Annotated in this window: 219 protein-coding genes, 1 tRNA gene and 1 riboswitch (1 of these 221 only partly in view); of the genes, 95 read left to right on the top strand and 125 right to left on the bottom strand. The window is 67.1% G+C overall.

The genetic code is table 11. The features are described 5' to 3' along the window. Positions 1–17: 17 nt before the first annotated feature. Positions 18–356 carry a hypothetical protein gene (locus tag CD928_RS10400; protein ID WP_095386991.1) on the top strand — a complete coding sequence of 113 codons (339 nt, stop codon included), beginning with the start codon at positions 18–20 and terminating at the stop codon, positions 354–356. Between the two features lie 70 nt (positions 357–426). Here the strand turns inward: CD928_RS10400 and CD928_RS10405 are convergent, their stop codons facing one another. Next, positions 427–1,302 carry a proline dehydrogenase family protein gene (locus tag CD928_RS10405; RefSeq protein WP_095386992.1) on the bottom strand — a complete coding sequence of 292 codons (876 nt, stop codon included), beginning with the start codon at positions 1,300–1,302 and terminating at the stop codon, positions 427–429. Next, positions 1,299–2,423 carry a GNAT family N-acetyltransferase gene (locus tag CD928_RS10410; RefSeq protein ID WP_255247108.1) on the bottom strand — a complete coding sequence of 375 codons (1,125 nt, stop codon included), beginning with the start codon at positions 2,421–2,423 and terminating at the stop codon, positions 1,299–1,301. The genes CD928_RS10405 and CD928_RS10410 overlap by 4 nt, the downstream gene beginning before the upstream one ends. A gap of 144 nt (positions 2,424–2,567) precedes the next feature. Here CD928_RS10410 and CD928_RS10415 point away from each other — a divergent pair, with 144 nt between their 5' ends. Next, on the top strand, positions 2,568–3,185 hold the full coding sequence (locus tag CD928_RS10415; RefSeq protein WP_176473538.1) for a response regulator transcription factor: 618 nt from the start codon (positions 2,568–2,570) through the stop codon (positions 3,183–3,185). On the opposite strand, the gene CD928_RS10420 is transcribed toward CD928_RS10415, so the two are convergent. Next, positions 3,171–5,351: a sensor histidine kinase gene (locus CD928_RS10420; protein ID WP_176473539.1), complete on the bottom strand. Its 2,181-nt coding sequence runs from the start codon at positions 5,349–5,351 to the stop codon at positions 3,171–3,173. The two genes, CD928_RS10415 and CD928_RS10420, sit on opposite strands and share 15 nt — an antisense overlap. Positions 5,352–5,924: 573 nt before the next feature. On the opposite strand from CD928_RS10420, the gene CD928_RS10425 reads away from it, so the two are divergent. Continuing rightward, the gene (locus CD928_RS10425) at positions 5,925–12,899 is read left to right on the top strand and encodes an autotransporter domain-containing protein (RefSeq protein ID WP_141237135.1); all 6,975 of its coding nucleotides are present in this window, start codon (positions 5,925–5,927) and stop codon (positions 12,897–12,899) included. Positions 12,900–12,969: 70 nt separating this feature from the next. On the opposite strand, the gene CD928_RS10430 is transcribed toward CD928_RS10425, so the two are convergent. Continuing rightward, positions 12,970–13,509 (bottom strand): hypothetical protein, encoded by a 540-nt coding sequence (locus CD928_RS10430; protein ID WP_095386996.1) that lies wholly within the window; start codon positions 13,507–13,509, stop codon positions 12,970–12,972. Between the two features lie 122 nt (positions 13,510–13,631). Between CD928_RS10430 and CD928_RS10435 the strand changes: the two genes are divergently transcribed. Further along, complete coding sequence (locus CD928_RS10435) at positions 13,632–14,537, top strand: Rossmann-like and DUF2520 domain-containing protein (protein WP_255247109.1); 906 nt, start codon at positions 13,632–13,634, stop codon at positions 14,535–14,537. Position 14,538: 1 nt separating this feature from the next. Here the strand turns inward: CD928_RS10435 and CD928_RS10440 are convergent, their stop codons facing one another. The 4 genes from CD928_RS10440 to CD928_RS10455 are packed head-to-tail and all read right to left on the bottom strand — an operon-like array spanning position 14,539 to position 18,753. Further along, positions 14,539–15,252 carry a tRNA (guanosine(46)-N(7))-methyltransferase TrmB gene (locus tag CD928_RS10440; RefSeq protein WP_095386997.1) on the bottom strand — a complete coding sequence of 238 codons (714 nt, stop codon included), beginning with the start codon at positions 15,250–15,252 and terminating at the stop codon, positions 14,539–14,541. 53 nt (positions 15,253–15,305) lie between these two features. After that, positions 15,306–16,529 (bottom strand): methionine adenosyltransferase, encoded by a 1,224-nt coding sequence (gene metK, locus CD928_RS10445; protein WP_095386998.1) that lies wholly within the window; start codon positions 16,527–16,529, stop codon positions 15,306–15,308. A 50-nt stretch (positions 16,530–16,579) separates the two neighbouring features. After that, positions 16,580–18,250, bottom strand: coding sequence for an apolipoprotein N-acyltransferase (gene lnt, locus CD928_RS10450; RefSeq protein ID WP_095386999.1), 1,671 nt, complete (start codon positions 18,248–18,250; stop codon positions 16,580–16,582). A 56-nt stretch (positions 18,251–18,306) separates the two neighbouring features. Further along, the gene (locus CD928_RS10455; protein ID WP_095387000.1) at positions 18,307–18,753 is read right to left on the bottom strand and encodes an Lrp/AsnC family transcriptional regulator; all 447 of its coding nucleotides are present in this window, start codon (positions 18,751–18,753) and stop codon (positions 18,307–18,309) included. A gap of 120 nt (positions 18,754–18,873) precedes the next feature. On the opposite strand from CD928_RS10455, the gene alr reads away from it, so the two are divergent. From alr to CD928_RS10470, 3 genes are read left to right on the top strand one after another with little or no spacing between them, the layout of a single operon-like run. Next, the gene (alr, locus tag CD928_RS10460; protein ID WP_095387001.1) at positions 18,874–20,019 is read left to right on the top strand and encodes an alanine racemase; all 1,146 of its coding nucleotides are present in this window, start codon (positions 18,874–18,876) and stop codon (positions 20,017–20,019) included. After that, a complete protein-coding gene (locus tag CD928_RS10465; protein ID WP_095387002.1) occupies positions 20,016–21,275 on the top strand; it encodes a D-amino acid dehydrogenase in 1,260 nt (419 codons plus the stop codon). Before alr ends, CD928_RS10465 begins: the two co-directional genes overlap by 4 nt. 16 nt (positions 21,276–21,291) lie before the next feature. Further along, entirely contained in the window at positions 21,292–21,639 is a 348-nt protein-coding gene (locus CD928_RS10470) for a RidA family protein (protein ID WP_095387003.1), read from the top strand. A gap of 24 nt (positions 21,640–21,663) precedes the next feature. Here CD928_RS10470 and CD928_RS10475 read toward each other — a convergent pair whose 3' ends face one another. Genes CD928_RS10475 through CD928_RS10485 form a run of 3 tightly spaced genes read right to left on the bottom strand, consistent with a single transcriptional unit; the run spans position 21,664 to position 23,307 of the window. Further along, a complete protein-coding gene (locus tag CD928_RS10475) occupies positions 21,664–22,071 on the bottom strand; it encodes a DUF2141 domain-containing protein (protein WP_255247110.1) in 408 nt (135 codons plus the stop codon). Beyond that, positions 22,019–22,777 carry a sterol desaturase family protein gene (locus CD928_RS10480; RefSeq protein ID WP_095387005.1) on the bottom strand — a complete coding sequence of 253 codons (759 nt, stop codon included), beginning with the start codon at positions 22,775–22,777 and terminating at the stop codon, positions 22,019–22,021. Before CD928_RS10480 ends, CD928_RS10475 begins: the two co-directional genes overlap by 53 nt. Further along, complete coding sequence (locus CD928_RS10485) at positions 22,774–23,307, bottom strand: GNAT family N-acetyltransferase (RefSeq protein WP_095387006.1); 534 nt, start codon at positions 23,305–23,307, stop codon at positions 22,774–22,776. The genes CD928_RS10480 and CD928_RS10485 overlap by 4 nt, the downstream gene beginning before the upstream one ends. A 169-nt stretch (positions 23,308–23,476) precedes the next feature. Between CD928_RS10485 and crtY the strand changes: the two genes are divergently transcribed. The 6 genes from crtY (at position 23,477) to CD928_RS10515 (ending at position 28,924) form a co-directional block, all read left to right on the top strand. Beyond that, positions 23,477–24,631: a lycopene beta-cyclase CrtY gene (gene crtY / locus CD928_RS10490; protein WP_095387007.1), complete on the top strand. Its 1,155-nt coding sequence runs from the start codon at positions 23,477–23,479 to the stop codon at positions 24,629–24,631. Continuing rightward, the gene (locus CD928_RS10495) at positions 24,628–26,118 is read left to right on the top strand and encodes a phytoene desaturase (RefSeq protein ID WP_095387008.1); all 1,491 of its coding nucleotides are present in this window, start codon (positions 24,628–24,630) and stop codon (positions 26,116–26,118) included. Before crtY ends, CD928_RS10495 begins: the two co-directional genes overlap by 4 nt. A gap of 92 nt (positions 26,119–26,210) precedes the next feature. Next, a complete protein-coding gene (locus CD928_RS10500) occupies positions 26,211–26,792 on the top strand; it encodes a TIGR00730 family Rossman fold protein (protein WP_095387386.1) in 582 nt (193 codons plus the stop codon). A 103-nt stretch (positions 26,793–26,895) separates the two neighbouring features. After that, positions 26,896–27,843, top strand: a complete 948-nt coding sequence (locus CD928_RS10505) for a phytoene/squalene synthase family protein (protein WP_095387009.1) — start codon at positions 26,896–26,898, stop codon at positions 27,841–27,843. After that, entirely contained in the window at positions 27,840–28,409 is a 570-nt protein-coding gene (gene pnuC, locus CD928_RS10510; RefSeq protein ID WP_095387010.1) for a nicotinamide riboside transporter PnuC, read from the top strand. Before CD928_RS10505 ends, pnuC begins: the two co-directional genes overlap by 4 nt. Next, the gene (locus tag CD928_RS10515; protein WP_095387011.1) at positions 28,370–28,924 is read left to right on the top strand and encodes an AAA family ATPase; all 555 of its coding nucleotides are present in this window, start codon (positions 28,370–28,372) and stop codon (positions 28,922–28,924) included. Before pnuC ends, CD928_RS10515 begins: the two co-directional genes overlap by 40 nt. 487 nt (positions 28,925–29,411) lie before the next feature. On the opposite strand, the gene CD928_RS10520 is transcribed toward CD928_RS10515, so the two are convergent. Further along, entirely contained in the window at positions 29,412–30,956 is a 1,545-nt protein-coding gene (locus CD928_RS10520; RefSeq protein ID WP_095387012.1) for a class I adenylate-forming enzyme family protein, read from the bottom strand. Positions 30,957–31,040: 84 nt separating this feature from the next. Between CD928_RS10520 and CD928_RS23790 the strand changes: the two genes are divergently transcribed. The 4 genes from CD928_RS23790 (at position 31,041) to CD928_RS10540 (ending at position 34,800) form a co-directional block, all read left to right on the top strand. Next, entirely contained in the window at positions 31,041–31,760 is a 720-nt protein-coding gene (locus tag CD928_RS23790; protein WP_255247111.1) for a response regulator transcription factor, read from the top strand. A 67-nt stretch (positions 31,761–31,827) separates the two neighbouring features. Next, positions 31,828–33,360 (top strand): acyl-CoA synthetase, encoded by a 1,533-nt coding sequence (locus tag CD928_RS10530; RefSeq protein WP_095387013.1) that lies wholly within the window; start codon positions 31,828–31,830, stop codon positions 33,358–33,360. After that, positions 33,360–33,968 carry a 2-hydroxychromene-2-carboxylate isomerase gene (locus CD928_RS10535; protein WP_095387014.1) on the top strand — a complete coding sequence of 203 codons (609 nt, stop codon included), beginning with the start codon at positions 33,360–33,362 and terminating at the stop codon, positions 33,966–33,968. The genes CD928_RS10530 and CD928_RS10535 overlap by 1 nt, the downstream gene beginning before the upstream one ends. Positions 33,969–33,996: 28 nt before the next feature. Next, positions 33,997–34,800, top strand: coding sequence for a crotonase/enoyl-CoA hydratase family protein (locus CD928_RS10540; RefSeq protein WP_095387015.1), 804 nt, complete (start codon positions 33,997–33,999; stop codon positions 34,798–34,800). A 139-nt stretch (positions 34,801–34,939) separates the two neighbouring features. On the opposite strand, the gene CD928_RS10545 is transcribed toward CD928_RS10540, so the two are convergent. The 6 genes from CD928_RS10545 to CD928_RS10570 are packed head-to-tail and all read right to left on the bottom strand — an operon-like array spanning position 34,940 to position 38,658. After that, entirely contained in the window at positions 34,940–35,629 is a 690-nt protein-coding gene (locus CD928_RS10545) for an ATP12 family chaperone protein (protein WP_095387016.1), read from the bottom strand. Beyond that, a complete protein-coding gene (locus tag CD928_RS10550) occupies positions 35,626–35,862 on the bottom strand; it encodes a hypothetical protein (protein WP_095387017.1) in 237 nt (78 codons plus the stop codon). The genes CD928_RS10545 and CD928_RS10550 overlap by 4 nt, the downstream gene beginning before the upstream one ends. After that, positions 35,859–36,479, bottom strand: coding sequence for an FMN-binding negative transcriptional regulator (locus CD928_RS10555; RefSeq protein ID WP_095387018.1), 621 nt, complete (start codon positions 36,477–36,479; stop codon positions 35,859–35,861). Before CD928_RS10555 ends, CD928_RS10550 begins: the two co-directional genes overlap by 4 nt. Further along, positions 36,479–37,654: an RluA family pseudouridine synthase gene (locus tag CD928_RS10560; RefSeq protein WP_095387019.1), complete on the bottom strand. Its 1,176-nt coding sequence runs from the start codon at positions 37,652–37,654 to the stop codon at positions 36,479–36,481. Before CD928_RS10560 ends, CD928_RS10555 begins: the two co-directional genes overlap by 1 nt. Further along, the gene (gene crcB, locus CD928_RS10565) at positions 37,651–38,028 is read right to left on the bottom strand and encodes a fluoride efflux transporter CrcB (protein ID WP_141237136.1); all 378 of its coding nucleotides are present in this window, start codon (positions 38,026–38,028) and stop codon (positions 37,651–37,653) included. Before crcB ends, CD928_RS10560 begins: the two co-directional genes overlap by 4 nt. Positions 38,029–38,076: 48 nt before the next feature. Further along, positions 38,077–38,658: a thermonuclease family protein gene (locus CD928_RS10570; RefSeq protein WP_176473540.1), complete on the bottom strand. Its 582-nt coding sequence runs from the start codon at positions 38,656–38,658 to the stop codon at positions 38,077–38,079. Positions 38,659–38,901: 243 nt separating this feature from the next. Between CD928_RS10570 and CD928_RS10575 the strand changes: the two genes are divergently transcribed. Further along, positions 38,902–39,912: a MarR family transcriptional regulator gene (locus CD928_RS10575; RefSeq protein ID WP_176473541.1), complete on the top strand. Its 1,011-nt coding sequence runs from the start codon at positions 38,902–38,904 to the stop codon at positions 39,910–39,912. 54 nt (positions 39,913–39,966) lie between these two features. Beyond that, positions 39,967–40,042: transfer RNA gene (locus CD928_RS10580), tRNA-Val, on the top strand. An 81-nt stretch (positions 40,043–40,123) separates the two neighbouring features. On the opposite strand, the gene acnA is transcribed toward CD928_RS10580, so the two are convergent. The 6 genes from acnA to CD928_RS10610 form a co-directional block, all read right to left on the bottom strand. Beyond that, positions 40,124–42,799, bottom strand: coding sequence for an aconitate hydratase AcnA (gene acnA, locus CD928_RS10585; protein ID WP_095387021.1), 2,676 nt, complete (start codon positions 42,797–42,799; stop codon positions 40,124–40,126). Positions 42,800–42,978: 179 nt separating this feature from the next. Then, a complete protein-coding gene (locus CD928_RS10590) occupies positions 42,979–43,356 on the bottom strand; it encodes an acyl-CoA thioesterase (protein ID WP_095387022.1) in 378 nt (125 codons plus the stop codon). Between the two features lie 19 nt (positions 43,357–43,375). Beyond that, positions 43,376–45,697, bottom strand: a complete 2,322-nt coding sequence (gene metE / locus CD928_RS10595) for a 5-methyltetrahydropteroyltriglutamate--homocysteine S-methyltransferase (RefSeq protein WP_095387023.1) — start codon at positions 45,695–45,697, stop codon at positions 43,376–43,378. 115 nt (positions 45,698–45,812) lie between these two features. After that, positions 45,813–46,031, bottom strand: a riboswitch (cobalamin riboswitch). A gap of 141 nt (positions 46,032–46,172) precedes the next feature. Next, a complete protein-coding gene (locus CD928_RS10600) occupies positions 46,173–47,351 on the bottom strand; it encodes a GGDEF domain-containing protein (RefSeq protein WP_095387024.1) in 1,179 nt (392 codons plus the stop codon). A 79-nt stretch (positions 47,352–47,430) separates the two neighbouring features. Then, positions 47,431–48,435, bottom strand: coding sequence for a LacI family DNA-binding transcriptional regulator (locus CD928_RS10605; RefSeq protein WP_095387389.1), 1,005 nt, complete (start codon positions 48,433–48,435; stop codon positions 47,431–47,433). Positions 48,436–48,511: 76 nt separating this feature from the next. After that, on the bottom strand, positions 48,512–50,161 hold the full coding sequence (locus tag CD928_RS10610) for a CHASE domain-containing protein (RefSeq protein ID WP_095387025.1): 1,650 nt from the start codon (positions 50,159–50,161) through the stop codon (positions 48,512–48,514). Positions 50,162–50,321: 160 nt separating this feature from the next. On the opposite strand from CD928_RS10610, the gene CD928_RS10615 reads away from it, so the two are divergent. Together CD928_RS10615 and CD928_RS10620 are read left to right on the top strand one after the other, a co-directional pair. Continuing rightward, positions 50,322–50,801, top strand: coding sequence for a hypothetical protein (locus CD928_RS10615; RefSeq protein ID WP_095387026.1), 480 nt, complete (start codon positions 50,322–50,324; stop codon positions 50,799–50,801). 323 nt (positions 50,802–51,124) lie between these two features. Next, positions 51,125–52,081: a DMT family transporter gene (locus CD928_RS10620; protein ID WP_095387027.1), complete on the top strand. Its 957-nt coding sequence runs from the start codon at positions 51,125–51,127 to the stop codon at positions 52,079–52,081. Here the strand turns inward: CD928_RS10620 and CD928_RS10625 are convergent. Together CD928_RS10625 and CD928_RS10630 are read right to left on the bottom strand one after the other, a co-directional pair. Further along, a complete protein-coding gene (locus CD928_RS10625; RefSeq protein WP_095387028.1) occupies positions 52,057–52,659 on the bottom strand; it encodes a 2-hydroxychromene-2-carboxylate isomerase in 603 nt (200 codons plus the stop codon). The genes CD928_RS10620 and CD928_RS10625 overlap by 25 nt on opposite strands. Further along, positions 52,653–53,378 (bottom strand): SDR family oxidoreductase, encoded by a 726-nt coding sequence (locus CD928_RS10630; protein WP_095387029.1) that lies wholly within the window; start codon positions 53,376–53,378, stop codon positions 52,653–52,655. Before CD928_RS10630 ends, CD928_RS10625 begins: the two co-directional genes overlap by 7 nt. 197 nt (positions 53,379–53,575) lie before the next feature. Here CD928_RS10630 and CD928_RS10635 point away from each other — a divergent pair, with 197 nt between their 5' ends. Then, positions 53,576–54,100 carry a helix-turn-helix domain-containing protein gene (locus CD928_RS10635; protein ID WP_095387030.1) on the top strand — a complete coding sequence of 175 codons (525 nt, stop codon included), beginning with the start codon at positions 53,576–53,578 and terminating at the stop codon, positions 54,098–54,100. Positions 54,101–54,237: 137 nt separating this feature from the next. On the opposite strand, the gene clpS is transcribed toward CD928_RS10635, so the two are convergent. The 3 genes from clpS to CD928_RS10650 form a co-directional block, all read right to left on the bottom strand. After that, positions 54,238–54,564, bottom strand: coding sequence for an ATP-dependent Clp protease adapter ClpS (clpS, locus tag CD928_RS10640; RefSeq protein ID WP_255247146.1), 327 nt, complete (start codon positions 54,562–54,564; stop codon positions 54,238–54,240). A 239-nt stretch (positions 54,565–54,803) separates the two neighbouring features. Then, positions 54,804–55,544: a phasin family protein gene (locus CD928_RS10645; RefSeq protein ID WP_095387031.1), complete on the bottom strand. Its 741-nt coding sequence runs from the start codon at positions 55,542–55,544 to the stop codon at positions 54,804–54,806. A 122-nt stretch (positions 55,545–55,666) separates the two neighbouring features. After that, a complete protein-coding gene (locus tag CD928_RS10650) occupies positions 55,667–57,454 on the bottom strand; it encodes an alpha/beta hydrolase (protein ID WP_095387032.1) in 1,788 nt (595 codons plus the stop codon). 116 nt (positions 57,455–57,570) lie between these two features. Between CD928_RS10650 and CD928_RS10655 the strand changes: the two genes are divergently transcribed. Both CD928_RS10655 and CD928_RS10660 read left to right on the top strand, forming a co-directional pair. Next, positions 57,571–58,788: an LL-diaminopimelate aminotransferase gene (locus CD928_RS10655; protein WP_095387033.1), complete on the top strand. Its 1,218-nt coding sequence runs from the start codon at positions 57,571–57,573 to the stop codon at positions 58,786–58,788. 7 nt (positions 58,789–58,795) lie between these two features. Further along, the gene (locus tag CD928_RS10660) at positions 58,796–59,278 is read left to right on the top strand and encodes a DUF2721 domain-containing protein (RefSeq protein ID WP_095387034.1); all 483 of its coding nucleotides are present in this window, start codon (positions 58,796–58,798) and stop codon (positions 59,276–59,278) included. A gap of 148 nt (positions 59,279–59,426) precedes the next feature. On the opposite strand, the gene CD928_RS10665 is transcribed toward CD928_RS10660, so the two are convergent. Continuing rightward, complete coding sequence (locus tag CD928_RS10665; RefSeq protein ID WP_095387035.1) at positions 59,427–61,013, bottom strand: amidase; 1,587 nt, start codon at positions 61,011–61,013, stop codon at positions 59,427–59,429. Between the two features lie 111 nt (positions 61,014–61,124). On the opposite strand from CD928_RS10665, the gene CD928_RS10670 reads away from it, so the two are divergent. Further along, a complete protein-coding gene (locus tag CD928_RS10670) occupies positions 61,125–62,435 on the top strand; it encodes an MFS transporter (protein ID WP_095387036.1) in 1,311 nt (436 codons plus the stop codon). Between the two features lie 21 nt (positions 62,436–62,456). Here the strand turns inward: CD928_RS10670 and CD928_RS10675 are convergent, their stop codons facing one another. Both CD928_RS10675 and CD928_RS10680 read right to left on the bottom strand, forming a co-directional pair. After that, positions 62,457–63,443, bottom strand: coding sequence for a FecR domain-containing protein (locus CD928_RS10675; protein ID WP_095387037.1), 987 nt, complete (start codon positions 63,441–63,443; stop codon positions 62,457–62,459). Continuing rightward, positions 63,440–63,952 carry an RNA polymerase sigma factor gene (locus CD928_RS10680; protein ID WP_255247112.1) on the bottom strand — a complete coding sequence of 171 codons (513 nt, stop codon included), beginning with the start codon at positions 63,950–63,952 and terminating at the stop codon, positions 63,440–63,442. Before CD928_RS10680 ends, CD928_RS10675 begins: the two co-directional genes overlap by 4 nt. 327 nt (positions 63,953–64,279) lie before the next feature. Here CD928_RS10680 and CD928_RS10685 point away from each other — a divergent pair, with 327 nt between their 5' ends. The 3 genes from CD928_RS10685 to CD928_RS10690 all read left to right on the top strand — a co-directional run bounded on the left by CD928_RS10685 (position 64,280) and on the right by CD928_RS10690 (position 70,830). Next, positions 64,280–67,456: a TonB-dependent receptor gene (locus CD928_RS10685; protein ID WP_255247113.1), complete on the top strand. Its 3,177-nt coding sequence runs from the start codon at positions 64,280–64,282 to the stop codon at positions 67,454–67,456. Positions 67,457–67,558: 102 nt separating this feature from the next. Next, entirely contained in the window at positions 67,559–68,089 is a 531-nt protein-coding gene (locus CD928_RS23020) for a hypothetical protein (protein ID WP_141237137.1), read from the top strand. A gap of 224 nt (positions 68,090–68,313) precedes the next feature. Beyond that, entirely contained in the window at positions 68,314–70,830 is a 2,517-nt protein-coding gene (locus CD928_RS10690; RefSeq protein ID WP_095387039.1) for a hypothetical protein, read from the top strand. A gap of 23 nt (positions 70,831–70,853) precedes the next feature. Here the strand turns inward: CD928_RS10690 and CD928_RS10695 are convergent, their stop codons facing one another. Continuing rightward, positions 70,854–71,444, bottom strand: coding sequence for an NADPH-dependent FMN reductase (locus CD928_RS10695; RefSeq protein ID WP_095387040.1), 591 nt, complete (start codon positions 71,442–71,444; stop codon positions 70,854–70,856). A gap of 95 nt (positions 71,445–71,539) precedes the next feature. Here CD928_RS10695 and CD928_RS10700 point away from each other — a divergent pair, with 95 nt between their 5' ends. After that, positions 71,540–72,433 (top strand): haloalkane dehalogenase, encoded by an 894-nt coding sequence (locus CD928_RS10700; RefSeq protein WP_095387041.1) that lies wholly within the window; start codon positions 71,540–71,542, stop codon positions 72,431–72,433. Here CD928_RS10700 and CD928_RS10705 read toward each other — a convergent pair. From CD928_RS10705 to CD928_RS10720, 4 genes are all read right to left on the bottom strand, one after another. Continuing rightward, complete coding sequence (locus tag CD928_RS10705; protein ID WP_095387042.1) at positions 72,423–73,712, bottom strand: adenylosuccinate synthase; 1,290 nt, start codon at positions 73,710–73,712, stop codon at positions 72,423–72,425. The two genes, CD928_RS10700 and CD928_RS10705, sit on opposite strands and share 11 nt — an antisense overlap. A 164-nt stretch (positions 73,713–73,876) precedes the next feature. After that, positions 73,877–74,992: an ATP phosphoribosyltransferase regulatory subunit gene (locus CD928_RS10710; RefSeq protein ID WP_095387043.1), complete on the bottom strand. Its 1,116-nt coding sequence runs from the start codon at positions 74,990–74,992 to the stop codon at positions 73,877–73,879. Between the two features lie 173 nt (positions 74,993–75,165). Beyond that, positions 75,166–76,752: a phosphoglycerate dehydrogenase gene (gene serA, locus CD928_RS10715; RefSeq protein ID WP_095387044.1), complete on the bottom strand. Its 1,587-nt coding sequence runs from the start codon at positions 76,750–76,752 to the stop codon at positions 75,166–75,168. 105 nt (positions 76,753–76,857) lie between these two features. After that, positions 76,858–77,985: a phosphoserine transaminase gene (locus CD928_RS10720; RefSeq protein WP_095387392.1), complete on the bottom strand. Its 1,128-nt coding sequence runs from the start codon at positions 77,983–77,985 to the stop codon at positions 76,858–76,860. Between the two features lie 171 nt (positions 77,986–78,156). Here CD928_RS10720 and CD928_RS10725 point away from each other — a divergent pair, with 171 nt between their 5' ends. Both CD928_RS10725 and CD928_RS10730 read left to right on the top strand, forming a co-directional pair. Continuing rightward, positions 78,157–78,858, top strand: coding sequence for an extensin family protein (locus CD928_RS10725; protein WP_095387045.1), 702 nt, complete (start codon positions 78,157–78,159; stop codon positions 78,856–78,858). A gap of 37 nt (positions 78,859–78,895) precedes the next feature. Next, complete coding sequence (locus CD928_RS10730) at positions 78,896–79,768, top strand: LOG family protein (RefSeq protein ID WP_095387046.1); 873 nt, start codon at positions 78,896–78,898, stop codon at positions 79,766–79,768. 36 nt (positions 79,769–79,804) lie between these two features. On the opposite strand, the gene CD928_RS10735 is transcribed toward CD928_RS10730, so the two are convergent. Together CD928_RS10735 and CD928_RS10740 are read right to left on the bottom strand one after the other, a co-directional pair. Then, positions 79,805–80,239, bottom strand: a complete 435-nt coding sequence (locus CD928_RS10735) for a cytochrome c family protein (RefSeq protein WP_095387047.1) — start codon at positions 80,237–80,239, stop codon at positions 79,805–79,807. Further along, on the bottom strand, positions 80,239–80,910 hold the full coding sequence (locus CD928_RS10740; protein WP_095387048.1) for a cytochrome c family protein: 672 nt from the start codon (positions 80,908–80,910) through the stop codon (positions 80,239–80,241). The genes CD928_RS10735 and CD928_RS10740 overlap by 1 nt, the downstream gene beginning before the upstream one ends. Before the next feature lie 166 nt (positions 80,911–81,076). Between CD928_RS10740 and CD928_RS10745 the strand changes: the two genes are divergently transcribed. Continuing rightward, entirely contained in the window at positions 81,077–81,967 is an 891-nt protein-coding gene (locus tag CD928_RS10745) for a prephenate dehydratase (protein WP_095387049.1), read from the top strand. A gap of 39 nt (positions 81,968–82,006) precedes the next feature. On the opposite strand, the gene CD928_RS10750 is transcribed toward CD928_RS10745, so the two are convergent. The 4 genes from CD928_RS10750 to CD928_RS10765 all read right to left on the bottom strand — a co-directional run bounded on the left by CD928_RS10750 (position 82,007) and on the right by CD928_RS10765 (position 86,724). Then, positions 82,007–82,696, bottom strand: coding sequence for a CDP-alcohol phosphatidyltransferase family protein (locus CD928_RS10750; protein WP_095387050.1), 690 nt, complete (start codon positions 82,694–82,696; stop codon positions 82,007–82,009). Between the two features lie 171 nt (positions 82,697–82,867). Continuing rightward, positions 82,868–83,368, bottom strand: a complete 501-nt coding sequence (locus tag CD928_RS10755) for a hypothetical protein (RefSeq protein ID WP_095387051.1) — start codon at positions 83,366–83,368, stop codon at positions 82,868–82,870. Next, complete coding sequence (gene polA, locus CD928_RS10760; protein WP_095387052.1) at positions 83,365–86,175, bottom strand: DNA polymerase I; 2,811 nt, start codon at positions 86,173–86,175, stop codon at positions 83,365–83,367. Before polA ends, CD928_RS10755 begins: the two co-directional genes overlap by 4 nt. A gap of 33 nt (positions 86,176–86,208) precedes the next feature. After that, positions 86,209–86,724 (bottom strand): GFA family protein, encoded by a 516-nt coding sequence (locus CD928_RS10765; protein ID WP_095387053.1) that lies wholly within the window; start codon positions 86,722–86,724, stop codon positions 86,209–86,211. Positions 86,725–86,814: 90 nt separating this feature from the next. Between CD928_RS10765 and CD928_RS10770 the strand changes: the two genes are divergently transcribed. The 6 genes from CD928_RS10770 to CD928_RS10795 all read left to right on the top strand — a co-directional run bounded on the left by CD928_RS10770 (position 86,815) and on the right by CD928_RS10795 (position 94,687). After that, positions 86,815–87,237 carry an SgcJ/EcaC family oxidoreductase gene (locus CD928_RS10770; RefSeq protein WP_095387054.1) on the top strand — a complete coding sequence of 141 codons (423 nt, stop codon included), beginning with the start codon at positions 86,815–86,817 and terminating at the stop codon, positions 87,235–87,237. A 461-nt stretch (positions 87,238–87,698) separates the two neighbouring features. After that, entirely contained in the window at positions 87,699–87,962 is a 264-nt protein-coding gene (locus CD928_RS10775) for a GlsB/YeaQ/YmgE family stress response membrane protein (RefSeq protein WP_095387393.1), read from the top strand. Positions 87,963–88,078: 116 nt separating this feature from the next. Further along, positions 88,079–88,348: a GlsB/YeaQ/YmgE family stress response membrane protein gene (locus CD928_RS10780; RefSeq protein WP_095387055.1), complete on the top strand. Its 270-nt coding sequence runs from the start codon at positions 88,079–88,081 to the stop codon at positions 88,346–88,348. Positions 88,349–88,683: 335 nt separating this feature from the next. Further along, positions 88,684–89,862, top strand: a complete 1,179-nt coding sequence (locus tag CD928_RS10785; protein WP_095387056.1) for an efflux RND transporter periplasmic adaptor subunit — start codon at positions 88,684–88,686, stop codon at positions 89,860–89,862. Positions 89,863–89,901: 39 nt separating this feature from the next. Continuing rightward, complete coding sequence (locus CD928_RS10790; protein ID WP_095387057.1) at positions 89,902–93,318, top strand: efflux RND transporter permease subunit; 3,417 nt, start codon at positions 89,902–89,904, stop codon at positions 93,316–93,318. Positions 93,319–93,436: 118 nt separating this feature from the next. Continuing rightward, positions 93,437–94,687 (top strand): DUF445 domain-containing protein, encoded by a 1,251-nt coding sequence (locus CD928_RS10795; protein WP_095387058.1) that lies wholly within the window; start codon positions 93,437–93,439, stop codon positions 94,685–94,687. A gap of 78 nt (positions 94,688–94,765) precedes the next feature. Here CD928_RS10795 and CD928_RS10800 read toward each other — a convergent pair whose 3' ends face one another. Then, positions 94,766–95,557 carry an NAD(P)-dependent oxidoreductase gene (locus tag CD928_RS10800; RefSeq protein WP_095387059.1) on the bottom strand — a complete coding sequence of 264 codons (792 nt, stop codon included), beginning with the start codon at positions 95,555–95,557 and terminating at the stop codon, positions 94,766–94,768. Between the two features lie 166 nt (positions 95,558–95,723). On the opposite strand from CD928_RS10800, the gene pepN reads away from it, so the two are divergent. Then, positions 95,724–98,318, top strand: a complete 2,595-nt coding sequence (gene pepN / locus CD928_RS10805; protein WP_095387060.1) for an aminopeptidase N — start codon at positions 95,724–95,726, stop codon at positions 98,316–98,318. 176 nt (positions 98,319–98,494) lie between these two features. Here pepN and CD928_RS10810 read toward each other — a convergent pair whose 3' ends face one another. The 5 genes from CD928_RS10810 to CD928_RS10830 form a co-directional block, all read right to left on the bottom strand. Continuing rightward, positions 98,495–98,815: a multidrug efflux SMR transporter gene (locus tag CD928_RS10810; protein ID WP_095387061.1), complete on the bottom strand. Its 321-nt coding sequence runs from the start codon at positions 98,813–98,815 to the stop codon at positions 98,495–98,497. Positions 98,816–99,064: 249 nt separating this feature from the next. Next, positions 99,065–99,664 (bottom strand): ABC-type transport auxiliary lipoprotein family protein, encoded by a 600-nt coding sequence (locus CD928_RS10815; protein WP_095387062.1) that lies wholly within the window; start codon positions 99,662–99,664, stop codon positions 99,065–99,067. Between the two features lie 11 nt (positions 99,665–99,675). Continuing rightward, entirely contained in the window at positions 99,676–100,617 is a 942-nt protein-coding gene (locus CD928_RS10820; protein ID WP_095387063.1) for an MlaD family protein, read from the bottom strand. Next, the gene (locus CD928_RS10825; RefSeq protein WP_095387064.1) at positions 100,617–101,483 is read right to left on the bottom strand and encodes an ABC transporter ATP-binding protein; all 867 of its coding nucleotides are present in this window, start codon (positions 101,481–101,483) and stop codon (positions 100,617–100,619) included. Before CD928_RS10825 ends, CD928_RS10820 begins: the two co-directional genes overlap by 1 nt. Continuing rightward, complete coding sequence (locus tag CD928_RS10830; protein WP_095387065.1) at positions 101,483–102,589, bottom strand: ABC transporter permease; 1,107 nt, start codon at positions 102,587–102,589, stop codon at positions 101,483–101,485. The genes CD928_RS10825 and CD928_RS10830 overlap by 1 nt, the downstream gene beginning before the upstream one ends. Before the next feature lie 101 nt (positions 102,590–102,690). Here CD928_RS10830 and CD928_RS10835 point away from each other — a divergent pair, with 101 nt between their 5' ends. Continuing rightward, positions 102,691–103,401, top strand: coding sequence for an HAD family phosphatase (locus CD928_RS10835; protein WP_176473542.1), 711 nt, complete (start codon positions 102,691–102,693; stop codon positions 103,399–103,401). A gap of 77 nt (positions 103,402–103,478) precedes the next feature. Here CD928_RS10835 and CD928_RS10840 read toward each other — a convergent pair whose 3' ends face one another. From CD928_RS10840 to lgt, 6 genes are all read right to left on the bottom strand, one after another. Beyond that, the gene (locus tag CD928_RS10840; protein ID WP_095387066.1) at positions 103,479–104,801 is read right to left on the bottom strand and encodes a cystathionine gamma-synthase family protein; all 1,323 of its coding nucleotides are present in this window, start codon (positions 104,799–104,801) and stop codon (positions 103,479–103,481) included. A gap of 71 nt (positions 104,802–104,872) precedes the next feature. Beyond that, positions 104,873–106,147, bottom strand: a complete 1,275-nt coding sequence (locus CD928_RS10845; RefSeq protein WP_095387395.1) for an MFS transporter — start codon at positions 106,145–106,147, stop codon at positions 104,873–104,875. A gap of 68 nt (positions 106,148–106,215) precedes the next feature. Continuing rightward, entirely contained in the window at positions 106,216–106,986 is a 771-nt protein-coding gene (gene pgeF, locus CD928_RS10850) for a peptidoglycan editing factor PgeF (protein WP_095387067.1), read from the bottom strand. Continuing rightward, positions 106,983–107,501 carry a GNAT family N-acetyltransferase gene (locus CD928_RS10855; protein ID WP_095387068.1) on the bottom strand — a complete coding sequence of 173 codons (519 nt, stop codon included), beginning with the start codon at positions 107,499–107,501 and terminating at the stop codon, positions 106,983–106,985. Before CD928_RS10855 ends, pgeF begins: the two co-directional genes overlap by 4 nt. Further along, positions 107,498–108,508, bottom strand: coding sequence for a class I SAM-dependent methyltransferase (locus tag CD928_RS10860; protein WP_255247114.1), 1,011 nt, complete (start codon positions 108,506–108,508; stop codon positions 107,498–107,500). The genes CD928_RS10855 and CD928_RS10860 overlap by 4 nt, the downstream gene beginning before the upstream one ends. Before the next feature lie 52 nt (positions 108,509–108,560). After that, a complete protein-coding gene (gene lgt, locus CD928_RS10865; protein WP_255247147.1) occupies positions 108,561–109,379 on the bottom strand; it encodes a prolipoprotein diacylglyceryl transferase in 819 nt (272 codons plus the stop codon). A gap of 134 nt (positions 109,380–109,513) precedes the next feature. On the opposite strand from lgt, the gene CD928_RS10870 reads away from it, so the two are divergent. The 5 genes from CD928_RS10870 (at position 109,514) to CD928_RS10890 (ending at position 115,559) form a co-directional block, all read left to right on the top strand. Then, positions 109,514–111,220, top strand: a complete 1,707-nt coding sequence (locus CD928_RS10870) for a class I adenylate-forming enzyme family protein (protein ID WP_095387071.1) — start codon at positions 109,514–109,516, stop codon at positions 111,218–111,220. Between the two features lie 181 nt (positions 111,221–111,401). After that, a complete protein-coding gene (locus CD928_RS10875) occupies positions 111,402–112,235 on the top strand; it encodes a cytochrome b/b6 domain-containing protein (protein WP_095387072.1) in 834 nt (277 codons plus the stop codon). Next, a complete protein-coding gene (locus CD928_RS10880; RefSeq protein ID WP_095387073.1) occupies positions 112,232–113,011 on the top strand; it encodes a molybdopterin-binding protein in 780 nt (259 codons plus the stop codon). Before CD928_RS10875 ends, CD928_RS10880 begins: the two co-directional genes overlap by 4 nt. Before the next feature lie 24 nt (positions 113,012–113,035). Further along, positions 113,036–114,280 carry a cyclopropane-fatty-acyl-phospholipid synthase family protein gene (locus tag CD928_RS10885; RefSeq protein WP_095387074.1) on the top strand — a complete coding sequence of 415 codons (1,245 nt, stop codon included), beginning with the start codon at positions 113,036–113,038 and terminating at the stop codon, positions 114,278–114,280. Between the two features lie 127 nt (positions 114,281–114,407). Continuing rightward, a complete protein-coding gene (locus CD928_RS10890) occupies positions 114,408–115,559 on the top strand; it encodes a pyridoxal phosphate-dependent aminotransferase (protein WP_095387396.1) in 1,152 nt (383 codons plus the stop codon). A gap of 142 nt (positions 115,560–115,701) precedes the next feature. Here the strand turns inward: CD928_RS10890 and CD928_RS10895 are convergent, their stop codons facing one another. Then, a complete protein-coding gene (locus tag CD928_RS10895; RefSeq protein ID WP_095387075.1) occupies positions 115,702–116,730 on the bottom strand; it encodes a hypothetical protein in 1,029 nt (342 codons plus the stop codon). Positions 116,731–116,891: 161 nt separating this feature from the next. On the opposite strand from CD928_RS10895, the gene CD928_RS10900 reads away from it, so the two are divergent. From CD928_RS10900 to CD928_RS10920, 5 genes are all read left to right on the top strand, one after another. After that, positions 116,892–118,109, top strand: a complete 1,218-nt coding sequence (locus tag CD928_RS10900; RefSeq protein ID WP_095387076.1) for an argininosuccinate synthase — start codon at positions 116,892–116,894, stop codon at positions 118,107–118,109. Between the two features lie 250 nt (positions 118,110–118,359). Next, entirely contained in the window at positions 118,360–118,563 is a 204-nt protein-coding gene (locus CD928_RS10905; protein ID WP_095387077.1) for a hypothetical protein, read from the top strand. 140 nt (positions 118,564–118,703) lie between these two features. After that, complete coding sequence (locus CD928_RS23390) at positions 118,704–119,441, top strand: hypothetical protein (protein WP_095387397.1); 738 nt, start codon at positions 118,704–118,706, stop codon at positions 119,439–119,441. A 41-nt stretch (positions 119,442–119,482) separates the two neighbouring features. Beyond that, positions 119,483–120,493: a low specificity L-threonine aldolase gene (locus CD928_RS10915; protein ID WP_095387078.1), complete on the top strand. Its 1,011-nt coding sequence runs from the start codon at positions 119,483–119,485 to the stop codon at positions 120,491–120,493. Then, positions 120,490–121,455 carry a DMT family transporter gene (locus tag CD928_RS10920; RefSeq protein WP_095387079.1) on the top strand — a complete coding sequence of 322 codons (966 nt, stop codon included), beginning with the start codon at positions 120,490–120,492 and terminating at the stop codon, positions 121,453–121,455. The genes CD928_RS10915 and CD928_RS10920 overlap by 4 nt, the downstream gene beginning before the upstream one ends. Here CD928_RS10920 and murA read toward each other — a convergent pair. The 5 genes from murA to CD928_RS10945 form a co-directional block, all read right to left on the bottom strand. Continuing rightward, positions 121,452–122,738, bottom strand: coding sequence for a UDP-N-acetylglucosamine 1-carboxyvinyltransferase (gene murA, locus CD928_RS10925; protein ID WP_095387080.1), 1,287 nt, complete (start codon positions 122,736–122,738; stop codon positions 121,452–121,454). The two genes, CD928_RS10920 and murA, sit on opposite strands and share 4 nt — an antisense overlap. A gap of 61 nt (positions 122,739–122,799) precedes the next feature. Beyond that, on the bottom strand, positions 122,800–124,377 hold the full coding sequence (locus tag CD928_RS10930) for an ABC-F family ATP-binding cassette domain-containing protein (RefSeq protein WP_095387081.1): 1,578 nt from the start codon (positions 124,375–124,377) through the stop codon (positions 122,800–122,802). Positions 124,378–124,510: 133 nt separating this feature from the next. Further along, a complete protein-coding gene (locus CD928_RS10935) occupies positions 124,511–125,479 on the bottom strand; it encodes a magnesium and cobalt transport protein CorA (RefSeq protein ID WP_095387082.1) in 969 nt (322 codons plus the stop codon). Positions 125,480–125,540: 61 nt separating this feature from the next. After that, positions 125,541–126,002 (bottom strand): GNAT family N-acetyltransferase, encoded by a 462-nt coding sequence (locus tag CD928_RS10940; protein WP_095387083.1) that lies wholly within the window; start codon positions 126,000–126,002, stop codon positions 125,541–125,543. Position 126,003: 1 nt separating this feature from the next. Beyond that, positions 126,004–126,573, bottom strand: a complete 570-nt coding sequence (locus CD928_RS10945; RefSeq protein ID WP_095387084.1) for a hypothetical protein — start codon at positions 126,571–126,573, stop codon at positions 126,004–126,006. Positions 126,574–126,809: 236 nt separating this feature from the next. On the opposite strand from CD928_RS10945, the gene CD928_RS10950 reads away from it, so the two are divergent. Both CD928_RS10950 and CD928_RS10955 read left to right on the top strand, forming a co-directional pair. Further along, the gene (locus CD928_RS10950; protein ID WP_095387398.1) at positions 126,810–127,445 is read left to right on the top strand and encodes a DUF1013 domain-containing protein; all 636 of its coding nucleotides are present in this window, start codon (positions 126,810–126,812) and stop codon (positions 127,443–127,445) included. A 3-nt stretch (positions 127,446–127,448) separates the two neighbouring features. Continuing rightward, positions 127,449–128,576, top strand: coding sequence for an MBL fold metallo-hydrolase (locus tag CD928_RS10955; RefSeq protein WP_095387085.1), 1,128 nt, complete (start codon positions 127,449–127,451; stop codon positions 128,574–128,576). Positions 128,577–128,601: 25 nt separating this feature from the next. Here CD928_RS10955 and CD928_RS10960 read toward each other — a convergent pair whose 3' ends face one another. Beyond that, positions 128,602–128,877, bottom strand: a complete 276-nt coding sequence (locus CD928_RS10960; RefSeq protein WP_095387086.1) for a hypothetical protein — start codon at positions 128,875–128,877, stop codon at positions 128,602–128,604. A 130-nt stretch (positions 128,878–129,007) separates the two neighbouring features. Here CD928_RS10960 and CD928_RS10965 point away from each other — a divergent pair, with 130 nt between their 5' ends. After that, positions 129,008–130,165 carry a YdiY family protein gene (locus CD928_RS10965; RefSeq protein WP_095387087.1) on the top strand — a complete coding sequence of 386 codons (1,158 nt, stop codon included), beginning with the start codon at positions 129,008–129,010 and terminating at the stop codon, positions 130,163–130,165. On the opposite strand, the gene CD928_RS10970 is transcribed toward CD928_RS10965, so the two are convergent. The 9 genes from CD928_RS10970 to CD928_RS11010 all read right to left on the bottom strand — a co-directional run bounded on the left by CD928_RS10970 (position 130,162) and on the right by CD928_RS11010 (position 138,920). Continuing rightward, complete coding sequence (locus tag CD928_RS10970) at positions 130,162–130,617, bottom strand: VOC family protein (RefSeq protein ID WP_095387088.1); 456 nt, start codon at positions 130,615–130,617, stop codon at positions 130,162–130,164. The two genes, CD928_RS10965 and CD928_RS10970, sit on opposite strands and share 4 nt — an antisense overlap. Before the next feature lie 3 nt (positions 130,618–130,620). Continuing rightward, positions 130,621–132,144 (bottom strand): fumarate hydratase, encoded by a 1,524-nt coding sequence (locus CD928_RS10975; RefSeq protein ID WP_095387089.1) that lies wholly within the window; start codon positions 132,142–132,144, stop codon positions 130,621–130,623. Positions 132,145–132,248: 104 nt separating this feature from the next. Then, positions 132,249–132,713, bottom strand: a complete 465-nt coding sequence (locus CD928_RS10980; protein WP_095387090.1) for a Fur family transcriptional regulator — start codon at positions 132,711–132,713, stop codon at positions 132,249–132,251. Positions 132,714–132,805: 92 nt separating this feature from the next. Beyond that, complete coding sequence (locus CD928_RS10985; protein WP_255247115.1) at positions 132,806–133,237, bottom strand: MerC domain-containing protein; 432 nt, start codon at positions 133,235–133,237, stop codon at positions 132,806–132,808. 348 nt (positions 133,238–133,585) lie between these two features. Beyond that, on the bottom strand, positions 133,586–135,409 hold the full coding sequence (gene cobT, locus CD928_RS10990) for a cobaltochelatase subunit CobT (RefSeq protein WP_095387091.1): 1,824 nt from the start codon (positions 135,407–135,409) through the stop codon (positions 133,586–133,588). Further along, the gene (locus CD928_RS10995) at positions 135,406–136,596 is read right to left on the bottom strand and encodes an alpha/beta hydrolase (RefSeq protein WP_095387092.1); all 1,191 of its coding nucleotides are present in this window, start codon (positions 136,594–136,596) and stop codon (positions 135,406–135,408) included. The genes cobT and CD928_RS10995 overlap by 4 nt, the downstream gene beginning before the upstream one ends. Positions 136,597–136,691: 95 nt before the next feature. Next, a complete protein-coding gene (gene cobS / locus CD928_RS11000; protein ID WP_095387400.1) occupies positions 136,692–137,681 on the bottom strand; it encodes a cobaltochelatase subunit CobS in 990 nt (329 codons plus the stop codon). Positions 137,682–137,880: 199 nt separating this feature from the next. Beyond that, entirely contained in the window at positions 137,881–138,318 is a 438-nt protein-coding gene (locus CD928_RS11005) for an ester cyclase (protein WP_095387093.1), read from the bottom strand. A gap of 11 nt (positions 138,319–138,329) precedes the next feature. Then, positions 138,330–138,920: a DnaJ domain-containing protein gene (locus CD928_RS11010; protein ID WP_095387094.1), complete on the bottom strand. Its 591-nt coding sequence runs from the start codon at positions 138,918–138,920 to the stop codon at positions 138,330–138,332. A 28-nt stretch (positions 138,921–138,948) separates the two neighbouring features. Between CD928_RS11010 and CD928_RS11015 the strand changes: the two genes are divergently transcribed. The 6 genes from CD928_RS11015 (at position 138,949) to CD928_RS11040 (ending at position 143,029) form a co-directional block, all read left to right on the top strand. After that, entirely contained in the window at positions 138,949–139,227 is a 279-nt protein-coding gene (locus CD928_RS11015) for a BolA family transcriptional regulator (RefSeq protein WP_255247116.1), read from the top strand. A gap of 11 nt (positions 139,228–139,238) precedes the next feature. After that, the gene (locus tag CD928_RS11020; protein ID WP_095387096.1) at positions 139,239–139,595 is read left to right on the top strand and encodes a DUF2200 domain-containing protein; all 357 of its coding nucleotides are present in this window, start codon (positions 139,239–139,241) and stop codon (positions 139,593–139,595) included. A gap of 25 nt (positions 139,596–139,620) precedes the next feature. Next, positions 139,621–140,505, top strand: a complete 885-nt coding sequence (locus CD928_RS11025) for a pirin family protein (RefSeq protein ID WP_095387097.1) — start codon at positions 139,621–139,623, stop codon at positions 140,503–140,505. Positions 140,506–140,581: 76 nt separating this feature from the next. Beyond that, positions 140,582–141,517, top strand: a complete 936-nt coding sequence (locus CD928_RS11030; protein WP_095387098.1) for an alpha/beta fold hydrolase — start codon at positions 140,582–140,584, stop codon at positions 141,515–141,517. Between the two features lie 20 nt (positions 141,518–141,537). Further along, positions 141,538–142,782 carry a low temperature requirement protein A gene (locus CD928_RS11035; RefSeq protein WP_095387099.1) on the top strand — a complete coding sequence of 415 codons (1,245 nt, stop codon included), beginning with the start codon at positions 141,538–141,540 and terminating at the stop codon, positions 142,780–142,782. A 1-nt stretch (position 142,783) separates the two neighbouring features. Further along, positions 142,784–143,029, top strand: a complete 246-nt coding sequence (locus CD928_RS11040; RefSeq protein ID WP_095387100.1) for a hypothetical protein — start codon at positions 142,784–142,786, stop codon at positions 143,027–143,029. Position 143,030: 1 nt separating this feature from the next. Here CD928_RS11040 and CD928_RS11045 read toward each other — a convergent pair whose 3' ends face one another. Beyond that, on the bottom strand, positions 143,031–143,342 hold the full coding sequence (locus CD928_RS11045) for a hypothetical protein (RefSeq protein ID WP_095387101.1): 312 nt from the start codon (positions 143,340–143,342) through the stop codon (positions 143,031–143,033). A gap of 60 nt (positions 143,343–143,402) precedes the next feature. Next, the gene (locus tag CD928_RS11050) at positions 143,403–143,816 is read right to left on the bottom strand and encodes a hypothetical protein (RefSeq protein WP_176473543.1); all 414 of its coding nucleotides are present in this window, start codon (positions 143,814–143,816) and stop codon (positions 143,403–143,405) included. 8 nt (positions 143,817–143,824) lie between these two features. On the opposite strand from CD928_RS11050, the gene CD928_RS11055 reads away from it, so the two are divergent. Beyond that, positions 143,825–144,979 (top strand): serine hydrolase, encoded by a 1,155-nt coding sequence (locus CD928_RS11055; protein WP_095387102.1) that lies wholly within the window; start codon positions 143,825–143,827, stop codon positions 144,977–144,979. Positions 144,980–145,100: 121 nt separating this feature from the next. Here the strand turns inward: CD928_RS11055 and CD928_RS11060 are convergent, their stop codons facing one another. Together CD928_RS11060 and pdxH are read right to left on the bottom strand one after the other, a co-directional pair. Next, positions 145,101–145,925: a PhzF family phenazine biosynthesis protein gene (locus CD928_RS11060; protein WP_095387103.1), complete on the bottom strand. Its 825-nt coding sequence runs from the start codon at positions 145,923–145,925 to the stop codon at positions 145,101–145,103. Next, entirely contained in the window at positions 145,922–146,500 is a 579-nt protein-coding gene (pdxH, locus tag CD928_RS11065; protein ID WP_095387104.1) for a pyridoxamine 5'-phosphate oxidase, read from the bottom strand. The genes CD928_RS11060 and pdxH overlap by 4 nt, the downstream gene beginning before the upstream one ends. 235 nt (positions 146,501–146,735) lie before the next feature. Here pdxH and CD928_RS11070 point away from each other — a divergent pair, with 235 nt between their 5' ends. The 9 genes from CD928_RS11070 to CD928_RS11110 all read left to right on the top strand — a co-directional run bounded on the left by CD928_RS11070 (position 146,736) and on the right by CD928_RS11110 (position 156,266). Beyond that, positions 146,736–147,656: a DnaJ C-terminal domain-containing protein gene (locus tag CD928_RS11070; protein WP_095387105.1), complete on the top strand. Its 921-nt coding sequence runs from the start codon at positions 146,736–146,738 to the stop codon at positions 147,654–147,656. Positions 147,657–147,659: 3 nt separating this feature from the next. Then, positions 147,660–148,727: a YihY/virulence factor BrkB family protein gene (locus CD928_RS11075; protein ID WP_095387106.1), complete on the top strand. Its 1,068-nt coding sequence runs from the start codon at positions 147,660–147,662 to the stop codon at positions 148,725–148,727. A gap of 16 nt (positions 148,728–148,743) precedes the next feature. Then, entirely contained in the window at positions 148,744–149,571 is an 828-nt protein-coding gene (gene fabI, locus CD928_RS11080) for an enoyl-ACP reductase FabI (protein ID WP_095387107.1), read from the top strand. Next, positions 149,546–150,094 carry a GNAT family N-acetyltransferase gene (locus CD928_RS11085; RefSeq protein ID WP_095387108.1) on the top strand — a complete coding sequence of 183 codons (549 nt, stop codon included), beginning with the start codon at positions 149,546–149,548 and terminating at the stop codon, positions 150,092–150,094. Before fabI ends, CD928_RS11085 begins: the two co-directional genes overlap by 26 nt. 61 nt (positions 150,095–150,155) lie before the next feature. Continuing rightward, positions 150,156–150,581: an endonuclease domain-containing protein gene (locus tag CD928_RS11090; protein ID WP_095387109.1), complete on the top strand. Its 426-nt coding sequence runs from the start codon at positions 150,156–150,158 to the stop codon at positions 150,579–150,581. Then, a complete protein-coding gene (gene aroC / locus CD928_RS11095) occupies positions 150,578–151,654 on the top strand; it encodes a chorismate synthase (protein ID WP_095387110.1) in 1,077 nt (358 codons plus the stop codon). Before CD928_RS11090 ends, aroC begins: the two co-directional genes overlap by 4 nt. A gap of 7 nt (positions 151,655–151,661) precedes the next feature. Then, positions 151,662–153,446, top strand: coding sequence for an SLC13 family permease (locus tag CD928_RS11100; protein WP_095387111.1), 1,785 nt, complete (start codon positions 151,662–151,664; stop codon positions 153,444–153,446). An 81-nt stretch (positions 153,447–153,527) separates the two neighbouring features. Further along, entirely contained in the window at positions 153,528–154,886 is a 1,359-nt protein-coding gene (locus tag CD928_RS11105) for a dicarboxylate/amino acid:cation symporter (RefSeq protein ID WP_095387112.1), read from the top strand. 48 nt (positions 154,887–154,934) lie between these two features. Next, a complete protein-coding gene (locus CD928_RS11110) occupies positions 154,935–156,266 on the top strand; it encodes a dicarboxylate/amino acid:cation symporter (protein WP_095387113.1) in 1,332 nt (443 codons plus the stop codon). Positions 156,267–156,271: 5 nt separating this feature from the next. On the opposite strand, the gene CD928_RS11115 is transcribed toward CD928_RS11110, so the two are convergent. Beyond that, positions 156,272–157,132 carry a hypothetical protein gene (locus CD928_RS11115; RefSeq protein ID WP_141237139.1) on the bottom strand — a complete coding sequence of 287 codons (861 nt, stop codon included), beginning with the start codon at positions 157,130–157,132 and terminating at the stop codon, positions 156,272–156,274. A 178-nt stretch (positions 157,133–157,310) separates the two neighbouring features. Between CD928_RS11115 and CD928_RS11120 the strand changes: the two genes are divergently transcribed. After that, the gene (locus tag CD928_RS11120; RefSeq protein ID WP_095387402.1) at positions 157,311–158,702 is read left to right on the top strand and encodes a cytochrome P450; all 1,392 of its coding nucleotides are present in this window, start codon (positions 157,311–157,313) and stop codon (positions 158,700–158,702) included. Between the two features lie 37 nt (positions 158,703–158,739). Next, positions 158,740–159,462, top strand: coding sequence for an extensin family protein (locus CD928_RS11125; protein ID WP_255247117.1), 723 nt, complete (start codon positions 158,740–158,742; stop codon positions 159,460–159,462). 130 nt (positions 159,463–159,592) lie between these two features. Here the strand turns inward: CD928_RS11125 and CD928_RS11130 are convergent, their stop codons facing one another. From CD928_RS11130 to CD928_RS11175, 10 genes are all read right to left on the bottom strand, one after another. Next, on the bottom strand, positions 159,593–159,952 hold the full coding sequence (locus tag CD928_RS11130) for an iron-sulfur cluster assembly accessory protein (protein WP_095387403.1): 360 nt from the start codon (positions 159,950–159,952) through the stop codon (positions 159,593–159,595). A gap of 95 nt (positions 159,953–160,047) precedes the next feature. Further along, positions 160,048–160,530 carry an SUF system Fe-S cluster assembly protein gene (locus CD928_RS11135; protein ID WP_095387116.1) on the bottom strand — a complete coding sequence of 161 codons (483 nt, stop codon included), beginning with the start codon at positions 160,528–160,530 and terminating at the stop codon, positions 160,048–160,050. Beyond that, complete coding sequence (locus CD928_RS11140) at positions 160,527–161,672, bottom strand: aminotransferase class V-fold PLP-dependent enzyme (protein WP_095387404.1); 1,146 nt, start codon at positions 161,670–161,672, stop codon at positions 160,527–160,529. Before CD928_RS11140 ends, CD928_RS11135 begins: the two co-directional genes overlap by 4 nt. 59 nt (positions 161,673–161,731) lie before the next feature. Further along, positions 161,732–162,463 carry a SufD family Fe-S cluster assembly protein gene (locus CD928_RS11145; RefSeq protein ID WP_176473545.1) on the bottom strand — a complete coding sequence of 244 codons (732 nt, stop codon included), beginning with the start codon at positions 162,461–162,463 and terminating at the stop codon, positions 161,732–161,734. A gap of 112 nt (positions 162,464–162,575) precedes the next feature. Next, the gene (sufC, locus tag CD928_RS11150) at positions 162,576–163,319 is read right to left on the bottom strand and encodes a Fe-S cluster assembly ATPase SufC (protein WP_095387118.1); all 744 of its coding nucleotides are present in this window, start codon (positions 163,317–163,319) and stop codon (positions 162,576–162,578) included. A 186-nt stretch (positions 163,320–163,505) separates the two neighbouring features. After that, positions 163,506–163,985, bottom strand: coding sequence for an endonuclease domain-containing protein (locus tag CD928_RS11155; protein WP_095387119.1), 480 nt, complete (start codon positions 163,983–163,985; stop codon positions 163,506–163,508). Continuing rightward, complete coding sequence (sufB, locus tag CD928_RS11160) at positions 163,982–165,469, bottom strand: Fe-S cluster assembly protein SufB (RefSeq protein WP_095387120.1); 1,488 nt, start codon at positions 165,467–165,469, stop codon at positions 163,982–163,984. Before sufB ends, CD928_RS11155 begins: the two co-directional genes overlap by 4 nt. Positions 165,470–165,473: 4 nt before the next feature. Then, the gene (locus CD928_RS11165; RefSeq protein ID WP_095387121.1) at positions 165,474–165,965 is read right to left on the bottom strand and encodes an Rrf2 family transcriptional regulator; all 492 of its coding nucleotides are present in this window, start codon (positions 165,963–165,965) and stop codon (positions 165,474–165,476) included. A gap of 410 nt (positions 165,966–166,375) precedes the next feature. Beyond that, positions 166,376–167,263 carry a helix-turn-helix domain-containing protein gene (locus CD928_RS11170; RefSeq protein WP_095387122.1) on the bottom strand — a complete coding sequence of 296 codons (888 nt, stop codon included), beginning with the start codon at positions 167,261–167,263 and terminating at the stop codon, positions 166,376–166,378. Between the two features lie 85 nt (positions 167,264–167,348). Next, positions 167,349–169,190, bottom strand: a complete 1,842-nt coding sequence (locus CD928_RS11175; RefSeq protein ID WP_255247118.1) for a DUF885 family protein — start codon at positions 169,188–169,190, stop codon at positions 167,349–167,351. 68 nt (positions 169,191–169,258) lie between these two features. Between CD928_RS11175 and CD928_RS11180 the strand changes: the two genes are divergently transcribed. Beyond that, positions 169,259–170,326: a quinone-dependent dihydroorotate dehydrogenase gene (locus CD928_RS11180; protein ID WP_095387124.1), complete on the top strand. Its 1,068-nt coding sequence runs from the start codon at positions 169,259–169,261 to the stop codon at positions 170,324–170,326. A gap of 12 nt (positions 170,327–170,338) precedes the next feature. Here CD928_RS11180 and CD928_RS11185 read toward each other — a convergent pair whose 3' ends face one another. Together CD928_RS11185 and CD928_RS23795 are read right to left on the bottom strand one after the other, a co-directional pair. Next, positions 170,339–170,626 carry a DNA-binding transcriptional regulator gene (locus tag CD928_RS11185; protein ID WP_095387125.1) on the bottom strand — a complete coding sequence of 96 codons (288 nt, stop codon included), beginning with the start codon at positions 170,624–170,626 and terminating at the stop codon, positions 170,339–170,341. After that, positions 170,623–170,745: a hypothetical protein gene (locus tag CD928_RS23795; protein WP_255247119.1), complete on the bottom strand. Its 123-nt coding sequence runs from the start codon at positions 170,743–170,745 to the stop codon at positions 170,623–170,625. The genes CD928_RS11185 and CD928_RS23795 overlap by 4 nt, the downstream gene beginning before the upstream one ends. Positions 170,746–171,130: 385 nt before the next feature. On the opposite strand from CD928_RS23795, the gene ggt reads away from it, so the two are divergent. Both ggt and CD928_RS11200 read left to right on the top strand, forming a co-directional pair. Next, the gene (gene ggt / locus CD928_RS11195; RefSeq protein WP_095387405.1) at positions 171,131–172,825 is read left to right on the top strand and encodes a gamma-glutamyltransferase; all 1,695 of its coding nucleotides are present in this window, start codon (positions 171,131–171,133) and stop codon (positions 172,823–172,825) included. A 41-nt stretch (positions 172,826–172,866) separates the two neighbouring features. Further along, a complete protein-coding gene (locus CD928_RS11200; RefSeq protein ID WP_095387126.1) occupies positions 172,867–174,672 on the top strand; it encodes a long-chain fatty acid--CoA ligase in 1,806 nt (601 codons plus the stop codon). A gap of 108 nt (positions 174,673–174,780) precedes the next feature. Here CD928_RS11200 and CD928_RS11205 read toward each other — a convergent pair whose 3' ends face one another. The 11 genes from CD928_RS11205 to CD928_RS11255 all read right to left on the bottom strand — a co-directional run bounded on the left by CD928_RS11205 (position 174,781) and on the right by CD928_RS11255 (position 180,984). Continuing rightward, the gene (locus CD928_RS11205) at positions 174,781–175,230 is read right to left on the bottom strand and encodes a hypothetical protein (protein WP_095387127.1); all 450 of its coding nucleotides are present in this window, start codon (positions 175,228–175,230) and stop codon (positions 174,781–174,783) included. 72 nt (positions 175,231–175,302) lie between these two features. Continuing rightward, entirely contained in the window at positions 175,303–176,031 is a 729-nt protein-coding gene (gene gloB / locus CD928_RS11210; RefSeq protein WP_255247120.1) for a hydroxyacylglutathione hydrolase, read from the bottom strand. A 67-nt stretch (positions 176,032–176,098) separates the two neighbouring features. Continuing rightward, a complete protein-coding gene (locus CD928_RS11215) occupies positions 176,099–176,536 on the bottom strand; it encodes a VOC family protein (RefSeq protein ID WP_095387129.1) in 438 nt (145 codons plus the stop codon). An 8-nt stretch (positions 176,537–176,544) separates the two neighbouring features. Beyond that, entirely contained in the window at positions 176,545–176,982 is a 438-nt protein-coding gene (locus CD928_RS11220) for a thioesterase family protein (RefSeq protein ID WP_095387130.1), read from the bottom strand. A 70-nt stretch (positions 176,983–177,052) separates the two neighbouring features. Then, the gene (locus CD928_RS11225) at positions 177,053–177,814 is read right to left on the bottom strand and encodes an alpha/beta fold hydrolase (protein WP_095387131.1); all 762 of its coding nucleotides are present in this window, start codon (positions 177,812–177,814) and stop codon (positions 177,053–177,055) included. Between the two features lie 8 nt (positions 177,815–177,822). Further along, on the bottom strand, positions 177,823–178,077 hold the full coding sequence (locus CD928_RS11230; RefSeq protein WP_095387132.1) for a DUF6356 family protein: 255 nt from the start codon (positions 178,075–178,077) through the stop codon (positions 177,823–177,825). 181 nt (positions 178,078–178,258) lie between these two features. Beyond that, positions 178,259–179,203, bottom strand: a complete 945-nt coding sequence (locus CD928_RS11235) for an alpha/beta fold hydrolase (protein ID WP_095387133.1) — start codon at positions 179,201–179,203, stop codon at positions 178,259–178,261. Between the two features lie 4 nt (positions 179,204–179,207). Then, entirely contained in the window at positions 179,208–179,399 is a 192-nt protein-coding gene (locus CD928_RS11240; protein WP_095387134.1) for a helix-turn-helix transcriptional regulator, read from the bottom strand. Further along, complete coding sequence (locus CD928_RS11245; protein ID WP_095387135.1) at positions 179,396–179,989, bottom strand: hypothetical protein; 594 nt, start codon at positions 179,987–179,989, stop codon at positions 179,396–179,398. The genes CD928_RS11240 and CD928_RS11245 overlap by 4 nt, the downstream gene beginning before the upstream one ends. 173 nt (positions 179,990–180,162) lie before the next feature. Then, positions 180,163–180,540: a VOC family protein gene (locus CD928_RS11250; protein ID WP_095387136.1), complete on the bottom strand. Its 378-nt coding sequence runs from the start codon at positions 180,538–180,540 to the stop codon at positions 180,163–180,165. A gap of 9 nt (positions 180,541–180,549) precedes the next feature. After that, positions 180,550–180,984 (bottom strand): MerC family mercury resistance protein, encoded by a 435-nt coding sequence (locus tag CD928_RS11255; RefSeq protein ID WP_095387137.1) that lies wholly within the window; start codon positions 180,982–180,984, stop codon positions 180,550–180,552. A 145-nt stretch (positions 180,985–181,129) separates the two neighbouring features. On the opposite strand from CD928_RS11255, the gene thrS reads away from it, so the two are divergent. Both thrS and CD928_RS11265 read left to right on the top strand, forming a co-directional pair. Beyond that, positions 181,130–183,157 carry a threonine--tRNA ligase gene (gene thrS, locus CD928_RS11260; RefSeq protein WP_095387406.1) on the top strand — a complete coding sequence of 676 codons (2,028 nt, stop codon included), beginning with the start codon at positions 181,130–181,132 and terminating at the stop codon, positions 183,155–183,157. Next, entirely contained in the window at positions 183,154–183,915 is a 762-nt protein-coding gene (locus CD928_RS11265; protein WP_095387138.1) for a sulfite exporter TauE/SafE family protein, read from the top strand. Before thrS ends, CD928_RS11265 begins: the two co-directional genes overlap by 4 nt. Here CD928_RS11265 and CD928_RS11270 read toward each other — a convergent pair. Both CD928_RS11270 and CD928_RS11275 read right to left on the bottom strand, forming a co-directional pair. After that, the gene (locus CD928_RS11270; protein WP_095387139.1) at positions 183,912–186,413 is read right to left on the bottom strand and encodes an ABC transporter permease; all 2,502 of its coding nucleotides are present in this window, start codon (positions 186,411–186,413) and stop codon (positions 183,912–183,914) included. The two genes, CD928_RS11265 and CD928_RS11270, sit on opposite strands and share 4 nt — an antisense overlap. A 4-nt stretch (positions 186,414–186,417) precedes the next feature. Continuing rightward, complete coding sequence (locus tag CD928_RS11275; protein WP_176473546.1) at positions 186,418–187,125, bottom strand: ABC transporter ATP-binding protein; 708 nt, start codon at positions 187,123–187,125, stop codon at positions 186,418–186,420. Between the two features lie 17 nt (positions 187,126–187,142). Between CD928_RS11275 and CD928_RS11280 the strand changes: the two genes are divergently transcribed. Next, positions 187,143–187,853 carry an arylesterase gene (locus tag CD928_RS11280; protein WP_095387140.1) on the top strand — a complete coding sequence of 237 codons (711 nt, stop codon included), beginning with the start codon at positions 187,143–187,145 and terminating at the stop codon, positions 187,851–187,853. Between the two features lie 84 nt (positions 187,854–187,937). On the opposite strand, the gene CD928_RS11285 is transcribed toward CD928_RS11280, so the two are convergent. Both CD928_RS11285 and CD928_RS11290 read right to left on the bottom strand, forming a co-directional pair. Beyond that, positions 187,938–188,585, bottom strand: a complete 648-nt coding sequence (locus CD928_RS11285; protein WP_095387141.1) for an MOSC domain-containing protein — start codon at positions 188,583–188,585, stop codon at positions 187,938–187,940. Then, on the bottom strand, positions 188,582–189,133 hold the full coding sequence (locus tag CD928_RS11290; RefSeq protein ID WP_095387142.1) for a MarR family winged helix-turn-helix transcriptional regulator: 552 nt from the start codon (positions 189,131–189,133) through the stop codon (positions 188,582–188,584). Before CD928_RS11290 ends, CD928_RS11285 begins: the two co-directional genes overlap by 4 nt. A 102-nt stretch (positions 189,134–189,235) precedes the next feature. Here CD928_RS11290 and CD928_RS11295 point away from each other — a divergent pair, with 102 nt between their 5' ends. Then, positions 189,236–189,472 carry a hypothetical protein gene (locus tag CD928_RS11295; RefSeq protein WP_095387143.1) on the top strand — a complete coding sequence of 79 codons (237 nt, stop codon included), beginning with the start codon at positions 189,236–189,238 and terminating at the stop codon, positions 189,470–189,472. 25 nt (positions 189,473–189,497) lie between these two features. Here CD928_RS11295 and CD928_RS11300 read toward each other — a convergent pair whose 3' ends face one another. Continuing rightward, positions 189,498–189,821: a YnfA family protein gene (locus CD928_RS11300; protein ID WP_095387144.1), complete on the bottom strand. Its 324-nt coding sequence runs from the start codon at positions 189,819–189,821 to the stop codon at positions 189,498–189,500. 645 nt (positions 189,822–190,466) lie between these two features. Here CD928_RS11300 and recG point away from each other — a divergent pair. Beyond that, on the top strand, positions 190,467–192,533 hold the full coding sequence (gene recG / locus CD928_RS11305) for an ATP-dependent DNA helicase RecG (protein WP_095387145.1): 2,067 nt from the start codon (positions 190,467–190,469) through the stop codon (positions 192,531–192,533). Here recG and CD928_RS11310 read toward each other — a convergent pair. Beyond that, positions 192,530–192,871: a PilZ domain-containing protein gene (locus CD928_RS11310; RefSeq protein WP_095387408.1), complete on the bottom strand. Its 342-nt coding sequence runs from the start codon at positions 192,869–192,871 to the stop codon at positions 192,530–192,532. The genes recG and CD928_RS11310 overlap by 4 nt on opposite strands. Positions 192,872–192,945: 74 nt before the next feature. After that, complete coding sequence (tyrS, locus tag CD928_RS11315) at positions 192,946–194,172, bottom strand: tyrosine--tRNA ligase (protein ID WP_095387146.1); 1,227 nt, start codon at positions 194,170–194,172, stop codon at positions 192,946–192,948. Between the two features lie 102 nt (positions 194,173–194,274). Here tyrS and CD928_RS11320 point away from each other — a divergent pair, with 102 nt between their 5' ends. The 5 genes from CD928_RS11320 (at position 194,275) to CD928_RS11340 (ending at position 198,225) form a co-directional block, all read left to right on the top strand. Beyond that, positions 194,275–194,592 carry a GIY-YIG nuclease family protein gene (locus CD928_RS11320; RefSeq protein ID WP_095387147.1) on the top strand — a complete coding sequence of 106 codons (318 nt, stop codon included), beginning with the start codon at positions 194,275–194,277 and terminating at the stop codon, positions 194,590–194,592. Next, on the top strand, positions 194,593–195,162 hold the full coding sequence (locus CD928_RS11325; RefSeq protein ID WP_255247121.1) for a DOMON-like domain-containing protein: 570 nt from the start codon (positions 194,593–194,595) through the stop codon (positions 195,160–195,162). Then, entirely contained in the window at positions 195,159–196,370 is a 1,212-nt protein-coding gene (locus tag CD928_RS11330; RefSeq protein WP_095387149.1) for an exo-beta-N-acetylmuramidase NamZ domain-containing protein, read from the top strand. The genes CD928_RS11325 and CD928_RS11330 overlap by 4 nt, the downstream gene beginning before the upstream one ends. 130 nt (positions 196,371–196,500) lie before the next feature. Then, entirely contained in the window at positions 196,501–197,748 is a 1,248-nt protein-coding gene (locus CD928_RS11335) for a Xaa-Pro peptidase family protein (RefSeq protein WP_095387150.1), read from the top strand. Positions 197,749–197,817: 69 nt separating this feature from the next. Beyond that, positions 197,818–198,225, top strand: a complete 408-nt coding sequence (locus CD928_RS11340; RefSeq protein WP_095387151.1) for an endonuclease domain-containing protein — start codon at positions 197,818–197,820, stop codon at positions 198,223–198,225. Here the strand turns inward: CD928_RS11340 and CD928_RS11345 are convergent. The 13 genes from CD928_RS11345 to CD928_RS23030 form a co-directional block, all read right to left on the bottom strand. Further along, positions 198,216–199,070, bottom strand: coding sequence for a DUF817 domain-containing protein (locus tag CD928_RS11345; RefSeq protein ID WP_095387152.1), 855 nt, complete (start codon positions 199,068–199,070; stop codon positions 198,216–198,218). The genes CD928_RS11340 and CD928_RS11345 overlap by 10 nt on opposite strands. Then, on the bottom strand, positions 199,063–199,869 hold the full coding sequence (locus tag CD928_RS11350; protein ID WP_095387153.1) for a lipid II flippase Amj family protein: 807 nt from the start codon (positions 199,867–199,869) through the stop codon (positions 199,063–199,065). Before CD928_RS11350 ends, CD928_RS11345 begins: the two co-directional genes overlap by 8 nt. A 116-nt stretch (positions 199,870–199,985) precedes the next feature. After that, positions 199,986–201,164: a VWA domain-containing protein gene (locus CD928_RS11355; protein ID WP_095387154.1), complete on the bottom strand. Its 1,179-nt coding sequence runs from the start codon at positions 201,162–201,164 to the stop codon at positions 199,986–199,988. A 700-nt stretch (positions 201,165–201,864) separates the two neighbouring features. Then, a complete protein-coding gene (locus CD928_RS11360; protein WP_141237140.1) occupies positions 201,865–203,403 on the bottom strand; it encodes a tape measure protein in 1,539 nt (512 codons plus the stop codon). Between the two features lie 131 nt (positions 203,404–203,534). After that, on the bottom strand, positions 203,535–203,822 hold the full coding sequence (locus CD928_RS11365; protein WP_095387156.1) for a phage tail assembly protein: 288 nt from the start codon (positions 203,820–203,822) through the stop codon (positions 203,535–203,537). Further along, a complete protein-coding gene (locus CD928_RS11370) occupies positions 203,819–204,082 on the bottom strand; it encodes a hypothetical protein (RefSeq protein ID WP_095387157.1) in 264 nt (87 codons plus the stop codon). Before CD928_RS11370 ends, CD928_RS11365 begins: the two co-directional genes overlap by 4 nt. An 11-nt stretch (positions 204,083–204,093) precedes the next feature. Beyond that, a complete protein-coding gene (locus CD928_RS11375) occupies positions 204,094–204,948 on the bottom strand; it encodes a Mu-like prophage major head subunit gpT family protein (protein ID WP_176473547.1) in 855 nt (284 codons plus the stop codon). Between the two features lie 34 nt (positions 204,949–204,982). Continuing rightward, positions 204,983–205,393, bottom strand: coding sequence for a helix-turn-helix domain-containing protein (locus tag CD928_RS11380; RefSeq protein ID WP_095387159.1), 411 nt, complete (start codon positions 205,391–205,393; stop codon positions 204,983–204,985). Between the two features lie 217 nt (positions 205,394–205,610). After that, positions 205,611–206,057, bottom strand: coding sequence for a regulatory protein GemA (locus CD928_RS11385; protein ID WP_095387160.1), 447 nt, complete (start codon positions 206,055–206,057; stop codon positions 205,611–205,613). After that, positions 206,054–206,320, bottom strand: coding sequence for a hypothetical protein (locus tag CD928_RS11390; protein ID WP_095387161.1), 267 nt, complete (start codon positions 206,318–206,320; stop codon positions 206,054–206,056). Before CD928_RS11390 ends, CD928_RS11385 begins: the two co-directional genes overlap by 4 nt. 12 nt (positions 206,321–206,332) lie before the next feature. After that, positions 206,333–207,127, bottom strand: coding sequence for an ATP-binding protein (locus CD928_RS11395; protein WP_095387162.1), 795 nt, complete (start codon positions 207,125–207,127; stop codon positions 206,333–206,335). Next, positions 207,111–209,063 (bottom strand): hypothetical protein, encoded by a 1,953-nt coding sequence (locus CD928_RS11400; protein ID WP_095387163.1) that lies wholly within the window; start codon positions 209,061–209,063, stop codon positions 207,111–207,113. The genes CD928_RS11395 and CD928_RS11400 overlap by 17 nt, the downstream gene beginning before the upstream one ends. Further along, positions 209,060–209,278 carry a hypothetical protein gene (locus CD928_RS23030; protein ID WP_141237141.1) on the bottom strand — a complete coding sequence of 73 codons (219 nt, stop codon included), beginning with the start codon at positions 209,276–209,278 and terminating at the stop codon, positions 209,060–209,062. The genes CD928_RS11400 and CD928_RS23030 overlap by 4 nt, the downstream gene beginning before the upstream one ends. 52 nt (positions 209,279–209,330) lie before the next feature. Here CD928_RS23030 and CD928_RS11405 point away from each other — a divergent pair, with 52 nt between their 5' ends. From CD928_RS11405 to CD928_RS11430, 6 genes are all read left to right on the top strand, one after another. Beyond that, positions 209,331–209,804 (top strand): hypothetical protein, encoded by a 474-nt coding sequence (locus CD928_RS11405; RefSeq protein ID WP_095387164.1) that lies wholly within the window; start codon positions 209,331–209,333, stop codon positions 209,802–209,804. A 262-nt stretch (positions 209,805–210,066) separates the two neighbouring features. Continuing rightward, complete coding sequence (locus CD928_RS11410; protein WP_095387165.1) at positions 210,067–210,339, top strand: metal/formaldehyde-sensitive transcriptional repressor; 273 nt, start codon at positions 210,067–210,069, stop codon at positions 210,337–210,339. Positions 210,340–210,348: 9 nt separating this feature from the next. Next, positions 210,349–211,275: a CDF family Co(II)/Ni(II) efflux transporter DmeF gene (dmeF, locus tag CD928_RS11415; protein ID WP_095387166.1), complete on the top strand. Its 927-nt coding sequence runs from the start codon at positions 210,349–210,351 to the stop codon at positions 211,273–211,275. Positions 211,276–211,344: 69 nt separating this feature from the next. Next, entirely contained in the window at positions 211,345–211,959 is a 615-nt protein-coding gene (locus CD928_RS11420) for a DJ-1/PfpI family protein (RefSeq protein WP_095387167.1), read from the top strand. A gap of 81 nt (positions 211,960–212,040) precedes the next feature. After that, a complete protein-coding gene (locus tag CD928_RS11425) occupies positions 212,041–214,053 on the top strand; it encodes a GMC family oxidoreductase N-terminal domain-containing protein (RefSeq protein WP_095387168.1) in 2,013 nt (670 codons plus the stop codon). Positions 214,054–214,096: 43 nt separating this feature from the next. Beyond that, positions 214,097–214,825, top strand: a complete 729-nt coding sequence (locus CD928_RS11430; protein WP_095387409.1) for a rhodanese-related sulfurtransferase — start codon at positions 214,097–214,099, stop codon at positions 214,823–214,825. Between the two features lie 314 nt (positions 214,826–215,139). On the opposite strand, the gene CD928_RS11435 is transcribed toward CD928_RS11430, so the two are convergent. Further along, positions 215,140–216,435, bottom strand: a complete 1,296-nt coding sequence (locus CD928_RS11435; RefSeq protein WP_176473548.1) for a caspase family protein — start codon at positions 216,433–216,435, stop codon at positions 215,140–215,142. Positions 216,436–216,448: 13 nt separating this feature from the next. Beyond that, on the bottom strand, positions 216,449–217,072 hold the full coding sequence (locus CD928_RS11440) for a class I SAM-dependent methyltransferase (protein WP_095387170.1): 624 nt from the start codon (positions 217,070–217,072) through the stop codon (positions 216,449–216,451). 95 nt (positions 217,073–217,167) lie between these two features. Between CD928_RS11440 and trxB the strand changes: the two genes are divergently transcribed. Continuing rightward, positions 217,168–218,133, top strand: coding sequence for a thioredoxin-disulfide reductase (trxB, locus tag CD928_RS11445; RefSeq protein WP_095387171.1), 966 nt, complete (start codon positions 217,168–217,170; stop codon positions 218,131–218,133). Between the two features lie 461 nt (positions 218,134–218,594). Here the strand turns inward: trxB and CD928_RS11455 are convergent, their stop codons facing one another. From CD928_RS11455 to CD928_RS11470, 4 genes are read right to left on the bottom strand one after another with little or no spacing between them, the layout of a single operon-like run. Then, positions 218,595–219,395 carry a hydrolase 1, exosortase A system-associated gene (locus tag CD928_RS11455; protein WP_095387410.1) on the bottom strand — a complete coding sequence of 267 codons (801 nt, stop codon included), beginning with the start codon at positions 219,393–219,395 and terminating at the stop codon, positions 218,595–218,597. Beyond that, entirely contained in the window at positions 219,380–220,048 is a 669-nt protein-coding gene (locus CD928_RS11460; RefSeq protein ID WP_095387173.1) for a hypothetical protein, read from the bottom strand. The genes CD928_RS11455 and CD928_RS11460 overlap by 16 nt, the downstream gene beginning before the upstream one ends. Positions 220,049–220,066: 18 nt before the next feature. Beyond that, positions 220,067–220,339 carry an acyl carrier protein gene (locus tag CD928_RS11465; protein ID WP_255247122.1) on the bottom strand — a complete coding sequence of 91 codons (273 nt, stop codon included), beginning with the start codon at positions 220,337–220,339 and terminating at the stop codon, positions 220,067–220,069. 11 nt (positions 220,340–220,350) lie between these two features. Beyond that, positions 220,351–221,349 (bottom strand): GNAT family N-acetyltransferase, encoded by a 999-nt coding sequence (locus CD928_RS11470; RefSeq protein ID WP_095387175.1) that lies wholly within the window; start codon positions 221,347–221,349, stop codon positions 220,351–220,353. Positions 221,350–221,384: 35 nt separating this feature from the next. On the opposite strand from CD928_RS11470, the gene CD928_RS11475 reads away from it, so the two are divergent. The 4 genes from CD928_RS11475 to CD928_RS11490 all read left to right on the top strand — a co-directional run. Beyond that, entirely contained in the window at positions 221,385–222,917 is a 1,533-nt protein-coding gene (locus CD928_RS11475; RefSeq protein WP_095387176.1) for an acyl-CoA ligase (AMP-forming), exosortase A system-associated, read from the top strand. Continuing rightward, on the top strand, positions 222,914–224,143 hold the full coding sequence (locus CD928_RS11480; protein WP_095387177.1) for a pyridoxal-dependent decarboxylase, exosortase A system-associated: 1,230 nt from the start codon (positions 222,914–222,916) through the stop codon (positions 224,141–224,143). The genes CD928_RS11475 and CD928_RS11480 overlap by 4 nt, the downstream gene beginning before the upstream one ends. Before the next feature lie 177 nt (positions 224,144–224,320). Then, the gene (locus tag CD928_RS11485) at positions 224,321–224,977 is read left to right on the top strand and encodes an XrtA/PEP-CTERM system exopolysaccharide export protein (RefSeq protein WP_095387411.1); all 657 of its coding nucleotides are present in this window, start codon (positions 224,321–224,323) and stop codon (positions 224,975–224,977) included. A 54-nt stretch (positions 224,978–225,031) separates the two neighbouring features. Beyond that, on the top strand, positions 225,032–225,264 hold the 5' end (the start) of the coding sequence (locus CD928_RS11490) for an XrtA system polysaccharide chain length determinant (protein ID WP_095387178.1). It continues 1,312 nt past the right edge of the window; only the first 233 of its 1,545 coding nucleotides appear in the window; its start codon is at positions 225,032–225,034; its stop codon lies beyond the right edge, outside the window.

Below are 225,264 nucleotides of genomic sequence, written 5' to 3' on the forward strand. Positions count from 1 at the left end.
CGAAAGGAACCTCTCCCATGGCCTATCAGCTCTCCACTTTCCGACGCTTCCCCTCTGCCTTCGCGATCGTCGCGGCTTCGGCGCTCGCTTTCACCGGCCTGATCGCCTCGACCTCGCCGGCCTATGCCCAGGCGAAGGGCAGCGACTATCGCTGCACCGGCCTCGCCGACCAGGCGCGCACCGCCGCCGACGACATGCAGGGCAGCAAGCAGTCGAGCGCCAAGCGCTTCGTGTCGACCGGCAACAAGCTGTGCGAAGCGGGCAACGAACGCGCCGCTGCCAAGCAGTATCGCGCCGCGCTGAAGATCGCCGGCATCGCCGAAACCGAATCCGACAGCCAGATGGCCGCTCGCTGAGCCATCGGCACCAATCTCCGGCCTGCCACTATCTCCCTCTCCCCGGCAGGCTCCACAACTGGGGCGGCTCCTAACCGGGCCGCCCCATTTGTTTTGCGCGGTCGCGCAGACCCAGCGCGTCGCGCAGCATCCACAGCGGCAGATGCGGGCGCGCGAGCGCCTTGTCGATCGCATAGGGCCACCAATCGGGGCCGAAGGGAATATAGACGCGCACCGGCACCCCGCGTTGCCGCGCCGCCGTCATGGTCCGCCGGCGCGGCAGCCCGCGCAGCTGCTCGAGCTCGCACGGCGTCCCCGCCGCAATCAATATGTCGAGCGCACGCTCGGCGAGCGCCGGCTTGTGCGTCGCGACGGCGACCGGCGCCGCGCGGCCGGCAAGCCGCGACACTAGCGCCAGAAAGGCCGCGTCGATATCCTCGGGGTCGGCGTCGAGGTCGCGCCACTCGCCCTTCACCACGCGGATCGGGGCGGACGTGTCGCGCCATTGATCGGCATCCGAAAGGCTGCGCCGCCAGCGTGCCGGCAGGACGCAGCCGGTGCCGGAAAAGTCGGGAAGCAGCGCCTCGACGGCGGCGAGCGTCGCATCGGCGTCGGCGGGTGCGTGGGCATCGAACATCAGCCGCATGTCCGCCGCGGCGGCGGTTTCGGCGAGGGTGCGGAGGCGCGCGGCGCAAAAGCCGAGCGGCGGCGCCTTGACCGACAGGCGCGCGGGGGCGGCGCCTGGTCCCATCCGCTGCATCACCGCGCGGCACGCCGCGACGATCGCGTCGGGGCTATCGCTTTCGGCCTGAAAATAGCTGACTGTCGCCGCGAGCCCGCGGCGGTCGAGGTGCGTGCGCAGCGCGGCGGCGTCGCCGGGTCCGGGCGCGGGCAGCCACGCCCCCGCGCGGCGCGGCAGCGCATAGCGCTGGTCGCGCAGCCAGCGCCAGGCCGCCGAACCGCTCACCGGCGCGGCGCGGGCAGGCGCCGGCGCAGCCAGACGAGCGCGTCGGCGGCGAGCGCGATCAGCCCGGGCAGGGTGTAGGGATAGGTGCGCAGATGGACACAGCCGCGCTGCTCCTCGGTCCAGAAGCGCGTGATCCACGGCTCGGCCTCGCCGAGCAGTTCGAAGCTCTCGAGACCCTGTTCGGCCGCCCAGCCGAGCATATGGAGCATCAGAAGGGTTCCCGGCGAGCATTTGCCGAAACGCTCGTCATGGCCGATCTTGAACAGCCAATAGCGGCCCGACCACAGCAGCGCCATTTGCATCGCCACCGCCTCGCCGTCGATGCGCAGGAACGACAGGCGGAAATTGCCGTCGGTTGCGGCCGAGCGAAAGAAGCGGCGGAAAAATGTCTCGCGCCGGGCATCGACGGCGATTGCGCTGCCCGCGTCGCGTTTCCAGCTGTTGAGTTCGACCGCGATCGCCTCGTCGAACAGCGCATCGAACGCGTGCGCGGCCGGCGCCAGCGTCTCATAGGTCACCCGCCCCATCGCCTCCGCGCGCCGCGCGGCGCGGCGAAAATCGGAGCGGCGGCGCGCGCTGAACCGGCTTTCGGGGTCGCGCCAGCCGCTGTCGAGCGCAATCATGGGACAGGGCATCGCCGGACGGACCGACAGCCAACCGCGCTGCCCGATCGCCCGGCGGAGCGCGGGAACGAGCGGGGAGTCGGCCGAAATCCGGTCGAGCGACACCGGGTGGCGCAGCGCCGCGATCGCAGCGGCGACGGGGCCGGCGTCATCGGCTCGCGCGCACAGCAGGTCGCTCGGTTCGAACAATTCGCTCGATCCGGCGAGCCGCCAGCGCGCGAGAAACCGGTCTTCGCGGCACAGCGGCAGGATCGCCGTGACCGCCCGGTTCCGGCGCACGCCCAGCACGTGCCGATGCGCGCCCGCCAACAGCGGTTCGAGCGCCGCGGCAAAGGCATGGCTCTGCGTCGGCCACGCGCCGTGCACTTCGAGCCGTCGCCATTCGGCGGCCAGCCGCTCCGGCGTTTCCGACGCGGCAAGATCGACGGCGCGCGCGGGCGCGGCCGGCGCCGATGGCGCGTCAGCGTCTGCGTCGATGTCGAACCGCGCGTGATACAAGCGAATACCCCCTTATCCTGCGCGAATAGCCCCGAAATGCTAATAAATGTCTGCGGGCACGTGCCGGCCCCCCAAGTTTATTCGGGTTGCGAGGCCTCCCTCGGTTGAGGCATGGCAGGGGTTTGCGGGGTGGGGAACGCTGCGATGAGTGCGCATCACAATATCCTGATCGTCGACGATCACCCGATCACGCAGAGCGGGTTGCGGCTGCTGTTCGCGGGGCACGAGCGTTTCACCGTCGTCGGCGCGCTCGATCGCGGCGCGACGGTCGGCGCCTTCGTCCAGTCGCAGCCGGTCGATCTGGTGATCCTCGACCTCAACATGCCCGACGTGCGCGGCATCAACATCCTCGCCGAGATCGTCGGCTCGCGCGACATGACGGTGATCATCCTGACCGGCGAAAGCCAGTATGGCGAGGTCGATTATGCGCTGAAGCTCGGCGCGCGGGCGGTGGTGAGCAAGGCCGACCCGCCCGAAGAGGTCATCGCGGCGTGCGAGGCGGCGCTCGCCGGCGACATCTATATCTCGCCGCACATGCGCGATGCGCTCGGCAAACATCGTCAGCCGCCGGTCACCCTGTCGTCGCGGCAGATGGCGATCCTCCACTATCTGGCGCAGGGTGAGAGCAACAAGGAAATCGCCTACCGGCTGTCGATCGCGCAACCGACGGTGTCGTTCCATATCGCCGAACTGAGGCGCAAGCTCGACGTCTCGCATAACCGCAAGATCGTCGAGCGCGCGCACGAGCTAAACCTCCTCTGATCGTCCTTCCAGCCGCGGGTGCTCCGTCATTTCGCGGCACAGCGGCTTGATCAGCGCCATCCCCGCCAAGTCGGCAAGGCGGCCGCGCGTGACGCTCGTGTCGTCATAGGTGAGCGCGACGATCCGGTCTTTCGGGACCGGGGACGAGGCAAGCGCCGCCTCGAACGCCGCACGCTGATCGAAGTCGAGAATGCGGAAATCCGGGAGTGCGTCGGCGATCTCCGCGCCCAGGCAGGGCGTTGTGGCCCGAAAGGCGCAGGGCAGGACGATGCGGATCTCGGTTCCCGCGGGGCTCGACGCGGTGATGCGCAGCGATCCCGACAGCGCCTGGATCAGCCGCTTTGCCGACTGGAAACCCGATCCACTGCCTTGGGCGCTCTCGTCGGCGCGCAACCGGGTGACGGCATCGTCGTTGAGGCGCGCCATGACCTCGGCGGGCATGCCCTTGCCGCTGTCGGTGATGGTGAGGACTGCCCGGCCATCCGCCATCGCGACGCGAATTTGCGCGCCGCCGGCCTCGGTGTAGTGATAGCTGTTGCTGAGCAGGTTCGCGAGCGCGCGCATCAGCAATGGTTTGTCCGAGACGATCATGATCTCGCCCTCGACCTCGGCGTCGAGCGTCAGCCGTTTCTCCGCGAAGCTGGTCTTGAACATCATCAGCAGCGGCTCGGTGAGGGCCTGCGCGCGAAAGCTGCCGAGCGCGAGAAAGTCCGCGTCGCTGCCGGCGATGTTGGCGCCCGAGATGGTGGTCGAGACGATCTCGCTGAGATAGGCCGCCGAACTTTGCAACATCTCCGTGAGCTCACGGTGCGTGCCCGCGGCATCGCCGCGCTTCAACACGTCGACCGCGCTGTTGAGCGCGAGGATCACCTGCTTGCTGTCGTGGCCCGAGGCGTGGAGCAGCGCGTTCTGGCTGTTGACCGTCGCGAGCGCGAAGGCCTTTTCCTCGGCGAGCCGCGCGGCGCGTTCGCTGATCCGCACCCGTTCGGCGAGCGAGCGGGCGTAGTTGGTGTCGGCGGTGAGCTTGTCGGCCTGGATCTTCTTGAGGTTGAGGCCGAGCGCGAGCGTCACCATGATCGATTCGAACAGCCCGACGGGCCCCGCGAGGTGCCAGTTGATCGGTAGCCAGGCGAAAAATCCCATCGAGGCGATCGCGGCATAGACGATGAACAGCGCGAGGCTGGCCCAGCCGACGAACAGCGGCCAGAGCTGGCGTCCGAGCTGCCGCATCGCGGCGAAGCCGACAAAGGGCAGGAACAGGGCGACCGCCACCGCGACCAGCCAGGTGGCGCCGTGCAGCGCGCCGCGCAGGCCTTGCGGATAGAGCGAGAGTCCAGGTTGCAGCAGCATGATCGCCAGCGCCGCGAAGATCAGGCCCTTGAGCACGAGGTCGCGTTTCGGGAAATGCGTGGCGGTGCCCACGAAGCTGCGGCAGAACTGCGTCATCGCGGCGGCGAATCCGCATTTGATCGCATCCTCGACCGCGACGCCGGTCAGCGGCTTGTCGGCGAGAAAGAAGATCGTGAAATAGCCCTCCGAATGGATGGTGTTGAGCGCGAAGAAGGCCTCGGCGATCGCCAGCCAGATGAATTCGCGATGTCCGGTGATCGAGAAGAAGAGGAAATTCAGGAGGAAGAGCACCCCCGCGCCGAGCACGACCCCCGCCACCATCGCGATGTTCGCGCGCCGTTCCTTGAAAAAGGTCCCGTAGGTCGCGATCTTGAGCGGCAGATAGGTCGAGTTTTCGGACAGGAAATCGATCAGGATCAGCTTTTCCTGCCCGGTGTCGAGCACGATTTCGGTGCTGAACGCCTGATAGGTGCCCAGATTGTCGCTCGCGGCGCGGGCGTCGGTGCCGTCGACGAGCAGGTCCAGCCCATCCCCCGACACATCGTAGAGACGGAAATATTTGAGCGAACCGCGCCCCGTGGTGAGAATCCAGCTCCCCTGGCTGCCGCTCGCATTGCGGAGTTTCAGCAGGACCGCGGTGCGGTGGCCGGGCGGCCCGAAATGGATCGTCGGCCCGGTGACCCGCGCGAGCGGAGCGGTGAGCAGGGCGTCCACCGTCGCGCGGTCGATCGTTCCGGCGTCCTTCGCATAGCGAACGAAGGGGGCGAGCGGCGGCGCGTCGCTGCCGGGTCGCAGATCGAGCACCGGAAGCGGCACCCCCCCTCCGCGTTGATGCGCGGCGCAGTCGCGCGGATCATTGCAGGATTTTTCACGCAATCCGGACGCTTGGTTCACGCTCGCCCGATGGTCCGGCCCTAGCGCGGGGGGCAACGACCGGAGGGAAGGCGATGAATTGTCGGAGGAAGTTGGGCGATCGGCGAGGGCCGGCGCGGCGCGCGCGAAAGGCAGCATCGCCAGCATCGCGAGCGCGAACAGCAGAATCCGGCATTTTCCCCCCATGGCCGGCGATGTTGCTGCGCGCCGGGCCGAAGTCAATTTTCTTTTGGGTTGAGGCGTTTGGCGCTCCCGGCGGCAAGCAGAACCGCGGAATGGCGCGCAAAGCCGCCGTTCGCCCGTCCACAGCGACGAAGGGGCGGGAACGACCCCAAAAAACATTGGGTAGACGCCGGCCGCATCCGACACTTAGTCCACCCGCAGAACGTCGAAGGTCAGGCACCGACCTGATCGGCGCGGGGGCGCAACAGACAGGTCGAACGGATGGGCGAGGCGCATCGGCGCCGCGCCAATCCTTTCGCCTACCCGTTTTTCACCGAGGGGAGTGATTGCTCGATGTCCGCCATTTCCAAGTCCCGCCTGCTCGCCACCAGCGCCATCGCCGGCCTGTCGGCTCTTTATCTCGCCGCGCCGGCGCAGGCGCAGGACAGCTTCGGCATTCACAACGACCAGCCCGAGACGCTGGAAGTCACGATAGCGGAGACCGACGAAGACGTCGTCGGCAGCGATATCGGCATCTATGCCGACAATGGCGCGGTGGTCCTCACCAACGATGGCGAAATCCGGGGCAACGGCAACAACGTCGGCACCCCCCAGAGCCGGCCGAGCGGCGGCGTGGTGATCGCGCAGCCCAATTCGATCATCGTCAACAGCGGCGAGATCAGCGGCGCCGCCAACGGCGTCGTGACCTCCTATTTCTTCAGCGAAGACGCGAATGACGACGAACTGCCCCCCGAGGCGCGGGCCGCGAACACCAGCGTCACCAACACCGGCTCCATCCAGGCCGAATCGGGCACCGGCGTCGGGCTGACCGGCGGCGGCAGCGTCGTCAACGGCGGTTTCATCCAGGGTTTGACCGGCAGCAACGGCGCGCTGGGGGTGGGCGTCGCAATTTCCGAATTCCCCGACGCGATCGACCCCGACGCGACCGGCGTCGGCTCGATCACCAACAGCGAAACCGGCCTGATCGAAGGGCAGACGTTCGGCGCGGTGCTGGCGGGCGGCGGCACGATCGACAATGCGGGGACCATCCGCAGCACCGGCCAATTCAACCCGGCGACCCCGGGCGTCACGCCGTTCGGCGTCATCCTGACCGCGACCCCCGAGCAGGAAGGGCGCAGCGCGACGGTCAACAACGAAGGGACGATCTCGGGCTTCCTCGGCCTCCTCGCCGGCGGATCGCTCGACGCCGCGACGATCGACAACGACGGCACGATCAGCGGCCTCGGCCTCGGCATCGTCGGCCAGTCGACCGGCACGCTGACCATCCACAATGGCGAGGACGGGTTGATCCTCGCGAGCGGCCACGCGATCACCTCGAACGCGGGGGCGCTCGCGGTCGATAACGCCGGGCTGATCAACAGCGGCGCCAACGCCGGCGTCAACATCACCACCGCCGACGCGGTGATCGGCAACAGCGGGACGATCCAGGGTGCGACCTTCGGCATCACCACCAACGCGTTCCAGCCGACCCCGCAGACCGCCGAGCATCGTGCCACCAATGTCGCGCTGACCAACAGCGGCCTGATTTCGGGCGCCAATGCCGACGGCGTGCGCCTGCAGAACGGCGGCAGCGTCGACAACAGCGGCGAGATCGCGGGCAATGCGCGCGGCGTCGCGATCCTGAACGAGATCGGCGCCGAGGGCGTCACGGGAACCGTCACCAACAGCGGCTCGATCAGCGGGCTGACCGGCGACGGCATCTATACCAATCTTGGTGCCGACGGCACGGCGACGATCGTCAATGCCGAGGGCGGCATCATTGGTGGGGGGGAGTCGGGCGTCCACGCTGACCACGGGGCGCTCGACCTCACCAACGCCGGCACGATCCGCGGCGACGGCGCCAATCCCGGCTTCGACGCCCCGCCGGACGCGGGCGTCACCATTTCGGGCGGCGTCAGCAGCGTGACCAACAGCGGCACGATCTCGGGCACGCGCTTCGGGATCACCACCGCCAATCACTTCAATCCCGCAACCGGCCAGCTCGAGGGGCTCGCCACCGGCACCACGGTCGTCAACAGCGGCACGATCATCGGCGAAGGCGACGACGGCGTCCGCCTGATCGGCGGCGGCAGCGTGACCAACAGCGGCACGATCTACGGCCAGATCGACGCCGGCGCCGACGGCATCTCGATGTTCGCCTACACCGACCAGGCGAACGCGGACTATGGCGCGCTCGTCACCAACGAGGAAAGCGGCGAGATCGCGGCGCAGCGCTTCGGCGTCATCCTGTCGGGCGGCGGCGACGTTGCCAACGCGGGCTCGATCATCGGCGGGAACGGCGGCGTCTATGTCCAGGGCACCGCGCTCAACAGCGACCCGGACGAGGACCGCAGCGGCCTGACCGCGAGCGTCGTCAACAGCGGCAGCATTCGCGGCGTCGGCGATTTCGGCGGCAGCAACGGCGACGGCTATGGCGTCGGCTTCGGCAGCGACATGTCGACCGCGACCCTCGACAACAGCGGGTCGATCACCAGCGGCTTCGGCGTCGGCGTCCTCCACGGCTCGCTCGCCGACGTGACGGTGACCAATGCCGAAGGCGGCACGATCACCGGCGCGACGTCGGGCATCTATTCGAACGCGAACGGGACGCTCGCCGTCGTCAACGCGGGTACGATCCGCGGCGAGGGCGCTTACGATGGCTTCGATGCGCCGCCCGACGCGGGCATCACCATCGGCACCGCATCGTCGAGCGTGACCAACAGCGGCACCATCTCGGGCGCCGGCGCGGGGATCACGACGGCGTATCTTTTCGACGAGGAGATCGGCGAACTGGTCGGCCTGGCGGTCGGCACCACGGTGACCAACAGCGGCACGATCAGCGGCGAAAGCAACGACGGCGTTCGCCTAATCGGCGGCGGCAGCGTCACCAACAGCGGCACGATCGCCGGCACCGGCGCGGCGGGCGCGGACGGGGTCTCGATGTTCGCCTATGAGGGGCAGGATATCTCGGACGTGTCGGCGCTCGGTACCCTCACCAACAGCGCGGACGGCACGATCAGCGGCGATCGCTATGGCGCGATCCTCTCGGGCGGGGCGGTGGTCGAAAATGCCGGCCTGATGACCGGCGGCGCGGGCGGTCTCTATGTCCAGACCAACACCACCGAGGAAACCGGCAAAACCGCGTCGGTGACGAACAGCGGGACGATCGCGGGCGGCACCGGCATCATCTTCGGCAGCAATCTCGAATCATCGACGCTCGTCAACAGCGGCATGATCGAGGGCAGCACCGGCTTCGGGGTCGCCAACGGGTCCTATGGCCGTCTCGCGATCACCAATGCCGAGGGCGGCACGATTACCGGCGCGACGATGGGCGTCTATGACGACGAAGGCGGCATCGACCTCGTCAATGCGGGCACGATCCGCGGCGAGGGCAGCTACGACGGTTTCGACGCGTCCCCCGAAGGCGGGGTCACCATCGTCGGCGCGCCCTCGACGATCGTCAACAGCGGCACCATCTCGGGCGCCGGCGCGGGCATCACCACCGCCTATTATTTCAATGTCGAAACGAACGCGATCGAGGGTCGCGCGGTCGGCGTCACCGTCGACAACAGCGGGACGATCTCGGGCGAGTTCAACGACGGCGTCCGCCTGATCGGCGGGGGCAGCGTGACCAACAGCGGCACGATCGCCGGCACCGGCCGCGCCGATGCCGACGGCATCTCGATGTATGCCTATGACGACCAGGCGAGCGAGGATTATGGTGCCTTCGTCGGCAACGCCGCGGGCGGCACGATCGAGGGCGATCGCTTCGGCATCATCCTGTCGGGCGGCGGCGACGTCGAGAATGCGGGCAGCATTGCCGGCAGCGACGGCGGCCTCTTCATCCAGGGCACCGCGCTCGACAGCGGCGAGCGCAGCGGGCTGACCGCCAGCGTCATCAATTCGGGCAGCATCACGGGCAGCCGCGCCGACGGTCTCAACGGCTATGGCGTCGGCTTCGGCAGCGACCTTGCAACCGCGACGCTCGACAACAGCGGCACGATCAGCAGCGCCGCGGGCGCGGGCGTGTTCCACGGGACGCTCGGCGACGTGACGATCAGCAACGCTGCGGGCGGGACGATCGAGGGCGGTACCCACGGGGTCTTTGCCGGCGGCGACGGCAGCCTCGCGCTTTCCAACGCCGGGACGATCCGCAGCAACGGAACCTACGAGGGCAGCGACGCCCCGGCCGACGCGGGCGTGATGATCCAGTCCGCGGATGCGGTGGTCGAGAACAGCGGCACCATTTCGGGCGCCGGCTACGGCATCGTCACCCAGCTCTATTTCAACGATGAGACGGGTCAGCTCGAAGCGCGGGCAACGGGCGCCGAGATCTCGAACAGCGGTACCATTCGCGGCGACGCCAACGACGCGATCCGCCTGTTCGGCGGCGGCTCGGTCGTCAACAGCGGCACGATCGAAGGCGTCGCGGGCGACCTGACCGACGGCATCACCATCCAGGCCTTCGCCGGCCAGGATACGAGCGGCCAAGCGATGCTCGGCAGCGTCGTCAACGAAGCCGGCGGCACGATCGCCGGGGTGCGCTACGGTGTTCTCGCGGTGAGCGGCGCCTCGGTCACCAACGCGGGAACGATCTCGGGCGGAGAGACCGGCATCGTCATCGGCCGCCAGAACAGCGACGGCAAGACGGGCGAACTCGTCAACAGCGGTACGATCGACGGCGGCGTCCTGCTCGATGTCGACAGCGCGGCAGCGACGAACAGCGGCACTATCGCGAGCGGGACGGGCGTTGCTTTCACCTCGCTCGGCGCGGTGACGCTGACGAACAGCGGCTCGATCATCGGCGGGAACGGCGTCGCGGTCCAGCTCGGCGCCTTCGACGACAGCGTGACGCTCCATAGCGGCAGCGCGATCACCGGTGCGGTCGATGCGGGCGCGGGGGTCGACAGCCTGACGCTCGACGGCGACGTCCTCGAACTTACCGAGGCGCAGCAGCTCGGAACCTCGACGGGCTTCGAAACGCTCGAAGTGGCGGCGGGTTATTGGACGACCGCTGGCGTCGTCGGCGAATTCGACAATGTCACGATCGCCGAGGGCGGCGCGCTTCAGGTCAACGAGGTCGATCTCGGCGACGGCGAGGGACTTTCCTCGCCGATCCTGACCCCGGCGGTGACGACCAACGGCCGGCTGGTGCTCAATTTCAGCGAGAATGACGTGGTGTCGCAGCTCGACGAGCTGTCGATCACCGGCACCGGTACGGTCGAACTGATCGGCGAGGCGGTCTTCACCGTCGACACCGCCACGGTCGCGCACACCGGCGGCACGCTGATTTCGAACGGCGGGCTGGTCCTCACCGGAACCCTGCTCGGCGACGTGACCACGTCGGGCGACGGCAGCTTCCAGCTCGGCGCGGGCGGAACCGAGGGCAGTTTCACGGGCGATATCGTCAACGACGGGCGTTTCATCTTCAACCGCTCGGACGATTACGACTTCCTCGGCGCCTTCTCGGGCAGCGGCATCCTCGACAAGCTCGGCGAGGGCATCCTGACCTTCAGCGGCGACTACAGCTTCGACGGCATCACCAACATCCTCGCCGGATCGGTCCGCATCGGCGGGCTGATCGACCCAGAGACCGAATTCAGCCTCGGCGGCGGCTCACTCGACATTTCGGGCAACGACCAGACGATCGGCGGCCTGTCGGGCGAGGAGGGTGCGAACGTCCAGATCGGTGCCAACACGCTGACCGTCGATCAGGACGACAACAGCGAGTTCGCGGGGACGATCTCGGGCACCGGCGGCTTCACCAAGGAAGGCGACGGCAAGCTCAACCTGACGGGCACCAGCGACTATACCGGCCCGACCACGGTCAACGGCGGTACGCTCGCGGTCAACGGCTCGATCGCCTCGTCGCCGGTGACGGTCGGCGACGGCGGCACGCTCGGCGGCAACGGCACGGTCGGCACGACCACCGTCGCAGGCGGCGGCACGATCGCCCCCGGCAATTCGATCGGCCGCCTGACGGTCGCGGGGGACCTCGATTTCGCGGCGGGTTCGATCTATGCGGTTGAGGTCAATGCGGCGGGCGAGGGCGACCGGATCGACGCGACCGGCGCGGTCACCATCGCCAGCACCGCGAGCGTCGCGGTGCTCGCCGAAGACGGCGACTATAACCCGCGCACCGACTATATCATCCTGACCGGCGCGGGCGGTGTCACCGGGACCTTCGGGTCGGTGACGAGCGATCTCGCCTTCCTCGATCCGCTGCTGCGCTACGGCCCCAATGCCGTGACGCTGTCGCTCTATCGCAACGACATCGACTTCGCCGACGTCGCGGTGGGCGCCAACCAGGCGGGGGTCGCGGCGGCGATCCAGGCGCGCGGCGTCGACGATCCGCTGTTCGAGGCGCTGCTGGTCCAGAATGCGGCGGGCGCGCAGGCGGCCTATGGCGACCTGTCGGGCGAGATCCTCGCCGACACGCTGAGCGGGCTCACCGACGACAGCCGTCACCTGCGCAACGCGCTGCTGGGCATGGACGCGCCCGAGGAAAGCGGCGCCTTCGTCTGGGGCTCGGCGTTCGGCGGCTGGGGCGACTTCGATGCGCAGCCCGGCGGGCTCGACATGGATACCGACCATAAGGGGCTCGTCGCCGGTTTCGGCTATGGCGGCAATGGCTTCGCGGCGGCGCTCTCGGCCGGGATCGGCAACTCGGATTTCCGCCTCGACGGCCGGGGCGACCGGGCCAAGGCCGACAGCAAATATCTGGCGGCGCACCTGATCTATGGCACCGGCGAGGGTTTCCGCGGCGCCTTCGGGCTCGCCTACGGCTGGCACGACGTCGACACGACCCGCTCGGTGGCCTTCGCACCGCTCGCGCAGACGCTGACCTCGAACCGCGACGCGAACACGCTGCAGATCTTTGGCGAGGCCGGCTATGACCTCGCGATGGGCAAGGCGGCGGTGACCCCCTTCGCCCGGCTGGCGCATGTCCGCACCAAGAGCGACGCCTTCGTCGAAACCGGCGGCAACGCGGCGCTCGCGGTCGCCGGGGCGAAGCAGGAAACCACCTTCCTCAGCCTCGGTGCGCGGGCGCGCTTCAATGCCGGCGAGCCGGGCTTCCAGCCCTATGTCTCGGCGGCGTGGAACCGGGCCTTCGGTGACCGCGCCGCGGTGAGCAGCTCGGCCTTCGCCAGCGGCGGCGGGACGCCCTTTGCGATCACCGGCCTACTGATCCCGCGCAATTCGGCCGAGGTCGAAGCGGGCTTCGATTACAGCACCGGCGCCTTCAGCATCGGCGCGGCCTATTCGGGCACATTGGCATCGGATCGCAGCACCCATGGTGCGCGCGTGACTGCAAGGATTTCCTTCTGACCCAGGCGACCCGGTTACGGGGGGTCTTGCAGTCGGCCGGGGCGGCACCCACCGCCCCGGCCATCTTTTTTTAGAGCGCGATCGCCAGCACTCCCGCGGTTCCCGCGGCGAGCGCGACGAGCAGCGCGGCGCGCGGTGCATAGGTGCGGATCGCTCCGAATCGCTCGGAATCCTCCAGCGGCGCGTCGTCGATATCGGGCTCCGCGACCGCCGATAGCGGCTCGTCGGGCCCCCGGCGCAGGAAGGCCGGGGCCGAGGCGAGATCGGGTCCGCTAACCCCGCTTGCCAGTGCGAGCTTTTCGAAGGCGAGCGCCATCTTCTCTTCCAATATCTGACGGGCGATCGCCTTCAGCTTCGGGTCCTCGGCGGACGGCATGTCTTCGACGAGACGCTCGATCCTGGCATCGATCGCATGAAGCCGGTCGATCGCCTCGATCGCCGCGGTTCGGTCGCCGCGTTCGAAGGCGAGCTGCAGCCGCAACAGCGACAGCGCGCTCGCGCGGCAAAGCTGAAGGCCGAGGGCCATGTCGGCGGACGTCCCGCCGGGCTCGACGCGGTGCACATCGTTGGCGACGTTGCCGTCGTCGTCTCGCGTCGAAAGGGCGTTCATGTCCTTGCTCCCGTCTTGCCGTCGCCCCCCGCGACCGGGCCTAGTGCCAATGTTGCGGCGCAAGGAGTCCCCATCGGGCCTGCCGTGCCCCGGATACGCCGGATTGCAGCGACCAACCCGCGATGGCGGGAGCGATTCGAGCGCGCTACAAGGGCGGGATGAAGCAGAACGGCTATCGGCAAATCGGGATCGTCGGCGCGGGCCGGGTGGCGCAGGCGCTCGCGCTCGGCCTTGGCGGCCATTCGGCGGCGCCTCCGATGCTATGGACCCGCTCCTCCGGTAATCTCGGCACCGCGGCTCGGCGGGTCGGCCGGGCGGTCGCCGCCGAACGGCTCGAAACGCTGGTCGAGGCCAGCGACCTGATCGTCATCGCGGTGACCGACGATGCAGTCGCTTCGGTCGCCGCCGACATGATTCCGGCGGTCCCGGCGGGCCACGCGCCCTTCATCTTCCACGTCAGCGGGCGGAGCGGCGCGGCCCTACTTGATCCGCTGCGCGGCGCTGGCGCGCTGACCGCGGCGATCCATCCGGTGATGACCTTCACCGGCGACGCGCAAGAGGAGGTGCGGCGCATGGCCGGCGCGCGCTTCGCGATCACCGGCTCGAGCGCGGAGGCGACGGCGGCTGCCGGGGAGGTCGTGCACCGGCTCGGCGGGGTCGGCGTCGAAATCGCCGAGGCGCATCGCTCGCTCTATCACGCCGCGCTGTGCCATGCCGCGAACCACCTCGTCACCCTGCTCGACGGGTCCTTTGGGGCGCTGCGCAGCGCGGGCGTGGACGACCCCGCCGCACTGCTCGCGCCGCTCGTTCGCGCGGCGCTGGAAAACAGCCTGGCGCACGGCTTTGCCGCGCTCTCCGGCCCGCTACTGCGCGGCGACGGCGAAACGATCGCGGGCCATCTGGCCGCGATCGCCGGACATTCGTCCGAACTGCTGCCCGCCTATCGCGCGATGGCGCTCGCGACGCTCGACCAAATGGAGCGCTCGGGCGCCACGGTTTCGCCGGCGCTGCGCGCCCGGCTCGCCTGAGTCAGCGCCGCCGGTAGCGGAAATACCAGACCTCGTGCCCCTGCGCGCGGGCCTTGGCCTCGTAGCGCGTTTCGGGCCAGCCGCCGGGTCGGACGAGAAAGTCCTTCGCATCCTTTGCCAGCCATTCGAACTGGTGGCGGTGGCGCCGCATCACCATCAACGCGTGGGCGAGATAGACGGGGTGGTCGGTGCCGAAGCGGAATTCGCCCCCTGGTTTCAGCTTCGCGGCGATCAGGTCGACCGGGCCGTCGTTCATCATCCGCCGCTTCGCATGGCGCGCCTTGGGCCAGGGATCGGGGTGGAGCAGATAGGCGAAGGAGAGGGCGCCGTCGGGGACACGGCGCAGCACCTCGAGCGCGTCGCCATGATGGATGCGGACATTGCCGAGGGGCGGGTGCGCGCCATGGTCGCCGCTGATGTGGACCAGCGCCTGCGCAACGCCGTTGACGAAAGGTTCGGCGCCGATGAAGCCGTGATCGGGCAGCATGTCGGCGCGCCCCGCCATATGCTCGCCGCCGCCGAAACCGATTTCAAAATGCAATGGACGGTCGTCGCCGAACAGATGCTCCGCGGAAACTTCGCCAACTTCCGGCACCGCGATCTGCGGCAGCAGATTGGCGACCAGATCCTGCTGGCCCGCGCGCAGGGGCTTGCCCTTGGCGCGGCCATAGAGACGGTTGAGCGTGGTCGGGTCGCCGGACTTGTAAGCGGTCATGGCGCGCGCGTTAGCGGTACGGGGCCGGGGCGGCAAGCCGCCCCGGATACCAATCAGGCAAAGGCCGCCTTCAGCTTGTCGGTCAGGTCGGTGCGCTCCCACGGGAAGGCGTCGCCGTTCGCCTGGCGGCCGAAATGGCCATAGGCGGCGGTCTGCCGATAGATCGGCTTGTTGAGGCCGAGGTGGGTGCGGATGCCCTTGGGGGTCAGGCGGACGAGCTGCGGGATCAGCTGTTCGAGCGCCGCTTCGGTCACGCCCTCGGCCGCGGTGCCGTGAAGATCGACATAGACCGACAGCGGCTCGGCGACGCCGATCGCATAGGCAAGCTGGATCGTGCAGCGTCGCGAGAGGCCCGCGGCGACGATATTCTTGGCGAGATAGCGGGTGACATAGGCCGCCGAACGGTCGACCTTGGTCGGGTCCTTGCCGCTGAACGCGCCGCCGCCGTGCGGGCTCGCGCCGCCATAGGTGTCGACGATGATCTTGCGGCCGGTCAGCCCGGCATCGCCGTCGGGTCCGCCGATCTCGAAGCGGCCGGTCGGGTTGATGTGATAGACGGTGTTCGCGGTCAACAGCTCGGCGGGCAGCACGTCGGCGACCACGCCCTTCACATAGTCGCGCAGCTCGGCATATTTCGCCTCGTCGCCCTCACCATTGTGGAAGAAATAGCCGGGGGCGTGCTGGGTCGACACGACGATCGCGGTCGCCTCGACGGGGCGCTCGTTGGCGTAGCGCAGCGTGACCTGGCTCTTGGCGTCGGGTTCGAGGAAGGGCGCCGTGCCTGCCTTGCGGTCGGCGGCCATGCGCTCGAGAATCTTGTGGCTGTAATCGAGCGTCGCGGGCATCAGGTCGGGCGTCTCGTCCGACGCATAGCCGAACATGATCCCCTGGTCGCCGGCGCCTTCGTCCTTGTCGCCGCTTTCGTCGACGCCCTGCGCGATATGCGCCGACTGGCCGTGGAGGTTGTTCTCGAAGCGCAGCGTCTCCCAATGGAAGCCGTCCTGCTCATAGCCGATGTCCTTCACCGTCTTGCGGACGGTCGCTTCGATCTCGTCGAGCGCGCCGGGCGCCCAGGCGCCGTTCTCATAGACGCCCTTGCAACGGATCTCGCCCGCCAGCACGACGAGCTGGGTGGTGGTCAGCGTCTCGCACGCCACGCGCGCTTCGGGGTCCTTCGACAGGAACAGGTCGACGATCGAATCCGAAATCTGGTCCGACACCTTGTCGGGATGTCCTTCGGACACGCTTTCGGAGGTGAAGAGGAAGCTGTTGCGCATGGAGAGACCTTCTGAATCGAATATAAAGGAACCTTTATGTGCCCGTGCTGTTAGCGTCCACGGCGCCGGAAGGCAATGGCGAGCGCGAGGAGCAGCAGCGCAAAACCGACCGAAAGCGCATTGCCATATCGCGCGAAGGGCGTCGCGGCGTGCGGACGCGGCATCAGGGTGTCGATCCGCCCCGCCTGGTGCATCGGGATCGATTCGAGGATGCGGCCGTCGGCGTCGATCACCGCGCTGATCCCCGTCGGCGTCGCGCGGACGACGGGGAGCCCTTCCTCGATCGCGCGCAACCGCGCCTGCGCCAGATGCTGTGGTGGGCCCCAGGCGCCGAACCAGGCGTCGTTCGACGGGTTGAAGATGAAGTCGGGGCGGTGGGCGCGGTCGACGACCTGGCCCGAGAAGATGATCTCGTAGCAGATCTGCAACCCCGCCTGGCCGAAGCGTCCGAGGTCGAGCGTGCGCGCCCCCGGACCCGGCCAGAAGTCGATATCGCCCGGCGCGAGCCGCGACAGGCCGATCGCCGACAGCAACGGTCGCATCGGCAGATATTCGCCATAGGGGACGAGGTGCGCCTTGTCGTAGCGCGGGCCGAGACGGCCGTCGGCATGCACCGTCATCACCGCGTTGCGCGCGCCCACCGCCTCGCCGGTGCCGTCGAGTTCGAGCTTGAGCGCACCGAGCAGCATCAGGTCGTGCGCGTTCATCAGGCTGGTCAGCCGCCCGCGTGCCTCGGCGGGCGAGCGGTCGTAATAGAAGGGTGGATAGCCGGTTTCGAGATAGTCGGGGATCGCCGCCTCGGGCCACAGGATCAGGCGCGGCGCGCCGTCCTTCGGCACCGTCAGCCGCGCGAGCTTGGCGAAATTGGCGTCGGCCTTGCCGCCCTCCCATTTGTCTTCCTGCCCGATATTGGGCTGGACGACGGTGATGGGGATGGTGCCGAGCTCGGCCAGAGGATGATCCGGCTGACGAACCCACGGAGCCACAGCGAATAGGACGAGAAGAACGACGATTGTTGTCGTGTATAGCTTTACGTTAGGCGCCGCCTTCGATCGGCGAAGCTGCGCGAACGTTATGAGTTCTCCTGCAAGATAGATTGCAAAACCCGAAAGCCCGTAAGTGCCGATCCATTTCGATAGTAGAGGCAGAACCTCCGTCGGTGCGAGGATGACTCCCAGCGGATTCCACGCAAAGCCTGTGAACATCCAACTCCGCAGCCACTCGGTCAGCGTCCAGAGTGCGGCGAAAGCGAGGATGAAGGAGAGCGTCGCCCCCGCGAAGGCGGGGGCCGCAATCGGGCTTTGCCCATCGGCGCCGGACAAACCGCTAGCGGCCCCCGCCTTCGCGGGGGCGACGAACTTTTGGACGGCCCAAGCCCCCCACGCCGCAAGCGCCGGATACACCGCGAGATAGAGTGACAGCAGCAGCACCGCGGCCCAGCCGAGCCACGCCGGCATCGCCGCCTGATAGGTGAAGGCGGTAGCGATCCAGTTGAGGCCGAGCGCGAAATGCCCGACCCCGAACGCCCAGCCGATCCCGAAGGCGCGCCAGCCCCCGCCGCTGCGCGCGATCAGCGCCATCCAGCCCGCGAGCGCGAGCAGAGTGAGCGGCCAGAGGTTGAGCGGCGCGAAGCCCGTCGCGGAGACGAGACCGAGGAGCAGCGCGGACAGCTTGGCCCGGCGGTCGGCGAGAGCGGTGATGCGAGGAAGAAATGCGGTCACGGCCGCTGCCTTAGACGATCCTTGGGCGCGTTTGTATCGCCAATCGGCTTTCGGCGTCACATCCGCCGATGGCTGCGCATCGCGAAGCTCGAGGTGATGCGCGAGACGCCGGGCAGGCGCGAGAGGATATCGCGGTGGAAGGCGCCATAATCGTCGATCCCGGCGATCTGGACGCGCAGGATATAATCGCCGTCGCCGGTCATCAGATACCATTCCTGAATCTCGGGATGGCGGCGCAGCGCGGCCTCGAAGCGGACGAGATATTCCTCGGTCTGCCGCTCGAGCTCGATCTGGACGATCGCGATCGTTCCCTCGTCGGGCGCCGCGCCCGAGACGATCGCGGTGTAGCCGCGGATCACGCCCGATTGCTCAAGCAGGCGCACGCGTCGCAGGCAGGCCGAGGGCGAGAGACCGACTTCGGCGGCGAGCGCGCTGTTGGTGATCCGCGCGTCGAGGCGGAGGCGGGTCAGGATTCGCCGGTCGGCGTCGTCGAGCGCGTGCATGTGGAAAATTCCAATCGTTCGCAGATTATGCCGAAAATATCGCGAAAACTAGGCAATTTATATAGCAGATCGGCGAAATATTAGGGATAATATTCGCTATCTCTCGCCCAGGAAAGAGAGATGGAACCGCCCCTTCACGCCGAAGCCTGTTCGAGCCGCCTCGACATCGACCTCGATGCCCTGCGCGCCAACTACCGGATGCTCGCCGAGCGTGTCGCGCCCGCGCGCTGCGGCGCCGTGGTCAAGGCGAACGCCTATGGCCTGGGCGTGGCGCGCGTCGGCGCCGCGCTCCACCGCGAAGGGTGCCGCACCTTCTTCGTCGCCCAGCTTTGCGAGGCGGGTCCGCTGGCAGGTGTGGTCGGCCCCGATGCGACGATCTTCATCCTCAACGGGCTCGACCCGGGAAGCGAGGCGGCGTGCGCCGCCGCCGGCGCCGTCCCGGTGCTGAATTCACTGTCGCAGGTCGCGCGCTGGCGCGCCCACGCCCGCGCGCTCGGTCGCACGCTTCCTGCCGCGTTGCAGGTCGACAGCGGCATGTCGCGCCTCGGGCTGCCGGCGGAGGATGCCATCGCGCTCGCCGCCGACCCCGCGCTGGCGCGCGAGCTCGACCTGCGGCTGCTGATGACCCATCTCGCCTGCGCCGACGAACCCGGCCGCGCTGCGAACGCTAACCAGCTTGCGGCATTTCGCGCGCTCGCCGCGCATTTTCCGACCGTGCCCGCTTCGATCGCCAACAGCGGCGGTGTCTTCCTGCCGGCGGATTTCCACGGCGATCTCGCGCGTCCCGGCGTCGCGCTGTTCGGGGTCGATCCGGGGCCGGACGCACGAGGGTTGCGCCCCGTCGTCCGGCTCGACGCCCGCGTGCTCCAGATCCGCACCGTCGCGGCGGGGGCGGGGGTCGGCTATGGCCTCGATCATGTCGCTTCCGCGCCGCAGCGGCTCGCAACGATTGCGCTCGGCTATGCCGACGGTTGGCCGCGCTGCCTCGGCGGTATGGGCGGCGCCTGGCACCGCGGCGCGCGGCTGCCGATCGTCGGGCGCGTGTCGATGGACAGCCTGACCGTCGACATCGGTGCGCTGGCCGAAGGCGACCTCGCCGAGGGCGATTTCGTCGAATTTCTTGGGCCCTCGCAATCGCTCGCCGATGTCGCGCGCAATGCGGGCACCATCGCTTATGAGATACTGACGCGGCTTGGTGCGCGTCACGCGCGCATCTTTGTCGAGGACGGCAACGCCGAGGTCGTCCTGCCGGGAGAAAATCCATGAAGGTCATCGTTCTGGGCGCCGGTGTCGTCGGCGTCGCCTCCGCCTGGTATCTCGCCGAGGCGGGGCATGAGGTCGTGCTGGTCGACCGCCAGCCGGGGCCGGCACTCGAAACCAGCTTCGCCAACGCGGGCGAGATTTCGCCGGGCTATGCGTCGCCCTGGGCCGCACCGGGCATCCCGACGAAGGCGCTGCGCTGGCTGTTCATGAAGCATGCGCCGCTGATCATCGAGCCGCGGCCCGACATGGCGATGCTGCGCTGGACCTTCGCGATGCTCCGCAACTGCACCGCGGCGCGCTACGCGCTCAACAAGAGCCGTATGGTGCGGCTCGCCGAGTATAGCCGCGACGAACTCGTCGCGCTGCGCGGCCGGCTCGGTCTCGACTATGACCAGCGTTCGCTGGGCACGCTCCAGCTCTTCCGCACGCAAAAGCAGCTCGACGCGAGCGCCGGCGACATCGCGGTGCTGCAGAATTATGGCGTGCCATACGAACTGCTCGACCGCGACGGCTGCATCGGCGCCGAGCCCGGCCTTGCCGCCACGCGCGACCGCTTCCTCGGCGGGCTGCGCCTGCCGCACGACGAGACCGGCGACTGCCATATCTTCACGAACAGGCTCGCCGCGCTTCTGCCCGCCAAGGGCGTCGAGCTGCGCTACGACACGTGGATCGAGGGGCTCGAGACGGAGGGCGACCGCATCACCGCGGTCCACACCGACGCGGGAACGCTGCGCGGCGACGCTTATCTGGTCGCGCTCGCCAGCTATTCTCCCGCGCTGCTGCGGCCGCTGGGGCTGCGCCTCCCCATCTATCCGGTGAAGGGTTATTCGATCACGCTGCCGGTCGCCGATCCCGAACGCGCGCCGGTCTCGACGCTGCTCGACGAAAGCTACAAGATCGCGATCACCCGGCTCGGCAACCGGATCCGTGTTGGCGGCATGGCCGAACTGTCGGGCTTCAACCGCGCACTCCCGCCGCGCCGCGAGGGCACGCTGCGCCATTCGCTGAACGACCTGTTCCCGGGCGCCGCCGACAATGAAGCGTCGTCGAATTTCTGGAGCGGGCTGCGTCCGATGACCCCCGACAGCACGCCGATCGTCGGGGCGACGCCGATTTCGAACCTGTTTCTCAACGCGGGGCATGGCACTTTGGGCTGGACGATGGCATGCGGCTCGGGCCGCCTGATCGCCAGCCTCATCGGCGGAGAGGCGCCGCCGATCGACCCCGAGGGCCTGGGGCTCGACCGCTATTCACACTGAACCCAAGGAGATTGTCATGAGTATCGAGCGCCTTCATTCGGGCCCACGCATGAGCCAGGCCGTGATCCACGGCGGCATCGTCCACCTCGCGGGCCAGGTCGGCGCGCCGGGCGAGGATGCGGCCGCGCAGACGCGCGCTGTGCTCGCGCAGGTCGACAGCCTGCTCGCCGAGGCCGGAACCGACAAGTCGCGCCTGCTGACCGCGACGATCTGGCTTGCCGACATGGCCGATTTCGGCGCGATGAACCTGGTGTGGGAAGAGTGGATCGGCGGCGCCAACGCCCCGACCCGCGCAACCGGCGAGGTCCGCCTCGCGACCCCCGACTATAAGGTCGAGGTGATCGTCACCGCCGCTCTGGCCTGAGCCAGGGACGAGCGCGGCGGGCGATCACAGCATATATTTCATGCGGATCGCCTGCCGCGCCTCGCCGTCGATTGCGAAGCTCGCGGCCTTGAAGCTCGGCGGGCCGGCGATGATCGCGGGATTGCGCGAGAAGCCGAAGCCTTCCTTCGGCAGGAACAGCGCCTTGTCCATCCGGTTGTTGCTATTTTCGTCATGGACGACGGCAATCGCGTAAACGCCCTTGGCGGGTGCGGGAACAACAAAGTCCGCGGCGGCCGCGGTCTTCACCGCCATCCGCACCGCGTTCTCATCCTTGCTGCAGTCGGGAAACGCCTTGCGGTTGGTGGTCAGGCAGACGAGCAACTGCCCCTTCGTGCTGCGCAGCCCGGTGATGCTGACCTCAACGCTCGGCGGCGGGGCGCTCGCGGCGATCAGCAGCGGCAAAAGAACCAAGCCCGATATCCGTGCCGCATGCCTTGTCCCAGAAGCGGAAATAGAGCCCATAATTCCCCCGATAGGCGGCGTGGTGCGCCTCGTGATGCGTCGCGGTTATCAGCCAGCGCCCGGCGGGTCCATGCACCAGCGCGCGCGGTGCCATTTCCCACCCCATATGATTCGCGACGCCCATCAGCGTCATGATCGCGAGGACGAGGCCGAGCATGGCGACATGGATGGGGATGACGAAGACCAGTGCCGGGATGACGACCGCGCCGGTCAGCGCTTCGACGGGGTGAAAGCTCATCGCCGCCCACGCCGTCGGCGGGCGGCTCGCGTGATGCACCGCATGCGCGCGGCGGAACAGCCAGGGGCGGTGCATCGCCCGGTGCGTCCAATAGAACCAGCCGTCGTGGATCAGCAGATAGGCGAGCAGGCTGGCGGGCAGATACCAGAGCGGATAGTCGCCGACGTCGATGTAGACGCGCGTCCAGCCGCGCGCCTGCCAGCCCCAGGCGACGATGCCGGCGGGAATGCCGTAGATGGCGGCGCTCGCGAGGCTCCAGCCGATCTCGCGCCGGATCTGCGGCCCCAGCCCGCGATAGAGGCGGGGGTGCCGAAGCCGCGTCGCAAGCGCGAAAGCGCCGCTCGACACCAGATAGCGCCCGCCGACGATCAGCGTCATCGCGAGCGCCGAGAGCGCGATGGCCGCTGCAGCGCTCATTCGGGCGGGCTCGCCGTGCCGTCGCCGAGCGCGCGCTGCATATAAACGGTGTCGAGCCAGCGCCCATGCTTCCAGCCCATCCCGGCGAGGCGCCCGGCGTGTGCGAAACCGCAAGCGGCGTGGAGCGCGACCGATGCGGGCTCGCCGCCGCCGATGACCGCGACCATCGTGCGGAACCCCGCCGCCTCGGCCGCGGGCAGCAGCGCGTCGAGCAGCGCGCGGCCGACGCCGCGGCCCTGCTGCGCCGGGGCGATGTAGATGCTGTCCTCGCACGCCCAGGCATAGGCGGCGCGCGGGCGGAACTGGCTGGCATAGGCATAGCCGGCGACCCCGCCGTCCGCCGCGCGCGCGACGAGAAAGGGCCAACCCCTGGCGCGATACTCCGAAATCAGCGCCGCCGTCGCCGCGACGCTGCGCGGCTCGATGTCGTAGCTCGCGGTGCCGCGCGCGACATGGTGCGCGTAGATCGACGCGATCGCCCGGGCATCGTCGGGCGTCGCGGATTCGATGAGGGGCGCGGTGTGGGGCACTGGAAGATTCTGCCGGAACAACGCGCTCCTGTCACCAAACTCCGTTCGTGCTGAGCTTGTCGAAGCACCGTCCTTTCTCTGTCGTGTAAAAAGAACGGCCCTTCGACAAGCTCAGGGCGAACGGGTGTGGAGTCTTCCCCGCCGCTTCTCCCTCGGCTACGCCCGTCGCATGACCAGCACCCCGTCCTCGCGCTGCGACATTGCCATCGTCGGGGGCGGACTCGCGGGCGGGCTCGCCGCGCTTGCGCTCGCGGCGAAACGGCCCGACCTCGACGTGCGGCTGGTCGAGGCGGGGCCGGTCGGCGGCAATCACATCTGGTCCTTCTTCGACAGCGACATCGCCAAGCGCGACCGCTGGCTCGTCACACCGCTCGTCCGCCATCACTGGCCGGCCTATCATGTCCGCTTCCCCGGGCATCACCGGACGTTGCGCATGGGGTACAAGAGTATCACCAGCGAGGCGCTGGCGGAGGCGGTCGCGGCGGCGCTGCCCGACCGCCTGATCGCCGACCGTGCGCTCCACGTCGCGCCCGACCATGTGCTGCTCGCCGCCGGCGGGCGGCTCGACGCGCGGCATGTGATAGACGCGCGCGGCGCGGGGAACGGGTCGGCGCTGACCTGCGGCTGGCAGAAATTTGTCGGGCAGGCGCTGCGCGTGAAGGGCGGGCACGGATTGGCCCAGCCGGTGGTGATGGACGCCGCCGTCGAGCAGCTCGGCGGCTATCGCTTCGTCTATCTGCTCCCGCTCGATGCGGAGACGATCTTCGTCGAGGACACCTGCTACAGCGATGCGCCGGACCTCGACCTCGCGGCGATCCGGGAACGCATCCAGGCCTATGCCGCGGCGCAGGGGTGGAAGGTCGCGAAGAAGGCCGTGCGCGAGGAGAGCGGTGCGCTGCCGGTGGTGATCGCGGGCGACTTCGATCGCTACTGGCCGCCGTCCGATCGCACCGCGCGCATCGGCGTGCGTGCCGGCGCCTTTCACGCCACGACGGGTTATTCGCTTCCCGAGGCGATCCGCACCGCCGTCGCGCTCCCCGACCTGATCGGCCCCGACCTTCCCGCCTTGCTGCGCGAACGCGCCGCTGCCGGATGGCGGCGCCAGCGCTTCTACCGGATGCTCGGCGCGATGCTCTTCCGCGCCGCCGCACCCGACGAGCGCTATCGCATCTTCGAGCGCTTCTACCGCCTCCCGCCTGGCCTGATCGCGCGCTTCTATGCGGGGCGCTCGCGGGCCGGCGACAAGCTGCGCCTGCTCGCCGGCAAGCCGCCGGTGCCGGTCGGCCGCGCGATCGCGGCGCTCAAAGACCTCGACTGGAGATGACGCGCAGCGCGATCGTCGTCGGCGCGGGCTTCGGCGGCCTCGCGCTCGCGATCCGGCTCCAGTCCGCGGGCGTCGCGACCACCATCGTCGAGGCGCGCGACCAGCCCGGCGGGCGCGCCTATCACTGGCGGCGCGATGGCTTCATCTTCGATGCGGGGCCGACCGTCATCACCGATCCGCCGTGCCTTGAGGAACTGTGGGCGCTCAGCGGGCAGGATATGGCGGCCGATGTCGAACTGGTGCCCGTCGCCCCCTTTTACCGCCTCGACTGGCCCGACGGCTCGACCTTCGATTATTCGAACGACGAGCCCGCGCTGCGCGCCGAAATCGCGAAGCTCGATCCCGCCGACGTCGACGGCTACGAGCGTTTCCTCGAATATGCGAATGGGGTGCATCGCGAGGGCTATGTGAAGCTCGGCTCGGCCGCCTTCCTCGACTTCGCCTCGATGCTCCGCGCCGCGCCCGCGCTGATGCAATATCGGGCGTGGCGCAGCGTCTATTCGATCGTCTCGTCCTACGTTCGCGACGTGCGGCTGCGGCAGGCGCTGTCGTTCCACACCCTGCTCGTCGGCGGCAATCCGATGACGACGAGCGCGATCTACGCGCTGATCCACACGATCGAGAAGCAGGGCGGCGTCTGGTGGGCGCGCGGCGGCACCAACGCGCTGGTCGCGGGGCTGGTGCGATTGTTCGAGCGATTGGGCGGGACGTTGCGTCTCGGCGATCCGGTGACGAAAATCGAAACGCGGGGCGCCCGCGCGACCGGGGTGACGACACGAAGCGGCTGGCGGACGGACGCCGACATGGTCGCGTGCAACGGCGACCTGATGCACAGCTATCGCGACCTGCTCGATCACAAGCGCGGCGTCAGGGTCGCCAAGGGGCTCGCGCGCAAACGCTGGTCGCCCTCGCTGTTCGTCGTCCATTTCGGGATCAGGGGCGATTATCCCGACATCGCGCATCACAGCATTCTTTTCGGCCCGCGCTACAAGGGGCTGCTCGACGACATCTACCGGCGCGGCGCCGTGCCGGGCGATGTCTCGCTCTACCTCCATCATCCGAGCGCCACGGACCCCGGCATGGCGCCGCCGGGCCACGCCGCCTTCTACGCGCTCGCGCCGGTCGCGCATCTCGGAAAGGCGCCCGCCGACTGGGACGGCGCGTTCGGGGAGCGCTTCGCCGACGCGATTCTCGCCGAGGTCGAACGGCGCGTGCTGCCCGGCCTCAGCGCCAATCTCGTCACCCGTTTCCACTACACGCCTCGCGATTTCGGCCGCGACCTGTCGGCGCATCTCGGCAGCGCCTTCAGCCTCGAACCGCTGCTGCGCCAGAGCGCGTATTTTCGCGCCCATAACCGCGACGACAGGATTTCGAACCTTTACTTCGTCGGCGCGGGGACGCATCCGGGCGCCGGTATCCCCGGGGTCGTCGGCAGCGCCAAGGCAACGGCTGCGTTGATGCTTGAACCTCAAACCCGTTCGCCCTGAGCTTGTCGAAGGGCCGTTCTTCCTGCAAAGCTTGAAGAAGGACGGGGCTTCGACAGGCTCAGCCCAAACGGAATTTTTGAAAGCCCTCCATGATGAAACGCCTCGCCGTCTATTGCGGGTCCGCGACCCCCGCCGATCCTGTCTATATCGAAACCGCGCGCCATGTCGGCCGCACCTTGGCGAACCGCGGCATCGGCGTCGTCTATGGCGGCGGCCGTCTGGGGCTGATGGGCGCTGTCGCCGATTCGGCGCTAGAGGCAGGCGGCGAGGTGATCGGCGTGATCCCCGACGCGCTGGTCGGCACCGAGGTCGCGCATCGCGGCGTCACCGAGCTTCACGTCGTTTCGGGGATGCACGAGCGCAAGCGGATGTTCACCGACCTCTCCGACGGCTTCCTCACCATCCCCGGCGGCGTTGGTACGATGGACGAGCTGTGGGAAGCGATCAGCTGGGCGCAGCTCGGCTATCACGCCAAGCCCGTCGGGCTGCTCAATGCGGCGGGCTTCTACAACGACCTGATCGCCTTCAACCGCAAGATGATCGACGTGGGCTTCATCCGCCCCGCGCACGCGGGAATCATGATCGTCGATGCGGGAATCGATGAACTGCTCGACAAGATGGCGGCCTATCGGCCGCACGAGCCGATCTTCGCCATGAAGGCCGACGATTTGTGAAGAAACTCCCCCTCCCGCAGGCGGGAGGGGGCCGGGGGGTGGGCCAGTCGGGCTCGCTACGCTCGCGCCCACCCCCAGCCCCTCCCGCCTGCGGGAGGGGAGCATGAACTATGACGCACAGGCCCTGCACGGCTTCGCGCATGACAGCATCGCGCAAGGGTCGAAGAGCTTCGCGCTCGCGAGCCGGCTGTTCGACCGCATCACGCGCGAGCGGGTGTGGCTGCTTTACGCCTGGTGCCGCGCCGCCGACGATCTCGTCGACGGGCAGGATCACGGTGGGGCGATGGCCGGAGGCCACGACGCGAAGGCGGCGCTGGCGCGGATCCGCGCGCTGACCGACCGCGCGTTCGCGGGCGAGCCGACCGGCGAGCCCGCCTTCGACGCGCTCGGCCTGCTGCTCACCGAAATCGCCATCCCGCGCGGCGTCATCGACGATATCATCGCCGGCTTCGAACTCGACGCCGACGACTGGCGGCCGCGCAGCGAGGCGGATCTTCTCCGCTATGCCTATCATGTCGCGGGCGCGGTCGGGGTGGCGATGGCACTGGTGATGGGGATCGACGCCGGCGACGAGACGACGCTCGACCGCGCATCGGACCTCGGCATCGCCTTCCAGCTCGCCAATGTCGCGCGCGACGTTGCCGAGGATGCCGCCGCCGACCGTTGTTATCTGCCCGACGAATGGCTGGTCGAACTCGACATCCCGCCCGGCCAGCACATGCACCCCGCCTTCCGTTCGCGGCTTGCCGTGATGGCGAAATGGCTCGCTGAAATGGCCGAGGAATATGAGGCATCGGCACGCTGGGGGGCGCGCAAGCTCGGCCCGCGCAGCCGCTGGGCGGTGCTCGCCGCGACCGGCATCTATGGCGACATCGCTCGCGAGGTCCGCCGCCGCGGCGACCATGCCTGGGATCACCGCGCATCGAGTTCGCTTGGCACGAAGCTCGGCTGGGTCGCGCGCGCCGGCTGGTCGGTGCTGCGCCGCCCGCCGCAGCGCCGGATCAGCCGCGAGGGGCTGTGGACACGGCCGCGGACGGGGAAGGGCGAATGAGCCAGCTCGAGTGGCTGGCGGCGGCGCTGGTGCTGATCAACGTCGCGCTCGTCGCGCGGCGCAACGTATGGAACTATCCCTTCGCGCTCGTCGCGGTGACGCTCTACGCCTTCGTCTTTTATGAAGCGAAGCTCTACAGCGACATGCTGCTCCAGGGCTTCTTCTTCGCGCTCAACCTCTACGGATGGGCGAACTGGCTGCGCGCAAAGGACGACAGCGGCGTGCCGGTCGGCTGGATGACGCCGCGCGAGCGGAGTCTTTGGGCGCTCGCGACGATCATCGCCTGGGTCGCGTGGAGCGCGGCGATGCACCGCTTCACCGACGCGGCGGCGCCCTGGGCCGACGGCGGCATCGCGATGACGAGCATCGCCGCGCAAGGCCTGCTCGCGCGGCGGCGGGTCGAAAGCTGGTTCCTCTGGATTCTCGTCGATCTGATCGCGGTCCCGCTGTTCGCGTGGCGGGGCCTTTATGCGACGAGCGCGGTCTATGTCGTGCTGCTCGGCATTTCGATCGCCGGCCTGATCGAATGGCGGCGCGCCGCCGCGGCTGGAGCGACCCCGGCGTGACGCGGCACATCTGCCTCCACGGCGCCGAAAGCACCGGCAAGTCGACGCTGGCGCCGCGCCTCGCGGCCCGGCTCGGCGCGCCGGTCGTCCCCGAATACGGCCGTACTTATGCCGAGGCGAACGGCACCGAGTTCGACGAGGCCGACCTGCTCGCAATCTTCGATGGCCATGTGGCCGCGACGGAGGCGGCGCTGGCGCAGCGGCCCGACTGGCTGGTTTCGGACACCGACCCGCTGATGACGCAGGCGTGGGCGATCATGCTGCTCGGCCGCCGCCTGCCCGCGATCGACCGGTGGCAGGGCACCGCCGACCTCTATCTCGTCCCCGCGATGGACCTGCCATGGCAGGAGGATGGCACGCGTCTCTTCGGCAGCGAGGCGGCGCGGCGACGCTTCATGGACGTGGCGATCGGCGAACTCGACCGCAGAAGGCTGCGTTGGGCGTGGGTCGAGGGCACAGGCGACGCGCGGCTGGACAGCGCGCTGGCGGTCATTCAGGCGGCGGGGCTGGCGTAAATTAAGAGCACGGCTGGATGTCGGCTTGGGGGGTGGGGAGCGGGCGTCGCTTTGTGCCCCGTCCGGCAGATAGCGAATCGGTCCGCGCCCGAGAAGCGGGTCCCCCCCGACCAGTCGGGGGTGACGGGGAAGGAAGCGCGCCGCGGCGCGTAATTTTATTTCTAAGTTGTCAAACTTGTCACTCCCCTCGGGTATAATAATACCCGTGAGGAATTTTTGGGGCGCCGACGCGCCTTGATGCGGCGCAGTGGTATCCACGAAGTGAAAGAGCCGATGGGAGAAGAGGCTGGCACGGCGCGATAATGTAGGAAAGCGTTTTTTGGGCGGCCGCTTTGGGGTGGATTTGAGCCATTCCCCTCCCTTTCAGGGAGGGGTTAGGGGTGGGTGCGCGAGCGGAGCGAGCCACGAAAGAACGCCGCCTTCGGCGGCTACCCACCCCCAGCCCCTCCCTAGAAGGGAGGGGAGAAGGTATGGCCGCTATCGGTCGCTATCGGCCGTTCGCCCCCGCATAGGCATCGCGCAACTCGCGCTTCAGCACCTTGCCGATCGGGCTGCGCGGTAGTTCCTCCACGACCTTGATCGCGCTCAGCCGCTGGGTCTTGCCGACCTTGGCGTTGCACTCGGCGCGCACCGCTTCGGGGTCGGCGCCCGCCTTCAGCACCGCGAACGCCACCGGCGTTTCGCCCCATTCGTCGCTCGGCATGCCGACGACGGCGGCTTCGACGACGCGGTCGTCAGCGGCCAATATCGCCTCGAGATCGCTCGGGAAGATGTTGAAGCCGCCCGAGATGATCATGTCCTTCGCCCGGTCCATCAAGGTCAGAAAGCCGTCCTCGTCGATCCGGCCGATGTCGCCGTGGCGGTAGAAGAGGTTTCCGTCGGCGTCGTGCCAGTGCATCGCTTTGGTCGCATCGGGGCGGTTGTTGTAGCCGGTCATCATCGCGGGGCTGCGACCGACCACCTCGCCGACCTCGCCCTGCGGCAGTTCGTTGCCCTCCTCGTCAATCACCTTGGCGATATGGCCCGGCGCGGGCTTGCCGACGGTGTGGAGCTTGTCGGGGAATTGATGCGCTTCGAGGATGAAGGCCGCGCCGCCCTCGGTCATGCCGTATATTTCGACGAGCCCGCCCGGCCAGCGCGCCAGCACGTCGGCCTTGAGCGCGGCGGGGAAGGGCGCCGAGGTGCAATATTTCATGATGAAGCTCGACAGGTCGAAACGGCCGAAATCCTCGAGCGCCATGATGCGGCGATATTGCACGGGCACGAGCATCGTGTTGGTCGCGCGCTCGCGCGTCGCGAGTTCGAGGAAGCCGCGCGCGTCGAACTTCTTCATCAGCACGGTCTGCCCGCCCGATCCGATCGTCGGCAGAAAGCTCGCCATCGTCGTGTTCGAATAGAGCGGGGTCGACAGGATCGTCACCGCCGCCGGGCCATAGGCGGGGACGCCGCGCTGGATATGCTGCCAGCGCATCGCATGGCTGTGGACGATACCCTTCGGCGTGCCGGTGGTGCCCGACGAATAGATGATGTTGAAGCCGTCGAGCGGATCGATCGCGACGACGACCGGGGTGGCGCCTTCGGGGGCCATCCAGTCGCCCAGCGCCACGCCGACGTCGCTGCCATCCATCGCGATCCGGTCGCTGGCGGTGACGGCCTGTCCTTCGAGGCTCACCGAGGCGGCGCTGTCGAGGAAGAGGTGGCGTGCGCCGGTGTCGGCGATCATCGCCGCCATCTGCTCGCCCGTCGCGCTGTTGGTGATCAGCCCCGCGACGCCGCCGGCGCGCAGCGTGCCGAGGATGACCGCGATCTGCTCGACGCTGTTGAGCCCGGCGATGGCGGTGCGGTCGCCCTTCGCCAAGCCATCCTGCTGAAGCCGCGTGGCGATTCGGTCGATCATCTGGTCCAGTTCGGACCAGCTCAGGCGCCGAAACGGATCGGCAGCCGCTACGGCATCGGGACGTTCCTGCGCGTGGGCGCGAACCAGATCGGGCAGGGTGGCGAAGTCGGAGGCGAGCAGGTCGGCACTGGTCATAGCGATTCGTTAGCACAGCAGCGCTAGCGTGCAACGGCATGGGGGAGGGACCGGGCGGAGGCGGGGCGGCCGCGGGGAGGGGCGATGGACGAACGCGACGGCTGTGCGCCGATCGACCTTCCGCCGCTCGTCGCCATCCATCACCCGCGCGAAGCCCGCGCATGGGCGCTCGCGAACGCCGTGTCCGCCGCCGGCTTCCGCGTCGCGCTCCTGCCGCCGCTCGCGGGCGGTGCCGCCCGGTGGCGCGATGGTTGTTTCGATGCGCTGGCGATCGACCCCTTCGACGACCCCGCCGCCGCGGAGACCATTCTTCTCGCGCGCGGCATCGCGGCGCGTAGGCCGCTGCTCATCCTATCCGACCGCGAATCGCGTGCCGAGCGGATGGCGGCGCTGAGCGCGGGTGCCGACGACGCGGTCGGCTGGGCCGACGATCCCGCGGAGGTGGTCGCGCGCGTCGCGAGCCTGCTGCGCCGCAGCCGGATGGCGGCGGGGCAACTCGGCACCGATGAGCTGCGCATCGACCTGATCGACCGCCGGGTCGAGCGCGCCGGGCGGCTGATCCGGCTGCCGCTGCGCGAATTCGACCTGCTCGCGAATCTCGCGCGCGTGCCCGACCGGCCGGTTTCGCGCGAGGCGTTGCTGCGCGCGGTGTGGCGGATCGACTTCGATCCCGGCACCAACCGCGTCGAGGTGCATATGTCGCGGCTGCGCGCCAGGGTCGACCGCGGTTTCGCCTGGCCGATGCTGCACACGGTCAAGGGCTGCGGCTATGCGCTGCGCTCGCGGCGCGGCGAGCTTGCTTGACCAAAAGTTTCAACCCGCTACTCATCTCGGGAATAAAGAAACCAGACAGCCCCGGAGACGATCGCCGATGCACCCCTCAGTCCACGCCCGCGCCAACCCCGACAAGCCCGCGGTCATCGTCGCCGAAACCGGCGAGACGATCAGCTATGCCGAGCTCGACGCGGCGTCGAATCGCGCCGCGCAGATGTTCCGGGCGCACGGGCTGGGGCATGAGGATGTCGTCGCCTTCATGCTCGACAACACGCCGCATTATTACGGCCTGACCTGGGGCGCGCAGCGCGCGGGGCTGCGCTATGTCTGCATCTCGTCGCGGCTGACGCAGGACGAGACCGACTATATCCTGGAAAATTCGGGCGCGAAGATGCTCGTCGTCGCGGCGAGCCTCGCCCCCGCGGCGCTGCAGCTTCGGACGCAGATCGAGCGATTCTCGATGGGTGGCGACATCGCCGGCTGGCCTACGATCGAGAACGAGTTGGCGAAGATGCCCGCCGAGCCCGTCGCTGACGAGCGCGCCGGGGTCGACATGCTCTATTCGTCGGGGACGACGGGGCGGCCCAAGGGGGTGCGCGTGCCGTTGCCCGAGGAGCCCGCGATCGACGCCCCGAACAGCCTCGTCATGCTCGCCGCCGCGGCCTTCGGCATCGGGCCCGACAGCGTCTATCTCTCGCCCGCGCCGCTCTATCACGCCGCGCCGCTGCGCTGGTCGATGACGATCCACCGGCTCGGCGGCACGGTGGTGCTGATGAAGAAGTTCGATCCCGAGGGCGCGCTCGCGGCGATCCAGCATTATCGCTGCAACGCGGCGCAGTTCGTGCCGACGCATTTCGTCCGCATGCTCAAGCTGCCCGACGCGGTGCGCGCGCAATATGACGTGTCGACGATGAAGAGCGCGATCCACGCCGCCGCGCCCTGCCCGGTCCCCGTCAAGCAGGCGATGATCGATTGGTGGGGGCCGGTGCTGCTCGAATATTATGCGGGGTCGGAGGGCAATGGCATGACCTTCGCGACCAGCCAGGACTGGCTCGCGCATCCGGGCACGGTCGGCCGCGCGATCCACGGCGCGGTGCATATCGTGGGCGAGGATAACGAGACCGAACTGCCGGCGGGCGAAGAGGGCGCGGTCTTCTTCGAGAGCGAAAATGTCTTCGAATATCACGACGATCCCGAAAAGACCGCTTCGAGCCGCAATGCGAAGGGCTGGTCGACCCTGGGCGACGTCGGCAAGCTCGACGCGGACGGCTTCCTTTACCTCACCGACCGCAAGAGCTTCATGATCATCTCGGGCGGGGTGAACATCTATCCGCAGGAGATCGAGAATCATCTCGTCACCCATCCGAAGGTCGCCGATGTCGCGGTCGTCGGCGGGCCGCACGAGGAAATGGGCGAAGAGGTGATCGCGGTGGTCCAGCCCGCCGACATGGCCGACGCGACCGACGCCTTCCGTGAGGAACTGGGCGCCTATGCGCGCGAGAAACTGTCGGGCGTGAAGATCCCGCGGCGGATCGACTTCATGGAAGCGCTTCCCCGCCACGATACGGGCAAGCTCTACAAACGGCTGCTGCGCGACCGCTATTGGGAGCAGGCGAAGGAAAAGGCGTGATGGGAACCCGCGTCGAATTCTTCTTCGATCTGTCGAGCCCGTGGACCTGCCTCGCCTTTCATAATCTCCCCGCGGTGCTCGCGCGCACCGGCGCGAGCGCGCGCTACCGCCCAATCCTGGTCGGCGGCGTGTTCAACGCGGTGAACCCGGCGGTCTATGCGGCGCGCGAGCAGGCCGACAACCGGCGGATGCAGCATGGCTGGAAGGTGCTGAAGGACTGGGCGCGGCTCGCCGACGTGCCGATGAATTTCCCTTCGCGATGGCACCCGGCCAAGAGCGTGGCCGCGATGCGCTTCGCCGCGGCGCTCGAGGACGACCAGCCGGCGCTGGTCCGTTTCGCGCGCGCCGCCTTCGCGAGCTATTTCGACCGGCAGGAGAATCTCGACGATCCCGACGTGCTCGAAACCGTCGCTGCCGCCGAGGGGCTCGATGGACCTGCGATCCGGGCGGCCGCGGGCAGCGATGCGGTCAAGGCGCGGCTGCGCGCGAATACCGAGGAAGTGGTCGCGCGCGGCGGCTATGGCTCGCCGACCATCTTCGTCGACGGCGAGGACATGTATTTCGGTAACGACCAACTGCCGCTCGTCGAAGCGGCCCTGAAACGTTGACGCAACGCTGACCGCGAAGGACTCTCCCATGAAGGATCGCATTTCCATCACCATGCTGGGCGGCGGGATCGCCGACGTCCGGCTGATCCGCGCCGACAAGATGAACGCACTCGACGCCGCAATGTGGTCGGCGCTCACCGAGGCGATCGACGACCTCAAGGCCCGGCAGGGTCTGCGCGTCGTGGTGCTGTCGGGCGAGGGACGCGCCTTTTGCGCCGGGCTCGACCTGTCGAGCCTCAGCGCCGAGCGCGATCCGGGGGCGAGCAGCGCGGGGGGCACGCTCTCCGACCGCACGCGGGGGATATCGAACAATGCCCAATATGCCGCCTGGGGCTGGCGCGAGCTACCGGTGCCGGTGATCGCGGCGGTGCACGGCGTCGCCTTTGGCGCGGGCAGCCAGATCATGGCGGCGGCCGACATCCGGATCGTCCACCCCGACACGCGGATCGCGATCATGGAGATGCGCTGGGGCCTCGTCCCCGACGTCGCGGGCATGGCGCTGTGGCGGACGCAGGTCGCCGACGATGTGCTGCGCGAGATGATCTATACCAATCGCGAATTCAACGGGTCGGAGGCGAAGGCGCTGGGCTTCGCGACGCATGTCTCCGACGATCCGCTGGCGAAGGCGATGGAACTGGCCGAAGTGATTGCGAACAAGAATCCGCACGCGATCCGCGGCGCGAAGCGCTTGTGCAACATGCTCGCCGACGCGAGCGATGCGGACATTCTTCAGGCCGAAAGCGACGAGCAGGTGAAGGTCATCCGCACCCCCAATCAGATGGAGGCAGTGATGGCTGGGATGGAGAAAAGGAAACCGAATTTCGTCGATTGAAGATCCTCCCTGCGGCGAAGCCGTGGGGAGGGGGACCGTCGCCGCAGGCGATGGTGGAGGGGCAGCGACGGCGCGTCATGGCCCCTCCGTCAGCCCTGCGGGCTGCCACCTCCCCACGGCTTCGCCGCAGGGAGGATCGTCAGAGAAGGCTCAAAAACCGTGCCGCATTGTGCCAGTCGGCCTCGCGCCGCGCGCGCGCCTTTTGCGCTTCGCTGTCGGCGCCCCAGCGGCGTTCCTGATAGAGTTCGTCGAGGCTGACCGCCTCCCACAGCGCCGCGGCGCCGAACGCGCCCTCGATCAGCGCGAGCCCCGCGACCAGCGAGCCGCCGATCGTGACGAGCGGCGTGAGCGCGGCGAGGCGGAAGGGGTGGAGATCCAGCACCGCGCCACGCAGCGCCGCGATGGTCGCCGCAGGCTGGTCGACCGGGATGACGCCCTGCGCAAGGGTGAACTCGATGCCGTGGCGTCCCTCCGCCCAGGCGAGCAGCGGATTCCACGCCGTCGCCTGCTCGGCTTGCAGCGCGGCATCGCGCGCGTCGCGGTAACAGAGAAGGTCGCTCTCCGCATAGGCGGCGACCGGCGCCGCGAAGGCGGCGGGGTCGGGGCTCGCGAGGTCGATCGCGGCGTTGGCGAGGCCGGTCAGCGGCATCGACGCGGGGTCGAGGGTCTCGCCCTGCGCGGCCCATTCGGCGGCGATCGCTTCGGCGAGCGCCGGGCTCGCGACGACGAGCGGCGCGCGCGCCGGGGTGTGCACGGGACGTCCATCGAGCGCGATGCCCCAGCCGCCATCCTGCGGGGCGGCCTCGGCCTTCTTCCAGAAACGCTTCATCGCGGCCCAGGCGACTTCCAGCGGCGCGCGAGGATCTTCGGCATCACCGCGAAGTCGAACAGGCCGATCAGCACCACCGCGACCCCGATCCAGCGATCGGCAGGCGGCCCGGCAAGCGTCCAGCCGCCGCGGATCAGGACGAACCCCGCGAGCACGAAGATCGCGCCCGTGATGCGAATGGCGTTGAGCGCGATGAAGCGCTTCTTGGCGAGGGCGTCTGCTGCGGCGGTCATGCCGGCTTCCTATCGCCGCCAAGGTGCCGCATCAACTGCGCGAGTGCGCCGTGCCCGGTCGCGTCGAGCCCGGCGGCGACGCGTTCGCGCTCTTCGGCGGGCTTGTTCTGCGACAATTTGATGGTGGGTCGCCACGCGACGATCCGCATCTCGAAGCCGATGATCGCGCCGGTCATGCGTCCGAAGATCGCGGGATCCATCTTGTCGCGCGTCCATGGAGCGGCTGGGGCAATGCGCGCCTCGTGCTGCGCCGAAAGCGTATCGAGCTGCGCGACGAGCTCGGCGTCATCCAGCCGGCGCGCGGCGCCCTCCATCTCGACCGCGATATAATTCCACGTCGGAACCTGATCGGCGGCGGCATACCAGCCGGGGCTGACATAGGCGTCGGGGCCCTGCACCACCGCAAGCACCAGCGTCCCGTCCAGATGTTTCGTCAGTGCGTTGCCGCGGGCGAGGTGAAATTGCAGCGTCGTAGCGTCATTGCTCAGCACCACCGGCGCGTGGGCGACGCGCGGGCCGTCGGGGGTGGTGGCAAAGAGGGCGGCGAAACCGATCTCGCGCACCAGCAGCGCGGCGAGGTCGTCCTCCTTCGGCCGGAAGGCAGGGCTGGGGTGCATCAGCGCGGCTTGCGCGGCGCCGGCTTGCGCCCGCTCCCCGGCTTGGCGGGGCCGCGCTTCGCGGACGGCTTGCCGCCCGGCTTGGCCGGGGCGTCGCCGCGACCGCGCCTTTCGCCGCGGCGTGCCTTGCGCACCTGCTTGGCGTGGGCCTTGGCCTTCGCCTTCTGCACGGTCTTGGCCGAAGGCTTCGGCGTTTCTTCGGCGAGCACGTCACCCAGCATCGGATCGAAGCCGAGCGCGTCGAGGCTGGCGGCGAAATGCTCGGGAACCGGCGCCGAAATGTCGATCGCGCCGCCGTCGGGATGGTCGATGCGCAGCCGGCGGCTGTGCAGGTGGAGCTTGCGGCTGATCGTGCCGGTCAGGAAGGCGCTCTTGCCGCCATATTTGCCGTCGCCGACGATCGGGTGACCGATCGCCGCCATATGGACGCGAAGCTGGTGGGTGCGCCCGGTCAGCGGCTGGAGCTCGACCCACGCCGCGCTGTTCCCGGCGCGCTCGATGATCCGGTACCGCGTCTTGGACGCCAGCCCCTTGTCGTCGACGTGCATCTTCTCGCCGCCCGATCCGGGTTGCTTGGCGAGCGGCAGGTCGATCTCTCCCTGCGCTATGTCGGGAACGCCGACGACGATCGCCCAATAGGTCTTGCGCGCGCTGCGGTTCGAAAAGGCTTTGGCGAACCAGGCCGCGGCGCGCGGGGTGCGCGCGACGAGCAGCGCGCCCGACGTATCCTTGTCGAGCCGGTGGACGAGCTTCGGCCGCACCGGCGCGTCGAACTGAAGCGCATCGAGCAGGCCATCGACATGGCTGTCGGTCTTGGTGCCGCCCTGCGTCGCGAGGCCGGGCGGCTTGTCGAGCACCAGCGCGCTCGCGTCGCGGTGGATCACCATCGACGTGGCGAGCGCGACGTCGGCATCGGTCAGCGGGCGCCCCTTGCGCGCCGGGCGCGCCGCCGGGGCTGCGGGGGGAACGGGCATGGCGATGCGTTGCCCTGCCTCGATACGGTCGGACACATCGGCCTTGCGGCCGTCGAGGGTCAGCTCGCCCGACCGTGCCCAGCGCGCGATCAGCGCGTGCGGCGTGCCTGGCCGATGGCGCTTGAACCAGCGGTCGAGACGGATGCCGTCATCCTCTTCGGCGACGACTGCGCCGTCGCGATCGGCTTTGGGCGCGCTCATGCCGGAAGCTGCCGCATAAGCAGCATGCCGAGGCCGCAGGCGGCGATGCCGACGATGACCGACGACAGCACATAGGCGGCCGCCTGCGCGATCGCGCCGCGTTCGAACAGCAGCCAGAATTCGAGGCTGAAGGAGGAAAAGGTCGTGAAGCCGCCGAGAATGCCGACGCCGAGGAAAAGGCGCGTCGTGTCGCTGCCGCCGCTCCGCGCGAGCCAGCCGACGAGCAGGCCCATCAGCAGGCTGCCCGCGATGTTGATCGACAGCGTCCACCAGGGAAAGCCGGGGCCGAGCCGCGCCAGCATCACCTGGCCGACGAGGTGGCGGCCGCCGGCGCCGATCGCGCCGCCGACCATGACAGGGAAAAGGCCGTTCATGGGCTCCGCCCTAGCCGCAAAAGCGGCTCAGGCAAAGCGGCCGCATTGCTATGTATCGGGGGCTGTCATCGCGGGCGCCGGACGCTCGTGCGCCGCGCGCCAGTCGGCGGGGCGCGTGAAGGCGCCCTGCCAGATTCCACGCCGCCTCGCCTGCGCTTCGGCTTCCTCGACCGCATAGCCGTCTTCGGTTGCGACGGCCCATCCCGCGCGGATCATTTCGGCGGTAAGGTCGACGCCGTCGGGGAAGGGCGCGGTACGGCACGAGGCGAGCGTGCGATGATAGACGTCGCGCGCCGCGAGCTCGCAATGCAGCGGACCGCGCCCCGCGATCCGTTCGAGCGCGGTTCGCGCTTCATGCCCGCACGGCCAGCGGCTTCCGTCTGCGCGCGCGCAATCCTGGCGGTATTCGACCGCGTCGAGCCCGGTCAGGCGGATCGTCAGCGCCGCGTCCGCCTGCCGGACGGTCAGGCTGTCGCCGTCGATGACGTGGACGAGGGGCAGCGTCGTAGTGGAGGCCGGAAGCCAGACCCATAGCGCGGCCGCCATGCCGGCGAGCAGCAACAGCGCGACCAAGGATCGGAGTCGCCGCTTCCAGCGCAGAACGGTCAGCGAAGAGGGCGCGAAGGGCATGGCGCGGCCCTGCGCGCGGCCGCAGCGCTTGGCAAGTGCGGGGAGATGCGCGGAGGGGATTGACGACGAGAACAAAACATGTCCAAAATGGACCAATCCCGATCCAAAGGACAGGCGCCGACTCATGCAGCGACGATGCTGGGTCCGGATTGGCGGCAAAAGAGAGCGAACAAAAGGTGAATATCACCGTAGTGGCGACATAAGGACACCAGGACGGACAGGCGGGGAAGGAAGGGCGGCACAATGGAACATGTGATGCGGAGCGTGGCGATGCTGGCCGATCAGGAACGCCCGGTGTGGCAGGGGGCGTCCTCGCCGGAACGGCCGATGTCGGTGCTGCTCGTGGCCGACGGCTGCGATGCGACGCCCGAACCGGCGGTGGCGGCACGGCTCCGCGTGACGGGGCCGGTGGCGCCTGCGCGCAGTGCCGGCCATGTCCGTGACACGATATCGCCCGACATTGTCTGGCTCCGCGGCGCCGAGAGGCTCGACGACGCGGTGCTGGCCGAACTGGGCGAGGCGCTGGCCGCGCGTGGCGGCCGCCTGATGTGCGAAACCTCGCTCGCGGCGCTCGATCGCGTGGCTGCGGCGATTCCTCCTTCTGTGCGGACCGAATGGCTCGTCGAAGCCGATAGCGCCGACCGGCTGATGGCGGTTGCCGCGCTCCAGTCGCCGCGTTTGATGGCCGTCAACGACATGGCGCGCGACGACACGATGGAGCGGATCGACCGGCTGCAGGAAGAGGTTGCGCGGATCGCGCGCCTGCTCGGCGATCTCACGGCTCCGCGCGGCCTGCCGGGAACGCCGAAGCCCTATGCTGCGCACGGCGAGGCGGCTGGTGATTATCCGGGGCAGCTACGCTCGCCGCCGCGCGACTATGCCGCGACGCCGCGCAGCTTCCTGCCCGAGGAACGATCGATCGACCGGCAACGCGCCAAGGGGGTGCGGCGGATGCTGCGTCAGCGACGGATGCGCGAGCAATATTTTCCCGCCGACCTGTTCGCCGACCCGGCGTGGGATATGCTGCTCGACCTCTACGCCGCGCGGCTCGAACGCCAGCCGGTGTCGGTGTCGAGCCTGTGCATCGCCGCCGCGGTCCCCGCGACGACCGCGCTGCGCTGGATCAAGACGATGACCGATGCGGGGCTGTTCCTGCGCGAAGCCGACCCCGACGACGGCCGCCGCATCTTCATCGCGCTCGCCGAGGGCGCGTTCGACGCGATGGCGCGCTATTTCGAGGCGCTCGAGGAATAGGGCCCGCTTGCCAGCGAGCGCGCTCTGTGGCAGGGCGCGCCCTTCCCGCAATGGGGGCGATTAGCTCAGTTGGTAGAGCGCCTCGTTTACACCGAGGATGTCGGCAGTTCGAGCCTGTCATCGCCCACCATATCCTCATGCCTGCCGCCGGATATGAAAACGCCCGCCCCACACGGGGACGGGCGTTTTGGCATTCTTTCATCGGCCGCGATCAGGCCGCGAGCTTCCTCAGCACATAGTGGAGGATGCCGCCGTTCATATAATATTCGACCTCGTTCGCCGTATCGATGCGGCAGAGCGTGTCGAAGGCGAAGGTCGAGCCATCGGGGCGCGTCACGTTCACCGTCACCGTCTGGCGCGGCTTGAGGTCGGCGACGCCGGTGATGGTGAAGACGTCGTCGCCGGTCAGGCCCAGCGTCTCGCGCGTCTGGCCGTCCTGGAACTGCAGCGGCAGCACGCCCATGCCGACGAGGTTCGAGCGGTGGATGCGCTCGAAGCTCTCGACGATCACCGCGCGGACGCCGAGGAGGTTGGTGCCCTTCGCCGCCCAGTCGCGCGACGAGCCGGTGCCATATTCCTTGCCGGCGATGACGACGAGCGGGGTGCCGTCGGCTTTGTGGCGCATCGCGGCGTCGTAGATCGGCATGACCTCGGTGCCGTAGCGCGACATGCCGCCTTCGATGCCGGGGACCATTTCATTCTTGATGCGGATGTTGGCGAAGGTGCCGCGCATCATGACTTCGTGGTGGCCGCGGCGGGCGCCGTAGCTGTTGAAGTCGGACTTGCTAACCTGATGTTCCATAAGCCATTTTCCGGCCGGGCTGTCCGCCTTGATGCTGCCCGCGGGGCTGATGTGGTCGGTGGTGATGCTGTCGCCCAGGATCGCGAGCGGCTTCGCGCCGACGATGTCCGACACGGGCGCGGGGGTCATCTCCATGCCCTCGAAATAGGGCGGGTTCGCCACGTAAGTGGAGCCCGCGCGCCACTGATAGGTGTCGCTGCCCTCGACCTCGATCTTCTGCCAGTGCGCGTCGCCCTGATAGACGTGCGCGTAGCGCGCCTCGAACATGTCGCGGTCGACCGCGCCCGCGATCGCGTCGGCGACCTCCTGGTTGGTCGGCCAGATGTCGGCGAGGAAGACGTCCCGGCCGTCCTGGTCCTGCCCGATCGGGGTGGAGGTGAAATCCTCGGTCACCGTGCCCTTCAGCGCATAGGCGACGACGAGCGGCGGCGAGGCGAGGAAGTTGGCGCGCACGTCGGGCGACACGCGGCCTTCGAAGTTGCGGTTGCCCGAGAGGACCGAGGCGGCAACGATGTCGTTGCCGTTGATCGCGGCCGAAATGGGTTCGGCGAGCGGTCCCGAATTGCCGATGCAGGTCGTGCAGCCATAGCCGACGAGATTGTAGCCCACCGCGTCGAGATGCGTCTGCAGCCCCGCCTTGGCGAGATAGTCGGTGACCACCTGCGACCCCGGCGCGAGGCTGGTCTTGACCCACGGCTTGGGCTTCAGCCCCTTCTCGTTCGCCTTCTTCGCGACGAGGCCCGCGGCGACCATCACGCCGGGGTTCGAGGTGTTGGTGCAGCTGGTGATCGCGGCGATCACGACGTCGCCGTCGCCGATGTCGTGGGTCTTGCCCTCGACCGCGACGCGCTTCGGCCCGCTCTTGCCGTAGAGCGTCTTGAGGTCCGCGTTGAACACGTCATCGACCTCGGTCAGCACGACCTTGTCCTGCGGGCGCTTCGGTCCCGCGAGGCTGGGCACCACCGTCCCCATGTCGAGCTCGAGCGTATCGGTGAAGACGGGGTCGGGCATGTCGGCTGCCAGCCACAGGCCCTGTTTCCTGGCATAGGCCTCGACCAGCGCGATATTCTCTTCGCTGCGGCCGGTGAGGCGCATGTAATCGAGCGTCTTGTCGTCGATGCCGAAGAAGCCGCAGGTCGCGCCATATTCGGGCGCCATATTGGCGAGCGTCGCGCGGTCGGCGAGGCTGAGCGAGGCGAGGCCCGGCCCGAAATATTCGACGAAGCGCCCGACGACGCCCTTGGCGCGCAGCATCTGCGTCGCGGTGAGCACGAGGTCGGTCGCGGTCACCCCTTCCTTCAGCTTGCCGGTCAGCTTGAAGCCGACCACCTCGGGGATCAGCATCGAGACGGGCTGGCCGAGCATCGCGGCCTCGGCCTCGATCCCGCCGACGCCCCAGCCGAGCACGCCGAGGCCGTTGATCATCGTCGTGTGGCTGTCGGTGCCGACGCAGGTGTCGGGATAGGCGACCGTCTGGCCGTCCGCATCCTCGCTCGACCACACCGCCTGCGCGATATGTTCGAGGTTGACCTGGTGGCAGATGCCGGTGCCCGGGGGCACCGCCTTGAAGTTCGACAGGCTCTTCGACCCCCATTTCAGGAAGTCGTAGCGCTCGCCGTTGCGATAATATTCGATCTCGACATTCTGCTCGAACGCCTTGGGGTGGCCGAATTCGTCGACCATCACCGAGTGGTCGATGACGAGGTGGACGGGGACGAGCGGGTTGATCTTCGACGTGTCGCCGCCGAGTGTCGCGATCGCGTCGCGCATCGCGGCGAGGTCGACGACGCAGGGAACGCCTGTGAAATCCTGGAGCAGCACGCGCGCCGGGCGATACTGGATCTCGCGGGTCGACACCGGATTCGACTGCCAGTCGACGATCGCCTGGACGTCGTCGGTCGAAACGGTGAAGCCGCCGTCCTCGAAGCGCAGCAGATTTTCGAGCAGCACCTTCATGCTGAACGGCAGCCGCGACACGTCGCCCAGCTTCGCCGCGGCCTTGTCGAGCGAATAATAGGCGTAGGTCTTGCCCCCGACGTCGAGCGTCGAGCGAGTTCCGAGCGTGTCGTGGCCGGTGGTGGTCATGTGCAGTTCCCTCTTGGGGCGCGGCGGGGAATGACGGCCCGAGGCCCGGTCAGGAGAGCGGAGCCGCGGGGAGTCGCGCGCGCGGGTTTATGTCGGCGCCTCCCTACGCCGGAGGGCGGGAAATGCAAGGGGGGTGGGGCGTGCGCATTCGGCGCACGCCCCGATTTCGGCCGTCGGATTCAATCCTCCAGCGCCCTGACGGCGCGCGGCCGCCTGTCGGGCCCGACCGCGACGAAAATGAAGACCGCCTGCGTGACCTTGTGAGCGTCCTCCGCATGCCGCTCGCGCGCCCAGGTCTCGACCTCGACATGCATCGAGGTGCGGCCGACCTTGATGAGGCGGCCGAAGACCGAAACCTCGTCGCCGACGAAGACGGGGCGGTGGAAGGTCATGCCCTCCACCGAGATCGTCACCGCGCGGCCGCGCGCGTGGAGCGACGCGACCGACGAAGCGGCAAGGTCCATCTGCGCCATCAGCCAGCCCCCGAAAATATCGCCATAAACATTGGCGTTGGCAGGCATGGCGGTGACGCGCACCGCCGGTTGGGCGCCGGGCATCCGGTCGGGCGGCACGATCTTATCTTGCAAGATAGGCCTCCTTCACCAGCGTGCGGGCGCGCATCGATTTCGCGGCGGCGACCATCGCGATCAGCGCGGGGCGCACCTCGTCCCACTTGCGCGTCTTAAGCCCGCAGTCGGGGTTCACCCAGACCTGCTCGGGCGAGATATGCTTGCAGGCGAGGGCGAGGAGGTCGGTCATCTCGCGCTCCGCGGGGATGCGGGGGCTGTGGATGTCATAGACGCCGGGTCCGACCGCGTTCGGATAGGCATAGGAGGCGAAGGCGTCGAGCAGCTCCATCTGCGACCGTGCGGTCTCGATCGAGATGACGTCGGCGTCCATGTCGCCGATCGCGCGGATGATGTCGTTGAATTCCGAATAGCACATATGCGTGTGAATCTGCGTGTCGTCGCGAACGGCGGAGGAGGCGATGCGGAAGCATTCGACAGCCCAGTTCAAGTAATGCTGCCATTCGGAGCGGCGCAGGGGCAGTCCCTCGCGCAGCGCCGCCTCGTCGATCTGGACGATCGCGGCGCCGGCGGTTTCCAGATCCTGTACCTCGTCGCGGATGGCCAGCGCGATCTGGCGGCAGCTCGCCTCGCGCGGCTGGTCGTCCCGCACGAAGGACCAGTTGAGGATGGTGACGGGGCCGGTGAGCATGCCCTTCATCGGGCGATCGGTTTGATCCTGGGCATAGCGCCACCAGTCGACCGTCATCGTTTTCGGGCGCGAGACATCGCCATAGAGGACCGGCGGGCGGACGCAGCGCGAGCCATAGCTTTGCACCCAGCCGGCGCGGGTGAAGGCGAAACCGGCGAGCTGTTCGCCGAAATATTGCACCATGTCGTTGCGCTCGAACTCGCCGTGGACGAGGACGTCGAGACCGATCTCTTCCTGCCATTTCACCGCGGCGCGCGTTTCGGCGCGGAGATAGCGGGCGTAGGCCTCGTCGTCGATCTCGCCCCGGACGTGCGCGGCGCGCGCCTTGCGGATATCCGGGGTCTGCGGGAAGCTGCCGATGGTGGTGGTGGGGTAGGCGGGGAGGCCGAGCCGCTTTTGCTGCGCTTCGCGGCGCGCGGCGAACGAGGCGGCGCGGCGGGCGCCGCCGGTGTCGAGCGCGGCGATGCGGGCGGCCACGGCCGGGTCGTGGATCTTCGGCGAGGTCCGACGCGCGACTGCGGCGATGCGCGAGGCGGCGAAGGCGGCGAAGCTCGCATCCTCGCCTTCGTTCAGGGCTTTCGCCAGCGCGGCGAGCTCCTCGACCTTCTGGGCGGCGAAGCTGAGCCACTGCGCGACCTCGGGGTCGAGCGAGGTTTCGAGCGCAAGGTCGACGGGGACGTGGATCAGCGAACAGGAAGGCGCGAGGACGACGTCGCGCTTCGCCGCCAGTTCCTTCAGCCGCCAGTAGAGGTCGGGGAGATTGGCGCGCCAGATGTTGCGGCCGTCGATCACGCCGAGCGAGAGGAGCACGTGCGGCTGGAGTCTGGCGAGCGCGGGCTCGAGCTGGTCGGGCGCGCGGACGAGGTCGAGGTGGAGGCCGTGGACGGGGAGTTCGGCGACAAGGTTGAGATTGTCGCCGAGGCCGCCGAAATAGGTGGTGAGCATCAGTTTCGGGCCGCGCGTCGCGAGGCTGGCATAGGTGCGCTCGAAGGCGGTGCGCTGGTCATCGGTCAGGTCGAGGACGAGGCAGGGCTCGTCGATCTGCACCCAGTCGGCGCCGAGCGCCGCGAGCCGCGCGAGGATTTCGGAATAGGTCTCGAGCAGCGCGGGCAGCAGCGCGAGCGGCTCGACCGCCTTGCCCTTCGCCAGCATCAGCCAGGAAACCGGACCGAGGAGGACGGGGCGCGTCGGGTAGCCCAGCGCCTTGGCCTCGGAAAACTCGTCGAAAATCTTGGTCGAGGCGATGCGGAAGCTTTGGCCGGCCGTGAGTTCGGGGACGAGGAAATGATAGTTGGTGTCGAACCATTTGGTCATTTCCATCGCGGTCGTATCATGGGCGTGGCCGCAGCCGGCCCGGGCCGTGTCATGCTGCGCGCCGCGCGCCATCGCGAAATAGAGATCGGGATCGACGCTTTCCCCCGCCCAATCATAGCGCGGCGGGATCGCGCCGATCAGCGCCGAGGTGTCGAGGACGTGGTCGTAGAGCGAGAAGTCGTTCGAGGGCAGGATGTCGGCGCCGAGCGCCTTTTGCCGCCCCCAGTTCAGCGCGCGCAGCCCCGCGGCGGCGGACAGCAGTTCGGCGAGCGACGATTTGCCCGCCCAATAGCTTTCAAGAGCGAATTTGAGCTCGCGGCGAAGGCCGATACGGGGAAAGCCCAGAGTGGCGACACTGACAGTCATGATACAAGCACCTTGCAAGGAGCAAGGCGCCGGGCAGACGCGAACGCACGGGGTCGACGCCCGCAAGGCAAGGTCGGGCGCAGCCATGCATGCGGCCTGACCGGACACCCCGCCGGAGGACGTTATCTGACGAGGCAGGTCTCCTGGCTCGCGGGTCCATGCGGCGGTCGGGCCTTCCCGGTTCCTTGCCGAACCAGTGACACGTGATGACCGCCGCTCGCCGCTTACAGTTGCGGGGGCAGCGCCGGCCTTGCCCCTTTCGAGGCGCACCGGCTTCCCGTCTTAGCTTCCCGCCGCCGGAACGACGCGAAGAACCTCGACGGCTTTCAAGATAGGGTCCGCGGTCCGCTTGTCAATGATCATATAAAGAAATCTTTATATGTGTGTGCCAAGCTGCCTTTATCCCTATCATCATGATCTGGAAGACGCGGATGGCCGGGCGTGCTGGTAGACTGGCGGCCGGCGCGCGGGCCGGTCAGGCAATCGCGCGCGGGACGGGCGCGGGGCTGAAGGCGCGGACGCGGTCGCGGCCGGCGCGCTTCGCCTGGTAGAGCGCCTGGTCGGCCTGGCGCATCAGCCGCGAGAGGCCCTCGCCGGGCACGCCGGCGGCCAGGCCGATGCTGACCGTCGGGGTGAGCGCCGCGGGGATGCGGCCCTCGCAGGCGGGGGCGAGGCCGGTGCGGATAGCCTCGGCGAGCCGGCGCGCCGCCTCTATCCCCGCGCCGGGGAGGAGGAGCGCGAATTCCTCGCCGCCGATGCGCCCCGCGACCATGCCGGCGGGGCCGATCTGCCCGACGTGCGCGCCGAAGGCGGCGATGATCGCGTCGCCGACCGCGTGGCCGTGGGTGTCGTTGATCGCCTTGAACTGATCGAGGTCGGCGACCAGCAGCGCGGCGGGCCGCCGCTCGTCGTGGGCGCGGCGCAGTGCGGCTCCCGCCGCCGCCTCGAACCCGCGGCGGTTGAGGAGGCCCGACAGCGGGTCGCCCTCTGCCTGCACGCGCAGTTCGGCGAGAAGGTCGATCGCGACCGCGACCATCAGCGCGATCGCCGCGAGCACCGACACCATCGCCTGGCTGAACTGCACCGTCGTCCAATAGACCGACTGCTGGAAGCCGTTGTAATTGTCGAAGCCGCCGCCGAGCGACAGGATGACGAGCGGGCGGATGATCAGATTGACCGCCGACAGCGCCGCGACCCAGAAGAGGACGCGGTCGATCAGGTGGGGCTTTGCGATCGGCCACAGCGCGCGCACGACCATCAGCGCGATGACCCCGGCGCCGAGGCTGATCGCATAGATGCGCGCGGCGATGCTCGGATGGCCGAGGAGGAACCAGAGGAAGGCCGCCATCGACAGCGCGGCGGTCGCCGCCATCGCGCGCCACGGCACCGGGAGGCCATAGCGCCGGACGATCGCCGCGGCGAAGAAGGCGCCGGTGGCGAGAAAGCCGAGGTTCGAGGGGATGCGCTGCAACTCGAAGGGCAGCACCGGGCCGACGTCCTGGATCAGGAAGGCGAGCGCCGACGCGAGATAGGCGATCGCGGCATAGGCGACATAGATCTGGTCGCGGCGGTTCAGCCACAGGAGGAAGAAGGCGGCGGCGAACAGGAGGCCGATGCCCGGATTGAGCAGCGAGATGAAGAATTGTCCGGTCAAGGCGGCGTCCTGCGTAACCCGGTCTTCCCTTAAGGGCCTTAGGGATAACGCTTTATTACTTTTCCGGCTACCGCGGCGCTCAGGCGGTGCCGCGGAGCGCGAGGCGGACGGGAATGCGCGTGCCGCTGCGGCTGTGCCCCGTGTCCTCGAGCGCCATCGCGACGAGCGCCTCGCCCGCGGCGTCGAGGTCGGGTTCGATCGTCGAGAGCGCGGGGTCGACGAGGGTGCCGGCGCGGATGCCGTCGAAGCCGATCAGCGCGATGTCGTCGGGCACGCGCCGGCCCGCGTCCTTGAGCCCTTGCAGCACGCCGAGCGCGAGCATGTCGCTCGCCGCGAAGATCGCGTCGACGTCGGGGTGCGCGGCGAGGAGATCGGCGGCGGCGGCGACGCCCTGCGCGTGGCGGTCGGGCGCCGGCGGCGGAGCGATGACGACGGGCGCGATGCCGCGCGCCGCGAGCGCCGCGGTGAAGCCGTCGCGGCGCTCGTCGAACTGGCGCTGCGGCGACTGCTGCGGGCCGACGAAGGCGATGCGGCGGCGGCCGCTGGCGAGGAGATGCTCGGCGGCGAGCTGGCCGCCGACCTCGTTGTCGCTGCGCATCCAGTGGAAGGGGTCGCCGGGGCTGCCCCAGCAGGTGAAGTCGAGCCCCGACGCCTGCGCCTCGGCGAAATATTGCCAGGCGGGGCGGTTGCTGGTCGTGCCGATGACGATCATCGCGTCGGCGAGACCCGAGGCGACGAAATCGGCGCGGAAATTTCCGGGGCTTTCCTGGAAGCTGACGAGCAGGTTGAAGCCGCGCGCCGAGGTCGCGGCGGCGATGCTGCCCAGAAGCGCGAAATAGAAGGGGTTGATCGCGCTCCGGTCCTCGCCGGGACGGCAGATGGTGACGAGCGCGATCGTCTCGCTGCTCTTGAGCCGCAGCGACGAGGCGTGGCGGTCGACGACATAGCCGAGTTCGCGCGCGGCGGCGGACACGCGCGCGCGGGTTTCCGCATTGACGCCGGGGCTGCCGCGCAAGGCGCGCGACACGGTCGACTGCGAAACGCCCGCGCGCTCGGCGACGTCGAAGGATGTCGGACGCAGCATCTTCACTCCCCTCGGATCGTTCCGCTGGCGCGGAACCTCCACCGGCCCGCTTCTCTCGCCGCGCGCCGGGGGCTTGTCAATCGGGTGCGGGGGCGGGCCAGCGGATGGTCACCGCAAGGCTGTGGTCGGCCGCCCGGCGGTCCCAGCTGCCTTTGAGCTGGCGTTCGATCAGCGAGCGGATGAACTGGGTGCCGAAGCTTTCGGTGTCGACGTGCGGCGTTTCGGGAAGGCCGCTTTCGGTCCAGTCGAGCGTGACCTCTTCGCCGTCGCGGCGCCAGCCGACCGCAAGTTCGCCCCGCCCGGCGAGCGCGCCATATTTGATGCTGTTGGTCACGAGTTCGTGGATCGCGAGCGCGAGCGCCTGCGCGGCCTCGTCGCCCAGGCGCACGTCGGGGCCGGCGAGCGCGGCGAGGCGATCCGCCGGCCAGCCGGCGAGGCCGAGCTCGCGGCGGATGATCGCGCCGAGATCGACGGTCTCGACCGCGCCGGTGACGAGCATCTGCTTCGCGTCGGACAGCGCGCGCAGCCGGCCATCGAAGCGGGTTTCGAAATCCCGAAGATCCTTTGATTCGCGCGCCGTGATGCGCGCGAGCGCGCCGATGCGCGCGAAGGCGTTCTTCATCCGGTGCGCCATCTCGCCGATCATCAGCTCGCGATCCTCGGCATGGCGTTCCTTCTCCTCGGCGAGCGCCTGAAAGGCGCCGAGGCGCCGGTGCTGCATCTGGTGGAGCCGGATGGCGAGAAAGGCGATCGCGACCCCGAACAGCAGGATGGCGAGCGGCCGCCCCAGCCGATCGATGAAGCGGCCATAGGATATGCGCATCGTCCATTGCCGGTCGGCGACCTGCAGCCGCTGTTCGTGTGCGTCCCAGCCGATCTTGCCATGGACGAAGACGCGCGGCGCCGACGGGCCTTCGCCCGCGGTCACTTCTATCCCGTCGATGCCGTCGATCTGTCTGCCGAGAACCGAGGTCATCAGGTCGTGGATGCGGAAAGGCGCATAGACGAACGCCTCGACCGGACGCGCGCCGCGTGCGGTGGCGACGGTCGGCGGGGTCGCGGCCTCGTCGGGAGGCGGCGCGGCGCCGGCGTCGAGAAGCGGCTGTTCGGCATAGACGGGAATATAGATCAGGAAACCGGGTTGTTTGCTGCCGGCGTGTCGCTCCTGAACCAGCTGAACGATGCCGCTCGCCGCCGGCTGCCCGGTCAGCCAGGCGCGGCGCATCGCCTCGCGCCGGATCGGCTCGCTGTACATGTCGTAGCCGAGCGCGTCGGCGTTGAGCGGATCGTCGGGCTCGATGAGGACGATGGGAAAGCCGACGGGCTGGTCGGTGGCGGGCCAGACCGCGATGTCGCGGCCGTAATTTTCGCGCAGCCGCGCCTCGACCGCGGCGGGCGTGCTGCGCGCCATCGCGATCGCGACGCCGACGCCCTGCATCCCCGGCGCGCGCGCCTGCGGCTGGAGCGCGGCGAGATAGGCGCGGACGCTGGCGCCGCCGGTCGTCTTGTCCGACTGATAGAGCGCGCGCACCCCTTCGAGGATCGAGAGCTGGTCGCTGAGCCGCGCATTGACCTGCATCCCGATCCGCGCCGCCTGGTCGGATTCCTGGGCCTTGTTGTAGAAGAAGCTGGCGATGGCGGCGGCGAGCGCGGCGAGCATGATCACCAGCCCGATCACGCGGACCGAAAGGGCCATCAGCCGATCTGCCCAGAGCGATGGACGCATGGTGGGTATCCTGCTGACAGAGACCGGCATAGCGCCCTCAACCACCCGTTTGTTTCACGCCGGGCGACCGAGGGCAAGGGCATTCTGGTCCACGCGAAATTGGCCGTTTGACTTTTGGCGGGCGCCGTGCGCTAGCATCGCGACGGGAGGACCACCCACCTTGCGACACCAATATCCCCTGCCGCTCCACCATAGCTGGCCGCTGTTCGAGCGCGCGCGTCATTTCGACCTCGGCTGGGTCGACCGGCAAGATATTCGGCCCCCCGCGGACATGACGGTCGGGGTCGTGGGCGAGAGCGAAGCGATGACCCAGGCGGGGGTCGGCGTGTGGCACTGCGATCTGGCGGGCGACAGCCTGAGCTGGTCGCCGACCGTCTATGACCTGTTCGGCATCGCGCGCGGCGCGGCGGTGTCGCGCGAGGATGCGGTCGCGCTCTATTGCGAGGGGTCGCGCGCGGCGATGGAGCGGCTGCGCGCGCATGCGATCGCGCACCGCCGCGGCTTCACCCTCGACGTCGAAATCGGGCCCGCGCGCGCGCAGACCCGCTGGGTGCGGCTGATCGCCGCGCCGCTGTGCGAGGGCGAGACCGTGGTCGGGCTGCACGGCTATAAATGCCTGCTGGGGCCGGCGCTGGGCTGACGCTGGCTTTCTCGCGGCTTGATCCGGGATCCATTCACGCAGCGCTTGGCCAATGGATCCCGGATCAAGTCCGGGATGACGAATGTATAAAACGACTGGAAGCAGACATATCCCATATGTACCCCGGCGAAAGCCGGGGCCCAGGGCGTAGTCACGCGACGTCGGCTTTCTACCGCCCTGGGCCCCGGCTTTCGCCGGGGTGCACAATGGAGCGGAAACGCTCGCTTTCCACCCCAATGCCAGCGCGCCAGCGCGCCGGCGCCGGGCCCGTTCGCCGCAAAGAGGCGGTTGCCACGGGGCGCCCGCGCCGACAGAGAGGGGCGATGGATAGCGAAGGGAGCGAAGCGGCAGGCGCGCGGGGCGGAGTGGGCGCGCTGTGGTCGCGCGCCTATGTGCTGCTCACGCTGACCACGCTGTTCTGGGCGGGCAATTCGATCGTCGGGCGCGCCGCGCGCGAACTGGTGCCGCCCGCGGCGCTCGCCTTCTGGCGCTGGACGATCGCGCTCGCGCTGCTGCTGCCGCTCGCCTGGCCGCACCTGAAGCGCGACCTCCCGGCACTCCATGCGCGCTGGCCGGTGGTGCTGACGCTCGGACTCCTGGGGATCGGCTCGTTCAACGTCCTGCTTTATACGGGGCTGCAGACCACGACCGCGCTCAATTCGATGCTGATCCAGTCGGCCCAACCCGCGCTGATCCTGATCGTCGGCGCGCTGGTGATGCGCGACCGGACGAGCCCGCGGCAGATTGCCGGGGTGGTGGTGTCGCTCGCGGGCGTGCTGGCGATCATCGGGCGCGGCGACCCCGCCGTGCTGCTCGCGCTGCAATTGAACCAGGGGGACGCGATCATCGGCGTCGCGGTGATGCTGTGGGCGCTCTATTCGGTGCTGCTCCGGCGGCGGCCGCCGGTGCACCCGCTGAGCCTGCTCGCCGCCTCGATCATCGTCGGCATCCTGTTCATCGCGCCCGTCTATATGGTCGAACTGGCGGGCGGCCGGCGGATCGTGCCCGCGGCCGAAAGCGCGCTGGCGATCGCCTATGTCTCGGTCTTTCCGTCCTTCCTCGCCTATCTCTTCTTCAATCGCGGGGTCGAGCTGATCGGATCGGCGGCGACCGGCCAGTTCATGAACGTGATGCCGCTGATGGGCGCGGGGCTGGCGATGCTCTTCCTGGGCGAGGCGCTGCACCCTTTCCATGTCGCGGGGCTGGTGCTGATCGTCGCGGGCATATGGGTGGCGGGAAAGCCCGCCGAGGGCGGTCAGGCGAGCGCCGCCTCCACCTGATCGAGCCGATCCTTGCCGAAGAACATGGCATCGCCGACGAAGAAGGTCGGGATACCGAACACGCCGCGCGCGACCGCGGCCTCGGTGTTGGCGGCAAGCCTTGCCTTGATTCCGGGTTCATGCGTGCGGGCAAGCAGCGCGGGGCCGTCGAAACCGTTCGCCGAAAGGAAGGCGGCGGCGACCTCCGGGTCGTCCATCTTCAGCCCCTCCTCCCACATCGCGCGGTTCGCGGTGTCGATATAATCGTCGAGATGCCCCTCATCCTCGGCGACGATCGCGCCGCGCATGAGGAGGAGGGTGTTGACCGGAAAATGCGGGTTCAGCCGGAATTTGGTCAGGCCGTGCCTGTCGATGAAGCGCCGCATCTCGAGATTCTCATAGGCGAGCTTCGCGGGGACGTCCGCATATTGGAGCATCGGCGCCTTGTTGCCCGTCGCCTTGAAGATGCCGCCGAGCAGGCAGGGCGTGATGACGAGGTCGGCGCCGGTGCGCTCCAGCAGTTCGGGGAGCACCTTCAGCGTCAGATAGGCGTTGGGGCTACCGAAATCGAAGATGAGTTCGAGGGTCTTGCTCACCATTTTTCTCCCCAGGGGCGAAGGTCGAGTTCGTGCGTCCAGGCGCTTTTCGGCTGGCGGTGGAGCATGACGTAATTGGCGGCGATCGCGTCGGGATTGAGGATCAGATCCTGCGCCTTTGCGCGGTCGAAATCGGGATGGCGGCCCTTGATGAATTCGGTGTCGATCGCGCCGTCGATGACGATATGCGCGACGTGGATGCCCTGCGGTCCCAGTTCGCGCGCCATCGACTGGGCGAGCATCCGCAGCGCCGCCTTGGCGCCCGAGAAGGCGGCGAAGCCCGATCCGCCGCGCAGGCTTGCCGTCGCGCCGGTGAAGAGGATGGTGCCGCGGCCGCGAGAACTCATACGCTTGGCAGCCTCGCGCCCCGTCAGGAAGCCCGCGAGGCACGCCATTTCCCAGACCTTGGTGAAGACGCGCACCGTCGTCTCGCTGATCGGGAAATTCACATTGGCGCCGATGTTGAACACCGCGACCTCGACCGGGCCGACCTCGGCTTCGACCTGATCGAACAGCGCGATCATCGCGTCCTCGTCGCGGGCATCGGCGGGGAAGGCGCGCGCCGACAGGCCGTCGTCACGGATCGACTGCGCGAGCGCTTCGAGCGCGTCGGCGTTCCGCTCGCGGCGGTTGACGCAGGCGGTGAGCCCTTCGGCGGCGAAGGCGCGCGCGATCGCACCGCCCGTGGCGTCGCCGGCGCCGATGATGACGGCTGCGGACATAAGCGAATCTCCTCTTGCGACCGATAGTAACTATGATAATCATAGTGACAAGTGATTTTCTTTTGAGGATCGAGCGATTAAGGCCGTACCGATGACACAAACTTCGTCATTGCGAGCGCAGCGAAGCAATCCAGGGTGGCGTATACCGCTCTGGATTGCTTCGCTGCGCTCGCAATGACGCGGGCGGGTGAGGGCTCATGCCCAAGCGCGCCGATCTGTCCGACACCTTTTGCCCCGTCGGGCGCTCGGCGGAACTTCTGGGCGACCGCGCGGTGCTGCTGATCCTGCGCGAGCTGTTCTTCGGGCGGGGGCGGTTCGAGGCGATTGTCGCGAATGCGGGTCTCGGCCCGCAGCTCGTTTCGGCGCGGCTCAAGCGGCTGGTGGCGGAGGGCGTGGCCGAACGCCAGGCCTATCAGGACCATCCGCCGCGATACGAATATCGGTTGACCGCGAAGGGCAGGGATCTGTTCGATGTCCTCTACGCGATGCGCGGCTGGGCCGAGCGCTGGGCGTATGAAGCGGGCGAGACCGGCGGCGGGCCCGCGATGCGTTATATCCACCGCACCTGCGGCACCGACGTCGGCACGGCGACCGTCTGCCCCGGCTGCGGCGAGGTGCTGCGCTATGGCGCGCTGAAGGGAGAGCCGTCGCCGGCGCTCAGGGCCGAGCAGGCAGCGAAGGCGAGCGCGGGACACCCCTCCCGCAGGCGGGAGGGGCAGTGAGACTTGCGCGTGCGTAGCAGGCGCTTAGTCGCAGCGGGGCGGGCATTTTCGCTGCCGCCGGCTGCCCATCCCGCTGCGAGTAGCGAGCAAGCTCGCAACTCTCGCTGCCCCTCCCGCMKGCGGGAGGGGATAAAGGGTCAGGCCTTTTCCAGCGTGCACTGGAGCGGGTGCTGGTTCTGCCGCGCGGCGTCCATCACCTGGTTCACCTTGGTTTCTGCGACCTCGTAGCTGAACACGCCGCACACGCCGACGCCCTGCTGGTGGACGTGGAGCATCACCTGCGTCGCCTGTTCGATGTCCATGTTGAAGAAGCGCTGCAGCACCATCACGACGAATTCCATCGGGGTATAGTCGTCATTGAGCAGCAGCACCTTGTACATCGACGGCTTCTTGGGCTTCGCGCGCGTGCGCGTCGCGATGCCGACGCCGGGGGTGCCGGGCGCGTCGTCGTCCTTGTCCGCCATGGCGCGGACCGGACCGGAAGGCGGAACGTAGAACATCATCACCCGGAATATCGCACGCGGCGGCGGAATCGCAAGAGGGCGGGGAAGCATTAACCCCCTTTTCGCGGCACCTTGCGGAAAGCGGACCCAGCGAAAGCAAGAACCGCCCGCATCCGCGAGGGATGCGAGCGGTCCTGGGGTCGTCGGCGCAGGCGGGGAGGAGGGGAGAGAGGCCCGCGCCAACGGGAAGAGGAAGGCCCTTAGGCTGCCTTCATCTTCGAGCTGATGACCGACACGCGGTTCGAGATCGGCGCGAAGCTGTCGTTCGCCATCTTGACGACCAGCTCGCTGGTCTTCGAGGTCTGCGCGACGGCGGCGTCGAACGCCTTCTTGCTGTTCTCGGCATAGAGCTTGAAGAATTCGGCCGGCGACTTGACGGCGGTGTAGCCCTTCAGCGCGGCCGACGTGTCCTCGAAGCTCTTGCGGGCGAAGGCAACGCCTTCCTGGCCGAGCGTTTCGAAGTTCTTGGCGGCGATCTTGCCGGCTTCGACCAGCGCTTCGACATTGGCCTTGTTGAACTCGACGGCTTCCTCGGCGAGCTTGCTCGACTTGGCGAGCGCTTCCTTGGCGCGCTCGTTGAAATCGGCGGTCAGGGCTTCGGTGCGGGCCTTGGCGTCTTCGGCGAACTTCTTGACGGTGTCGTTCATGGTCTTGAATCCTTTGGTGGCGGCGGCGACCGGCTTCGGCGCGACCTTGATCTTGGGAGCAATCGTCTTGGCAGCCGCCTTCTTGGGAGCGGCCTTGGTGGCCGGCTTTGCGGCCTTCTTTTGGACCGGCTTGGCCTTGGCCTTCACGGTCTTGGTCTTGGGCGCCTCGACCTTCGCGGGGGTCGGGGCGGCGGCTTCGGCGACAGCCGGGGCCGCGGGAGTCGCCGGCTTGGCGGCGGTTTCCAGCGTCGCGGCTTCGAAAGCCTTTTCAGCACTGTCCATCTTGGTAGCCATGGGACAACTCCTTTATGTTGCAGTGCACAATATAGGAGCGGCGCGGCGATTTCAAGAGAATTTTTGTGCACCGCACAAAAATAATCGTGAAGCCGCCGCGATGGCAGGATAATAGCGGGATATTACCGTTGCTTGACGTAGCGGCCGGGGGCGTCCTCAATCGCCTTCTTCTTGCCCTTGCCGGGGATGCGCGCACCCTTGGCGGGAGTCTTCGCGCCGTCCTGCGCCGCGATCCAGCCGATCCAGTTCGGCCACCAGCTTCCCTTGGTTTCCTTTGCCGAGGCGGTGAAGTCGTCGAGGCTCGCGGCGTCATTGTCGCCGGTCCAATATTGATATTTGCCCGCTGCGGGCGGGTTGACGACCCCGGCGATATGCCCCGATCCGGCGAGCAGGAAGGTCCTGGGACCGGAGAGATGGTCCATCAGCCGCCACACGCTGGCGAGCGGCGCGATATGATCCTCGCGCCCCGCCTGGATATAGGCGGGGGTCTTGATCTTCCGGAGGTCGAGCGGGGTGCCGCACACCGACAGGCTGTTCGGGACGACCAGCCGGTTGTCGCGATAGAGGTCGACCAGATATTGGCGGTGCCACTTCGCGGGCAGGTTGGTGACGTCGCCGTTCCAGTAGAGCAGGTCGAAGGGCGGATAGTCGTTGCCGAGCAGATAATTGCTGACGACATAATTCCAGATCAGGTCGCGCCCGCGCAGCGCGTTGAAGGTCGCGGCCATGTAGCGGCCGTCGAGATAGCCCTGCGCCGAAAGCTGCTGGAGCAGCGCCAGATAGGATTCGTCGACGAACATCTTGAGGTCGCCCGCAAGCTCGAAGTCGACCTGCGCGGTGAAGAAGGTCGCCGACCTGACCTTGTCGGCCTCACCCTTCGCCGCGAGCATCGCGAGCGTCGCGGCGAGGGTGGTGCCCGCGACGCAATAGCCGATCGCGTGGACGTGCGGCACCGCGAGCAGGTCGCGGATCGTGTCGATCGCGTCGACCTGCGCCGCGACATAATCGTCCCACACCAGTTCCTTCATCGACGCGTCGGCCGATTTCCACGACACCATGAAGACCGAGAGCCCTTGTTCGACCGCCCAGGCGACGAAGCTCTTCGCGGGGTTGAGGTCGAGGATGTAGAAACGGTTGATCCACGGCGGGAAGATGACGAGCGGGACGGTGAACACCTCCTTCGTCGCCGGCGCATAATGGATGAGCTGGTAGAGGTCGGTCTCGTGGATCACCTTGCCCGGCGTCGTCGCGATATTGACCCCGACCTCGAAGGCGTCGGGATCGACATGGCTCAATTGCCCGCGTGACAGGTCGGCGAGCATGTGGCGGAGCCCCTTGAGCAGGCTTTCGCCGCGCGTCTCGACCGCGCGCTTGATGACCTCGGGATTGGTGATCGCGAGGTTGGTCGGCGACAGCGCCTCGGTCATCGATTTCGCCGCGAATTCCATCTTCGCGCGCGCCGCCTCGTCGAGCCCCTGCATCTGCCGCGCGGTCGCGAGCAATTGATCGGACAGCAGGCCATAGGTCTGGCGGATCAGCGCGAACGCCGGATTCGCGGTCCAGTCGGGATCGGCGAAGCGCCGGTCCCTCGGGGCATCGGCGGGCGGATCGGGGGTGAAGCCCGGGGTCAGCGCCGCGAGCGAGGTCCAGAAGGCGGCGCCCTGCTCCCACATCTTCGCACTCTGCTCGGCCCACATCTGCGCGCCGTCGCTGCCCAGCCATCTGGTCGGATCGAACAGCGGCGCGGCGGTCTGGCCCGCCTCGGCCTGGCCCAGCGCAAAGTCGAGCATCATCTGCTGCGCGCGCGCCATGACGCTCGACCAATGCTGCATGTCTTCGGGCGACGGCATGAAAGGGTTCAGCGTGTCGACCGTGTCTTCCCCACCCTTGTCGGTGCCCGCATCGCTCATGTTCGTTCCCGCTGGTCAGTGCCGTCAATATGCCTATAACAAGCCGCGATGCGGCTGGCGAGATTGCCGCTCGCGTCAATTCAAACGCACACGAAAAGGAGTTGTTCTAGTTCCCCATGTCCGAAGATGAATTCTATCGCATCAAGCGCTTGCCGCCCTATGTCATCGCCGAAGTCAACGCGATGCGAGCGGCAGCACGCGCGGCGGGCGAGGACATCATCGACCTGGGGATGGGCAACCCCGACCTGCCGCCGCCGCAGCACGTCATCGACAAGCTGTGCGAGGTCGCGCAGAAGCCCGACGCGCACGGCTATTCGCAGTCGAAGGGGATTCCGGGCCTCCGCCGCGCCCAGGCCAATTATTACGCGCGCCGCTTCAACGTTGAGCTCGACCCCGAAAGCGAGGTCGTGGTGACGATGGGGTCGAAGGAGGGGCTCGCCAGCCTCGCGACCGCGATCACCGGCCCCGGCGACGTCGTGCTCGCGCCGAACCCCAGCTATCCGATCCACACCTTCGGCTTCATCATCGCCGGGGCGACGATCCGCAGCGTGCCGACGACGCCCGACGAGAATTACTGGCGCGCGCTCGACCGCGCGATGGCCTTCACCGTGCCGCGCCCGTCGATCCTGGTCGTCAATTACCCGTCGAACCCGACCGCCGAGGCGGTCGATCTCGCCTTCTACGAACGGCTCGTCGCCTGGGCGAAGGAGAACAAGGTCTGGGTGCTCAGCGACCTTGCCTATTCGGAGCTTTATTACGACGGCAATCCCACGCCTTCGATCCTGCAGGTGCCCGGCGCGAAGGACGTCGCGATCGAATTCACCTCGATGTCGAAAACCTATTCGATGGCGGGCTGGCGCATGGGCTTCGCGGTCGGCAACAAGCGGCTGATCGCGGCGATGACGCGGGTCAAATCCTACCTCGACTATGGCGCCTTCACCCCGATCCAGGCCGCGGCCTGCGCGGCGCTCAATGGCCCGCAGGATATCGTCGCGCGGAACCGCGAGCTGTATCAGAAGCGCCGCGACGTGATGGTCGAGAGCTTCGGCCGCGCCGGCTGGGAAATCCCCAGCCCGCCCGCGTCGATGTTCGCCTGGGCGCCGCTGCCGCCCGCGCTCAGGGAGATGGGCAGCCTCGAATTTTCGAAGCAGCTCTTGACCCACGCCAAGGTCGCGGTCGCGCCGGGGGTCGGCTATGGCGAGGACGGCGAAGGCTTCGTCCGCATCGCGATGGTCGAGAACGAGCAGCGCATCCGCCAGGCGGCGCGCAACATCCGCAAATTCCTGTCGATGCACGGCGTCAACACGCCGTCGGTCGCCGCAGGCGGGAACTGATTCCCGAGTGCCGACCTTGGACGCGAGCGCGATAGCCCAGACGATCCAGCTGTCGGTCACGCCGGTGTTCCTGCTGGTGGCGACCGGCAGCTTGCTTAACGTGCTCGCGGGGCGGCTGTCGCGCGTCGTCGACCGCTCGCGGGTGCTGATGGCGCGCTGGCCCGAGACCGAGGGCGAGGAGCATGGGCGGGTGGTCGCCGAACTGCGCGCCGCCGACCGGCGGATGCGGGTGATCAACAATTCGATTCTCGCCGCGGTCGCCTGCGGCATCGTCGTCTGCCTGCTCGTCGCGCTGCTGTTCACCCAGGCCTTCACCGGGCTCAACCTCGGTGTCGCGGCGTCGTGGGCGTTCGCGCTCGCGATGTTGCTGCTGCTCGTGTCGCTGCTGCTCTTCCTCCTCGAGGTCCGCCTCGCCATCCGCGCGATCCAGGTACCGATGGACCTGCTCGAGGGCGAGGAACTGGGCTGGCTGCGGCGGCAGCGGGGATAGCGCCTGATCCTCCCTGCGGCGGAGCCGTGGGGAGGGGGACCATCCGCAGGATGGTGGAGGGGCCGCGAGCGCCAGCGAGCGCTTCGCGCTCGGCCCCTCCGTCAGCGCTTCGCGCTGCCACCTCCCCACGCCTCCGGCGCAGGGAGGATCAATCGGTTATGCTCGCCCTATACGTCGGCGCGACCCGCTTGCGGCTTGCCTGCTCATAGGCATAGCCCGCCGCGAGCACCGCGCTGTCGGACCATTTCGGGCCGATGAAAGAGAGGCCAACCGGAAGTCCTTCGACCGCGCCCATTGGCACGGTGAGGTGCGGATAGCCTGCGACCGCGGGCAGATCGCTGACGCTCGGGCCCGTATAATGGTCGCCGTTGACGAGGTCGGTGGTCCAGGCGGGGCCGTTGGTCACGCCGACGAGCAGGTCGACGCCATGCGCCTTCAGCAGCCGGTCGATCCCCTCGGGGCCCGCGAGCCGCGCCGCCTTCGCCTTCGCTTCGCGATAGGCGGGGCTATCGAGCCCGCCCTTGGTCTCGGCCAGCTCGAACAGCGACTGGTCGAACCAGCGCAGTTCCTCGGGATGTGCCTTGTTGAAGGCGATCAGGTCGGCGAGCGTCTTCGGGCCGTCCTTCGCGGGCAGGCTCGCCAGATAGGCGGCCATATCGGCCTTGAGTTCGGTCATCATGATCTCGAACTCGGCATCGCCAAGCCCATCGAGGCCGGCCTGGCTGTCTTCAATCTCGACGATCGTCGCGCCGAGACCGGCCATCTGCTTCAGCGCCGCGTCGAACAGCGCGGCGATGTCGGCGCGCTTGCCGATGCGGTCGCGCAGCACCCCGATGCGCTTGCCCTTGAGCGCGCCCGGCGACAGCGCGGCGGCGAAATCGGCCTTGTGCGCGTCGGCCTCGGCGGTCGCGGGGTCGGCGGGATCGCTGCCCGCGATGACGCCCAGCATCGCGGCGGCGTCGCGCACGCTCAGCGTCATCGGCCCCGCCGTGTCCTGGCTGTGGCTGATCGGCACGATGAAGGTGCGGCTGACGAGCCCGACCGTGGGCTTGAAACCGACGATGCCGCTCAGCCCCGAAGGGCAGGTGATCGAGCCGTCGGTTTCGGTCCCGACCGTCAGCGCCGCGAGACTCGCCGCCATCGCCGCCCCGCTTCCCGCCGACGATCCGCAGGTGTTGCGGTCGAGCGCGTAGGGGTTCTTCGTCAGCCCGCCGACCGCGCTCCAGCCGCTCGTCGAGCTGTTCGAGCGTATGTTCGCCCATTCCGAAAGATTGGTCTTGCCGAGGATCACCGCGCCCGCCTCGCGCAGCCGCGCGACGAGCGGAGCATCGCGGTTCGTCACATTGTCCTTGAGCGCGAGCGAGCCCGCCGTGGTCGGCACCGGCCCGGCGGCCTCGATATTGTCCTTGAGCAGCACCGGGATGCCGTGGAGCGGGCCGCGGATCTTTCCGGCGCGGCGCTCGGCGTCGAGCCGCCGGGCCTCGGCGAGCGCGTCGGGGAAGGTCGCGATCACCGCGCCGAGCTTCGGCCCATTGTCGTCGAGCTTCAGGATGCGGTCGAGATAGATGCTGGTGATGAGCTGGCTGTCGATCGTCCCCGCGGTCATTTCGGCCTGGAGTGTCGCCGCGTCCTTGCCCTCGATATCGGGGAGCGGCGGCGGCATCGCGGCGGCGGGGACGAGCGGCAGCAGGACGGCGGCGACCGCCAGCGCGGCGAGCGGGCGAAATTTTTTCATGATGCGCAGGCTTGGCAGCCGTAACGGCAATTGCAAGCGGCGATTTCGGCCGGGCGCAACGGCGTTGACAGGCCGGTCCCGGCTCTGCTCCGATGGCGGCGGGAGAGAAAAATGAGCGAAAATCCTGCCCTTGCCGCAGGGCGCGGGTCGCGCGCCGCCGGTACCACCGCCGCGCAGACGCGGACGATGCTGTGGATCCTGCTGACCGTCTATATCTTCAATTTCCTCGACCGGCAGATCGTCAACATCCTCGCCGAGCCGATCAAGGCCGATCTCGGCCTTTCCGATACCGAACTGGGGCTGCTCGCGGGGCCGGCCTTCGCGGTCTTCTACGCGCTGCTCGGCATCCCGATCGCGCGCCATGCCGACAAGGAGGGAACGAACCGGGTGCGGCTGATCGCGCTCGCGCTCGCCATCTGGTCGGCGATGACCGCGGTGTGCGGTCTCGCGCAGAATTTCGTGCAATTGCTCTTCGCGCGCATCGGCGTCGGGGTGGGTGAGGCGGGCTGTACGCCCGCCGCGCATTCGCTAATCACCGACAGCGTTCCGGCCGAGAAGCGCTCGTCGGCGATCGCCTTCTACGGGCTCGGCATCCCGATCGGATCGCTGTTCGGGCTGATCCTCGGCGGAGTGGTCAACGATCTCTACAACTGGCGCGTCGCGCTGATGCTCGTCGGCGCGCCGGGGCTGCTCCTCGCGCTGATCGTTCTCTTCTTCATGCGCGAGCCGCGACACCATCGCGTCGCCGAGGTGGCGAAGACGGCGCCCGTGCCGCTTCCCGCCGGTGCGGCGCTGCGCGAGATCTTCGGCTCGCGCGCTTTCGTCTATATCCTGATCGCGGCGTCGGTCACCGCCTTCCTCGGCTATGGCAAGGCGCTGTGGACGATCAGCTTCTTCATCCGCAGCCACGGCCTGTCGACGACCGAGGCGGGGCTGTCGATGGCGGTCGTGCTCGGGCTCGCGGGCATCTTCGGCACATGGCTCGGCGGCAAGGTCGCCGACCGGTTCGGCACGGCGGACAAGAAGCATATCCTGACGCTGCCCGCCTATGGGATGGCCGCCGCCGCGCCGGTGCTTTTCCTCGGCTATCATATGCAGGACTGGCGCGTCGCGGTCGCGCTTCTCGTCGTACCGACGATCCTCAACGCCGCTTATTACGGCCCCGCCTATGCCTGCGTGCAAGGGCTGGTGCGGCCGCAGGCGCGCGCGGTCGCGGCATCGATCATGCTGTTCGGGCAGAATCTGATCGGGCTCGGCTTTGGGCCCTTCCTGTTCGGCGTGCTGTCCGATGCGCTGGCGCCGGCCTATGGCGAGGAGAGCGTGCGCTATGTCCTCTATGGCGCCGCGTGGCTCGGGCTGATCCCCGCCTTCTTCTTCTGGCGCGCCAGCCTGCGCCTCGGGCGCGAGCTGAAGTCGGGCTGATCGCGGCGTTCCGACGGGCGATCAGTTTCCGGCCAATATGATCTCGTCGCCCGTCGTCGATACCCGCCTCGCGATATCGTTGAGTTCGAGCGCCTTCACGAACCCGTCGATGTCGCCGGCCGAAAATACGCCGACGATCTGCTTGTCGGGGATCGCGCCGTTCTGGAACCTCAGCTTTCGCGTCGAGTAGCGATTGACCTCGGCGACGGCCTTCGAGAGCGGATCGTGCATGAAGATGAGGCGCCCCTCGGTCCAGCTCGTCTCCTTGTTCACGTCGACGCTGCTGAGCGTCCAGTTGCGATCGGCGCCGATGACGAGCTGGCGTCCGGGGACCATGACGGTGCTGTTGCCGCCGCCCGTTTCATCGACCTGGACCTTCCCCTCCGCCAGGACGACGGCCATCTCCCCCTGATCGAGGCTGACTTCGAACGCCGTCCCGACGGCGCGCACCCTTTTCCCCCCGGCATTGACGATGAAGGGCCGCGCGTGATTGCTGGCGACGCGGAAGAAGGCGCGGCCGCGAAGCAGGTCGACCTCGCGCAGCTTCGATGTCTCCGCGAACCGCATCTCGGTTTCGGAATCGAGCGTGACGACGGACCCGTCGGGGAGGGTCACGGTGGTCCGCTGCCCGGTTTCGGTGTGGAAGGCCTGCGCCGATCGCTCGCCGGTGCCGGACCACAGGCCGGGAAGCGTCGCCCAGCCGAAACCGATCATGAGCAGAATGGCCGCGGCGATCGCGAATCCCGGCCAGCGGCGTGCCGGGCGGTAACCCGCAAGCCGCTCCTGGGCCGGATTATTGGATAGCGCGGGGTCGTTCTTCGCGGTTCCGGCGATGGTCCAGGCCTTGTCGATCGCGCGATAGGCGTCGCGATTTGCGTCGGACCGATCGAGCCATTCGCGAAAACGATATTCGTCTTCCAGCGTGACGTCGCCCGCGAGCCGAAGATTATACCAATGCGCCGCCTCCGAGCGCAGCGCGGCGCGATTCATGGATTGTTCGCCGCTCATCGGTCGGCCTCCATCTCTTCGGCGAGCCGGACGAGCGCGCGGTGCATGAGTTCCTTCACCGAATCCCTCGCAATGCCCATTCGCTGCGCGATCGCCTGATAGGTCAGGTTTTCGAAGCGATGCAGTTCGAACGCCTCACGGGCCCGCGGCGGCAGGTTGCGGATCGCCGCGACGACGCGCCGATACTCCTCCTGGCCGATGGCGATCCGTTCGGGGGAAAGCGGGTCGGCGACGTCGCGGCCTTCCACCCATTCGTCATGCAGGAAGGCGGCTCGCGCCGTCTGCCTGCGATACCGGCTGATCAGCACATTGTGGGCGATCGCGAACAGATAGCCTTCGACATTCCTGATCGGGGCCGTCACCTGCGCCGACTGGAGCCGCACGAAAACATCCTGGATCAGGTCATCGACGTCGGCCTCGGGAACCCGGCGCCGGAAATATCGGCGGAGGCCCGGTCCATAGGCGGTCATCCATGTGCCGAAATCCCGGTCCTGAGAGGGCAGCGGCATCGTCAGGAAAGGTCCCGACGGGGCTCGCATCGACGATGGCAACCAAATTCCTGCATCATTCCAACACTATCCAAAGACAGGCCGCGGATTTTTTTCCGGCGCTTGCCTGACTAGACGCGGGAGCGGGCAAAGAGGGGGGAGGGGTTTGCGGTTTCCTGCCGATTTTTTCGCCGCGAGCTCGGGTCGCGATGGATTTTTGCAAAATTTTTCAAAAGACATTCCCCCCGACCCGGCCGTGTTGACGTCTATGTAAGTGATAGCGGCTCAGCGCGTCACAAAACAGGGGCAAAGCCTCAAGATATAAAATCCAGGGGGAGAGGGGACATCATGCATTTTCGTGCCTTTGCATTGCAGCGGTTTCTGTTCGGCAGCGTCGCGGTAGGGGGGCTGATCATGACCGCGGCCCCTGCGATCGCGCGCGATAGTTTCGTGAAATATAATATTCCGCCGCAATCGCTCGGCCGCGCGCTCCGGGACTTCGGCCTGCAGAACGGCATGACGGTGATGGCCGACGCGATGGTCGTGCAGGGCAAGAGGACAGCCGGCTTTCGCGACCGCGCCGACCCCGAAACGGCGCTGCGCGTCCTGTTGAAGGGCACCGGCCTCGCCTATCGCCGCGACGGCAATATCTTCGTGGTGACACAGGAGGGAAACGCAAACCCGCCCGCCGCCACCGACGCGAGCGCCGAGAATGAAATCGTCGTCACGGCGCAGAAAAAGGTCGAATCGATTCAGGACGTGCCGATTTCGGTGTCGGCCTTTTCAGCGAAGTCACTCGACGAGCAGAAGATCGAGGGCGGGTCGGAACTGGTGCGCGCGGTGCCGAACGTGTCCTTCTCCAAGACCAATTTCGCGAGCTATAATTTCTCGATCCGCGGCATCGGCACCAAGGCGCTGTCGGTATCGTCCGATCCCGCAGTGGCGATCAGCTTCAACAACACCCCCCTGATCCGCAATCGCCTGTTCGAACAGGAATATTTCGACGTCGAGCGCGTCGAAGTGCTGCGCGGGCCGCAAGGCACCCTCTATGGCCGCAACGCGACCGGCGGCGTCGTTAACATGCTTCCAAACATCGCAAAGCCCGGCGATTTCGATGGCTGGGTGAAGGGTGAAGTCGGCAATTACGAGACGCGGCGCGCGAGCGGAATGATCAATATTCCTCTAGGCGACACGCTTGCCATCCGTGCGGCGGGCGCGCTGACCAAGCGCGGCGGCTATGATTTCAACACGGTGACGAACCGGCACGTCAATGGCCGCGACCTGTGGTCGACGCGCATCAGCGCTGCATGGGAGCCGAGCGACCGCTTCCGCGTCAACGCGATCTGGGAGCACTTCAACGAGAACGACAATCGTTCGCGGACTGGCAAGCAGCTTTGCCATACCGACCCGGGGCCGGCGAGCGTGGGGGCCGTGGACATCAGCAACATGCCGGGCACAAGAGCGTCTCTTAGCCAAACCTGCTTGCCAAAATCATTGTACGCCGACGGCGCCTACGGCGTTCCAAATGGCCTCTCCTTGCCGCACATCGCAATAGCACGTTATCTTAGCCTCGGTAGGTTCGGCGGAAGAAGGGGGCCCGAAGTCAACCTCATAAATCCCGACCTAGACCCCTACTCTGGCGCGGTTCAATCTCACGATCTTCGTGAAATATCGACCAGCTTTGATCCCGTCTTTCGCGCCAAAAACGATGTTTTCCAGGCAAATTTGGAATGGGATATCGTTGATGATATCTCGTTTTTCTCGCAAACCCTGTATACCAGGGATAACTATTACTCGTCACAAGACTATAATAGATTCCAGTCCGTCGACGTATTCAACGATTCAATCGGTCTTTGGGGCTTGGTGAGGCCTAACCCGACGGATGGAATAACGCCGAACGGCATATTCTCTGATCCGCAACTTGGCGATTCAAAGAAAATTCTGGGTGTTGATCTCGTAAGGGCAAAAAGTAGCCAATGGTTTCAAGAATTTAGATTGCAATCTAACTTCCAGAAAGATTTTGATTTCAGTGTTGGGGCTAATTATTTAAAATTTAAAATCGACGAAGATTATTTCGTATTCAATAATCTATTTACTGCCATAGGACATTTGCAAATATCTCCATGGGGAACCGGGGGGGTGATCGGCGAGTGTACGAATGATCCTCTAAACCAGCCCTGCGCATATGTAGACCCCAATCCCCTTGAGAATATCAACGGGGAAGGTCACAACTATTTTCGTAGCAGAAATGTTTCAGAAACGGAATCATACGCTGTATTCGGTGAAGCATACTGGAACTTGACTGACGATTTTAAAATAACCGCTGGACTTCGATATACGGATGATAAGAAAGTTGCTACACCCTATAAATCCCAGCTTCTGTTAGGAATGGGGCCGCTGGGCGGCGGCAATATCTCTCGGGGTTATCCGAGGTCACCCGATATAAGGCAACGGTGGGGTCGAATAACGGGAAGGATTGTAGCGGATTGGAAACCGAAGCTCAGCTTCACTGATGATAGTCTGATCTACGTATCTTATGCCAGGGGGTATAAAGGAGGCGGAGCAAATCCACCAAGTATAGATGTTGGTCCGATGCTCCAGATTTTTTCTCATCCGGAAACCTTCAAGCCGGAGAGTGTCGATGCTTTCGAAATTGGCACAAAAAATATTCTAGCCAACGGGAAATTGACGCTTAACGCCAGCGCATTCTATTATGACTATAAAGATTATCAGGTTTCACAGATCGTCGACCGCCTGGCGCTTAATGAAAATTATGACGCGGAAATCTGGGGTGCCGAACTGGAGATGGCTTGGAAGCCAACGCCGAGAATTCGATTCAATGCCAACCTCGGCTATCTGGATACCCGCATCGGAAAGGGCATGCAGTCGATCGACGTGATGAACCGCACCCAAGGAAATGAAGACTGGATGGTGGTGAAGCCTTGGGTACAGCTACCGTCAAGCTGTGTCGCTCCCACGGCGGTAGTCGAAACGATCATAAGCAGCCCGGCATATCAGGATGACAACGCGGTCGCTGTCTTAAGCAGTCTGTGTGGAGGTTCTGCATTCGGCAATTTTAGATCTGGATTCTATCCACTTATTTATGGCGTTACGTATGACCCTTTAACAGATGGCCCAAATCAAGGGCGCGGTTTCTTTGCCGATCTTGGTGGTAATGAGCTGCCTAATTCACCGCACTGGACCGTTAATCTTGGGGCGCAGTACATCATTCCGATGAATGATTGGGACTTGACGCTGCGCGGAGACTATTATCGCCAAGGGAAGAGCTGGGCACGTGTTTACAATACGGCGAATGATCGTTTGAAATCGTGGGATAACACCAATTTATCGGTGACGCTCGCGAGGCCGGAAAGCGGCTTCGCCATGCAGCTCTATGTCAAAAATATATTCAATAGAACCCCAATAACTGACGCCTTTATCAATAGTGATGATAGCGGACTAACGACCAACGTTTTCACACTTGATCCAAGAATTATTGGATTTAGTGTTTCAAAATCGTTCTGACTTTTTTTAAGGTATTTTCAACTGCAAATGAAAGGGGGTATTCAATATTTGAGTGATGATAAATATTTTTAATGCATTTCCTTTAGCAATTGGAGATATGTCATGAAAACGTCAATTTTCGCTATCGCGTCCCTTGGCCTCTTGGTTGCGACCCCGGCGCAAGCCGCTGATCCGCATCTCACGCCTGCCAACTCGTCGAAAACCCTGTCGGGGCCTGCGAGTTTGGGGTCGCTCCAATGCTATTTGGACCTTGATGTCACAACCGGGAGCAGTTCCGGTACCGGTGCGGTGGATGGAACGATTGATGGCGGCACCAATGATCCTGGGCAGAGCGATCCTGGCTGTGCGGGTGTTAGGGTGGATTCGGGGACGTTTGACCTCGATCCCGGCAGTTACAATGCAAGTGGCGGGGACTATGGCCTCGGCTCCGGCACCGGGATGGTTAATAATCTGCAAATCAGCGTTTATAACCCCACCACGATGACATGGACCCCCTGCCCGACCGCTAATTTGCCGATAGATGTCCAGAAAGTCGACAATACGCCGTCGGTGGAAGTCCTGCTTGGAGGCACTATTCCTGGATGCGGTGTTGCATCAGCGGCTTTGATCGGTGGATATGATTTGGTGCCTTAATGGTGCGTCTCAGTAAGCAATATGCTGTGGATACCTCGATCCATCGACGATAGATCGAAGTATCCACCTCTCTACCGGATATTACTGGCCGCACCGTGGTAGCGGTGCGGCCCTTTCCGGGCCAGCAGCGGAGACCCGTTACTGGCGCAATCTCGATAAAACGGTCAGGCGGGCATCGCAATGTGTTTGCGCTGAGAAAAGTTTCGACCCCGCTCTTGCTGGGTATGGCTGCTTATGCGGCCGCCGCCCATGCCGAACCGGATAAGGGGGACGTCGCGGCGGGGACGGTTCTGCAAGGGACCGCCCCGCCGGGCGTTATCGTGTCGCCCGGCGAGCCCGACGAGATCGTCGTCACCGCCGATCGCTATGGCGAGGCGAAGGTGGCGGCGGAAAGCGAGTTCGACGAGGCGGAAATCGCCAGCCACGGTGCGGACGACATCCAGGACCTACTCGCAGAGCTCACCCCCTTTATCGGCAACGGCGACGAAGAGCTCGTTATCCTGATCAACGGCAAGCCCGCCGGCTTCGATCGCTCGGTCCTGTCCTATCCCACCGAGGCGCTCCAACGGCTCGCCGTGCTGAAGCCCGAGGCGGCGGCGCAATATGGCGAGCCCGCGGGCAAACGTGTCGTCAATCTGGTGCTCAAGAAGCATTTTTCGATGCTCAACGCCGATGCGGGCATCGATTTCGCGACCGCCGGCGGCCAATATGGCGGCACCCTGGCCGCCACCCGAACGGCGATCAGCGGCGACACGCGCTGGAACGCCCAGGCCCGGCTCGGCGCCGACAGCGCCTTTCGCAAGACCGCACGCGACATCCCGCCGCGCGACGGGGTGTTCGACAGCGTCGGCTTCATCTCCGGCCTCGAGGGCGGAGAGATCGACCCGGCGCTCAGTCTCGCCGCCGGGGAACCGGTCAGCGTCGCGGCCATCCCTGCGGGAGCGCTGTCGGTCCCGCCCAGCCTCGGCGATTTCGCCGCGACCGCGAACACCGTTCACGCCGTCGACCCCAATCGTTTCGAAACGCTGCAATCGTCGCGGCGCAACGCATCGCTCAGCATCGGCGTCACGCGTCCGCTGGGCGACTTTTCCGCTTCGTTGAACTTCAACGCGAGCCGGTCCAGCAGCGATGGCCTGCGCGGTCTGCCCATGGCGTCGCTCGTCATCCCGGTGGGAAGCCCCTGGTCGCCCTTTGCCGATGATATCCTGCTGACGCGCCCCTTCGCGGGCGAGCGCGCGCTGCGCACCGCCAACGACGCCAGTTCGCTCCGCGCGTCACTGACGATCAACGGCAATATCGGGAGCTGGCAGACTAATCTGGGCATGACCTATTCGCGCAACTGGTCCAGCAACCTCCTCGAAAACGGCATCGACATCGCGCGGGTCCAACAGTTGATCGACGCGGGCGATCCGCGCTTCAACCCTTATGGTCCGTGGGACGACGGCCTGCTGCTCGCCGCCCGCCGCCGGACGCAGGGCGAGAATCTCGGCGCTCGGTTCAACGTCCGCAAGACGATCATCGACCTTCCGGCCGGACCCCTCGTGTGGAATGTCACCGTCAATACCAGCCGCAATCGCTCGACAAGCCGGAACGGGGACAGTTCCGGCGACTATGCCGACGCAGTCAGCGTCGCCCGGCAGCAGACGAACGGCCAGATGTCGCTCAGCCTGCCCATATCCCGCCGCGATGAAACCGGGCAGGGGTGGCTGGGCGATCTGTCCCTAGACCTCAACGCCAGCGCCCAGACGATGACGAACAGCCGGCCGCAGGAACGCTTCGGGGGTAATGTCAACTGGTCGCCATGGCCGGTCGTCCAGCTTCGCGGATCGATCGACTATGCCGAGGCCGCGCCCTCTTTCGACCAGCTCGACGCGCCGATCGTCACCACGGTGAACCGGATCTTCGATTATACGCGGCAGGAGGTCGCCGAGCCGGTGTGGATCACCGGCGGCAATCCCGACCTGCGCCGCGGCAGCCGCCAGAGCCTTTCGCTCGCCGCGACGGTGCGGCCGCTCGACGGCCAGATGCTGACGCTCAACCTCGCCTATCGCCAGTCGGTCGCGAAGGGCGGTGTGGCGGGCTTTCCCGAACTGACGCCCGCGATCGAAGCGGCCTTCCCAGAGCGCGTGACGCGCGATGCCGACGGGAGGCTCGTCGCCATCGATGCGCGCCCCATCAACATCGCCCGCGATACTGATGCCGAGCTGTCGAGCGGCCTGACCCTGCGCCTCGGACAGGGGCGGCGAGGGGGAGGCGGCAAGCCAGCTGCCGAGCCCCTGCAATTCAGCCTTTCGGTCAATCACCGCTGGCGGCTGAAGAGCGAGCTCCTGACCCGGTCCGGCGTGCCCGCGATCGACCAGTTGAGCGGTGGCGGCCAGTCGCGCCACACCCTTACGCTGCAGGCTTCCGCGGGAAAGCGCGGTATCGGTGCCACGCTGAACGGGCATTGGAGCAGTCCGGGCCATCTGGTGGGTGGGGGCGCCAACGGCGATGACGCCTTCCGTTTCAAACCTCCGATCGTGCTGAATGTGTCGGCGTTCGTCGAACCCGATCATCTGTTCGCAGGATCGAAAGGGAAGAGCCTGTTGAGCGACGTCAAAATATCGGTCGACATCCAGAATATCTTCAACGGATATCGCCGGGTGACGCTGGGGGACGGACGCGTGCCGGCCGGATACAGCCGGGACGAAATCGACCCGCTTGGCCGCACGATGCGATTGACCGTGCGGAAGCGATTCTGACCTGCTTTGTCGGAGGGGCAGCTTTAGAAGGGCGGGACTTCGGTGGCGCGCTGCGCCCGCGCCGCGTTGATCCACCAGCCAAGGTCGTCCGCAAAACGCGGGAAGGCCTTGGCGATCCGCGATCCGTCCTCACCCGCCGGCTGGCCCCGCTCGTCGAACGCGCCGCCGATGCGCGCGAGGCTGAGCGGGGTCGACGTCACGACCATTCCCATCGCGCCCAGCGTTGTGCGCCACGCGGTCGCGGCGCGGATGCCGGCGAAGGGGCCCGCCGAATAGGAGGCGATCGCCGCCGGGCGCCACGCGAATTGCGGCAGATAATGATCGACGAGATTCTTGAGGCCCGGCTGGAGCCCGCCATTATATTCGCCGGTGACGAAGACGAAGCCGTCGGCGGCGGCGATCGTTTCGGCGAGCGCGTCCATCGCCGCGGGCGCCTCGCCCGCGCCATAGTCGCTGTGGCGCCGGTCGAGCATCGGCAGGTCGACGGCTTTCGCGTCGATCAGCTCGGCGCGATCCCCGCGCGCGGCGAGGGCTTCGACGATCCAGCGCGCGAGCTTGATGCCCTGCCGGTCGCGGCGATAGCTTCCGTAGAAGACGAGGATGGTGCGGCTCATGCGGCTCTGGTGCCACGGCGCCCGCGAAAACGGAAGCGCTTGCGCGAGCGGGTCTGGTCCCTAAGCTGGCGGCGACCAAAGTGGGGGAGATCATCATGCGCGTCTATCGTACGCCGGACGAGCGCTTCGCGGCGTTGCCGGACTGGCCCTATGCGCCGCACTACCGCGACCTGGCGGATGGGCTCCGCGTCCATTATGTCGACGAGGGCGCGCGCGAGGCGCAGCCGGTGCTGATGCTGCACGGCGAGCCGACTTGGGGCTATCTCTACCGGCGCATGATCGGGCCGGTGGTGAAGGCGGGCTTTCGCGCCGTGGTGCCCGACCTCATCGGCTTCGGCCGCTCCGACAAGCCGCTCGATCGCGCCGCCTACAGCTATGCCGCCGAGGTCGCGTGGATGCGGCAATGGATCGAAGCGCTCGACCTCCAGGACATCATCCTCGCCTGTCAGGACTGGGGGTCGTTGATTGGCCTCCGGCTCGTCGCCGAAATGCCCGAGCGCTTCGCCGGGGTCGCGCTGTCGAACGGCGGTCTGCCCGAGGGTCAGCCCGCGCCGCGCGCCTTCGCGATCTGGCGCGCCTTTTCGCGCTACAGCCCCGTCTTCCCGATCGGGCGGATCGTCAACGCGGGGGCGAAGAAGCGGCTGACCGCGGAGGAGATCGCCGCTTATGACGCGCCCTTTCCGACGCGCGCGTCGAAGGTTGCGGCGCGCATCTTTCCCTCCTTCGTGCCCCTGGGCGACAATGTCGCCTTGCCCGACCAGAAGCGGGCGTGGGCGGCGCTCGAGGCCTTCGACAAGCCCTTCCTCTGCTGCTTCACCGACGGTGATCCGATCACGCGCGGCGGCGACGCGCTGTTCACCGGGCGCGTGCCGGGTGCGCGCGGCATGGCGCACCGCACATTGAAGGGCGGGCATTTCGTGCAGGAGAACGATCCCGCAGGCTTCGTCGCGGCGATTTGCGACGTGGCGGCCGCGCGCCTCAGTCGCTGAAAGGATCGCGGATCAGGATCGTGTCCTCGCGCTCGGGACTGGTCGAGACGAGCGCGATCGGCGTCTCGATCAGTTCCTGCACGCGCTGGATATATTTGATCGCCTGCGCCGGCAGGTCGGCATAGCTGCGCGCGCCCGCGGTCGATTCGCTCCAGCCGTCCATTTCCTCGTAGATCGGCTCGACCTCCGCCTGATCGGCGGCGTGGGCGGGGAAGTAGTCGAGGATCTTGCCGCGCAGCCGATATCCGGTGCAGATGCGGATCGTATCGAAGCCGTCGAGCACGTCGAGCTTGGTCAGCGCGATGCCGGTGACGCCCGACACCGCGCAGCTTTGCCGCACCAGCACCGCGTCGAACCAGCCGCAGCGGCGCTTGCGCCCGGTGACGGTGCCGAATTCGTGGCCGCGCTCGCCGAGTTGCTGGCCGGTCTCGTCCTCGAGCTCGGTGGGGAAGGGGCCGCTGCCGACGCGCGTCGTATAAGCCTTGGCGATGCCAAGCACGAAGCCGACCGCCGAGGGGCCGAGCCCCGACCCCGCCGCGGCGGTGCCGCTGACCGTGTTCGAGCTGGTCACGAAGGGATAGGTGCCGTGATCGACGTCGAGCAGCACGCCCTGCGCGCCCTCGAACAGGATGCGCGCGCCGGCCTTGCGCACCTTCTTGAGGCGCTTCCACACCGGCTGCGCATATTCGAGCACATAGTCGGCGATCTCGGCGAGGTCGGCGAGCAGGCGCTCGCGATCGATCGGCGGCTCGCCGAAGCCGGCGCGCAGCGCGTCGTGGTGCGCGGTCAGGCGGTCGATCTGCGGCTCGAGATGGTCGAGGTGCGCGAGGTCGCAGACGCGGATCGCGCGGCGGCCGACCTTGTCTTCATAGGCGGGGCCGATGCCGCGCCCGGTGGTGCCGATCTTGCCCGCGCCCGCCGCGGTCTCGCGCAGCGCGTCGAGGTCGCGGTGAAAGGGCAGGATCAGCGCGCAATTGTCGGCGATGGCGAAATTGTCGGGGTTGATCTCGACCCCTTGGCCGCGGAGCTTTGCGATCTCGTCCTTGAGCGCCCACGGGTCGAGCACGACGCCGTTGCCGATGATCGACAGCGTGCCGGTGACGATGCCCGAAGGAAGCAGCGACAGCTTGTAGACTTGTTCGCCGACGACGAGCGTATGGCCGGCGTTGTGGCCGCCCTGGAAGCGGACGACCGCGTCGGCGCGGCTCGCGAGCCAGTCGACGATCTTGCCCTTGCCCTCGTCGCCCCATTGCGACCCGATGACGGTAACATTTGCCATGATGCTGTCCTGCTGAGCCGGGCCCCAAACATGTCGTGCGAGCCCGGCGCGGCCTTAGCGGATTCCGCCGCAGAGGCAAGGGTCGGGCCGATAGCTTTTGTGCGGAATGGGAAAGGAAAGCCACCGGATGGCTCTCCGGGAATGTCGCGGTTGCCGATGCGGCGTTATGCCTCGATCGGCCCTTCGGAGCCCAGCACCCATCCACAGCCCAGCCGCGCCGCATCCTCGGCGTCGGTCAGCGCCGCGACGGTCTGCCAGCCGTCGGCGCGCAGGCTCGCGGCGATGGCGGGATCGTGGCCGATGGGCAGGAAGATGCGGCGCTCGGCGATATCCTCGCCGCCTAGCCCCGCGTCGATCAGCGGGTCGGGATAGAGCGAAAAGCCGACCGCGGGTTCTTCGCGATCCTCGCCGACCGGGATCGCATAGGCGCCGCCGCGGCCGATCGCGTCGCCCTGGCCGGGAACGAAGATCTGAAAGCCGAACCAGCTTTGATAGGCGAAGCCGTGACGCTCGGTCGGGTCGAGGGTCAGGTCGGCGCGGCCGCGCACCGGTGCGGCAATGGCTTCGAGCGCCTCGATCCGGCTCGTCAGCACGCCCGCGACGTCGAAGGCGCGAAGGTCGGCGATCGCCCGGTCGAACGGCCCCGTCGCGCGCAGCAGCGGCAGATAGGTCTCGGCGCCGAGCCGCACGAGGGCACCGGCATCCTTGGCGTCGAGTTCGTCGCGCAGTTGCTGGATGTCGGCATCGACGGGCAGGGGTCCGCCCGCGAGCAGATCGACGACGTCGGGCAGGGTGAAGTCGATGGTGACCGGGCCGATCCCGGCCGCCTCGAGCGCGTCGATCGCGACCGTCACGATCTCGCGCGCCGCGGCGACGCTGTCGCTGCCGATCAGCTCGGCGCCGACCTGCAGCATTTCGCGCGCGGGACGAAGCTGGCTCGCGCGCAGCTTGACGACCTGGCCCGCGTAGCAGAGGCGCAGCGGTCGCGGCGCGTGGGCGAGCAGCGAGGTCGCGATGCGCCCGACCTGCCGCGTGATGTCGGGGCGCAGCGCGAGGGTGCGCTGCGACACGGGATCGGTGAAGCGGAGAAGGTCGCGTGCCGATCGCTCGTCATCGCCGCCCAGCGTCTCGCGAAACTCCGCGAGCGGCGGCGCGACGCGGCCATAGCCGTGCGAGCGCATCGCATCGACCAGCGCGCGGGTGACGCGCGACGCCGCCTCCGCCTGCTGGGGCAGGCGGTCGCGGAGGCCTTCGGGCAGCAGGGCGGGGGCCTTGGTCATCGGTGGCTCTCCTAGCCCGTGGTATGGGCTTGTGAAAGCCCCTCCCCTTCAGGGGAGGGGTTGGGGTGGGGTGCATCGGCCTTGCGCAAGGCCGATGCACCCCACCCGCTGCGACTAGCGAACAAGTTCGCAAGTCTCGCTGCCCTCCCCTGAAGGGGAGGGCGTGTCGTGGTTCAGAACGTCAGCCCCTTCACCGTCTTCACGCCGGGGAGCTGGCAGATCTGCCACAGCATCGGTTCGGGCAGCGGCGAGTCGAGCGACAACAGCAGCACCGCTTCGCCCCCCGCCGCGCGGCGGCCGAGGTGGAAGGTGCCGATGTTGAGCCCCGCTTCGCCGAGCGCGGTGCCGATGCGGCCGATGAAGCCCGGCGCGTCCTCGTTGACGATATAGAGCATATGACCGTCGAGATCGGCCTCGACCTTGATCCCGAACATCTCGACCAGGCGCGGCTCGTTGTTGCCGAACAGCGTGCCCGCGACCGAGCGGTCACCCTGGCTCGTCGCGACGGTGACGCGGACGAGGGTGTGGTAGTCGCCCTCGCGATCATGGCGCACCTCGCGGACGTCGAGTCCCCGTTCGCGCGCGAGATGCGGCGCGTTGACCATGTTCACGCTGTCCGAATAGCGGCGCATCAGCCCAGTGAGCACCGCGGCGGTGATCGGCTTGAGATTGAGCTCGGCCGCCGCGCCCTCGACCTCGATCGAGATGGTCGTGAGGTTGTCGTGCGCGAGCTGGCCGACGAGGCTGCCGAGCTTTTCGGCAAGGCTCATATAGGGGCGCAGCTTCGGCGCTTCCTCGGCCGACAGGCTGGGGACGTTGAGCGCGTTGGTGATGCCGCCGGTGAGCAGATAATCGCTGATCTGCTCGGCCACCTGAATGGCGACATTGACCTGCGCCTCGTCGGTCGAGGCGCCGAGGTGCGGCGTGCAGATGAAGTTCGGGGTGCTGAGCAGCGGATGGTCGGCCGCCGGCGGCTCCTGCGCGAAGACGTCGAGCGCCGCGCCCGCGACATGGCCGCTGTCGAGCGCCTCCTTGAGCGCCGCCTCGTCGATCAGCCCGCCGCGCGCGCAGTTGATGATGCGCACGCCCTTCTTGGTCTTGGCGAGATTTTCCTTCGACAGGATATTCCGCGTCTGGTCGGTCAGCGGCGTGTGCAGCGTGATGAAGTCCGCCTTGGCGAGCAACGTGTCGAGGTCGGCCTTTTCGACGCCGAGCTCGATCGCGCGCTCGGGGGTCAGGAAGGGGTCGAAGGCGACGACCTTCATCCGGAGGCCCAGCGCGCGCTCGGCGACGATGCTGCCGATGTTGCCGCAGCCGATCAGGCCGAGCGTCTTTTGCGTCAGCTCGACCCCCATGAAATCGTTCTTCGGCCATTTGCCCGCCTGCGTCAGCGCATTGGCTTCGGGAATCTGGCGTGCGAGCGCGAACATCATCGCGATCGCATGCTCGGCGGTGGTGATCGAGTTGCCGAAGGGGGTGTTCATCACGACGACGCCCTTCTTCGACGCCTCCGGAATGTCGACATTGTCGACGCCGATGCCGGCGCGGCCGACGACCTTCAGATTGGTCGCGGCGGCGAGGACGTCGGCGGTGACCTTGGTGGCCGAGCGGATGGCGAGGCCGTCATAGTCGCCGATCATGGCGATCAGCTCGTCCTTGGTCTTGCCGGTGATGACGTCGACCTGGATGCCGCGCTCCTCGAAGATCGCGGCGGCCTTGGGGTCCATCTTGTCGCTGATGAGGACTTTGGGTGTGGTCATTTCGGTGATCCTTTAACTTCGTCATTCCCGCGAAAGCGGGAACCCAGTGTGGGGCAGCCCATGGGCGCTCTGGGTCCCCGCTTTCGCGGGGATGACGGAAAAATGTTACGCGGAGAGGGTTTCGTAGGCCCAGTCGAGCCACGGGCCGAGCGCTTCGACATCGGCGGTGTCGACGGTCGCGCCGCACCAGATGCGCAGGCCCGGCGGGGCATCGCGGTAGCCCGCGATGTCATAGGCCGCACCTTCGGCTTCGAGCAGCCCTGCGAACTTCTTGATGAAGTCGGCGTCGGCGCCCGCGACCGACAGGCAGACCGAAGTCTTCGACCGGCTCGCGGGATCGGCGGCGAGGTGGCTCAGCCAGTCGCGCTCTGCGACGATCGCGTCGAGCGCCGCGGCATTCGCGTCGCTGCGTGCCTTGAGGCCGTCGAGGCCGCCCAGCGATTTCGCCCATTCGAGCGCGAAGATCGCGTCCTCGACCGCGAGCATCGACGGGGTGTTGATCGTCTCGCCCTTGAACACGCCCTCGGCGAGCGCGCCCTTCGAGACGAGGCGGAACACCTTCGGCAGCGGCCAGGCGGGGGTGTGGGTTTCGAGCCGCTCGACCGCGCGGGGGCCGAGGATCAGCACGCCGTGGCCGCCTTCGCCGCCGAGCACCTTCTGCCAGCTGAAGGTCGCGACGTCGATCTTGTCCCACGGCAGGTCGTAGGCGAACACCGCGCTGGTCGCGTCGGCGAAGCAGAGGCCCTCGCGATCCGCCGGGATCCAGTCGCCGTTCGGGACACGCACGCCGCTGGTGGTTCCGTTCCAGGTGAAGAGGACGTCGTTCGACCAGTCGACCTGACCGAGGTTGGGAAGCTGTCCGTAATCGGCGCGAAGGATGGTGGGATCGAGCTTGAGCTGCTTCGCCGCATCGGTGACCCAGCCTTCGCCGAAGCTTTCCCATGCCAGCGTCGTGACGGGACGCGCGCCGAGCATCGTCCACATCGCCATTTCGAAGGCGCCGGTGTCCGATCCGGGCACGATGCCGATGCGGTGGGTGTCGGGAAGCTGGAGCATCTCGCGCATCAGGTCGATGCAATATTGGAGGCGCGTCTTGCCGATCTTGGCGCGGTGCGACCGGCCCAGCGATTCGGTGTTCAGTTTTTCGGGGGACCAGACCGGCGGCTTGGCGCAGGGACCGGAAGAAAAATAGGGGCGCGTCGGGCGCACCTGTGGCGTCGGCACTTCACTCATCATAGTCTCTCCTTGCAGAGAGCGCGCGCGGCGTTGGGACCGCGTGGCCCGGCGCCGCGTTTAGGGTGGGCTGCGAAACTGTCAAACAAAATGCGCAGGCCGCGCGAAATTATCGGTGAGCCGAGCAAATGGTTAAGAGCTTCTTTACCAATTTGTCGGTAATTTGACGCTATGGCGATCCCGACGCTCCTGAAGCCCCGGATGCTCATGGCGATGGCCGCGGCGCTGGCGCTGTCCGCCTGTTTCGGCGCTCCCGACGCGATGAAGCAATATGGCGGCAAGCGGCCGGGCGCGTCGAAGCCCGATCGCCCGCAGGCGGTGGGCACGCCCTCCTTCACCAGCGCCGAGGCGAAGCAATGCGCGTTCGACCTTCAGCGGGCGGGCGTGCGCTTCACCCCGCTTCCCAACGAGGATCACGGCGGCGGCTGCACCTCGATCGATTCGGTGAAGCTGCTCGATATCGGCACTCCGGTCACCAACCTCGGCGCGATGACCTGTCCGCTCGCGCGCAACTTCGCCGCCTGGGCGCAATATGCGGTGCGCCCCGCCGCGCGTGCCTATTTCGGCACCGAGGTGGTGAAGATCGAGACCTTCGGAACCTATAGCTGCCGCAACATCTATGGCGGCCGCTCCGGGCGACTGTCGCAGCATGCCTCCTCGAACGCGGTCGATGTCGCGGGCTTCGTGCTCGCCGACGGCCGGCGGATCATGCTCGACGGCGGCTGGCACGGCGACAAGGCGTCGCAGGATTTCCTGCGCGCGCTGCACAAATCGGCGTGCCGGCGCTTCGGAACGGTGCTCAGCCCCGATTACAACGCGGCGCACTATAATCATTTCCATCTCGACATGAGCGGCAACGGATATTGCCGCTGACTTGGCAAAGCGCGGGGAAGTCGCTAGCCGCTCCCTAATGACAAAAGAGAAACAACCCCATCGTTCGCGGTTCCACAAGGCCAAGGACGACGCCGAATTCGCCCAGCAGGCGACCTCCACCCCCCAGACCGCCAGCGCCGCCTACCGGCTCGCCTTTCAGGACACCGACTTCCTGCTGCGCGAGGATCTGCGCCCGGTTCGCTTCCAGCTCGAGCTGCTCAAGCCTGAGTTGCTGCTCGACGAGGCGAAGATCGAATCGACGCTCGTCATCTATGGTTCGGCGCGGATTCCCGAGCCCGGTGAGGCCGATGCGCTCGAGACCGCGGCGACCGACGATGCGTCGCGCAACATCGCGCGGCGGCTGAAGGCCAAGGCGAAATATTATGAGGAAGCGCGGGGGCTCGCGCGCCTGGCAAGCCAGGTGCCGGTCGACGCCAATGGCGACCGCCACTTCGTCGTCTGCTCGGGCGGTGGCCCGTCGATCATGGAGGCCGCGAACCGCGGCGCCGCCGACGAAGGGCGCGAATCGATCGGGCTCAACATCGTGCTGCCGCACGAACAGGCGCCGAACCGCTATGTGACCCCCGAACTGAGCTTTCAGTTCCACTATTTCGCGCTCCGCAAGATGCACTTCCTGCTCCGTGCGCGCGCGGTCGCGGTCTTTCCGGGCGGCTTCGGCACCTTCGACGAGATGTTCGAACTGCTGACGCTGATCCAGACCGGCAAGATCAAGCCGATCCCGATCGTGCTGTTCGGCAAATCCTTCTGGAATCGCGTCGTCAATTTCGAGGCGCTGGTCGAGGAAGGCGTGGTCAGCGCCCGCGACCTCGACCTGTTCTCCTTCGTCGAGACGGCGGAGGAAGCGTGGACGATCATCCAGGACTTCTACGCGAACGCCGCGCATCATTGACGGCTGTTAAACCCCTCCTCTTTCCGAGGAGGGGGATTATTCCGACTGCGCTTTCAGATAGAGGATCAACGCCTTGCGGTCGGCCGCGTCGATGACGCCGGCGAAGGCCATCCGCGTGCCGGGCACTGTCTTCATCGGATCGGCCAGATATGCGTCGAGCGCGGCCTCGTCCCAGCTTCCGCTCTTCGCCTTCATCGCGCCCGAATAGGAAAAGCCGGGGTGCGCGGCGACCGCGCGGCCGACAATACCGTGGAGGCCCGGGCCGATGCCGTTGGCGCCGCCCTTGTCGATCGTGTGGCAGGCGACGCAGCGCTTGAAGACCTGCTCGCCCATCGCGGCGGTCGGTTCGATCGCGGCAGCCGGCGTGGCGGGCGCGTCAGCGCTCGCGGCGTCCGGGGGCGGCGCGTCCTGCGGCTTGCCGCAGCCGGCGAGCGCCAGGGCGCCCGCCAGCAGGGCGGGCGCGCAGCGCATTATTTCTTGGCTTCGGCGGGAGCCGGTGCAGCCGGGGCTTCGGCGGGAGCCGCACCCTTCGCGGCGTCCGCGGGCGCAGCCGCGGCGGTGTCTGCGGGAGCCGCGCCTTCGGCGGGCGCCGCCGCCGCGTCGGCGGCCGGCGCGGCCTCGGGGGCGGGCAGCGGCAGGTTCGAGCCCTGCGCGTTCAGATAGACGATCAGGTTGGCGCGATCCTCGGCGTTCGACAGGCCCGCGAAGGACATTTTGGTGCCCGGCGCGAACTTGCGCGGGCTGGTCAGCCACTTGTCCATCTTTTCGAAGTCCCAGCTGCCACCCATCCCCGCGAGCGCCGAGGAGAAGGCGAAGCCGTGTTTGCCGTGGCCGATTTCCTCGCCCAGCGTGCCGAAAAGATTGGGGCCGATACCGTTGGCGCCGCCCGAGTTGACCGTGTGGCACGCCGCGCACTTGGCGAAGACGGTTTCGCCCTTCGCGGGGTCAGCCGCGGCGAGCAGGTTGGCGAGCGGCACGGCCGATTCGCCGCCGCCGGCACCGGCTTCGGCGTCTTCGATCGGGAAGCCCGGCTTTTCGGGATTATGGCTCGCATTCAACATGCCCGAACCGATCGACAGTCCGAGTGCGCAAATGCCCGCGAACAGCACCCATCCGGCAATAGTATTGTTGCGATTGTCCATGCTTGCAGCCCCGTTCGCTGGCGCCCGCGGTCGGGGCGCATGATATGATTGGCCGCTCCCTTACTGGCGCGCGCGCGGCGGCGCAAGGGGATGAAGGCGGCTCGGCGCAGTTGCGCGGTGCGGGTCGTCCGGCTATGCGCCGCCGCGCACTCCAGGGAAGGCAGATATGGGCAGCTATTCGGCTTCGGCACAGCGGTTGGTCGACGAGATGAAGGCGGCGGCGCTCGCCGATCCGGCGCGCGGCCTCGCCTTTCAGGGCGCGCCGGGCGCCAACAGCGACCTCGCCGCGCGCGAATATGATCCGGCCGCGCTGCCGTTGCCCTGCTATGCGTTCGAGGACGCGATCGAGGCGGTGCGCGAGGGGCGCGTCGACCGCGCGATCATCCCGATCGAAAACAGCCTGCACGGCCGCGTCGCCGACATCCATTTCCTGCTGCCCGAATCCGGCCTGTCGATCGTCGGCGAGCATTTCCTGCCGATCCGCTATGGCCTGATGAGCCGCGACCTCGGCCCGGTGACGCGCGCGATGAGCCACGAGCAGGCGCTCGGCCAGTGCCGCCAGTGGCTGCGTGCCAACGGAATCGCGCCCGTCGCGCACAGCGACACCGCGGGTGCCGCCGCCTGGGTCGCCGACAGCGACGAGGTCGGGCTCGCCGCGCTCGCGCCGCCGCACGCCGCCGATCTTTATGGGCTGACGCTGCACGGCACCGGCATGGAGGATGCCGACCATAATATGACGCGCTTCGTCGTGCTCGCGCGCGAACCGCTCGCCGCGCCGCCGCAGGGCGTGCCGTTGATGACGACCTTCATCTTCGAGGTGAAGAATGTGCCCGCCGCGCTCTACAAGGCGCTCGGCGGCTTCGCGACCAATGGCGTCAACATGACCAAGCTCGAAAGCTACCAGGTCGGCGGCAGCTTCGCCGCGACGACCTTCTACGCCGATATCGTCGGCGCGCCGGGCGAGGAGACGATCGACCGCGCGCTCGAGGAGCTCGATTTCCAGACCAAGTCGCTGCGCCTGCTCGGCACCTATCCGATGGCGCGGGTGCGGGGGTAGTTTCCGGCGCGAGTCCGCACGGCCGAACTCAAGAGATGCTCAGCCGCCGCGCTTGCGGAGCAGCCGCGCGGTCGCGAGGCTCTGGATGACGAACAGCGTCACCAAGATGCTCGCGACGCCCAGGCCGAAAAGGTCGAAGGCCGAGAAGCTGGTGCCGAGCACCGAGGCGCCGCCGACCAGCGGCATGATCATCGTCATCGCCATGAGCATCAGCCGGAGTTCGGTAGGCCCGCCCGCCATGTAGGAGAGGCGGAACTCGCCGAGCACCTTCGCCGAGAGAAAGGTGTGAATCGCGAGCAGCAGATAGCCGATCGCGCCCAGCAGCGCGACGTCGAGGCGGAAATAGGGGCTGGCGCCGATGCCGCCGACGATCAGCACGATCGCGAGCCCATCGACGCTGTGATCGACGAAATAACCGTAGGAGGGACGCTCGATGTGGCGCCAGCGCGCCAGGCTGCCGTCGAGCGAGTCGCCGAACCAGTTGACGATATAGCCCGCGAGCGACAGCCCCAGCCATTCGTCGTCGATCCAGCTCAGCATATAGCCCGCCGCGACGAGCACCGCGCCCGCGAAGCCCAGCGCGGTCAGCTGGTCGGGAGTCACCCAGCCGGGAAGGCGCGCGCACAGCCAGTTCAAGACCCGCCGCTCGCCGCGCGCGAGAATATTCTGCTGGATGCGCGTCGGTGCCTGGATTGTCGTCGTAGCGGTACTGGGCAGATTATTGTGCATGCCGGTCTTTCGTCGATGGCCGTCACATCTGTGTCAGCCAGACGTCACGCTGCGGTCATAGGCGCGAATGCCGGGCAAGGGAAGGGCGGGCGCCGCCTGGGGGCTCGGGCCATCCGGCCAGCGTGGCGGCTCGGCGATTATCCGTCGCGGGGTGAGGCTGGGGTCCTGACCCTAGTCCCGCCAGGGCCCGATTTCGCCGACCTCGCCCACGGTGCGATAGCGAACCGCGCCGTCGAGCCACGCGATTTCCCACATCGGCGCCGGGCGCGTCCATTCGCCGATCACGAACAAGGGCAGCCGGTTTGCCGCGACGAAGGCAAGGTCGTCGTCGGTCGGCCCCGGCATCACGACGCTGGGCTTCTGGTGCAGCCGCACGACCGCCAGCGTTCCGGCCGGCGGCGGGGGCAGCGATTCGCGCGCCGGAAAGCCGAAGCTCGCCGCGACATCCGGATAGCCCTTGTCGTCGCGCGCGATGATCAGCACCTTGTCGGCAGTGCCGAAAGGACCTCCTACCGGCTTGCCGACCGCCTTGCGCCCGACGATCGCCGCATATTCGCGGATATCGCTATCGGCGACCGATGCAGGCGGCAAAGGCGCCGGCGCTTCGGCCGCGGGCGGCGGGGTCGGCACGGGCGCCGGGTCGGCGGCGAGCAGCAGCAGGGCGGCGATCAATGCGCGTCGCCCCAGCTCTTGCCGGTGCCGATCTCGACCTCCAGCGGCACCGAGAGCGTCAGCGCGGGCTCGGCGGCGCCCATCATGACGCGGCGGATGATCTCGCCCGCCGCGTCGGCCTGACCCTCGGGGGCTTCGAACACGAGTTCGTCGTGGACCTGGAGCAGCATCTTCACGTCGGGCAATCCGGCGTCGGCGAGCGCTGCGGGCATGCGCGCCATCGCGCGCTTGATCAGGTCGGCGCTGGTGCCCTGGATCGGCGCGTTGATCGCGGCGCGCTCGCTGCCCGCGCGCTCGTGCTGGCTCGCCGCCTTGATGCGCGGGAACCAGGTCTTCCGGCCGAACAGCGTCTCGGTATAGCCCTTCGCGCGCGCGCCTTCGAGCGTGTCGGTGATATAGTCCGAAATGCCGGGGAAGCGCTCGAAATAACGGGCGATCAGCGCCTGCGCCTCGTCGGGGGTGATCTCGAGCCGCCCGGCGAGGCCCCAGCGCGAAATACCATAGAGGATCGAGAAATTGACCGTCTTCGCCTTGCCGCGCGTGTCGCGGTTGACCTCGCCGAACAGTTCGATCGCGGTCGCGGCGTGGATGTCGTCCCCGCGCGCGAACGCCTCCTTGAGCTCGGGCACGTCGGCCATGTGCGCGGCGAGGCGCAGTTCGATCTGGCTATAGTCCGCCGCCATCAGCACATGACCCGGCGCGGCGATGAAGGCGTCGCGGATCTGACGCCCGGTCTCGGTGCGGATGGGGATGTTCTGGAGATTGGGGTCGGTCGACGACAGCCGCCCGGTCTGCGCGCCGACGAGGCTGTAGCTCGTATGCACGCGCCCGGTCACCGCGTTGATCTGTTCCTGCAGCGCGTCGGTGTAGGTCGACTTGAGCTTGGCGAGCTGGCGCCATTCCAATATTTTGCGCGCGATCGGCACGCCGTCGCGTTCGAGCCGTTCGAGCTCGGTCTGGTCGGTCGACCACACCCCCGACTTGCCCTTGCGCCCGCCCTTGAGCCCCAGCTTGTCGAACAGGATCTCGCCGAGCTGCTTCGGGCTGCCGATCGCGAAGGGCTGGCCGGCGAGGCCGTGGATTTCGCCCTCCATGCGCAGCATGTCGTTCGCGAACTCGCCCGACAGCCGCGCGAGATAGTCGCGGTTCACCATGATGCCCGCGCGCTCCATCCCTTCGACGATCGCGGCGAGCGGGCGGTCGACCATTTCGTAGATGCGGGTGCCGCCCTCGATCGGCAGGCGGAGCTTGAACAGTTTCCACAGCCGCCACGCGACTTCGGCGTCCTCGGCAGCATAGGCGGTCGCGCGGTCGAGCGGCACCTCGGCGAAGCTGATCTGCGCCTTGCCGGTCCCGCACATCTCCTTGAAGGTCAGGCAGACATGGTCGAGGTGGAGCTTTGCCAGCTCGTCGAGCCCGTGCTGATGCTTGCCCGCGTCGAGCGCGAAGCTCATCACCAGCGTGTCGTCATAGGGCGCGATGCTCACCCCGTGCTGCGCGAGCACGCCGATGTCATATTTGAGATTGTGCCCGACCTTCAGCACCGCCTCGTCGGTGAACAGCGCGTGGAGGCGGCCGAGCGCGTCGGCCATGGGAATCTGGTCGGGTTTTTCGGCGAACATGTCGGTGCCGCCGTGGCCGAGCGGGATGTAGCAGGCCTTGCCCGGCCCGGTCGACAGGCTGACCCCGACGAGGTCGCCGGTGACGCTGTCGAGGCTCGCGGTCTCGGTGTCGACCGCGACGACATGCGCGGTGCGCGCCGCCTCGATCCAGCGGTCGAGCGCCTCGATCGTCGTCACCGTCTCGTACAGCGAACGGTCGATCGCCGGCATCGGGGGCAGGGTCGGAGTCGAGGGTGCGGCCGGGACGGCGGCGGGCGCGGCGCCCGTGCGCGGCAAGGTCGGCGGCCCGCTCGGGGCGACGCCATTGTCGAGCTTGGCCGACAGCGAGCGGAAGCCATGTTCGTCGAGGAACAGCTTGAGCGGCCCCGGCGGGATCGCGCCGAGCTTCAGCGCGTCGAGCGGATCGGGCAGCGGGCAGTCGCGCTTCAGGTCGACGAGGACGCGCGACAGTTCGGCCATCGCGCGATGTTCGATCAGATTTTCGCGCAGCTTCGACGGTTTCATGCCCTCGGCGCCGTCGAGCGCGGCGGTCAGATTGCCATATTCCTGGATCAGCTTGGTCGCGGTCTTGGGCCCGACGCCGCGCACGCCCGGCACATTGTCGACGCTGTCGCCCATCAATGCGAGCACGTCGCCGACGAGGTCGGGGGTGACCCCGAACTTCTCGTTCACCGCTTCCAGCCCGATATGGGCGTTCTTCATCGTGTCGAGCATGTCGACGCGCGGCCCTTCGGCGGGTTCGCGCACGAGCTGCATCAAGTCCTTGTCCGACGACACGATGGTGACGTCCCAGCCCTCGCGTACCGCGGCCTCGGCATAGCTTGCGATCAGGTCGTCGGCCTCGAAGCCCTCCATCTCGATGCACGGCAGCGAGAAGGCGCGCGTCGCGTCGCGGATCAGCGGAAATTGCGGGACCAGATCCTCGGGCGGCGGCGGCCGGTTGGCCTTGTACTGATCGTAGATATCGTTGCGGAACGACCGGCTCGAATGGTCGAGGATGACGGCAAGGTGCGTCGGCTCCTCGGCATCGTTCAGGTCCTTCGCCAGTTTCCACAGCATCGTGGTGTAGCCATAGACCGCGCCGACCGGCACCCCGTTCGGGTTCGTCAGCGGCGGCAGGCGGTGATAGGCGCGGAAGATGTAGCTGGAGCCATCGACCAGATAGAGATGATTCTTCTCGGACATGGCGGGCGGTGTAGCAGGGGCGGGGCAGGGGGCCTAGCGCGATGTTCCCGGTTTCTTCCCGGCGCCCGAGGGCCAGCTATCGGTGTCGTGGTCGGGGTGCTGGTGGTTGCTCGCCCGGATCGCGGCTGCTTCTTCGGTCATCAGTTCTTCGGTGCTGCCGTCGGCCTGCAGCGCGGGAATGATGTCGATCCACGGCAGGCGTGCCTCGACGCCGAACTGCCGCTTCGGCGGAAAGCGCGCCGGTTCGTCGAGTGAACCCGTCGTGACGCTCAGATGCGCGGCATCCCGATAGTCGTAATAGAGCGGCGTTCCGCAGTCGCGGCAAAAGCCGCGTTCGACGGGGTCGGAACTCTTGAAGGTCGCGGGCGTGCCCCGCGTCCAGGTCAGCGCATCGCGCGGGACCCCGACGAGCGCGGCAAAATAATTGCCTGCCGCCTTCTGGCACATGCGACAATGGCAGACGTGCGAGGTATCGAGCATCGCCGACGCATGATAGCGGACGCCGCCGCACTGGCACCCGCCGGATGCTTCGATTTCGATGCGCTTCATCGCGCCGACTCGCGTGTCGCTTTCACCATCGGGACAGGATAGGAAGCGGCGGTTCTTTCGTCGAGGCACTCGGCGACCCGGAGGTGGACGATGGAAGAAGATGCGGGACCGGCGGAGGTCGCCACGCGCTTTGCGGAAGCATGGAATCGGCACGACATGGTCGCATTCGGCGAGTTGTTCCACGCCGACGCCAGTTTCGTGAATCGCTTCGGGACCTATTGGCGCGGGGTCGAGCAGATCGTCGCGGGCCATGTGCCTATCCATCAGACGATCTACAGCGATTCGACGCTGATCAACGAGGTCGCCGATGTCGATCCGATTTCGGGCGATGCCGCGATCCTGCATATCTGGTCGCGGCTGAGCGCGGGCGCGGCGCACCCGGCGGGGCCGCATCAGGTCGATACGATGATTCTCGCGGTGGTGACGCGCCGTGACGGCGCGTGGCGGATTCGGGCGCTCGAAAATGTGACGCTGGTCAACCCGCGAACGGGCGAGCCGGCGCTTCGGGACTGAGCCGCCGCGCACTCTTGCTCGATTGCTTCGAAATGGCCGAGGTCTTGCCCGCGTGGTTTGAGCCCCCCGATGACAAGCGGCGAGTTGTATCGCGAACCTCAGAGGCCGTGCAAGCATAGGAGGATCGGGTGCCAAGCGCGACGCCGCCGAGGCCGGGAATGACAGATAGGAACTGATGCACAAAGCCACCTCTGGAAACGCGCAGAGAAAAATCATGGGTGTGACCCGCGTCACACCGCCGTCGCCGCGCGCATCCTATCCCTTCGATTGCGACCCGGAACAGTTCCCGATCAGGAACTGATCCCACTTTCCCGGCCGGGCCGCTCGCGGTTCGGCCGGGAACCTTTTGCGCTCCGCTGGCATTGTGCAGACATCGGCAAAGCGATGTTCGGACACGACAAGGCGTGACGAAAACGTCCCTCGTGCTGTCCATCGCTCCGGTCCATCATGGGAGCAAATATATGGGTATCATCATCACGCTCATCGTCGGCGGCATCATCGGCTGGCTGGCGAGCATCGTCATGCGCACCGATGCGCAGCAGGGCATTTTCCTCAACGTCGTCGTCGGTGTCGTCGGCGCCTTCCTGGGCAATATTCTCGGCGGCATGTTCGGCAGCGGCGCGTCGCTCAGCACCTTCAGCCCCGTCGGCCTGCTGTGGGCGTTCATCGGCGCGGTCGTGTTGCTCGCGATCATCAATCTGGTGCGCCGCGGCAGCGTGCGCTGATGGGCCGGCAGCGGCGTCATGCCGCTGCCATTCCATTAGGAGAATTGAAAAATTTGCGTTACCATCACGGCGCCTGCCACGGCGGGCGGCAACGAAGATCGTAAGGGGGTCATCTTATGACTTGGATTATCGCAATCATCATGGGCGGCATCATCGGCTGGCTGGCGAGCATCGTCATGCGCACCGATGCGCAGCAGGGCATTTTCCTCAACATCGTCGTCGGTTGCCTGGGGTCGATCCTCGGCCGCTTCCTGTTCGGCAGCTTTCTGGGCGGCGGACATCTGCGTGGCGACGCCTTCGACCCGATGACGTTGCTGACGGCGTTCATCGGCGCGGTGATCCTGCTCGCCATCGTCAATCTGGTGCGCCGCGGCAGCGTGCGCTGAGCCGGCGAGCCGCGGCCTCTTTGGGGCCGGGTTGAAAAAAGGGGCGGTCGATCCGGGATCGACCGCCCCTTTTTCATGCGCGGAACCTTTGGGTCCGCCCATATTGTCTCTGGACCCGGGAGCCGTGAAGCGCCTATGAAACCCGCCCTTCGCGGGATCGGACGGGTTCAAGTTTCGCGCTTGCCAGCGGTGATTTAATACGGTAATACACCTGCGAAATTATCTGGATCCTGCCGTGCGGATCGGAGGGGCGGTCGCCAAGGGTGGCTGCGGGTCCGGTCATCGTCGACGGCAGAGGGGAATTCGGCGTGAACTACGAGCGGAAAGTGGATTCGATGGACAGCTTGGCGGGCTCGACGCAGGGCTTTTACGAAGAGGCGGACAATCGCCGCAAGCGCATGCGCCTGATCATTGCGCTGGGGCTCATCGCGCTGGTGCTGGCGATCGCCTGGTATGCCTTTTCCGCGAGCAAGGGCGGCGGTGCGGCGGCCGGGGACGGCGCTGCGGGCACCGCCGCGAGCGCCCCGACCGTCACCGTCATGGTGCCCGGCATGCAGTCGGTGCAGGTGGCGATTTCGGTCAACGGCACGATCGCGGCGCGGCGTGAAATGCCGGTCGGCGTAGCCGGCGAGGGCGGCCAGGTGGTGAGCGTCCTCGTCGAACCCGGCCAATGGGTCGGCGCGGGCCAGACGCTGGCGGTGATCGACCGTTCGGTCCAGGCGCAGCAGGCGGCGAGCCTTGCGGCGTCGATCCGCGTCGCGCAGGCCGATGCCGATCTGGCCGAGGCCGAACTCAAGCGCGCCGAGGCGCTGGTTTCGCGGGGCTTCATTTCAAAGGCCGACATGGACCGCAAGCGCGCGACGCGCGATGCGGCGCAGGCGCGCGTCCGCGTCGCGCAGGCGCAATATCGCGAAGCCGTGGCGCGCAACGGCCGGCTCAATATCGTCGCGCCCGCGGCGGGCCTCGTGCTGACGCGCCAGGTCGAGCCGGGCCAGATCGTCGGCGCGGGCAGCGGCGTCCTGTTCCGCATGGCCAAGGGCGGCGAGATGGAAATGCTCGCCCAGATGGCCGAGGCCGATCTGCAGCGCGTGTCGGTCGGTACGCGCGCGACGGTGACGCCGGTCGGCACCGACCTGCAGATCGCGGGTCAGGTGTGGCAGGAATCGCCCGTCATCAACCCCGATACGCGGCAAGGCACGGTGCGCATCGCACTGCCCTACAGCGCGGCGCTGCGTCCCGGCGGCTTTGCCGACGCGCGCCTCGTCGCGGGCACCGGCCAGGCGCCTCTGCTTCCCGAAAGCGCGGTGCAGAGCGGTCCCGAGGGCAATTTCGTGCTGATCGTCGACAAGAGCAACCAGGTCCAGCGCCGCGCGGTGAAGGTCGGCACCGTCACCGACGGCGGGGTGTCGATCGCGTCGGGGCTGACCGGCAACGAGCGCGTGGTCGTGCTCGCGGGCGCCTTCCTCAACCCCGGCGACAAGGTGAAGCCGGTCGTCCAGAAATCGCCGCAGTAACCGACCGCACCGCATCATCGCATACAGGGCGCCTGACTCATGAGCTTTCGCAACATCTCCGCCTGGTGCATCCGCAATCCGGTGCCGCCGATCGTCCTGTTCGTGCTGCTGCTGCTCGCGGGGTTGATCAGCTTCAACCGGATGGACGTCAACGACAATCCGGACGTCGAATTCCCGGCGGTCCAGGTCATCGTGGTGCAGCCCGGCGCGGCGCCGACCGAACTCGAAACGCAGGTCACCCAGCGCGTCGAAGCGGCGGTGCGCGGGGTCAGCGGCGTCGACGAAATGTCCTCCTATGTCGGCGAGGGGAACAGCACCACCTTTGTCCAGTTCGCGATCGGTACCCCGATCGACCGCGCCTACAACGACGTCAATCAGGCGGTTTCGCAGATCCGCAGCGAATTGCCCGACGGCATTCTCGAGCCGCAGATCATGCGCGTCGATATCGCGGGCGGGCCGATCACCTATTTCTCGGTCGAAGCGGCCGACATGACGCTCGAACAGCTCAGCTGGTTCGTCGACAATACGGTGGCGAAGGAATTGCTGTCGATTCCGGGCATGGCGAAGGTCAGCCGCTCGGGCGGCGTCGACCGCGAGATCCGCGTCATCCTCGATCCGGCGCGGATGCAGAGCTATGGCCTGACCGCCAGCCAGGTGAACCAGCAATTGCGGCAGGTGAACCTGAACGCCGCGGGCGGCCGCGCCGAGATCGCGGGGTCGGAACAGGCGGTGCGCGTGCTCGGCAACGCCGCCAGCGCCTATGAACTGGGCCAGACGCGCATCGCGATCGGCAACGGCCGGACAATCCGCCTGTCGGACGTCGCGAAGGTCAGCGACGGCTATGCCGAACAACGCAACCTCGCCAAGATCGGCGGGCGGCAGGTGCTCTCCTTCTCGATCGAGAAGGCGAAGGGTGCCTCCGACGTCACCGTCCACGACGAGGCGATGAAGAAGCTCGAGGAGATCAAGAAGAACAATCCCAAGGTCAACTTCAAGATCCTCTTCACCCGCACCGAATATACCAAGGAGCAGTATCGCAGCTCGATGGCCGCGATGATCGAGGGCGCGGTGCTCGCGGTCGTCGTCGTCTTCCTGTTCCTGCGCGACTGGCGCGCGACCTTGATCAGCGCGCTTGCGATCCCGCTCTCGGCGATCCCGACCTTCTGGTTCATGGAGCTGATGGGCTTTTCGCTGAACGGCCTGTCGCTGCTCGCGCTGAGCCTTGTCGCCGGGGTGCTCGTCGACGACGCGATCGTCGAGATCGAGAATATCGTCAGGCATATGCGCATGGGCAAAACCGCCTATCAGGCGGCGATCGACGCGGCGGATGAAATCGGCCTCGCGGTCGTCGCGACGACGAGCTCGATCGTCGCGGTGTTCCTGCCCGTCGCATTGATGCCCGGCGTGTCGGGGCAATTCTTCATCCAGTTCGGCATGACCGTCGTCTTCGCGGTCCTCGTCAGCCTGGCGGTGGCGCGCATGATCACGCCGATGATCGCCGCCTATTTCCTCGCCGCGCAGGGCGAACAGGCGCACGCCGAAGGGCCGTGGGTCGACCGCTACGAACGGCTGCTCGGCTGGACGCTGAACAGCGAGAAGCATCGGGCGGTGAAGGCGCGGTACGAGGCGTTCCCGACGAAGATCCAGTATCTTGCGGTCGCGCTGGCGGCTCCCGCGCTTTTCGCGCTGTTCCGGACCTTCGCCTATTTCCAGCCCGTGCCAGCGGGGCAGGATGAACCCAATCCGGCGATGTACTTCCTCCTGAACCTTCCCTTCTCGTCGCTGGGCCTTTTCCTGCTGGTCGCGCTGCTGACCATCCTGATCGGCGCGCTTGCGTGGCTGCTCGGCATGCGCCAGTTCGGCTTCACCAACTGGTCCAAATATATGGCGCAGCGCGCTTATGCGCGCCTGTTCGACCATCGCGTGTGGATCGTCGGCGTCGGCGTCCTTGCCTTTGCGATGAGTCTCATCTTGTTCGCGGTCATCCCGAAGCAGTTCCAGCCGACGATCAACAGCGACTACAGCCAGGTCAAATACGAGCTGCCGCCGGGCTCGACGCTCGAGCAGAGCGAGACGATCGCGCGGCAGATTTCGGCGATCCTCGACGGCAGCCCGGTGGTCGACACCGCCTTCTATGACGTCAATGTCGGTGGCGGGAACGCCTTCCTGACGCTCAAGAAGCACCGCGAGGTCACCAGCGTCGAATGGGAACGCAGCCTGCAGCCCAAGCTCGCGGCGATCCCCGACGCGCGGGTGACCTTCCAGAGCCAGTCGGGCGGCTTTTCGGGCCGCGACATCACTTTCGTCATCGGCGGCGACGATCCGGTCGCGCTCGAAAAGCACGCGCTCAAGATCGTCGACGAGATGAAGGGGCTGAAGGAAATCCGGTCTCCGCGCATCGAGGGCGATATTCCGCGACCCGAGATCATCATCACGCCGCGGCTCGACCTCGCCGCCGACCTCGGCGTGACGACCGCTGCGCTCAGCCAGACGATCCGCATCGCGACGCTGGGCGACATCGACCAGAATGCCGCGAAATTCTCGCTGTCCGACCGTCAGATCCCGATCCGGGTGCTGCTCTCCGAAGATTCGCGGCGCAGCCTCGCGACGCTGGAAAATCTGCCGGTGCCGACTGCCAACGGTTCGACGGTGCCGCTGAAATCGGTCGCCGAGATCGGCTTCGGCGCGGGGCCGACAGAGCTTCGCCGCTACAATCAAACGCGGCGCATCGTGATCGGCGCCGACCTCGCGCCGGGGCTGGTCACGGGCAATGCGCAGGAAAAGATCGACGCGCTGCCCGCGGTCAAGAACATGCCGCAGGGTATCCGCAAGGTCATCCAGGGTGACGCCAAGTGGCAGGCCGAGATGATGACGAACTTCTTCATCGCGCTCGTCGCGGGGCTGATGCTCGTCTTCTCGACGCTGGTGCTGCTCTATCGCCGCTTCCTGTCGCCGCTGGTCAACATGTCGTCGCTGCTGCTCGCCCCGCTCGGCGGTCTGCTTGGACTGCTGATCACAGGCATGGAAATCTCCATGCCTGTGTTCATCGGCCTGCTCATGCTGCTCGGCATCGTCGCGAAGAACTCGATCCTGCTCGTCGATTTCGCGATCGAGGAGATGGACAAGGGAATCGACAAGGCCGAAGCGCTGAAGGATGCGGGACGCAAGCGCGCGCAGCCGATCGTGATGACGACGGTCGCGATGGTCGCCGGCATGGTGCCGACCGCGCTGTCGCTGTCGGGCGACGGGGCGTGGCGCGCGCCGATGGGGGTGGTGGTGATTGGGGGGTTGATCCTATCGACCCTCCTGACCCTGCTGATCGTTCCCGCGGGTTTCAGCCTTGCCGACAGCATCGAGAAACGGCTCGGCCGCTTCTTCTCGCGCAACCTGCTGACCTATCGGCCGGGCGACGACACCAAGCCGCACGCCGACCCGGTTCCGCACCCGGCGGAGTGAGGCGCACCCGGCGCGGCGACCGGCCGCGCTGGTTGCAACCTTTGCGCTATGCCGCCATTTGATGGACATGACGGAAAGCGTTTCTTCCGAAACCGATAGCGGACGCGCCCACCCCCATATGAACCGGAGGGTGGGCGTTGCCGTTCCGACGGGCGGGTTCAATATCCGCATCGTCGCGACCGGGCTGCTCGTCGTCATGGCGGCCGTCTTCGTCACCGCGAAATATTTCCAGGACGCGCATCCCGCCGTCGGTTTCGTGCGCGCCTTCGCCGAGGCGGCGATGGTCGGCGGACTGGCCGACTGGTTCGCGGTCACCGCGCTGTTCCGCCATCCGATGGGGCTGCCGATCCCGCACACCGCCATCGTGCCGCGCAACAAGAACCGCATCGGCGATACGCTCGCGCGCTTTCTGCTCAACAATTTCCTGCTGCCGCGCCTGATCGCGCGCAAGATGCAGACGGTCGACGTCGCGGGCGCGGTCGGTCATTTCCTGTCGCAGCCCGCGGCGGGCGGCGGGCGGCTCAAGCTGGGGGCATCGCGGATCATTGCCGACGCGCTCGGCGCGCTCGACCAGAAGCGGCTGGGCGGCATGGTCAAATCGGCGATCGCCGACCGCCTGCGCGAACTCGATATCGCGCCGCTGCTCGGCCAGGCGTTGCAGGCGGCGCTCGCCGAGGGGCGGCACCAGCCGCTGCTCGACGCGATGGTCAAATGGGGGTCGAAGACGCTCGACCTCAACGCGCACCTGATCCACCAGATGGTGCACGACAATTCGAACGCGATCGTCCGCTTCACCGGGCTCGACGAAAGCATCGCCAACCGCATCGTCGCAGGGCTCGGCAAGCTGCTCACCGACATGGCGGCCGAGCCCGACCATCCGATCCGGCTGCGCGTCGAGGAAGGGCTCGCCAAGATGGCGCTCGACCTTCAGGAAGATCCCGAGGTTCAGGCGAAGGTCGCCAAGGTGCGCGACGAACTGCTCGACAATGCCGCGGTCAAGCGCTGGCTCGATGGCCTGTGGGAACAGGGGCGCAGCGCGCTGCTCAAAGCGGCGCGCGACCCCGAAACGATGCTGGCGGGGCGGATCGGCGAGCTCGTCACCCAGTTCGGCACGATGCTGGGCGAGGACGCGGCGATCAAGCGCACGCTCAACCGCTATGCACGGCGCGCGGTGGTCGGCGCGGTCGACAGCTATGGCGAGACCGCGCTGCGCCTCGTGTCCGACACGATCCGCGGCTGGGACGCGAAGACGATCACCGACCGGCTGGAAAATGCGGTCGGCGACGACCTGCAATATATCCGCATCAACGGCACGCTGGTCGGCGGGCTGGTCGGGGTGCTGATCCACGCGGTGGATATCTGGATCTGACCGTCGCCCGCGCAGGCGGGGGCCGCTATGGGCGTGGCGCAAGGGTGCCAACGGCCCCCGCCTTCGCGGGGGCGACGGTTATGGGAGGCTCGCCAGCCCCTCGCGAAAGCTCGGATAGCGCGGTGTCCAGCCCAATAGCCGCTTCGCCTTGCCGTTCGCGACGCGGCGGTTTTCGGCGTAGAAGGCGCGTGCGGCGGGCGAGAGGCCCGCGTCCTCCAGCGATTGCAGCGGCGGCAGCGGCGCGCCGAGCCGCGCGCAGCCCCATTCGACGAGGCGGTTCTGATGGCAGGGCTCGTCGTCGGCGAGGTTATAGACGCCCGGCGGGCCGGTGAAGGACGCGATGACGCCGCCCGCGATGTCGTCGACATGGATGCGGCTGAAGACCTGTTCCGGCAGGTCGATGCGATGCGCGCGCCCTTCGCCGATGCGATCGAGGATCGAGCGGCCGGGACCGTAGATGCCGGGCAGGCGGAGCACGCTTGCGTCGCCGCGCAGCATGGCCCAGGCCGCGTCGGCGACATTGCGGTCGGGACGGCGGCCCTTGACGGGCGCGCTTTCGTCGACCCACGCGCCGCGTGCGTCGCCGTAGACGCCGGTCGAGGAGAGGTAGCCGACCCAGCGGGCGGGCGCGATCGCGATCGCCTCGCCATAGCGGGCGAGCACGGGATCGGCGCCCTCGGCGGGCGGCACCGACGACAGGATATGCGTCGCGCCGCGCAGGGCGGCGATCACCGACGGCGCATCGTCGAAGGCGAGCGTGCCGCCGCGGCCGTCGCGCGTCGTCCCCGTCACCGCCCACCCGCGCGCGAGCAGGCGATCGGCGAGGTGGCTCGCCGCATAGCCCATTCCGAAAATCAGCATATGGCTCATCGGCCGCCTTATTGCGCGGAGGGCGCCGCAAGCCTAGGATAATAAGTGACCATTTTTCCCGTTCGTGCTGAGCTTGTCGAAGCACCGTTCTTTGTCTTCGAGGGAAGAGAAGAACGGCCCTTCGACAAGCTCAGGGCGAACGGATAGTGAGGACCCGATATCCGGCATGACCGACGCTTCTTCCTCTCCCGCCATCCCCGCCACCATCCACCGCGGCGACTATCGCCCGCCCGAATGGCAGATTCCCGACATCGCGCTCGATTTCGCGCTGGGGATCGCGGAGACGCGCGTCACCGCGGCGCTTTCGGTCGTGCGCGGGGCCGCGGCGCCCGCGCCGCTGCTGCTGCGCGGCGACGGGCTGACCGCCGCCGAGGTGCGCGTCGAGGGGGCGGTGTGGAACGACTGGCGCATGGAGGGCGGCGACCTGATCGTCGACCTCGGCGACCGTGACGCGGCGACGGTCGAGATCGATACGGTCATCGACCCGGCGGCCAACACCCAGCTTTCGGGCCTCTACGCCTCGAACGACATGCTGTGCACCCAGTGCGAGGCCGAGGGATTCCGCCGCATCACCTTCCACCCCGACCGGCCCGACGTGCTCAGCCGCTATCGGGTGCGGATGGCGGGCGACAAGGCGGCCTTCCCGATCCTGCTCTCGAACGGCAACAGGGTCGAAACCGGCGAGGGCGCGGACGGCACGCACTGGGCGCTGTGGGAGGATCCGTGGCCCAAGCCCTCCTATCTCTTCGCGCTCGTCGCGGGCGACCTCGTCGTCAATCGAGACAGCTTCACGACGATGTCGGGGCGTCAGGTCGAGCTCGGCATCTGGGTGCGCGACGGCGACCTCGACCGCACCCATCATGCGATGGCGGCGCTCAAGCACAGCATGAAGTGGGACGAGGCGGTCTATGGCCGCGAATATGATCTCGACCTGTTCAACATCGTCGCGGTCAGCGACTTCAACATGGGGGCGATGGAGAACAAGGGGCTCAATATCTTCAACACCCGCTATATCCTCGCCGACCCCGACACCGCGACCGACGCCGATTACGACGGGGTCGAGGGCGTCGTCGCGCACGAATATTTCCACAACTGGTCGGGCAACCGCGTCACCTGCCGCGACTGGTTCCAGCTCAGCCTGAAAGAGGGCTTCACCGTCTATCGCGACCAGAGCTTCTCGGCCGCCATGGGCTCGCCGCCGGTCAAGCGGATCGAGGACGTCCGCCTGCTCCGCGCTGCGCAATTCCCCGAGGATGCGGGGCCGCTCGCGCACCCGATCCGGCCCGACAGCTATCAGGAGATTTCGAACTTCTACACCGCGACCGTCTACAACAAGGGCGCCGAGGTGATCCGGATGATGGCGACCTTGCTGGGGCCGGAGCGGTTTCGGGCGGGCACCGATCTCTATTTCGAGCGTCACGACGGCGAGGCCGCGACCTGCGAGGATTTCGTCCGCGCGATGGAGGAGGGCGGCGGCATCGACCTGTCGCAGTTCCGCCGCTGGTACGAGCAGGCGGGGACGCCGAAGCTGCATCTCGCGCTCGCGCAGGAGGGCGAGGAGTGGTTCCTCGACGTGACGCAGGCGGTGCCGCCGACACCGGGGCAGGGCGACAAGGCGCCGATGATGATGCCGCTGCGCCTCGCCGCCTTCGCGATGGACGGCAGCGGCGCGGCGCTGCCCGACACGCTGGCGACGCTGACCGGCGCGGTGCAGCGCATCCCGCTCGGCCGCTTCGCGGCGCGGCCGGCGCTGTCGGTCAACCGCGGCTTTTCGGCGCCGGTCATCGTCGATTTCGAGCGTGCGCCGGGCGAACTCGCGTGGCTCGCGGCGCACGACGACGATCCCTTCGCGCGCTACGAGGCGCTCCAGCAACTGATGCTCGACTCATTGGTCGCGGCGGTGTCGGGCGAGGCGGGCGACCGCGAGGCGGTGATCGCCGCGGTCGGGCAGACGCTCGCGGGCGCGGCCGACGACCCGGCCTTCGTCGCCGAGGCGGTGCTGCTTCCCAGCGAAGCCTTTATCGGCGACCAGATGGTGACTGTCGACCCCGACGCGATCCGCCGCGAGCGGCTGGCGCTGCAGGCGGCGATCGGCGCGGCGCTCGAGCGCGAATGGCGGGCAATTCTGGCGCAGGCCGCGCCGCCCGCGACCGACCTCACCCCCGCTGCCAAGGGACGCCGCCGTCTGCGCGGCGTCGCGCTCGCCTATCTCGCGGCGAGCGGGCAAGGCGATGTGCCCGGCTTTGCCTTCGCGATCTTCTCGAACGCCGACGGGATGACCGAGCGGCAGGCGGCGCTCGCGACGCTGGCGCACGGCGACAGCGACGAGCGCGCGCACGCGCTCGACATCTTCTATCAGCGCTATCGCGACAATCCGCTGGTGCTCGACAAATGGTTCCAGGTCCAGGCCTGGTCGCAACGCGCCGATACGGTGGCGGCGGTCGCCGAGCTGGCGCGGCACCCCGATTTCACCCTCGCCAACCCCAACCGCGTGCGCGCGCTCTATGGTGCCTTCGCGGGCAATCAGGCGGCGTTTCATCAGGCCGACGGCGCGGGATATCGCCTGCTCGCGGACCTCGTCATCGCGCTCGACCCGAAGAATCCCCAGACCGCGGCGCGCATGATCCCGCCGCTCGGCCGTTGGAAGCGCTTCGACGACACGCGCGCCGCGATGATGAGAGCCGAGCTCGAGCGGATATTGGCGCAACCCGGCCTGTCGCGCGACGTGACCGAGCAGGCGAGCAAGAGTTTGATGGGATAGGGCGCCGTAAAAAGCCCTCTCCCCTTCAGGGGAGAGGGTTGGGAGAGGGGGGCACGCACGCTGGCCCCTCTCAACTCCGGCCAGCGAGCGAGCTCGCAAGCCTCCGTATCTCTCCCCTGAAGGGGAGAGAGCCATTATCCAGACTCCGCCACCGCTCGAAATCGCGGCCGCGCCGATCAACTCGCCGCGAACAATTTCGTCCCCACGACCCCGACGACGATCAGCGCCATGAAGCCGATCTGCACCGCGCTCACTTTCTCGCCGAAGAAGACGATCCCGCCGATGATCACGCCGACCGCGCCGAGCCCGGTCCAGATCGCATAGGCGGTGCCCGCCGAAATCTCGCGCATCGCGAAAGCGAGCAGCGCCATGTTGACGAAGCTCAGCGTCACCGGCACCGCGGAGGCCTGCCACGTCCCGAGCGTCGCCGCCCATTTGAGGCTGAGCGCCCAGCTGATTTCGGTGAAAACGGCGATGGCGAGGATGATCCATCCCACGAGCGAGTCCTTTCGGTCGGCGGGCTCGTCGGGAAGGTGCAGGGCCGGAAACCCGGAAAGAGGCGCTGCACGGCGATCGGTGTCGCGCGGGAGCCCCTAGAGGCGGCGGGGTGAAATGGCAAGCCAGCGCAAGATCAGGAATGATGCCGTTTGGCCGTGAAAGGTTCCACTCCCTTCTCGTCACCCCGGATCAAGTCCGGGGTGACGAAGCCGGAAAATACAAATCACGCCGTCCTTCAAACGGCGTCATCAGCCCGCCAGCCACCCCGCAACCTCGCCCGCGACCTTGTTCGCCGCGGCGGTCAGCGCTTCGCCGACCGGCTTCGCCTCGACCTTGCCGGCGATCGGCTCGCGCGCCTCGAAGCGGCGCTGGGTGACGCTCTTGCCGCCGCTGTTCACCAGCATCGCCTGATAGACGACGACCGCTTCGTTCGTCGCTTCATCGACGCCGAATTCCATGAGCTGCCCCGCGAGCTGTTCGCCCGGCGCGGTCAGATATTGCCCCTCGTCGAGCACGACGCGGCTGGAGCGCGCGGCGACGGTCTCGGACAGCAGGCGCTGGAACAGGCGCTGCGGCGCCTCGACCCATTGCGCGTCCTTCACATAGGCGATGCTGGCGTCGTCCTGCTGCACCGGGATGCGCTGGGTGCGCAGCTTCTGCGGCGCGGTGGGGATCAGGATGGTCAGCGCCTGCGCCTCGTTCGCGGTGCGCGCTTCGCCGGCCGCGGGCGCGGCGTCGGCGGTGAGGGTCAGCAGGAAGGGCGGCGGCTTGGCGCCGAAGCTGACGCAGGCGGACAGCGTCGCCGCGCCGAGGGCGGCGAGCATCGGGATGCGGAGGCTGCGGAGCATGGTCGGATACCTCATGGCTTGTAGTCGGGAAGCTTGCTGCCGCCGATCACCGCGCCGGCGCCCTGCTGGTCGAGCTTGTCGGTCAGGCTCGACAGCGAGGAGGAGGTGCGGCGAAGGTCGCGGATCAGTGCATTGGCTTCGGGGATCGTCGTTTCGCTGAAGGTCTTGAGGCCCGGGCGCGCGTCGGCGATCGCGCTTTCGAGCGTCTTCATCGATTCGTTGGCGGAGGCGAGCGTGTTGCGCAGATTCTGCATCGCCGGGTCGACGTTGCGGTCGATCGTGCCCTGCGCCGAGGCGGCGAGATTGCCGATCTGCTCGGCGGCGTTGCCCGTCTGCTGGATCGCGATCCGCGTGTCGGCGAGCGCCTTTTCGATGGCCGGCCCGTTACGCGCGAGGATCGCGGTCGATTGCTCGACATTCTTGAGGATCGCGGCGAAGCTCGCCTGATTCTTGTCGTCGGCGAGTTCGGCGAGGCGCTCGGTCAGCGTCGACAGGCGCTGGAGCAATTGCGGCGCGGTGTTGAGGATCTCGCCGAGCCCGCCGACGCGGTTCGGGATCACCGGCTTGCCCGCGGGCCCCTTGTCGGTGATCGGCGGCGCGCCCTTGACCGCGCCGTCGAGCGCGATCTGCGAGACGCCGGTGAAGCCGACGCCCTCGAGCGCGGCGGTGGTGCCCTGCAGGATCGGGACGCTTTCGTCGACCTCGATGCGGACGCGCACGAATTGCGGGTCGTCGCGCCACAGCTCGATCTGGCGCACCTGGCCGACCGGAACGCCCGAGAATTGCACCTGCGACCCCTTGTTCAGCCCGTCGACCGACTGCTTGAAGAAGATGTCGTACTCGCGCTTGGCGCCGCCGCTGTCGTTCGCCATCCAGACGACGAAGATCGCGATCGCAAGGGTGAAGAAGAGCACGAAGGCGCCCACCAGCACATTGTTCGAGCGAGTTTCCATCAGCTTGTCCTGTCGTGCGCGGCCCGGCCATGCGACGTCGTCGCGGCGCGGCCGCGCGGCCCGTTGAAATAATCCTGTATCCACGGATGCTCGGTGGCAAGCAGTTCCGCTATGGTGCCGACCGCGATCACCTTCTTCTCGGCGAGCACCGCGACGCGGTCGCAGGTCGCGTAGAGCGAGTCGAGGTCGTGGGTGATCAGGAAAACGGTGAGCCCCATCGTGTCGGCGAGTTCGCGAATCAGTTCGTCGAACTTGGCGGCGCCGATCGGGTCGAGCCCGGCGGTCGGTTCGTCGAGGAACAGGAGCGCGGGGTCGAGCGCGAGCGCGCGGGCGAGCCCGGCGCGCTTGACCATGCCGCCCGACAGTTCGGCGGGAAATTTGGGACCGGCGTCGGGCGGCAGGCCGACCATCGCGACCTTGTAGGCCGCGATCTCGTCGAGCAAAGCCTGGTCGAGACGCGGATAATATTCGCGCAAGGGCACCTGGATATTCTCGGCGACGCTCAGCGTCGAAAAGAGCGCGCCGCCCTGGAACATCACCCCCCAGCGGCGGCGAAGGTCGCGCGACTCCTCTTCATTGGCGATGGTGTCGAGCGACTTGCCATAGACCTCGATCTCGCCCGCGGTCGGCGTCTGCAGGCCGACGATCGAGCGCATCAGCACCGATTTTCCGGTGCCCGACCCGCCGACCACGCCCAATATCTCGCCCGAGCGCACGTCGAGGTCGAGATGGTCGTGGATCACCGCGTCGCCGAACTGGTTGACGAGGCCGCGCACGCGGATCGCGATGTCGAACTTCTCCGGCCGCACCGCGTCGGCGGCCGCGAGTTCCTGACGGATTTCCTTCTGTTCCTCTTCGTCCGCCATCAGTTCCATCCGATCGACGAGAAGAAGACCGCGAAGAAGGCGTCGAGGACGATGACGAGGAAGATGGCGGCGACGACTGCGGAGGTGGTGCGGCGCCCGACCTCTTCGGCGTTCTGGCGCACCTGCATCCCCGAATAGCAGCCGGTGACGCCGACGAGGATGCCGAATACCGGCGCCTTGATCAGCATCGCCCAGAAATCGGTCATCGGGATGATCTCGCGCAGCCGCTGGATATAGGTGATCGGCGGGATATCAAGCCCGATCCACGAGAAGACTCCGCCGCCAACAATCGCGCAGAGGCTGGCGTAGAAGCCGAGCAGCGGCATGATGATCGTCGAGGCGGCGACGCGCGGCAGCACGATCGCCTCCATCGGCGACACGCCGATCGTGCGCATCGCGTCGACCTCCTCGGTCAGCTTCATCGTGCCGATCTGCGCCGCGAAGGCCGATCCCGACCGGCCCGCGACCATGATCGCGGTCATCAAGAGGCCAAGCTCGCGGATCGAGGCGCGGCCGACAAGGTTGATCGTGAACACCTCGAGCCCGAACTGGCGGAGCTGCACCGCGCCCTGCTGCGCGATGACGATACCGATCAGGAAGCTCATCAGCCCGATGATCGGCAGCGCATCGACGCCGACGGTCTGGAAGCGCGTCACGATCGCGTGCCAGCGAATGCGGCGGCGCGCGCGCAATTGGGTGATGAAGGCGACGATCATCGCGCCGAAGAAGCCGACGATGCCGATGAACTCGTTCCACACGCCGACGCTCGCGGTGCCGAGCTCTTCGAGCATGCGCGCCCACATCGGGCGGCGGTCGCGGTGGACGCGATAGTCGCTCTTGTCGTCGGCGAGCGCCTTCAGCAGGCGCTGCGCGTCCTCGCTCGCGCCGGTGACTTCGGCGTCATGCGCGCGCGCGGTGCGGGTGATGATCCAGGCGCCGACGGTGTCGATCCGCTCGACGTCCGACAGGTCGAGCGTCCGGATCGGGCCGAGCGCGTCGAGCCGCGCCGGCAGGTCGCCCAGGCGCGCGAGGGTCAGGCGCCCGGTGAAGCGCACACCGACACCATCGGCTCCTTCGTCCGTTTCGAAATCCGCGCTGGCCGCCATTGCGCGGGCGACCTTGGATGATTTGCCCAATAACGGCAAGCAAATCCGTGACATCCCCGCTGGACTTGGCCGGCCGGCGCGGGGGCGCTATGGCGCCGCATATGGAAGCACCCGCCCTCCGTCCCGTCGCGCACCGCGTCGCCATGTACGACATGGACCGGACGATCACGCGCGCGGGCACCTACAGCGGCTTCCTGATGCACGTCGCGCGGCGGCGGCAGCCGTGGCGGCTGCTGCTCCTGCCCCTCGTGGGCCTTGCGGGACTCGCCTATTCGCTGCGGTTGATCGACCGAGCGCGGCTCAAGGCGATCAATCTTCGCCTGCTGGTCGGCCGGCGCTTCAGCCGCACCGAGATCGCTCCGCTCGCCGAAAGCTATGCCGACAAGGTCGTGGCGCGCGGGCTGCATCCGGCGGCGCTCGACCAGATCGCGGCCGACCGGGCAGCGGGATACCGGCTCCTGCTCGCGACCGCTTCCTTCCACCTCTATGTCGACGCGATCGCGCGGCGGCTGGGCATGGACGACGTCCTCGCGACGCGGCTCGACGAGCCCGACGGCGGCGACCATATCCACGCGCGGCTCAGCGGCGACAATTGCTATGGCGACGCGAAGTTCGCGCGCATTACCGGCTGGCTCGCCGACAATGCGATCACCCGCGAGGACGCGCATATCCGCGCCTATTCGGACCATGTCTCCGACCACCCGATGCTCCGCTTCGCCGACGAGGCGGTCGCGACGACGCCGTCGCGGAAGCTGCGACGGCTCGCGCCGCGGATGGGGTGGCAGGTGGTCGATTGGCGGGGGCGGAGATAGGCGTCAGGCGGCGACTACGGCCCTCTCCCCTTCAGGGGAGAGAGCCAAATCCGGCGCAATCCATCGACCGGCAAACGTCACACCGCCGCCAGCGCCTGATCGAAATCGGCAATCAGGTCATCCGCATCCTCGATGCCGATCGACACGCGCACCAGATTGTCGGTGATGCCCAGCGCCGCCTTGCGTTCGTCGGGGACCGACAGATGGGTCATGGCCGCGGGGTGGCTCGCGAGCGTCTCTGTGCCGCCGAGGCTGACCGCGAGCTTCGCGATGCGGAGCGCGTCGAGGAAGCGGAAGCTCTCGGTCTCGCCGCCCTTGATGAACAGCGAGAAGGTCGAGCCGGCGCCGGTGCAGTGGCGCTCGAAAATATCCTTCTGCGGCCCGTCCTGGAGGAAGCCGAGATAGCCGAGCCCCTCGACCTTCGGATGCTGCTTCAGGAAGGCGCAGACCTTTTCGGCGTTCTCGCCGGCGCGGCTCATCCGGAGTTCGACGGTTTCGAGGCTGCGCAGCAGCATCCAGGCGGTGTGCGGGTCGCAGATCGTCCCGATGGTGTTGCGCATCATGCGGATGGGGCCGAGCCACTGTTTCGCGCCGAGTACGCCGCCCGCGACGAGATCGCTGTGGCCGCCGGCATATTTGGTCAGGCTGTAAAGGACGATGTCGGCGCCATGCGCGAGCGGCTTCGACCAGAGCGGGCCGAGGAAAGTGTTGTCGATCGCGATCGGCGGCCGCGCGTCGGCGGCGAAGGCGTCGTCGACCGCGGCGCGCATCGCCTGAACGTCGACGAGCGCGTTGGTCGGGTTCGCGGGGCTTTCGAGATAGACCATCGCGACCTTGCCCCCTTGCTTCGTCGCCATCTCCTGCGCCCGCGCGAGGATCGCGTCCATCTCCTCGCGCGAGGCTTCGGCGGGGAAGTCGACGTAGCTGGCACCGAAGCGCGACAGGATGCGCGCGATCAGCGTCTCGGTCGCGGCATAGAGCGGCCCCGAATGGACGATCACGTCGTTCATGTTGACATGCGCGAGCAGCAGGGTCGCGATCGCCGACATGCCCGAGGAGAAGACGAGCGCGTCCTCGGCCTTTTCCCAGACGCCGAGCCGCGCCTCGAGAATCTCCTGGTTCGGGCCGTTGAAACGCGAATAGACGAGGCCCTCGGCGCCGCCGGGGCGTTTGCCGGTGATGCCCTCGAAATGGCGCTTGCCCGCCGCGGCGCTTTCGAAGGCGAAGGTCGAGGTGAGGAAGATCGGCGGCTTCAGCGAGCCTTCGGACAGCATCGGGTCATAGCCATAGCCCATCATCAGCGTCGAGGGCGACAGCGCGTGGCCGCCGAGTTCGGTGACGTCGGCCTTGGGCTTGCGGCGCGTCGTGCCGGTGAGGTCGTTATTGTCGATGGCGGGCATGGTCGGACTCCGATGGATTTGGTTTCACCTGCAACTAGCGCGCTTTTGATCGCCGGTCACCCTGCGATAACTCAGTCCTCGACGATAAGGCTCCGCTCGCGGGTTTCGGGCAGCAGCAAGGTCGCGACGCCCGCCAGCCCGATGACCAGCGCGACATAGAAATAGAACATCCATTCGACGCCCTGGCCCTTCAGCCAGAGCGCGACCATCTCGACCGTGCCGCCGAAGATCGCGTTGCCGATCGCATAGGGCAGCGCGACGCCGAGGCCGCGGATATGCGCGGGGAACAACTCGGCCTTCACCAGCGCATTGTTCGCGGTGTAGCCGCTTTGCAGCGTCAGGGGCACGAGGATCAGCAGCGTCGCCGCGATGGGCGAGCTCACCCGTTCGAGCGCGAAGAAGGTCGGCGCCGCGACGATCGCGCCACCGATGCCGAACAGCAGCAGCATCGGCCTCCGTCCGAAGCGGTCGGCGAGCGCGCCGAAGACGGGCTGCATCGCCGCGAACCACAGCAGCGCCGCGGCGATGATCCAGGTCGCGGTTTCCTTGTCGAAACCGACGCTGTTGAACAGGAATTTCTGCATATAGGTGATGTAGGTATAGGCGCCGATCCCGCCGCCCGCCGACAGGAGGCCGACGAGGATGCTTTCGCGCCGATGCTCGCGCCACAGCCGCTTCGCGGTCGACGCCGGCCGGTCGGCCGCCTGATTCTCGAACGAGGGGGTTTCGGCGAGATTGCGGCGCAGCACATAGACGCCGAGCGCGAGCAGCGCGCCGATCACGAAGGGGATGCGCCAGCCCCAGGCGGTCAGCTCGGCCTCGGTCAGGAAGGCCTGCAGGATGATCGCCACGAAGATCGCGCAGAGCTGGCCGCCGATCAGCGTCAGATACTGAAAACTGGCCCAGAAGCCCCGATGCGCGCGCGGCGCCATTTCGGAGAGATAGGTCGCGCTGGCGCCATATTCGCCGCCGAGCGACAGGCCCTGCAGGACGCGCGCGGCGATCAGCACCGCGGGGCCGGCGAGGCCGGCCTGCGCATAGGTGGGCGCGACCGCGATCAGCAGCGAGCCGCCGAACATCAGCGCCACCGACAGCGTCAGCCCCGCCTTGCGCCCGCGCGCGTCGGCGAAGCGGCCCATCATCCACGCGCCGATCGGCCGCATGACGAAACCGACGGCGAAGATCGTGGCGGTGCTCAGAAGCTGCGCGGTCGGATCAGCCTTGGGGAAGAAGACCGGCGCGAAATAGATGGCGAAGGCGGCATAGGCGAACCAGTCGTACCATTCGACGAGATTGCCCGCCGATCCGCCGATGATCGAGACCAGCCGTTTGCGCGGTATCGCCATGGCTTTCATTCGCTGATCCTCCCTTCCCATCTTTTCGTCATGCAGGATCAAGTCCGGGGTGACGGATATCAGGTCGGCTGTTTCACGCCGATCACGGACAATTGCCGGCCATAACCGTTCTCGCCGCGCAGGCAGGCGCGGCGGTAGCTGAAATAATCGGCCTCTTCGGCGCAGGTATCCTGCCCGCCGATCGCGACCGTGCCGACCCCCGCCGCCGCGAGGCGCGCGGCGACATAGGCGGCGATGTCGAACATCGCATGGCCGGGACGGCCGGCGGCGAAGAAATGCTCGTTGGCGGGATCGTCGGCAAGGAAGCGGCCGACGAAGGCCTCGTCGACCTCGTAGGAGGCGCGGCCGATGCACGGGCCGATCGCGGCGGCGATCGCTTCGCGGCGCGCGCCGAGGCTCTCCATCGCGTCGAGGGTCGCTTCGCCGACCCCGGCGATGGCGCCCTTCCACCCCGCGTGCGCCGCGCCGACCACCCCGGCTTCGCGGTCGGCGAAGAGGATCGGCACGCAGTCGGCGGTGAGGATGCCGAGCAGGATGCCGGGGGTGCGGGTCGCCAGCGCATCGGCCTCGGGACGTGCGGCGAGGTCGGTTGCGGCGTCGACGGTGACGCAGCGACGCCCGTGCACCTGATAGACGCCCGCGAGCGCCGCGCCGGGCAGCACGGCGCCGGCGACGCGGTGGCGGTTCTCGGCGATCCGCGCCGGGTCGTCGCCCGAGCCGAGGCCGCAGTTCAGAGAGGCGAGTTCGCCCGTCGACACGCCGCCGCGCCGCCCGAAAAAGCCGTGCGGGACGTCGGCGAGCGGCGCGGCGGTGGTGAAGGGCGCGCTCACAGGTCGAGCCTCCAGATACGGTCCTCGTCGACATGATTGCCGACGCGAAAGGCGTTGCGGCCGACGTCGACGAAACCATAGCGGCGATAGAAGGCCTGCGCGCGGTCGTTTTCGGTAAAGACCGAGAGATAAAGGATCGACGCGCGCTCGCGCGCCCAGGCGATGCCCCATTCGATCAGTGCCGCGGCGACCCCGCTGCCCTTGGCGGCCTCGCCGACATAAAGCTGGTGGAGTTCGGTCGCGCCGGCGGCGGGCTGGCCTTCGGGCAGGTCGAAGTCGATCGGGCCGAGTTTGATGAAACCGAGGATCGCGCCGTCGCCGCCGCGTACCAGCGCGATCGTCCAGTCGGGATCGGCGATCTGCGCGCGGATGCGATCGGGCGGGTTCCATCCCGCCAGAAAGGCCGCGAGATCGGCGGGGTCGTAGATGTGGCCGAAGGTGTGCCGGAACGAGCCCTCGGCAAAGGCGGAGAGCGCCTCGGCGTCCGAGACGTCCGCCGGAATGATCGCGGTCATGCGGCACCTCCCAGATCCGGAAACCCTTCGGGCAAGGGCCAGCCCGACGCGTGGATCGCCATCGCCCGGAACAGCTCGCCCATCGCCTGCGGCTGGACCAGCCGGTCGCGCTGGCCGGCGAGTTCCTCGGCCCGGCCCGGCGATGCCCCGGTGAGCGCCTCCATCCGCGCGTCGATGCCGAGCCGCCGCAGCCATTCGCCCTGGCCGACCGGCCCGGCGACCAGCGCCCCCGCTCCGCGCGCCGCGAAGGCGAGCGCCGCGAAATCGACGTGCGCGGTCAGATCGACCTCGCCCGGCCGCGCGAACGGGTCGGCGAAGCGGTGATCCTTGACCGCCTGCAGCGTGTCGCCCGCGGCGGGGCCGCTATAGCCATAGTCGATGGTCAGCATCGCGCCGCCGCGGTGCGCGAGGCGGAAGGCGCAGCTCTGCATGATCGCGGCGGCGGCGGGCGCCGTCTCGACGATCGTGCCTTCGCCATGGTGGCGCAGCGCCGGGGGTACCGCCTCGTCGGCGGGAACGCTGCCCGCCCTCGGCACCAGTGCGCCATGGTCGCGCACGACGACGCGTTCGCGCCAGCCGTCGGCGGTGCAGACATATTGGTGGATCGGCAGCGCGTCGAAAAATTCGTTGGCGACGATGATCGCGGCGACATCGTCGGGCAGGCTGGTGATGTCGTCATGATGCACCGCGGCGGGCAGCCGCGCCGTCTGCGCCACGCGTAATGCCGGGCTGGTCTCGACCAGATGGACGCCCTGCGGCGCACAGCCGAAGCGCGCCATCGCGCGCAGCGCATCGGCGGCGAGCGTGCCGCGGCCGGGGCCGAGCTCGACATAGCGGAAGGCGGGCTTGCCGGCGCGCAGCCAGAGGTCGGCGATCCAGATGCCGACCATCTCGCCGAACATCTGGCTGATTTCGGGCGCGGTGGTGAAGTCGCCCGCAGCGCCGAGCGGATCGCGCGTCGCATAATAATGCGCGTTGGCGGCGGCCATATAGTCGGCAACCGTCATGGCGCGCGCGCTGGCGATCTGAAGCATGAGATGAGCGGGCGTCGGTGGGCCGTCAGGCAATGCTGTCGGTCCCCGCAATCGGTTCGATGCGCTGGCGGCGCCCCTTGGCGGTGGCGACGAGCCACACGCCCGCGGCGAGCATCGGCACGGTCAGCGTCTGGCCCATCGTCAGCCCCCACGACAGCGTGCCGAGCTGAATGTCGGGCTCGCGCACGAATTCGAGGCCGAAGCGGCTGAGGCCATAGAGGATCGCCGCCATGCCGAACAGGAAACCGGGCTTGTAGCGCGCGTCGGTGCGCCAGAAGAGGAAGGCGAGGACCAGGAACATCACAATGCCCTCCAGCCCCGCCTCGTAGAGCTGGCTCGGGTGGCGCGGGTCCATCGTGCCGCTGTCGGGGAAGATGATCGCCCAGGGCACAGTGGTCGGTCGGCCCCACAGTTCGCCGTTCACGAAATTGGCGAGGCGGCCGAAGAAGAGGCCGAAGGGAACGACGCAGGCGATATAGTCGCAGAAGCGCAGAAAGCTGAGCTTTTCCTTGCGCGTCACATACCAGATGGCGATCAGCACCCCCGCGACGCCGCCGTGGAGCGACATGCCGCCGTCCCACAGCTTGAAGATCTCGATCGGGTGCCGCAGATAATTGCCGAGGTTGTAGAAGAGGACATAGCCGATGCGCCCGCCGACGATGATGCCGAGCATGGCGTAGAAGATCATGTCGTCGGCGTGGCGGCGCGCCATCGGGGCGCCCGGTTGCGCGATCAGCTTGAGCAGATACCAATAGCCGACGAAGATACCGGCGAGATAGGCGAGCGCGTACCAGCGAATGGGCAGGCCAAAGACGCTGAAGGCGATTTCGCTGTTATCGCCCATCAAATCGTGAAAGTTCACATATTGCGTTGCTTCCGCTAGGAGCGCAGAAAATGTCATAAAAGTCTCGGCCCTTCCCCAGGAGAGGCCTTCCCCATAAGGGGTAAGTGCTGCGAGACCAAGAGGAGAGATATCCGATGCCATCCGCGCTCGATTTGCGCCTGGAAGCCGCCTATAATCTGATCACCGGTCTTGGGGGACCGATCCAGGTCGGGACCATCGAACGCCATGGCCGCGAACTGCCCTTCATCACCAACGCGCCGTCGAACATCGTCGATTATGTCGCCTATTTTTGTGCGCAGCACGGCGATGCGACCTTCCTCGTCGAAGGCAATGAGCGCCTGAGTTTTGCCGAGGTCTATGCCGCGGCGCGCAAGGTCGCGGCGGGGCTGGTCGAGGGCCATGGGGTGAAGCGCGGCGACCGCGTCGGCATCGCGATGCGCAACGCCAACGCCTGGTGCGTCGCCTATCTGGGCGCGCTGATGGCGGGGGGCTGCGCGACCCTGCTCAACGGCTGGTGGCAGGGCGCCGAACTGGCCGCGGGGATCGAGGACAGCGAAACGAAGCTCGTCATCGCCGACCCGCAACGCGCCGAGCGGCTCGCCTGCGCCGAACATGGCGCGAAGGTGATCGCGCTCGACATCACGCGCCCGATCGACGAGGCGATCGCGCCGATCACCGCGGCGGGCGGCAGCGCGGCGACCGAACTGCCGCAGCTCGGCCCCGACGATCTCGCCACCATCCTCTTCACCTCGGGCTCGACCGGCCAGTCGAAGGGCGCTTATTCGCGCCATCAGGCGGTGGTGCAGGGGATTTTCAACTATATCGCGCAGACCGCGAGCATCGTCCATCTGCTGACCGAGGACGGGCAGATGTCGGACATCCAGCCCGCGACGCTGATCTGCACCCCGCTCTTCCACGTCACCGCCGAGATTCCGGTGTTCCTGCAGAGCTTCGCGCTGGGGCGCAAACTCGTGCTCATGCCCAAATGGAACGCCGAGGAAGCGATGCGGCTGATCCAGGACGAGCAGGTCAATTATTTCGTCGGCGTGCCGCTGATGAGCTACGAGATTCTCGTCCACCCCAACCGGTCGAAATACGACCTGTCGACGTGCAAAAGCTATGCGGGCGGCGGCGCGCCGCGCCCGCCCGAGCATGTGAAGCGCCTCGCCACCGAAATGGGTGAGGGCAAGCCGCTGCTCGGCTATGGCCTGACCGAGACCAACGCCGTCGGCTGCGGCAACCTCAACGAGAATTATCTCGAAAAACCGCTGTCGACGGGCCCGGCATCGAAGCCGCTCGTCGATCTCGCGATCCTCGACGACAACGGCAATGCGCTGCCGCAGGGCCAGGTCGGCGAGGCGTGCATCCGTTCGATCGCCAATTTCGAAGGCTATTGGAACAATCCCGAAGCGACGAAGGCGGCCTTTTTCGACAATGGCTATTTCCGCACCGGCGACCTCGGCTATCTCGACGAGGACGGCTATCTGTTCATCGTCGACCGAAAGAAGGACATCATCATCCGCGGCGGCGAGAATATCAGCTGCCAGGAGGTCGAGGCGGCGATCTACGAGCATCCCGATGCCCAGGAATGCGCGGTTTTCGGCCTGCCTGACGAGCGGCTGGGCGAGGTCGTCGGCGCGGTCGTGTGGATGGCGCCGGGCAGCAAGGCCGACGCCGCGATGCTCGCCGAATATCTGGCCGAGCGGCTCGCGCCCTACAAGGTGCCGAGCAAGATCTGGCTGAGCGCCGGCGCACTGCCCAAGCTCGGCACCGAAAAGATCGACAAGGTGACGCTGCGCAAGCAGTATCGCGAGGAATATGCCGCGGAGCTCGCGGCGTAACCGGACGGCGCCGGGCACCGAACCCCTTTCGCCCCTCCCCTTCAGGGGAGGGGTTGGGGTGGGGTCTATCGGCCTTGCGCAAGGCCGATAGACCCCACCCCACTCCGACTAGGCAGCAAGCTGCCAAGTCTGCGTTGCCCCTCCCCTGAAGGAGAGGGGCTTAAAAGGTGCACTGGAAACGATGACCGATCTTCCTCCCGCGATGCCGCCGGTGCGCGTCTATCGCCACCGGCTCCCGACGCGCCTCTGGCACTGGCTGAACGCGCTGACGCTGCTCGTCCTGCTGATGAGCGGGCTGATGATCTTCAACGCGCACCCGCGCCTTTATTGGGGGCAATATGGCGCGAACCACGACCGTGCCTGGCTCGAGATCGGGTCGACGCGCGACGCCGGCTATCTGCGCGTCGGGTCGTGGAAGGTCGACACGACGGGCGTGCTCGGGCGCTGGACCGACGGCGAAGGGGCCACGCAGCGCTGGGCCTTCCCCAGCTGGGCGACGATCCCCACCCGCTACAGCCTCGCCGACGGGCGGCGCTGGCACCTGAGCTTCGCCTGGCTGCTCGCGATCGCGCTGACACTCTATATGCTGTGGACCGCGTTCGGCGGGCATCTGGCGAAGGATCTGCACGTCCGGCGCGGCGAATGGGCGCCGCGCCATATCTGGCGCGACATCAAGGACCATGCGCGGCTGCGATTCCCGGCGGGCGAAGCGGCGGCGCGCTACAATATCCTGCAGAAGCTCTCCTATATCGGGGTGATCTTCGTGGTTCTGCCGCTGATGATCTTCACCGGCCTCGCCATGTCGCCGGGGTTCAACGCGACGGCGCCGTGGCTGATCGACCTGTTCGGCGGGCGGCAGTCGGCGCGCTCGATCCACTTCATCGCCGCCTGGGCGCTGGTCGCCTTCTTCCTCGTCCATATCGCGATGGTGCTGCTCGCGGGGCCGGTCAACGAAGTGCGCTCGATGATCACCGGCTGGTTCCGCCTGCCGCCCGCGAAGGGAGAGCGGGCATGAGCGGGATCGTCCTGCCGCGGCGGCAGCTGATCGCGCGCGCGGGCGGCCTCGTCGCCGCGGCGGGCGCGCTGCCGCTCCTGTCGGGCTGCGACGCGATCAACGAGGCGCCCGCGGTGCGCAAGATATTGTCGATGGGCGAGGAGATGCACCGCGCGAGCCAGCGCGCGCTGACCGATCGCGACGCGCTCGCGCGCGAATTCACCCGCGCCGACCTGTCGCCCGTCTTTCGCCCCAACGGCACGCGGCTGCCCGAAGGCGAAGCCTATGCCGCGCATGCCGCACGCGGTTTCGCCGACTGGCGCGTCGCGGTGACGGGGCTCGTCGCGCGGCCCCTGTCGCTGTCGATGGCCGATATTCGCGCGATGCCGCAGCGCAGCCAGATCACCCGTCACGACTGCGTCGAGGGGTGGAGCGCGATCGGCGAATGGACGGGGGTGCAACTGAGCCGCGTGCTCGCCGCGGCGGGGCTGAAGGACAGCGCGCGCTATATCGTCTTCCGCTGCGCCGACCGGATCGGCGACGCTGATTATTACGAAAGCTGCGATCTCGTCGACGCGCTGCATCCGCAGACGATCCTCGCCTGGGCGCTCAACCGGCAGCTGCTGCCGATCGCCAACGGCGCGCCGCTGCGCCTCCGGATCGAGCGGCAGCTGGGCTACAAGCACGCCAAATATCTGAGTGCGATCGAGGCGGTCGCGAGCCTCGACGGCATCGGTGCGGGAAAGGGGGGTTACTGGGAGGATCGCGTGGACTATGAATGGTATGCGGGGATCTGAATAAGAATAAGGAGGTCGCTCCCCATGTCCATTCTCCGCCCTTTTCTCTCGCGCATCGTTCGCCAGGGCCGGCTCACCGTCATCGATCCCGACGGCGGCGAGGAGCATTTCGGTACCCCTACGCCCGCTTTCCCCGAGGTGACGATCCGCTTCACCAGCCGCAAGGGCATGCGCCGGATCATCCTCGACCCGCGGCTCGGGGCGGCCGAAGCCTTCATGGACGGCGAGATGCGGATCGAGCGCGGCGACATCATGGAACTGATCACGCTGATCCGCGCCAACACGCCGTGGGACCGCGGCGCGAAGCTCAAGGACAAGACGGCGGCGGGCGAGACGGTCGACTGGCTGAAGACGCGGATCAATTCGATCAACCGGCGGAGCCGCTCGCGCGCCAATGTCGCGCATCACTACGATATCGGCAACGACCTCTACCGCCTCTTTCTCGACAGCGACATGCAATATAGCTGCGCCTATTGGCCGCGCGCGGACATGACGCTCGAGGAGGCGCAGGCGGCGAAGAAGGCGCATATCGCGGCGAAGCTCGCGCTCGCGCCGGGGCAGCGCATCCTCGACATCGGCTGCGGCTGGGGCGGCATGGCGATCACGCTGGCGAAGCTCGCCGAGGTCGAGGTGCTGGGAATCACGCTGTCGGAGGAACAGCTCGCGCTCGCGAAGGAACGCGCCGCCGCGGCGGGGGTCGCCGATCGGGTGACCTTCGAGCTGATCGACTATCGCGACCTCGCGGCGCGCGACGCGGGGCGCTTCGACCGCATCGTGTCGGTGGGCATGTTCGAACATGTCGGCGCGCGCAATTTCGAGACCTTCTTCCGCGCCGCCGCCAATCTGATGACCGCGGACGGCGTGATGCTGCTCCACACCATCGGCCGCTTCGGCAAGCCGGGGGCGACCGACGCCTTCACCCGCAAATATATCTTCCCCGGCGGCTATATCCCGGCGCTCAGCGAAACGCTGGCGGCGAGCGAGAAGAGCCGGCTGATCGTCACCGATGTCGAGACGCTGCGCCTCCATTATGCGCTGACCCTGCGCCAATGGTACGCCCGCACCCTCGCGCACGAGGCCGAGATCGTCCAGATGATGGGGATGCGCTTCTTCCGCATGTGGACCTTCTACCTCGCCGGGGCGACCTCGGCGTTCGAAAGCGGCGGGATGGGCAATTACCAGATCCAGTTCGCGCGCAGCCGCCACGCGCTGCCGCTGACGCGCGACTATATCGGCGAGGCCGAGCGCGACTATCGCGAGAGGGTCTGAAACAGGGCGGCATTACGGCGCGAAACGCGCGGTTGGAATCTTCGCGGGCAAAGGGCTATGCGCCTGCGGGGGGCAGTGCCGTCCCTGTCCGTTGATATCGCGGGATTGCATCATGACCCATTCGCCCCTGTCGCAGGGTATCGCACCGTTCCGGGCCATCGAGATCAGCCACCTCGCGCGCAAATTGCGCGCCGAGGGCCGGTCGGTGATCCATATGGAGTTCGGCCAGCCATCGGACGGGGCGCCGGCCGGCGCCGTCGCGGCGGCGCGGGTCGCGCTGGGTGAGCCCGACATGGGCTACTGGGAAAGCGTGCCGCTGCGCCAGCGCATCGCGCGCCATTATGCCGACGATTACGGCGTCGACCTCGATCCGCAGCGGATTTTGCTGACCTGCGGCGCCTCGCCCGCGCTCGTCCTGGCGCTGCTGACCGGCTTCGCGGCGGGTAGCCGCGTGATGACCGCGCGGCCCGGCTATGTCGCCTATCGCAATTCGCTGCGCGCGTTGCAGATGATCCCGGTGGAGGTCGAATGCGGAGCGACCGACCGTTTTCAGATTCACGCGCGCCATATCCGGGAGGCCGATCCCGCGCCCGACGGCCTGATCGTCGCCAGCCCCGCCAATCCCACCGGAACGATCATCCCGCCCGCCGAACTCGCGGACCTCGCCGATGCCTGCCGCGAGCGCGGCGTCCGCATCGTCTCCGACGAAATCTATCACCGGCTGAGCTATGGCGCCGAGACCCACAGCATGCTGCAATATGACCCCGATGCCTTCGTCATCAACAGCTTCTCCAAATATTACGGCATGCCGGGCTGGCGGTTGGGCTGGATCGTCTGTCCGCCCGATCTGGTCGCCGAAGCCCGCGCGCGGCTCGGCAATCTGTTCCTGTCACCGCCCGTGCTCAGTCAGGAGGCGGCGCTGGCCGCCTTCGATTGCGAGGACGAACTCGACGCGCGTGTCGCCATGTATCGCCGCAACCGCGAACTGCTGATCGAATGTCTCGGCAGGCTTGGCATCACCGACATCGCTCCGTCGGATGGCGCTTTCTATATCTATGCGTCGATCGCCCATCTGACCGACGACAGCCTGGACCTGTGCAAGCGGCTGCTCGAGGACACCGGCGTCGCCACTGCGCCGGGGCTCGATTTCGATCCCGAGCGCGGCGCGCGCTTCATCCGCTTCAGCTATGCGGTGAGCACCGACATGGCGCAGGAGGCCTGCGCGCGGCTGGAAGCCTGGTTTGCGGGCGCTTCGCTTGCGGGGTCGGGCAGGGTGTGATGTCCGCCTTGCGGGGCGAGAATCCGGCGCGGCACATGGTGTCCGGCGATGAAATCGGCGACCGGACCCGGTCGCCCGGGTCTTGTCTGGGCTTTGGCCACAAACGCTCCCTCGCGCCCACCATAGCCCGTTTCGGCGATTTTCAGTAGGCCTTCGACGCCAGCACCGTGTCGTTCAGCGCGTCGGTGATGGTCACCTGTTTGTAATTGGCCCGGATCGCCGACTGGTCGCTGAGTTTCAGAAAACTCGACCCCGCCGGGACAAAGGTCACGGCAACCTCGACCTCGCGCTGGCTGTTGCGCTGGGAAAAGGCGGCGGCGGCTTCGCGCGACATGGTGATGGGGGGTAAAAGCGCCGGTGCCTTAAAGTCGACCAGTCCGGCAACGCCGGTATCGACATCGCCGAAATAGACCCACCATTGCGACATTTTTTCGAATTTATAGATGCGCGACTTGTCCCTGTTCGGACATTGCGGTGCGACCAACGACGCCTGAAAATAGGTGATCGCATTCTCTCCGGTCGACGAGGTTCGCAATTGGACCGTGGCGCCATCGTGAAAGTCATCGATCGCCTTGATCGCCTTGGGCTTGAAGGACGTGGCTCGTCCCGGCTGCTGCAACGGAAAGGCGCCGGTGCTTTCGTTCCACTGGCCCAGTCGCGCGGTGAAATAGAGCGTCAGTTCGCGCGGCTGGCTGGCGGCCCAGGTCTTGAGTTCGGTGCGGGCCTGGGTGAGCGCGGCCTTGCCGCGTTCGCGGTCGCCGAACTCGCCGGCCAGATCGTCGCTCATCTGGATGCCGCGATCGCACGACCGGATCGCGGTGTACCACACCCAGATCGGTTCAAACGCCTCGGTCACCAGCGTGTCGTTGGCCACCGCCCACAGGGTGAAGGGGACCGTCGCCAGCATCTGCTGACGCGCGCTGCGTTTGTTCTTGCTGTCGTCCGAACCCGGTTCGCCGGCGCCGTAGGTCACGTTGCGGTCCCAGTCGGATGGCATCCACGACGGCGGCATCAGCAGCGCGTCTTCGAGCGGCGCCGCGGGCTTCGAAGCCGCTGCGGCGGTATCGGTGCTCGCCCCCGCGCCATCGCTCGCCTGGCTGTTACCGCCGCCGCAACCGGCCAAAATCAACGCCAGCGAAGCCGCGCCGGCCTGCGTCCATCCTAATGCCATGATCAAACCCTTCCCGTCCCGATGCCGTCGTTGGTCGGGATTTGCCATCGCGGTGCCGCCCGCGTCTTGATGGAGTTTTGAAGGATTCCTAAAGCCTGCGTTGCGCGGCGCGAGCGAGCCTGATAGGCGCGCCCGCGTCGTTTCCAGCCAAGGGTGCCCCCATGTCCGAGTCCATCAAGCGCGTCGTTCTCGCCTATTCGGGGGGGCTCGACACCAGCGTGATCCTGAAATGGCTGCAGGTGACCTATGGCTGCGAGGTGGTGACCTTCACCGCCGACCTCGGGCAGGGCGAGGAGCTGGAGCCCGCGCGCGCCAAGGCCGAGCTGATGGGGATCGCACCGAATCACATCTATATCGACGATCTGCGCGAGGAGTTCGTGCGCGACTTCGTCTTTCCGATGATGCGCGCCAATGCGCGATACGAAGGCGATTATCTGCTCGGCACGTCGATCGCCCGCCCGCTGATCTCGAAGCGGCTGGTCGAGATCGCGAAGGAAACCGGCGCCGATGCGGTCGCGCACGGCGCGACGGGCAAGGGCAACGACCAGGTCCGCTTCGAGCTGTCCTGCTATGCGCTGAACCCCGACATCAAGGTCATCGCACCGTGGCGCGAATGGGATCTGACCAGCCGCACCGCGCTGATCGACTTCGCCGAGAAGAACCAGATTCCGGTGCCCAAGGACAAGCGCGGCGAAAGCCCGTTCAGCACCGACGCCAACCTCCTCCACACCTCGTCGGAGGGCAAGGTGCTCGAGGACCCGTGGGAAGAGACCCCCGATTACGTCTATTCGCGCACGGTGAACCCCGAGGACGCGCCCGACGCGCCCGAATATATCACCATCGATTTCGAGCGCGGCGACGGCGTCGCGCTCAATGGCCAGGCGATGTCGCCCGCGACCTTGCTCGCGGCGCTCAACGACCTCGGCCGCAAGCACGGCATCGGCCGTCTCGACCTCGTCGAAAACCGGTTCGTCGGCATGAAGTCGCGCGGCATGTACGAGACCCCGGGCGGCGAAATCTATGCGCGCGCCCATCGCGGCATCGAGAGCATCACGCTCGACCGCGGCGCGGCGCACCTGAAAGACGAGCTGATGCCGAAATATGCCGAGCTCATCTACAACGGCTTCTGGTTCGCGCCCGAGCGCGAGATGCTGCAGGCGGCGATCGATCACAGCCAGGAAAAGGTCAGCGGCACGGTGCGTTTGAAGCTCTACAAGGGCAATGCCGGCGTCGTCGGCCGCAAGTCGCCGCACAGCCTGTACAGCGAACGCCACGTCACCTTCGAGGACGACGCCGGCGCCTATGACCAGAAGGACGCGGCGGGCTTCATCAAGCTCAACGCCTTGCGCCTCAAGCTGCTCGCCAAACGCGACCGCTGAGAATTCGCGGGGCGTATTTCGCTCCGCTTTCTTTCGATCCGGCGACGAAGGGACGCCCCTTGCGGGTGTCGCTTCGTCGCGTCCTGCGAGCCGGATCGCGCCGAAGCGGGGCCGGCTTGCGATACGATCATGTGCAAAAAGCTGCCAGAATGGTAATATCGGGAGGAATTAAAGAATTCGAATCGCCAGAATTCGGAAACAAAATGTTCACGTCTGAGAGGGGCTGCCTGGAAATTGCTGTGAGGTTCCTATGACGATTCAAGCTTCTGGAGACCCTACCGCCTATGAATGGCAGCCCTGCGCCATCATGTTTCCCCGCATCGGCACCATGCTGAGCCGGCATGGCGCGCGAACGCGCGTGATCCTGCCCGGTCATTATATGGTCCGGCGTTCACGAACGCTCGGCGGCCGGATTTACCGGCGCCTGTCGGGCACCGACGACGGCCTCGACTGACGCGCGCTTTACGCGACCCCGCCGCCTGCGAAGATTGGGGTAGCGCCGCTGCCGCGAAGGCGGCAAGACAAGGCTGCCCGGCCACCGGGAGGTGATAGACCTCCGAGCCCGACGCCCGGGCTGGGAAGGTGGTCGCGGCGGTGCGTCTCTTCGATTTCTCCTCGTGGCACAGCATCGGTGCGACGCTGCTAAGCCTCGCGCTGTTCACGCTGATCGGCGTCGGCATCCGGCTGATGGTCATGCAGACCATCCAGCAGCGCCGCGAGCGGATGAACCGCCAGATCAACGAGCGGCTGCGGACGCTGATCGCCGCCTACAAGACGCTGGGCGGGTCGTTCACCGGCGACCTGATGGTCGATCCGCGGCATTTGCGCGACCTGCGCCGCGCCGCGCAGGCGGAAACCCCCGACGCGGAACCGGTGCTCGACCTGCCGCGTGGCGGCGGCGAGGAATCCGACCGGGCACGGCGCATCCGCGACGCGGTCGAAGCGGCGCTGTCCGACATCATCCTGCTCGGCACCGAGGAGCAGGTGCGTCTCGCGAGCCGCGCGGCGCAGGAATTGGTCGAGGGGCGGCCGGTGCACACCCATGCGCTCGTCGTGGCGCTGCGCGATTTCATCCGCAAGGCGCTCGATCTCGACCCGGTGCCCGCCGACGCCGCGATCCCGCTTCAGGGGCCGACGCGCCCGGCAAGCTCGGGCGGCAAGGGCGGCGGGGCGAAGGGCGGCGAGGGCGGCAGCGGCGGTGGCCGGGGCGGCGGCGGAGGCGGCGGAATGGGCATGGCCGGCGGCATGGGGCTCGCGGGCGGCGTGGGGCTGGCGCATGGCACGGCCTCGGGGGCCACCGAAACCGATGCCTCCGACAGCCCGCCTCCATGAAGCATTAGCATGGGGCCGCGACCTGCGCTAAGGCGCGCGGCATGACCGCGACCCGCTTCTTTTCCGACAACGCCGCCGCCGTCCACCCCGCGGTGATGGAGGCGATCGCCGCCGCGAACCATGTCGACACCGCCTATGACGGCGACGCGCTCAGCCAGTCGCTCGACGCCGCCTTTTCGGAGCTGTTCGAGACGAGTTGCGAGGTCGTGTGGATTCCGACGGGGACGGCCGCGAACAGCATCATCCTCGCCCATTTCGTGCGCCCGTGGCAGGGCATCCTCTGTCACGAGGAAGCGCATATCGAGGTCGACGAATGCGGCGCTCCGACCTTCTATTCGGGCGGTGCCAAGCCGATGCTTCTGCCGGGGCGCGGCGCGAAGGTCGACGCGGATGCGCTCCGCCGGCGGATCGCGGGCATCCGCAAGGACGTGCACCAGGTCCAGCCGGCGGCGATCAGCATCACCAACGCGACCGAATATGGTCTCGCGTGGCGCCCCGACGAGATCGGTGCGATCGGCGAGATCGCCCGCGCCGAGGGGATGAAGCTCCACATGGACGGGGCGCGGTTCGCGAACGCCGTCGCCTTCCTCGGCTGCGCGCCCGCCGATGTGACGTGGCGCGCCGGGGTCGATGCGCTGTCGTTCGGGTTTACGAAGAATGGCGCGATGATGGCGGAGGCGCTGGTCTTCTTCGGCGGCCGCGGCGGCGCGGGGGTGCGCGAGCTCAAGAAGCGCGGCGGCCACCTGCTCAGCAAGGGGCGCTTCGTCGCGGCGCAGATCCGCGCGATGCTGACGAACGATCTCTGGCTCGCCAATGCGCGCGCGGCCAACGCCGGCGCGGCGGCGCTCGCCGCAGCGTGCGGCGACCGGCTTCTCTATCCGGTCGAGGCGAACGAGCTGTTCGTCCGCCTGACCGCCGACGAGGCGGCGCGGCTGCGCGGCGCGGGCTATGATTTCTACGATTGGGGCGAGGGCGCGGCGCGCCTCGTCGTCAGCTGGGACCAGGATGCTGCCGCGGTGGCGCCGCTCGCCGCGGCGATCGCGGCGCTATGAGCGGGGCACAGCCGACGCTGCTCACCCCGCGCGTCCTCATCCCCTTCGCGCTCGTGACCTTGATCTGGGGTTCGACCTGGATCGTGATCACCGGGCAGCTCGGCGTGGTGCCGCCGAGCTGGTCGGTGACCTATCGCTTCACGGTCGCAGCGCTGGCGATGTTCGCCTTCGCCGCGCTGCGCCGTGAGCGGATCTGGCTCGATCCGCGCGCGATGGCCTTCGCGGCGCTGCTCGGCATCGCGCAATTCACTTTCAACTTCAATTTCGTCTATCGCGCCGAACAGCATATCACCTCGGGCCTCGTCGCGGTGCTGTTCGCGCTGCTGATCGTGCCCAACACGCTGCTCGGCCGCGCCTTTCTGAAGACACCGCTCGAGGGGCGCTTCCTCCTCGGCGCCGGAATCGCGATCGCCGGGGTCGCGATGATGATCGTTCACGAATATCGCGCCGCGGCGCTCGGCCCGGCGGCGGTGATCGCGGGCACCGCCTTTACGCTTTCGGGCGTGCTCAGCGCCTCGACCGCCAACGTCATGCAGGGGACGGCCCTCGCCCGCGCGCAGTCGATGACGGTGATGATTGCCTGGGCGATGCTGTTCGGCGCGCTCGCCGACGGCATCTTCGCGTGGATCACCACCGGGCCGCCGGTGATCGAGACGAGCTTCGTTTATGTGGGCGGCGTGTTCTATCTCGGCGTCATCGCGAGCGCGGTGACCTTTCCGCTCTATTTCAACATCATCCGCGCGGTGGGGCCGGGGCAGGCGGCATGGTCGAGCGTGCTGATCCCGATCATCGCGATGGGATTTTCGACCGTCTTCGAAGGTTATCGCTGGTCGCTGCTGTCGATCGCGGGCGGCGCGGTCGCGATCGTTGGGCTGGTGATCGCTGTCGCGAAGCGGCCGGCGCGGCCCTCGGTCAGCGGCAATATGGTATCGGTGCCCTGTGAGGAGCCCGTCGAGGATTAGCCCGCGCTGATCCGCTCGATGTCGGCGCCGACCGCCTGCAGCTTTTCCTCCAGCCGCTCATAGCCGCGGTCGAGGTGATAGACGCGGTTGACCTCGGTCTGCCCTTCGGCGGCGAGGCCGGCGATGATCAGGCTCATCGAGGCGCGCAGGTCGGTCGCCATCACCGGGGCGCCGACCAGCCGGTCGACGCCGCGCACCACCGCGCTGCGGCCGCGCACGTCGATGTCGCAGCCCATGCGCGCGAGTTCGGGGACGTGCATGTAACGGTTCTCGAAGATCGTCTCGGTGAACAGCGACGCGCCGGAGCCGAGCGTCGCCATCGCCATGAACTGCGCCTGCATGTCGGTCGCGAAGCCGGGGTAGGGCGCGGTCGACAGCGTGACCGGCTGGGCGCGGCCCGCCATGGCGACGCGGATGCCGGCCTTGGTCTCCTCGACCGTCGCGCCCGCCTCGCGCAGCGCGGCGAGCGTCGCTTCCATTTCGGCCGCCTTCGCGCCGACCAGCTCGACGTCGCCTTCGGTGATCACCGCGGCGCAGGCGTAGCTGCCCGCCTCGATGCGGTCGGCCATCACGCGATAGGTCGCGCCATGCAGCCGGTCGACGCCCTCGATCGTCAGCGTCTCGGTGCCGATGCCGTCGATCTGCGCGCCCATCGCGACGAGGCAGTTGCAGAGGTCGACGATCTCGGGCTCGCGCGCCGCATTCTCGAGCACGCAGGTCCCCTTGGCGAGCACCGCGGCCATCAGCGCATTCTCGGTCGCGCCGACCGACACGACGGGAAAGGTGAACTTGCCGCCGGGCAGGCGACCGCCACCCGGCGCGCTGGCCTTCACATAGCCCGAGGCGAGCTCGATCTCTGCGCCGAAGGCTTCCAATGCCTTCAGGTGAAGGTCGATCGGACGGTTGCCGATCGCGCAGCCGCCGGGGAGACTGACCGTCGCTTCGCCCGCGCGCGCGAGCAGCGGGCCGAGGACGAGGATCGAGGCGCGCATCTTGCGCACGATGTCATAGGGCGCGACGGTCGAGGTCAGCGTCGTCGTCCGCGCGGTCATCACCCGCCCGAAATCCTCGGGCCGCGATCCCTCGATCGTCGTCGAGCAGCCGAGCTGGTTCAGAAGGTGGCCGAAACCGTCGACATCGGCGAGCCTCGGCAGGTTGCGCAAGGTCAGCGGCTCGTCGGTGAGCAGCGCGCAGGGCAGCAGGGTGAGCGCGGCATTCTTGGCGCCGGAAATGGGGATACGGCCCTTGAGTCGCTGGCCGCCGCGAATGACGATCTGATCCATCGGGTGTCTTTAGCGGATGCACGGGGCCGCGCAAGCGGCGCCGTGGCGCACCCGCCGGGCATCAGCCGAGTTCCACCGTCCGCGTGACGCCGATCGCCTCCAGAAACGCTCCATCGTGGCTGACGACGAGCAGCGCGCCGTCATAGGCCGCGAGCCCGGCCTCGACCGCGGATAGCGAGTCGAGGTCGAGATGGTTGGTCGGCTCGTCGAGGATCAGCAATTGCGGCGGCGCCGGCGCGCCGAGCGTGCAGGCGAGCCCCGCGCGCAGCATCTGGCCGCCGCTCAGCGTGCCGGCGACGCGGTCGGCGGCCTCGGCGCGAAAGCCGAAGCGCGCGAGCGCGGCGCGGCACTGGTTGTTCGTCGTCCCCGGATTGAGCCGCGCGAAATTCTCCGCGATCGAACCGGCGGGGTCGAGCAGCGAGACGCGCTGGTCGAAGAAGGCGAAGCGAACCGGCGTCCGGATGCTGCCTTCCCACGGTTCGAGCGTCCCCGCGACGAGCGCGAGCAGGGTCGACTTGCCCGAACCGTTGGGGCCGGCGAGTGCGATGCGTTCGGGGCCGGTGATCGTCAGCGACAGGTCGCGAATGACCGGCCGGCCGCGAACATGCCCCGCGGTGACGCCGACGAATTCGAGCACGGTGCGCGACGCGGGCAGGCTGCTCGACGGCAGCGCGACCGCGAGCGGGTCGACGATCTCGACGCGGCGGCGCGCCTCCGCGAGCTGCGTCTCGGCGGCTTCCCGCTGGCGATCGGCGAGGCGACTGCCGGCGGCGCGGCTTTCCTCCGCGCGGCGCTTGCGGGCGCCGATCAGGATGTTCGGCAGGTCGCCGCGCGCCGCCTTCCGCCGCCCGCCCGCGTCGCGCCGGTCCTGCCGCTCGCTCGCCGCCTGTGCCTGGCGCCGCGCCTGGTCGACGCCCTTTTCGGCGCTCGCGAGCCGGGCTTCGACCGCCGCCTGTTCGGCCTCCTTGCGCGCGCGATACGCACTCCAGCCGCCGCCGGTGCGCGCGGCGCCGAGCGTCGTCAGCTCGACGATCGCGTCCATGTCCTCGAGCAGCTCGCGGTCGTGACTGACGACGAGCGCGCCGCCGCGCCATCCGGCGAGCAGGTCGCGCACCGCGGCGCGGCCATCGCGATCGAGATTGTTGGTCGGCTCGTCGAGCAGCAGGAAATCGGGTGCCGCGAAGATCGCCCCGGTGAGCGCGGCGCGCGTGCGCTGGCCGCCCGACAAGGCGGCCAGCGGCGTGTCGGGCGAAAGCGGCAAGCGGGTCTTCGCGAGCGCCTCCTCGATGCGCGCGTCGAGCGTCCAGTCGGCCTCGGCGATCTCGTCGGCCGTGGCGTCGCCCGCTTCGGCCTTGCGGAGGAGCGCGCGCGCCGCGCGCGCGCCGAACAGGTCGGCGATCGTCTCGTCTTCGCCGACCTGCACCGTCTGGCGCAGCATCGCGACGTTGCCCTCGATGGCGATACCGCCCGCGGCGGGGGAAATCTCGCCCGCGATCAGGCGCAGCAGTGTTGATTTGCCGACGCCGTTGCGCCCGACGATGCCGATGCGTTCGCGCTGGAACTGGAGGTCGAGGTCGGTGAAGACGGCGCGGCCGTCAGGGGTGGACCAGCGAAGATGGGTGATGGTGATCGAGGGCATGGACAAGGGCTTTCCTGGCGGCAAGGCGGGTGGGCGTTGCGGTCAGCCTGTTGTCCATGGCGGGGTCACTCCGGTTCGATCGAGCCCTTAATCTAGGGATTGCGGCGGAGCGACGCAACCGGGGGGCGGGTTCCTATAGCCAGCCGATGCTCTTGAAGCGCCAGTAGAGGAGGCCGCAAATGCCGCCCATCAGCGCGAGCGCGAAGGGGTAGCCGAAGGTCCAGCCGAGCTCGGGCATATGTTCGAAATTCATTCCGTAGATGCCGGCAATCGCGGTCGGGACGGCGAGGATCGCGGCCCAGGCGGCGAGCTGGCGGGTGATGACACCCTGGCGCTGCTGTTCGAGAAGACCATTGGTCTCGATCACGCTCGCGGCGATGTCGCGCAGTCCCGTCAGGCGGAATTCGGCGCGCTGGACATGGTCCCATACGTCGCGGAAGAAGGGGCGGACCGGATCGTCGATGCACGGCAGCGGTGTCGTCGCGAGCTTCCACGTCACATCCTTCATCAGCCCGGCGAGCCGCTGGAAGCGGATGATCTCGTGCCGCTGGGCATAGAGGTGGCGGATTTCGTCGGCATCGAGCGGCGTATCCATCACGCTTTCCTCGAGGAGGAGCATCCGGTCCTCGATCGCGTCGATCACCGGGAAATAGCCGTCGACGATGAAGTCGAGCACCGCGTGGAGGACGTAATCGGGGCCGTGGCCGAGCAGCGTCGGCGAGGCTTCGAGCCGCGCGCGCACCTCGGCATGGCCGCGCGCCGAGCCGTGGCGGACGCTGACGATGAAATGGCGGCCGAGGAAGAAGGCGGTCTCTCCGGGCTGGATCGTGTCGGCGTCGAGATTGGCGGTGCGCGCGATGACGAAGAGCTGGTCGCCATAGACGTCGGCCTTGGGGAGCTGGTTCGCTTTCAGCGCGTCCTCGACCGCGAGCGGGTGCAGGCCGAAGCGCGCCGCGATGCCCTGCAGTTCGGCCTCGGTGGGCTCGTAGAGGCCGAGCCAGAAGAAATCACCCTCGGCGCACTGGTCGGGGATCGCCTCTTCGGGGCCGATGTCGCGCACCAGCTTGCCTTGGTTGTAGAGTCGGGCGGCCATGATCGGCATCGGCGGGCATCCTGCTGGGTCGGCGCGAGCATAGTCGCGGACGGGGCCGCCGCAAGGCCGGTCAGAGCATGATGCGATAGACGAGGAAGCCCGAGCGCTCGGCGATCGCGTCGTAGAGGCGGCGCGCGGTGTGGTTGGTCTCGTGCGTCTGCCAATAGACGCGTGCCGCGCCCACCTCGCGCGCTTCCTCTGCGACGCGCAGGATCAGCGCCGAGGCGATGCCGCGCCCGCGCGCCGCTTCGGCGGTGAACAGGTCCTGCAGGTAGCAGATGTCGGCGATCGAGGTGGTGCTGCGGTGATAGAGATAATGGACGAGGCCGAGAAGCTCGCCCTCCGCCTCGGCGACGAGCGCGTGGACCGGCTGGTCGGGGTCGAAGAAGCGCACCCAGGTCGCCGATGTGACGTCGGAAGGGAGCGCGGTGGTGCCGCTGCGGCCATAGAATTCATTATAGCCCTGCCACAGCGGCAGCCAGCGGTCGAAATCGCCCTGCACGGGCGCGCGGATCAGGAGGTCGGTGGGCATTTCAGCGGGCCGGGCGCCGCGTGTCGACGGCGATCCAATTATCCTCCCACGTCGCGCCGCCGTCGGCCGAATAGGCCTGTTCGAAGCGCGCCTCGTCGGCCGAGACGCGTGTGATGACGAAGCGGACGAGGATGACGCGGCCATCGAGCCGGTCCTGCCCGTAGAACAGGCCGCGGCCCGCCGCGTCGAACCCGCCATAGACGGGCGCGGTGAGCTCGCCGCCGCCCGCGCTCGCATAATTGAGGCTCCACTGGCCGGTCTTGGGGTTGAAGAGCCGCAGCGAGCCGCCCTCGATGGTTCCCGCGTCGCCCGACACCGCGAGATCGACGAAATTGGCGCGGCCGTCCATCAATGGGCGCACGACGCTGGTGCCGCGATATTCGGCCCAGTCGGGCGCGGTTCCGGAGAGCGGATTGCGGCGCACCTTCACCACCGTCGTCCATGTCCCGATCTCCCAGTCGAACGCGGAGGCGCCGGCTGGCGCGGTGGCGCCGCTCCGGGCCGGCTCGGCGACAACCGGCGCGGCGGAGAGCGCGAGCACGGCGCTCAGGAACAGGGTGCGGACGATCATGGGTCTTCCTTTGCCGGACGGGCTTCGTGCGTCTCATAGTGGCGCAGCGCGGACAGGCTGTCCAATCGGGAAATGCGCGGGATGGTCATGGCGACCGATGCTTTCGCGCGCCTCTTGCTCCGTTCGCCAATCCGGTATAGAGCGACCGTCAATGTCCGGCCGCCCCGCGAGGGGCGGCCCTTATTATTTCCGCTTGGAGAAACCCAGCCATGGCCAACGCCAATCCGACCCCGCTGATGCCGCACGCGACCGCCGCCTGGCTGGTCGACAACACCGGCCTGACCTTCCCCCAGATCGCCGAATTCTGCGGCATCCACATCCTCGAGGTGCAGGCGATCGCCGACGAGACAGCAGCGACCAAATATACCGGCCGCGATCCGGTGCGCGCGCACGAACTGTCGATGGAAGAGATCGAGAAGGGCCAGAAGGACCCCGACTACAAGCTCAAGATGAGCGTGCAGGGGCAGGACACGATCCGTCGCACCCGCGGCCCGCGCTATACCCCGGTCAGCAAGCGCCAGGACAAGCCCGACGGCATCGCCTGGATCCTGAAGAACCACCCCGAGGTGTCGGACGGCGCGATCGGCAAGCTGATCGGCACGACGCGCAACACGATCGGCGCGATCCGCGACCGCAGCCATTGGAACAGCGCCAACATCGTGCCCAAGGATCCGGTAACGCTCGGCCTTTGCTCGCAGCGCGAACTCGACGCGCTCGTCGCCAAGGCGGCGAAGAAGGCCGGGATCAAGGCGCCCGAAGACAGCCGCTTCGAGGGCGACCGCGAGGCGCTGATCGAAGAACTGCGCGCCGAACGCACCGCCGCCGCCGAAGCGCGCGCCGCCGAGGAAGCCGAAGCCGGCAACGAAGCCTGAGGCGTGGCGAGCGCCGGTGAAGACGACGGCATTCCGGCGGCCAGCGGCTCGCCGGACGCCTCGCTGACGCAGGACGACAGCTTCACCGCGACGAGCCACGCGGGGCTCACCTATCCGTGGGGCGAGGCCGCGCCGGGGGCGGGCGAGACGATTCGCATCGCGAACGGGATCCGCTGGGCACGCATCCCGATGCCGGGCTCGCTTGGGCATATCAACAGCTGGCTGCTCGATGATGCGGACGGAATCGCGGTCGTCGATACCGGCATCTGCCTGACTTTATGCTCGGATGCCTGGAAGGCGCTCTATGCGGGGGCGCTCAAGGATGCGCGGATCACGCGCGTCATCGGCACCCACCTCCACCCCGACCATATCGGACTCGCGGGCTGGATCGCGAAAAAACATGGCGTGAAGCTGTGGATGACGCGCGGTGAGATGCTGACCGCGCGCGCGATCGTCGCCGATTCGAGCGACAGCGCGCCCGACGAGGTCATCGCCCAGTCGCGCGCCGCCGGCTGGGACGAGGCGGCGCTCGATGCGCAAAAGGCGCGCGGCTGGAACATGTTCCAGCGCATGATCTTTCCGCTGCCGCGCAGCTATGTGCGAATGCAGGACGGTGACCGCCTCGACATGGGCGCGCACCAATGGCGCGTCGTCACCGGTTCGGGCCACAGCCCCGAACATGCGTGCCTGTGGAACGAGCACGAGGGCGTGCTGGTGTCGGGCGACCAGGTGCTGCCACGGATCAGCTCGAACGTGTCGGTCAACATCACCGAACCCGACGCCGATCCGCTGGGCGAATGGCTCGCGTCGATCGACAAGCTGCTCGGCGTCATTCCCCCCGACGTGATCACCTGCCCCGCGCACGGCGAGCCGTTCAAGGGGCTGCACGTCCGCTTGACGGCGCTACGCGACGAGCACCGCATGCGGCTTTACAAGCTCGCCGAAGCGATCGCCGAGACGCCGATGCGCGCGGTCGACTGTTTCCCGCTGCTCTTCAACCGCCCGATCGGCGAGCACAATCAGGGCCTCGCGACCGGCGAGGCGCTCGCGCATCTGAAGCGGCTCGAGATCGAAGGGCGGGTGCGCAAGGAAGATCGCGACGGCGTGTGGTGGTACCACGGCGTGGCGTGACCATATCAGCCGTCGATTCTCCCCCTCAATCCCCCCGGTGCGTCACCCAGCTGAACGCCAGCGCGTTGAAGATCGTGTAGAGGCCGTAGAGCAGCAGCCCGGTGAACCAGTTGCGCGTCGCGATCGCCATCGCGCCGACGAGCAGCAGGAATTCGAAGACATAGGTGATATGCGGTCCGACCCGCTCGGCGAGCGGCTTCACCATCTGCTGCACCAGCGGGTCGTCGCTCTCCATGAAAGCGCGGTGCATCGCGAAATTGCCGACGCCGGCGCAGAAGATGGCGAGGATCGCGATCAGCATAGGATTGCAAATGGGGCCTTATCACTGGAAATGCCAGCGCGTTTGCGGTTATGGGGGGATGAAGGGAGGCGAAGCCCTTTATCCCGATCGAAAATCCTGCCCTCTTTTCCCCCGGAGAAGGACCCGTTCGATGAGACAATCCGCGCGCCTTGCGGCCGCCACGCTCCTGATTGCCGCCGGCGTCCAGCCGGCATGCGCCGCCGTGCCCGAACTGGCGCTTCCCTCGATTATCGTCCCGATGGCGGTATCGACGGTGGAGTCCCAACCGATCCCGCTACCCGACCCGGTGCGCGCGATGATCGAGGCGGCGATCGCAAGCGGCGAGCGCAAGGATGTCGAAACCGTGATCGCCCTGGCAAAGGCGACGAACCCGCGCTCGCTGGCCGATATCGACGCGATCCTCGCCGCCTGGCAGGCGCAGGGCAAGGGTGAGCCGGAGCCCGACCCGATCCGCCAGATGCTCGCCGCGGCGATGGCGAGCAAGAAGGATGGCGACGTCGAGGCGGTGGGCGCGCTCGCGAAGAAAACCAGTCCCGACCGGGTCGCCGACATCGATGCGCTGCTGACCGACTATCGCGCGAAGCGAGCCGCCGAAAAGAGGGCGGCGGCCGATGCCGCGCGCGCCAAGCTCGCGGCCTCGAAATTCTGGGAGAACTGGAAGGGCGAGGGGCAGATCGGCGCATCGCACAGCAGCGGCAACACCGATTCGGTCGGGCTCAGCCTGGGCATCGCGCTCAACCGCAAGGGCATCGACTGGAGTCACCGGTTGCGCGCGCAGGGCGATTATCAGCGCACCAACGGCCGCACGACGGTCGAGAAATTCCTCGCCGAATATGAACCGCAGGCTCGCATCGGCGACCGCGCCTTCGCCTTCGGGCTCGGGCGGTGGGAGCGCGACCGGATGGCGGGCTATGACGCGCGCTGGAACGTTTCGGGCGGGCTCGGATACAAGGTCATCGCGAAGAAGGACCTGACCCTCAACCTGAAGGCCGGGCCGGCATGGCGCCAGACCGATCTCGTCTATGGCGACACCGAAAGCGAACTCACCGGGCTCGCGGCGCTCGATCTCGGCTGGAAATTGTCGCCGACGCTCAGCCTGTCGCAGGTCGCCTCGACGATCGTCGGCGAACGGACGACGACGACCAGCTCGCTGACCGCGCTCAACGCCAAATTGTCGGGCGCGCTGTCGGCGCGCGTCTCCTATTCGGCCGAACTCGACAGTCATCCGCCCGCCGGGGTCGAGAATCTCGACACGCTGACGCGCTTCACGCTGGTTTACGGCTTCTAGTCCAGCGCCTGGGTGCCGCCGATTTCCTGCCCCTCGGCGAGCAGGCCGGCGCCGGGGACGTGGTTGAATTCGATCCGGATGCCGTCGGGGTCCTCGAACAGGATCGAATAATAGCCGGGCGCCCAGGGTTCTTCCTGCGGGCCGTGGACGAAGACGATGTCGCCCCGGTCCTTCAGAAAGGCATGAATGCGGTCGACCGCGGCGCGGTCGCGCAGGCGGAAGCAGGCGTGGTGGAGCCCCGGCGCGCCCTGATCGAAGCGCTTGCCGGCATTTTCCGGACTCCCGGTGCGGATGCCGATCGCGGTGCGGCCGCCGACGCCATAGAGCATCGCGTCATTGTCGAGCACGACCTTGAGGTCGAGATAGCGGATGACGTCGCGCCAAAAGGCGGTCGAGCGCGCGAAATCCCCTGCGGTCAGGATGACGTGCGCGACGCCGTTGAGGTCGGACATGGTTCAGGCCTTCTCCAGCAGCCCCTCGTCCCGGATCCGCTTCTGCCAGACGATCGGCGCGTTGACGTGGACGTTTTGACCTTCGCTGTCGACCGCGACGGTGACGGGGAAATCCTTGACCTCGAATTCGTAGATCGCCTCCATGCCGAGGTCGGCGAAGCCGACGACCTGGCTTCCTTTAATGGCGCGCGCGACCAGATAGGCGGCGCCGCCCACCGCCATCAGATAGGCGCTCTTGTGCTTGGCGATCGCCTGCGTCGCGGCGGGGCCGCGCTCGGCCTTTCCGACGCAGGCGAGCAGGCCCTGTTCGAGCATCATGTCCATGAACTTGTCCATGCGCGTCGCGGTCGTCGGGCCCGCGGGGCCGACGATCTCCTCGCCGACCGGATCGACGGGGCCGACATAATAAATGACGCGGCCCTTGAACGCGACGGGCAGCTCCTCGCCCTTCGCCAGCATGTCGGCGATGCGCTTGTGCGCGGCGTCGCGGCCGGTGAGCATCTTGCCATTGAGGAGGATGCGGTCGCCCTGCTTCCAGCTCGCGACGACCTCGGGCGTCAGCGTGTCGAGATCGACGCGGATCGCCGCCTTGTCGGGCGCCCAGTCGATCTGCGGATAGTCGGCGAGCACCGGCGGTTCGAGGAAGGCGGGGCCGCTGCCGTCGAGCGTGACGTGGGCGTGGCGCGTCGCGGCGCAGTTCGGGATCATCGCGACCGGCTTCGACGCCGCATGGGTCGGCCAGTCCCTGATCTTGATGTCGAGCACGGTCGCGAGGCCGCCGAGCCCCTGCGCGCCGATGCCGAGCGCGTTGACCTTTTCATACAGCTCGATGCGCAGTTCCTCGATCGGCGAAGCCGGTCCGCGCGCGAGCAGTTCGGTCATGTCGATCGGGTCCATCAGCGATTGCTTGGCGAGCAGCATCGCCTTTTCCGCGGTGCCGCCGATGCCGATGCCGAGCATCCCCGGCGGACACCAGCCGGCGCCCATCTGCGGCACCATTTCGAGCACCCAGTCGACGATCGAGTCGCTGGGATTGAGCATCTTGAACTTCGACTTGTTCTCGCTGCCGCCGCCCTTCGCGGCGACGTCGATATGGACCTTGGCGCCCGGCACCATCTCGACGTTGAGGACCGAGGGCGTGTTGTCCTTCGTATTGACGCGGCTGAACGCCGGATCGGCGAGGATCGAGGCGCGCAGCTTGTTGTCGGGGTGGAGATAGGCGCGGCGCACGCCCTCGTCGACGACCTGCTGCAGGCTGCGGGGGCTGTCGAGGCGGCAGTCCATGCCCCATTGGATGAAGACGGTGACGATGCCGGTGTCCTGGCAGATCGGGCGATGCCCCTCGGCGCACATCCGGCTGTTCGAGAGGATCTGCGCCATCGCGTCCTTCGCGGCGGGCGACACTTCGCGCTCATAGGCCGCGCCTAGCGCGCGGATATAGTCCATCGGGTGGAAATAGCTGATGTACTGGAGCGCGTCGGCGATGGTTTCGACGAGGTCATCCTCGCGGATGATGACGGTGTTCATATGCAGCCCTCTTGCCCGTGTTTCGGAGTCGGGGCTTCCCCTAGACCCGGGGCGGGGCGACGAAAAGGGGGCTTGCGGGAGTAGGCGTCGCGATCAGCGCGGCGCTATTGGCACTCGGCGCATTTGCCGCGCACTTCGATCACCGGGCGTTCGGCAGCGAAGCCGGTCGCGTCGGCGGCGGCGCGGACACCGTCGGACAATTTGTCATTGTCGATATGAACCGCCGTCCCGCAGCTGTCGCAGATCAGGAAGATGCAGTCGTGCAGGCAGCCGGGGTGGCTGTTCGCGACGAAGGCGTTGGCGCTTTCGACGCGGCGGACGAGGTTGTTGGCGACGAACAGGTCGAGGATGCGATAGACGCTGTTGGGCGCCACCCGCTTGCCGCGCTTCTGCGAGACGATGTCGGCGATCTCATAGGCGCTCGCGGGCTTGCCGATTTCGGCGACCGCGTCGAAAATCTGCGCGCGCATGTCGGTCCACGCCTCGCCGGCCTGTTCGAGCGCCGACTGCGCCTCCTTGGCGAGCGAGGCGCCGCTGGCCTCGACGTGCGGATGATCATGCTTGCCCATTGGCTGGTTCCTCTGCGCGCGGTGCGGGTCGATCCGGCGCATCCCCAATGTAGGCCTTTAGAGGGGCGCCCGCAAGCCGCGGGCGCGGCGCGTCAGTGCGTCGCGCGCCGGTTGAGGTCGTGGCCGAGCGCAACCACCGCGACGCCGATCATCGTCGCCAGCACCTCGCTGCCGTCGTGCGGCCGCGACAGCGCGCCCGCCATCATGCCGAGCCCGAAGCTGCCGACCGCGAAGGGCATCATATAGCCGTGGCTGAGCACCCCGGCGACGAGCGTCACCAGCGCGAAGCCGATCGCGATGACCAGCCCGACCTCGTGGAACAGGTGATTTTCCAGCACCCCGCTGACCGAGGCGATCGAGGCGAAGAAGATAGTGGTGGCGAGGCAATGGACGAGGCACAGCCCCGACAGGCCCACCGCGAGCTGATCGCCCGAAAGCGAGGTCAGCGGCCGCGAGTCGCGCGCAGCCCGAACGATCGCGCCGAGGCGCGTGCGGACAGGGGCAAGGCTGGCGACGTCGGTCACCCGATTCTCCGTTGGGGCAATTGCGATGCCTGATATGGCATAACATGACAAAGGTTACAATATCACATTATAATCGCATCGCACCCCTATCGAGGCGAGCGGGTCGGGGCGTTCCGGGTCAAAGTTGTCAAACTTGTCACTCCCCTCCGGTATAATAATACCCGTCGCAGCGTGAGCCGTATCGCGGGGCGTGCGTTCCGCATGGTGGGGAAGGGGCGTCGCAAGGGCGGTCATCCGCCGGCTTAAAGCATGGCAATGCTTTGTAGGACAGCGTTTTTTGGCGCGCTACCGGGGGTTGAGAGCGGGATACCGCCTTCCGTCGAACGCCTTCCCCCCCCCTTCTTGGGGTCAATCGATGTCGAACAACCCCGCGAGCTGTTCGACCATCGTGCCGCCCAGTTGCTCGGCGTCCATGATCGTCACCGCGCGGCTGTAGTAGCGCGTGACGTCGTGGCCGATGCCGATCGCGCAAAGCTCGACCGGCGAGCGATTCTCGATCCATTCGATCACCTGCCGCAGATGCTGGTCGAGATAGGCGCCGTGGTTGACCGACAGCGTGCTGTCGTCGACCGGCGCGCCGTCCGAAATCACCATCAGGATGCGGCGTTCCTCGGGGCGGTTCACGATGCGGCTGTGCGCCCACATCAGCGCCTCGCCGTCGATATTCTCCTTGAGCAGCCCCTCGCGCATCATCAGCCCCAGCGAGCGGCGGGCGCGGCGATAGGGCTCGTCGGCGGGCTTGTAGATGATGTGGCGCAGGTCGTTGAGGCGGCCGGGGTGCGGCGGGCGTCCCGCGGCGAGCCAGTCCTCGCGGCTCTGCCCGCCCTTCCACGTCCGGGTGGTGAAGCCCAGAATCTCGGTCTTCACCCCGCAGCGTTCGAGCGTGCGCGCGAGGATGTCGGCGCTGATCGCGGCGATGCTGATCGGCCGCCCGCGCATCGATCCCGAATTGTCGATCAGCAGCGTGACGACGGTGTCGCGAAAATCGGTGTCGCGCTCGATCTTGTAGCTCAGCGAATGCCCCGGCGAGACGACGACGCGCGCGAGGCGGGCGGCGTCGAGCTGGCCTTCCTCCTGGTCGAAATCCCACGCGCGGTTCTGCTGCGCCATCAACCGGCGCTGGAGGCGGTTCGCGAGCTTGGTCACCGCGCCCTGCAGATGCGTCATCTGCTGGTCGAGATAGGCGCGCAGCCGCGTCAGTTCGTCGGCGTCGCACAGCTCGGTCGCGGCGACGATCTCGTCATGCTTTTCGGTGAAGCGGATATAGTTGAAATCGGGAACGTCGGTCGGCAGGCGGTTCGGGCGCACGGGCAGCATGCCCTCGTCGCCTTCGCCGCCCATCTCGGGCTCGCCGTCGGCTTCCATTTCCTCCGCGTTCGGATCGGTGTCGCCGTCTTCGGCCTGATCACCCGCCATCTCGGCGCGCGCGTCGACCTGGCTTTCGCCGCTGCCGCCGTCCTCGCTCTCCTGTTCCTCCTGGCTCTCCTCGGCCTCGGTCTCATTCTCCTCGCCGCCGTCCTCGGCGCCTTCCTCCATCGGCTCGTCGCCATAGATGAGGTCGAGGTGGCGGAGCGCGAGCTTCGCGGTCTCGGCGAACGCCGCCTGATCGTCGAGCAGCATCGACAGCGCGGTCAGGTCGCCGCCCGCTTCCTTGGCGATCCATTCGCGCACCAGCGACAGGCCGGTCTCGGTGCCCTGCGGCGCCTGGTCGCCGGTCAGCGCCTCGCGCAGCATCAGTTCGAGCGCGCTCGAAATCGGAACATCTTCCCGGGTCTGCGCGCGGCTGATCGGGTCCGACCGCATCCGCATCGCGAGGCTCGCCGCCAGATTGCCCCGCATCCCCGCCATGTGGCGCGCGCCGAGCGCCTCGACCCGCGCGCGCTCCATCGCGTCGAAGGCGGCGGCGGCGAGCGGCTCGGCGGGGCGCGCCGCGGCGTGCAGCTTCTCGCTGTGATGCTTCATGCGCAGCGCATAGGCGTCGGCGAAGCCGCGCGCCTCGGCGACCTGGTCGGCGGGCAGGGTGCGCGACGGCGTCGGCACCTTGATAGCCTTGCCGATCTGCGCCGGCGCGTCGGCGGTGAAGCCGACCTCGACCTCGGGATCGCGCGTCACCGCGCGCGCGACGCTCGACAGCGCGGTCTTCAGATCGTCGAGGGGGGAGGGGTTGGTCATGGCGTCGCGGCGTCGGGGGTTCGGTTGCAGAGGATGTCGTCGCGTTCCTTGGGCGCTGCCGGGTCGGGAAGCAAGCGGAAGACGTGACCGAGATGCGTCGGCGCGCGTTCGGGCCGCGTCCGCTTGCCCGCGACGACCTCGACGAAATCGCGGCAGACGACCGCGCTGCGCAGGAAATTGCTATGCCCGGTCGACCCGCGCGAGACGTCGGTGGTGTCGATCACGGTCAGGCCGGGAATCGCGGCGGGATAGCAGCGCTCGGGGAGGCCCTTCGCCTTCAGGTCGGCCGCCTCGAACGGATCGAAGCAATAGGGCGAGCCGAGCCGCGGATAGCCGTGCAGCGCGCGCGAGGCGGCGAGCGCCTTGTCCTTGAGCGAGGCGTAGACGGTGATGTGCCGGCTTCGCGCGACCTTCGCCGGGGTCAGCACCCCGTCGGCGACGTCGCGCTCGAAACTCTCGCGGTCGATATCGGGCGAGGCGAGGATGATGTTGGAGATGTTGCGGCTGTCGGCGCTCGGCGCGGCGCGGTCGACATAGGCGATCGCGGGGACGACGAGCCGCGCGCCGAGCGAGTGCGAGACGATCACCACCTCCCTGACCCACGGCTGCTCGGCGAGCGCTTTCAGGAACTCGCGGAAATTGCGGACGTCGTGGTACATGTTGGTCTCGTCGACCGCATAGCCGAGGACGCGGTGCTGCGACGGCCAGCTATAGGCGATCACCGGCCCGTCGAAGCCGGTCATCCGCGCGATCTGCGCGCTGTCCTTGGTGGTCGTCTCGAAACTCTCGCGATAGCCATGGACATAAAGGAGGACGCGGCCCTGCCGCCGGTCGGTCTCGGCCTGCAGCGCGCGCCACCAGTCGCCGGGCTCCTGCAGCGCGAGCGGTGTATGGAATCGCGTGTTTCCGCCCACCTCCTCGTCGCGCGGCGCCGCGAAGCGCCCATAGCGCACCCGGTCGCCGCGATGGCCGAGCAGCGCGATGTCCGCCGTCCGGCAATCGGGAAGCCGGCTGGTGACGAAGAAGAGCGGCATCGCCGCACCATCGACTACCGCGCCCGCGCGCGGCGTGCAGCGCGGGTCGGCGACATAGTCGGCATGGCGGACGTCGCCGTAATCGACCGGCGTGATGCAGCCCGTGAGGGTGAGGGCGGCGACGATCGCCATCCATATCGAATGCCGCTTCATGCCGCGCCGTCACCCTCTCCGCTGCGACTAACGCGCAAGCGCGTAAGTCTCGCTGCCTCCCCCATCGAGGGGGAGGGGGAGAGGGCGCGCCGGCCTCACTTGCCGATGACGCCTTCGGGCAGATCCTCGCCGAACACGCGCTGATAATATTCGGCGACGATCATCCGTTCGGCCTCGTCGCATTTGTTGAGGAACGACAGGCGGAAGGCGAAGCCGAGGTTGTTGAAGATCGCGGCGTTCTGCGCCCAGCTGATTACGGTGCGGGGCGACATCACGGTCGAGATGTCGCCATTGATGAAGCCCTGGCGGGTCAGATCCGCGACCTTGACCATATTGGCGACCGTCGCGTCGTCGGTGCCGGGCACCTTGGCGAGGATGATCGCGCTCTCGGTCGCCGCGGGCAGATAGTTCAGCGTGACGACGATGTTCCAGCGGTCCATCTGGCCCTGATTGATCTGCTGCGTGCCGTGATAGAGGCCGCTCGTGTCGCCGAGCCCGACGGTGTTCGCGGTCGAGAAGAGGCGAAAATGCGGGTTCGGGCGGATCACGCGGTTCTGGTCGAGCAGCGTCAGCTTGCCCTCGGCCTCCAGCACGCGCTGGATCACGAACATCACATCGGGGCGCCCCGCGTCATATTCGTCGAAGACCAATGCGGTAGGGGTCTGCAGCGCCCAGGGGAGCAGGCCTTCGCGGAATTCGGTGACCTGCTGGCCGTCGCGCAGCACGATCGCGTCGCGGCCGACAAGGTCGATGCGGCTGATGTGCGCGTCGAGGTTGACGCGGATGCACGGCCATTTGAGCCGTGCCGCGACCTGCTCGATGTGCGTCGACTTGCCGGTGCCGTGATAGCCCTGCACCATCACGCGGCGGTTGAACTTGAAGCCCGCGAGGATGGCGAGCGTCGTGTCGCCGTCGAAGACATAGGCGGGGTCGAGGTCGGGAACGCGCTCGTCGGCCTCGCTGAATGCGGGAACCTTCATGTCGATATCGACCCCGAATATTTCGCGCGCATCGACCTCGGTATCGGGCGCGGCGAGGAGCGTCGAGCCGTGATGGTCGGGGAGGCTGTTCGGGATATCGGTCATCGTTGGCGTCCATTCATTTTCGTCATGCTGAACTTGTTTCAGCATCCATGGCCTTCACTCTCGTTTGGCGCCGCGACGGCGGATAAGGTCGGGCCATGGACCCTGAAACAAGTTCAGGGTGACGGGAAGAGGAGTCGGCGCGTTTCCGCCGACCGTCCGAGCGCGGTATCGTCATGGGTTGCGGCTTGCAACGCCTTATTCAGAAGATGCCGAGCGCCTTCATCACCGCCGCCTGGTCGTAATAGGGGCGCTCGCAGACGATCTTGTCGCTGCCGGAAGCGAATTCGAAGCTTGCCGCCATGCGGATGCGGAACGCCTTGCCGGTCGGCTCGATCGTGCGCAGGCCGAGCCGGAGCGGCCCGAGGTGCGTGCCGGTCAGCCAGAATTCGACGAGGACCGTATCGGTCGCGGCATCGGCGGCGATCGCGATCACCTCGTTCGCCTGGTCGGGAAAGGGCTCGCGCGACGAGGCGAAATAGGACCGCACCGCCGCCTCTCCGTCGAAGACGGTGCCGGGGCCGAGCAGTTCGTAGCGTGGGTGCTCGAAGGTCGCGAGGACGCCGTCCCAATCGTGCGTGATCTCGAGCGCCATGTGGCGGCGGACGGTTTCGATACGCCTTTCGTCGAGATCGTTCATTGTCCCTCTCCCTATGCGAAAACCCGGCTCTTCCTCAAAAGCTGATAGGCCGCAACCACTTCGCCGAGCCGCGTTTCGTGGCTGCGGTCGCCGCCGTTGCGGTCGGGGTGATATTTGCGGACGAGCTCGCTGTAGCGGCGGCGGAGCGCGGCGCGGTCGGCGTCGGGGGCGAGCGCCATCAATTGCAGCGCGCGATGCTCCTCGCGGGTAAAGCGCGGATCGGCCGCCTCGCGGCGCGCCTCGTCCATCCGCTGGCGGAACCGGGCGCCGAGCGCATCCATCGGATCCTTGAAATCGGCCCAGCGCGGCGGCAGGTCGGCGCTGCCCGCGGCGCGAAAGGCGCGGCTTTCGGTTTCCCAGCCCGCGGTCGGCGACTGCGCGGCCATGATCTGGTCGGCATTCATGCCCTCGAAGAAATTATAGCCGCTGTTGAACTCGCGGACATGGTCGAGGCAAAGCCAGCGGTAAGGCGGCGGGCCGTCGGGCGAGCGGTGCGACGATAGGGGCGCGCGAAACTCGCCGGGCTCGCGGCAACCCGGAACGGCGCAAGCGGCTTCGCGCGGAACGCGGCCGTGGAAACGATTGGATCGGGGGCTTGTCATGCTGTTCTTTCCTCCCCAACATGGGGGCATGAGCGAAAAAGGTCCAGTGCAACGCGAGATGGAAGGGCTGCTTTCCGCCGCTTTTCCCGATGCGGATTTCACCCTCAGCAACGACAGCGCGAAGCATCACGGCCATGCCGGCGACGACGGCAGCGGCGAATCGCACTTCAGCCTGTCGATCCTGTGGGCGGGCTTCGCCGGGCAGTCGCGTGTCGCGCGCCAGCGCGCGGTGAACAAGGCGCTCGGCGATCTGCCGGGCCAGCGCGTCCACGCGCTCGCGATTCGGGCGATCGCGCCGGGCGAATAGGAGGATCGGCCATGGCCGGCGACAGGGTCTATCGATATAGTTTCGCGAGCGTCTATCCGCACTATGTCGCCAAGGCGGAGCGCAAGGGGCGCACCCGGGCCGAGGTCGACGAAATCATCCGCTGGCTGACCGGATATAGCCAGAAACAGCTCGAGGATCAGATCGCGGCCAAGACCGATCTCGAAGGCTTCTATGGCGCCGCGCCCGCGATGAACGGCGCGCGCAGCCTGATCAAGGGCGTTGTCTGCGGCATCCGCGTCGAGGATATCGAGGAGCCGCTGATGCGCGAAATCCGCTATCTCGACAAACTGATCGACGAACTCGCCAAGGGAAAGACGATGGAGAAGATCCTGCGGCGCCCCGAATAGCTCCCGACCCGAAAGGAACGGCCGAATGTATACCGTCATCACCCCCTCGACCCACGACATCGGCGCCTTCGACGTGCGGCGGACCCTGCCCAACAAGGACCGCACGATGGTCGGCCCCTTCATCTTCGTCGACCAGTTCGGCCCGGCCCATTTCGACATCGGCAAGGGAATGGACGTGCGCCCGCATCCGCATATCAACCTCGCGACGGTGACCTATCTGTTCGAGGGCGCGATCGACCATCGCGACACGCTCGGCACCTATGCGACGATCCGGCCCGGCGCGTGCAATCTGATGACCGCGGGCCGCGGTATCGCGCACTCGGAGCGCACCCCCGCCGCCGAGCGGAGCGCGGGGTCGGCGATCTCGGGGATGCAGACCTGGCTCGCGCTGCCCGACGGCAAGGAAGAGATCGCGCCCGCGTTCGAGCATGTCGCCAAGGAGGATCTGCCGCTGGTCGAGGATGCGGGCGTGTCGGCGCGCGTCATCATGGGCAGCCTGTGGGGCGCGACCTCGCCGATCACCCAGCATAGCGCGACCATCTACGCCGACATATTGATGAACGCGGGCGCGTCGATCCCGATCGAGGCCGAGGCCGACGAGCGCGCGGTGCTCGTGGCGCTCGGCGACGCGACCCTCGATGGCGAGACGCTCGACCGCTACAGCCTCTATATCCTGAAACCGGGCCAGGCGATGACCCTGCGCGCGACCACCGACGCGCGCGTGATGCTGCTCGGCGGGGAGGCCTTCACGACCCCGCGCCATGTGTGGTGGAACTTCGTGAGCTCGTCGCGCGAGCGGATCAACCAGGCGAAGCACGACTGGAAGGAGGGCGCGTTCGGCCTGATCCCGGGCGACAGCGACGAATATATACCGCTCCCCGAAGTGCCCAAGACGGTGAGCTATCCCTGATCGCAACTGACACTCTTGTCAGCTCTGGCCTTTCCCGTCATTCTGGTTTCGAATTGAAACCAAAGGAGCGCGGAAAATGACGGGCGATTTCGAGCAGCGGCGGGTGGCGCTTTCCACGGGGGTCGAGCTCGACGTCGTCGACATGGGGCCGAAGGACGCGCCGGCGCTGATCTTTCTCCATGGCTTTCCCGAATCGCACCGCACCTGGCGCCACCAGCTTCCCCATTTCGCGACCCGTTTCCGCTGCATCGCGCCCGACCAGCGCGGCTATCGCGGCTCGTCGAAGCCGCGGGACGTCGAATCCTATGCCCCCGACAGGCTGATCGCCGACATCTTCGCGCTCGCCGATGCGCTGGGGGTGGAGGATTTCACCATCGTCGGCCATGATTGGGGCGGGGTGATCGCCTGGGGCGTGGCGCTCGGCGGACAGCCCGGCGGCCTCTATCCGCAGTGGGCGGGCCGGGTGACGCGCGCGGTGATCGCCAATGCGCCGCATCCGGCGATCTTCCAGCGGCTCCTGCTCGCCAATGCCGAACAGCGCGCCGCGAGCCAGTATATCCGCGTCTTCCGCGATCCGGCGAGCGACGCGATCATCGAGGAACAGGGCATCGCCGGGCTACTCGCCCACGCCTTTGCCGACCGGGTGCCGAGCGGCGGCATCCAGCCGCCCGACGAGATCGCCCGGTTGCTCGCCGATTGGGAGGATCGCGACACCTGCCGCGCGATGATCAACTGGTATCGCGCCTCGCCTGCCAACGTCCCCGCGATGGACGAGCCCTTCGCCGAGGCGCCCGCGGCGCCCTTTCCGCTGCTCGCGATCCCGACGCTCCTCATTTGGGCGCTCGACGATGTCGCGCTGCCCGCGTGCAATCTTGACGGGATCGGCGATCTCGTGCCCAATGCGACGATCGTGGAGGTGCCCGGCTGCGGCCATTTCGTGCCGTGGGAGGCGCCCGACGCGGTCAATGCGGCGATGGACGGCTTCCTCGAACGGACGGCCGCCTCCGCCTGAAGCGAGCGAAGGGGCGGCTTATGGGCAAGGGGAGCGCGGACCTGTTCCGGACGCGCAGCGCGCACGGCCACGCACCGGTCACCTATATCGAGCTCTTCTTCGACCTCGTCTTCGTCTTCGCGATCACCCAATTGTCGCACGGCCTGCTCGAGCATCTGGGCTGGACGGGCGCGCTCCAGACGCTGATCCTGCTCTTCGCGGTCTGGTGGGTGTGGATCTACACGACCTGGGTCGCGAACTGGCTCGATCCCGACCGCGCGCAGGTGCGCTTGCTGCTGATCCTGCTGATGCTCGCCGGGCTCGCGCTGTCGAGCGCGATTCCCTATGCGTTCGGCGCGCGCGGCTGGGTGTTCGCCGCCGCCTATTGCACGATGCAGATCGGCCGATCGCTCTACATGGTATGGGCGAGCTGGGGCGTGCATCGGGGCCGCGCGCGCAATTTCCTGCGCATCAGTTTCTGGGCGCTGCTGTCGCTGCCGCTGTGGATCGCCGGCTGCCTCGTCCAAGCGGAGGCGCGGATGCTGCTCTGGGCGGCCGCCCTGCTCGTCGACTATGCCGGGCCGCTCACTTTCTTTCCGACCCCCGGTCTCGGCCGGTCGAGCGGCGCCGACTGGGATATCGCGGGCGGGCACATGGCCGAGCGTTGCGCGCTGTTCGTGATCATCTCGCTCGGCGAGGGCGTGCTCGTCACCGGCGCGACCTTCGCGACCCTGCCGCAGGACGGCGTCCACTGGATCGCCTTCGCCTGCTGCTTCCTCGGCAGCGCCGCGCTCTGGTGGCTCTATTTCGACACCGGCGCGCGGCGCGGCAGCGAGGTGATCGAGGCGAGCGACCAGGCCGGGCTGCTCGCGCGCAACGCTTATACCTATTGGCATATCCCGATCATCGCGGGCCTCGTCGTCTCGGCGGTGTCGGACGAGATGCTGCTCGCGCATCCGCACGGCCATATCGCACCCGCCTTCCTCGCCACCTCGATCGGCGGCCCGCTCTTGTTCCTGATCGGCAATATGGCGTTCAAGAAGGCGACGACCGACCGGCCGCTTCCGCCCTTTTCGCACCTGCTCGGCAGCGCGGCGCTGCTCGCCGTGGGCGCCGCTGCCTGGTTCGGCCACTGGCAGCCGCTGACGCTCGGCTTCGCGGTCTTCGCGGTGCTGGTCTTCACCGCGATCTGGGAATGGGGATCGTTCCACGGCGGCTGGCAGCGCTGGACGCCGTGGCTCGGCCGGTTGTTCGGCGCCGACCCCGGCGCGCGGGAGGAGAGGTAGGATGTCGCATACCGCCATCATGCTGGCGATCGGGCTGGCGCTGTTGATCGGGTTGCGGCTTGCCGTCTCCGACGCTGCGCGCGCGACGCGGCTGTTCCTGTGGCTCTGGCTCGCCGTGTCGATCGCCAACCTGCTCTTCGGCGTGCTCGCCGCCGGCTATGGCTGGGGCGAGGAGGCGGTGGTGTGGCTGCTCGTGTTCGGGGTACCGGCAGCGATCGCTCTCGCGACGCGGCGGGTCACGCGATAGCTCAGCGGCCCGCGCGCACCAGCGAATCGAGCCAGCGGTCGGCGCTCGCCTGACCGTCGCGAAGAACGCGCCGCCGATATTCGCTCTTGTTGCGCGACCAGGCGGCCTGCCGCTCGGCGAGCGTGACGGGCTTCGCGTTCGGGGCGCGATTCTGCTGTTGCTGCGCCTTCTTCTGCTGCTCCTGCTGATGCTCGCGCAGATTGCTCCAGCGCTGCGCGTCGAGATAGGAATCGAGATATTGGGCCTGGGCGGCATCGGCCGCGAACAGCGACGCCCCCGCAACCACGGCCAGAACGATCGGCTTGCGCTGCATCCTTCGTCTCCCCGGACTTGGCAATGTCTTGCCAACGCGCGCGCGTGCCGATTGTTCCGGCTAGTCGGCGGGCGACAACAGGCAGCCGCTCGCGCCGGCATAGCGCGCGCTGCGCGAGGCGAGCAGCGGGACGCTGCCGGTGATCGTCCTGGTTTCGGGGTCTTCGCTGACCGACACCATCTCCATGCCGGGCTCGAAGTCGGTCTGGCAGCTTTCGAGGCTGCGGCCCTCGACATAGCGGCACGAGCAGCCGACGCGCGCGGCATAAGCCGATCCCAGCTCGGCCTGCGCCTTGAACGACGGGAATTTCCAGATCAGCAGGATCGCGAGCAGGACGAGGACGACCAGCGCCCACGGCAGGCATCCGCTCCAGCGGCTCGGTCGGCGCGGCGCTTGCGCGGCGGGCGATTCCGGCGGCGGAGCGGGCGGCGTCGGTTCGGGCGTTGCCGGCTCGGGCGGGTTGGTGTTAGTCACGGGGCGCCATGATCACCAAAAAAGCCATGCTGGCAAGTGCCGCGCTCGCGCTCCTCGGCGCCTGGTCGCTGACGCAGGCGGCGGGGCAGGGCGCGATGGCGCCGGCCTCGCCCGCGCCGCGCTTCGGTGCCTCGCTGCCGTCCGAGCCGGTCGATGCGCCGCGGCCGCTGCCCGCGCTCGATCCCGCGATCAAGGCGAAGGCCGACGCGCTGTTCACCGACGCGGACGATGTGGGGGAGACGCGCGCGCTGCTCGTGCTGCGCGATGGCGAGCCGATCTACGAACGCTACGGCGCGAGCTTCGGCCCCCAGAGCAAGCTGATCAGCTGGTCGATGGCGAAGAGCATCACCGCGGTGCTCACCGGCTTCCTCGTTTCCGACGGGCAATTGTCCCTGGATGGTCCCGCTCCGGTCGCGGCGTGGCAGCGCAGCGGCGACCCGCGCGGGGCGATCACGCTCAGGGACCTGCTTCACATGTCCTCGGGTCTCGAGCATGTCGAGGAAGGCGATCCGATCTGGGCGGGCGACACGGTGGCGATGCTGTTCGGCGGCGGCGCGCAGGACATGGCGGGCTTTGCCGAGGCGAAGCCTGCGGTGGCGCGGCCGGGCGAGCTCTTCAACTACAGCTCGGCGACCAGCGTGATCCTTGCGGATATTCTCGCCGACACGCTGACGCCCGCCAAGAGCGCCGAGGCGCGGCGCGGCGCGATGCGCGACTTCATCGCCGGCCGGCTGACCGAGCCGCTCGGCATGACCAGCCTGACGCCCGAGTTCGACGCGCGCGGCACGATGATCGGCGGTTCGATCATGCACGCGACCGCGCGCGACTATGCGAAGTTCGGCGAATTCCTGCGCAACCACGGGGTGGTGAACGGCCAGCGGCTGCTCCCCGAAACCTGGATGCGCTTCATGCTGACTCCGTCGCCGAACGATGCCGGCTATGGCGGCCACATCTGGCTCAACCGCCCGCGCCCGGCCGGGGTAACCCCGGCGCTGTGGCCCGACCGCGGCCCCAACGACCTCTTCGCCTGCATCGGCCACCAGGGCCAGTATATCATCGTCTCGCCGTCGCAGCGCGTGACGATCGTGCGGCTGGGGATAACGAAGGACGACCAGTTCCCCGAACTGCGCCGCCATCTGGCGGATCTGCAGGGCGCGCTTTGATCCGCCGAACCGTCATTGCGAGGCCCGTCAGGGCCGTGGCAATCTCCAGCCAACGGTAACGCCGGCCGATGGCTGGAGATTGCTTCCTCGTCTCCGGCTCCTCGCAATGACGAACCCAGAATTACAGCAGAAACTCACCCACCAGCGTCGTGACGCACGTCCCCGATAATTCCACCCTATCCCCATCCAGCCGGCAGCCGACATGGCCGCCGCGCGCGCTCGCCTGATAGGCGGCGAAGGCGTCGCGGCCAAGCCGCGCGGCCCAATAGGGCGTCAGCACGCTATGCGCCGAGCCGGTGACCGGGTCCTCGTCGATCCCTGCGCCGGGCGCGAAGGCGCGGCTGACGACGTCGGCGCCCGACGGATCGCCGGCCCCCGGCGCGGTCGCGATGTAGAGCATGTCGCCGCCGGCTTTCAGCGCGCGCAAATCGGGTTCCAGCGCCCGCACGCTCGCGGCATCGGCGTAGACGATCAGCGCATAGCCGCCCGCGTGCCACAAGGTCTCGACCGGCTCGCCGCCCATCGCGGCGGCGATGTCGGGCATCGCCTTCGGCGCGGGCGGATAGGCGGGGAGCGCCATGCGATAGCCCGTCGCCTCGCCCTCGCCGGCGCGCGCGACGCGCAATATCCCGGCCTTGCGGGTGCGGAAGCGCATGTCGCTCCGCCACGGCGCCGCCGACAGCAGCACATGCCCGCTCGCCAGCGTCGCATGGCCGCACAGCGCGACCTCGACCCCCGGCGTGAACCAGCGCAGCTCATAATCGGCCTCGCCGCTTTCGTCGGGAATCAGGAAGGCGGTTTCGGCGAGGTTGTTCTCGGCCGCGATCGCCTGCAGCGTCGCGTCGTCGAGCCACTCCTCGAGCGGCATCACCGCGGCGGGATTGCCGGTGAAGGGGCGGTCGGCAAAGGCGTCGACCTGCGTGATGGGAAGGCGGCGCCAGCTCATGGATAGAGCAGCCCGCTGGTCCAGCCATCCCGATCACGAACGAACAGGGTGCGTTCGTGGAGGCGGTGCGCGCGGTCCTGCCAAAATTCGATTCGTTCGGGGGTCACGCGCCAGCCCGACCAGCGCGGCGGCCGGGGCACGTCCCGCCCCTCGAAACGCGCCTGCATCTCGGCGAAGCGCGCCTCGAAGGTCGCGCGGTCGGCGAGCGGGCGCGACTGGTCGCTCGCCCAGGCGCCGAGCTGGCTGTCGCGGCTGCGCGTCGCGAAATAGGCGTCGGCGACGCTGTCCGCGACGGGTTCGACCGGTCCCTCGATGCGGATCTGGCGGCGCAGCGACTTCCAGTGAAAGAGCAGCGCGACCTGCGGGTTCGCGGCGAGCTCGCCGCCCTTGCGGCTGTCGAGATTGGTGTAGAAGACGAACCCGTCCGGCCCATGCCCCTTCAGCAGCACCATGCGCAGCGAGGGCCGCCCGTCCGCGGTCGCGGTAGCGAGCGCCATCGCGTTCGAATCATTGGGCTCGCTGGCGCGCGCTTCGGCGAACCAGGCGTCGAACAGGGCGAAGGGGTCGGTGGTCATGCGCGCGCTTCTAATGCGCCGTCGGCCAGCGGTCGAGTAAAAGCCAGCCTATATCGTCACCCCGGACTTGATCCGGGGTCCCGCTTTCGGACGTCACCGAGCGGGACCCCGGATCAAGTCCGGGGTGACGGAAGAGAGGAGTTACCTCGGAACTTGACCGCCTTTCGCTCCGTTCCCACATCGCGCGCGCAATCGGGCCTTTCCGGCCAACATCTTATCGGGCTACAGGATAGAAATGGCAGATCCCTATTCCACCCTCGGCGTCGCGAAGAATGCGGGCGAAGCCGAAATCAAGTCGGCGTACCGCAAGCTCGCGAAGGAGCTGCACCCCGACCGGAACAAGGAGAATCCGAAGGCGGCGGAGAAATTCTCCGACGTCACCAAGGCCTATGACCTCCTGTCCGACAAGGAAAAGCGCGCGCAGTTCGATCGCGGCGAGATCGATGCCGAAGGCAACCCCGCCATGCCCTTCGGCTATGGCGGCGGCGGTTTTCGCGGCGACCCGCGCGGCGGCGCCCAGGGCGGTTTCGGCGGCGAGGGCGCCGACTTCGGCGATATCTTCGAAGGGCTGTTCGGCGGCCGTGGCGGCGGCGGCGGGCCGTTCGGCGGTTTCGGCGGGCGCAGCGCACCGCCGCCCAAGGGCGCCAACGTCGCCTATCGCCTGTCGGTCTCCTTCCTCGACGCCGCGACGCAGGCGATGCAGCGCATCACGCTCGCCGACGGCAAGACGATCGACCTCAAATTGCCCGCCGGGGTCGAGACCGGCACCCAGATGCGCCTCGCGGGCAAGGGGCAGCCGGGGCCGGGCGGCAACGGCGACGGCATCGTCACCATCACCGTCAAGGATCATCCCTTCTTCGAACGCGACGGCGCCAACATCCGGCTCGACCTGCCGGTGACGCTGGGCGAGGCGGTGAAGGGCGCGAAGGTCAAGGTGCCGACGGTCGACGGGCCGGTGATGCTGTCGATCCCCGCGGGCTCGTCCTCGGGCCGGGTGATGCGGCTCAAGGGCAAGGGGTTCAGCCAGAAGGGCGGTGGGCGCGGCGACCAGCTCGTGCGGCTGATGGTCGACCTGCCGAAGGAGGACGCCGGGCTCGCGAAGCTGGTGGACGAATGGACCGACACGCGGCCGGTCAGGGCCGATCTCGGCGTGTGACGCGTGGCTGATCGCAGCGAGACGAAAGCCGCCGCCGCGCTCGAGCGCGAAGTCGCCGAGGAAGTCGGCAAGGAATTTCTCGCCGAGGGGCATTCGCCCCATTCGCCCGAGGCGCGCGCCGAGCGCGCCAAGCGCACCCATTTGCGCGCGCGGGCGCAGGGCGTCATCGAGCGCGGGCGCGAGCGGCTGGGGCCGGGAACGCGCGCCTTCCACATCGTCCGCCGCGTGATCGTCGGCACCTATACCGACGGCTTCATCCACGCCGGCAATCTCGCCTATCTGGCGCTGATCGCGCTCTTTCCCTTCTTCATCCTGCTCGCCGCCGCCTTGAGCCTGTTCGGCGGCAGCGCGGGAGGCGAGGCGGCGATCGACGCGGTCTTCTCGATCATGCCGCCGACGGTCGCCAAGGCGCTGTCGGGACCGATCCGCGAGGTGATGGGCGCGCGCACCGGCCTTTTCCTGTGGCTCGGCGCGATCGTCGCGCTGTGGACCGTCGGCAGCCTCGTCGAGACGATCCGCGACATCCTCCGCCGCGCCTATGGCACCCATTTCAGCCGCGGCTTCTTTCATTACCGGCTGCTGTCGATCGGCATCATCTCCGGCGCGGTGGTGCTGATGCTGCTGTCGTTCAGCATGCAGGTGCTGATCGTCGGCATCGAACAATTCGTGACGCGGGTGCTGCCCGCGCAATTCCAGTCGGCGGGGGTGGTGCTGATCTCGCGCGGCGTGTCGGGGCTCGGCCTCTTCCTCGCCATCTATCTGCTTTTCTACTCGCTCACCCCCGCCAAATACCGCCGGCAGAAAAAATGCCCGAAATGGCCGGGCGCGCTGTTCACCACCCTGTGGTGGATCGGGGTCACTCTGGCGCTTCCGCCTTTGCTCGCCAGCCTGCTCAGCTATGACGCGACCTACGGCAGCCTCGCGGGCGTCATGGTCGCGCTTTTCTTTTTCTACCTCGTCGGATTGGGTATGGTGATCGGCGCTGAACTCAACGCCGCGCTCGTCGAGGTTGAGGATTTGGGACACGACGCTATTGGGCGCGTGGACGATATCATCGTGGAAGACAAATAAAGGTCGGAGAAACCAAATGACGGGTCTGATGAAGGGCAAGCGCGGGCTGATCATGGGCCTCGCGAACGACAAATCGCTCGCCTGGGGAATCGCGAAGGCGCTGCACGGCGCGGGGGCGGAGCTTGCCATCAGCTATCAGGGCGACGTGATGGCGAAGCGGGTGAAGCCGCTCGCCGACGAACTCGGCTGCGATTTCCTGATCGACTGCGACGTCGCCGACATGGCGAATCTCGACCAGGCCTTCGCGACGCTCGCGGCGCGCTGGCCGACGATCGACTTCGTCGTCCACGCGATCGGCTACACCAACAAGGAGGCGCTGCGCGGCCACTATGCCGATGTGACGCTCGACGATTTCCTGATGACGATGAACATAAGCGTCTACAGCTTCACCGCGGTCGCGAAGCGCGCGGCGGCGATGATGACGCCCTTCGACCCCGAAACCGGCAAGGGTGGCGGCTCGCTGCTGACCCTCAGCTATTATGGCGCGGAAAAGGTCATCCCGCATTACAACGTCATGGGCGTCGCCAAGTCGGCGCTCGAAACGAGCGTCAAATATCTCGCCAACGATTATGGCCCGCAGGGGGTGCGCGTGAACGCGATCTCGGCGGGGCCGATCAAGACGCTGGCGGCGAGCGGAATCGGCGACTTCCGCCTGATCCTCAAGTGGAACGAACATAACGCCCCGCTCCGCCGCAATGTCACGATCGACGACGTCGGCGGCTCGGCGCTCTATCTGCTGAGCGACCTCGCGTCGGGCGTTACCGGCGAAACGCACCATGTCGACGCGGGCTATCACACCGTCGGCATGAAGCAGGAAGATGCGCCGGACATCGCGCTTGCCTGACGGCTTCGCCATCCGCGCCGCCACGGCGGCGGATGCCGATATCATCGACGCGATCATCCGCTCGGCCTTCGCCGGGACCGGGCATGGCTATCAGGGCGAGGCCGAACTGGTGCGGATGCTGGAGGCCGACGGCGACGCGTTGGTCTCGCTCGTCGCCGAGGCGGACGGCGCGATCGCCGGGCATGTGCTGTTCAGCCGGATGGACGTGGAGGCGGACGGCGCGGCGATCCCCGCTGCCGGCCTAGCACCCGTATCGGTCACACCCGGCCGGCAAGGGCAGGGGATCGGCGGCGCCCTGATCCGCGCCGGGCTGGATGAGTTGCGCGCACAGGGCGTGGCGATCAGCTTCGTCCTCGGGCACGAGGCCTATTATCCGCGCTTCGGCTATTCGCCCGACCTCGGCGCGCGCTTCGCTTCGCCTTTCGCGGGGCCGCATTTCATGGCGATGATGCTGGACTCGAACGCGCCCTGGCCGCTAGGCGGACGGGCGGATTATGCACCCGCATTCGGCCGGATGGGATGATTCCCCTCTCCCCCAAGGGGAGAGGGAGGGGCCCGTCGCGTAGCGACGGGAGGGTGAGGGCGTGACGAGAAGCCGCTTCGAAATCCGCGACGGCACCATCGACCGCGCTCGCGGGCTTCGGCGTGACGCCACGCCTGCGGAGAAAAAATTATGGTCGATCCTGCGGGGCGGCCGCCTCGACGGCCATAAATTCCGTCGACAGCAGCGGCTCGGCCCTTTCATCGCCGACTTTGCCTGTCAAACGGCGCGGCTGGTGATAGAGGTAGATGGTGATAGTCACGCGCAGCAAATCGACTATGACGCGCGGCGGACGGCGTTTTTGGCGAAAGAGGGATATCGGGTGCTACGCTTCACCAATCGGGATGTGATGGACAATCTGGAAGGCGTGGGCCGCGCGATCGCGCTCGCGCTCGCGGGTGGGCCCTCACCCCACGCGGCTGCGCCACGCGGGCCCCTCCCTCTCCCCCAGGGGGAGAGGGGATTATGAGTTTCAACAGCTTCGGACGCGTCTTTCGATTCACGACCTGGGGCGAAAGCCACGGGCCGGCGCTCGGCGCGGTCGTCGACGGTTGTCCGCCGCGGCTGTCGCTGTCGGAGGCCGACATCCAGCCCTTTCTCGACAAGCGCCGTCCCGGCCAGTCGCGCCACACGACGCAGCGGCAGGAGCCCGACCAGGTTCGCATCCTGTCGGGGGTGTTCGAGGGCAAGACCACCGGCACGCCGATCAGCCTGATGATCGAGAATGTCGACCAGCGCTCGAAGGATTATGGCGAGATCGCGCAGGCCTATCGTCCCGGTCATGCCGACTATGCCTATGACGCCAAATACGGCATCCGCGATTATCGCGGCGGCGGGCGGTCGAGCGCGCGCGAGACTGCAGCGCGGGTCGCGGCGGGCGCGGTCGCGCGGCTGGTGATCCCCGAGGTGCAGATCCACGCCTGGGTCGCTGAGATCGGCGGCGACGCGATCGACCCCGCGAACTTCGACCTCGAAGAGATGGACCGCAATCCCTTTTTCTGTCCCGATCCCGCCGCGGCGCAGCGCTGGGAGGCGATGATGGACGCGGCGCGCAAGGCGGGCAGCTCGCTGGGCGCGGTCATCGAATGCGCGGCGAGCGGCGTTCCCGCCGGCTGGGGCGCGCCCGTCTATGCCAAGCTCGACGCCGACCTCGCCGCCGCGATGATGGGGATCAACGCGGTGAAGGGGGTCGAGATCGGCGCCGGCTTCCACGCGGCGCGGCTGCGCGGCGAGGAGAATGCCGACGCGATGCGTCCCGCGACCGACGGCAGCAACCGCCCCGATTTCCTGTCGAACAACGCCGGCGGCATCGCGGGCGGCATCTCGACCGGCCAGCCGGTGGTGGTGCGCGTCGCCTTCAAGCCGACCAGCTCGATCCTGACCCCGGTGCCGACGGTCAATCGCGCGGGGGAGGCGACCGACATCGTCACCAAGGGCCGTCACGACCCCTGCGTCGGTATCCGCGGCGCTCCCGTGGTCGAGGCGATGATGGCGCTCGTCCTCGCCGACCACAAGCTGTTGCACCGCGCGCAATGCGGGTGACGCGCGCATGATCGAGGCGGTGCGCTCGGCGATCGAGGCGCATCAGGCGGCGCTGTCGCTGCTGATCCTTGCCGCGATGTTCGTCGGGTTCCTGATGGAGCGGCTGCCCGCGACGGTGATCGCGATCCTCGGTGCCTGCACCTATCTGGCGCTCGGCATTCTCGATGCCGAGGCGGCCTATTCGGTCTTTTCCAACTCGGCGCCGATCGTCATCGGCGCGATGTTCGTGCTGTCGGGCGCGCTGATTCGCACCGGGGTGATCCAGCGCGTCGCCGACGCGATCATGGCGCGCGCCGAAAAGCATCCGCGCCTCGCCATCGTCGAGGTGCTGCTCGGCGCCCTCGCCGCCTCGGCCTTCCTCAACAACACGCCGGTCGTCGTCGTGCTGCTGCCGATCATGATGAAGCTCGCCGAAGTGACGGGGATCAGCGCGAAGAAGCTGCTGATGCCGCTGTCGATCGCCGCGGTGCTCGGCGGTACGCTGACCCTGATCGGCACCTCGACCAACCTCGTCGTCGACGGCATCGTCCGCGACGCGGGGATGCCGCGCTTCGGCATTTTCGAGATCACGCCGATCGGGCTCGTCACCGCGGCGTCGGGGATGATCGCGCTGGCGCTGATGTGGTGGCTGCTGCCCTCGGACAAACCGATCCCCGGCGCCGCCGGGACGCACGACACGCACCAATATCTGACCGAACTGGTGCTTGGCGACGACGACGATCTGGTCGGCATGACGGTCGAGGCGTTCCGCGACCTGCCGCGGTCGGGCCGTGTCGTCGGCGTGCGCCGCGCTTCGGCCGTCGTCCACGGCGCCGAGCTCGATCACTGGACGCTGGCCGCCGGCGACCGGCTGATCGTCCGGGTCGACGGCGCGACGCTGGTGACCTGGCGCGAGCAGGGGCGCTTTCTGCTCGGGATCGGCGCCGGCGTCCCGGCCGCGAACGACATGGTCGTCGAAACGATGATCGCTCCCACCCATCCGTCGATCGGCCAGCGGCTCGCCGACATTCCCTTCCTGCAGAAAATCCGCGCGCGCATCATCGGGCTCGACCGGCCGCTGCACGAGGCCGGCCCCGACCTCGCCAGCGTCCGCATCCGCCCCGCCGACCGGCTGCTCGTCACCGGCGGCCCGCGCGAGGTCGAGGCGCTGCGCGACAATCCCGGCCTGATCGGCGCCGACCTCGCCAAGACGCGCGCCTTCCGCCGCGGCAAGGCGTGGATCGCGATCCTGTGCATGGCGGGCGTCGTCAGCCTCGCGGCACTCGACGTGATGCCGATCGGGGTCGCGGCGATCATCGCCATCGGGGTCATCCTCGTCACCCGCTGCATCGACAGCGACGAGGCGTGGGGGACGATCGACGGCGACGTGCTGATCCTGATCTTCGCGATGCTCGCGGTCGGCGTCGCGCTCGAGAAGAGCGGCGCGGTCGCGATGATGGTCGGCTGGGTCGAGCCGCTGCTCGCCGACGCGCCGCGCTGGGTGCTCGTCTTCGGCATCTATTTCTTCGCGCTGATCCTCTCCGAACTGCTCAGCAACAATGCGGTCGCGGCGCTGATGACCCCCGTGACGCTCGCGATCGCCGCCGAGCTCGGCGTCGACCCGCGCCCGCTCGTGATCGCGCTGATGATCGGCGCCTCGGCCTGCTTCGCGACCCCGATCGGCTATCAGACCAACACCATCGTCTATGCCGCGGGCGATTATCGCTTCGTCGATTTCGTCAAGATCGGGGTGCCGCTCAACATCATCACCGGCGTGTCGACCTGCCTAGCGATCGTCTTTTTCCTGACCTGAGCCGCGCCTTGCCCGCGGACCCTCACCCTGTTACCTCCGCGCCCTGATAAAATCCGCCGGGCGGGACAGGGGAGTGATCGAATGGCGCGTCGCCTAACTTTGTATATCTTGATCGGCATGGTTCTCGGCATCGTCGCCGGGGCCATCGCGCATGCGCAGGTCGGCGCCGATGCCGAGGAAGCCAAGCGGATCGCGGGCTATTTCAAGCTGCTCGCCGACGTCTTTCTGCAACTGATCAAGATGATCATCGCGCCGCTGGTGCTGGCGACGATCGTGACCGGCATCGCCAATATGGGCGACAGTTCGGCGCTCGGGCGCATCGGCGGGCGGGCGCTCCTCTGGTTCATCACCGCCAGCCTGGTATCGATCACGCTCGGCCTGCTGCTCGTCAACGCGCTCCAGCCCGGATTGCGGCTCGACCTCACCGCCACCGTGCCGATCGGCGAGGTCAAGACCGAGGCGCTCAACCTGCGCGACTTCGTGCTTCACGTCTTTCCCCAGTCGATCTTCGAATCGATGGCGAAGAACGACATTCTCCAGATTCTGGTCTTTTCGCTCTTCGCCGGAGTGGGCCTCTCGGCGATCGGCGAACGCGGCGAAATTCTGGTTCGCGGCATGGACGCGCTCGCCGAGCTGATGCTGCAGATCACCAACTATGTGATGCTGTTCGCGCCTTTTGCGGTGTTCGGCGCGCTCGCGGGGGTGATCACCGTCAACGGGCTTGGCATCCTGCTCGACTTCCTGCGGCTGGTCGTCGAATTCTATTTCGGGCTGCTGCTGCTCTGGCTGGTGCTGCTCGGGCTCGGCGCGATCTTCCTCGGCAGGCGCATCCTGACGCTGGTGCGCTATATCGTCGAGCCGCTGCTGCTCGCCTTCTCGACCGCCTCGTCGGAGGCCGCGCTGCCCAAGCTGTTCGAGCAGCTCGACCGCTTTGGCATCCCGCGCCGCATATCGGGCTTCGTCCTGCCGCTGGGTTACAGCTTCAACCTCGACGGGTCGATGATGTACATGAGCTTCGCGACCCTGTTCATCGCGCAGGCCTATGGCATCGAGCTGTCGATCGGCACCCAGATCCTGATCCTGCTGACGCTGATGGTGACGTCGAAGGGGATCGCCGGGGTGCCGCGCGCCAGCCTCGTCGTGATCACCGCGACGCTCGCGCAGTTCGGGCTGCCGGTCGAGGGCGTGGCGCTGATCCTCGGCATCGACCAGTTCCTCGACATGGGCCGCTCGGCGACCAATGTCGTCGGCAATGCGGTCGCGACCAGCGTCATCACCAAGTGGGAAGGCATGCTCGAAAAGCCCGAGCCGGCCAACGCCGACTGGCCGCACGCGCCGAGCCATACCGCGCATCATGGAACCCGCGGGCTCGATCTTCGTGAAGACAATGGGGAAGGAAAAGGGGACGGGGAGGCTACGCCGGCGACCGATCGCGCCTGAACCACGGCTTTTCGGTCGCCTCGACAGGGGCGGACGAGGAGCTGAACGATGGCGGATACCGCGGTAACGGCGGCGGCAAGCGGCGACGAAGCACGCGCCCGGCGGCTGCAATGGCGGATGCTGATCGGCTTCGTCGCCGGGCTTTTTGCGGGTCTGGCGGTCTATTACGGCGCCGCCGACGCGCCGTGGGTCGACACCGTCACCACCTATGTCACCGGGCCGATCGGCCAGATATTCCTGCGCCTGCTGTTCATGCTGGTGATCCCGCTGCTGGTGTCGGCGCTGATCGTCGGGGTCGCCGAAATGGGCGAGATGCGCGCGCTCAAGACCGTCGGGCTGCGCACGCTGGTCTATACCGTCGTCGTGTCGTCGATCGCGGTCGCGGTCAGCCTCGCGGTGGTCAACGCGCTGCAACCGGGAGCGGGGGTCGATCCCGCGCTCGCCAAGACCCTGCTGGCCGAGGGCGCCGCGCGCGCCGGCACGATCATCCAGAGCGCGCATGAATCGAAATCGGGGGTCGCGGCGGTGGTCGCCATCGTCCCCGACAATTTCTTCAACGCGATGAGCCAGAACGACGTGCTCGCGGTGATGTTCTTCGCGCTCTTCTTCGGAATCGGGCTGATGCTGGTGCAGACGCCGCAGACGCAGGTGCTGAAAACCGCGATCGAGGGCGTGTTCGAGGTGGCGATGAAGCTGATCGGCCTCGTCATCCAGCTCGCGCCGATCGCGATCTTCTGCTTCATGTTCAACCTCGCGGCGCAGTTCGGCTGGGACCTGATCATCCGCCTGTCGGCCTATGTCGGGGTCGTTCTGCTCGCGCTCGGTCTCCAGATGTTCGTGATCTTTCCGATCATCCTCAAGACGTTGGCGAAGAAATCGCCGGTCGCCTTCTTCCGCGAAACGCAGGAGGCCTTCGTGATGGCCTTCGCGACCGCCTCATCGAACGCGACGCTGCCGACCTCGCTGCGCGTCGCGCACGATCGGCTCCGCCTGCCCGACCGCGTCGCGCGCTTCGTCCTCACCATCGGCGCGACCGCGAACCAGAACGGCACCGCGATGTTCGAAGGCGTGACGGTGATCTTCCTCGCGCAATTCTTCGGGATCGACCTGACGCTGACGCAGCAGATTTCGGTGATGCTCGTCTGCATCCTCGGCGGCATCGGCACCGCCGGCGTGCCGGCAGGGTCGCTGCCGGTGATCGCGCTGATCCTCGCCTCGGTCGGGGTACCGCCCGAAGGGATCGGGCTGGTGCTCGGCGTCGACCGCTTCCTCGACATGTGCCGTACCGTGCTCAACGTCATCGGCGATCTCGTCGCCGCAACCGTCGTGTCGGCGGGGGTGGGGGGCATGCCGGCGGCGGACGATCCGCCGCCGGCCTGACCGCTTTACTGATCGCGCTGCGCGCGGATGCGGTCGCCGCGGTTCGGGCGCGGCGCCGGTGCCGGGCGCTCGGCGCGCGGCGGTGCGGGGCGTGCGGCCGGCGCGCGGGGCGCGGGGGCCGGACGAGCCGCCGGCGCGCTGCGAACCGGCGGGCGCGCCGCGGGCTGGCGGATCGACGGGCGTCGCGGTTCCGCTGTGTCGCGAGCGGGCCGGCCGGTCAGCACCGAACGGATCTGGGGCTTCTTGCCGTCGGGCCTAACCATCGGGCCGCGATCGGGCCGGCCGGGACGCGTCGCAGCGGGGGGAGGCCGGTGGTCGTTGCCGCCGGGGCGGGTGCCCGGCCGCGTGCCGTGCGGCGGCCGGTTGCCGTCATGGTCGCCGTTCCAGCCGCCGGGGCGCCCAGGCCGGTCACCATGATGACCATTGCCGCCGTCGTGCCCGTTCGATCCGCCCGGATGTCCCGGCCGGCCCGGCCGGCCGCCGTGATTGCCGTCGCTGCGCCCGCCATGGTGGCGCCACCAGGCGCGGCGGCCGCCCCAGTAATTCAGATACTGGCCGCGCAGCGGATAGCGGTTGTGGTAATTGTCGAACATCCACAGGCCATAGCCCGGATAATAATAATCGTCGTACCAGCCCCCGCCGAAGCCGATCTGCGCGAAGCCTGCGCCATAGTCGCCGCTATCGTAGCAGTCATAGCCATAGCCGTCGTCGTAGGCATAGGGATCATAGTCGTAATAATCGCCCGCGCACGCGCCCGAGGAGGCGTAGCTCGACCCGTAGACGTCGCCGTAATAGCAGCCGCCGAGCGTGGTCGTCGCCAGCGCGCCGAGCGCGAGGGAGAGGGGGCGCCGAAACATCTTGGCCATCATCTTGTCCTTCATGAAGGTCCAACGAGCGGACCCCCGATCTTGAAGCCCGGATTGCCCGAGTCGAGTTGAATTTGCGGTGAATGGTGCCTCGCGCCGCTTCAAGCGTTACTTGCATCGATGTCAGTAGTCCGATAGGCTCGCACGGACCCATGACGACAAGAGGATGGTACCCGCGATGAACGCCCCCGCAAGGATCGAATGGTCGGAAGCGCGCTTCGGTTCGGACACGCAGCATTGGCTGCCGCGCAATCCCGATAGCGTGCTCGACCATATTCCGGGCCAGGACGGCCTGCCGATCCTCGGCAACACGCTCGACCAGCTTCGCGACTATCCGGCCTTCACACGAAGGATGGTGGCACAATATGGCCGCGTCTATCGCAACAACAGCTTCGGCGGGCGTAGCGTCACGCTGCACGGGCCCGAGGCGAACGAGCTGGTGATGTTCGACCGCGAGAAGATCTTCTCGTCCGAACAGGGTTGGGGACCGGTGCTCAATCTGCTCTTCCCGCGCGGGCTGATGCTGATGGATTTCGAAAAGCATCGCGCCGACCGCAAGACGCTGTCGGTCGCCTTCAAGCCCGAACCGATGCGCCACTATGCCGATTCGCTGAACGAGGGGATCCGGAATCGCGTCGCGACATGGAGCGGCAGGACGTTCAAATTCTATCCCGCGATCAAGGAACTGACGCTCGACCTCGCCGCGACCAGCTTCCTCGGCATTCCCTGGGGCCCCGAGGCCGACAAGGTCAACAAGGCGTTCGTCGACATGGTGCAGGCGTCGATCGGCGTCGTGCGCGTGCCGCTGCCCTTCACCGCGATGGGGCGCGGCGCCAAGGGGCGCGCCTATCTGGTCGACTATTTCGGCCGCATGGTGCCCGAGCGGCGCGAAGGCACGGGCGAGGATATCTTCAGCCAGATCTGCCGCGCGACCGACGACAATGGGGAGCATCTCTCGGTCGAGGCGATCGTCGACCATATGAACTTCCTGATGATGGCGGCGCACGACACCATCACCAGTTCGGTCACCACGCTCGTCTGGCAGCTCGCGAAGCACCCCGAATGGCAGGACCGGCTGCGCGAGGAGATGCTGCGCGTCGCTCCCGCTGGCGAGGGGGTCGGGCACAACAGCCTCGGCGAGCTCGAACTCACCGAATGGGCGTTCAAGGAGGCGCTGCGGCTGGTGCCCCCGGTGCCGAGCTTTCCGCGCCGCGCGCTCAAGGATTTCGAGTTCGGCGGCTACCGCATCCCGGCGGGCACCTCGGTCGGGGTCAGCCCCGCCTTCACCCACATGATGGAGGAGCATTGGCCCGAGCCCGAGACATTCGACCCGATGCGCTTTTCGCCCGAGGTCGCGCGCGAGCGGCACAAATATGCCTGGGTCCCCTTCGGCGGCGGCGCGCACATGTGCCTCGGGCTGCACTTCGCCTATATGCAGGCGAAAATCTTCTTCCACCATGTGATCACGACGCACCGCATCGTGGTGGCGGAGGGCTATGAACCCGACTGGCAGATCTTGCCGATCCCGCGGCCCAAGGACGGATTGACCGTGCGGTTCGAGCCGCTCTGAGCTTGCCGCGCCGCGCGCGATGCCGCAGTTGGGGCGGGTGAAGAAAAAGAGCCCCCGCCCCTATCTGATCTGGTTCGGCATCGCGGTGTTGCTGACGCTCGCCGCGATCCGCGGCATGGCGTGGCTGCGCGCGCATCCCGAGCACAACCCCGCCGCCCGCTTCGAGCTTGCGCATCGGCAGGGCTGGGCGACGCACGGCAAGCTGATGGCGTTCGTAGGCGACGATGCGGCCTGCTTCGCGGCCTTCGACCGCGCCGGCGCGGGCTATCTGCGGCGGCCCCCAATGGGCGAGGGCGTCTGCCGCGCCTCTCAGCGCATGCTGCTCACCGGCAACCGCTTCGTGCCGACGATGCGCCCGGCGAACGCCGCGCCGGGCTGTGCGGTCACCGCGGCGATGATCCTGTGGACCCGCGACATCGTCCAGCCGCTCGCGCGGAAATATTTCGGGCAAAGGGTCGTCGAGCTCGAAAATCTCGGCGCCTACAACTGCCGCAGGATCGCGGGACGCCAGGCGCAGAGCGAACACTCGACCGCGAACGCGATCGACATTTCGGCCTTCGTCCTCGCCGACGGGACGCGCATCTCGCTCGTCGGCGACTGGGACGATGCCGATGTGCGGAGCGAGTTTCTGCATGCGGTCCGCGACGAATCGTGCGGCCTCTTCTCGACCGTCCTGTCACCCGACTACAACGAAGCGCACGCCAACCATTTCCACCTCGACATGGCGGTGCGGACGGCGGGCTGGACGGTCTGCCACTGATCCTCCCCGCTTGCGGGGGACGGGCCATGCGAAGCATGGTGGAGGGAGTGGGCGGTTTCAGGCGACGTGGAAAGGATGCGAGCCCCCTCCGTCAGCCGTTCCGGCTGCCACCTCGCCATTGTGGGCAGGATTAGACGGTGAAGCTCTCGCCGCAGCCGCACGCGCCCTTGGCGTTGGGGTTCTCGAACACGAAGCCCGCGGCGAAATCATCCTCGACCCAGTCCATGACGCTGCCGATCAGATAGAGCACCGACGCGCCGTCGATGTAGAAGGTGCCGCCGGGCGTTTCGATCTTCTCGTCGAAACGGTCGGCCTCGGTCACATAATCGACCGAATAGGCGAGCCCCGAGCAGCCGCGGCGCGGGGTCGACAGCTTGACGCCGATCGCGCCCTCGGGGGCGGACGCCATCAGCTTCGCGACGCGCGCTTCGGCGGCGGGGGTCAACGTCACCGCGGCGGGACGGGTGCGGGTCTTGGTATCGGTCATCATCATCTCCCCCCTCCCGCAGGCGGGAGGGGTCGGGGGTGGGCTTGCTCAATATAGGGATGGTTCGGGCCCGCGCCCACCCCCAGCGAACAGGGCGATCAAAGCATCCCCAGTTCCAGCCGCGCCTCGTCGCTCATGTTCGCGGGGCTCCACGGCGGATCCCAGACCAGATTGACCTCGGCATCGCCCACGCCCGGCACCGCGCCGACGCGCAGTTCGACCTCGCCGGGCATCGATTCGGCGACCGGGCAATGCGGCGTGGTCAGCGTCATGGTGATCAGGACATGGCCGTCGTTGATCTCGACATTGTAGATCAGGCCGAGGTCATAGATATTCACCGGGATTTCGGGGTCGTAGATGTCCTTGAGCGCGTTCACGACGGCTTCGTAAAGGTCGCCGCCGACCCCATGCGGGTCGACCTCGGCCGGCTTGGCGGCCAGGAAACCTTCCAGATAGTCGCGCTTGCGCTCCAGCTTGTCGCTCATCGATTCCGGGGCGGGCCCGGCGTCCCCGACGCGCGCCTTGGGCGGCGGCGGCACGCTTTCCACTTCCTCGACCCGGATCGTCCGTTCCTCGTTCATCCGAAAATCCTTTCGACGCGCGCCAGCCCTTCGATCAGCGCGGTCACATCATCCTGATTGCTGTAGAGCCCAAAGCTCGCGCGCGCGGTCGCCGGCACGCCCAGATGCTCCATCAGCGGCTGCGCGCAATGGTGCCCGGCGCGGATCGCGACCCCGCTCTCGTCCAAAATAGTGCCGATATCGTGCGGATGAACCCCCGCCATCGCAAAGCTCACGATCCCGGCGCTGCTCTCGGGGCCGAACAGCGTCACGCTGTTCTTGCGCGCGAGCTGCTCGCGCAGCGAAGCGACCAGCGCGCATTCGTGCGCGTGGATCGCCTCGACCCCGATGCTTTCGACATAATCGACCGCCGCCGCGAGCCCGAGCGCTTCGACGATCGCGGGCGTGCCCGCCTCGAAACGCGTGGGGGCGGGGGCATAGGTCGTCTTCTCGAAGGTCACGCGGTCGATCATCGAGCCGCCGCCCTGCCACGGCGGCAGCGCATCGAGCTTGTCGCTCCACAAGACGCCGATGCCGGTGGGGCCATAGAGCTTGTGGCCTGAAAACACATAATAGTCGCAGCCCGATGCCGCGACGTCGACCGGCAACCTCGGCACCGCCTGGCAGCCGTCGATCAGCAGTTCGGCGCCGACGCGGTGCGCGAGCTCGGCGGCGCGTGCGACGTCGAGCGGGCTGCCGAGCACGTTCGAGACATGCGCGAAGGCGACCATCGTGTGATCAGGGGTCAGCATCTGTTCCGCCGCATCGAGGTCGATGCGCCCGTCCGGGGTCAGCGGGCAGACGTCGACCTGCCATCCCGCGAGCTGCCACGGCACGATATTGCTGTGATGTTCGAGCGTCGACAGCAGCACGCGGCCCTTGCGCCGGTGCGAATAGGCGACAAGGTTGATCGCCTCGGTCGCCCCGCGCACGAAGACGATTTCGCTCTCGCGCGCGCCGATGAACGCCGCGATCCGCCGCCGCGCCGCCTCATAGGCGAGCGTCATGTCGGCCGAGCGCGCATAGACGCCGCGATGGACGGTCGCATAGTCGCGCCCCATCGCCAGCGTGCAGGCGTCGATCACCGCTTGGGGCTTCTGCGCGGTCGCGGCGGTGTCGAGATAATGCCAGCCGGGGGTCAGGCCGGGGAAGTCGGCCCTGATGTCCCCCTCCCGCTTGCGGGAGGGGTTAGGGGAGGGCCTGTTCGTGGCTGTCGCGACGCTCACACCAATTCTCCCAGCTTCGCCAACGCCAGCTCCTGCAGCCGCGCCTCATCCTCCGCCCCGTCGAACACGCCCGCGACGAACGCCTGCAGCAGGATCTTCTTCGCCTCGGCCGGCGGCATCCCGCGCGACTGGAGATAGAAAAGCGCTTGCGGATCGAGCTCGCCGATCGCGCAGCCGTGCGCGCATTTGACGTCGTCGGCGAAGATTTCGAGTTCGGGCTTGGCGTTGGCGGTCGCGCTGCGGTCGAGCAGCATCGCCTTCACATCCTGCTCGCTGTCGGTCTGCTGCGCCCCGCGCGCCACCGCGACCTTGCCGAGATAGGTGCCGGTGGCGGTGCCGCCGAGCACCGAGCGCACCCTCTGCCGCGATGTCGCGCCGGGCTCGGCATGGGTGACGGTGGTGATGATCTCGAGCGTCTGCTCGCCCCCCCCGATCTGCGCTGCGCCGAGCGCGAAATCGGCGCCTTCGTGCAGCGTGACGTTCAGCTCGATGCGGCCATAGGCGCCGCCGATGTTGAGCACATGCAGTTTGGCGACCGCGCCCTTACCAAGGGTGAGCTCTATTTGCTGGACTGCGCCTTCATCCTGCACGATCGCCCGGCGCAACTCGCCGCCCGCCGGTACGACAATGCTCTCGGGTGCGGGGAGCGGCCAGAGGCGCGTCAGCGCCTCCATGTCGCTATAACGCCACGCCTCATCACGGCGTGTGGGGAGAGGTGCCGTGCTCACGGCCTATTCCCCTCCGCGTCTCCGCGTCTCCGCGTGAACAGAATACAGGATTCACGCGGAGACGCGGAGGCGCGGAAAAAAGAAGAGATTGCGCCTGCGGCGCGGAGATGGGTCACGCCGCCACCTCCGCATAGCCGTGCGCTTCCAGCTCGCGCGCCAGTTCGGGCCCGCCCGACTTGACGATCCGCCCCGCCGCGAGGACGTGGACGAAATCGGGCTGCACATAGTCGAGCAGCCGCTGGTAATGAGTGATCAGCAGCACCGCCTTGTCGGGGCGCCGCATGATCGCGTTGATCCCGTCGCCGACGATGCGCAGCGCGTCGATGTCGAGCCCCGAATCCGTCTCGTCGAGGATCGCGAGCGTCGGGTCGAGGATGCCCATCTGCACCATCTCGTTGCGCTTCTTCTCGCCGCCCGAAAAGCCGACGTTCACCGGGCGCTTGAGCATGTCCATGTCGAGCTTGAGCAGCCCCGCCTTCTCGCGCGCCAGCTTCAGGAAATCGCCGCCCGAAAGCGGTTCCTGCCCCCGCGCCTTGCGCTGGGCGTTCAGGCTCTCGCGCAGGAACTGGACGTTCGATACGCCGGGGATTTCGACCGGATATTGGAAGCCGAGGAACAGGCCGGCGGCGGCGCGCTCGTGCGGATCGAGGGCGAGGAGGTCTTGGCCTTCAAAGTCTACGGACCCTTCGGTCACCTCATACCCCGGCCGCCCACCGAGCACGTAGGACAGCGTCGACTTGCCCGCGCCGTTGGGGCCCATGATCGCGTGGATTTCGCCCGCGTTGATGGCGAGCGACAGACCCTTCAGGATCGGCTTGTCGGCGACGGTGGCGTGGAGGTTTTCAATTTTGAGCACTGTTTCTGTCGATCCTATATTCATTGGCCTCAATCTGGATGGGGCTGCCATTGACCTTCAGGGTCTCGTCTTGCGGAACACGAACGAACTCGTGCGAGCCACCGATCTGATTATGCGGATTCGGAACCAATTCGGGTTCGGAACCGGAAGCGACCGGGCGCTGTCTACGGAGTAGCCAACGCAACATCACATCAAACTCCTCTCTAGCCCCTCCCCTTCAGGGGAGGGGTTGGGGTGGGGTCTCTCGGCCTGAGGCAGGGCTTCGGTGATAAACCGCAACACGCCATCTATATTGGACATAACGTCATGGTTCGTGACGCGGATGGTGCGATAGCCTTGTTCCGCTAGTGTCTTATCTCGGGCGCGGTCCGCAGCCTCTTCGTGCGTGTCACCATCGACCTCGATGATCAGCTTCGCCGGAACGCAAACGAAATCCGCAATGAACCGCTCGATCACTTGCTGACGACGGAATTTGAAACCTTCGACCTGTCCATTCGACAGATGCCGCCACAACCGCTTCTCGGGTTCGGTCGGGTTGTTTCGCATCTGGCGAGCGCGGCTCTGCAACTCTTCGATGGTCGAGGCCGATAGACCCCACCCCCGGCCCCTCCCCTGAAGGGGAGGGGTGTTAAGCTGTTTGGCCTGATCGCGAAGTGTCCAGATCATCCGACCGACCCCTCCAGCGAAATCCCCAGCAATTTCTGCGCTTCGACCGCGAACTCCATCGGCAGTTGCTGCAGCACTTCCTTCGCGAAGCCGTTGACGATCAGCGCCACCGCTTCTTCCTGCCCCAGCCCGCGCTGCATCGCGTAAAAGAGCTGGTCGTCGCTGATCTTGCTGGTCGTCGCTTCATGTTCGACCTGCGCCGAGGGATTGCGGACCTCGATGTACGGCACCGTATGCGCCCCGCAGCGGTCGCCGAGCAGCAGGCTGTCGCACTGGGTGAAGTTGCGCACGCCCTCGGCGTTCGGCGCGACGCGCACCAGTCCGCGGTAGGTGCCGCTCGACTGGCCGGCGCTGATCCCCTTCGACACGATGGTCGATCGGGTGCGCTTGCCGTTGTGGATCATCTTGGTGCCGGTGTCGGCTTGCTGATGATTGTTCGTCACCGCGACCGAATAAAATTCGCCGACGCTGTCGTCGCCGTTGAGGACGCAGCTCGGATATTTCCAGGTGATCGCGCTGCCGGTCTCGACCTGCGTCCACGACACCTTGCTGCGCTTGCCCTGACAGAGCGCGCGCTTGGTCACGAAATTATAGATGCCGCCCAGCCCCTCGGCGTTGCCGGGGTACCAGTTCTGCACCGTCGAATATTTGATCTCGGCATCGTCGAGCGCAACCAGTTCGACCACCGCGGCGTGGAGCTGGTTCTCGTCGCGCATCGGCGCGGTGCAGCCTTCGAGATAGGAGACATAGGCGCCCTTGTCGGCGACGATCAGGGTGCGCTCGAACTGCCCCGTATTCTCGGCATTGATCCGGAAATAGGTGGAAAGCTCCATCGGACAGCGCACGCCCTCGGGCACATAGACGAAGGTGCCGTCCGAAAAGACCGCGCAGTTGAGCGCCGCGAAATAATTGTCGTGCTGCGGCACCACCTTGCCGAGCCATTTCTTCACGAGATCGGGATGCTCGCGGATCGCCTCGCTGATCGACAGGAAGATGACGCCCGCCTTCTTGAGCTCTTCGCGGAAGGTGGTCGCGACGCTGACGCTGTCAAACACCGCGTCGACCGCGACCTTGCGCGCGCCCTCGACCCCGGCGAGCACCTTCTGCTCCTCGATCGGGATGCCGAGCTTCTTGTAGACCTCGAGGATTTCGGGATCGACCTCGTCTAGCGACGACAGCTTCGGCTTCGCCTTGGGCGCCGCATAATAATACGCGTCCTGGTAGTCGATCGGCGGCACGTTGAGCTTCGCCCAGTCGGGCGGCGTCATCGTCAGCCAGTGGCGATAGGCCTTCAGCCGCCAGTCGAGCATCCATTCGGGCTCGTTCTTCTTCGCGCTGATGAAGCGGACCGTGTCTTCGGACAGGCCCTTGGGCGCGAAGTCGGTCTCGATCGCCGAGGACCAGCCATGCTCATAATCGGCGACCTTGGCGGCGGCCTCGTGTGCGGCCTGGTCCTTGACGGGGAGTTCGCTGTTGTCGGTCATATCTCTAACTCGTCGCTCCCGCGAAGGCGGGGGCCGTTGTCGTTTCATCCTGCGGCGTCGGAGTAAGGCCTCCAGCGGCCCCCGCCTTCGCGGGGGCGACGGTGAGGCTCGCCAGGCTGATCCCCGCCAGCGCGGCGCGGACCGCGCCGTTGACGACGCCGAGGTGCGGCTGGACCTGGCAGCTGCCTTCGAAGCCGCAGTCGTGGCGTCCCTCGTCGCAGCAGGCGGTCAGCGCGATCGGACCCTCGACCGCCTCGATGATCTCGGCGACGTTGATCGCCGCCGCAGGGCGCGCGAGCCGCACGCCGCCGCCGCTGCCGCGCGAGGCGACGAGCAGGCCGGCGCGCGCGAGGCTGCTCACCAGCTTCTGCGCGGTCGGCCCCGGAATCCCCGTCTGCTCGGCGAGCAGCGCCGCGTGCAAAGGCACCGATCCGCACTGGCGCGCGGCGGCGCTCATCAGCACCACGGCATAATCGGCAAGGTTGGACAGGCGCATCGTTTCTCCGTCCGCGAATTGCGAACGATTCTTAACTGGAGTAAATTGCTCCACTTATATAGGCGAAGCTCCGGCGCGGCGCAACCAAGGGGCGCTATTCGTCCGCCAAGAAAAAAAAGGCACCCATCCGGCCGAAGCCAAATGAGTGCCAAGATGAAGGTCTCAGTCCTCGTCAGAGAGGAAGAGCTCTTCTGGGTCGCAGGCCCCGATTATGCCCGCGCCGCGATTCGCGATTGTATGGAAACGCCAAAACGACGGGTTCGGTGCTTTTGATGGTTAATGGATCCGAGTGCGGGCGCGAATACCTCCGTCATTGCGAGGAGCGCAGCGACGAAGCAATCCAGGGCGGTTTACGGGGACTCTGGATTGCCGCGTCGCCTGCGGCTCCTCGCAATGACGACAGGGAGGCGTCAGGTCTCGGACACCAGCGGGCTCACCTTGCCCGCGAGCTGTTTGCGGCCCTTGGTCGTCGCCTCGGTATAGTGCGAGGGGTGGCCGAGCTGCCCCGGCGTCGCGCCCGCGAAGCGCTTGATCTCGCGGATCAGGTGCGACTGGTCGTAGAAGGCGTCGCCGAGCTCCGCCGCATCGAGATTTTCGCCGCGCGCCAGCGCCGAGGCGGCACGCACCGCGCGATATTTGCGCGCCAGCATCCGCGGCGACAGGCCGTAATAATGTTTGGTCATGCGCTCGACCGAGCGGATCGACATGCCCGTCGCCTCGACCAGATCGGCGACCTGCGGCGATGCGGTGTCGGTCAGCCAGCCATCGACGGTGCGGATGAACCACATCGGCGCCGCTTCCTGCTTCTGCAGGACCTCGCGCGCGAAATTATTGCCGATCACCAGCTGCTCGGCGACGTCGGCGGCGTTCGTCAGCGCGGCGGCGACCGCTTCGATCCAGTCGCCGAACAGGTCGGCGGCGTCGATCGCGCGGTCGGTCAGCTTCTCGGCATCGTCGCCCATCAGCGCCGCCCAGCCCGCGGGGAGCAGGCCGAAGCCGAACATGCGCGTCGGGCAATGACTGATCGCGCGCACCCGCCCGCTCGTCGGCCCGACGATATTGGCGCGGCGCACCGGCGAGCGATGGCCATCGGCGAAGACATATTCGCCGTCGGCAGCGGTTACGAAGCGGAATTGCGGGCGGTCGGCGCGCTCATATTCGTCGAAGCTCGGCATGTTGACCCGCGCGACGTAAAAGCTCGACACCATGTCCGCGAGATCGGATTCGGGCGGGAAATATTGCAGTTCGAACGGCGCATCGCCGTCCACGCCCTGTGGCGAGGAAAGATTGTCCGACATGACGAGACCGACCCCCGGCAGCTTTATTGCCGCCTGTTTACGATCCGTATAATTTTCCTTTCGTCGCGGTGCGTCAAGCTGCAATTTATCGGGGGCTATCCTTTTGCGCCGCGATCCAGCCGTCGACCCGGCGCTCCAATATGTCGAGCGGCACCGGACCCGAGCCGAGCACGACGTCGTGGAAGGCGCGGATGTCGAAGCGGTCGCCGAGCGCCGCCTGCGCGCGGCCGCGCAATTCCATGATCTTGAGCTTGCCGATCGTATAGGCGGTCGCCTGTCCCGGATAGACGATATAGCGTTCGACGGCTTTCTCGATATCGCCGTCGGGGTTGGGGGTGTTGGCCTTCAGCCAGGCGATCGCCTGGGCGCGGCTCCAGCGCTTGTCGTGGATGCCGGTGTCGACGACCAGCCGGCACGCGCGCCACAACTCCATGCCGAGTCGGCCGAAATCGCTGTAGGGATCGGTATAGAAGCCCATGTCCTTGCCGAGTTCCTCGGCATAGAGGCCCCAGCCTTCGGTATAGGCGGTGAAATTGCCGAAGCGGCGGAAGGGCGGCAGTCCCTCGAGCTCGGTCTGCACCGCGCGTTGCAGATGGTGGCCGGGAATCCCCTCGTGATAGACCAGCGCCTCGAGCTCGGTCTTCGACATGTCCTTGAGGTCGTAGAGGTTGACATAATAGGTGCCGGGCCGCGACCCGTCGGGCGAGGGCGATTGATAGAAGGCCTTGCCCGCCGATCCCTCGCGGAACGCCTCGACCGCCTTCACCTGCAGCGGCGCCTTGGGCAGCGTGTTGAAGAAGGCGGGCAGCCGCGCCTCCATCGCCTTCACATGCCCGTCGACCTCGGCCAGATAGGCGGTGCGCGTCTTGTGATAATATTGCGGGCTCGTGCGCAGATGCTCGAAGAATTGCGGCAACGTGCCCTTGAAGCCGACCTTCGCCATGATCGCCTGCATCGCGCCGTGGATGCGCGCGACTTCGGAGAGGCCAAGGTCGTGGATCTGCTGCGCGGTCATGTCGGTGGTCGTGTAATTGGCGAGCAGCGCCTGATAATAGGCCGCTCCGTCGGGCAGCCGCCAGACGCCGTCGTCGGTCGGCGCCGACGCCTCTTGCCGCTGCATCTCGCCGAGCAGGCGGCGATAGGCGGGATAGGCATGGTCCCGCCACGCCGCCTGCGCGTCGCCGAGGAGCCGCGCCCTGGCGTCCGCGTCGATGTCGAGCTTGGCGACCTTCGCCGCGAAATCGGCGAGCACCGCGTTGGGGGCGGGGCGGGCGGGGTCGCTCGTCGTCAGGTTGCGGATGTCCGCGATCACATAGGCATAGACCCATTTGGGCGGCTGGATGCCGCGCGCCGCGCGCTCGGCCGATTGCGCGCTCAGCGCGTCGAGCACCGGCTCCATGCCCCCGATCCGCTCGATATAGGCGCGCGCGTCCTGGGTATCGGTGATGCGGTGGATGTTGATCAGGAAGGCGGGCATCTGGCTCTGCGACCCGCTCATCTGGTTGAAGATATAGCTATAGTCGCGGAACGGGAACAGCTTGGCGTTGCGTTCGGCCTGCGCGTTGAACAGTTCGAACGACAGCGCGTCGTTGGCATCGAGCGCCGCGGGATCGAAGCTGCCGCGCATCGCCGCCGCCGCCGCCTGCAACAGTTTGTCGCGCGCGACCGCGGCCTCGTCGCCGACATCGTCCCAGCGGCCGTAATCTTCGTCGCGGATGCCGCGATAGGCCTTCGCCTCGGGGCTCAGCGACAGCTGCGCCGCGTCATATTTGTCGAAGAAATCGGCGAGCCCCGCGCCCGCGGGCGCCGGCTCGGCCGCCGCGGGGAGCGGGGCGGCGCCCTCCTGCGCCGCCGGCACCGCGCAGCCCGACAGGGCGAGCGCGGCGGCGCAGACGGAGGCGGTAAGGGCGATGCGGCGATGCGACACGATTTTCTCCCGGTTTTTCGGCAGCCGCGGGCTTGCCATAGCGCCCCGCGCGGCGCAATGGCGACCCCATGTCGCTCCTCGCTTCCGCCGCCGATGCCGCCTATGCCTGCGTGCGCCCGCTCGTTCATGCGACCGACGGCGAAGCGGCGCATAATCTGACGCTGAACGCGCTCCAGCCGCTGCCGCGCGCGCGCCGCGCGCTGACCAGCCCGGCGCTCGCGACCGAGCTGGCCGGAATCGCCTTTCCCAACCCGGTCGGGCTGGCGCCGGGGTTCGACAAGGATGCCCGCGTCGCGCACGCGATGCCGCATTTCGGTTTCGGCTTCGTCGAGGTCGGCACGCTGACCCCGCTGCCGCAGGCGGGCAATCCGCGCCCGCGGCTGTTCCGGCTGGTCGAGGACGGCGCGGTGATCAACCGCATGGGCTTCAACAACGGCGGGCAGGCGGCCGCGGCTGAACGGATCGCCTGTCTCCGTCGCTATGGCCTCGCGGTGCCGCTCGGCATCAATATCGGCGCGAACAAGGACAGCGCCGACCGCATCGCCGATTATGCGAAGGGCACCGCGGCGATGGCGCCGCTCGCCGATTATCTGACGGTGAACATCTCGTCGCCCAACACGCCGGGGCTGCGCGCGCTGCAGGACAAGGGCGCGCTCGAGGCGCTGCTCGACGGCGTCGCGGCCTCGCAGGGAGACGCGGCGAAGCCCGTGTTCCTGAAGGTCGCGCCCGATCTCGAACCCGCCGACATCGACGACATCGTCGCGGTGGCGCTCGACAAGGGGTTGGCGGCGGTGATCGTGTCGAACACCACAATCGAGCGGCCGCCGCTCGCCTCGCGCCATGCGGACGAAGCGGGGGGGCTGTCGGGCGCGCCCCTCGCGGCGCTGGCGCTGCAGCGGCTCAAGGATTTCCGAACCGCGAGCGGCGGCGCGCTGCCGCTGGTCGGCGTCGGCGGCATCGCGACTGCCGAACAGGCGTGGGAGCGCATCCGCGCCGGCGCCAGCCTCGTCCAGATCTATTCGGCGATGGTGTTCGAGGGGCCCGGCCTCGCCGGCCGCATCGCGCGCGGGTTGGAGCGCCTCGCCGCGCGCGATGGCTTCGCGAAGGTGTCCGACGCGGTGGGAACCGAGGGATAAAAGATAAAACCGTCAGCGCAGTAATTCGCTCACCAATGAAGGTTTTTTTGCGATCATGGCCAGCAATACCTGAGCGGGGCCGGTGGGGTGCCTGCGGCCCTGCTCCCAATTGAGCAGCGTGCCCTTGGCAACGCCGATGCTGCGCGCGAACGCGCTTTGCGACAGGCCCGTGCTGGCCCGGATCGCGGCCACATCGACAGCGGGCACCTTCACCTTGTGCACGATCGCGCCGGTTTCCTTGCCTTTGGCATGATCCAGCGCTTCGTTCAGCCCCTGCATGATGCTCCTATAAGCACTCATCGGCGGTCTCCATAGGTTGCAACCAGTGCCTTGCTCAAATCGACGGCGGCGGCCAGTTCGGCCCTGGTCAGATTGTCCTTCTCGTTCTTGGCGAACACGGTGACGAGGTAGATTGGCATTTGCGTGCCTCCGAACACGTAGATCGTCCGGTAGCCGCCGCTCTTGCCGCTGCCCCGCGGGGAATGCGAACCTTGCGCAGACCACCGCCCAGCGGGACGCCGGCTTCCGGGTTGGCCGCGATATAGTCCACCAGCGCCCCGCGCTCGTCATCCGTCATGATCGCCTTGGCGCATCGCAGAAACTCCGGCAGTTCGACGACGGTTTGCAAGGCGGTCATGACATTCTCATCTATCCGTCAATGACATATATGTCAATGGCGTATAACTCCTGTCCACCGGAGCGGTTCTGGCGAATGCTTGCCCGTTATCGGGATCTCGCCCGCAGCAAAGAGGAAAATCCCGGCCGGGCTTGCACACCCCGACCCCTCGCGCCAATGTCGCGCGCATGATCAAGCGACTCCTTGCTGTCTTCAGCCTGTTCGTCATTGCCATCCCGTCGCTTGCCGCGGCGCAGGGCGTTACTTCCTCCGCCGATCCGCGCGCGACCGAGGCCGGGCGCGCGATATTGGAGAAGGGTGGCTCGGCCGCCGATGCCGAAATGGCGATGATGCTGGTGCTGACGCTGGTCGAGCCGCAGTCGAGCGGGGTCGGCGGCGGCGGCTTCTTTATCTATCACGACGCGAAGACCGGCCAGCTCGCGACGATCGACGGCCGCGAGAAGGCGCCCGCCGCGGCGACGCCCGACCGCTTCCTCGGCAAGGACGGCAAGCCGCGCGGCTTCATGGACGTTGTTCCCGGTGGCCTGTCGGTCGGCGTCCCCGGCAATATCCGGCTGATGGAGCAGGTCCACAAGCATTGGGGCAAGCTGCCCTGGGCCGATCTCTTTCAACCGGCGATCGAGTTGGCCGACAAGGGGTTCGAGGTCACTCCCGTCCTCCACAAACTGATGAACGCCTATGCCGATGTCTGGAAGGATTTTCCCGAGATTCGCGCCATCTATTATGTCGATGGCAAGCCCGCGCCGGTCGGCACGATCGTCAGGAACCCCGCCTATGCGAAGCTGCTCCGCGACGTCGCGGCGCGCGGCCCCGACGCCTTCTACACCGGCGCCAATGCGCAGGCGATCGTCAAGGCGGTGACGCAGGCGCCGCGCAACCGGACGAAGATGACGCTCGCCGACCTTGCGGCCTATCAGGCGAAGGAGCGGCCGGCGGTCTGCACCACCTACCGCGTCTACAAGGTCTGCGGCATGGGACCGCCCTCGTCGGGCGCGACGACCGTGTTCGGCATCCTCGGCATGCTCGAAGCCTATGACATGAAGGCGATGGGCAAGGACAATGTGATGAGCTGGCACCTGCTCGCCGAGGCGATGCAGCTCGCCTATGCCGATCGCGGACAATATCTCGGCGACAGCGATTTCGTCGACGTGCCGGTGAAGGGCCTGCTCGACAAGCAGTATCTGGCGAGCCGCCGGATGCTGATCTCTCCTTACGCGGTGCGCAGCGACTATCCCGTCGGCACGCCGCCGGGGGCCCAGCCGCGCACGCCGTCGGGTCCGGTCGCCGAACATGGCACGACCCATTTCGTCGCGGTCGACCGCGACGGCAATGTCGCGACGATGACCTCGACCGTCGAATCGATCTTCGGCAGCCAGCTCATCGCCAATGGCTTCGTCCTCAACAACGAGCTCACCGACTTCACCCTCGCCCCCGAACAGGACGGCAAGCCCGTCGCCAACCGGGTCGAGGCGAACAAGCGGCCGCTATCCTCGATGTCGCCGACGATCGTCTACGGCCCCGACGGCCAGGTGATCCTCGCCCTCGGCTCGGCGGGCGGCAAGCGGATCATCATGCACGTCACGAAGACGCTGATCGGCGTCCTCGACTGGGGCCTTCCCGCCGAGCAGGCGATCGCGCTTCCCAATTTGTTCTTCGACGACCAGGGCGCGATCATCGAGGATAATGCGATGGGCAAGGAGATCGCACAGGAATCGGCGGTGTTCGGCAAGCCGATCCGGCCTGAGAATTTCGGGTCGAAGGTCAATGCCGTCGAGCGCACGCCGACGGGCTGGCGCGGCGCCGCCGATCCGCGTACGCCCGGCAATTGGGCGACCGACGATCCGACCGCGGCGGCCGAATAACAGAACAGAAAAGACTGATATCCTCCCGGGAGAGAAGAGGCATGAAGCTCGAAAACCCGCATCTCGACCATTTTCCAAGCCTGGTCGCGATGTTCTTCGACCGCGCGGCGCGCGGCGGCGAGGACCCGTTCCTGTGGCGCAAGGCCGACCGCGCATGGCAACCGCTGAGCTGGCGGCAGGTCGCCCATCAGGTCGCGGCGCTCGCGCATAATCTGCGCGAACTGGGCCTGAAAGAGGGCGACCGGGTGGTGCTGGTCAGCGAGAACCGCCCCGAATTCTGCATCGCCGACCTCGGCATCATGGCCGCGGGCTGCATCACCGTGCCGACCTACACGACCAACACCGAGCGCGATCACCAGCATATATTGGGCAACAGCGGCGCCAGCGCGGTGATCGTGTCGACCGCCAAGCTCGCGCGGGCGTTGATGCCCGCGGTGATGCGATCGAACGCCAATATCGTCATCAGCATGGAATCCTTGCGCGTCGGCCAGCAGGGCGATGTCCAGGTCCATGATTGGGAACCGCTGGTGACCGGCGGCGAGGCGCATCTGGAGGACGCGAAGGCGCGCGGGCTCGCGATGAAGCGCGAAGACCTCGCCTGCCTCATCTACACCAGCGGCACCGGCGGCGCCCCGCGCGGGGTGATGCAGCACCATGGCGCGATCCTGCACAATGGCGCGGGCGCGGCCGAGATATTGGTCAACGACTTCGGCATCGGCGAGGAGGAGGTGTTCCTATCCTTCCTGCCGCTCAGCCACGCCTATGAGCATTCGGGCGGGCAGTTCCTGCCGATTATGGTCGGCGCGCAAATCTATTACAGCGAGGGGCTCGAAAAGCTCGTCTCCAACATCGAGGAGACGAAGCCGACGATCATGGTGGTCGTGCCGCGCCTGTTCGAGGTCATTCGCGCGCGGATGATCAAGTCGGTCGAAAAGCAGGGCAAGCTCGCGAACTGGATGCTGAACCAGGCGCTGCGCGTCGGCGAAAAGGATTATGAGCGCCGCATGGGCGTCCTCGACCGCCCGGTCGACCTCATCCTCAACAAGCTGTTCCGGCCCAAGATCCAGCAGCGCTTCGGCGGCCGGATGAAGGCGCTGGTGTCGGGCGGCGCGCCGCTCAATCCCGAAATCGGCGTCTTCTTCCACTCGATCGGCCTCACGCTGCTGCAGGGCTACGGCCAGACCGAGGCGGGGCCGGTGATCAGTTGCAACCGTCCATCGGCAGGGCTCAAGATGGACACCGTCGGCCCGCCGCTGATGAACACCGAGGTGCGGATCGCCGACGACGGCGAAATCTGCGTGCGCGGCGAACTCGTCATGCACGGCTATTGGCGCAACGAGGCGGAGACGCAGCGCGTGCTGGTCGACGGTTGGCTCCACACCGGCGACATCGGCCATATCGACCCTCAAGGCCGCATCGTCATCACCGACCGCAAGAAGGACCTGATCGTCAACGACAAGGGCGACAATGTCTCGCCGCAGCGGGTCGAGGGGATGCTGACGCTCCAGCCCGAAATCCTCCAGGCGATGGTCTATGGCGACAAGCGCCCGCACCTCGTCGGCCTGCTCGTCCCCGACCCCGAATGGGCGGCCGAATGGGCCGAGGCCGAGGGTCTGCCCAAGGAACTGGGGCTACTGCGCGAGCATGAGAAGTTCCGCGCCGCGGTGCGCGCCGCGGTCGACCGGGTGAACGACCAGCTTTCGGTGATCGAGAAAGTGCGCAAGTTCGACTTCGCCGACGAACCCTTCACGATCGAGAATGAGCAGATGACGCCCTCGATGAAGATCCGCCGCCATGTGCTGAAGGAAGTCTACGCCGACAAGATCGCGGCGCTGTATCGGGGATAACGGGCCCCTCCTCTGAAGAGGAGAGGGTGGACTTGCGTCAATTGACAGGCGGGTTGCGACCCGAAGAGCTCGGCGCAAACCGGACCCGCCTGCCGCTGAGCCGATGGCTCAGCCAGCGTCCCCCGCCGGTTTGCGATAGGGGACGAAGTCGCCGAAGACGCAGGTCGGACCGCGGATGCCGCTCGACCGGTCGACCAGGTGGAAGAAATCGCCGTTGCAGATCTGCGATCCGAACTGCTTGATGACCATGATGTCGCTGTCGCGCGCCAGCCCCGGGCAACTGCCCTTGAGGTCGTTGCGATAAACGAGATTGCTGCCCGAACGGTAGAGCAGGATAGAGTCCGATACGCGCATCGCGTCGTCGGTGCGGAAGCTGGGGAGGCATTTCTCGGGCGCCCCGGCCACCTTGCCGGCGAGCTGCTTGTCGAGCGTTTCGGCCTGTTTCGGCGTCAGCGCCTCGGCGCCCGCCTCGGCACTGCCGGCGGGCGCGCAGCTTGCGACGATCGGGGCGGTCGCCGTCATCAGCGCGGCGGCGCAGAGGAGATTCCATTGGGCCATGATCAAACTCCTTGCAACATAAGGGGCGATAAACGCTTCAACGTGAACGCTTCCTGAAACCGGCGACGGCCGTCACGCGGCATCCTTGAGCGTGCGGATGCGGCCGAGTTCGGCGGCGCTCGGCGCGCGCAGGAAGGGGTTGGTCGCGCGCTCGGCGCCGATCGTGGTGGGGACGGTCGCCTCGCCCGCCGCGCGCGCCGCCTCGACTTCGGCGAGCCTGGCCGCGAGCGCGTCGTTCCCGGGCTCGACCGTCACCGCGAAGCGCGCGTTCGACAGCGTATATTCGTGCGCGCAATAGACGCGCGTCGCATCGTCGAGCGTGCCGAGCCGCTGCATGTTGGCGAACATCTGGTCCGCCGTCCCTTCGAACAGCCGGCCGCAGCCCATCGCGAATAGCGTGTCGCCGACGAAGATCGCGCCGTCCCCGGCGAAATGATAGGCGATGTGCCCCGCGGTGTGCGCGGGCACGTCCCAGACATCGGCGACATGCGCGCCGAGCCGGACCTGGTCGCCGCCCTTCACCAGCCGGTCGGCGGTGGGGATGCGCTCGCGCTCGGCGGCGGGGGCGATGATCTCGCAGCCGGTCTTCGCCTTGATGTCGGCGTTGCCGCCGGTGTGGTCGGGATGCCAGTGGGTGTTCCAGATCGCGGTGATCGGCCAGCCGCGCGCGTCGGCCTCGGCGAGCACCGGGTCGGCGACCGCGGGGTCGACCACCATCGTCTCGAAGCTCTCGGGATCGTGGACCAGCCAGACATAATTGTCGTTGAGGACGGGGATACGGACGATATCGAGCTGTGCCACGATTGCCTCCTTTCGCTCCGGCCTTTCGCTTCCTTGACGGAACGGGTTGGCGCGAGCCTTGGTGTTCCTACCAGCTTCCCGTATTGGGCATCGAGGCCCAAGGTTCGGCGGGTTCGAGATGACCATCCTGCAGCAGCTCGACCGAAATGCCGTCGGGCGAGCGCACGAAGGCCATGTGGCCGTCGCGCGGCGGGCGGTTGATCGTCACCCCCGCGTCCATCAGCCGCTGGCAGGTCGCATAGATGTCGTCGACGCGATAGGCGAGATGGCCGAAGTTGCGCCCGCCGCCATAGCTCTCCGCCGCGCTGCCGTCCTCGGGGGGCCAATTATAGGTCAGCTCGACCTCGGCGACGTCCTTCTGCCCCGGCGCGGCGAGGAAGATCAGCGTGAAGCGCCCCGCCTCATTGTCGAAACGGCGAACCTCCTCGAGCCCGATCAGCTTGAAGAAGGCGACGGTGGCGTCGGGATCCGTCACGCGGATCATCGTGTGGAGATATTGGGTCATGCCCCTATCTAGGCACGAAGCGGCCGTCCTTCAAACGCTTCGAACATGGATAGCAATTCATCGGGCACCGGCGCCGGCGCGCCGCGTGCTTCGGCGACGTGGACGCTGACCTCGAGCCCCGTCGCGCGCAGGTCGTCGCGCCCCGCGCCGTGCAGTTCGAACAGGAAGGTCATCGAGCTGCGCCCGACACGCGAGCAGCGCACGCAGATGTCGATCTGCTCGTCGAGAAGGATCGGCGCCTTATAGTCGACCTCCGCTCGCGCGACGTGGAATTCGGGGCTGTCGTGATGCGGCCAGCGGTCGTAGACGCCCGCCGCGCGCCAATATTCGGTGATGCCGATGTCGAAATATTCGAGGTAGCGGCTGTTGAACACCACCGCCTGCGCGTCGATCTCGGCGTAGCGCACGCGCTTGGTGAGGTGGAAGCGGAAGTCGCTGCGGGCCATGGGTCTCTTTCAGGGGTTGGTCGCGAGGCGCGCGAGGGTTGTCGGTTTGTCGCGATACGCGCGACGATTCTTAGCTTGTCGCGATACGCGCGACGGTATCGATCAGAAGCGCGATATCGCCGTCGCGCGACAGGCGGTGGTCGCCGCCCTTGACCAGCGTGACCTGGACGTCCTCGCTCGCGAGCGCGGCGGAGAGGCGGAGGCTGATCTCGGGCGGGACGTCGCCATCCTCCTGCCCGTGGAGCAGGCGGACGGGGCAGGCGAGGGGGATTTCGGCGTCCAGCAGCCGGTTCGCCTCGCCCGACTGCCAGAAGGCGCGGGTCGTGACATAGGGCTGATCGCCATAGGGCGTGTCCTCGACCAGCGCGCCTTCGGCGAGGATGATCGCCTTTTCCTCCGGGGTGAAGCCCCAGTCGGTGAAATCGGGAGCGGGGGCGATGCCGACGAGCGCGGCAACCCGCGCGGGGCCGTCGCGCTGGACGAGCAGCAAGGCCGCGAGCAGCATCAGCCAGCCGCCCATCGACGATCCGACGAGCAGCACCGGGCCGTCGACCTTCGCGTCGATCAGGTCGAGGACGTCGCCGCGCCAGTCGAGCAGCGTTTGCTCCGAAAACAATCCGTCCGACGACCCGCAACCGGCATAATCGAGCAGCAGGCAGCCATGTCCCTCCGCCGCCGCCCAGGCGAAGAGCGCGGTCGCCTTGCCGCCTTCCATGTCGGACATGTAGCCGGGGAGGAAGACGATCGTCGGCCCGGCGCCCTCGACATGGCGATAGGCGAGGCGCGGCCGGCCGGGCCGGTCGAGATAGGCGGGCGGGGAAAGCTCGGCCACGGACGCGGTCAGATGACCCAGTCGACCGTCTGCATCTGCATCACCGCCTGCCCCTTGGCGCGGCGCTGTTCGACCATGATGCGATTGAGGCGCTGGATCGTGTCGCTGCCGGTGGTGATGCACCAGCCGGGGACGAGCGCGTGGACCAGCGCGCAGAGCCCGCCCCAGATCATCGTCACGCCGAAGCGCGATGCGACACCGAAATGTTCGATGTAATTTTCGTCGACGCTCTTCGGATGATCGACGAACAGGCGCTTGAACATGGGGGGCTCCTTTCCGGCTCGCTGCTCCCCTAGCGGGGGTGGGCGATTCCGGCAAGGCGGACCAAATATCGTCATTGCGACCCCGGCGAAAGCCGGGGGAAGCAATCCCCAGCTCTCGTTCCCTGATGGCGATGGCTGGAGATTGCTTCGTCGCTACGCTCCTCGCAATGACGGTCGAGTTTTACTTCTCCGCCAGGAACGCATCGAGCGCCTTGGCGAACGCCTCCGGCTGGTCGAGCATGATGAAGTGGCGGCTGCCGGGCACCATCTGCGCCTTGAACCTGGCGACGCCCGCATATTGCGGCTCGAACGCCGCCTTGGCGGCTTCGGCCGGCATCGCGCTGTCGTCCTGCGCATAGAGCAGGGTGACCGGCGCCGCGATCTGTCCCATCTCGCCGCGCAGGTCGGTGGTCATGTCGTCGTAGAAGAGCTGTGCGCTGACCCGCGGGTCGGCGTCGCGCATCCAGCCTGCGACCGCGGTGCGGCCCGCGGGCGTGTTCGACATGCTGCCGACCATGCTCGCCGCGCCGGGGTCGGCGACCGGGCCCGCCGGCTTCGGCTTGCCAAATTGCGCGCGCATCGCGGCCGCCATCGCCTCGGCTCGCGGCTTCATCATCTCTGCCGTCGCGCCGGGGGCGAAGATGGTGCCGATGAAGGGCACCGCGTCGACGACCATCAGCTTGCCGACCTCCTGCGGCGTGCGCGCCGCGATCATCAGCCCGGTCAGCCCGCCGAGCGAATGGCCGACGATCGCCGGAGCGGGGCGCCCCGCGTCGGTGATGCAATCGTCGATATAGTCGGCGATCTCCTGCATCATCGGTTCGAGCACCGGACCCGCGGCGTTGATCCCCGCGTCGCCGCCGCCGAAGCCGCGCACCTGCACCAGATGCAGGCGATATTTGCCTTTCAGCCGTTCGGCGGCCTGGTCCCACACCGCGCGCGGCGAGGACAGGCCGGGGATCAGCACGACATCGGGGCCTTCGCCCTCGACCTTCACCGTGATCCGCTTGCCCTCGACGAGCGGCGCGGCGCACGCGGCGTCGGGTTCGGCCGCCCGGGCTTGGGTGGCGACCAGATTGGCGACGAGCAGCGCAAAGAGCGCCATGATGGGAAGCAGTTTTCGCATGGGTTCAGTCCTTCAGGAAAATATCTTCGATGGGGAGGCCGAACAGGTCGGCGATGCGGAAGGCGAGGGGGAGCGACGGGTCGTATTTCCCCGTCTCGATCGCGTTGACCGACTGGCGCGACACTTCGAGCCGCTCGGCGAGATCGCCCTGGCTCCAGTCGCGCTCGGCGCGCAGGACCTTGAGGCGATTTCTCACGACCCGCGCACCCGGTGCCAGATCTGCGCGACGCCGAGCCCGATCGCCCAGACCGGCACGGCCATCCAGCTTTCGACGTGCGGCACGACCTTGAAGCTCTCGAGGAAACCCCACACGGTCGCCACGATCAGCAGCAGGCCGAGCCCGAACAGCGCATGGGTGACATAGCGCATCTTCAGATATTCGTCGGTCTCCTCGACCAGATAGCGATAGAATCCCCAGACGAAATAGACGATCGGCAACGCCGGGAGCACCGCGATCAGCCACAGCAGCGGCCCCTCGGGCTTCAGCCAGTCGTTGACCGAAATGGCGAAGAACAGCGCGGCGACATAGGAGAAGGACCAGATCAGCCCTCGGCGGTTGTAGCGCTTGAGCGCTGGCGAGGAGCAGCCGGCGAAGTTGCCGTCGCGCTCGGTCGAGCGGATCAAGGGAATCAGCAACAGCATCGGCGGCAGCATGACGATCATCGTCCAGATGCCGTCGAGACCGGCGAACCGCGCGCCGAACCCCGTTCCGAACATCGCGACGACGAACGCCAGCCCCCAGAGCAGCGGCGCGTGATTGGCGACGGGCGCGTTATCCTGGGCCATCTCAGGCGCTCCGCGGACGCGGCAAGGGGTGGTGATTGGTGGTCATTGGTCAAGCTCCCTTGTTAATCAGTAAAGGAACATTGACATTAGGGAGTGTGAAAGTCAAGCGACATTGACAAATTGATTGGTGTGCTTGTCGGCCTGAGCCCGAAAACGAGCGATATTCGGGGAATCTATCCGATCAGCCGGCTCGGCCAGCCGATCCGCACCAGCGTGTCGCCGGGGTCCGAAACCGCGAATTCGTACATGCCCCAAGGCTTGTGAGTCGGCGCCTTGAGCGGGCCGATGATCGCGTCGCGCACCGCCTCGGCGATCTCGGCGACCTTTTCGGTGTAGAAATAGAGTCCGAACGGATTCTGTCCGGGCACCAGCCACTCCTGCGGCGATTCATCGGTCAGGTGAAGCTGCCAGCCCGCGCCGTCGTCGAGCAGGCGATAGCTGCCGTGATCGCTCACGACCCTGAGCCCCAGCCGTTCGTAGAAGGCGGTGCTGGCGTCGAGGTCGCGGCAGGGCAGGATCGCGGCGATGCTGTGGCGGGGGGCGTCGGACATGGCGCAAGTTTAACCATGCGTCTCTGCCTCGCCAATCGGACTTTTCGCACTGTGCCGCAGCCGCCAGTTGGCGAGATGCGCCGCGGCGAGAGCGATCGCGCCGGCCGAGGTGAGCCAGCGGTCGGCGGCTTCGGGATCGAGCGCGCCGAGCCAGCCCTCGTGGCCGGCGAGGCCGAGCGCGAGGAGGCCCAGCCCGCCCGCCGCGAGCAGCGCGGGCCCCGCGCGCCGGTGCCGTCGCCAGCCGCCCGACATGGCGGCGAACGCCGCGGGCGCCGCGAGCAGCAGGATCGCGGCATGAAAGGCCTCGGGCAGCGCCAGCCAGGCGCTGAGCGCCGGCGCGAGCAGCAGGATCAGCGGCAGCACGAGGCAATGGACCAGGCAGGCGAAGGACAGGCCGACGCCCATCGCGTCGAACAGCCGCGCGCGGGAGGAGGGGAGGCACATGGGAGAGGACTTTCGCAAGAGTATGCGTGCCAGATAATGATACATTGTATCATTGCAAGCGGCGATTGCGAATCCGCCCCTTGCCGCTCCCCGCGCATACTGGCAAAGGAGCCCGGCAATTTTGCCCAGAAAGGCCTATTTTTCGATGTCCGAGATGATCCGCGTCACCCTTCCCGATGGCTCTGCCCGAGAAGTCGCGCGCGGAACTACCCCGGCTGAGATCGCGGCGGACATCGGACCGGGCCTCGCCAAGGCCGCGCTCGCCGCGAAGGTCGACGGCGAAGTGCGCGACATCCTGCGTCCGCTCGACGCCGACACGAACCTTGCGCTGATTACCAGCCGCGACGAGGCCGACGCGCTCGAACTCGTCCGCCACGACTATGCGCATATCCTCGCCGAAGCGGTGCAGGCGCTGTGGCCGGGAACGCAGATCACCTTCGGCCCCGCGACCGAGGACGGCTTTTATTACGACGTGAAGGCGCCCGAGAGCCGCGATCCCTTCTCGATGGACGATCTGCCCGCGATCGAGGAGAAGATGCGCGAGATCATCCGCGCCGACAAGCCCTTGATACGTGAAGTCTGGACGCGAGAAGACCTAATCTCTCGGTGGGAACACCTCGGAGAAACGTTCAAGGCGGAATGGGCCAAGGACCTACCTGAGTTTGAGGATTTGACGGTCTATTGGTCCGGCGACCCGAACGGACCCGATGGCGAAACGGCATGGATGGACATGTGCCGCGGCCCGCACCTCGCGAGCACGGGAAAGGTCGATCCGCAGGCTTTCAAGCTGATGCGCGTCGCGGGCGCCTACTGGCGCGGCGACCAGAGGAACGCGCAGCTCACGCGCATCTACGGCACCGGCTGGCTGAACAAGAAGCAGCTCGACGCGCATCTCCACAAACTGGAGGAGGCTGCGAAGCGCGACCACCGCAAGCTCGGGCGCGAGATGGATCTGTTCCACCTCCAGGAAGAGGCGCACGGCAGCGTCTTCTGGCACCCGCACGGCTATATCGTCTGGCGCGAGCTCGAGGCCTATATGCGCCGCGCGATCGACGGCGCGGGCTACAAGGAGGTCAAGACCCCGCAGGTGATGGACGCGCGCCAGTGGGAACAGTCGGGCCATTGGGGCAAATATCGCGAGAATATGTTCGTCATCCCCGACGAGGTGCCGAACATCGAGGACGAAGGCCCGCTCGTCTCCGACGCCGCCGAGTGGATGGCCTTGAAGCCGATGAACTGCCCCGCGCACGTCCTGATCTTCCGCCAGGGGATCAAGTCGTACCGCGACCTGCCGCTGCGCATCTACGAAAACGGATGCTGTCATCGCAATGAACCCCACGGCGCCCTCCACGGCCTCATGCGCGTGCGTCAGTTCACGCAGGACGACGCGCACATCTTCTGCCGCGAGGATCAGATCATCGACGAGGTGCAGGACTTCTGCGCGCTCGCCGACCGCATCTACAAGGATTTCGGCTTTTCCTACGCGATCAAGCTGGCGCTGCGCCCCGACAAGCGCTTCGGCAGCGAGGAGATGTGGGACCTGTCGGAGGCCGAACTGCGCGACGCGGTCGTCCGCGCGGGGCTCGCCACCGACGATTATGGCTGGGAGGAGCTGCCGGGCGAGGGCGCCTTCTACGCGCCCAAGCTCGAATGGCACCTGACCGATGCGATCGGGCGAACGTGGCAGGTCGGCACGATCCAGTCCGACCGCGTCCTGCCCGAGCGCCTCGACGCGAGCTATATCGCCGAGGACGGCGAGCGCCACCGCCCGATCATGCTCCACCGCGCGATCTTCGGCAGCTACGAACGCTTCATCGGCATTTTGATCGAGCATTTCGCCGGCCGCTTCCCGACCTGGCTCGCGCCGGTGCAGGCGGTGGTCGCGACGATCGTGTCCGACGCCGACGATTATGCGAAGGATGCGGTGGCGCAGCTTCAGGCGGCGGGCATCCGCGTCGAGAGCGATCTTCGCAACGAGAAGATCAACTACAAGGTGCGCGAGCACAGCCTCGCCAAGGTCCCCTATCTCCTCGTCGTCGGCAAGCGCGAGGCGGAGGAGGGCACGGTCGCGGTTCGCACGCTCGGCCAGGACGGCCAGCGCATCATGCCGCTCGCCGAAGCGATCGCGATGCTGAAGGGCGAAGCGACGCCGCCGGATTTGCGCGCGGCTTGACCGCCCTGCACCCGATCCTCGGCTTCGCGCCGCTGACGCTGGCGGGCGCGGCGGCGATGACCTTTGGCGCCGCCTATGTGCGCGGGCTGACAGGGTTCGGGATGGCGATCATCCTCGTGCCGCTGCTCGGGCTGATCATCCCGCCCGCACAGGCGGTGGTGCTCGGCATCCTGATGCAATTGCTGATCGGGCCGGTGGGGCTGGGGCTGATCCACGCCGATGCCGACCGGGCGACGGCGCTGCCGATCGGGCTGATCGCGATGGCGACGACGCCCATCGGGATGGCGGTGCTGGGCGTCACGCGGCCCGACGTCGCGCGGCTGCTGATCACAGGGGTCGCGGTCGGCGCCTTCGTCGCGGTGCTGCTGCCCAAGCAGCCCGAAGGGCACCGGCCGGGCCGCGCTGCGGTGGTCGGCACCGGGGTCGCGTCGGGCATCTTGACCGGCTTCGCGGCGATGCCGGGACCGCCGGTGGTGCCCTTCTATCTTCGCCGCCACCTCGAGCCCCGCGTCGCGCGTGCCTCGATGCTGCTGATCTTCTTCCTGACCGCGATCGCCGGGACGGCGGCGGCGCTGTGGGTCGGCATCGCGACGAAGCGGCTGTTCCTGCTTGCGCTGCTGCTCTTCGTCCCCATGTGGCTCGGCAACCGCTTCGGCGGCCGCCATTTCGGCCGGGTGCCGCCGCATGTGTGGCAGGCGATGGTCGCGGTCGTGCTGGGCATCGCCGCGATTTCGGCGGTCGTCCGCCTCTTGAACTAAAGGCTTCGCAGCGCGCGCGCCGGGCGGGCCGACAGCAACGGCCAGCTTCCGGCGATGCCGATCAGGAAGGACAGACCAGCGCCGCCGAGCAGGGTCAGGCCGACGATCAGCGGATCGGGGGCGAAACGGAAGTCGAAGAGCTGGGTGACGACATACCAGGCCGAAGCGAGCCCGAGGCCGAGCGCCAGCACCGCGAGCACCACCGCGAGCACGCCATATTCGACCCCCTGCGCCCCCAATATCTGGCCTCTCGTGGCGCCGAGCAGTTTCAGGATGACGCTGTCGTAGACGCGCCGCTCGCGGCTCGCGGCGATCGCGCCGATCAGCACCGCGATGCCGGCGAGGATGGCGATGCTCGCCGCGGCGGCGATCGCCTGGCTCATTTGGGTGAGGAGACCCGTTACCTGCGTCACCACGTCGCGCACCGCGATCAGCGAGGCCGAGGGGAAGGCGCGTGGAATGCTGCGCGCGAGGCCGGTCTCGGCGGCCGGCGGCACCGCGACGGTCGCGACCATATTGTGCGGCGCGGCGTCGAAGCTGCCCGGCGAGAAGACGAGGACATAATTGAGGCCGAAATTGTCCCACTCGACGGTACGGAAGGAGGCGACCTTGGCCTGCACCTCGACCCCGAGGACGTTGACGGTCAACGTGTCGCCGAGCTTCAGGCCCAGCGATTTCGCGACCTCCTGCTCGACGCTGACCAGCGGCGGACCCTTGTAGTCCGCCGGCCACCAGGCGCCGCCGACGAGCGCGCTCCCCTGCGGCAGGGCGGCGCTGTAGGTCAGCCCGCGGTCGCCGCGCAGCACCCATGCGCCCTCGGGCAATTGCGCGAGCGCGTCGACGCGCTGGCCGGCATATTCGGTGATGCTGCCGCGCAGCGCCGGGATCAGGTTGACCTCGGCCTTCGGGTCGGCGGCGGCCACCAGCGCGCGGAAGCGCGCCGCGCCGTCGCGGGGCACGTCGAGGACGAAGAAGCTCGGCGCGCGCTGCGGCACGGTGCGCGCGATCTCGGCGGTGATGCTCGTCTGGATCGCGGCGAGGGTGACGAAGAGGGTGAGGCCGAGTCCGAGCGCGACGACGAGCGCACCGGTCGCGGCGCCCGGCCGGTGGAGATTGGCGAGCGCGAGGCGGAGCAAAGGCCGCTCGGGCCGCGGAAGCCGGCTCGCGACGCGCCGCACCAGCCAGCCGAGCCCGACCAGAAGCACGAGCAGTCCCGCCGCGGCGCCGACGAAGCCGAGCGCGAACAGCGGCTCGCGGGCGGTTCCGACGGCGAGCGCGACGATGGCGGCGAGCGCCGCACCGACCGCGAGGACGGTTCGTCGCTCGGGCCGCGCGAGCCCGTCGACGGTGGCGCGGAACAGGCCCGCTGCGGGCACCTGCCGCGCCGCCGCGAGCGGGGGCAGGGCGAAGGCGACGGCGATCAGCAGGCCATAGGCGGCGCTCACGCCAAGCGGCAGCGGATAGAGGGCGAGGCCGGGCTTCACCGGCAGCACGTCGCCGGCGATCGCGGTGATGATCGTCGGCGCGAGCGCCCCGACCGCCAGTCCCGCGATAATGGCGGCCGCCGCGACGGCGAGGATCTGCAGGGCATAGATGCGCATCACCGCACCGCTGTCCGCGCCGAGGATCTTCAGCGTCGCAAGGCCGGGGCGCTTGCCCGCGAGATAGCTCGCGACCCCGTTGCCGACCCCGATCCCGGCGATGACGAGCGCGGCGAGACCGACGAGCGAGAGGAATTGCCCCATGCGCTCGATGAAGCGCCGCGTTCCGGGGGCGCCGTTGCTGCGGTCGGTGACGTCCCAGCCGGCATCGGGGAAGGCGGCGGTCAGCCGCTTGCCCACCGCCTCGGGGTCGGCGCTGCCCGGCAGGCGGAGGCGATATTTGCTCTCGTAGAGGCTGCCGGGCTGGATCAGCCGCGTCGCGGGCAGGTCGGAAAGCCCGATGATCGCGACCGGCCCGAGCGTGAATCCCTCGCCGAGCCGGTCGGGCTCGTCGGCGATGATGCCGCCCACAACGAACGCTTTTTCGCCGAACTTCACACTGTTTCCGACTTCGAGATCCAGCCGCGAGGCGAGATCCTTGCCGATCCAGATGTTCCCCGCTGGCGGTGGGCCCCGCCGCGCTCCGCTTTCGAGCCGCATCGTGCCGTAGAGCGGATAGGCGGCGTCGATCGCCTTGAGTTCGGAGAGCAGCGCTTCGCCGTCGGGGGCGTTCGCCATCGCGCGCAGCCGCACCGTCGCCGAGACGCGCCCCTCGCGGCGGAAGGCGGCCATTTCCTCAGGCGTAGCTTCGCGCTGCGGCAGGCCGAATTCGACGTCGCCGCCGAGGATCGTCTGGCCGCGCGTTTCGAGCTCGGACGTGATCCCGCGCGTCAGGCTGCCGATCGCGGCGAGCGTCGCGACGCCGAGGAACAGGCAGACCGCGAGCAGCCGCAGCCCGCGAATGCGCGCCGCGAGGTCGCGCCGCGCGATCCGCCAGAGGGTGGCGAGCGGGATCATCGGATCAACGTTCCTCGATCCGCCCGTCGTGCATCGTGACGACGCGGTCGCAATGCTCGGCGAGTTCGGGGTCGTGGGTGATGATGAGCAGGGTCGCGCCGAGCGCGGCGCGGCGGGCGAAGATCAGCTCGATGATCGCATGGCCGGTCGCGGTGTCGAGATTGCCGGTCGGCTCGTCGGCGAAGATGATCGCGGGCGAACTCGCCATCGCGCGCGCGATCGCGACGCGCTGCTGCTCGCCGCCCGAAAGCTGGGCGGGATAGTGGGTCAGCCGGTGGCCGAGGCCGACCGCCTCGAGTTCGGCGCGCGCGCGTCCGAACGGGTCGGCGATGCCCGCGAGTTCGAGCGGCACCGCGACATTTTCCAAAGCCGTCATCGTCGGCAGCAGGTGAAAGGCCTGGAGCACGATACCGATCCGCCCGCGCCGCGCGCGGGCGAGGCCGTCCTCGTCCATCGCGGCGAAGTCGAGCCCCGCGACGCGGATGCTGCCGCCGCCCGCGCGTTCGAGCCCCGCGAGCACCGCCATCAGCGAGCTTTTGCCCGACCCCGACGGGCCGAGCAGCGCGACCGAGGTGCCGGCTTCGACCTCGAAATCGACCCCGCGCAATATTTCGACGGGGGCCTTGTCGCTCCCCAGCGTCAGCGTCACATTGTGGGCGGCGATCGCCAGCTCTGGCGCCAGAGAGATCTGGTGTCGGGGCGCGTCGGGCAAGGAAGGACCCTTTGGAAATGAAAACGGCCGGATGGCGTTCTGTCTGGATATATGGTTGTGCGATCGCGCTTTGCCAACCGCTCGCCGCGTGCGGCAGCGGAGAGGCTCCGCCGCCGGCGCCGAAGGGCGAGGTGAAGGCCGACGCGCCCGCGCTCCCCGACGACGCGCCGCTGATCATCGCGTTCGGCGACAGCCTCTATGCCGGCTACCAGCTCGGGCCGAAGGAAGGGCTGGCGCCGCAGCTTCAGGCCCAGCTTCTCGCCGACGGGGTGCGCGCGCGTGTTCAGAACGCCGGCGTTTCGGGCGACACCACCGCGGCGGGGCGCCAGCGCCTGTCCTTCGTGCTCGACCATGCGAAGGCGAAGCCCGCGCTCGTGCTGCTCGGGCTCGGCGGCAACGACATGCTGCGCGGCATCGGCCCCGACCAGACGCGCGCCAATCTCGACGCGATGCTCGCCGAGCTTCGGAAACGGGATATTCCGGTGCTGCTCACCGGCATGGTCGCGGCGCCCAACCTCGGCGCCGACTATGCCAAGGCGTTCGATCCGATATACCCGGAGCTGGCCGCCAAATATGACGCGAGCCTCTATCCCTTCATCCTCGACAATGTCGTCGGCAAGCCCGAGTTGATGCTCGGCGATCATATCCATCCCAATGCCAAAGGGGTGAAGATGATCGTTGGCGGGCTGGCGCCGCTGGTGGAAGGGGCGTTGCCGGATAGCGAGTAATCCGTCGTCATTGCGAGCGAAGCGAAGCAATCCAGAGTGTGACAAGCCGCTCTGGATTGCTTCGCTTCGCTCTCAATGACGCGTTCAGGCGAGCAATTTCTCCGCCCGCGCGCGCCAGTTCGTCGCGAGCGCGTCCATGTCCGCCAGTGCCCGCAGCGCCGCCGGCTCGCGCTTTCCCGCGCCGCCGATCAAGAGGGTGAAGACGCGCGCCACCGTCCAGTCGGGAAGTGGGCGCTCGATCAGGTCGAGCGCCTCGCCCGCCGCGACCGTGCCTTCCTCGATCACACGATAATACCAGCCGCTGCGCCCGCTGCTCACCACCGTCGCGGGAACGCTCGCGATGCCGAAGCGGTGGCCGAGTTTCCAGCAGGGCTGGCGTCCCTGGCTGATCTCGACCAGCGCGCTGCCGAGCCGGAACCGGTCGCCGACGCAGACGATGCTTTCGACGAGCCCGGTGGTCGAGACATTCTCGCCGAACGCGCCCGGCGCGGCGAGCAGCGCGTGGTCGGCGAGCCGCTCGCGCCAGAAGGGATAATGATCGCGCGGATAGTGATGGATCGCCTTGTCGGGGCCGCCGTGGACCGACAGATCGGCCTGCTCGTCGCCATCGATCCCGAGAAAGCCGACGCGCCGCGGACTCGCGACGGGGGATTTGGCGATCGCGCTCGCCTCGCCCTTGTCGCCGAACCGGCGTGCCTTGCCGGTCAGCAGGGCGTCGACGACCCAGGTCATGCGGCCTCCTGTTCGACGCAGATGGCGGCGGCGTCCTCGCGACCGAGCGGCACGTCGAGCAGGCCGCAGAAATGGGGGCTTCCCCGCTCGGCGTCGCGAAGGAAATGCCGGCATTCGGCGCAGAGGCCAAAGGGGCGATGGCCGCGCGCGGCAAGAAATCCCGCGAGCATGTGGGCGAGGAGGGGCGCGAAGATCGCGCGCTCGGCGGCGGTCAGTCCCGCGAGCATCGCGTCGGCGACATTCTCGGGCGTGCGTTCGAGCAGCGCGCGGCCCGCTTCGGTCAGGGTCAGGCGCACGAGGCGCCGGTCGTCCGCGTCGCCGGTCCGCTCGACCAGCCCCTTGCGCTCCAGCGTCGCGACGGTTTGCGATACCGTGCCCTTGGTTTGCCCCAGCCAGGCGGCGAGAGCGCCCGGCGTGCGCGAAAAACGGTTCGCGATTCCCAGATAGCGCAGGGCCTGCCACTGCACCGGCTTGAGTCCCGCCGAATGCCCGTCCCCGGCAATCAGGCGTGCGGCGCGCGTCAGCATGTCGGAGAGCCGGTCGGTCATTGCATAATGGTATCGACTAAAAACTATTTGCGCAATCCCGGTGCGCGTGCCAGATAATTGGTATCGAGTCGATACTTTAATGCTCGATGACAGGAGACGATCATGACCGAGAAAGCGATTTTCTATCACGCCGGCTGCGGCGTTTGCGTCGATGCCGAACAGGCGGTGGCCGACGCCATCGACCCGGCGCGCTACAATGTGGAAAGCGTCCATCTGGGCGAAGCCCCCGGCCGCGTTGCCGAGGCGGAGGCCGCGGGGGTCAAATCGGTGCCCGCGCTCGTCCTCGGCGGGCTTCCCTATCACATCAACTTCGGCGCTCCGCTCGACGCGCTCAAATAGGATGACGTGCCGCGCAGGGCCGGTGTCAGGCCCCGCGCGGCCCGAACAGGATGATCGCGGCGCCCCCGAGACAGACGAGCGCGCCGATCAGGTCCCAGCGGTCGGGCTTTGCCCCCTCGACCGCCCACAGCCACAGCAGCGCCGCGACGATATAGACCCCGCCATAGGCGGCATAGGCGCGCCCGGCATGATCGGCGTCGACCAGCGTCAGCAGCCAGGCGAAGAGCGCGAGCGAGGCCATGCCGGGCAGCAGCCACCAGGCGGACTTGTCCAGCCGCAGCCATGCCCAGAAGGCGAAGCATCCGGCGATCTCGGCGAGCGCGGCTCCGATATAGGCGAAAGCGGTCATGGCCTTACCGTGGCGTGAGCGCGCGGGAAAGGGAAGGGGGTTGTGGGTCCGCTTTGCGGGAAGCAGACGCCGCTCCCACCTTTGTCGTTCCCGCGAAAACGGGGCGACGAAGTTATGAAACGCGGAATGGCCACTTCCGGTCGATTATGGACATCTAAGCCCCTCCTCTTCAGAGGAGGGGCCGGCGAGACTTACGAACTTGTTCGTTAGTCGCAGCGGGGTGGTGAATGCGATGGTGCGCTGGCCTTCGGCCACCACCCCGCTCGACTAAGGCCCGGCTGCGCCGGACCAAGTCTCTCTGCCCCTCCTCTGAAGAGGAGGGGGATGGTTGTGGCAGCTCCCCACCCCATTCCTGCCGTTCCACCCGAAGTTCACGCATGAAAGCGGGCGGTCGCCGGTGTTCCGAATTTCGTCCGCGCCGCCGGGGAACGGGGCCCCCGCGTTCAGGCTCCCGATTTTTCGCTGTCCTACATGGGTGCGGCGCGATAGCGTCGCGCCATGATGCAGATGATCCGCCAGCCGATTGGACTCCGGACAGGCGGGTTCGATGCCTGCCGGGAGGACCAACAGAGGGGGGACGTAGCGTGACTTTCGTGACCTTTGGAATAAAATTGCGCGAGGGGCGGCAGGCCTGACCGAGTCGATATGCGTCCCGAAATCCTCAACCCGCTCTTCGCCGCGCTGACCGACCTCAAGGGCGTCGGGCCGCAGCTCGCCAAGCCGCTGGCGCGGCTGGGGCTCGAGCGCGTGATCGACGTGCTCTTCCACCTCCCGACAGGCCTCATCTCGCGCGTTCCCGTCGAGCGGCTCGATCAGGCGCAGGCGGGCCAGACGATCATCGTCGACGTGACTGCGCAGGACTATCGCCCCGGCCGCAGCCCCCGCGCGCCCTTCGGGGTCGAAGCGTTCGACCGCGCGGGCGACCATGTCCGGCTCGTCTATTTCGGGCGGACGTCGGGGCTGGCGCGCAAGCTGTTTCCGCTCGGGGAGGCGCGCCGCGTCTCCGGGCGGCTCGACCTCTATGGCGACATGCGCCAGATCGTGCATCCCGACCATGTCGCCGAGCCGGGCGACACGGGGGCCATCGCGGTCCACGAACCCGTCTATCCGCTGACCGAGGGCCTGACCAACGCGCGGCTGTCGCAGCTCGCCGCGGTGGCGCTCGAACGGCGGCCCGAGCTTGCTGAGTGGATCGACGCGCCGCTGCTCGCCTCCCGAAACTGGCCCGTGTGGCGCGAGGCGATGGAGCGCGCGCACGCCAGCCCGCGCGACGAGGCGGCGCGCGACCGGCTCGCCTATGACGAGATTTTCGCGAGCCAGGTCGCGCTGATGCTGATCCGGCAGGGGCTGCGCAACCGCAAGGGGAAGGGGATTGCCGGCGACGGACGGCTGACAAATGCGCTGAAGCTGCCTTTCGGCCTCACCGGTGCGCAGGAGCGCGTCGGGCGCGAGATCGCGGGCGACATGGCGCAGGACGTGCCGATGCTGCGGATGCTGCAGGGCGATGTCGGGTCGGGCAAGACGCTGGTCGCGCTCCGCGCGATGCTGACCGCCGTCGAGGCGGGAACGCAGGCGGCGTTGCTCGCCCCGACCGAGATCCTCGCGCGCCAGCATTTTGCGACCTTGCAGGCGATGCTCGCCGGGCTTCCGGTCAATCTCGCGATCCTGACCGGCCGCGACAAGGGGAAGGTCCGCGAATCGACGCTGATGGGCCTCGCCGACGGCAGCATCGACATTCTCGTCGGCACCCACGCGATCTTTCAGGAGGCGGTGCGGTATCGCGACCTGTCGCTCGTCGTCGTCGACGAGCAGCACCGCTTCGGCGTCGCGCAGCGGCTGATGTTGACCGACAAGGGCGCGCGGCCGCCGCATCTGCTGGTGATGACCGCGACCCCGATCCCGCGCACGCTGCTGCTCGCCAATCATGGCGAGATGGATGTGTCGCGGATCGACGAAATGCCGCCGGGGCGCACCCCGGTCGACACGCGCGTCGTCTCGGTCGACCGGCTCGACGAGGTGGTGGGCGGGCTCGAACGCCATCTCGCGAGCGGCGCGCAGGCCTATTGGGTCTGCCCGCTGGTCGCCGAGAGCGAGACGAGCGAGCTCGCGGCGGCCGAGGACCGTGCGGCGCTGCTCCGCGAACGTTTCGGCGCCGGCCGGGTCGGGCTCGTCCACGGCCGGATGAAAGGGCCCGACAAGGATGCCGTGATGGCGCGTTTTCAGGCGGGCGAGATCGGCGTCCTCGTCGCGACGACGGTGATCGAGGTCGGGGTCGACGTCCCCGCCGCGAGCCTGATGATCGTCGAACATGCCGAGAATTTCGGCCTCGCTCAGCTCCACCAGCTTCGCGGGCGGGTCGGGCGCGGGACGGCGAAATCGGTGTGCCTGCTCCTGCGCTCGCAGGCGTTGTCCGAAACCGCGCGCGAGCGGCTCGCGCTGATGCGCGAGACGAACGACGGTTTCGTGATCGCCGAAAGGGACCTCGAACTGCGCGGCGGCGGCGAACTGCTCGGGCTCAAGCAGTCGGGCGACGCCGATTACCGGCTCGCGACCCCCGAACAGCTCGTGCGGCTGCTGCCGGTCGCGCACGACGATGCGCGGCTGTTCGTCGAGCGCGACGGAGGGGTCGAGGGCGCGCGCGGCGAGGCGGTGCGCCTCTGCCTTTATCTGTTCGAGCGCGACGCCGCGGTGCCGCTGCTGCGAAGCGGTTAGTTGAGATCCCCTCTGGCGCCCATCGCGCGGATCATGGGGAGGTAATCCTCGACCGCGATCATCTTGTCGAACTGGACGCCGGTCTTGCCGCCCAGCGACCAGATGACTTTCGCCGCGGTGCGGCCGATGATCGGCATGCGGAAGACGACGAGGTCGCCGGGCTCCAGCCCGCGCTCGAAGCGCATCAGCAGGCCGTCGGCGCTGATGTTGACGCAGGTGCACATTTCCTGCCGTCCGTCGGGCATGACGAAGGGCAGGCGGCAATAGACGTCGCTACGCGGAGAAAGCCGCTGGTCGAGCCCGACATAGTGGGCCTTGTTGGTGTCGATCTTGCGCATCATCATACCCTTGCTGGTCTGGCGCGCAGGATCGACTCGATTCCGCTAAGAATCGGTAAATATCCGCGCTCGACTCATCGCGTCACGAGGCCGTGCTTTTTGGCACCCAGGCTGACCGGAACCGGCTCGTCGGCGGGCTGGATCAGGTGGTGCGGGTCGCGGATCACGACGCCGCCCGCCTTCACCGCGCCCTCGTCGAGCTTGCGCCGCGCTTCCTTGTTCGAGGCCGCGAAGCCGAGCTCGCGCAGCGCGTCGAGGATGCGCAGCCCTTCGGCGGGCGCCGCAACCTGGGGCAGATCGCCGCCGATATGGCCCTTTTCAAAGGTTTGCGTCGCGGTCTCGGCGGCGGTTCGCGCCGCTTCGGCGCCGCGGCACATCGCGGTCGCCGCATTCGCGAGGATCTTCTTCGCCTCGTTGATCTCGGCGCCCTCGAGCGCTTCGAGCCTTGCGATCTCGTCGATCGGCAGATCGGTGAACAGCTTCAGGAAGCGCCCGACGTCGCGGTCGTCGCAGTTGCGCCAATATTGCCAATAGTCAAAATGGGACAGTTGATCGGCATTTAACCAGACCGCGCCGGCGGCGGTCTTGCCCATCTTCGCGCCCGCGGCGGTGGTCAGCAGCGGTGTGGTCAGGCCATAGAGCTCGGCACCGTCCATCCGGCGGCCGAGCTCGACGCCGTTGACGATATTGCCCCACTGGTCCGATCCGCCCATCTGGAGCCGCACCCCCATGTCCTTCGACAAATGACGGAAATCATAGCCCTGCAGGATCATATAGTTGAATTCGAGAAAGGTCATCGGCTGCTCGCGATCGAGCCGCAGCTTCACCGAATCGAAGGTCAGCATGCGGTTGATCGTGAAATGCGTTCCGACCTCCTGCAACAGTTCGATATAGCCAAGCTGCCCCAGCCAGTCGTGGTTGTTGACCATCGCCGCGTCGGTCGGCCCGTCGCCAAAGGTCAGGAAAGGTTCGAAGATCGTGCGGATCGAGGCGATATTATCCTCGATCGCCTGATCCGACAGCATCTTGCGGCTTTCGTCGCGCCCGGTGGGGTCGCCGATCCGCGTCGTTCCGCCACCCATCAGCACGACGGGCTTGTGCCCCGTCTGTTGCAGGCGGCGCAGCATCATGATCTGGACGAGGCTGCCGACGTGCAGGCTGGGCGCGGTTGCGTCGAACCCGATATAGGCCGGGACGACCTGCTTCGCTGCGAGAGCATCGAGCCCTTCCGCATCGGTCATCTGGTGGATATAGCCTCGCTCGTCGAGCAGGCGCAGCAGGTCGGATTTGTAAGTCGTCATAGCGCGCGGGCGCTTAGCATGGGGGCATAGGGAAGGGAATAACCTCCAAACCCGTTCGCCCTGAGCTTGTCGAAGGGCCGTTCTTCCCTTTACACGATCCCGATGACCTTTTGGGCCTATATCTTGCATTGTCGGGGTGGAGCCTTTTACACCGGTCATACGGACAATCTTTCCCACCGCGTTGGCCAGCACGAAACAGGCGCAATTCCGGGCTTTACAGCAGATAAATTGCCCGTGACGCTCGTGTGGAGTCAGGAATTCCCGACGCGGATCGAGGCCTTGGAGGCGGAACGCCGAATCAAAGGATGGAGCCGTGCTAAGAAAATGGCATTGGTCCGGGGCGATTGGGACAGGATTTCGAGCTTGGCAAAAGGAAAGAACGGTCCTTCGACAAGCTCAGGACGAACGGAGGAGGACTAGGTGTCCAACCATCAGGAGAGCCGTCTGCTCTCCCTTATGTGCCATCCCGACACGCCGGCAAAGGCTGTCCGGTCGACAAGCGTCGAGGTGTCGCTGTCCTTCGACGACGGCTTCGTGCTCCGCTTCGTCGTCGAGGGCGAGATCGACCGCATCGTCCTGCCCGCGGGCGACGGGCAACTCGTGATCGCCGACGGCGCGACCGACGGGTTGTGGCAGGGCACATGCTTCGAGGCCTTCCTGACCGAGGACGGCACCCCCGATTATACCGAATTCAACTATGCGCCCGATGGCCGCTGGGCCTGTTACCAGTTCGACGATTACCGCTCGCTGCTCGGACCCGACGATCTGGCGCCGTGGGACATGGCCGCCGAACGCGAGCCGGCGCGCTATGCGCTGCGCGTCGAGCCCGGCATCTTTCCCGATCGCGGCAGCAAGCTCGCCCTCTCCGCGGTCATCGAGGAAACCGACGGCACCAAAAGCTATTGGGCGCTATGCCATCCGCCGGGGAAACCCGATTTCCATCATCCCGATTGCTTTAGGCTGACGCTTGGGGCACCCGACCCGGCATGACCACCCAATTCGGCATCGATCGCCTGCTCGCCGATCCCGCGCTCCGCAAGCCGCTGGAGGGGCGGCGCGTCGCGCTGCTCGCGCATCCCGCCTCGGTCACCGCGGACCTCACCCACAGCCTCGACGCGCTGGTCGCGGCGGGGATCAACGTCAGCGCGGTGTTCGGGCCGCAGCACGGGGTGCGCGGCGACCTGCAGGACAATATGATGGAGTCGCCCGACTTCACCGATCCGGTTTATAGAGTTCCCTGTTTTAGCCTATATGGCGAGGTTCGTCGGCCGAGTGGCCAGTCGATGCACAGCTTCGACGTGATGCTCGTCGACCTCCAGGATCTCGGCTGCCGCATCTACACCTTCATCACCACCTTGCTCTATGTGCTCGAGGCAGCGGCCGAGCACGGCAAGGCGGTGTGGGTGCTCGACCGGCCCAACCCCGCGGGGCGCCCGGTCGAAGGAACGCTGCTCCGCCCAGGCTGGGAGAGCTTCGTCGGCGCCGGGCCGATGGCGATGCGGCACGGGTTGACGATGGGCGAGATGGGGCGCTGGTTCATCCGCCACTTCGGGCTCGATGTCGATTACCGGGTGATCGAAATGGCAGGATGGGATCCCGACGCCGCGCCCGGTTGCGGCTGGCCGCCGGAGCGGGCGTGGATCAACCCCAGCCCCAACGCACCGAACGTCAATATGGCGCGCGCCTATGCCGGGACGGTGATGGTCGAGGGCGCGACCCTCAGCGAAGGCCGCGGCACGACGCGCCCGCTCGAACTGTTCGGCGCCCCTGATATCGACGCGCGCGCGGTGATCGCCGAAATGCAGCGGCTCGCGCCCGGCTGGCTCGGCGGATGCAAGCTGCGCGATATCTGGTTCCAGCCGACCTTCCACAAGCATGTCGGCGCGCTCAGCAGCGGCGTCCATATCCATGCCGACGGGCCGTGGTACGATCCCGCCGCCTTCCGGCCGTGGCGCGTGCAGGCGCTGGGGTTCAAGGCGATCCGCAGCCTCTATCCGGACTATTCGATCTGGCGCGGCACCGACTTCAAATATGAATATACCGAGGATGTGCTCGCGATCGACGTGATCAACGGCTCGCCGCTGCTGCGCGAGTGGGTCGACGATGCCGGCGCCGAGGCGGGCGACCTCGATGCGCTCGCGCTGCCCGACGAGGCGGCGTGGCGCGAGGAAGTGAACGGCGTGCGGCTTTATCGTTAGCCCATTAGATGGACATTAAAATCCGTTCGTGCTGAGCTTGTCGAAGCACCGTCCTTACTTGCTGCGTCAAAAGGAAGAACGGCCCTTCGACAAGCTCAGGGCGAACGGGGAACAGGGAGTAGTTGAGATCATGCACCGGCGGAATTTTCTGGGCGCGGCGGCGGTTGGCGGCCTCGCGGTGAGCCTGCCCGCGGCAAGCTGGGCGGCCGACGATTTCGCGGGCCTCGCGAACATGGCGAAGGACGCGCAGCCGATCGGCGCCGACGAGCATAAGGCGCGGCTGGCCAAGGCGACCGCGTTGCTGCGCGCCCATGACATGGACGCGCTGCTGATCGAACCCGGCGCGAGCCTCATCTATTTTACCGGCGTCCATTGGTGGCGCAGCGAGCGACTGACCGCCGCGGTGCTGACGCGCGAGGGCGAGGTGGCGATCGTCACCCCCTTCTTCGAAGAACCCTCGGTGCGCGAAAGCCTGGGCGTCGCCGCTGAGGTTCTGACGTGGAACGAGGACGAGAATCCGCTCGCGGCGGTCGCGGCGTGGCTCGGCAAGCGCGGGCTGACCAAGGGCCGCATCGGCGTCGAGGAGACGGTGCGCTATTTCGCGGTCGACGGGCTCGAAAAGGCGATGCCGGGCGTCACCGTGGTCAACGGCGCCCCGGTCGTGCGCGGGTGCCGCATGATCAAGTCGGCCGCCGAGATCGCGCTGATGCAGCTCGCCACCGATATTACCATGGCGGCCTATCGTTACACCGCGCCGCGCGTCGAGGCGGGGATGACCCCGGCCGACATCGGGGCGATCATGAACGGCGCGACCAAGGCGCTCGGCGGGTCGCCCGAATTCGCACTAGTTCTGCTCGGCGAGGCGAGCGCCTATCCGCACGGCAGCGGCCAGCCACAAATGGTGCGGCCGGGCGAGGTGGTGCTGATGGACTGCGGCTGCAACGTCCATGGCTATCAATCCGACGTCTCGCGAAGCTGGGTGCACGGCACCGCGACCGCGCGCGAGCGGCAGGTGTGGGAACAGATGCGCAAGGGCCAGCTCGTCGCCTTCGGGGCGGCGAAGCTCGGCACCCCGGCGGGCGCGGTCGACGATGCGGTACGCACCTATTATGAAGGCCTCGGCTACGGCCCCGGCTACAAACTCCCCGGCACCTCGCACCGCACCGGACACGGCATCGGGCTCGACGGGCACGAACCCGTCAACCTGGTGCGCGGCGAGACGACGCGGCTTGCCCCCGGCATGTGCTTCTCGAACGAGCCCGGCATCTACATCCCCGGCGAATTCGGCATCCGGCTGGAGGATTGCTTCCATATGACCGAAAGCGGGCCCGAATGGTTCAGCAAGCCGCCGGTGTCGTTCGACGATCCGATCGGATAGATTCCCCTCCCTTCAGGGAGGGGCCAGGGGTGGGTTGGCGAGCGAAGCTCGCCGTTCTAACCTGCGATCATGCGCCGTATTCCCGAGACCATGACCGGCCGCGCGCGGCGATTGCGCCGGGAAGCCACACCGGCCGAACGCAAGCTCTGGGGCCTTATCTCACGCTATCGTCCCAAGTTCACGCGCCAACTCGTTGTCGGTCCCTATATCGTTGACTTTGCCTGCCGCGAAGCGAAGCTCGCAATCGAACTCGATGGCAGTCAGCATCTCGATCAGCAGGATTATGATGAGACCCGAACCACCTTTCTGGAGTCGGGAGGCTGGCGTGTCGTCCGGATCTGGAACGTCGACGTGCTCACCAACCCCGAAGGCTCGGCCCAAATGATCCTGAAAGAAGCCGCCGAGTGCCTCGGCGGTACCCACCCCCAACCCCTCCCTTCCAGGGAGGGGAGAGCACGGCGTTCGCGTTACGAGTGACCCAGTCCCCGCGGCCGCTGCACCAGGCTCACCAGCACGAACGAGATGATCATCAGCAGATACCAGCTGCCGAGCTTTTCCACCCCGACCATGTGCCAGCCGCTCTGCTGGCTGGGGTAGGTCCAGGCGCGGGCGAAGGTACCGATATTCTCGGCGAACCAGATGAACAGCGCGACGAGCGCCCAGCCGACGAGCAGCGGCATGCGGCGGTGGATATGCAGCGGGCGGAACCACACCTGACAGCGCCAGAAAAGCAGCGCGGTCGCCGCGAACAGGATCCAGCGGATGTCGGGCAGCCAGTGATGCGCGAAGAAATTGACGTAGATCGCCGCGGCGAGCGCGTAGCTCGTCCAGGCGGGCGGGTAGCCCGTGTAGCGGAAATCGAAGATGCGCCACACGCGCGCGATATAGCTGCCGACCGCGGCGTACATGAAGCCCGAGAAGAGTGGCACCGCGCCGATATGGAGCAGGCTGCCTTCGGGATATTGCCACGATCCCGCCGCGGTCTTGAACAACTCCATCACCGTCCCGACGATGTGGAAGATCAGGATGACCACCGCCTCCCTCGGTGTTTCGAGCCGGAAGGCGAGCATGGAGAGCTGGATCAGAACCGCGCCGATGGTGATCGCGTCATAGCGGTGGACCGGCGCGCTGTCGGGCCAGAAGAGGTGCGTTCCGAGCAGCAGCGCCAGCATCAGCGCGCCGAACAGGCAGGCCCAGCCCTGCTTGAAGCCGAAGACGAAGAATTCGAGGAGCCACCCGCGCGGCCCCGGCTCGACCGCCATCGCCTCGAGCCGCGCGCGGACGCGATAGAAGCGCGAATGGGCGCGGCGCGGTTCAGACATGGACGGCAACGAGCGCGATCAGCGACGCGGCGGGGAGCAGCAGGGCTTGGGCAAGGACCGTGCCGGCGAGACGGCTCAGCGAGATGAAGGTGATGGCGCGGCGGAAATCGGCTTCGTCGACCTTTCCCTCGACGGCATCGTCGGTCATCACCGACAATTGCGGGTCGATGAAGGCGAAGAGCAGGATGGTCGCGAAACCGTTGATCAGCGCCGACAATTGCGACGCGGTGACGCGGAATTCGGGCGCGAGATAGCCCGCGTAGAGCGAGGCGACGACCCCGACCGCGAGCAAGGATTGCGCGAGGCAGTTGGCGATCAGCACCCCCCAGCCGATCCCCTGTGGCATGTGCCAGTCCTTGAGATGTGCGAGGCTCGGGAAGCGGAGCGACTGGCGCAGGGTGCGCAGCCCGGCGGGGCTCGCGGCCTTGAGCGCGAGCTTCGTGGTCGAGCGATTGTCCTGATACCAGCCGATCGCGGCCGCGAACATCCGCTGCCCGGTCGGGACGAGCAATATGCCGACCAGCGTCGCGACGCTCGCCGCGGCAAGGACGAACTGCATGTCGACGAACAGCGAGGCGCCGCTGCCGTCGTGGATCCGCGTCTCGATCCGCTTGGCGAGGAAGGGACCCAGAAAGCTGTTCGACGTGCGCGAGAAGAGCACGAGGATGTTGAACAGCGCAAAGGACATCGCGATCCGCCGCGTCCGCACCCCCGCGATCCGCGCCGCATAGGCGAGTGCGCCGATCAGATTGATGAAGCCGGTGAGGAGGAGGATGGTGACGAGGGGGAGGTCGATCATGGAGGCCTTATTTCTCGTCATTGCGAGCGAAGCGAAGCAATCCAGTGCGGTTTGCGCGAGCTCTGGATTGCCACGGGCCTTCGGCCCTCGCAATGACGATTAATCGAAGCTGTAGATCAATGCTTTCGCGTCAGCTCGCGCATCGCATCGTCGAGCCCCGCGAGCGTCAGCGGATACATGCGGTCGTTCATCAGCTGTTTGATCAGCTTCACCGACTGGGTGTAGCCCCAATGCGCCTCGGGCACCGGGTTCAGCCATACCGCGGCGGGATAGACGTGCGTCATCCGCTGGATCCACACCGCGCCGGCTTCCTCGTTGAAATGCTCGACGCTGCCGCCCGGATGGGTGATCTCATAGGCGCTCATCGACGCGTCGCCGACGAACACCAATTTGTAATCATGACCATATTTGTGGAGGATATCCCACATCTGATGGCGTTCGGACCAGCGGCGCTTGTTGTCCTTCCACACGCCTTCATAGGGACAGTTGTGGAAATAGAAGAATTCGAGGTTCTTGAACTCGCTCGTCGCGGCGCTGAAGAGTTCCTCGCAGAGCTTGATGAACGGGTCCATCGAGCCGCCGACGTCGAGGAAGAGCAGCAATTTCACCGCATTGCGCCGTTCGGGGCGCATCTTGATGTCGAGCCAGCCCTGCCGCGCGGTGCCGTCGATCGTGCCCGGAATGTCGAGCTCGTCGGCCGCGCCCTCGCGCGCGAATTTGCGCAGGCGGCGGAGCGCGATCTTGATGTTGCGGGTGCCGAGCTCCTTGCTGTTGTCGAGATTCTGGAACTCGCGCTTTTCCCAGACCTTCAGGGCCCGCTTGTGCTTGCTCTCGCCGCCGATCCGCACGCCTTCGGGATTATAGCCCGAATTGCCGAAGGGCGAGGTGCCGCCGGTGCCGATCCACTTATTGCCGCCCTGGTGGCGCTTCTGCTGTTCCTCGAGCCGCTGCTTCAGCGTTTCCATGATCTCGTCCCACGAGCCGAGCGACTTGATCGCCTCCATCTCCTCGGGAGTCAGATATTTCTCGGCGACCGCCTTCAGCCATTCTTCGGGAATGTCGACCGGGTTCTGGCCGTAATCGGTGAGCAGGCCTTTGAAGACCTTGTTGAACACCTGGTCGAAGCGGTCGAGCTGCCCCTCGTCTTTCACATAGATCGCGCGGCTGAGATAATAGAATTGCTCGGGACTGCGGTCGATCACCTCGCGGTCGAGCGCCTCGAGCAGCATCAGATGCTCCTTGAGGCTAGCGGGAATGCCCGCGGCCCGCAATTCGTCGAGAAAGCCGAAAAACATGGATGTCGGCGTAACCCGTCGCGACGGTCGACGCAACCGCTTTACGTAAACGGAAAGTGGGGTCGGGCGATAGATAGGAACATACACTTTGGCCGTGGGCCGGGATTAAGTGGGCTTCGCCGGGATTACGCGGGACGCAAATCTAGAATTCGGCGCGCGCGTTCATGCGGAGTGCAATCGGTGCACTCCGCATTTTGTCTCTCGCGAGACATGCGAAAACCGGTTGATAGTTGAAATTACGGCGGGGCCCCACTGATCGAGCCAGGGGCATACGTCCGAAACGCGCGCCGCGAGGGTGACGACGGGCCAGATGCAAAGCCTCTGGCAGAACGTCCGAAACGATCGCCGTCGCCCGATCAATAACGCATTGCAGGACTCGAGGCAATAAAGCGCGGACCGGTGGCGATTGGAGTAAAACCACCGGCCCGCGCAGACAGCGATCCGCGCCCTTTCCCAAGGCGGATCGCTGACATGCTGACAGGCTGACCACCCTGGCAGCAATTTGATATCCTCGTTCGCAAATTGCTGGCGTGATGCGGGCGGCGCCGAAGAAGGAGAAACCGCCGCCCGCATCTGCGGGGCGTTGGCCAGGTGCGAACCAACGTCCCTGCAAAGATGGCCTCAGCTTGCGCACAAGCTGCTTTCCCAACGGCCATCTCACCATTCGGCTTAGGGGAACGTGAAACCCCATCCGAACCTCTTATCCGCCCCTGACCATAGCGCCGCCGCGATAGACCAGGGCGAGGTCAAGATTTTGCGATTGCATGCTGCGCGACTGGACCTTTGTCCCGCGATCGGAGTGGACTTCGAGCACGATCTTTCCCGATGGCGGTTTCGTCGCCGGGGCTTGCGGAGACGGCGAACGGAAGAATGCCGGATTGATGGGCTTGCCCCGTAGGCTCATTGGAGCCGCGCGGGGGATCGGCTTCGATTGGAGCGCACCGCGCCACCGCTCGCGATCCGCTGCATTCATGGGAGCCTGGCGCCGTTGAACCGATGAAGACTTCTTTCCGAAAAGATCGCCCCAGCCAGGACCGCCGATGCCCCAGCGATCAACCCAGGCGTCTGTGCTGGCCCAGGCACTATCGATCTTCTTGACCCAGCCATAGACGGTCGAAAAACTCCGCGCCAAATCGCCAACCGCCTTGGCGATGGTCGTCAGGTCTTCCTTGAAGCGATTAAAATCCTCTTCGGTGATGCTGCCGATCCATTTGACGACCTTCTCGAGCTCGATCGACACGCGCTTTGCCCATGTGTCAATCGAGCCATCGTCGAGCTTCTTGTTGAGCCAGTTCAGAAGGCCTTGGAGTTTCGATTTCACGCTGTCGAAAACGCCTGCTTGACCGACCTTCAACATGAACGCGGTCCATTGATCCTTGAGATTGTTGAAGATGCCGAACAGCGTGCCCGCCTGGCGATTCATCCCGCCGCCGAAGCGATCATTCCAGATGCCGCTAATCGCCTCCCTCATCGCGGTTGAGGTTTTCGCGACCTCTTTTCGGATTTCCTTGTTGTTTTTGACGTATGAAAACGTCACGCGCTCGCCCGCGACGCGGGCAGTGATGCCGAAAGCCTTGAGGCGTTCGAATTCGCCCGTTCCTGCGTCGGCAAGCGCCTCGACGGCTTCAATGAGCTGTTTCGACATTCCTGCTGCGGCGTCACCGGCCGCGCGAAGCGAGCCGTCCATCGGATCGATGCCGTAGGCTTTGAGCTGGACGAAAGCTTCCATCACCTGGTCAAGTTCATAGGGCGTCCGCTTCGCGAAATCCTGCACCCATGCCATCGCCTTTTTGGCTTTTTCTGCTGACCCCTCGGTGCCTTCGAGCATGATCTGGAACTGCTCGAACTTTCCGGTGGTTGCGATGATGCCGCCGAGAAAGGCGGTGCCGCCGATAGCCGCCGTTGCGGCGGCAAGCTGACCGACGCGCAACGCAAGCGCCCCTGCTTTTTTGATTGTCCAACCAATGGCGCGACCGGCACCATAGGCGCCTCTTTCGAGGGCCTTCATGCCCATCGGTCCCGCGAGCTGTCGAACGCCGACGAGAAGGCCGACACCTAGACGATTGTGTAGGCCGCTTGCGGATCGAGACATGCGATCCAACGACCGCGAGGTCGTTCCGGCCTCGATTCCCAGCCGACGGGCCCGAATGGCCATAACGCGCGTCTCGGCCGATGCGCGCTTAGCCGGAGCGGATAGCCGGTCGACCATTTGCAGGATCATGGAGAATTTCAGCGCCACTTATCTCTCCATTGCGTTTTCGATGCCCGCGCTTGCGGTCCAGTTGGCCTGGTCGATCCACATTTCAATATCGGGCCATTCGAGGTCGAACAGCTCGCCAGGCGACCAGCCGAAGCGAGCGGCGAGAACGCCTAAGCCGTCTCGCCAGTCTTTTGGCCACTCGGCAAGATGGCCATGACAAGCTCCCCCAGCGCTTCGATGTCCTCCGCGTCGAGCTCGTCGGCAAAGCCGGGGAAGATCGGACCGCCATCGGGATGCTGGCAAAGGCGATCGATCAGCATCAAGGTGCCATCGAAATCGTTCTTCGCCTCGGCGATCGCGCGCAGGTCCTTGCCCTTGGCGCGGCGAATATGCACCTCGGCGACCATCGGCTTGCCGTCGCGGGTTTCGATCGGGTGCTTGAGCAGATAGTGGTTCATGCCGGATAGTCCCCGAAAATCTTGCGCGCACCGCGCTTGATGCCGTCTTCGAGCTTGAGCCCTTCAAGCACTTCGCGCGTTACTGGATTGCCGTCGTCGTCACGCAGGATGGAAACGCAGGCGCGCAAAAGGTTCGGATCATTGTCCGGATCGTTCTCATCACGAGCATCGAACTCGAGCTGCCCGAGTTCGACATTCTGGAAATTATTGCCGTCGCGTCGCGTCATCCGGATGGGTCGCGAAAGAATGAAAGTCTTCATGGCGGGTTCCTTTACAGCCACTGCGAAACGAGAAGTTCGGCGCTTTCAGCCCACGGATTGCTTTCGCCGCCGGTGATGAGCTGGGTTTTGAGAATACGACGCCCGTCGCCTTCCAACTCGGTCGGCACAACAAGGTGCGTCGGTTTGATTCCCAGCTTGCGATTGTTCTCCCCGCGCAAGCTGGTCATCGCAGCACGGGCCGCTTCATAGTTCGCGACGGTAAGATCGGCCTTGCTGGCAAATGCCAATTGCCACAGACCGAAGCCCGCGTTCATGCGCCCGCGTAAACCGTAGAGATAATTGTCCTTCATGAAGACGTTCTCATCGTTCTCGCCGTCGAGGCGCTGCAACTGGAAGGGGATGCGCTGCTGAAAGATGAATGGCCGGATGTTCCGGCTCAGGTCGAGAAGATACCATGCCGGGCCAGCGCCAGCCTGCACATTCGAGAAGCTGGTCGGATCATTCGGATCGCCTACCGGATGATCGGTGTCGAAGAAAAACTGGCCATCATAGCAGTTGGTATCGAAACCCGACGCCATCAGTTCCGCGAGCAATTCGTCTGGAAACTCGGCACCCTTGCGCCCCAGCTCCTCCAGCATGGGTGAATAGGAACCATAGTTATCGTCTTCGATATCGGTTCGCTTGACGCGGATCGTTGATTCGAACTTGCGATTTTCGAGTATGAAGCCATCCTTGGCGAGCCCATGAACATAGCGTTCGGCAACCCATTCCCGAATATTGGGAAGCTCCCTCAGCCAGACATATGCTTCGGCTGCGTTGCTGGAGACGGTTTTCATCGCGATCTTGTCGTAGATCGTTTGCGCACCTTCCCAGCCGCGATTGAACGCGCCTTGGAAGCCGGTCATGAGCGTTCTCATAGTGTTTGCGTCGATGCGCATTTCAGAACCTTTCATTGTTGAAGGAATCGCCCGCGCGGCGCGCGGGAGGAAGGAAGCCGTCTCCCCGAAGATCGGCACGAATATTGGAAACCTGGCGCGCGGTGATTTCGCTTGCCTCGGCGATGGCGTTGATGGTCATGCCGGCCCAGGACAGGATCAGGACGAGGATACGTCGTGCGTTGATCCGAACCTTCTGAATCGGGACGTTGTAGGCAGAGCCCCCGATCTCGCTGCAAAGCCGCGATGCGACTTCGAGCCCAAGGCATTTGCAGAGATGATGATTGAGCGGGACGCTCTCGGGGATATAGACATTCTGTCCCGCGTAGGATCGCTGGAACAGTTCGGCGTCGCCATGCACGTAGGCGACCCAAGCCAGAATATCGTCATCGTCGGGAGGAAGTGCGTCAGCCATGCCCGACTGATGCGAACTTTTTCACCCGCGCGTCAGATGAAGTATTTCATACGAAAATGGCTCTCGGAGCCAAGTCGAAGAGTGATGCCGGGATAGCGGGGCCAAGTTGGCCGGACTATATTTATGGGCCATCGTCGCGGGTGGCGAACTGATTTGCCTCTAGGAGCGATTTAAGAGGGGCTAAGAGGCCACTCGCTCCACGAAGACGGGGAAAGCCCTATCCGGCGTCCTGAGGGGCTTCTGTGGCCCGCTTTTCGTTATGCCGGTTCCAGCCTGTCAGCGCGGTTATCAGAATATGGGCGCCGCGACGATCGACGAAGCGAAGATCGCTGGCGCCGGTCTTGTTGTTGACGAAGGTTCGCAACCCTTTGGCGGTGCCGCCGCCGCACGTGCACAATGTCCACAGCTCGCGAATCTTGGCAATCTGACCGGCGCTCGCCATGTCGCCGCGATCGGAGCGATTGAAGGCCTCTAACCGCTTGTCGGACACGAAGCCGAGCGTGGCGAAATGGTCCATCAACCGGGCGAAGCCCGCATCGTCGAGGTTCTTGATGCTATCGACGCCGGCCTCGCGCTGAAGCACCGGGCGCCAATCCGCGTCATCGGCGAGGCCGGTGCTATGGCGGGCCAGGCCGATCAGCCTGTAGCGGGCGGTCCAGTTCATGCCGCCTTCGCCATTCTCTCTATCGAGTCACGAAACATGAACTCGGACAGATCACACATTTTGCTGGCGAGCCGTTCGATATCTTCGCCGAGCTTCTTGACGACGAGTTCGACACGCTGTTCCCTGTCGTCCTGTCCGATGGGCAAAAACAACTGGTCGGCCATGATCGAATTCAGGTGATACATATCGCTGAAGAGGTCTGTGACCTCTTCGATCGTCTTTTGAAGCTGGGGGAATTCAGCCCCGTCTGCGATGCTGGTCATTTGCCTATACTCCTATCGTGGGTTGAGAACGTCGTTGACGAGTTGCGCGGTGACCGGCGCGCCCTGGGCAAGCCGGTTGCAATTCGCGATGATGCGCCCGATCTGGCGCAGGCTGCGGGGCCGCCGCATCCTGGCGAAATATTCGATGATGACGCCCACGGCCGCGCGATCGGCGACGCCGCGCGTTGCCGCGACCTTGCGGATATCGTCGTCGGACAGATTGGCGTAGGCGAGCTCTTCGGAGTGCAAGAGCCGGTCGCGAACGGCTTCCGACAGGACACTTTCCCCGTCCCGGCCGGGAGCGAGCGCGAACTCGTTATTGCCGATGAATATCAGCCCGATCGGAAAGGGCATGATCGTGCGATCAGCGTCGTTCCAGAAGCGGAGCGTTTCGATCGCGGCCCGTGATAGATACTGCGCCTCGTCGAAGACGAACGTCAGTAGCTGATGCTCCATCTCTTCGGCGAAATAGCAGGAGTGCAAAAGGCTGCGGAAATTTGAGGTCAAGTATGCAATCTGCGTTCGCTGGTTCGAATAATGGTGCAGGCCCCGGCTATCGCAGAATGCGGCGGTTAGAAGCTGCAAGAGAGACACAGGCGAAGCGCCGATGCCGCGAGGGCTGGGCAGTGCCTTGACGACGAGGCATTGTCCGTCGAACCGGCGTTCGAATTCGTCGATCGCCGTGGTCTTGCCGATGCCGGGAGGGCCGGACAGGACGGATATGCCGCGCTGTTCGTGCGTTTCGGCCATCATGAGCTGCATCATGCGGAAAACCGACGTGTCGGCGATCTCAGGCGCGGTTTGCACGATATTTCTCCATTTGCCGTAGCTTCGCGTTCTGACGCCGGACGTTCTCTTCCTCGGCCGACAAGGCGCGAGGCGCGGGGCCGATGCGATCGCCTTCGAATTTTGGTGCGTCTTGCGCCGTCAGAAACTCTATTACTGGATTCGGCGTTGTGGCCCTGGGGAGCCGCGTCACTCGCTCGCGCATCGCGGCGGCGAGGTCGGGCACGATCGCGTCCTTCCGCAACGCTTTGACACCACGAACTTGCGCGCACTGGACACGTGACGACGCCTCAGCGCCGCCGATCTCCTGCGGATGCCAGAACTCATCGTGCTGCATCGCGGCCCAGCCGAGACCCGGAAGATTGACGAGGGGCGCCGCGCCACGCCGGTAGGGGCGTGCAATCTCGACCTTCCGCCGCAACGGCAATTCTGGATGGCGCCATTTGACGCCTCCCACCGAGACGAAGCCATTTTGAACTGTTCGCGCTTCCCGCTGGTGAAAGGCGAGGTCAAGCGCAAAGGGATCGGCGGTGATCGGACGCCAACCGCTGTCGACGTGATCGGCAAAGCATTGGGCGGGGCTCGTTCCCTTGAAAGGACCGCTCTTGATCGTCATGCCATGCCAGTCGGCGATACGAAGCTCGGCCTCCGCGACGAATTCTTCGAACGAGCCGGGATAGCGCGCGGGTGGTTTGCCCACCGTCTGGGTCTTTTTCACCATGCGGTTGCTGCCAGCATAGCCGAGCATCTGGGAAAATACCTGACGATCAAGGATGGCGAACTTGCTCTCGATCTGCTTGGACGCGCCGGAATAGGCCTTTGCGTTGATGATCGGTTTCACGCCGTCCAGCGCGATTTCGGCCATACATTCACGCAGCCGGTCGAAGGCAAAGAACTCGGAGCCATTGTCCCGGTAGAGTTGACGAGGAAAGCCCCATTCGGGGTGCATCACCATATCGATGAAGGCGCCGATCACGTGCTCTTGCGTGATGCCCTCGCCCTTTCGCTTCATGACGAAATGGTAGAAAATGCGATGCGTGGCGTTGTCTTGAAAGCCGATCATGGTCGGCCAGACTTCGGAGCCGTCCGGCCTCGACATGACGATGTCGAGCGGCTTCACGTCCATGACGACCTGATCCATCGGCATCAGCAAGCGATTGTTGCGAGTGATGCGGTGCTTCCAGTCGTCGGCGCGTTTACGGTCGTTGGCGTAGATATCGACAATGCGATGGTGGCTTCGTTCGACGATGCGGCGTTTCGACAGATGGAAAGCGGCCTTGGGTAGCGCTATGTCGCGCTTCCGGCATTCCAGCTGCATCAGGGTGTGCGCCTCTAACTGGATGCGCCCCCATCCGGCACGCTGCGCCTCGCTTTGCCATAGGCCATTGATCAGCCGCGTCACCCATTCGCCCATGTCAGCAAGCGCCGCGTCGTCCAGTCCGGCCGCACGCCATGCGCGATCGAAAGGCCGGGAAACGAACACACGCTGTTCGCCGGAATTGCTCGGGCGTTTGTAGGCTAAAGCGTTCGCATCCCAACCGTGCTTTTCCGCGTTGGCTAACCAAGTGCGAAGGGTGCGGATCGGCTTGCCGAACTGGCGAGATGCGCGCTCCAATTCAGCGGCGCGCTCTGCCGATCCGCGCGGATATTTCGCCGCTTCGCTGATGATCATCAAACGCCGCTCGATCCGAGCGGCCTGATTGCTCGCGGCGGCGGGCGCCGGGGTAAATGAGATAGGAATGAGAGCCGTCTCATCGGCCTCTGACGGATCGCCTAGATAGACCTGATAGGTCGATCCGGATGCACCGCCGCGCCCATGCGCGGTGCGGACGGTGAAAAGCTCGCCCCGCCAAGGTTTCCCCTTGGCCATGGCCTTGAGGGCGTCGGTCGCGGCCCGACGAGTGATATTCATGACGGCCGCGAACTCGCCAGCTCCAAGCCATCCGCTGGCGATCATGCGGCGTTTCCGTCGGCGGCGGTGACGATCTTTGCGCGCAGTACCTGCGCATTCGTCCCGTTGGTCATCCCGCGCAGGACTCGATGCGCATGGGCATGATCGACGGCATTGGCGCGGCACCAAGCCGCAAGCGATGTACCCTTTGCGGTGAAGGCTCCCCGAACCCGCAAAAGTAGGCTAGGGCTTCCGCCGTTGTTGGAGTTTTCGAGCTGCATATCTAATCCAGTCATGCGATGTGACATGTCACATCTAACGGGCAATAGTGACATGTCAACAGAGTTTGCGAACGAGCAGGTCGATAATCTAAGAGCACTGCTCGGCGCTGAGACCGATCAGGACTTTGCCCAAATGCTGGGGGTAGAGCGCAGCACGATCGCTCAATGGCGGCGCCGCAAAGGCGTGCCGGACCGATGGGCGCGCGCGATAATGTCGCGTTCGCTTCAAGGTCATGTAGATGCGCAGCGCTTTCGGGTCTTCGGCGCGGGCGATGGATATTTTCTCGCGATGGCGGCACTCGCAGTCTTGCCGAAAGACGCCATCGACTTCGACGGCGCTGGACTAACTGACGCTTCGCTAGGGGATGTACGAATGCAAAGGCTGCTTCACGCGGTGAGCCATGTCAGCGAGGTCGCAAATGGCGAGGCGATCGACAGCTTCGCCAAGTATGAAAACTTAGTCGCCCGCTTGGCACTGCCAGAGCATCGAGCGCGCTTAGAGGATCGGCTGCGGCGCGATTGGTAGTTCGCTTCCTCAATGTGGCCGTAGCTTCCTCAATCGGGCTGGCGCCGCATCGACAAGCCCAGAAATGCGTCATTTTGATTGAGGAAGCGCTGGAACATACACTTTGGCCGTGAGCGGGCGCTAATGGCGCAGATTTGCGCCCTTTTTGCGCCATTGGGGAACCATTGCGGCAACTATGGCCACGGCCAAATCGTAAAATCATTTCCAGCGACGCGGAACGACCGGTTGCGCGGGATGAAAATATACTATAGGGGGGTATGGTATGAGTCATCTCGCCACCCGCCCCGAACTTCTCGCCCGCGTCCGCCGCATCGCCGGCCAGGTCGCCGCGGTCGAGAAGGCGCTCGCCGCGAACGAGCCCTGCGCCACCGTCCTGCACCGCGTCGCCGCGGTGCGCGGGGCGGTGAACGGGCTGCTCGACGAGGTGATCGCCGAGCACCTGACCGAGCATGTCGCGCTGCCCGGGCTCAGCGACGCCGAACGCGCCGCGGGCGCCGACGAACTGCTGGCGGTGATCCGCCGCTACGCGAAATAGGGCGAGGCGATGTCCGACGGCGATTCTCCGGCCACCCGGCATATTCACGACTTTCTCGGCGCTTCGCACGACGAAAATGCAAAGCGGACCTTGTGGGTCGTCGCACTGACCGCGGTGATGATGGTCGGCGAGATCGCGGCGGGGTACTGGACCGGATCGATGGCGCTGCTCGCCGACGGTTTTCATATGGCGACCCACGCGGGGGCGTTAGGGCTGGCGGCGCTCGCCTATCGCTATGCGAAGAACCATCGGCACGATCCGCGCTTCAGCTTCGGCACCGGCAAGGTCGGCGACCTGACGGGTTTCGCCTCGGCGCTGATCCTCGGCATCTTCTCGATCGGGATCGCGGTCGAATCGGTGCTGCGGCTGATCGACCCGGTGCGCGTCGATTTCGGCAGTGCGACGCTCGTCGCGGTGCTGGGGCTGGTGGTCAATATCGTCAGCGCGTTGCTGCTGATGGGCGGGCATCATCACGGGCACCATCACGACCACGATCATGATCACGGTCCCGAAGGCCATCACCATCATGGGCACGACAACAACCTTCGCTCGGCCTATTTCCATGTCCTCGCCGATGCGCTGACCTCGCTCCTCGCGATCGCGGCGCTGCTCGCGGGGCGCTATCTCGGGCTGCGCTGGATGGATCCGGCGATGGGCATCGTCGGCGCGATCGTCATCGCGCGCTGGTCGTGGAGCCTGATGCGCGACACCGCGGCGATCCTGCTCGACGAAACCGATGCGGAGCTCGCCGCGGCGCTGCGCGAGCGGATCGACGCGATGGCGGGGCTGCGCCTCGCCGACCTGCACGTCTGGCGCGTCGGGCCGCAGGCGCGCGCCGCGATCGTCGAGGTCGAGGGCCGGGTCACCGAGACCGAACTCCGCGGGCGCCTCGCCGATCTCGATTCCATCGCGCACCTGACGATCGCCATTCGCTGATCCGAACGGACATTTCGCTTTCGGCCCCCGAATGATAGATCAGCCTCCGGTTCCCAATCGGAGGATGAGATGCAGATCGCGGTTTTGACGTTCGACGGCTTCAACGAGCTCGACAGCTTCGTCGCCGCCGCGATCCTGAACCGGCTGCGCGGACAGGGCTGGGCGGCGCATATCACCGCGCCGACGCCGCAGGTGACCTCGATGAACGGCGTGACGGTCGCGCGGCAGAAGCCGCTGGAATTCGCCGCGGAGGCCGATGCGGTGATCATCGGCAGCGGCGTCCGCACACGCGACTATGCCGCCGATGCCGATCTGCTGGCGCGCATCCGGCTCGAACCCGAACGCCAGTTGGTCGGCGCGCAATGTTCGGGGACGCTGCTCCTCGCCAAGCTGGGGCTGGTCGGCGACCTGCCTGCCTGCACCGATCTCACCACCAAGCCGTGGGTGATCGAAGCGGGGGTCGAGGTGCTCGACGCGCCCTTTGTCGCGCACGGCAATGTCGCGACCGCCGGCGGCTGCCTGGCGTCGCAATATCTCGCAGCGTGGATCATTTCGCGGCTCGCGGGCGAACCCGCGGCCGAGGCGGCGCTGCACTATGTCGCGCCGGTAGGCGAAAAAGAGCTTTATATTGCGCGGGCGATGGCGACGGTGCGGCCGTTCCTGCCCGTGGAGGCAGCGGCTTAACTGGCGATCCGGTACAATACGCCTTGCCTCGGCCGGCTATAAACCGGCATCTGCGATCAAGGGCAAAGGGGGGGCAGGGCGATGACGGCACCGTTCAATTTCGGGCAGCTCAAATTTCTGAAGGCGCTGACCGAGGCGCTGTTCCACGAGGCCGAAATGGCGATCTCGGCCGATCAGGTGGTTGCCAATGTCTGCGAGCTGTTCGCGAAGGTCGGCGGGACGAAGCTCGACGAGATTCGCCTGTCGTTGACCGCGACCGAGATCGTGCTCGGGCCGCTGTTCGCGGCGGTCGATGTCGAGACGCGGGCCGAGCGGATCCGGCACCGCCTGCAGAACAGCCAGTTCGATCTGTTCCAGGACATGGCGCGGCTGCGCGGGATCATCTACGCCTGCTATTACGGCCATTGGCAGCCGGGGACCGAGCCCGGCGACCAGGACGCCAATGTCGCCAATCCGGTGCACGCCCAGATCGGCTTCACCCTGCCGAAGTTTCGCGCGCGCGGCGCGGGCGAGATGCCGATCACTCGCGTCGATGGGCGCGAGATCGATCCCGCGCATGTGCTCGACGCCGCCGACCTCGAACCCGAATATGACGTGATCGTCGTCGGGTCGGGCGCGGGCGGCGCGGTCGCGGCCTATAACGTGGCGGCGCAGGGCTATAGGGTGCTGATCGTCGAGGCTGGGCCCTTCTACCCCTCGCCGCGCATCACCCACCACGAGCTCGACATGGTCGCCGAACTGTTCAAGCACGGCGCGTTGCAAACCTCGACCAACCGCGATTTCGTGGTGTTCCAGGGGCGCTGCGTCGGCGGATCGTCGACGATCAACAACGGCATCTGCCTGCGCGTCAACGAGGCGGGGCGCACCCATCCCGACGCGCCCGACATTCTCGCCCGATGGGCGAACATGGGGGCGCCGATCGACGCGGCGGCCTTTCACGCGAGCTATGACGCGGTGCAGGCGAAGCTGGGCATCGCGAAGATCGAACCGCGCAGCGGGCGTCATAATGGCCCGCACCTCCTGAACGGCTGGGCTGCGCACGCCGCCGCCTCGACCGATCCCAGGGAGCGGCGCGCGGTCGCCGACTGGTTCGCGAAGAATTTCGGGCCGCCGAACACGCCGACCGCCTGCGCCTATTGCGGCTATTGCAATTCGGGCTGCGCCTATGGGCGGCGGATGGGGATGGCGCAGACCTATCTGCCCGAGGCGTGCCGCGATTTCGGCGCGCGCATCCTGCCCGGCACCAAGGCCGACCGGATCGTCTGGCAGACCGCGATCGACGGGCGGCGCGAGGCCGAGGCGGTGAAGCTGGTGCTGCCCGACGGATCGAAGGCGCTGGTTCGCGCCCGCGTCGGCGTGATCGTCGCCTGCGGCACGATCGCCTCGTCGAAGCTGCTCGACCGCAGCGATATTGATAGGACCGGTCATCAGGTATCGCTCAACGTCGCGTCGCCCGTCGTGGCGCTGATGCCCGAGGGCGTCGGCGGCGACGCGTGGGACGAGGACCAGATGTCGAGCTATGTCGATTGCGGCGACTTCCTGCTCGAAAGCCATTTTCAGCCGCCGATGGCGATGGCCTCGCTGATGCCCGGCTGGTTCGCCGACCATAGCGCGCGGATGAAGAATTACGATCGCGTCCATTCGGCGGGCATCCTGTTCCCCGCCGACCGCCGCGGGCGCGTGAAGGACGGCAAGCTGAAATTCCAGCTCGACGCCGAGGAGGACCTGCCGATGCTGCGCCGCGCGATGGCGACGCTGACCAAGGTGCATTTCGCCGCCGGCGCGATCGAATGCTACCCGGCGCTGACGGTCGGGCAGACGGTGACCCCCGACATGGACATCGATGCCTTCTTCGAGGACGCGATCCGCGAGGCCGACGATGTGACGCTGTCGAGCAGCCATCCGCACGGCGGCAATGCGATCAACGAGAATCCGCAACACGGCATCGTCGACCCCGAATGCCGCGTCCACGGCACAACCAATGTCCTCGTCACCGACGCGAGCGTCTTCCCGAGCTGCATTCGCGTCAACGCGCAATGGACCACGATGGCGATGGCGCACTATGCGACGGGGAGGAGCGACCCGTTTCGGTGACGGAGACTTTTGTTCGGAACGGGGCACGGCTATGAGCCGCGCCATGAGCTTCACTGTCGCCGCCCTCTATCGCTTCGCGCCATTCGACGATCCCGCCGCGCTGCGTGCTCCGCTGATCGACCTCTGCGCGGCGCAGGGGATCAAGGGCACGCTGCTCCTCGCGCGCGAGGGGGTCAACGGGACGATCGCGGGGAGCGCCGGGGGCGTTGCCGCCGTCATCGCGCATATCCGCGCGCTGCCTGACTGCGCCGATCTCGACGTCAAATATTCGACCGCCGCCGCGCTGCCGTTCCAGCGCATGAAGGTGCGGTTGAAGAAGGAAATCGTGACGATGAAGGTCGCGGGGATCGATCCCGCGCGCGATGCCGCACCCTATGTCGACCCGGCCGACTGGAATGCGCTCGTCGACGATCCGGACATCGTGCTGATCGACACGCGCAACGATTTCGAGGTCGGTTACGGCAGTTTCAAAGGTGCGCTCAACCCGCATACCAGAAGCTTCGGCGATTTTCCCGACTGGTGGCGCGCCAACGCCGAACGCCTGGCGGGAAAGCGCATCGCGATGTTCTGCACCGGCGGCATCCGCTGCGAGAAATCGACGGCCTTCCTGAAGAGCGAAGGCGTTGAGGATGTCGTCCATTTGAAGGGCGGCATCCTCGCTTATCTCGAGCAGGTACCGGCGGGGGAGAGCCGCTGGCGCGGCAGCTGTTTCGTCTTCGACGAGCGCGTCAGCGTCGGGCATGGGCTGGTCGAGGTGGGAGAGGGGGAGTAGGGTTAGGTTGAGCGCGCGGCGGCTTTGGGGGTGGGAAGCGAATGTTATGACCTAATGTGAGTTTTCCTTTCTTGGTCGATATGCTCGGTAAAAAAGGAGGCAAGCGGACGCCACAAATATAGGCCACGTCCAATTCTCGACGATACGGTCGAAGGCCACCCAACCCAAGCCTATCATCACGAACGCCATTAGCAGTGACCAATTATCCTTTGGTTTCACAGCAATGTCTCCTCCGAGCCAAGGCATTATCTATACCGTGGCCGAGGCAGCCGCAACGTCCGCAATCGGTCGCTGCCTGTCGTCGCCTCGCGCCGTCACTCCGCGCTGACCCGATAGGTCACCCGATATTCGCTGCGATCGCCGTTCAAGGTGCGCACGAAGCTGCCGGTACGCGGTTCGAGATCGATCGTGCCGAGGATGTCGCTGCCGCCGACATCGTCGTCCTCGAGCAACTGGACCGTCGAATTGCCGTCGAAATCGAAGCTGCGCGGGATGACCCAGCGCTGGCCCTTTTTCATCGTATAGCTGTCCTTCTTGCTCTCGGGGAAACGCTGGTCGCCGCCGAAGCGCAGGAAAAGCTGATCAGGAAGCCCCAGGAATCCGGTGACCTTCACGCATTCGATGACGATGTCCGAAACGCGATACTGGCCGCTGCGCACCGCGCCGTCGGCGCTCGGCTGAAGCAGGCGCGCGATCGCGTCGGAGGCGTCGGCTGCATGGCGCCCGCCCGGAAATTCGGAGAGATAGGCGCTGAACGCGCGCACGCTGCTTTCGGCGAGCGCGCCCTTCCAGAGCAGTTCCTCGCTGACCGCGCGGTCGGTCGCCGGCGCGGCGGGCGGCGGGGCGACGAGCGTCGCGACGGTGCGCGGAACCAGATAGACCGGCGTGCCGGTGATGCTCGCGCTGACGAAGGGGCGCTGGTTGCCGCCGGTCGCGGCGAGCACATCGTCGCGGATCGCGCCGCCGAGCAGCTGCACCGGCAGGTCGGGCTGCGGCAGGCGCCGCGCGAGCGCCTCCGCAAAGGGGCTGTTGCCGCCGGTGCCGTCGCTGGCGGTCTGGCCCGGCGCGGCGGCGAAGATCACCAGCACATCGTCGGCCTCCACCCCCGCGAGTCCGCGCGCGATGGCGCGGGTTCCCGAGCGCCAATTCTTGCCGAACGGGTTGTTGCGGCACGAATCGAGGACGACGAGCCGGATCTGCGCCCCGGAAACGGCCTCCATTAACCGGTCGAGGTTGATCGCCTCATAGGGCAGGTCGAGGTCGGACTTCAGCTCGGCATCGACCGGGACCAGCCAGTTCTTCCCCTGCGCCTCGATCCCGTGCCCCGCGAAATAGACCATCGCCACCTCGGCCCCGTCGGCCTTGGCGCGAAAGTCGCGCATCGCGTCCTGAAACGCCTTGTTGGTCAGGTTGTCGGCGATAGTGACGTCGTCGAACCCCGCTTTCCGGGCCGCGTCGGCGACGAGTTTGCCGTCGTTGACCGGGTTGGCGAGCGGCGTGGCGTGCGCATAGGCGGCGTTGGCGATCACCAGCGCGACCTTGCGCGCTTCGGCCGCCGTCGGCGCGAGGAGGAACAACAGGGAGAGCAGGGTCAGCCAGAATCGGGTCATCGCGGCATCCTCTCTACGATGCGTGGGCGGCTCCATATTCGACCCAGCCGAAGGGTCGGGGGGTCTTGGGCATATAGCGCGCCCCGCGGCGGTCGACCGCGAAGCCGGCGCGGGCGTAGGCATCGGCGATCGGGCGCGTCAGGTGGCAATTGCCGCCGATGCGCTTCCACAGCGGTTCGATCCGCCGCTGCCATTTCGCGACGCCGGCGTCGGGGGCGGCGCCATGTTCGAGGAACAGCGCAGTGCCGCCGGGTTTGAGCACACGGCGGATCTCGGCGAGCACCGCGGCGGGATCGGCGACCGAGCAGAGGGTGAAGGTGGTGACGACGGTATCGAAGCGTCCGCTTTCGAACGGCATCGCCTCGCCGATGCCGCCCCGGATGTCGGCGTCGATCCCGCGCGCCTGCGCCGCCGCGCGGCTCATCGCGAGCAGTTCGGGCGACGGGTCGAGGCCGCTGAAGCGCGCGACGCGGGCGGGGTCATAGAATTCCATGTTGATGCCGCCGCCGCAGCCGAGCTCCAGCACGTCGCCCGATGCCTGCGGCACGACCTGGCTGCGCAGCTTCATGATCTGCCCCTGCGAACAGGCGCATTTAATCAGGCGCGGTACCCCGTGACGCTCCCACCAGCTCGGCATCTGCGCGACTCCCCCTTGGCGCGGAAGGTGAGCCTTGCTAGCGCGATTGGCAACACCCATCTGTGCTGTCCGGCACAGGGCCGCAAAGGATCGTCATGCCCACCACGCACCACACCAAGATGCTCATCCTCGGCTCCGGCCCCGCCGGCCTGTCGGCGGCGATCTATGCCGCGCGCGCGGGGATGCAGCCGATCGTCGTGCAGGGACTCCAGCCGGGCGGGCAGCTGACGATCACCACCGACGTCGAGAATTATCCGGGCTTCGCCGAGGTGATCCAGGGTCCGTGGCTGATGGAACAGATGACCGCGCAGGCGGTGCACGTCGGCACGAGCATGATCTGGGACACGATCGTCGATGTCGACCTGAACGAGCGGCCCTTCCGGCTGACCGGCGACGGCGGCGATGTCTATGTCGCCGAAACACTGGTGATCGCGACCGGCGCGCAGGCGAAATGGCTGGGGGTTCCGGGCGAACAGGAACTCGGCGGCAAGGGCGTGTCGGCCTGCGCGACCTGTGACGGCTTCTTCTATCGCGGCAAGAAGGTGGTGGTGATCGGCGGCGGCAACACCGCGGTCGAGGAGGCGCTCTACCTCACCAACCACAGCGACGATGTGACGCTAATCCATCGCCGCGATTCGCTGCGCGCCGAAAAAATCCTGCAGGACCGTCTGTTCGCCAATCCGAAGATCAAGCTGCTGTGGAACAAGACGGTCGACCGCTTCGTCGCGGGCGAGGGCACGGCGGGGCTGGTCGGGGTCGACCTGATCGACACCGTCACCGGCGCGGCGAGCCACGAGCCGACCGACGGCGGCTTCGTCGCGATCGGCCACAGCCCGTCGACCGAGCTGTTCAAGGGCAAGCTGCCGCTCGACGCCGACGGTTATCTCGAGGTCACGCCGGGCACGTCGCTGACCGCGATCCCCGGCGTGTTCGCGGCGGGCGACGTGACGGACAAGGTCTACCGCCAAGCGGTGACCGCGGCGGGCATGGGCTGCATGGCGGCGCTCGACGCCGAGCGGTTTCTGGCCGAGGCGGAATATCACGCGATGGTGGATGCGTAGGCGGAGTCGGAACGGCAGGAACCGACCGATTGCGGACATGGCGTCTAAAGCTCATCATTCGCTAATGAGGATATGGATTCGCCGTTTCGCCGTTGCGTTCATAATCGCCATACTGCTCGGAACCTCGGCATGGGTGGTCTTTATTGAGGTAGTCCTCACGTCGTTTTCGCCGAACGTGTTGTTGCAGTTGCTGCTTCCGGTGGGCTTGGCCATCTTAGCATTGGCCGGTTGGCGGGTAATCGTTGCGCTCCACAAATGGGCGCCAGGCGCGTCGCGAGCATTGGGGAGCGTCCGCTAGCGACCAGAAGCGGACCTTTCATTCTTCGTCACCCTGAACTTGTTTCAGGGTCCATGGCCTGCCCTTGAATTGGGCGCGGCGCCGAAGGAGGGACCCGGCCATGGATGCTGAAACAAGTTCAGCATGACGAGGTTGGATGGCAGCTCCCACCCCAAAGCCGACGCTATCGCCAGCCTAGTTTTTCCAATATCCGCGCCGCCAGCCACTCCGCATCGGCACCCGCAAAACTGTGCGAAGGACTGTCGAGACATTCGACGGGCACCGCGCCGGGGTGGCACGCCTCCGTGAAAGCCTGCGCCGTCCGGTCGCCGGTGGCGAGCAGAATCGTCACGGGGCAGGGGAGCGCGGCCAGCGCGGCGTCGAGACGCGCGGCGAGGCTGTCGGGCGCGGCCCGCGGCTTTTTCCGGCCCAGCGCCGCGACGCCGCGCAGCAGCTTCCTCAGATCGACCTCGCCCTTGAGCAGCCGAAGCAGGCTTTTCGGATCCTTGAGCCGCGCCAGATAGCGCGCGCGGATCGCCGCGGCCGGGGGCAGGGCGGGCTCTTCGCTCGCCTCCTCGTCGGCCGTGCCTTCATAGGTCCACGGATTGGCGAGAATCAGCGCGTCGAGCCCGAGCGGCCGGTGGAGGAGCAGCGCGCTCGCGGCGTCGCAATTGCCAAAGGCGGCGATGCGCGCGACGTGCGGCGCGGCGGCGCGGAACGCGGGAATCGCGGCGGCGATGTCGGGGCCGCTCGTCTCGAAGCCGCCGTTCGCGCCCTCGCTGTCGCCGATCCCGCGGCGGTCGAAGCGAAACACCGGATGACCCGCCGCGGCGATTCGCTGTGCCAGCATCGCCATGCCGCGGTGCGCGCCGCTGCGGATCTCGTTGCCGCCCGACACGATCAGCAGCCCGGTGGTTCCCGGCGCTTCGTCGAGTGTCGCGGCGAGCGCCGCGCCCTCGCAGGGAAAGCTCAGATGATGCCGCATGACCGGCTCCATGCGGCGATGTCGGCAGCGATCGCCTGCGCCATGCCTGTATCCTCGCCGGGCTCGGCGCGCAGCCACAGCGGCGTGCCCGCGATGCCCTCGGCACCGAGCGCCACGCTGCGCAGCGGCTCGACCGGCTGCGCCTCGGCGGCGGCGAGTTCGGCGATCATCGTGGGGGACAGCAGATTCCCGGCGAGCAGCAGCGGTGCCGACGCCGCTTCGGTCTGCAGGCTATCGAGCGAGGAGGCGATGCCCGCCTCGCGATCGGCCGAAACGCGGGCGCGGAGCAGCGTGCGGAGCAGCGACGCGCCGCTGGCGGGGGCCAGCCGCCACCATGTTGCGGCCTTGGCCGCATGGTCGATCAGCGCGCCCCCGCGCAGCGAGGCGACGATCAGCGGGCCGTCGATGCCGTGCGCGATCTCGGCGAGCGCGTCGCGCCAGCGCGTCAGGTCGGCCTCGACGAGCGGGACGGGGCTTTCATTCTGTCCCGGCAGGTCGGGCAGGAGCGCCGCGAAGCCCTCCGCTGCGAGCGCGCGCATCGCGAGCACGAGCGTGCGCCGCGTGCGGTTCGCTTCCTCGAACAGCGGTGGAACGAAAAGGATGGTCGCGCGGGGGAGGCCGGCGGGGTCGATGCGCAGTTGATATTCGCCCATGCGCCCCCGCGATTCGCCTCAGCCCGCGACCTTGCGCACCGAAAAGGCGAGCAGATTGCCGTAGGTTTCGAAAATCTCGCCGTCGACCTCGTCGTCGTCGATCAGGATGCCGAGCCGGTCCTCCATTTCGGTGAGCACGGTGGCGACCGCCATCGAATCGAATTCGGGCAGTTCGCCGAACAGGCCGCTGTCGGCGGTCAGCGCGGCGGCGCGTGCCTCGCCGAGGCCGAGGACATCGGCAAGCAGCGCGCGCAAGGTGGCATCGACGGCGGTGGCAGGCGTATCGGTCACGAGCATATCCTTCAGGCGCGCCCGAGCGCCGAGCGCGCAAAAGCCTTGAGTGCCGGCCCCCATGCCGCGATGCGCGACGGATTGAAAGCCTCGATATGCCACAGCGGCTCGTGCCGGTTCATCCAGTCGCGCTTGTAGGCGTCGTTGCCGGTGCCGAAATCGACGCGGGCGACGCGGTCGACCTCGATCACATGGCGGAACAGCGCCGCCGACAGCAAAGTGCCCGGCGAGGCTTTCAGGCTGTCCTCGACATGCGCGAGCTTGTGGATGAAGGCGGTGCCGTCCTCGACCGTCCAGAACTGCGCGGCGACCGGCGCGCCCTCGATCCGCGCAAGCCCCATGCGGACGGTACCGCGCACGCTCTCGGCCTCGGCAAAGGCGCGCAGCAGCGCGGGATCGCCTTCCTCGGGCTTCCAGCTTGCGGCATAGATGGCCTCATAGGCTTCCCATACCGCGGGATCGAAGGCGCTCTGGAGCGAAATGTCGACGACGCCTTTCTTCGCCTTGCGCTTGACCGTGCTGCGTAGCGCGCCGGGCCGGCTCTCCCACCAGCCGTCATGGTCGAGCCCGGCGAGGTCGAGCCAGTGGCGGTCGCCCTTCGGCGCGGCGCGAACCCACCAGCCAGCATCGCGCATCGCAGCGGCGATGCCGTCCTTCTCGCTATCGGGAACGGGATAGAGCATCAGGCGCGCCGCCCGCTTGCGGAGCCGCGCGAACAAATCGCGGAGCGCGGCGGCGCGGCCCTCTTCGCCGGTGTAGAGTGGCCGGATCGCGAAGCTGTACCAGTTGGCCAGCCCCGCCAGCGCATCCGGCTTCTCGACGCGGAGCGGCAGCCACGCGGTCGTATCGCCCGCGGCGCCGCACGCGTCGAAGCGCCCGCCGGGCGCGAAACCGTGCGCCGCCAGCAGGTCGAACCACGCAGCGCGGTCGAAGGGCGAGGCGAAGCCGGCGCCGCGCGCTGCGGCGGGCAGCGCCTTATCATTAGCCTGATGTTCACCGTTCCCTTGCATGACGGGGCGCTCTATCACCACTCTCCTAACAGCCGATGACCAAAGCCCTAAGCCCGTCCTCCTGTCCGATCGACCATCTCGCCCGCCGCGGCGCGCCGGGCGCGCCTGCGCTGCTGATCGGCGATCGGGTCACCAGCTTCGCCGATCTCGACGCCGGGGTCGGGCGGCTCGCGTCGTGGCTGCTCGGACAGGCGGGCGGGCCGGGCGAGCGCGTCGCGAGCTGGAGCGCGAAGACGCGGACGGCGTGCCTGATGCCGCTCGCCGCGGCGCGCGCCGGGCTGATCCATGTGCCGGTCAACCCGCTGCTCAAGGCGCCGCAGGTCCAGCATATATTGGCCGACAGCGGCGCGAAGCTGCTGATCACCAATGGTTCGCGCGCCGACTCGCTTGGCGGCGGGCGCCCCGAAGCCTGCGCGCTGCAGGATTTGACGATCGCCGAGGAGGTGATCGATTCGGGCGGCGAAGGCTTGCCGCCGTCGCTCGCCGAGCCCGGCGATCTCGCCGCGATTCTCTATACCAGCGGTTCGACCGGGCGGCCGAAGGGGGTGATGCTCAGCCACGCCAATCTGTGGCTGGGGGCGGAGAGCGTCGCTTCCTATCTGAAGATCGTGCCCGACGACCGCGTGCTCGGGGTGCTGCCGCTCAGCTTCGACTATGGGCAGAACCAGCTCCTGTCGACCTGGCATGCCGGAGCCGCGGTCGCGCCGCTCGACTATCTGACTCCGCGCGACGTCGTGAAGGCGGTCGCGCGGCATGGCATCACGACGCTCGCGGGGGTGCCCCCGCTCTGGGTGCAGCTGGTCGAGAGCGACTGGCCCGCCGAGACGGCGGCGCTGTTGCGACGCCTCACCAACAGTGGTGGCGCGCTGACGCCGTCGCTGATCGACGCGATGCGCGCCACATTCCCGAAAGCCGACATCTATCCGATGTACGGGCTGACCGAGGCGTTCCGCTCGACCTTTCTCGACCCCGCGCTCGTCGCCCGTCATCCGACCTCGATGGGCCGCGCGATCCCACATGCGGAAATCCTCGTCTGCCGCCCCGACGGCAGCATCGCCGCCGACGACGAGCCGGGCGAACTCGTCCATTGCGGGCCGCTGGTGGCGCAGGGTTATTGGCAGGATGCGGAGCGCACTGCGCAGCGATTCAAGCCCGCGCCTCCTTCGTCTATCTATGGAGGACCGGCGGTCTGGTCAGGGGACACCGTGCGGCGCGACGCCGACGGCCTCCTCACCTTCGTCGGCCGCGACGATGCGATGATCAAGACCGCGGGCAACCGCGTCAGCCCGACCGAGGTCGAGGACGCCGCGGTCGCCTCGGGACTGATCTATGAGGCGGTGGCGTTCGGCGTGCCCGATCCGCGGCTCGGCGCCGCGATCGTCCTGATCGTGCGCGGCAAGGGCGGCGCGGAGGATGCCGAGGGGCTGGCGGCCTATTTGCGCCGGAATCTGCCGAACTTCATGCAGCCGCAGACGATCGAGTGGCGCGAGGCGCTGCCGCGCAATCCCAACGGCAAGCTCGACCGCGTCGCGATCGCCGCCGAATGGGACGGAAAAGTGACGGCATGAAGCCGCATGGCCCGATCCCCCCCGGCTACGCCGCCGACGAGGACGGCATGCTGCTGATCGGTGGCCACCGCGCCGATGCGCTCGCCGACAGGGCCGGGGACACGCCGCTGTTTGTCTATGACAGCGCGATGCTCGCGGCGCGCGCCGCCGAATGGCGCGCGGCGATGCCCGCCGAAGTGCAGCTTCATTATGCGATGAAGGCCAACCCCTTCGCGCCGCTGCTCACCCATATGGCGGGGATCGTCGACGGGTTCGACGTCGCGTCGGGGGGCGAACTCGCGGCGGCGCTGGCGAGCGGCATGGCGGCCGAGCACATCAGCTTTGCCGGCCCTGGCAAGCGCGACCGCGAACTCGAAGCGGCGATTGCTGCGGGCGCGACGCTCAACCTTGAATCGACGGGCGAAGCCGAGCGCGCGCTGCATATCGCCGCGCGTCGCGGCATGACGCCGCGGCTCGCGGTGCGGGTCAATCCCGACTTCGACCTCAAGGGCTCGGGGATGAAGATGGGCGGCGGAGCCAAGCCCTTCGGCGTCGATGCCGAGGCGGTGCCCGCGCTCGTCCGCCGTCTGATCGACGCTGGCGCCGACTGGCAGGGTTTCCATATTTTCGCGGGATCGCAAGCGCTTGATGCGAACGCGATCGCTGACACCCAGGCGCAGACGGTCGCGCTCGCCGCGCGGCTCGCGAACGAGATCGGCGCGGTGCCGCCGCTCGTCAATCTGGGCGGCGGGATGGGTGTGCCCTATTTCCCCGGCGACCAGGCGGTCGATGTGGCGGCGGTCGGCGCTGCGCTCCGCGCGACGCTGGCGGCGCGCGATCCGGTGCTGGCGGGCAGCCGTTTCGCAATGGAACTCGGCCGCTGGCTGGTCGCCGAAGCGGGCGTCTATCTGGCGCGCATCGTCGACCGTAAGGTCAGCCACGGCGAAACCTTCCTCGTCACCGACGGCGGCCTCCACCACCAGCTCGCCGCGAGCGGCAATTTCGGGACGGTGATCCGCCGCAACTATCCGATCGCGGTCGCCAGTCATTTCGGCGCCGAGCCGGTCGAGACGGTGTCGGTCGTCGGCTGCCTCTGCACCCCGCTCGACCGCCTCGGCGACCAGGTCGCGCTGCCGCGCGCCGAGGTCGGCGATCTGGTCGCGATCTTCCAGGCGGGCGCCTATGGCGCCTCGGCGAGTCCCGCCGCCTTCCTGGGGCAGGGGCCGGCGGGCGAAATGCTCGTCTGAACACCACGCCGATTCTGTCCCGAAACGGAACGAAAGCCGACGGGCGCGGCGCGAACTTATTCCAATACTAACGGTATCTTCACCCTTTTCGGTGATGGCTGAGGCTGACGCAATGGCTGTCGCCGCGAGCCTTTGGCCCGCGGTCGCCTCCCCGGCCGGTCGAAAGGTGATTTGAACATGACGTCCTTCCCCTCGCTTCGCGCCGCGCGCGCCGCGCTGATCTCGGGCATCGCCGCCACCGCCCTGACGGGCTGCGCGGGCGGTGTCGGCAATGCGCCGCAGCTTCCCAGCGCCAATTTCGTCGCGAACCAGGAAGGACCGGGCGAGGAATATATCATCGGCCCGCTCGACGAACTGCAGATCTTCGTGTGGCGCAACCCCGAACTCGGAGGCAAGGTGCAGGTGCGCCCCGACGGGCGGATCACCACGCCGCTGATCACCGACATGCCCGCAGTCGGCAAGACCGCGACGATGCTGCAGCAGGACATCAAGCTCCAGCTCAGCCAATATATCACCGACCCCATCGTCAGCGTCATCGTCACCAGCTTCAATAGCACCTTCTCGCAACAGGTGCGGATCGTCGGCGCGACCGAGAAACCCGCGTCGATCCCGTTCCGCGCCAACATGACCGTGCTCGACGCGATGATCGCGGTCGGCGGGCTCGGCGAATATGCGGCGGGCAACAAGGCGCGCCTCGTCCGCTTCGACAAGGGCAGCGGCAAGCAGCACGAATATGCGCTGCGCCTCAATGACCTGATCAAGCGCGGCGACATCAAGGCGAACGTCCGGCTGCAGCCGGGCGACGTCATCATCATTCCCGAAAGCATGTTCTGACGCGAGGCCGCGGCCACCGCCACGCTCAACCCTTCCAAGGATCGACCCCGACCGATGAACAGCCTTTACGACGAATTCCGGGTGGCGCTGCATAGCGTGTGGACGCGCCGCTGGCTGGTGCTGGCGGTCGCCTGGGGCATCTGCATCCTCGGCTGGCTCGCGGTCGCGTCGATCCCCAACCGTTATGATTCGCGCGCGCGGCTCCTGGTCGACATCAACCAGATCCTTCCCGACGACGCGCAGGGCGGCCCGCTCGGCGGGCGGCGGCAGCTCGACGAGATTCGCGG

This window comes from Sphingopyxis sp. GW247-27LB, assembly GCF_002277025.1.
Lineage (GTDB): Bacteria > Pseudomonadota > Alphaproteobacteria > Sphingomonadales > Sphingomonadaceae > Sphingopyxis.

Excerpts from the sequence above, each read along its gene's own strand:
- CD928_RS10400 (WP_095386991.1), top strand. The coding sequence starts at position 18 with ATGGCCTATCAGCTCTCCACTTTCCGACGCTTCCCCTCTGCCTTCGCG.
- CD928_RS10415 (WP_176473538.1), top strand. The coding sequence starts at position 2,568 with ATGAGTGCGCATCACAATATCCTGATCGTCGACGATCACCCGATCACG.
- CD928_RS10425 (WP_141237135.1), top strand. The coding sequence starts at position 5,925 with ATGTCCGCCATTTCCAAGTCCCGCCTGCTCGCCACCAGCGCCATCGCC.
- CD928_RS10430 (WP_095386996.1), bottom strand. The coding sequence starts at position 13,509 with ATGAACGCCCTTTCGACGCGAGACGACGACGGCAACGTCGCCAACGAT.
- CD928_RS10435 (WP_255247109.1), top strand. The coding sequence starts at position 13,632 with ATGGCGGGAGCGATTCGAGCGCGCTACAAGGGCGGGATGAAGCAGAAC.
- CD928_RS10440 (WP_095386997.1), bottom strand. The coding sequence starts at position 15,252 with ATGACCGCTTACAAGTCCGGCGACCCGACCACGCTCAACCGTCTCTAT.
- metK (WP_095386998.1), bottom strand. The coding sequence starts at position 16,529 with ATGCGCAACAGCTTCCTCTTCACCTCCGAAAGCGTGTCCGAAGGACAT.
- CD928_RS10455 (WP_095387000.1), bottom strand. The coding sequence starts at position 18,753 with ATGCACGCGCTCGACGACGCCGACCGGCGAATCCTGACCCGCCTCCGC.
- alr (WP_095387001.1), top strand. The coding sequence starts at position 18,874 with ATGGAACCGCCCCTTCACGCCGAAGCCTGTTCGAGCCGCCTCGACATC.
- CD928_RS10465 (WP_095387002.1), top strand. The coding sequence starts at position 20,016 with ATGAAGGTCATCGTTCTGGGCGCCGGTGTCGTCGGCGTCGCCTCCGCC.
- CD928_RS10470 (WP_095387003.1), top strand. The coding sequence starts at position 21,292 with ATGAGTATCGAGCGCCTTCATTCGGGCCCACGCATGAGCCAGGCCGTG.
- CD928_RS10480 (WP_095387005.1), bottom strand. The coding sequence starts at position 22,777 with ATGAGCGCTGCAGCGGCCATCGCGCTCTCGGCGCTCGCGATGACGCTG.
- crtY (WP_095387007.1), top strand. The coding sequence starts at position 23,477 with ATGACCAGCACCCCGTCCTCGCGCTGCGACATTGCCATCGTCGGGGGC.
- CD928_RS10495 (WP_095387008.1), top strand. The coding sequence starts at position 24,628 with ATGACGCGCAGCGCGATCGTCGTCGGCGCGGGCTTCGGCGGCCTCGCG.
- CD928_RS10500 (WP_095387386.1), top strand. The coding sequence starts at position 26,211 with ATGAAACGCCTCGCCGTCTATTGCGGGTCCGCGACCCCCGCCGATCCT.
- CD928_RS10505 (WP_095387009.1), top strand. The coding sequence starts at position 26,896 with ATGAACTATGACGCACAGGCCCTGCACGGCTTCGCGCATGACAGCATC.
- pnuC (WP_095387010.1), top strand. The coding sequence starts at position 27,840 with ATGAGCCAGCTCGAGTGGCTGGCGGCGGCGCTGGTGCTGATCAACGTC.
- CD928_RS10515 (WP_095387011.1), top strand. The coding sequence starts at position 28,370 with ATGGCGGCGCGCCGCCGCGGCTGGAGCGACCCCGGCGTGACGCGGCAC.
- CD928_RS10520 (WP_095387012.1), bottom strand. The coding sequence starts at position 30,956 with ATGACCAGTGCCGACCTGCTCGCCTCCGACTTCGCCACCCTGCCCGAT.
- CD928_RS23790 (WP_255247111.1), top strand. The coding sequence starts at position 31,041 with ATGGACGAACGCGACGGCTGTGCGCCGATCGACCTTCCGCCGCTCGTC.
- CD928_RS10530 (WP_095387013.1), top strand. The coding sequence starts at position 31,828 with ATGCACCCCTCAGTCCACGCCCGCGCCAACCCCGACAAGCCCGCGGTC.
- CD928_RS10535 (WP_095387014.1), top strand. The coding sequence starts at position 33,360 with ATGGGAACCCGCGTCGAATTCTTCTTCGATCTGTCGAGCCCGTGGACC.
- CD928_RS10540 (WP_095387015.1), top strand. The coding sequence starts at position 33,997 with ATGAAGGATCGCATTTCCATCACCATGCTGGGCGGCGGGATCGCCGAC.
- CD928_RS10545 (WP_095387016.1), bottom strand. The coding sequence starts at position 35,629 with ATGAAGCGTTTCTGGAAGAAGGCCGAGGCCGCCCCGCAGGATGGCGGC.
- CD928_RS10550 (WP_095387017.1), bottom strand. The coding sequence starts at position 35,862 with ATGACCGCCGCAGCAGACGCCCTCGCCAAGAAGCGCTTCATCGCGCTC.
- CD928_RS10555 (WP_095387018.1), bottom strand. The coding sequence starts at position 36,479 with ATGCACCCCAGCCCTGCCTTCCGGCCGAAGGAGGACGACCTCGCCGCG.
- CD928_RS10560 (WP_095387019.1), bottom strand. The coding sequence starts at position 37,654 with ATGAGCGCGCCCAAAGCCGATCGCGACGGCGCAGTCGTCGCCGAAGAG.
- crcB (WP_141237136.1), bottom strand. The coding sequence starts at position 38,028 with ATGAACGGCCTTTTCCCTGTCATGGTCGGCGGCGCGATCGGCGCCGGC.
- CD928_RS10570 (WP_176473540.1), bottom strand. The coding sequence starts at position 38,658 with ATGCCCTTCGCGCCCTCTTCGCTGACCGTTCTGCGCTGGAAGCGGCGA.
- CD928_RS10575 (WP_176473541.1), top strand. The coding sequence starts at position 38,902 with ATGGAACATGTGATGCGGAGCGTGGCGATGCTGGCCGATCAGGAACGC.
- acnA (WP_095387021.1), bottom strand. The coding sequence starts at position 42,799 with ATGACCACCACCGGCCACGACACGCTCGGAACTCGCTCGACGCTCGAC.
- CD928_RS10590 (WP_095387022.1), bottom strand. The coding sequence starts at position 43,356 with ATGCCCGGCGCCCAACCGGCGGTGCGCGTCACCGCCATGCCTGCCAAC.
- metE (WP_095387023.1), bottom strand. The coding sequence starts at position 45,697 with ATGACTGTCAGTGTCGCCACTCTGGGCTTTCCCCGTATCGGCCTTCGC.
- CD928_RS10605 (WP_095387389.1), bottom strand. The coding sequence starts at position 48,435 with ATGCTGCGTCCGACATCCTTCGACGTCGCCGAGCGCGCGGGCGTTTCG.
- CD928_RS10610 (WP_095387025.1), bottom strand. The coding sequence starts at position 50,161 with ATGCGTCCATCGCTCTGGGCAGATCGGCTGATGGCCCTTTCGGTCCGC.
- CD928_RS10620 (WP_095387027.1), top strand. The coding sequence starts at position 51,125 with ATGGATAGCGAAGGGAGCGAAGCGGCAGGCGCGCGGGGCGGAGTGGGC.
- CD928_RS10625 (WP_095387028.1), bottom strand. The coding sequence starts at position 52,659 with ATGGTGAGCAAGACCCTCGAACTCATCTTCGATTTCGGTAGCCCCAAC.
- CD928_RS10630 (WP_095387029.1), bottom strand. The coding sequence starts at position 53,378 with ATGTCCGCAGCCGTCATCATCGGCGCCGGCGACGCCACGGGCGGTGCG.
- CD928_RS10635 (WP_095387030.1), top strand. The coding sequence starts at position 53,576 with ATGCCCAAGCGCGCCGATCTGTCCGACACCTTTTGCCCCGTCGGGCGC.
- clpS (WP_255247146.1), bottom strand. The coding sequence starts at position 54,564 with ATGGCGGACAAGGACGACGACGCGCCCGGCACCCCCGGCGTCGGCATC.
- CD928_RS10645 (WP_095387031.1), bottom strand. The coding sequence starts at position 55,544 with ATGGCTACCAAGATGGACAGTGCTGAAAAGGCTTTCGAAGCCGCGACG.
- CD928_RS10650 (WP_095387032.1), bottom strand. The coding sequence starts at position 57,454 with ATGAGCGATGCGGGCACCGACAAGGGTGGGGAAGACACGGTCGACACG.
- CD928_RS10655 (WP_095387033.1), top strand. The coding sequence starts at position 57,571 with ATGTCCGAAGATGAATTCTATCGCATCAAGCGCTTGCCGCCCTATGTC.
- CD928_RS10665 (WP_095387035.1), bottom strand. The coding sequence starts at position 61,013 with ATGAAAAAATTTCGCCCGCTCGCCGCGCTGGCGGTCGCCGCCGTCCTG.
- CD928_RS10670 (WP_095387036.1), top strand. The coding sequence starts at position 61,125 with ATGAGCGAAAATCCTGCCCTTGCCGCAGGGCGCGGGTCGCGCGCCGCC.
- CD928_RS10675 (WP_095387037.1), bottom strand. The coding sequence starts at position 63,443 with ATGAGCGGCGAACAATCCATGAATCGCGCCGCGCTGCGCTCGGAGGCG.
- CD928_RS10680 (WP_255247112.1), bottom strand. The coding sequence starts at position 63,952 with ATGCCGCTGCCCTCTCAGGACCGGGATTTCGGCACATGGATGACCGCC.
- CD928_RS10685 (WP_255247113.1), top strand. The coding sequence starts at position 64,280 with ATGCATTTTCGTGCCTTTGCATTGCAGCGGTTTCTGTTCGGCAGCGTC.
- CD928_RS23020 (WP_141237137.1), top strand. The coding sequence starts at position 67,559 with ATGAAAACGTCAATTTTCGCTATCGCGTCCCTTGGCCTCTTGGTTGCG.
- CD928_RS10690 (WP_095387039.1), top strand. The coding sequence starts at position 68,314 with ATGGCTGCTTATGCGGCCGCCGCCCATGCCGAACCGGATAAGGGGGAC.
- CD928_RS10695 (WP_095387040.1), bottom strand. The coding sequence starts at position 71,444 with ATGAGCCGCACCATCCTCGTCTTCTACGGAAGCTATCGCCGCGACCGG.
- CD928_RS10700 (WP_095387041.1), top strand. The coding sequence starts at position 71,540 with ATGCGCGTCTATCGTACGCCGGACGAGCGCTTCGCGGCGTTGCCGGAC.
- CD928_RS10705 (WP_095387042.1), bottom strand. The coding sequence starts at position 73,712 with ATGGCAAATGTTACCGTCATCGGGTCGCAATGGGGCGACGAGGGCAAG.
- CD928_RS10710 (WP_095387043.1), bottom strand. The coding sequence starts at position 74,992 with ATGACCAAGGCCCCCGCCCTGCTGCCCGAAGGCCTCCGCGACCGCCTG.
- serA (WP_095387044.1), bottom strand. The coding sequence starts at position 76,752 with ATGACCACACCCAAAGTCCTCATCAGCGACAAGATGGACCCCAAGGCC.
- CD928_RS10720 (WP_095387392.1), bottom strand. The coding sequence starts at position 77,985 with ATGAGTGAAGTGCCGACGCCACAGGTGCGCCCGACGCGCCCCTATTTT.
- CD928_RS10725 (WP_095387045.1), top strand. The coding sequence starts at position 78,157 with ATGGCGATCCCGACGCTCCTGAAGCCCCGGATGCTCATGGCGATGGCC.
- CD928_RS10730 (WP_095387046.1), top strand. The coding sequence starts at position 78,896 with ATGACAAAAGAGAAACAACCCCATCGTTCGCGGTTCCACAAGGCCAAG.
- CD928_RS10735 (WP_095387047.1), bottom strand. The coding sequence starts at position 80,239 with ATGCGCTGCGCGCCCGCCCTGCTGGCGGGCGCCCTGGCGCTCGCCGGC.
- CD928_RS10740 (WP_095387048.1), bottom strand. The coding sequence starts at position 80,910 with ATGGACAATCGCAACAATACTATTGCCGGATGGGTGCTGTTCGCGGGC.
- CD928_RS10745 (WP_095387049.1), top strand. The coding sequence starts at position 81,077 with ATGGGCAGCTATTCGGCTTCGGCACAGCGGTTGGTCGACGAGATGAAG.
- CD928_RS10750 (WP_095387050.1), bottom strand. The coding sequence starts at position 82,696 with ATGCACAATAATCTGCCCAGTACCGCTACGACGACAATCCAGGCACCG.
- polA (WP_095387052.1), bottom strand. The coding sequence starts at position 86,175 with ATGTCCGAGAAGAATCATCTCTATCTGGTCGATGGCTCCAGCTACATC.
- CD928_RS10765 (WP_095387053.1), bottom strand. The coding sequence starts at position 86,724 with ATGAAGCGCATCGAAATCGAAGCATCCGGCGGGTGCCAGTGCGGCGGC.
- CD928_RS10770 (WP_095387054.1), top strand. The coding sequence starts at position 86,815 with ATGGAAGAAGATGCGGGACCGGCGGAGGTCGCCACGCGCTTTGCGGAA.
- CD928_RS10775 (WP_095387393.1), top strand. The coding sequence starts at position 87,699 with ATGGGTATCATCATCACGCTCATCGTCGGCGGCATCATCGGCTGGCTG.
- CD928_RS10780 (WP_095387055.1), top strand. The coding sequence starts at position 88,079 with ATGACTTGGATTATCGCAATCATCATGGGCGGCATCATCGGCTGGCTG.
- CD928_RS10785 (WP_095387056.1), top strand. The coding sequence starts at position 88,684 with ATGGACAGCTTGGCGGGCTCGACGCAGGGCTTTTACGAAGAGGCGGAC.
- CD928_RS10790 (WP_095387057.1), top strand. The coding sequence starts at position 89,902 with ATGAGCTTTCGCAACATCTCCGCCTGGTGCATCCGCAATCCGGTGCCG.
- CD928_RS10795 (WP_095387058.1), top strand. The coding sequence starts at position 93,437 with ATGAACCGGAGGGTGGGCGTTGCCGTTCCGACGGGCGGGTTCAATATC.
- CD928_RS10800 (WP_095387059.1), bottom strand. The coding sequence starts at position 95,557 with ATGAGCCATATGCTGATTTTCGGAATGGGCTATGCGGCGAGCCACCTC.
- pepN (WP_095387060.1), top strand. The coding sequence starts at position 95,724 with ATGACCGACGCTTCTTCCTCTCCCGCCATCCCCGCCACCATCCACCGC.
- CD928_RS10815 (WP_095387062.1), bottom strand. The coding sequence starts at position 99,664 with ATGCTCCGCAGCCTCCGCATCCCGATGCTCGCCGCCCTCGGCGCGGCG.
- CD928_RS10820 (WP_095387063.1), bottom strand. The coding sequence starts at position 100,617 with ATGGAAACTCGCTCGAACAATGTGCTGGTGGGCGCCTTCGTGCTCTTC.
- CD928_RS10825 (WP_095387064.1), bottom strand. The coding sequence starts at position 101,483 with ATGGCGGACGAAGAGGAACAGAAGGAAATCCGTCAGGAACTCGCGGCC.
- CD928_RS10830 (WP_095387065.1), bottom strand. The coding sequence starts at position 102,589 with ATGGCGGCCAGCGCGGATTTCGAAACGGACGAAGGAGCCGATGGTGTC.
- CD928_RS10835 (WP_176473542.1), top strand. The coding sequence starts at position 102,691 with ATGGAAGCACCCGCCCTCCGTCCCGTCGCGCACCGCGTCGCCATGTAC.
- CD928_RS10840 (WP_095387066.1), bottom strand. The coding sequence starts at position 104,801 with ATGCCCGCCATCGACAATAACGACCTCACCGGCACGACGCGCCGCAAG.
- CD928_RS10845 (WP_095387395.1), bottom strand. The coding sequence starts at position 106,147 with ATGGCGATACCGCGCAAACGGCTGGTCTCGATCATCGGCGGATCGGCG.
- CD928_RS10855 (WP_095387068.1), bottom strand. The coding sequence starts at position 107,501 with ATGACCGCGATCATTCCGGCGGACGTCTCGGACGCCGAGGCGCTCTCC.
- CD928_RS10860 (WP_255247114.1), bottom strand. The coding sequence starts at position 108,508 with ATGACGGTTGCCGACTATATGGCCGCCGCCAACGCGCATTATTATGCG.
- lgt (WP_255247147.1), bottom strand. The coding sequence starts at position 109,379 with ATGGGCGATAACAGCGAAATCGCCTTCAGCGTCTTTGGCCTGCCCATT.
- CD928_RS10870 (WP_095387071.1), top strand. The coding sequence starts at position 109,514 with ATGCCATCCGCGCTCGATTTGCGCCTGGAAGCCGCCTATAATCTGATC.
- CD928_RS10875 (WP_095387072.1), top strand. The coding sequence starts at position 111,402 with ATGACCGATCTTCCTCCCGCGATGCCGCCGGTGCGCGTCTATCGCCAC.
- CD928_RS10880 (WP_095387073.1), top strand. The coding sequence starts at position 112,232 with ATGAGCGGGATCGTCCTGCCGCGGCGGCAGCTGATCGCGCGCGCGGGC.
- CD928_RS10885 (WP_095387074.1), top strand. The coding sequence starts at position 113,036 with ATGTCCATTCTCCGCCCTTTTCTCTCGCGCATCGTTCGCCAGGGCCGG.
- CD928_RS10895 (WP_095387075.1), bottom strand. The coding sequence starts at position 116,730 with ATGGCATTAGGATGGACGCAGGCCGGCGCGGCTTCGCTGGCGTTGATT.
- CD928_RS10900 (WP_095387076.1), top strand. The coding sequence starts at position 116,892 with ATGTCCGAGTCCATCAAGCGCGTCGTTCTCGCCTATTCGGGGGGGCTC.
- CD928_RS10905 (WP_095387077.1), top strand. The coding sequence starts at position 118,360 with ATGACGATTCAAGCTTCTGGAGACCCTACCGCCTATGAATGGCAGCCC.
- CD928_RS10915 (WP_095387078.1), top strand. The coding sequence starts at position 119,483 with ATGACCGCGACCCGCTTCTTTTCCGACAACGCCGCCGCCGTCCACCCC.
- CD928_RS10920 (WP_095387079.1), top strand. The coding sequence starts at position 120,490 with ATGAGCGGGGCACAGCCGACGCTGCTCACCCCGCGCGTCCTCATCCCC.
- murA (WP_095387080.1), bottom strand. The coding sequence starts at position 122,738 with ATGGATCAGATCGTCATTCGCGGCGGCCAGCGACTCAAGGGCCGTATC.
- CD928_RS10930 (WP_095387081.1), bottom strand. The coding sequence starts at position 124,377 with ATGCCCTCGATCACCATCACCCATCTTCGCTGGTCCACCCCTGACGGC.
- CD928_RS10935 (WP_095387082.1), bottom strand. The coding sequence starts at position 125,479 with ATGCCGATCATGGCCGCCCGACTCTACAACCAAGGCAAGCTGGTGCGC.
- CD928_RS10940 (WP_095387083.1), bottom strand. The coding sequence starts at position 126,002 with ATGCCCACCGACCTCCTGATCCGCGCGCCCGTGCAGGGCGATTTCGAC.
- CD928_RS10945 (WP_095387084.1), bottom strand. The coding sequence starts at position 126,573 with ATGATCGTCCGCACCCTGTTCCTGAGCGCCGTGCTCGCGCTCTCCGCC.
- CD928_RS10950 (WP_095387398.1), top strand. The coding sequence starts at position 126,810 with ATGCCGCACGCGACCGCCGCCTGGCTGGTCGACAACACCGGCCTGACC.
- CD928_RS10960 (WP_095387086.1), bottom strand. The coding sequence starts at position 128,877 with ATGCTGATCGCGATCCTCGCCATCTTCTGCGCCGGCGTCGGCAATTTC.
- CD928_RS10965 (WP_095387087.1), top strand. The coding sequence starts at position 129,008 with ATGAGACAATCCGCGCGCCTTGCGGCCGCCACGCTCCTGATTGCCGCC.
- CD928_RS10970 (WP_095387088.1), bottom strand. The coding sequence starts at position 130,617 with ATGTCCGACCTCAACGGCGTCGCGCACGTCATCCTGACCGCAGGGGAT.
- CD928_RS10975 (WP_095387089.1), bottom strand. The coding sequence starts at position 132,144 with ATGAACACCGTCATCATCCGCGAGGATGACCTCGTCGAAACCATCGCC.
- CD928_RS10980 (WP_095387090.1), bottom strand. The coding sequence starts at position 132,713 with ATGGGCAAGCATGATCATCCGCACGTCGAGGCCAGCGGCGCCTCGCTC.
- cobT (WP_095387091.1), bottom strand. The coding sequence starts at position 135,409 with ATGACCAACCCCTCCCCCCTCGACGATCTGAAGACCGCGCTGTCGAGC.
- CD928_RS10995 (WP_095387092.1), bottom strand. The coding sequence starts at position 136,596 with ATGAAGCGGCATTCGATATGGATGGCGATCGTCGCCGCCCTCACCCTC.
- cobS (WP_095387400.1), bottom strand. The coding sequence starts at position 137,681 with ATGACCGATATCCCGAACAGCCTCCCCGACCATCACGGCTCGACGCTC.
- CD928_RS11005 (WP_095387093.1), bottom strand. The coding sequence starts at position 138,318 with ATGAACGATCTCGACGAAAGGCGTATCGAAACCGTCCGCCGCCACATG.
- CD928_RS11010 (WP_095387094.1), bottom strand. The coding sequence starts at position 138,920 with ATGACAAGCCCCCGATCCAATCGTTTCCACGGCCGCGTTCCGCGCGAA.
- CD928_RS11015 (WP_255247116.1), top strand. The coding sequence starts at position 138,949 with ATGAGCGAAAAAGGTCCAGTGCAACGCGAGATGGAAGGGCTGCTTTCC.
- CD928_RS11020 (WP_095387096.1), top strand. The coding sequence starts at position 139,239 with ATGGCCGGCGACAGGGTCTATCGATATAGTTTCGCGAGCGTCTATCCG.
- CD928_RS11025 (WP_095387097.1), top strand. The coding sequence starts at position 139,621 with ATGTATACCGTCATCACCCCCTCGACCCACGACATCGGCGCCTTCGAC.
- CD928_RS11030 (WP_095387098.1), top strand. The coding sequence starts at position 140,582 with ATGACGGGCGATTTCGAGCAGCGGCGGGTGGCGCTTTCCACGGGGGTC.
- CD928_RS11035 (WP_095387099.1), top strand. The coding sequence starts at position 141,538 with ATGGGCAAGGGGAGCGCGGACCTGTTCCGGACGCGCAGCGCGCACGGC.
- CD928_RS11040 (WP_095387100.1), top strand. The coding sequence starts at position 142,784 with ATGTCGCATACCGCCATCATGCTGGCGATCGGGCTGGCGCTGTTGATC.
- CD928_RS11045 (WP_095387101.1), bottom strand. The coding sequence starts at position 143,342 with ATGCAGCGCAAGCCGATCGTTCTGGCCGTGGTTGCGGGGGCGTCGCTG.
- CD928_RS11055 (WP_095387102.1), top strand. The coding sequence starts at position 143,825 with ATGATCACCAAAAAAGCCATGCTGGCAAGTGCCGCGCTCGCGCTCCTC.
- CD928_RS11060 (WP_095387103.1), bottom strand. The coding sequence starts at position 145,925 with ATGAGCTGGCGCCGCCTTCCCATCACGCAGGTCGACGCCTTTGCCGAC.
- pdxH (WP_095387104.1), bottom strand. The coding sequence starts at position 146,500 with ATGACCACCGACCCCTTCGCCCTGTTCGACGCCTGGTTCGCCGAAGCG.
- CD928_RS11070 (WP_095387105.1), top strand. The coding sequence starts at position 146,736 with ATGGCAGATCCCTATTCCACCCTCGGCGTCGCGAAGAATGCGGGCGAA.
- fabI (WP_095387107.1), top strand. The coding sequence starts at position 148,744 with ATGACGGGTCTGATGAAGGGCAAGCGCGGGCTGATCATGGGCCTCGCG.
- CD928_RS11085 (WP_095387108.1), top strand. The coding sequence starts at position 149,546 with ATGCGCCGGACATCGCGCTTGCCTGACGGCTTCGCCATCCGCGCCGCC.
- aroC (WP_095387110.1), top strand. The coding sequence starts at position 150,578 with ATGAGTTTCAACAGCTTCGGACGCGTCTTTCGATTCACGACCTGGGGC.
- CD928_RS11100 (WP_095387111.1), top strand. The coding sequence starts at position 151,662 with ATGATCGAGGCGGTGCGCTCGGCGATCGAGGCGCATCAGGCGGCGCTG.
- CD928_RS11105 (WP_095387112.1), top strand. The coding sequence starts at position 153,528 with ATGGCGCGTCGCCTAACTTTGTATATCTTGATCGGCATGGTTCTCGGC.
- CD928_RS11110 (WP_095387113.1), top strand. The coding sequence starts at position 154,935 with ATGGCGGATACCGCGGTAACGGCGGCGGCAAGCGGCGACGAAGCACGC.
- CD928_RS11115 (WP_141237139.1), bottom strand. The coding sequence starts at position 157,132 with ATGGCCAAGATGTTTCGGCGCCCCCTCTCCCTCGCGCTCGGCGCGCTG.
- CD928_RS11120 (WP_095387402.1), top strand. The coding sequence starts at position 157,311 with ATGAACGCCCCCGCAAGGATCGAATGGTCGGAAGCGCGCTTCGGTTCG.
- CD928_RS11130 (WP_095387403.1), bottom strand. The coding sequence starts at position 159,952 with ATGATGACCGATACCAAGACCCGCACCCGTCCCGCCGCGGTGACGTTG.
- CD928_RS11135 (WP_095387116.1), bottom strand. The coding sequence starts at position 160,530 with ATGAACGAGGAACGGACGATCCGGGTCGAGGAAGTGGAAAGCGTGCCG.
- CD928_RS11155 (WP_095387119.1), bottom strand. The coding sequence starts at position 163,985 with ATGATCTGGACACTTCGCGATCAGGCCAAACAGCTTAACACCCCTCCC.
- sufB (WP_095387120.1), bottom strand. The coding sequence starts at position 165,469 with ATGACCGACAACAGCGAACTCCCCGTCAAGGACCAGGCCGCACACGAG.
- CD928_RS11165 (WP_095387121.1), bottom strand. The coding sequence starts at position 165,965 with ATGCGCCTGTCCAACCTTGCCGATTATGCCGTGGTGCTGATGAGCGCC.
- CD928_RS11170 (WP_095387122.1), bottom strand. The coding sequence starts at position 167,263 with ATGTCGGACAATCTTTCCTCGCCACAGGGCGTGGACGGCGATGCGCCG.
- CD928_RS11180 (WP_095387124.1), top strand. The coding sequence starts at position 169,259 with ATGTCGCTCCTCGCTTCCGCCGCCGATGCCGCCTATGCCTGCGTGCGC.
- CD928_RS11185 (WP_095387125.1), bottom strand. The coding sequence starts at position 170,626 with ATGAGTGCTTATAGGAGCATCATGCAGGGGCTGAACGAAGCGCTGGAT.
- CD928_RS23795 (WP_255247119.1), bottom strand. The coding sequence starts at position 170,745 with ATGCCAATCTACCTCGTCACCGTGTTCGCCAAGAACGAGAAGGACAAT.
- ggt (WP_095387405.1), top strand. The coding sequence starts at position 171,131 with ATGATCAAGCGACTCCTTGCTGTCTTCAGCCTGTTCGTCATTGCCATC.
- CD928_RS11200 (WP_095387126.1), top strand. The coding sequence starts at position 172,867 with ATGAAGCTCGAAAACCCGCATCTCGACCATTTTCCAAGCCTGGTCGCG.
- CD928_RS11205 (WP_095387127.1), bottom strand. The coding sequence starts at position 175,230 with ATGGCCCAATGGAATCTCCTCTGCGCCGCCGCGCTGATGACGGCGACC.
- CD928_RS11215 (WP_095387129.1), bottom strand. The coding sequence starts at position 176,536 with ATGACCCAATATCTCCACACGATGATCCGCGTGACGGATCCCGACGCC.
- CD928_RS11220 (WP_095387130.1), bottom strand. The coding sequence starts at position 176,982 with ATGGCCCGCAGCGACTTCCGCTTCCACCTCACCAAGCGCGTGCGCTAC.
- CD928_RS11230 (WP_095387132.1), bottom strand. The coding sequence starts at position 178,077 with ATGTTCAAGCGCCTGTTCGTCGATCATCCGAAGAGCGTCGACGAAAAT.
- CD928_RS11235 (WP_095387133.1), bottom strand. The coding sequence starts at position 179,203 with ATGCGAAAACTGCTTCCCATCATGGCGCTCTTTGCGCTGCTCGTCGCC.
- CD928_RS11245 (WP_095387135.1), bottom strand. The coding sequence starts at position 179,989 with ATGGCCCAGGATAACGCGCCCGTCGCCAATCACGCGCCGCTGCTCTGG.
- CD928_RS11250 (WP_095387136.1), bottom strand. The coding sequence starts at position 180,540 with ATGTCCGACGCCCCCCGCCACAGCATCGCCGCGATCCTGCCCTGCCGC.
- CD928_RS11255 (WP_095387137.1), bottom strand. The coding sequence starts at position 180,984 with ATGTGCCTCCCCTCCTCCCGCGCGCGGCTGTTCGACGCGATGGGCGTC.
- thrS (WP_095387406.1), top strand. The coding sequence starts at position 181,130 with ATGTCCGAGATGATCCGCGTCACCCTTCCCGATGGCTCTGCCCGAGAA.
- CD928_RS11270 (WP_095387139.1), bottom strand. The coding sequence starts at position 186,413 with ATGATCCCGCTCGCCACCCTCTGGCGGATCGCGCGGCGCGACCTCGCG.
- CD928_RS11280 (WP_095387140.1), top strand. The coding sequence starts at position 187,143 with ATGAAAACGGCCGGATGGCGTTCTGTCTGGATATATGGTTGTGCGATC.
- CD928_RS11285 (WP_095387141.1), bottom strand. The coding sequence starts at position 188,585 with ATGACCTGGGTCGTCGACGCCCTGCTGACCGGCAAGGCACGCCGGTTC.
- CD928_RS11290 (WP_095387142.1), bottom strand. The coding sequence starts at position 189,133 with ATGACCGACCGGCTCTCCGACATGCTGACGCGCGCCGCACGCCTGATT.
- CD928_RS11295 (WP_095387143.1), top strand. The coding sequence starts at position 189,236 with ATGACCGAGAAAGCGATTTTCTATCACGCCGGCTGCGGCGTTTGCGTC.
- CD928_RS11300 (WP_095387144.1), bottom strand. The coding sequence starts at position 189,821 with ATGACCGCTTTCGCCTATATCGGAGCCGCGCTCGCCGAGATCGCCGGA.
- recG (WP_095387145.1), top strand. The coding sequence starts at position 190,467 with ATGCGTCCCGAAATCCTCAACCCGCTCTTCGCCGCGCTGACCGACCTC.
- CD928_RS11310 (WP_095387408.1), bottom strand. The coding sequence starts at position 192,871 with ATGCGCAAGATCGACACCAACAAGGCCCACTATGTCGGGCTCGACCAG.
- tyrS (WP_095387146.1), bottom strand. The coding sequence starts at position 194,172 with ATGACGACTTACAAATCCGACCTGCTGCGCCTGCTCGACGAGCGAGGC.
- CD928_RS11320 (WP_095387147.1), top strand. The coding sequence starts at position 194,275 with ATGACCTTTTGGGCCTATATCTTGCATTGTCGGGGTGGAGCCTTTTAC.
- CD928_RS11330 (WP_095387149.1), top strand. The coding sequence starts at position 195,159 with ATGACCACCCAATTCGGCATCGATCGCCTGCTCGCCGATCCCGCGCTC.
- CD928_RS11335 (WP_095387150.1), top strand. The coding sequence starts at position 196,501 with ATGCACCGGCGGAATTTTCTGGGCGCGGCGGCGGTTGGCGGCCTCGCG.
- CD928_RS11340 (WP_095387151.1), top strand. The coding sequence starts at position 197,818 with ATGCGCCGTATTCCCGAGACCATGACCGGCCGCGCGCGGCGATTGCGC.
- CD928_RS11345 (WP_095387152.1), bottom strand. The coding sequence starts at position 199,070 with ATGTCTGAACCGCGCCGCGCCCATTCGCGCTTCTATCGCGTCCGCGCG.
- CD928_RS11350 (WP_095387153.1), bottom strand. The coding sequence starts at position 199,869 with ATGATCGACCTCCCCCTCGTCACCATCCTCCTCCTCACCGGCTTCATC.
- CD928_RS11355 (WP_095387154.1), bottom strand. The coding sequence starts at position 201,164 with ATGTTTTTCGGCTTTCTCGACGAATTGCGGGCCGCGGGCATTCCCGCT.
- CD928_RS11365 (WP_095387156.1), bottom strand. The coding sequence starts at position 203,822 with ATGAACCACTATCTGCTCAAGCACCCGATCGAAACCCGCGACGGCAAG.
- CD928_RS11370 (WP_095387157.1), bottom strand. The coding sequence starts at position 204,082 with ATGAAGACTTTCATTCTTTCGCGACCCATCCGGATGACGCGACGCGAC.
- CD928_RS11375 (WP_176473547.1), bottom strand. The coding sequence starts at position 204,948 with ATGACCGGCTTCCAAGGCGCGTTCAATCGCGGCTGGGAAGGTGCGCAA.
- CD928_RS11380 (WP_095387159.1), bottom strand. The coding sequence starts at position 205,393 with ATGGCTGACGCACTTCCTCCCGACGATGACGATATTCTGGCTTGGGTC.
- CD928_RS11385 (WP_095387160.1), bottom strand. The coding sequence starts at position 206,057 with ATGAACTGGACCGCCCGCTACAGGCTGATCGGCCTGGCCCGCCATAGC.
- CD928_RS11390 (WP_095387161.1), bottom strand. The coding sequence starts at position 206,320 with ATGACCAGCATCGCAGACGGGGCTGAATTCCCCCAGCTTCAAAAGACG.
- CD928_RS11400 (WP_095387163.1), bottom strand. The coding sequence starts at position 209,063 with ATGATCGCCAGCGGATGGCTTGGAGCTGGCGAGTTCGCGGCCGTCATG.
- CD928_RS23030 (WP_141237141.1), bottom strand. The coding sequence starts at position 209,278 with ATGCAGCTCGAAAACTCCAACAACGGCGGAAGCCCTAGCCTACTTTTG.
- CD928_RS11405 (WP_095387164.1), top strand. The coding sequence starts at position 209,331 with ATGTCAACAGAGTTTGCGAACGAGCAGGTCGATAATCTAAGAGCACTG.
- CD928_RS11410 (WP_095387165.1), top strand. The coding sequence starts at position 210,067 with ATGAGTCATCTCGCCACCCGCCCCGAACTTCTCGCCCGCGTCCGCCGC.
- dmeF (WP_095387166.1), top strand. The coding sequence starts at position 210,349 with ATGTCCGACGGCGATTCTCCGGCCACCCGGCATATTCACGACTTTCTC.
- CD928_RS11420 (WP_095387167.1), top strand. The coding sequence starts at position 211,345 with ATGCAGATCGCGGTTTTGACGTTCGACGGCTTCAACGAGCTCGACAGC.
- CD928_RS11425 (WP_095387168.1), top strand. The coding sequence starts at position 212,041 with ATGACGGCACCGTTCAATTTCGGGCAGCTCAAATTTCTGAAGGCGCTG.
- CD928_RS11430 (WP_095387409.1), top strand. The coding sequence starts at position 214,097 with ATGAGCTTCACTGTCGCCGCCCTCTATCGCTTCGCGCCATTCGACGAT.
- CD928_RS11435 (WP_176473548.1), bottom strand. The coding sequence starts at position 216,435 with ATGACCCGATTCTGGCTGACCCTGCTCTCCCTGTTGTTCCTCCTCGCG.
- CD928_RS11440 (WP_095387170.1), bottom strand. The coding sequence starts at position 217,072 with ATGCCGAGCTGGTGGGAGCGTCACGGGGTACCGCGCCTGATTAAATGC.
- trxB (WP_095387171.1), top strand. The coding sequence starts at position 217,168 with ATGCCCACCACGCACCACACCAAGATGCTCATCCTCGGCTCCGGCCCC.
- CD928_RS11455 (WP_095387410.1), bottom strand. The coding sequence starts at position 219,395 with ATGCGGCATCATCTGAGCTTTCCCTGCGAGGGCGCGGCGCTCGCCGCG.
- CD928_RS11460 (WP_095387173.1), bottom strand. The coding sequence starts at position 220,048 with ATGGGCGAATATCAACTGCGCATCGACCCCGCCGGCCTCCCCCGCGCG.
- CD928_RS11470 (WP_095387175.1), bottom strand. The coding sequence starts at position 221,349 with ATGCAAGGGAACGGTGAACATCAGGCTAATGATAAGGCGCTGCCCGCC.
- CD928_RS11475 (WP_095387176.1), top strand. The coding sequence starts at position 221,385 with ATGACCAAAGCCCTAAGCCCGTCCTCCTGTCCGATCGACCATCTCGCC.
- CD928_RS11480 (WP_095387177.1), top strand. The coding sequence starts at position 222,914 with ATGAAGCCGCATGGCCCGATCCCCCCCGGCTACGCCGCCGACGAGGAC.
- CD928_RS11485 (WP_095387411.1), top strand. The coding sequence starts at position 224,321 with ATGACGTCCTTCCCCTCGCTTCGCGCCGCGCGCGCCGCGCTGATCTCG.